Annotated in this window: 189 protein-coding genes, 1 tRNA gene and 3 pseudogenes; 136 read left to right on the plus strand and 57 right to left on the minus strand. The window is 70.7% G+C overall.

Annotated features, from left to right (window positions below; all coding sequences use genetic code 11):
- The 15 genes from NGF19_RS11950 to NGF19_RS12020 form a co-directional block, all read left to right on the plus strand.
- Positions 1 to 1,898: ATP-binding protein (locus NGF19_RS11950; protein ID WP_252424745.1), on the plus strand; the 1,898-nt coding region annotated here is incomplete at its 5' end.
- Positions 1,889 to 2,176: a hypothetical protein gene (locus NGF19_RS11955; protein ID WP_252424746.1), complete on the plus strand. Its 288-nt coding sequence runs from the start codon at positions 1,889 to 1,891 to the stop codon at positions 2,174 to 2,176. The genes NGF19_RS11950 and NGF19_RS11955, both read left to right, overlap by 10 nt.
- Positions 2,173 to 8,928 (plus strand): eCIS core domain-containing protein, encoded by a 6,756-nt coding sequence (locus tag NGF19_RS11960; protein WP_252424748.1) that lies wholly within the window; start codon positions 2,173 to 2,175, stop codon positions 8,926 to 8,928. Before NGF19_RS11955 ends, NGF19_RS11960 begins: the two co-directional genes overlap by 4 nt.
- The gene (locus NGF19_RS11965; RefSeq protein WP_252424750.1) at positions 8,921 to 9,505 is read left to right on the plus strand and encodes a hypothetical protein; all 585 of its coding nucleotides are present in this window, start codon (positions 8,921 to 8,923) and stop codon (positions 9,503 to 9,505) included. The genes NGF19_RS11960 and NGF19_RS11965 overlap by 8 nt, the downstream gene beginning before the upstream one ends.
- A 2-nt stretch (positions 9,506 to 9,507) precedes the next feature.
- Entirely contained in the window at positions 9,508 to 10,200 is a 693-nt protein-coding gene (locus NGF19_RS11970; RefSeq protein WP_252424752.1) for a hypothetical protein, read from the plus strand.
- Positions 10,201 to 10,210: 10 nt separating this feature from the next.
- Complete coding sequence (locus tag NGF19_RS11975) at positions 10,211 to 10,573, plus strand: LysM peptidoglycan-binding domain-containing protein (RefSeq protein WP_252424754.1); 363 nt, start codon at positions 10,211 to 10,213, stop codon at positions 10,571 to 10,573.
- A complete protein-coding gene (locus tag NGF19_RS11980; RefSeq protein WP_252424756.1) occupies positions 10,566 to 11,705 on the plus strand; it encodes a hypothetical protein in 1,140 nt (379 codons plus the stop codon). Before NGF19_RS11975 ends, NGF19_RS11980 begins: the two co-directional genes overlap by 8 nt.
- Before the next feature lie 63 nt (positions 11,706 to 11,768).
- Entirely contained in the window at positions 11,769 to 12,305 is a 537-nt protein-coding gene (locus NGF19_RS11985; protein WP_252424758.1) for a phage baseplate assembly protein V, read from the plus strand.
- 17 nt (positions 12,306 to 12,322) lie between these two features.
- Positions 12,323 to 12,658, plus strand: a complete 336-nt coding sequence (locus NGF19_RS11990) for a hypothetical protein (protein ID WP_252424760.1) — start codon at positions 12,323 to 12,325, stop codon at positions 12,656 to 12,658.
- Positions 12,655 to 13,047 carry a GPW/gp25 family protein gene (locus NGF19_RS11995; RefSeq protein ID WP_252424762.1) on the plus strand — a complete coding sequence of 131 codons (393 nt, stop codon included), beginning with the start codon at positions 12,655 to 12,657 and terminating at the stop codon, positions 13,045 to 13,047. Before NGF19_RS11990 ends, NGF19_RS11995 begins: the two co-directional genes overlap by 4 nt.
- Complete coding sequence (locus NGF19_RS12000) at positions 13,044 to 16,211, plus strand: putative baseplate assembly protein (protein WP_252424764.1); 3,168 nt, start codon at positions 13,044 to 13,046, stop codon at positions 16,209 to 16,211. The genes NGF19_RS11995 and NGF19_RS12000 overlap by 4 nt, the downstream gene beginning before the upstream one ends.
- Positions 16,208 to 19,936 carry a putative baseplate assembly protein gene (locus NGF19_RS12005; RefSeq protein ID WP_252424766.1) on the plus strand — a complete coding sequence of 1,243 codons (3,729 nt, stop codon included), beginning with the start codon at positions 16,208 to 16,210 and terminating at the stop codon, positions 19,934 to 19,936. Before NGF19_RS12000 ends, NGF19_RS12005 begins: the two co-directional genes overlap by 4 nt.
- On the plus strand, positions 19,936 to 22,143 hold the full coding sequence (locus NGF19_RS12010; protein ID WP_252424768.1) for a hypothetical protein: 2,208 nt from the start codon (positions 19,936 to 19,938) through the stop codon (positions 22,141 to 22,143). Before NGF19_RS12005 ends, NGF19_RS12010 begins: the two co-directional genes overlap by 1 nt.
- 54 nt (positions 22,144 to 22,197) lie before the next feature.
- Positions 22,198 to 23,706, plus strand: a complete 1,509-nt coding sequence (locus NGF19_RS12015; protein ID WP_252424770.1) for a DUF6519 domain-containing protein — start codon at positions 22,198 to 22,200, stop codon at positions 23,704 to 23,706.
- Positions 23,706 to 24,590: a peptidoglycan-binding protein gene (locus NGF19_RS12020; RefSeq protein WP_252424772.1), complete on the plus strand. Its 885-nt coding sequence runs from the start codon at positions 23,706 to 23,708 to the stop codon at positions 24,588 to 24,590. Before NGF19_RS12015 ends, NGF19_RS12020 begins: the two co-directional genes overlap by 1 nt.
- Positions 24,591 to 24,663: 73 nt before the next feature.
- Here the strand turns inward: NGF19_RS12020 and NGF19_RS12025 are convergent, their stop codons facing one another.
- The 6 genes from NGF19_RS12025 to NGF19_RS12050 form a co-directional block, all read right to left on the minus strand.
- Positions 24,664 to 26,763 carry a YehQ family protein gene (locus NGF19_RS12025; protein WP_252424774.1) on the minus strand — a complete coding sequence of 700 codons (2,100 nt, stop codon included), beginning with the start codon at positions 26,761 to 26,763 and terminating at the stop codon, positions 24,664 to 24,666.
- A complete protein-coding gene (locus NGF19_RS12030) occupies positions 26,760 to 27,701 on the minus strand; it encodes a VWA domain-containing protein (protein ID WP_252424776.1) in 942 nt (313 codons plus the stop codon). Before NGF19_RS12030 ends, NGF19_RS12025 begins: the two co-directional genes overlap by 4 nt.
- Positions 27,702 to 27,955: 254 nt before the next feature.
- Positions 27,956 to 30,316, minus strand: coding sequence for a DUF5682 family protein (locus NGF19_RS12035; protein ID WP_252424778.1), 2,361 nt, complete (start codon positions 30,314 to 30,316; stop codon positions 27,956 to 27,958).
- The gene (locus NGF19_RS12040) at positions 30,316 to 31,431 is read right to left on the minus strand and encodes an AAA family ATPase (RefSeq protein ID WP_252424780.1); all 1,116 of its coding nucleotides are present in this window, start codon (positions 31,429 to 31,431) and stop codon (positions 30,316 to 30,318) included. Before NGF19_RS12040 ends, NGF19_RS12035 begins: the two co-directional genes overlap by 1 nt.
- The gene (locus NGF19_RS30955) at positions 31,428 to 34,802 is read right to left on the minus strand and encodes a DUF4132 domain-containing protein (protein ID WP_252424782.1); all 3,375 of its coding nucleotides are present in this window, start codon (positions 34,800 to 34,802) and stop codon (positions 31,428 to 31,430) included. The genes NGF19_RS12040 and NGF19_RS30955 overlap by 4 nt, the downstream gene beginning before the upstream one ends.
- Before the next feature lie 233 nt (positions 34,803 to 35,035).
- Positions 35,036 to 35,317 (minus strand): YciI family protein, encoded by a 282-nt coding sequence (locus NGF19_RS12050; protein WP_252424784.1) that lies wholly within the window; start codon positions 35,315 to 35,317, stop codon positions 35,036 to 35,038.
- A 93-nt stretch (positions 35,318 to 35,410) separates the two neighbouring features.
- On the opposite strand from NGF19_RS12050, the gene NGF19_RS12055 reads away from it, so the two are divergent.
- Positions 35,411 to 36,298: a LysR family transcriptional regulator gene (locus tag NGF19_RS12055; protein WP_252424786.1), complete on the plus strand. Its 888-nt coding sequence runs from the start codon at positions 35,411 to 35,413 to the stop codon at positions 36,296 to 36,298.
- A gap of 48 nt (positions 36,299 to 36,346) precedes the next feature.
- Here the strand turns inward: NGF19_RS12055 and NGF19_RS12060 are convergent, their stop codons facing one another.
- Positions 36,347 to 37,153: a DeoR/GlpR family DNA-binding transcription regulator gene (locus tag NGF19_RS12060; protein ID WP_289734727.1), complete on the minus strand. Its 807-nt coding sequence runs from the start codon at positions 37,151 to 37,153 to the stop codon at positions 36,347 to 36,349.
- Between the two features lie 305 nt (positions 37,154 to 37,458).
- Here NGF19_RS12060 and NGF19_RS12065 point away from each other — a divergent pair, with 305 nt between their 5' ends.
- The 7 genes from NGF19_RS12065 (at position 37,459) to NGF19_RS12095 (ending at position 45,330) form a co-directional block, all read left to right on the plus strand.
- Complete coding sequence (locus tag NGF19_RS12065; protein ID WP_252424788.1) at positions 37,459 to 38,526, plus strand: ABC transporter substrate-binding protein; 1,068 nt, start codon at positions 37,459 to 37,461, stop codon at positions 38,524 to 38,526.
- 93 nt (positions 38,527 to 38,619) lie between these two features.
- Entirely contained in the window at positions 38,620 to 39,441 is an 822-nt protein-coding gene (locus tag NGF19_RS12070; RefSeq protein WP_252424790.1) for an ATP-binding cassette domain-containing protein, read from the plus strand.
- Entirely contained in the window at positions 39,438 to 40,688 is a 1,251-nt protein-coding gene (locus NGF19_RS12075) for a sugar ABC transporter permease (protein ID WP_252424792.1), read from the plus strand. Before NGF19_RS12070 ends, NGF19_RS12075 begins: the two co-directional genes overlap by 4 nt.
- Positions 40,689 to 40,692: 4 nt before the next feature.
- Positions 40,693 to 42,195 carry an FGGY family carbohydrate kinase gene (locus NGF19_RS30960; RefSeq protein ID WP_252424794.1) on the plus strand — a complete coding sequence of 501 codons (1,503 nt, stop codon included), beginning with the start codon at positions 40,693 to 40,695 and terminating at the stop codon, positions 42,193 to 42,195.
- The gene (locus tag NGF19_RS12085; protein ID WP_252424796.1) at positions 42,192 to 43,679 is read left to right on the plus strand and encodes an FGGY-family carbohydrate kinase; all 1,488 of its coding nucleotides are present in this window, start codon (positions 42,192 to 42,194) and stop codon (positions 43,677 to 43,679) included. The genes NGF19_RS30960 and NGF19_RS12085 overlap by 4 nt, the downstream gene beginning before the upstream one ends.
- Positions 43,676 to 44,299 (plus strand): histidine phosphatase family protein, encoded by a 624-nt coding sequence (locus NGF19_RS12090; RefSeq protein ID WP_252424798.1) that lies wholly within the window; start codon positions 43,676 to 43,678, stop codon positions 44,297 to 44,299. The genes NGF19_RS12085 and NGF19_RS12090 overlap by 4 nt, the downstream gene beginning before the upstream one ends.
- Complete coding sequence (locus NGF19_RS12095; protein ID WP_252424800.1) at positions 44,296 to 45,330, plus strand: 2-hydroxyacid dehydrogenase; 1,035 nt, start codon at positions 44,296 to 44,298, stop codon at positions 45,328 to 45,330. The genes NGF19_RS12090 and NGF19_RS12095 overlap by 4 nt, the downstream gene beginning before the upstream one ends.
- Positions 45,331 to 45,337: 7 nt before the next feature.
- On the opposite strand, the gene NGF19_RS12100 is transcribed toward NGF19_RS12095, so the two are convergent.
- A complete protein-coding gene (locus tag NGF19_RS12100) occupies positions 45,338 to 46,702 on the minus strand; it encodes a pyridoxal phosphate-dependent decarboxylase family protein (RefSeq protein WP_252424802.1) in 1,365 nt (454 codons plus the stop codon).
- Positions 46,703 to 46,923: 221 nt separating this feature from the next.
- On the opposite strand from NGF19_RS12100, the gene NGF19_RS12105 reads away from it, so the two are divergent.
- Together NGF19_RS12105 and NGF19_RS12110 are read left to right on the plus strand one after the other, a co-directional pair.
- A complete protein-coding gene (locus tag NGF19_RS12105; protein WP_252424804.1) occupies positions 46,924 to 47,412 on the plus strand; it encodes a MarR family winged helix-turn-helix transcriptional regulator in 489 nt (162 codons plus the stop codon).
- 96 nt (positions 47,413 to 47,508) lie between these two features.
- Positions 47,509 to 48,630, plus strand: coding sequence for a lipid II:glycine glycyltransferase FemX (locus tag NGF19_RS12110; RefSeq protein WP_252424806.1), 1,122 nt, complete (start codon positions 47,509 to 47,511; stop codon positions 48,628 to 48,630).
- A gap of 21 nt (positions 48,631 to 48,651) precedes the next feature.
- Here NGF19_RS12110 and NGF19_RS12115 read toward each other — a convergent pair whose 3' ends face one another.
- Complete coding sequence (locus NGF19_RS12115; protein WP_252424807.1) at positions 48,652 to 49,017, minus strand: hypothetical protein; 366 nt, start codon at positions 49,015 to 49,017, stop codon at positions 48,652 to 48,654.
- Positions 49,018 to 49,246: 229 nt separating this feature from the next.
- Between NGF19_RS12115 and NGF19_RS12120 the strand changes: the two genes are divergently transcribed.
- From NGF19_RS12120 to NGF19_RS12135, 4 genes are all read left to right on the plus strand, one after another.
- Positions 49,247 to 49,690 carry a pyridoxamine 5'-phosphate oxidase family protein gene (locus tag NGF19_RS12120; protein ID WP_252424808.1) on the plus strand — a complete coding sequence of 148 codons (444 nt, stop codon included), beginning with the start codon at positions 49,247 to 49,249 and terminating at the stop codon, positions 49,688 to 49,690.
- A gap of 58 nt (positions 49,691 to 49,748) precedes the next feature.
- Positions 49,749 to 52,847 (plus strand): amino acid adenylation domain-containing protein, encoded by a 3,099-nt coding sequence (locus NGF19_RS12125; protein WP_252424809.1) that lies wholly within the window; start codon positions 49,749 to 49,751, stop codon positions 52,845 to 52,847.
- Positions 52,848 to 52,924: 77 nt separating this feature from the next.
- Positions 52,925 to 54,154: a cytochrome P450 gene (locus NGF19_RS12130; RefSeq protein ID WP_252424810.1), complete on the plus strand. Its 1,230-nt coding sequence runs from the start codon at positions 52,925 to 52,927 to the stop codon at positions 54,152 to 54,154.
- A 73-nt stretch (positions 54,155 to 54,227) separates the two neighbouring features.
- On the plus strand, positions 54,228 to 55,439 hold the full coding sequence (locus NGF19_RS12135; protein ID WP_252424811.1) for a cytochrome P450: 1,212 nt from the start codon (positions 54,228 to 54,230) through the stop codon (positions 55,437 to 55,439).
- Between the two features lie 118 nt (positions 55,440 to 55,557).
- Here NGF19_RS12135 and NGF19_RS12140 read toward each other — a convergent pair whose 3' ends face one another.
- The gene (locus tag NGF19_RS12140) at positions 55,558 to 56,208 is read right to left on the minus strand and encodes a 2OG-Fe(II) oxygenase (RefSeq protein ID WP_252424812.1); all 651 of its coding nucleotides are present in this window, start codon (positions 56,206 to 56,208) and stop codon (positions 55,558 to 55,560) included.
- Between the two features lie 772 nt (positions 56,209 to 56,980).
- Here NGF19_RS12140 and NGF19_RS12145 point away from each other — a divergent pair.
- Both NGF19_RS12145 and NGF19_RS12155 read left to right on the plus strand, forming a co-directional pair.
- Complete coding sequence (locus NGF19_RS12145) at positions 56,981 to 58,165, plus strand: glycosyltransferase (RefSeq protein WP_308288475.1); 1,185 nt, start codon at positions 56,981 to 56,983, stop codon at positions 58,163 to 58,165.
- Positions 58,166 to 58,998: 833 nt separating this feature from the next.
- Complete coding sequence (locus tag NGF19_RS12155; protein ID WP_252424993.1) at positions 58,999 to 59,349, plus strand: hypothetical protein; 351 nt, start codon at positions 58,999 to 59,001, stop codon at positions 59,347 to 59,349.
- Between the two features lie 228 nt (positions 59,350 to 59,577).
- Here NGF19_RS12155 and NGF19_RS12160 read toward each other — a convergent pair whose 3' ends face one another.
- Positions 59,578 to 59,745 carry a hypothetical protein gene (locus NGF19_RS12160; RefSeq protein ID WP_252424994.1) on the minus strand — a complete coding sequence of 56 codons (168 nt, stop codon included), beginning with the start codon at positions 59,743 to 59,745 and terminating at the stop codon, positions 59,578 to 59,580.
- 14 nt (positions 59,746 to 59,759) lie between these two features.
- On the opposite strand from NGF19_RS12160, the pseudogene NGF19_RS12165 reads away from it, so the two are divergent.
- Together NGF19_RS12165 and NGF19_RS12170 are read left to right on the plus strand one after the other, a co-directional pair.
- Positions 59,760 to 59,939 (plus strand): annotated as a pseudogene (locus tag NGF19_RS12165) (cytochrome P450); the annotation flags it as partial.
- Positions 59,940 to 59,995: 56 nt separating this feature from the next.
- A complete protein-coding gene (locus NGF19_RS12170; protein WP_252424813.1) occupies positions 59,996 to 60,790 on the plus strand; it encodes an inositol monophosphatase family protein in 795 nt (264 codons plus the stop codon).
- A 43-nt stretch (positions 60,791 to 60,833) separates the two neighbouring features.
- Here the strand turns inward: NGF19_RS12170 and NGF19_RS12175 are convergent, their stop codons facing one another.
- Positions 60,834 to 61,490: a hypothetical protein gene (locus NGF19_RS12175; RefSeq protein WP_252424814.1), complete on the minus strand. Its 657-nt coding sequence runs from the start codon at positions 61,488 to 61,490 to the stop codon at positions 60,834 to 60,836.
- The gene (locus NGF19_RS12180) at positions 61,487 to 62,395 is read right to left on the minus strand and encodes an ABC transporter ATP-binding protein (RefSeq protein ID WP_308288477.1); all 909 of its coding nucleotides are present in this window, start codon (positions 62,393 to 62,395) and stop codon (positions 61,487 to 61,489) included. Before NGF19_RS12180 ends, NGF19_RS12175 begins: the two co-directional genes overlap by 4 nt.
- A 191-nt stretch (positions 62,396 to 62,586) precedes the next feature.
- Between NGF19_RS12180 and NGF19_RS12185 the strand changes: the two genes are divergently transcribed.
- Entirely contained in the window at positions 62,587 to 63,705 is a 1,119-nt protein-coding gene (locus tag NGF19_RS12185; RefSeq protein WP_252424817.1) for a serine hydrolase domain-containing protein, read from the plus strand.
- A gap of 62 nt (positions 63,706 to 63,767) precedes the next feature.
- On the opposite strand, the gene NGF19_RS12190 is transcribed toward NGF19_RS12185, so the two are convergent.
- Positions 63,768 to 64,571, minus strand: coding sequence for an SAM-dependent methyltransferase (locus NGF19_RS12190; protein ID WP_252424819.1), 804 nt, complete (start codon positions 64,569 to 64,571; stop codon positions 63,768 to 63,770).
- Positions 64,572 to 64,962: 391 nt separating this feature from the next.
- On the opposite strand from NGF19_RS12190, the gene NGF19_RS12195 reads away from it, so the two are divergent.
- From NGF19_RS12195 to NGF19_RS12205, 3 genes are all read left to right on the plus strand, one after another.
- On the plus strand, positions 64,963 to 65,115 hold the full coding sequence (locus tag NGF19_RS12195) for a hypothetical protein (protein WP_252424821.1): 153 nt from the start codon (positions 64,963 to 64,965) through the stop codon (positions 65,113 to 65,115).
- Positions 65,116 to 65,215: 100 nt separating this feature from the next.
- Complete coding sequence (locus NGF19_RS12200) at positions 65,216 to 65,992, plus strand: hypothetical protein (RefSeq protein ID WP_252424823.1); 777 nt, start codon at positions 65,216 to 65,218, stop codon at positions 65,990 to 65,992.
- Between the two features lie 135 nt (positions 65,993 to 66,127).
- Complete coding sequence (locus NGF19_RS12205) at positions 66,128 to 67,369, plus strand: serine hydrolase domain-containing protein (protein WP_252424825.1); 1,242 nt, start codon at positions 66,128 to 66,130, stop codon at positions 67,367 to 67,369.
- A 13-nt stretch (positions 67,370 to 67,382) separates the two neighbouring features.
- Here NGF19_RS12205 and NGF19_RS12210 read toward each other — a convergent pair whose 3' ends face one another.
- Both NGF19_RS12210 and NGF19_RS12215 read right to left on the minus strand, forming a co-directional pair.
- Complete coding sequence (locus tag NGF19_RS12210; protein WP_252424827.1) at positions 67,383 to 68,762, minus strand: MFS transporter; 1,380 nt, start codon at positions 68,760 to 68,762, stop codon at positions 67,383 to 67,385.
- Positions 68,759 to 69,337 (minus strand): TetR/AcrR family transcriptional regulator, encoded by a 579-nt coding sequence (locus NGF19_RS12215; RefSeq protein ID WP_252424829.1) that lies wholly within the window; start codon positions 69,335 to 69,337, stop codon positions 68,759 to 68,761. The genes NGF19_RS12210 and NGF19_RS12215 overlap by 4 nt, the downstream gene beginning before the upstream one ends.
- 179 nt (positions 69,338 to 69,516) lie before the next feature.
- On the opposite strand from NGF19_RS12215, the gene NGF19_RS12220 reads away from it, so the two are divergent.
- Together NGF19_RS12220 and NGF19_RS12225 are read left to right on the plus strand one after the other, a co-directional pair.
- The gene (locus tag NGF19_RS12220; protein WP_252424832.1) at positions 69,517 to 70,683 is read left to right on the plus strand and encodes a serine hydrolase domain-containing protein; all 1,167 of its coding nucleotides are present in this window, start codon (positions 69,517 to 69,519) and stop codon (positions 70,681 to 70,683) included.
- 108 nt (positions 70,684 to 70,791) lie between these two features.
- Positions 70,792 to 71,475 carry a hypothetical protein gene (locus NGF19_RS12225; protein ID WP_252424835.1) on the plus strand — a complete coding sequence of 228 codons (684 nt, stop codon included), beginning with the start codon at positions 70,792 to 70,794 and terminating at the stop codon, positions 71,473 to 71,475.
- A 173-nt stretch (positions 71,476 to 71,648) separates the two neighbouring features.
- Here NGF19_RS12225 and NGF19_RS12230 read toward each other — a convergent pair whose 3' ends face one another.
- The 3 genes from NGF19_RS12230 to opcA form a co-directional block, all read right to left on the minus strand.
- Entirely contained in the window at positions 71,649 to 72,104 is a 456-nt protein-coding gene (locus NGF19_RS12230) for a tellurite resistance TerB family protein (RefSeq protein ID WP_252424837.1), read from the minus strand.
- 142 nt (positions 72,105 to 72,246) lie between these two features.
- Complete coding sequence (gene gnd / locus NGF19_RS12235; RefSeq protein WP_252424838.1) at positions 72,247 to 73,140, minus strand: phosphogluconate dehydrogenase (NAD(+)-dependent, decarboxylating); 894 nt, start codon at positions 73,138 to 73,140, stop codon at positions 72,247 to 72,249.
- Positions 73,141 to 73,146: 6 nt separating this feature from the next.
- Positions 73,147 to 74,085 carry a glucose-6-phosphate dehydrogenase assembly protein OpcA gene (gene opcA, locus NGF19_RS12240; RefSeq protein WP_252424839.1) on the minus strand — a complete coding sequence of 313 codons (939 nt, stop codon included), beginning with the start codon at positions 74,083 to 74,085 and terminating at the stop codon, positions 73,147 to 73,149.
- Between the two features lie 455 nt (positions 74,086 to 74,540).
- Here opcA and NGF19_RS12245 point away from each other — a divergent pair, with 455 nt between their 5' ends.
- The 5 genes from NGF19_RS12245 to NGF19_RS12265 all read left to right on the plus strand — a co-directional run bounded on the left by NGF19_RS12245 (position 74,541) and on the right by NGF19_RS12265 (position 81,346).
- Positions 74,541 to 75,239 (plus strand): DUF4232 domain-containing protein, encoded by a 699-nt coding sequence (locus NGF19_RS12245; RefSeq protein ID WP_252424840.1) that lies wholly within the window; start codon positions 74,541 to 74,543, stop codon positions 75,237 to 75,239.
- 66 nt (positions 75,240 to 75,305) lie between these two features.
- On the plus strand, positions 75,306 to 76,643 hold the full coding sequence (locus NGF19_RS12250) for a 6-phospho-beta-glucosidase (protein ID WP_252424841.1): 1,338 nt from the start codon (positions 75,306 to 75,308) through the stop codon (positions 76,641 to 76,643).
- 19 nt (positions 76,644 to 76,662) lie between these two features.
- Entirely contained in the window at positions 76,663 to 79,719 is a 3,057-nt protein-coding gene (locus tag NGF19_RS12255; protein ID WP_252424842.1) for an alpha-mannosidase, read from the plus strand.
- Positions 79,720 to 79,809: 90 nt separating this feature from the next.
- Positions 79,810 to 80,715: a metallophosphoesterase family protein gene (locus NGF19_RS12260; RefSeq protein WP_252424843.1), complete on the plus strand. Its 906-nt coding sequence runs from the start codon at positions 79,810 to 79,812 to the stop codon at positions 80,713 to 80,715.
- On the plus strand, positions 80,663 to 81,346 hold the full coding sequence (locus tag NGF19_RS12265; RefSeq protein WP_252424975.1) for a 4'-phosphopantetheinyl transferase family protein: 684 nt from the start codon (positions 80,663 to 80,665) through the stop codon (positions 81,344 to 81,346). Before NGF19_RS12260 ends, NGF19_RS12265 begins: the two co-directional genes overlap by 53 nt.
- A 19-nt stretch (positions 81,347 to 81,365) precedes the next feature.
- Here the strand turns inward: NGF19_RS12265 and NGF19_RS12270 are convergent, their stop codons facing one another.
- On the minus strand, positions 81,366 to 82,022 hold the full coding sequence (locus NGF19_RS12270; protein WP_252424844.1) for a maleylpyruvate isomerase mycothiol-dependent enzyme family protein: 657 nt from the start codon (positions 82,020 to 82,022) through the stop codon (positions 81,366 to 81,368).
- A 112-nt stretch (positions 82,023 to 82,134) separates the two neighbouring features.
- Here NGF19_RS12270 and NGF19_RS12275 point away from each other — a divergent pair, with 112 nt between their 5' ends.
- From NGF19_RS12275 to NGF19_RS12285, 3 genes are all read left to right on the plus strand, one after another.
- Entirely contained in the window at positions 82,135 to 82,749 is a 615-nt protein-coding gene (locus NGF19_RS12275; RefSeq protein WP_252424845.1) for a toxin-antitoxin system, toxin component, read from the plus strand.
- 931 nt (positions 82,750 to 83,680) lie between these two features.
- A complete protein-coding gene (locus NGF19_RS30965) occupies positions 83,681 to 84,145 on the plus strand; it encodes a DUF6545 domain-containing protein (RefSeq protein WP_308288478.1) in 465 nt (154 codons plus the stop codon).
- Between the two features lie 55 nt (positions 84,146 to 84,200).
- The gene (locus NGF19_RS12285) at positions 84,201 to 85,439 is read left to right on the plus strand and encodes a DUF6545 domain-containing protein (RefSeq protein WP_252424849.1); all 1,239 of its coding nucleotides are present in this window, start codon (positions 84,201 to 84,203) and stop codon (positions 85,437 to 85,439) included.
- Here the strand turns inward: NGF19_RS12285 and NGF19_RS12290 are convergent.
- From NGF19_RS12290 to NGF19_RS12310, 5 genes are read right to left on the minus strand one after another with little or no spacing between them, the layout of a single operon-like run.
- Entirely contained in the window at positions 85,414 to 86,832 is a 1,419-nt protein-coding gene (locus NGF19_RS12290) for an FAD-dependent oxidoreductase (protein ID WP_252424851.1), read from the minus strand. The genes NGF19_RS12285 and NGF19_RS12290 overlap by 26 nt on opposite strands.
- A gap of 42 nt (positions 86,833 to 86,874) precedes the next feature.
- Positions 86,875 to 87,855, minus strand: a complete 981-nt coding sequence (locus NGF19_RS12295; protein ID WP_252424853.1) for a polyprenyl synthetase family protein — start codon at positions 87,853 to 87,855, stop codon at positions 86,875 to 86,877.
- Between the two features lie 51 nt (positions 87,856 to 87,906).
- On the minus strand, positions 87,907 to 89,094 hold the full coding sequence (locus tag NGF19_RS12300; protein ID WP_252424856.1) for an MAB_1171c family putative transporter: 1,188 nt from the start codon (positions 89,092 to 89,094) through the stop codon (positions 87,907 to 87,909).
- An 18-nt stretch (positions 89,095 to 89,112) separates the two neighbouring features.
- The gene (locus tag NGF19_RS12305) at positions 89,113 to 89,643 is read right to left on the minus strand and encodes a toxin-antitoxin system, toxin component (RefSeq protein WP_252424976.1); all 531 of its coding nucleotides are present in this window, start codon (positions 89,641 to 89,643) and stop codon (positions 89,113 to 89,115) included.
- A gap of 32 nt (positions 89,644 to 89,675) precedes the next feature.
- Positions 89,676 to 90,326 carry a helix-turn-helix domain-containing protein gene (locus NGF19_RS12310; protein WP_252424857.1) on the minus strand — a complete coding sequence of 217 codons (651 nt, stop codon included), beginning with the start codon at positions 90,324 to 90,326 and terminating at the stop codon, positions 89,676 to 89,678.
- A 259-nt stretch (positions 90,327 to 90,585) separates the two neighbouring features.
- Here NGF19_RS12310 and NGF19_RS12315 point away from each other — a divergent pair, with 259 nt between their 5' ends.
- Positions 90,586 to 91,254, plus strand: a complete 669-nt coding sequence (locus tag NGF19_RS12315) for an MmyB family transcriptional regulator (RefSeq protein ID WP_252424858.1) — start codon at positions 90,586 to 90,588, stop codon at positions 91,252 to 91,254.
- A gap of 174 nt (positions 91,255 to 91,428) precedes the next feature.
- Here NGF19_RS12315 and NGF19_RS12320 read toward each other — a convergent pair whose 3' ends face one another.
- The gene (locus NGF19_RS12320) at positions 91,429 to 92,166 is read right to left on the minus strand and encodes a FadR/GntR family transcriptional regulator (RefSeq protein WP_252424860.1); all 738 of its coding nucleotides are present in this window, start codon (positions 92,164 to 92,166) and stop codon (positions 91,429 to 91,431) included.
- A gap of 133 nt (positions 92,167 to 92,299) precedes the next feature.
- On the opposite strand from NGF19_RS12320, the gene NGF19_RS12325 reads away from it, so the two are divergent.
- Genes NGF19_RS12325 through NGF19_RS12340 form a run of 4 tightly spaced genes read left to right on the plus strand, consistent with a single transcriptional unit; the run spans position 92,300 to position 96,311 of the window.
- On the plus strand, positions 92,300 to 93,337 hold the full coding sequence (locus NGF19_RS12325; RefSeq protein ID WP_252424861.1) for an ABC transporter ATP-binding protein: 1,038 nt from the start codon (positions 92,300 to 92,302) through the stop codon (positions 93,335 to 93,337).
- A 39-nt stretch (positions 93,338 to 93,376) separates the two neighbouring features.
- Positions 93,377 to 94,579, plus strand: coding sequence for an ABC transporter substrate-binding protein (locus NGF19_RS12330; protein WP_252424862.1), 1,203 nt, complete (start codon positions 93,377 to 93,379; stop codon positions 94,577 to 94,579).
- Between the two features lie 10 nt (positions 94,580 to 94,589).
- A complete protein-coding gene (locus NGF19_RS12335) occupies positions 94,590 to 95,480 on the plus strand; it encodes an ABC transporter permease (RefSeq protein WP_252424863.1) in 891 nt (296 codons plus the stop codon).
- Positions 95,481 to 95,495: 15 nt separating this feature from the next.
- A complete protein-coding gene (locus tag NGF19_RS12340) occupies positions 95,496 to 96,311 on the plus strand; it encodes an ABC transporter permease (protein ID WP_252424865.1) in 816 nt (271 codons plus the stop codon).
- A gap of 41 nt (positions 96,312 to 96,352) precedes the next feature.
- On the opposite strand, the gene NGF19_RS12345 is transcribed toward NGF19_RS12340, so the two are convergent.
- Both NGF19_RS12345 and NGF19_RS12350 read right to left on the minus strand, forming a co-directional pair.
- A complete protein-coding gene (locus tag NGF19_RS12345; protein WP_252424867.1) occupies positions 96,353 to 97,321 on the minus strand; it encodes a DMT family transporter in 969 nt (322 codons plus the stop codon).
- Positions 97,318 to 98,169 (minus strand): phosphatase PAP2 family protein, encoded by an 852-nt coding sequence (locus NGF19_RS12350; protein ID WP_252424869.1) that lies wholly within the window; start codon positions 98,167 to 98,169, stop codon positions 97,318 to 97,320. The genes NGF19_RS12345 and NGF19_RS12350 overlap by 4 nt, the downstream gene beginning before the upstream one ends.
- 262 nt (positions 98,170 to 98,431) lie before the next feature.
- Between NGF19_RS12350 and NGF19_RS12355 the strand changes: the two genes are divergently transcribed.
- From NGF19_RS12355 to NGF19_RS12370, 4 genes are all read left to right on the plus strand, one after another.
- The gene (locus NGF19_RS12355; protein WP_252424870.1) at positions 98,432 to 99,046 is read left to right on the plus strand and encodes a TetR/AcrR family transcriptional regulator; all 615 of its coding nucleotides are present in this window, start codon (positions 98,432 to 98,434) and stop codon (positions 99,044 to 99,046) included.
- Between the two features lie 275 nt (positions 99,047 to 99,321).
- On the plus strand, positions 99,322 to 102,015 hold the full coding sequence (locus NGF19_RS12360; protein WP_252424871.1) for an ATP-binding protein: 2,694 nt from the start codon (positions 99,322 to 99,324) through the stop codon (positions 102,013 to 102,015).
- A gap of 109 nt (positions 102,016 to 102,124) precedes the next feature.
- The gene (locus NGF19_RS12365; RefSeq protein WP_252424872.1) at positions 102,125 to 102,883 is read left to right on the plus strand and encodes an IclR family transcriptional regulator; all 759 of its coding nucleotides are present in this window, start codon (positions 102,125 to 102,127) and stop codon (positions 102,881 to 102,883) included.
- Between the two features lie 110 nt (positions 102,884 to 102,993).
- Positions 102,994 to 103,326 (plus strand): hypothetical protein, encoded by a 333-nt coding sequence (locus NGF19_RS12370; protein WP_252424874.1) that lies wholly within the window; start codon positions 102,994 to 102,996, stop codon positions 103,324 to 103,326.
- Between the two features lie 17 nt (positions 103,327 to 103,343).
- Here NGF19_RS12370 and NGF19_RS12375 read toward each other — a convergent pair whose 3' ends face one another.
- Positions 103,344 to 104,414 (minus strand): ATP-dependent DNA ligase, encoded by a 1,071-nt coding sequence (locus tag NGF19_RS12375; RefSeq protein ID WP_252424875.1) that lies wholly within the window; start codon positions 104,412 to 104,414, stop codon positions 103,344 to 103,346.
- Between the two features lie 75 nt (positions 104,415 to 104,489).
- On the opposite strand from NGF19_RS12375, the gene ligD reads away from it, so the two are divergent.
- From ligD to NGF19_RS12395, 4 genes are all read left to right on the plus strand, one after another.
- Positions 104,490 to 105,527, plus strand: coding sequence for a non-homologous end-joining DNA ligase (ligD, locus tag NGF19_RS12380; RefSeq protein ID WP_252424876.1), 1,038 nt, complete (start codon positions 104,490 to 104,492; stop codon positions 105,525 to 105,527).
- A 137-nt stretch (positions 105,528 to 105,664) separates the two neighbouring features.
- Positions 105,665 to 106,726, plus strand: a complete 1,062-nt coding sequence (locus tag NGF19_RS12385) for a multicopper oxidase domain-containing protein (protein ID WP_252424877.1) — start codon at positions 105,665 to 105,667, stop codon at positions 106,724 to 106,726.
- A 161-nt stretch (positions 106,727 to 106,887) separates the two neighbouring features.
- Positions 106,888 to 107,133 (plus strand): WhiB family transcriptional regulator, encoded by a 246-nt coding sequence (locus tag NGF19_RS12390; protein WP_252424878.1) that lies wholly within the window; start codon positions 106,888 to 106,890, stop codon positions 107,131 to 107,133.
- A 50-nt stretch (positions 107,134 to 107,183) separates the two neighbouring features.
- A complete protein-coding gene (locus NGF19_RS12395) occupies positions 107,184 to 107,399 on the plus strand; it encodes a hypothetical protein (RefSeq protein WP_252424879.1) in 216 nt (71 codons plus the stop codon).
- 91 nt (positions 107,400 to 107,490) lie between these two features.
- On the opposite strand, the gene NGF19_RS12400 is transcribed toward NGF19_RS12395, so the two are convergent.
- From NGF19_RS12400 to ssgD, 3 genes are all read right to left on the minus strand, one after another.
- Positions 107,491 to 108,465 carry an acyl-ACP desaturase gene (locus tag NGF19_RS12400; protein ID WP_252424880.1) on the minus strand — a complete coding sequence of 325 codons (975 nt, stop codon included), beginning with the start codon at positions 108,463 to 108,465 and terminating at the stop codon, positions 107,491 to 107,493.
- A gap of 120 nt (positions 108,466 to 108,585) precedes the next feature.
- On the minus strand, positions 108,586 to 110,205 hold the full coding sequence (locus NGF19_RS12405; RefSeq protein WP_252424881.1) for an ABC-F family ATP-binding cassette domain-containing protein: 1,620 nt from the start codon (positions 110,203 to 110,205) through the stop codon (positions 108,586 to 108,588).
- Between the two features lie 331 nt (positions 110,206 to 110,536).
- Positions 110,537 to 110,950: a spore wall synthesis regulator SsgD gene (gene ssgD / locus NGF19_RS12410; protein WP_252424882.1), complete on the minus strand. Its 414-nt coding sequence runs from the start codon at positions 110,948 to 110,950 to the stop codon at positions 110,537 to 110,539.
- A 205-nt stretch (positions 110,951 to 111,155) separates the two neighbouring features.
- On the opposite strand from ssgD, the gene NGF19_RS12415 reads away from it, so the two are divergent.
- The 3 genes from NGF19_RS12415 to NGF19_RS12425 all read left to right on the plus strand — a co-directional run bounded on the left by NGF19_RS12415 (position 111,156) and on the right by NGF19_RS12425 (position 113,389).
- Positions 111,156 to 112,211 (plus strand): WD40/YVTN/BNR-like repeat-containing protein, encoded by a 1,056-nt coding sequence (locus NGF19_RS12415; protein ID WP_252424977.1) that lies wholly within the window; start codon positions 111,156 to 111,158, stop codon positions 112,209 to 112,211.
- Positions 112,212 to 112,308: 97 nt separating this feature from the next.
- A complete protein-coding gene (locus tag NGF19_RS12420) occupies positions 112,309 to 112,632 on the plus strand; it encodes a plasmid stabilization protein (RefSeq protein WP_252424883.1) in 324 nt (107 codons plus the stop codon).
- A gap of 34 nt (positions 112,633 to 112,666) precedes the next feature.
- On the plus strand, positions 112,667 to 113,389 hold the full coding sequence (locus NGF19_RS12425; RefSeq protein WP_252424884.1) for an endonuclease V: 723 nt from the start codon (positions 112,667 to 112,669) through the stop codon (positions 113,387 to 113,389).
- Between the two features lie 39 nt (positions 113,390 to 113,428).
- On the opposite strand, the gene NGF19_RS12430 is transcribed toward NGF19_RS12425, so the two are convergent.
- The 3 genes from NGF19_RS12430 to NGF19_RS12440 are packed head-to-tail and all read right to left on the minus strand — an operon-like array spanning position 113,429 to position 117,190.
- Entirely contained in the window at positions 113,429 to 114,607 is a 1,179-nt protein-coding gene (locus NGF19_RS12430; RefSeq protein WP_252424885.1) for an anhydro-N-acetylmuramic acid kinase, read from the minus strand.
- Between the two features lie 17 nt (positions 114,608 to 114,624).
- A complete protein-coding gene (locus tag NGF19_RS12435; RefSeq protein ID WP_252424886.1) occupies positions 114,625 to 116,184 on the minus strand; it encodes a sodium:solute symporter in 1,560 nt (519 codons plus the stop codon).
- A gap of 49 nt (positions 116,185 to 116,233) precedes the next feature.
- Complete coding sequence (locus tag NGF19_RS12440) at positions 116,234 to 117,190, minus strand: N-acetylglucosamine kinase (RefSeq protein ID WP_252424887.1); 957 nt, start codon at positions 117,188 to 117,190, stop codon at positions 116,234 to 116,236.
- A 235-nt stretch (positions 117,191 to 117,425) separates the two neighbouring features.
- Here NGF19_RS12440 and NGF19_RS12445 point away from each other — a divergent pair, with 235 nt between their 5' ends.
- From NGF19_RS12445 to NGF19_RS12460, 4 genes are all read left to right on the plus strand, one after another.
- Positions 117,426 to 118,376: a MurR/RpiR family transcriptional regulator gene (locus NGF19_RS12445; protein ID WP_252424888.1), complete on the plus strand. Its 951-nt coding sequence runs from the start codon at positions 117,426 to 117,428 to the stop codon at positions 118,374 to 118,376.
- Between the two features lie 191 nt (positions 118,377 to 118,567).
- On the plus strand, positions 118,568 to 119,728 hold the full coding sequence (locus NGF19_RS12450; protein ID WP_252424889.1) for a CaiB/BaiF CoA transferase family protein: 1,161 nt from the start codon (positions 118,568 to 118,570) through the stop codon (positions 119,726 to 119,728).
- A gap of 49 nt (positions 119,729 to 119,777) precedes the next feature.
- Positions 119,778 to 120,992, plus strand: a complete 1,215-nt coding sequence (locus tag NGF19_RS12455; protein WP_252424890.1) for an acetyl-CoA C-acetyltransferase — start codon at positions 119,778 to 119,780, stop codon at positions 120,990 to 120,992.
- 31 nt (positions 120,993 to 121,023) lie between these two features.
- Positions 121,024 to 123,204 carry a 3-hydroxyacyl-CoA dehydrogenase NAD-binding domain-containing protein gene (locus NGF19_RS12460; RefSeq protein WP_252424891.1) on the plus strand — a complete coding sequence of 727 codons (2,181 nt, stop codon included), beginning with the start codon at positions 121,024 to 121,026 and terminating at the stop codon, positions 123,202 to 123,204.
- 91 nt (positions 123,205 to 123,295) lie between these two features.
- Here NGF19_RS12460 and NGF19_RS12465 read toward each other — a convergent pair whose 3' ends face one another.
- Positions 123,296 to 124,039: a MerR family transcriptional regulator gene (locus NGF19_RS12465; protein ID WP_252424892.1), complete on the minus strand. Its 744-nt coding sequence runs from the start codon at positions 124,037 to 124,039 to the stop codon at positions 123,296 to 123,298.
- Between the two features lie 267 nt (positions 124,040 to 124,306).
- On the opposite strand from NGF19_RS12465, the gene NGF19_RS12470 reads away from it, so the two are divergent.
- Positions 124,307 to 125,773, plus strand: coding sequence for an amino acid permease (locus tag NGF19_RS12470; protein WP_252424893.1), 1,467 nt, complete (start codon positions 124,307 to 124,309; stop codon positions 125,771 to 125,773).
- Between the two features lie 108 nt (positions 125,774 to 125,881).
- Here NGF19_RS12470 and NGF19_RS12475 read toward each other — a convergent pair whose 3' ends face one another.
- Positions 125,882 to 127,369, minus strand: coding sequence for a M1 family metallopeptidase (locus NGF19_RS12475; protein ID WP_252424894.1), 1,488 nt, complete (start codon positions 127,367 to 127,369; stop codon positions 125,882 to 125,884).
- A 131-nt stretch (positions 127,370 to 127,500) separates the two neighbouring features.
- Positions 127,501 to 128,463, minus strand: a complete 963-nt coding sequence (locus NGF19_RS12480) for an FAD-dependent oxidoreductase (RefSeq protein ID WP_252424895.1) — start codon at positions 128,461 to 128,463, stop codon at positions 127,501 to 127,503.
- Between the two features lie 66 nt (positions 128,464 to 128,529).
- Here NGF19_RS12480 and NGF19_RS12485 point away from each other — a divergent pair, with 66 nt between their 5' ends.
- Positions 128,530 to 129,549: an oxidoreductase gene (locus NGF19_RS12485; protein WP_252424896.1), complete on the plus strand. Its 1,020-nt coding sequence runs from the start codon at positions 128,530 to 128,532 to the stop codon at positions 129,547 to 129,549.
- Between the two features lie 106 nt (positions 129,550 to 129,655).
- On the opposite strand, the gene NGF19_RS12490 is transcribed toward NGF19_RS12485, so the two are convergent.
- Positions 129,656 to 132,055: a Tex family protein gene (locus NGF19_RS12490; RefSeq protein WP_252424897.1), complete on the minus strand. Its 2,400-nt coding sequence runs from the start codon at positions 132,053 to 132,055 to the stop codon at positions 129,656 to 129,658.
- Between the two features lie 235 nt (positions 132,056 to 132,290).
- On the opposite strand from NGF19_RS12490, the gene NGF19_RS12495 reads away from it, so the two are divergent.
- Both NGF19_RS12495 and NGF19_RS12500 read left to right on the plus strand, forming a co-directional pair.
- Positions 132,291 to 133,244 (plus strand): GlxA family transcriptional regulator, encoded by a 954-nt coding sequence (locus NGF19_RS12495; protein WP_252424898.1) that lies wholly within the window; start codon positions 132,291 to 132,293, stop codon positions 133,242 to 133,244.
- 42 nt (positions 133,245 to 133,286) lie between these two features.
- The gene (locus tag NGF19_RS12500; protein WP_252424899.1) at positions 133,287 to 133,922 is read left to right on the plus strand and encodes a DJ-1/PfpI family protein; all 636 of its coding nucleotides are present in this window, start codon (positions 133,287 to 133,289) and stop codon (positions 133,920 to 133,922) included.
- On the opposite strand, the gene NGF19_RS12505 is transcribed toward NGF19_RS12500, so the two are convergent.
- Entirely contained in the window at positions 133,909 to 134,658 is a 750-nt protein-coding gene (locus NGF19_RS12505) for an enoyl-CoA hydratase/isomerase family protein (RefSeq protein ID WP_252424900.1), read from the minus strand. The genes NGF19_RS12500 and NGF19_RS12505 overlap by 14 nt on opposite strands.
- A 257-nt stretch (positions 134,659 to 134,915) precedes the next feature.
- Here NGF19_RS12505 and NGF19_RS12510 point away from each other — a divergent pair, with 257 nt between their 5' ends.
- Complete coding sequence (locus NGF19_RS12510) at positions 134,916 to 135,425, plus strand: ATP-binding protein (protein WP_252424978.1); 510 nt, start codon at positions 134,916 to 134,918, stop codon at positions 135,423 to 135,425.
- Positions 135,426 to 135,567: 142 nt separating this feature from the next.
- Here NGF19_RS12510 and idi read toward each other — a convergent pair whose 3' ends face one another.
- Together idi and galE are read right to left on the minus strand one after the other, a co-directional pair.
- Positions 135,568 to 136,161 (minus strand): isopentenyl-diphosphate Delta-isomerase, encoded by a 594-nt coding sequence (gene idi, locus NGF19_RS12515; RefSeq protein ID WP_252424901.1) that lies wholly within the window; start codon positions 136,159 to 136,161, stop codon positions 135,568 to 135,570.
- A 141-nt stretch (positions 136,162 to 136,302) separates the two neighbouring features.
- The gene (gene galE / locus NGF19_RS12520; protein ID WP_252424902.1) at positions 136,303 to 137,283 is read right to left on the minus strand and encodes a UDP-glucose 4-epimerase GalE; all 981 of its coding nucleotides are present in this window, start codon (positions 137,281 to 137,283) and stop codon (positions 136,303 to 136,305) included.
- 341 nt (positions 137,284 to 137,624) lie between these two features.
- Here galE and NGF19_RS12525 point away from each other — a divergent pair, with 341 nt between their 5' ends.
- From NGF19_RS12525 to NGF19_RS12620, 20 genes are all read left to right on the plus strand, one after another.
- Complete coding sequence (locus tag NGF19_RS12525) at positions 137,625 to 139,457, plus strand: DUF5941 domain-containing protein (RefSeq protein WP_252424979.1); 1,833 nt, start codon at positions 137,625 to 137,627, stop codon at positions 139,455 to 139,457.
- Complete coding sequence (locus tag NGF19_RS12530) at positions 139,454 to 140,206, plus strand: phosphocholine cytidylyltransferase family protein (RefSeq protein ID WP_252424903.1); 753 nt, start codon at positions 139,454 to 139,456, stop codon at positions 140,204 to 140,206. The genes NGF19_RS12525 and NGF19_RS12530 overlap by 4 nt, the downstream gene beginning before the upstream one ends.
- Positions 140,194 to 141,258 (plus strand): iron-containing alcohol dehydrogenase family protein, encoded by a 1,065-nt coding sequence (locus NGF19_RS12535; protein ID WP_252424904.1) that lies wholly within the window; start codon positions 140,194 to 140,196, stop codon positions 141,256 to 141,258. Before NGF19_RS12530 ends, NGF19_RS12535 begins: the two co-directional genes overlap by 13 nt.
- Positions 141,236 to 142,015, plus strand: a complete 780-nt coding sequence (locus NGF19_RS12540) for a CDP-alcohol phosphatidyltransferase family protein (RefSeq protein WP_252424905.1) — start codon at positions 141,236 to 141,238, stop codon at positions 142,013 to 142,015. Before NGF19_RS12535 ends, NGF19_RS12540 begins: the two co-directional genes overlap by 23 nt.
- A 47-nt stretch (positions 142,016 to 142,062) precedes the next feature.
- Positions 142,063 to 142,908 carry a glycosyltransferase family 2 protein gene (locus tag NGF19_RS12545; RefSeq protein ID WP_252424980.1) on the plus strand — a complete coding sequence of 282 codons (846 nt, stop codon included), beginning with the start codon at positions 142,063 to 142,065 and terminating at the stop codon, positions 142,906 to 142,908.
- A 98-nt stretch (positions 142,909 to 143,006) separates the two neighbouring features.
- Positions 143,007 to 143,936: an ABC transporter permease gene (locus NGF19_RS12550; RefSeq protein ID WP_252424906.1), complete on the plus strand. Its 930-nt coding sequence runs from the start codon at positions 143,007 to 143,009 to the stop codon at positions 143,934 to 143,936.
- Positions 143,929 to 144,717 (plus strand): ABC transporter ATP-binding protein, encoded by a 789-nt coding sequence (locus NGF19_RS12555; protein ID WP_252424907.1) that lies wholly within the window; start codon positions 143,929 to 143,931, stop codon positions 144,715 to 144,717. The genes NGF19_RS12550 and NGF19_RS12555 overlap by 8 nt, the downstream gene beginning before the upstream one ends.
- A gap of 358 nt (positions 144,718 to 145,075) precedes the next feature.
- Complete coding sequence (gene hpnC, locus NGF19_RS12560) at positions 145,076 to 145,978, plus strand: squalene synthase HpnC (protein WP_252424908.1); 903 nt, start codon at positions 145,076 to 145,078, stop codon at positions 145,976 to 145,978.
- Complete coding sequence (hpnD, locus tag NGF19_RS12565; protein WP_252424909.1) at positions 145,975 to 146,925, plus strand: presqualene diphosphate synthase HpnD; 951 nt, start codon at positions 145,975 to 145,977, stop codon at positions 146,923 to 146,925. The genes hpnC and hpnD overlap by 4 nt, the downstream gene beginning before the upstream one ends.
- Entirely contained in the window at positions 146,925 to 147,065 is a 141-nt protein-coding gene (locus NGF19_RS12570; RefSeq protein WP_252424910.1) for a DUF6380 family protein, read from the plus strand. The genes hpnD and NGF19_RS12570 overlap by 1 nt, the downstream gene beginning before the upstream one ends.
- Entirely contained in the window at positions 147,062 to 148,501 is a 1,440-nt protein-coding gene (gene hpnE, locus NGF19_RS12575) for a hydroxysqualene dehydroxylase HpnE (protein ID WP_252424911.1), read from the plus strand. The genes NGF19_RS12570 and hpnE overlap by 4 nt, the downstream gene beginning before the upstream one ends.
- A complete protein-coding gene (locus NGF19_RS12580) occupies positions 148,498 to 149,628 on the plus strand; it encodes a polyprenyl synthetase family protein (protein WP_252424912.1) in 1,131 nt (376 codons plus the stop codon). The genes hpnE and NGF19_RS12580 overlap by 4 nt, the downstream gene beginning before the upstream one ends.
- Before the next feature lie 141 nt (positions 149,629 to 149,769).
- On the plus strand, positions 149,770 to 151,770 hold the full coding sequence (shc, locus tag NGF19_RS12585) for a squalene--hopene cyclase (RefSeq protein ID WP_252424913.1): 2,001 nt from the start codon (positions 149,770 to 149,772) through the stop codon (positions 151,768 to 151,770).
- Positions 151,770 to 152,411: a phosphorylase family protein gene (locus NGF19_RS12590; RefSeq protein ID WP_252424914.1), complete on the plus strand. Its 642-nt coding sequence runs from the start codon at positions 151,770 to 151,772 to the stop codon at positions 152,409 to 152,411. The genes shc and NGF19_RS12590 overlap by 1 nt, the downstream gene beginning before the upstream one ends.
- A 5-nt stretch (positions 152,412 to 152,416) precedes the next feature.
- Positions 152,417 to 153,442: an adenosyl-hopene transferase HpnH gene (gene hpnH, locus NGF19_RS12595; protein ID WP_252424915.1), complete on the plus strand. Its 1,026-nt coding sequence runs from the start codon at positions 152,417 to 152,419 to the stop codon at positions 153,440 to 153,442.
- A 4-nt stretch (positions 153,443 to 153,446) separates the two neighbouring features.
- Entirely contained in the window at positions 153,447 to 154,604 is a 1,158-nt protein-coding gene (gene ispG, locus NGF19_RS12600; protein WP_252424916.1) for a flavodoxin-dependent (E)-4-hydroxy-3-methylbut-2-enyl-diphosphate synthase, read from the plus strand.
- 27 nt (positions 154,605 to 154,631) lie between these two features.
- On the plus strand, positions 154,632 to 156,539 hold the full coding sequence (gene dxs, locus NGF19_RS12605; RefSeq protein WP_252424918.1) for a 1-deoxy-D-xylulose-5-phosphate synthase: 1,908 nt from the start codon (positions 154,632 to 154,634) through the stop codon (positions 156,537 to 156,539).
- Entirely contained in the window at positions 156,536 to 157,933 is a 1,398-nt protein-coding gene (locus NGF19_RS12610) for an aspartate aminotransferase family protein (protein WP_252424919.1), read from the plus strand. The genes dxs and NGF19_RS12610 overlap by 4 nt, the downstream gene beginning before the upstream one ends.
- Positions 157,934 to 158,036: 103 nt before the next feature.
- Entirely contained in the window at positions 158,037 to 158,648 is a 612-nt protein-coding gene (locus tag NGF19_RS12615) for a helix-turn-helix domain-containing protein (protein WP_252424920.1), read from the plus strand.
- Positions 158,645 to 158,794 (plus strand): DUF6126 family protein, encoded by a 150-nt coding sequence (locus NGF19_RS12620; RefSeq protein ID WP_252424921.1) that lies wholly within the window; start codon positions 158,645 to 158,647, stop codon positions 158,792 to 158,794. Before NGF19_RS12615 ends, NGF19_RS12620 begins: the two co-directional genes overlap by 4 nt.
- A 33-nt stretch (positions 158,795 to 158,827) precedes the next feature.
- Here the strand turns inward: NGF19_RS12620 and NGF19_RS12625 are convergent, their stop codons facing one another.
- Positions 158,828 to 159,625 (minus strand): tyrosine-protein phosphatase, encoded by a 798-nt coding sequence (locus tag NGF19_RS12625; RefSeq protein ID WP_252424922.1) that lies wholly within the window; start codon positions 159,623 to 159,625, stop codon positions 158,828 to 158,830.
- Positions 159,626 to 159,951: 326 nt separating this feature from the next.
- Between NGF19_RS12625 and NGF19_RS12630 the strand changes: the two genes are divergently transcribed.
- Entirely contained in the window at positions 159,952 to 160,737 is a 786-nt protein-coding gene (locus tag NGF19_RS12630) for an SGNH/GDSL hydrolase family protein (protein ID WP_252424981.1), read from the plus strand.
- Positions 160,738 to 160,965: 228 nt separating this feature from the next.
- Here NGF19_RS12630 and NGF19_RS12635 read toward each other — a convergent pair whose 3' ends face one another.
- The gene (locus tag NGF19_RS12635; protein ID WP_252424923.1) at positions 160,966 to 161,550 is read right to left on the minus strand and encodes a carboxymuconolactone decarboxylase family protein; all 585 of its coding nucleotides are present in this window, start codon (positions 161,548 to 161,550) and stop codon (positions 160,966 to 160,968) included.
- 184 nt (positions 161,551 to 161,734) lie between these two features.
- On the opposite strand from NGF19_RS12635, the gene NGF19_RS12640 reads away from it, so the two are divergent.
- The 3 genes from NGF19_RS12640 to NGF19_RS12650 all read left to right on the plus strand — a co-directional run bounded on the left by NGF19_RS12640 (position 161,735) and on the right by NGF19_RS12650 (position 164,279).
- Positions 161,735 to 162,919 carry an MBL fold metallo-hydrolase gene (locus tag NGF19_RS12640; protein ID WP_252424924.1) on the plus strand — a complete coding sequence of 395 codons (1,185 nt, stop codon included), beginning with the start codon at positions 161,735 to 161,737 and terminating at the stop codon, positions 162,917 to 162,919.
- 38 nt (positions 162,920 to 162,957) lie between these two features.
- Positions 162,958 to 163,404, plus strand: a complete 447-nt coding sequence (locus tag NGF19_RS12645; protein WP_252424925.1) for a TIGR03618 family F420-dependent PPOX class oxidoreductase — start codon at positions 162,958 to 162,960, stop codon at positions 163,402 to 163,404.
- A gap of 158 nt (positions 163,405 to 163,562) precedes the next feature.
- Positions 163,563 to 164,279, plus strand: a complete 717-nt coding sequence (locus NGF19_RS12650; protein WP_252424926.1) for a hypothetical protein — start codon at positions 163,563 to 163,565, stop codon at positions 164,277 to 164,279.
- Between the two features lie 224 nt (positions 164,280 to 164,503).
- Here NGF19_RS12650 and NGF19_RS12655 read toward each other — a convergent pair whose 3' ends face one another.
- Positions 164,504 to 164,905 (minus strand): DUF4345 domain-containing protein, encoded by a 402-nt coding sequence (locus tag NGF19_RS12655; RefSeq protein ID WP_252424927.1) that lies wholly within the window; start codon positions 164,903 to 164,905, stop codon positions 164,504 to 164,506.
- Positions 164,906 to 164,996: 91 nt separating this feature from the next.
- On the opposite strand from NGF19_RS12655, the gene NGF19_RS12660 reads away from it, so the two are divergent.
- Complete coding sequence (locus NGF19_RS12660; protein WP_252424928.1) at positions 164,997 to 165,587, plus strand: TetR/AcrR family transcriptional regulator; 591 nt, start codon at positions 164,997 to 164,999, stop codon at positions 165,585 to 165,587.
- 108 nt (positions 165,588 to 165,695) lie between these two features.
- The gene (locus NGF19_RS12665) at positions 165,696 to 166,229 is read left to right on the plus strand and encodes a GNAT family N-acetyltransferase (protein ID WP_252424929.1); all 534 of its coding nucleotides are present in this window, start codon (positions 165,696 to 165,698) and stop codon (positions 166,227 to 166,229) included.
- A 20-nt stretch (positions 166,230 to 166,249) separates the two neighbouring features.
- Here NGF19_RS12665 and NGF19_RS12670 read toward each other — a convergent pair whose 3' ends face one another.
- The gene (locus NGF19_RS12670) at positions 166,250 to 168,160 is read right to left on the minus strand and encodes an SMI1/KNR4 family protein (RefSeq protein ID WP_252424930.1); all 1,911 of its coding nucleotides are present in this window, start codon (positions 168,158 to 168,160) and stop codon (positions 166,250 to 166,252) included.
- A gap of 69 nt (positions 168,161 to 168,229) precedes the next feature.
- Between NGF19_RS12670 and NGF19_RS31105 the strand changes: the two are divergent.
- From NGF19_RS31105 to NGF19_RS12695, 6 genes and pseudogenes are all read left to right on the plus strand, one after another.
- A pseudogene (locus NGF19_RS31105) lies at positions 168,230 to 168,433 on the plus strand (NUDIX domain-containing protein); the annotation flags it as partial.
- A 126-nt stretch (positions 168,434 to 168,559) separates the two neighbouring features.
- Entirely contained in the window at positions 168,560 to 169,087 is a 528-nt protein-coding gene (locus NGF19_RS12675) for a GNAT family N-acetyltransferase (protein ID WP_252424931.1), read from the plus strand.
- Positions 169,088 to 169,338: 251 nt separating this feature from the next.
- Positions 169,339 to 169,752, plus strand: a complete 414-nt coding sequence (locus tag NGF19_RS12680) for a hypothetical protein (protein ID WP_252424933.1) — start codon at positions 169,339 to 169,341, stop codon at positions 169,750 to 169,752.
- A 154-nt stretch (positions 169,753 to 169,906) separates the two neighbouring features.
- Positions 169,907 to 172,648: a non-ribosomal peptide synthetase gene (locus NGF19_RS12685; protein WP_252424934.1), complete on the plus strand. Its 2,742-nt coding sequence runs from the start codon at positions 169,907 to 169,909 to the stop codon at positions 172,646 to 172,648.
- 17 nt (positions 172,649 to 172,665) lie between these two features.
- Positions 172,666 to 173,670 carry an NAD-dependent epimerase/dehydratase family protein gene (locus NGF19_RS12690; RefSeq protein WP_252424936.1) on the plus strand — a complete coding sequence of 335 codons (1,005 nt, stop codon included), beginning with the start codon at positions 172,666 to 172,668 and terminating at the stop codon, positions 173,668 to 173,670.
- The gene (locus NGF19_RS12695; RefSeq protein ID WP_252424937.1) at positions 173,654 to 175,585 is read left to right on the plus strand and encodes a pyridoxal phosphate-dependent aminotransferase; all 1,932 of its coding nucleotides are present in this window, start codon (positions 173,654 to 173,656) and stop codon (positions 175,583 to 175,585) included. The genes NGF19_RS12690 and NGF19_RS12695 overlap by 17 nt, the downstream gene beginning before the upstream one ends.
- Before the next feature lie 66 nt (positions 175,586 to 175,651).
- Here NGF19_RS12695 and NGF19_RS12700 read toward each other — a convergent pair whose 3' ends face one another.
- A complete protein-coding gene (locus tag NGF19_RS12700) occupies positions 175,652 to 176,074 on the minus strand; it encodes a cupin domain-containing protein (RefSeq protein WP_252424938.1) in 423 nt (140 codons plus the stop codon).
- A gap of 91 nt (positions 176,075 to 176,165) precedes the next feature.
- The gene (locus NGF19_RS12705; protein WP_252424939.1) at positions 176,166 to 177,035 is read right to left on the minus strand and encodes an MBL fold metallo-hydrolase; all 870 of its coding nucleotides are present in this window, start codon (positions 177,033 to 177,035) and stop codon (positions 176,166 to 176,168) included.
- Between the two features lie 328 nt (positions 177,036 to 177,363).
- Between NGF19_RS12705 and NGF19_RS12710 the strand changes: the two genes are divergently transcribed.
- Entirely contained in the window at positions 177,364 to 178,083 is a 720-nt protein-coding gene (locus NGF19_RS12710; RefSeq protein WP_252424940.1) for an FAD binding domain-containing protein, read from the plus strand.
- Positions 178,084 to 178,131: 48 nt separating this feature from the next.
- Here the strand turns inward: NGF19_RS12710 and NGF19_RS12715 are convergent, their stop codons facing one another.
- On the minus strand, positions 178,132 to 178,800 hold the full coding sequence (locus NGF19_RS12715; RefSeq protein WP_252424941.1) for a TetR/AcrR family transcriptional regulator: 669 nt from the start codon (positions 178,798 to 178,800) through the stop codon (positions 178,132 to 178,134).
- Positions 178,801 to 178,856: 56 nt separating this feature from the next.
- Between NGF19_RS12715 and NGF19_RS12720 the strand changes: the two genes are divergently transcribed.
- Positions 178,857 to 180,305, plus strand: a complete 1,449-nt coding sequence (locus tag NGF19_RS12720) for an MFS transporter (protein ID WP_252424942.1) — start codon at positions 178,857 to 178,859, stop codon at positions 180,303 to 180,305.
- Positions 180,302 to 180,742 (plus strand): cupin domain-containing protein, encoded by a 441-nt coding sequence (locus tag NGF19_RS12725; RefSeq protein WP_252424943.1) that lies wholly within the window; start codon positions 180,302 to 180,304, stop codon positions 180,740 to 180,742. Before NGF19_RS12720 ends, NGF19_RS12725 begins: the two co-directional genes overlap by 4 nt.
- A 99-nt stretch (positions 180,743 to 180,841) precedes the next feature.
- Here the strand turns inward: NGF19_RS12725 and NGF19_RS12730 are convergent, their stop codons facing one another.
- A complete protein-coding gene (locus NGF19_RS12730; protein WP_372505654.1) occupies positions 180,842 to 182,413 on the minus strand; it encodes an MFS transporter in 1,572 nt (523 codons plus the stop codon).
- A gap of 283 nt (positions 182,414 to 182,696) precedes the next feature.
- Here NGF19_RS12730 and NGF19_RS12735 point away from each other — a divergent pair, with 283 nt between their 5' ends.
- The 7 genes from NGF19_RS12735 (at position 182,697) to NGF19_RS12765 (ending at position 189,714) form a co-directional block, all read left to right on the plus strand.
- Complete coding sequence (locus NGF19_RS12735) at positions 182,697 to 183,620, plus strand: RNA polymerase sigma-70 factor (protein WP_252424945.1); 924 nt, start codon at positions 182,697 to 182,699, stop codon at positions 183,618 to 183,620.
- A 356-nt stretch (positions 183,621 to 183,976) separates the two neighbouring features.
- The gene (locus NGF19_RS12740; protein ID WP_252424946.1) at positions 183,977 to 185,716 is read left to right on the plus strand and encodes an ATP-binding protein; all 1,740 of its coding nucleotides are present in this window, start codon (positions 183,977 to 183,979) and stop codon (positions 185,714 to 185,716) included.
- 159 nt (positions 185,717 to 185,875) lie between these two features.
- Entirely contained in the window at positions 185,876 to 186,904 is a 1,029-nt protein-coding gene (tdh, locus tag NGF19_RS12745; protein ID WP_252424983.1) for an L-threonine 3-dehydrogenase, read from the plus strand.
- Between the two features lie 47 nt (positions 186,905 to 186,951).
- A complete protein-coding gene (locus tag NGF19_RS12750; RefSeq protein WP_252424947.1) occupies positions 186,952 to 188,145 on the plus strand; it encodes a glycine C-acetyltransferase in 1,194 nt (397 codons plus the stop codon).
- Between the two features lie 74 nt (positions 188,146 to 188,219).
- A complete protein-coding gene (locus NGF19_RS12755) occupies positions 188,220 to 189,125 on the plus strand; it encodes a LysR family transcriptional regulator (protein WP_252424948.1) in 906 nt (301 codons plus the stop codon).
- Between the two features lie 48 nt (positions 189,126 to 189,173).
- Positions 189,174 to 189,533 carry an MmcQ/YjbR family DNA-binding protein gene (locus NGF19_RS12760; RefSeq protein ID WP_252424985.1) on the plus strand — a complete coding sequence of 120 codons (360 nt, stop codon included), beginning with the start codon at positions 189,174 to 189,176 and terminating at the stop codon, positions 189,531 to 189,533.
- A 107-nt stretch (positions 189,534 to 189,640) separates the two neighbouring features.
- A tRNA-Pro gene (locus NGF19_RS12765) sits at positions 189,641 to 189,714 on the plus strand.
- A gap of 887 nt (positions 189,715 to 190,601) precedes the next feature.
- On the opposite strand, the gene NGF19_RS12770 is transcribed toward NGF19_RS12765, so the two are convergent.
- A complete protein-coding gene (locus tag NGF19_RS12770) occupies positions 190,602 to 191,135 on the minus strand; it encodes a TetR/AcrR family transcriptional regulator (RefSeq protein ID WP_252424987.1) in 534 nt (177 codons plus the stop codon).
- A 182-nt stretch (positions 191,136 to 191,317) separates the two neighbouring features.
- Between NGF19_RS12770 and NGF19_RS12775 the strand changes: the two genes are divergently transcribed.
- Entirely contained in the window at positions 191,318 to 192,556 is a 1,239-nt protein-coding gene (locus NGF19_RS12775) for an MFS transporter (RefSeq protein WP_252424950.1), read from the plus strand.
- A gap of 88 nt (positions 192,557 to 192,644) precedes the next feature.
- A complete protein-coding gene (locus NGF19_RS12780) occupies positions 192,645 to 193,514 on the plus strand; it encodes a LysR family transcriptional regulator (protein ID WP_252424951.1) in 870 nt (289 codons plus the stop codon).
- A 148-nt stretch (positions 193,515 to 193,662) separates the two neighbouring features.
- On the opposite strand, the gene NGF19_RS12785 is transcribed toward NGF19_RS12780, so the two are convergent.
- Positions 193,663 to 193,746, minus strand: a complete 84-nt coding sequence (locus tag NGF19_RS12785; RefSeq protein ID WP_252424989.1) for a helix-turn-helix domain-containing protein — start codon at positions 193,744 to 193,746, stop codon at positions 193,663 to 193,665.
- A 487-nt stretch (positions 193,747 to 194,233) separates the two neighbouring features.
- Positions 194,234 to 196,981, minus strand: coding sequence for a helix-turn-helix transcriptional regulator (locus NGF19_RS12790; RefSeq protein WP_252424952.1), 2,748 nt, complete (start codon positions 196,979 to 196,981; stop codon positions 194,234 to 194,236).
- A gap of 199 nt (positions 196,982 to 197,180) precedes the next feature.
- Between NGF19_RS12790 and NGF19_RS12795 the strand changes: the two genes are divergently transcribed.
- The 3 genes from NGF19_RS12795 to NGF19_RS12805 all read left to right on the plus strand — a co-directional run bounded on the left by NGF19_RS12795 (position 197,181) and on the right by NGF19_RS12805 (position 200,844).
- A complete protein-coding gene (locus NGF19_RS12795) occupies positions 197,181 to 198,191 on the plus strand; it encodes a helix-turn-helix domain-containing protein (RefSeq protein WP_252424953.1) in 1,011 nt (336 codons plus the stop codon).
- 23 nt (positions 198,192 to 198,214) lie between these two features.
- Positions 198,215 to 199,177 (plus strand): AraC-like ligand-binding domain-containing protein, encoded by a 963-nt coding sequence (locus NGF19_RS12800; protein WP_252424954.1) that lies wholly within the window; start codon positions 198,215 to 198,217, stop codon positions 199,175 to 199,177.
- Between the two features lie 677 nt (positions 199,178 to 199,854).
- Positions 199,855 to 200,844: a helix-turn-helix transcriptional regulator gene (locus NGF19_RS12805; RefSeq protein WP_252424955.1), complete on the plus strand. Its 990-nt coding sequence runs from the start codon at positions 199,855 to 199,857 to the stop codon at positions 200,842 to 200,844.
- A gap of 669 nt (positions 200,845 to 201,513) precedes the next feature.
- Here NGF19_RS12805 and NGF19_RS12815 read toward each other — a convergent pair.
- Positions 201,514 to 202,950, minus strand: a complete 1,437-nt coding sequence (locus tag NGF19_RS12815; RefSeq protein ID WP_252424956.1) for a PucR family transcriptional regulator — start codon at positions 202,948 to 202,950, stop codon at positions 201,514 to 201,516.
- 412 nt (positions 202,951 to 203,362) lie between these two features.
- Here NGF19_RS12815 and NGF19_RS12820 point away from each other — a divergent pair, with 412 nt between their 5' ends.
- The gene (locus NGF19_RS12820; RefSeq protein WP_372505653.1) at positions 203,363 to 204,340 is read left to right on the plus strand and encodes an alpha/beta hydrolase; all 978 of its coding nucleotides are present in this window, start codon (positions 203,363 to 203,365) and stop codon (positions 204,338 to 204,340) included.
- A 61-nt stretch (positions 204,341 to 204,401) separates the two neighbouring features.
- Here the strand turns inward: NGF19_RS12820 and NGF19_RS12825 are convergent, their stop codons facing one another.
- On the minus strand, positions 204,402 to 204,653 hold the full coding sequence (locus NGF19_RS12825; protein WP_308288479.1) for an AraC family transcriptional regulator: 252 nt from the start codon (positions 204,651 to 204,653) through the stop codon (positions 204,402 to 204,404).
- A complete protein-coding gene (locus NGF19_RS12830) occupies positions 204,566 to 205,231 on the minus strand; it encodes an AraC-like ligand-binding domain-containing protein (protein WP_308288476.1) in 666 nt (221 codons plus the stop codon). Before NGF19_RS12830 ends, NGF19_RS12825 begins: the two co-directional genes overlap by 88 nt.
- A gap of 345 nt (positions 205,232 to 205,576) precedes the next feature.
- Here NGF19_RS12830 and NGF19_RS12835 point away from each other — a divergent pair, with 345 nt between their 5' ends.
- The 10 genes from NGF19_RS12835 (at position 205,577) to NGF19_RS12880 (ending at position 214,622) form a co-directional block, all read left to right on the plus strand.
- Positions 205,577 to 206,233, plus strand: a complete 657-nt coding sequence (locus tag NGF19_RS12835; protein WP_252424958.1) for a TMEM175 family protein — start codon at positions 205,577 to 205,579, stop codon at positions 206,231 to 206,233.
- 144 nt (positions 206,234 to 206,377) lie between these two features.
- Positions 206,378 to 207,040, plus strand: a complete 663-nt coding sequence (locus NGF19_RS12840) for a hydrolase (RefSeq protein ID WP_252424959.1) — start codon at positions 206,378 to 206,380, stop codon at positions 207,038 to 207,040.
- 5 nt (positions 207,041 to 207,045) lie between these two features.
- On the plus strand, positions 207,046 to 207,555 hold the full coding sequence (locus NGF19_RS12845) for a DoxX family protein (protein ID WP_252424960.1): 510 nt from the start codon (positions 207,046 to 207,048) through the stop codon (positions 207,553 to 207,555).
- Positions 207,556 to 207,632: 77 nt separating this feature from the next.
- Positions 207,633 to 208,238 (plus strand): Dps family protein, encoded by a 606-nt coding sequence (locus NGF19_RS12850; protein WP_252424961.1) that lies wholly within the window; start codon positions 207,633 to 207,635, stop codon positions 208,236 to 208,238.
- Positions 208,238 to 209,665 (plus strand): dihydrolipoyl dehydrogenase family protein, encoded by a 1,428-nt coding sequence (locus NGF19_RS12855; protein WP_252424962.1) that lies wholly within the window; start codon positions 208,238 to 208,240, stop codon positions 209,663 to 209,665. Before NGF19_RS12850 ends, NGF19_RS12855 begins: the two co-directional genes overlap by 1 nt.
- Positions 209,666 to 209,850: 185 nt before the next feature.
- Complete coding sequence (locus NGF19_RS12860; protein ID WP_252424963.1) at positions 209,851 to 210,804, plus strand: alpha/beta hydrolase; 954 nt, start codon at positions 209,851 to 209,853, stop codon at positions 210,802 to 210,804.
- Positions 210,801 to 212,687, plus strand: coding sequence for an amidohydrolase (locus NGF19_RS12865; protein ID WP_252424964.1), 1,887 nt, complete (start codon positions 210,801 to 210,803; stop codon positions 212,685 to 212,687). Before NGF19_RS12860 ends, NGF19_RS12865 begins: the two co-directional genes overlap by 4 nt.
- A gap of 16 nt (positions 212,688 to 212,703) precedes the next feature.
- Positions 212,704 to 213,453, plus strand: a complete 750-nt coding sequence (locus tag NGF19_RS12870; RefSeq protein ID WP_289734739.1) for an acetate uptake transporter family protein — start codon at positions 212,704 to 212,706, stop codon at positions 213,451 to 213,453.
- A 77-nt stretch (positions 213,454 to 213,530) separates the two neighbouring features.
- Positions 213,531 to 213,845, plus strand: coding sequence for a GNAT family N-acetyltransferase (locus NGF19_RS12875; protein ID WP_252424965.1), 315 nt, complete (start codon positions 213,531 to 213,533; stop codon positions 213,843 to 213,845).
- A 51-nt stretch (positions 213,846 to 213,896) separates the two neighbouring features.
- Positions 213,897 to 214,622 (plus strand): alpha/beta fold hydrolase, encoded by a 726-nt coding sequence (locus NGF19_RS12880; RefSeq protein ID WP_252424966.1) that lies wholly within the window; start codon positions 213,897 to 213,899, stop codon positions 214,620 to 214,622.
- Here the strand turns inward: NGF19_RS12880 and NGF19_RS12885 are convergent.
- Positions 214,505 to 215,371 carry a cupin domain-containing protein gene (locus NGF19_RS12885; protein WP_252424967.1) on the minus strand — a complete coding sequence of 289 codons (867 nt, stop codon included), beginning with the start codon at positions 215,369 to 215,371 and terminating at the stop codon, positions 214,505 to 214,507. The two genes, NGF19_RS12880 and NGF19_RS12885, sit on opposite strands and share 118 nt — an antisense overlap.
- A 428-nt stretch (positions 215,372 to 215,799) precedes the next feature.
- On the opposite strand from NGF19_RS12885, the gene NGF19_RS12890 reads away from it, so the two are divergent.
- From NGF19_RS12890 to NGF19_RS12915, 6 genes and pseudogenes are all read left to right on the plus strand, one after another.
- A complete protein-coding gene (locus tag NGF19_RS12890; RefSeq protein WP_252424968.1) occupies positions 215,800 to 216,636 on the plus strand; it encodes an alpha/beta fold hydrolase in 837 nt (278 codons plus the stop codon).
- A 91-nt stretch (positions 216,637 to 216,727) separates the two neighbouring features.
- A complete protein-coding gene (locus NGF19_RS12895; RefSeq protein ID WP_252424969.1) occupies positions 216,728 to 217,825 on the plus strand; it encodes an LLM class flavin-dependent oxidoreductase in 1,098 nt (365 codons plus the stop codon).
- On the plus strand, positions 217,822 to 218,436 hold the full coding sequence (locus tag NGF19_RS12900) for an FMN reductase (RefSeq protein ID WP_252424970.1): 615 nt from the start codon (positions 217,822 to 217,824) through the stop codon (positions 218,434 to 218,436). Before NGF19_RS12895 ends, NGF19_RS12900 begins: the two co-directional genes overlap by 4 nt.
- A gap of 347 nt (positions 218,437 to 218,783) precedes the next feature.
- Positions 218,784 to 219,686, plus strand: coding sequence for a hypothetical protein (locus tag NGF19_RS12905; RefSeq protein ID WP_252424971.1), 903 nt, complete (start codon positions 218,784 to 218,786; stop codon positions 219,684 to 219,686).
- Positions 219,655 to 219,915, plus strand: a complete 261-nt coding sequence (locus NGF19_RS12910; RefSeq protein ID WP_252424972.1) for a hypothetical protein — start codon at positions 219,655 to 219,657, stop codon at positions 219,913 to 219,915. Before NGF19_RS12905 ends, NGF19_RS12910 begins: the two co-directional genes overlap by 32 nt.
- Positions 219,916 to 219,991: 76 nt before the next feature.
- Positions 219,992 to 221,024, plus strand: a pseudogene (locus tag NGF19_RS12915) (LuxR family transcriptional regulator); the annotation flags it as partial.

Consider the following 221,024-nt stretch of genomic DNA (forward strand, 5'->3'; position numbering starts at 1 on the left):
GGGCGGGGGGGGGGCCCGCCACAGGACAGCGGGTCACCGAACAGCAGTCCACGGCCTCCGCCCCGCCCGCCGCAGTCGTACCCGTACCCGAATCCCCCACCCCGCTCGATGCGTTGGTCACCCTCTTCGGACTCACCCCCTTCGAACGCGACGTGGTCCTGCTCACCGCAGCCGATGAACTCGACCCGACCACCGCCGCCCGGTGCGCGGCAGCCGCGGGTGATCCGCAACGGGCGTACCCCACCTTCTCGCTCGCCCTCGCCGCGCTCGACGCACCGCACTGGAGCGCGCTCACACCCGTAGCGCCGCTGAGACGTTGGCGTGTCCTGGAGTTGGAGGACGAGACCCGGCTGACGGTCTCCCGGCTCCGCCTGGACGAGCGCATCCTGCACTTCCTGCTCGGCTCGCCCTACCTCGACGCCCGGTTGCACGGCCGCCTCCGCCGCACCACGGCACCGGACGCGCTCCCACCGTCGTACGACCTGGCGGCGACCCGTCTGGTCGAGGGCTGGACCGACGAGGGCCGCGGCCCCGACGCGCCGCTGCTGGTCGAGGTGACCGGCGGCGACCTGCGCAGCCGCGCCGAGTTGGCCGCCACCGCTGCCGCCCGCTGCGGACTCGGCCTCTACGCCATGAGCGCGGAGGACGTGCCGACCGACCCCGTCGAGCGCGACCGGCTGGCGCGGCTGTGGCAGCGGGAGGCGATCCTGCTGCCCGCCGCCCTGCTGGTGGAGGCCGGGGACCTGGACCGCGAGCAGCGCGCGGCGACCGAGGCGTTCCTGAGCGGGGCCGCCGTACCGGTGGTCGTCTCCAGCGAGGACCCGCTGCGCACCGGACGCCCGCACGGCACGCGCGTATCCGTACCGCGCCTGGACGACGAAGAGCAACTGGCCCTGTGGGCAGACGCGTTCGAGAACGTGGCAGACCTGGAAGACGGCGAACTACGCACCCTGGTCGCGCAGTTCCAGTTCCCACCGCACGTCGTCCGCACAGCCGCTGCCGCGGTGGCCCGGCAACTGCCTCAAGAGGGTGAAGCGGACATCGCCGAACTCGCGTGGCGTGCGGGGCTGGACGAGGCCCGCATCGGCATGGACGAACTGGGCCGCCGGATCGAACCACAGGCGGGCTGGGGCGACTTGGTCCTGCACGAGCGCCAGACGGCCGTACTGCGGGAGATCGTCGCGCACGTACGACAGCGGCCGACCGTCCACCAGGAGTGGGGCTTCGCCGCGACCCTGCGCCGAGGGCTCGGCGTCACCGCGCTGTTCGCGGGCGGATCGGGTACGGGCAAGACGCTGGCCGCCGAGGTCATGGCGAAGGAACTGGGCCTGGACCTGTTCGTCGTGGACCTCTCGCAGGTGGTGAGCAAGTACATCGGCGAGACCGAGAAGAACCTGCGCCAGGTCTTCGACGCGGCCGAACGCGGCGGTGCGCTCCTGCTGTTCGACGAGGCCGACGCGCTGTTCGGCAAGCGCAGCGAGGTCAAGGACAGCCACGACCGGTACGCCAACCTGGAGGTCAGCTATCTGCTGATGCGCATGGAGGCCTACCGGGGACTCGCCGTCCTGACCACCAACATGAAGCAGGCCCTCGACACGGCGTTCCTGCGCCGTATCCGCTTCGTGGTCGACTTCCCCTTCCCGGCGGAGCACGAACGCGCCGAGATATGGCGCCGGGTGCTGCCACCGCAGGCCCCCGTCAAGGACATCGACCCCGACCTGCTGGCCCGGTTGACCGTCGCGGGCGGCTCGATCCGCAACATCGCCCTGTCCGGTGCCTTCCTCGCGGCCGAGGAGGGTGACCGGTTGCAGATGCGGCACATGCTCGCCGCGGCCCGCACCGAGTACCTCAAGTCGGAGCGCTCACTGACACCCGCGGAGGTGCGCGGATGGGTGTGAATCGGAGACGGCCCTCGGTGATCCGCGTCGAGATCGGCGAGCTGGTACTGGACGGCTTCCGGGCCGACCCGGAACGTGTCTCGGCGGCGTTCGAGCGCGAACTGGCCCGGCTGGTAAGGCTGCACGGAGTCCCCCTGGCGGCGAACGGTGCGGTAACGGCCGACACGCTGACCGGCCTCGGGCCGTTGCCCCCAGACCTGTCGGCACGCCGTCTCGGCCAGGAGTTGGCCCGCGCGGTGCACGAAGGGCTCAGCGGCCACGGGGAGGTGACCGGATGAGTGCCCGGACCCAGGACGCCGTCGCGGAGCAGTCCGCCGAGCAACGCCGCCGCAAGCGCAGGGAACGTGCCGCCAAGTCCCGTACCCCGGAACCGAAGAACATCGTCAGCGGCGCCGGACAGCCCCTCGACCCGGGCGTACGACGGGAGTTGGAGGAGCAACTCGGCCACGACCTGAGCCGCGTACGCCTGCACACGGGCCGTGACGCGGGGCAGTTGACGGAGCTGTTGGGCGCGGACGCGGTCGCCGTCGGCCAGGACATCCTCTTCCGCGAGGGCACGTTCAAGCCGGGCACGGACGAGGGCCGCCGCCTCCTCGCCCATGAACTGCTGCACACGGTACAGAACCCGCACGGGCTGGGCGCGTTACGGGCCGGCCGCGAACTGGGCGCGGTGAGCTTGCCGCAGCATACGATCGAGCGGGAGGCGGAGGGGGCCGCGCAGAGCCTCGTACGACCTGAACAGGAGCAGCCCGCGCCCGAGGTGCGGGAGGGGCAGGCGACTCCCGGGTGGCTGCGGTACGCCACGGTCGACGCCGACCGCAACCGTGCGGAGGTGATCGACCCGGCGACCCTGGTCGACCGCCTCGCCAACTCGGTCGTCCGCTCGCTGCGTGGCGACCCGGAGGACCTGTCCCGGCGAACGCGCAACCAACTCGCCCGACTTCCCGAGGAGTTGCTCGACGGCGTTCTCGTCCGCCTGGAGAACCGTCTGCTGGCCCCGGAACACGACCGGGTGCTCGACCTCGTGGACGAGATCGAGGTGTACGACGACGGGGCCCAGGACCTCGAACTCGACCCACATGACGCCCCGGAGATCGAACCGGACCTGGCGGAGGAGTTACGCGCCGAGCGCGAGAACGCCCTGCGGACGCTGGAGCAGCGGAGGACCGAGGAGGAGCGGCTGGACCCTGCGCCGGGACCGGAGAAGGAGCGGTCCGGGGAGGACGGTGCGGCAGGCAGCACACCGCCGAACGGCTGGACCCGGGAGCACGCGAGCACCCCGCAGGGCGGGGACGCGCCGCACAAGGGGCAGCAGAAGGCGCGGGGAACGCGGGGGTCCGAGGCCGCACGGAGGGCGGGGGCGGCACCCGGGTCTCCGCAGGGGCTGCCGACTTCCGCCGCTGCCTCCGGTGGGCTGCCGGACATGGGGCAGCGCGGTGGTGAGAAGGAGGAAGACGGAGGAAGCGGGGAGTCCACGGAGCGGCAGGCCACCCCGGTCGCGAGCGAGGAGGAGTCGGCGGCGCGGAACCGCCCGGAGGCCGTCGAAGCGGCTGCGGTCGGCGGACGGGCCGATCGGATAGTCCCGAACGGCCAGGCGCAGCCCAAGGGCTCTCCGGCCGTAACCGGCAAGGACATTCAGTTACCCGGAGCGCTCAGCGCGCTCGACGGCGTACGCAACCAGGACGTGGAGGGGCTGCGGGAGCAGACAGCGGACGACCCGTTCGGGTCCGGCAGTGCGGCGGAGGCCGAGGTCGCGGACGAACCCAGCGCCTGGGACGTCGAGTTGCAGCCCGGAGACTTCCTTCCGCAGCAGGACCTCGACCTGTCCTCCGTACCGGCCGCCGAACAACTGGACCCGTCGTCGGACACCCAGCCCACCCCCTCCTTCCCCGCGTCACCCACGACCAAGGCAGAGCGGGTCCGATCGGACAGGGAGGCGGAGGACGCCGAGGAGGCGGAGGCCGAGGAGGACAGCGCACGCGAACCCGTCGAACTCGAGCCGTCGACCGAGACCGAGGGCAATCAGCGCAGCGCAACCCTCCTGGGCGGTACGGGACTTGACCAGGCGGCGACTCCGTCCGCCTTCGCCACTCGCGACCCCAAGAACGGTGACGACCCGAAGGCCGGACCCGTGACGGCGCAGACCACGGTCGCAGAGGCGCCGGGAAACACCGAGAGCACGTCCGAGGGCGACAGCCGGGAGAAGGAGTCGGCGGCCAAGGAGGAGCGGGGAACCGAGTCCGGCGGAGACAGGGCATCGACCGCCCCTGAGAAGGAGTCCCAACAGGCTGTTGGCGGCCGGGCGGCGCAGTCCGATGCCGGGGTACGGGAGCCGACGGGCGGTGCGGGCGGTGCGGGCGGCACGGGCGTGGGTGGGACCGGTGGCGTCCGGGCCGCCGCAGGGTCAGGTACGACCGGGGCTCTCGGGTCGACTTCCGTCCCTGGCGCCGTGGTTCCGGCCGAAGCGAGGGAATCGTCTCGGTCACCGGCTCGTACGGACGCGCATACGGAGGCCCCCGCCCCCGCCCCGGCCCCGGCGCCGAAGTCCGCACCCGTAGCCGCGAGACCCGCCGCGACCGCGCAAGCCGAGTCCGGGGCCAAGGACGTACCGGAGACCGCACCCGAGGCGGCCCCCGCGCAGCGCTCCCCGCGCGACGGCGGAGGGGGCGGCGGTGCACCGGCCCCAGCTCGTGCCAAGAAGAACTCCGCGCCGGTTCCGAACCTCTCCGGTGTCAGCCCCGAAGCGGGCCTCGCCGCGGCCTCGAAGCTCAAGCCGCACACGGCACTTCAGGCCATGGACGGCGTGGGGGGCGCGGTGGACCGTGCGGTCGGCGACGAGCACAAGACGCTCGCTGCGGCTCCTCCCGCCCTGCAGCGCCCGTCGGGCGCCCCGCGGACCCTTCAAGGCAGACCGCGGACGGACGCTCCCGCTCAGTACTCACAGGATCCGGCCCAGCAGTCCCAGGCGCCGGAGGCGAAGGACGCGAAGGTCACCGGCGAGCAGGAGCCCGAAGGTCGGATCGAGGCGGAGAAGGCGGAGGAGCCGGGCGGCTGGGACACCTTCAAGATGGCCCTGGGCTTCGGCCTGGGCAAGGTGGGAAGCTGGCTCGGCTTCAAGGTCGACGCACAGGAACTCGCCGCGAAGTTCGCCGGGTTGCCGACGAAGGACGAGGCGCTCAAGCAGGCTCAGGCGGGCAACGCTCCGGGCGTGCGGATGGGGGAAGCCGCCGACCGGACGACCGGTGAGCAGGACGGCCATGTCGACGCCAAGGGACAGGAGACCGTCGCGACGGCCCGCGACGACGCCTCGCGAAGGATGGGGGAGGACCAGGTCTACCCCGACGCGCCCAAGGAGCAGTTGACCGCGAAGGTGCCGGGGCAGCAGGGCGGTCGGCAGACAGCCGTAGGGGGCGGAGGGCCGAGCGGTGCCGTACCTCCGGAGGCCGCTTCCGAGGTCGCCGAACACGACCGTGGACCGCAGTTCCAGGCCGCGTTCTCGGACGGCCGCACGAGCATGTCCGAGGGGCGGCAGACCAAGGACCGGGACTTCCGGAACGCTCAGGACGAGCACAAGCACCAGGTGGACGCCGAGATCGCGGCGAACACCAAGAAGCAGGCCGGTGAGCGCGACAAGGCGATGGCCGAGGTCACCGCACAGCGCGAGGACTGGCGCAAGGAGCAGGACGACGAGCTGAAGACGCTCGGTGACAAGAAGACCGAGCGGCACGACAAGATCCGCAAGGACGTCGACGACGAGGAGACGAAGACAGACGACGACGTCGAGAAGGAGAAGGGGAACAGCGACAAGAAGATCAAGGACGAGAGCGACCGGGCCGAGCGCGATGCCCAGCGGCAGCGCGAGGGAGCCGTCCAGGACTCCGGCAACTGGATCACGAAGGCCTTCGACTGGATCAAACAGAAGGTCGTCGAGATCAAGAACGCGATCGTCCGGGTGATCCGGGCGGCGCGAGACGCCGTCACAGGGTTCATCCGCGACTTCAGGACCACGGTCGAACGCTGGATCAACGATGCTCGCAAGAACATCGTCGAAGCGATCAAGAACTTCATCAAGGACCTGATCGAGTTCGCCAAGGCGATGGTCCGAGCGGTGATCGAACTCGCCGACCGAGTCCGGAAGTTGATCACAAATCTGGTCGAAGCGGCGATCGCCCTCGTCAACCGCCTGGCCCACGCCCTGAAGCAGGCCGTCACCGAGTTGCTGAACGCCATCGGCAAACTCCTCAGCGACATCCTCGACGTGCTCAAGAAGATGCTCCAGGCCGCGGTGAAGGCGGTCGTGGACGCGGTGAAGGCGGTGCTGGACTTCGCGTCGAAGCTGCTGGGCGCGTTGGGCGCGTGGATGCTGATCGCCGTCGACTTCCTGACGGACCCGGGCGGCTGGCTGAACGGCGCGAAGAACTCAGCGGTGGACGGCGCGAAACATCACCTGTTCCGCGAGGTGTCCTCGGCGGTCAGGACATGGTTCCAGGAGAAGATCCAGGAGATCATCGGCGTCCCGAAGGCCATCATCGACCAACTCGTCAAGGGCGGCTTCACCCTCGACAAGATCGTCAAAGAGGCGTGGGACGCGGTCGTCCCGCAACTTCCGCTCATCATCGGCGAGTTGGTCATCACCAAGGTCGTCGCGAAGCTGATCCCGGGTGCGGGCTGGGTCATGGCGGTCATCGACGCCATCCGTACCGCCTGGGGTGCGCTGAGCGCCATCCTGGCCTCACTGGGCGCTGTCCTCGGCTGGCTCAAGGTGGTCCGCATGGGCGGCGCCGGCCTCCTCTTCGCGAAAGCGGTCGCGGCGGGTGTCGTGGCGCTGCTGGAGGTCCTCTACCAGGCCCTCATGAACGGGATCGGCAAGTACGTCGCCAAGGTCGGCCGACGCCTGAAGGGTGTGGCGGCGAAGCTGGCCGGACGGGGCGGCGGCCGAAAGCCACGGGCCGGTGGCGCGGACGAACCGGGAGGCAGGCCGAAGGCGGACGGCCGACATGACGAGCCGACCGCGGGGACAACGCCGAAGACCCCGGCCAGGCCCCGGCCCGGCTCTGACCGGCCGGGCCCGACCCGCCCGTCCTCCGGGCGGCCCCCCGCGGGACCGGGCCGCCCCGGCTCCCGCCGCTCCGAGCCCGACCGCCCGACCACACCGGCGACCAGCCGTCGGCACCCGGACTCGACGGAGCGCCCACGGTCGGACCGGGACACACCCTCACGACCGAAGGACGAACCCTCGAACCCGAGCCGCCCGAGGGAACAGGACCCGGCCAAGCCGAGAACGGACGGGGACGGTTCCGGCAGACCGAAGAGCCCCGAGGACGGAGACGGCTCCGGCAGGCCGAGGGACCACAAGGACGGGGACGGTCGCAAGCCGAAGGACCACAAGGACGGGGACGGTCGCAGGCCGAAGGACGGCGACGAGGACCCCCGCAAGCCGAAGCACGACAGGGACGAGGACGGCAGGCGACCGGGGGACAGGGGCAGGAAGCCGCGACGGCCCGGAGACGACGGCAGGCCCGGCAGGAAGCCGAAGGACAGGGACCCGGAGCGGAAGAAGGAGAAGCGGGACCAGCGCAAGAAGGACGAGGACTCGAAGGAGTCGAAGGAAGCGCGGCTGCGGAAGATCGTGGCACGCATCCGCCCCCGTATCGACGGCATGTTGCGTCGAGGCACCGGACGTCCGATCCTTCGCGCGGCCCTGGCGGCGATGCGCGCCTGGTATCGGCTCACCGAACTCAGCGCAGGCGAGAACGAGCACTTCCAGATCCAGGCGGTACTCAACCCGACGGAGCAGGTCGCCAATGGCTTGAAGATGGACACCATCGAACTCGCCGACGCCGTCGACGCGATGGTCAACCACGTACTGAGGTCGGACCACGTCATCGCCGAGTCGCAGCGCATCGGCATCGGGAGCCCGCCCCTCGGCCCCAACGGCTCCCCCACGGCCTCCCGTACCCGTATCGTCCCCGCGGATGTCGGCATCGCTCCGATGCTGCGTCACACGTTGGACAACCCGCTGCCGCACAAGGGCGACGAGATACTCCAGGTCGAGGCCGGTGATCCCCAGTACAACTCCCGGCTGTACTTGGAGCACTCGGAGAAGGGCGGCGGCGGTACGAAACTCGCACCCGAGGGCGTCGACAAGAACTTCACCTACGCTGAGGAGGCCAAAGCGCTCCTGAAAGCGGAACCGGACGGGACCCTCATGGGCGGGCGGATGCTCGAATCCCTGGCCGGAAAGCGGGACAAGTGGCAGGGAGGCCAACTCCCCAACGTCAACACCATGGAACAGGCCGTGTTCACCGCGACTCTCATAGGTCTGATCGAGACAGGTCGTACTCCGTTCGTGATGGTCCCGAACCTGGCCGCGGTCATGGCCTCCAAGTCGGGTGGGCCGCACATCGCGGAGCTCCTCCCGGAGCTTCCGCTGTCCGGGCGTGCGGCGATCAACAACAAGGAAGACATGAAGGAGAAGTTCGGGGAGTTCAGCTATCAGGTGATCGGTGGCCAGGCAGCCGGTCGGCAGACCGAGTGGCTGCTTGCCGCACGTCGAATGTCCGGGCTTCCTACGTACTGGGACGACTTGAGCAGCGGGGCATCAGTATCGGAATCGGTGGGGGAGGGCTTCCTGAATCCCCCGAAGCCCAAGGGGAAGAAGCATCTTGCCCCTGAGATCCACACGCTGATGCAGAGGTTCAAGGAAGTCAGCGGTCATATGGTCCAGAACGCCTACGGTATCGGCGGGGACAAGATGAGAGCGGCCAAACCGCTGTGGGAGAAAGTGGCGGAGGAAATCGGGAAGGACACTCCCCTTCGGCCGCCTACTGCGGCGTCGGAAGAGGTTCTTCGGCGTACCGCCGTCAACCTGAAGATCTGGGCGGACGCCAAGGGACTTGTCTATTCTCCCAAGGATCCCAAGGCCAAGGGCAAGTTCCTGGTGGAGATCTACCGAGAACTCGTCGGAATCGTGGGAATGCCGGCGGACAGCGCATTCGAGAGCAGACTGGAACGAGGCTACAATGGCTGAGATCGGCTACACCGAGATTCACCTGCCCCTGCGGAAGTTGCCCGGGTGGGGGTCCGTGGACGCCATCACACGCAGCGCCGGCTGGCACGTCGTGGACTCCAATGCGGAACGCGGCGACGCGAACTACAAGAAGACCGTCACCTGGGGCGTGGCCGCGGAACTCTGGGTGATGTATGTCGAGGACCTCATCACTCAGGTCTCGGTCGTCATCGTGTTCGGTGCGGACCAGGCTGCCGTCGAAACGCTCGCCCATCGGATCTCCGCGCTGCTGACGCCCTATTCACGCCAAGACGTCCTGGCGGCAGCCAATGAGGACATGTCGAAGGCGGAGACGGCACGCCACCTCGTCCGTCTGGCGCTCTCCGCGTCGAAGGAATTCGACGGCGAGATCTTCGAGAAGCTCCGGACGGCTTCTGAAGACCGTGATCCTGAAATCCGCAATGCCGCTGCCTGGGCGACCGTCTACCTCGCGTGGCCGGAATGCGAGGCCCTGCTGCGGCGGCTGGCGGAGAACGACCCGGACGAACGGGTCCGGGCCGGCTCCGGGGTCCTGCTCGAGAGCCTGAAGGACGGTTGACCGTGACCCGCTACCCCGACATCCCCCACCCCATCCGCTCCGGCATGGTCGTGGTCGACCCCGACACCGGCACCCCCCAGCGCGTCATCGTCCTCCAGTTCAACCCGGACACCCTGGAGCGCAGCATCGCGCCCCAGTCCGCCGGGGACAGTGGGGACGCCGGAGGGGGCGGGACCGGCAGTGGGGATCGGAACGAGGCTCTGCGGCTCAAGGGGCCCGCTCAGGAGACGTGGAAGTTCACCGCCGAGATCGATGCCACCGATCAGCTCGACGTTGCCGCGCCCGACGGGATCCATCCGCAGCTCGCCACCCTCGAGATGCTCGTGCAGCCCACCACCGCGCAGTTGCGGGCCGCGAGCAAGCTGACGAAGAAGGGGGCCATCGAGATCAGTCCGATCGAGATGCCGCTCACGTTGTTCACCTGGGGGAGCAAGCGGGTCATGCCCGTACGGCTCACCGAACTCTCCGTCAACGAGTCCGCGTTCGATGTGAACCTCAATCCGATCCGGGCCTCGCTCAGTGTCGGGATGAAGATCCTGACCGTCAGCGATCTGCCCGCCGGGCACCGCGGTGCCGATCTGTACATGGCGCACCTGGCGCAGAAGGAGCGGCTCGCCGCCGCGGCCCGCGGCGGTGGCCTGGGGGCCCTCGGGCTCGGCGGCGCCGACCTTCTCACCGGCACCGGAAGGGGATGACCCGCACGTCATGGCCGACACCGAGTCCTACGAGAGCGCCCTGGATTCCATACCCGGGTCCCATCCCTACCCGCGCACCAGCCGGTACCACGACGCCGAGATCGGTGTGCATCGGCGGGACGACGGCACCGAAGTCCGGTACATCAAGCGGCGGTTGCTTCCCCCGATCGGTGAGGACATCGAGGCGCACACGGTCGGCGCGGGGGAGCGGGGTGATCTGCTCGCGCAGCGCTACCTCGGTGACCCCGGTCAGTGGTGGCGCATCGCCGACGCCAACCCTGTGCTCGATCCTCGCGAGTTGACGAGCGAGGCAGGGCGCGTCATCGGCATCCCGCTCGCCGGAGGGTTCCCGCGGGGAGAGCGGCGTGTCTGAACAGCCCGTGGGGCAGGGGCCCGTCCATGTCCAGCTCCTCATGGGGCACACGCTCGCCCGCCCCGTTCCCGTCGAGGTCGCCGAAGCACTGCTGTCCGCCCAGATCACCGCCACCGCGGGCGAGCGCAGCGGCTTCCAGTTCGCCTTCGACCTCACCAAGAACGGGCTGATCAACCAACGGCTGCTGCCGGAAGGGCTGTTCGACCCGAAGACCCGCGTCATCCTGACCGTCAGTGTCCGCGGCACCCCCGAGGTGCTGTTCGACGGGCTGATCGTGCGGCAGGAGGTCGGCGCCAGCAACATCCCCGGGCACTCCACCCTCACCGTCACCGGCGAGGATCTGACGTTGCTCATGGACTTGGAGGAGCGCACCGCCCGCTACCCCAATCTGCCGCCGTCCGAGCGCGTCCTCGCCATCCTGCGCCGGTACTCGGCGTACGGCATACGGCCGGACGTCTACACCGAGAAGGTGGCCCAGCCCCCGCACCAGGACCTCCGCGTCCACTACCAGACGGGTACGGATCTTCAGTACGTCACCGAACTCGCCCGCGCCAACGGCTACACCTTCTACCTCGAACCCGGCCCCAACCCCGGCCAGTCGTCCGCCCGTTGGGGTCCCGAGGTCCGGCTCGGGGTCCGTCAGCACGCCCTCAACGTCAACATGGACGCGGCCTCCACCGTCGACCAACTGACCTTCGCGTACGACGGCACGGCGCGGGAGGAGCCGCAGGCGCGCTGGCAGGACCCGGGCACCCGGCAGTCCACCCTGCTGCCCCAGCCGCCGATCAGCCCGCTGCGCCCCTCCCTCGGCAGGCGGCCCACCCCCGCGCTCAAGCGCAAGACCCTTGCCGGTACGGCCAAGCAGCAGCGCGAGCAGGCCGAGGCCGAACTCCTCGCCAGGGCCGCCGTGTCCGCCGACGTCATCTCGGGCTCCGGCTCGCTCGACGTCATCCGGCACGGCTACCTCCTCCAGCCGCGCCGACTCGTCGGCGTGCGCGGGGCAGGACGGGCCTACGACGGCGACTACTTCGTCAAGTCCGTGACCCACAACCTGCGTCCGGGGTCGTTCCAGCAGAACTTCACCCTCTCCCGGGAGGGACTGGAAGCCCGTAGCGACCACGTCCGGCCATGAGCCACAGCCCATGACCCGCGACTCGTGACTCCCGCTCACCCACCAACCAGGAGTACCTCCACCATGGCGGCACCCAGCAATCGTCACCTCGGCAAGTTCCGTGGCCGGGTGATCAGCAACGACGACCCGTTGCGCCTCGGCCGGATCACGGCCGAGGTGCCGGACGTCCTCGGTGGCGAGCCGTCCACCTGGGCGCTGCCCTGCCTGCCGTTCACCGGGCCGCAGTCGGGGCAGTTCGTGGTGCCGCCGCCCGGCGCCGGCGTGTGGGTGGAGTTCGAGCAGGGGGACCCCAGCTTCCCGGTGTGGACCGGGTGTTGGTACGGCGACGCCGACGAACTGCCGCCCGATGCACGCCGGGAGCTGCGGGCGGGCGCCGCGAGCAAGCCGGTCGTCGTGCAGACCCCGCAGGCGCACAAACTCGTGCTCAACGACACCGCCGGGGCCGACCAGGGGATCCTCCTCCAGGCCCAGGACGGCGCCTACATCCGCATCACCCAGGACGCCGTGGTCATCGCCACCGGCGCGGGCGCCGAGATCGTGCTGCGAGGCACCGAAGTCACTGTCAACCAGGGTCAGTTGACCGTCCATTCCAAGCGATAGCCGACGGGGGAGAGAAGTTGTCCGGGAGTCTGTTGGAAGCCGGAGCCGTGATCGGCTGCCCGCACGGTGGCCGCGTGGCGCCCGCCACCCCACCCCCCGATGGCGTACGGATCGGGGGAGTCGCCGTGGTCACGAGCGACCACCCCTACGTCGTCACCGGCTGCCCGCACACCGTCGACGGCGTGTCCTCGCCGTGCACCACGGCGCGTTGGGATGCCGCGGACACCGGCATCACGGTCGATGGCGCACCCGTCCTGCTCGACACCTCCGCCGCCCAGTGCTTCAGCGCGGCCCTCGTCCCGCAGGGGCCACCCGTCGTCCAGGCCGCGCAGCGAAAGGTATCCGTCCGATGAGGCCGACGAGTCAACACACCCGCCCGCGCGCCGACATGGCGTTTCCCTTCCGCCCCGACAGGCGGGGACGCACCGCCCACGCCCGCCCCGCCGAGCATGTCCACGACCTGATCGAGCAACTGCTGTTCACCAGCCCCGGCGAGCGTGTGATGCGCCCCGACTTCGGCTGCGGGCTGCTCGATCTGGTCTTCGCCCCGAACAGCCCCGAGTTGGTCAGCACCCTCGAACTCTCCGTCCAGGCCGCGCTCCAGCGCCGGCTCGGCGATCTGGTCGAGGTGATGGCCCTCGACATCGAGTGCGGGGACGGCCTCGTACGTGTCCGACTCTCGTACGTCGTCCGCGCCACCGGGGCGGTACGCGAGGACGTCTTCGAGGGGAGGGCGGCATGAGCGCGGGAACCACCCGGCGGGGCAAGGTGCGCGCCGCGCGGCTCAACGGAGTTGACGCCGTCGAGGTCGGCGACGACGGGCTGCAGCTCACCGTCACCTTCCTCGGCAAGGCCCCGCACGGCCTCGGCCCCGAGAACGTCCGCGTCGACGGCGGCCGGCGCGTCACCGACATCCGCGCGGTCGACGTCAGCGTCGAACGCGAGGAGGACCCCGAGCTGGACGACCGGCTTCACGTCACCCTCGACCGGGCCGGTGACACCTCCCGCTACCGCCTGTCGCTGGTGGAGGCCGACCCGTACGGACGGCCCGGCAGCACGCCCTACCGAGGCTTCGATCAGCGGTACCACAGCGCGGAGTTCACGTTCCGGCCCGACTGCCCCACCCCCTTCGACTGCCTGGACGAGACCGAGGAGAGCACCCGCTTCCCGTCCGCGCCCGTCATCGACTACACGGCCCGCGACTACGACACCATCCGCACGCTGCTGCTCGACCGGCTCGCACTGACCACCCCGGACTGGACGGAGCGCAACCCCGCCGACCTCGGCACGACCCTCGTGGAGCTGCTCGCGTACACGGGCGACCAGATCAGCTACCAGCAGGACGCCGTCGCCACCGAGGCCTACCTCGACACCGCGCGCCGCCGCGTCTCCGTACGACGTCACGTCCGGCTCATCGACTACGCCCTGCACGACGGCTGCAACGCCCGCACCTATGTGACCGTCGAGACCGCCGCCGACCGCACCCTGGCGCCGGGCTCCTTCCGCTTCGCATCGGTGGACATCCGTACGTTCGACCCGCACGACCGGCCGCCGCCCGGCCCGGTCATCCACGAGAACGAACTCGGTGACCTGGACGAACGCGGCTCCGTGGAGGTCTTCGAACCGGTCGTCGCCACCGAGCCGCTCCACCTGCGGGTCGCGCACAACGCGATCCGGCTGTGGACCTGGGGCGGCGAGGTGTGCGCGCTGCCCGCGGGGGCCACCGTCGCAACCCTGCGCGACGAGTGGACGGACCCCGAGATCTGCCGGGAGCGCAGGCTCGATCTGAAGCCGGGCGACGTGCTGATCCTGGAGGAGGTCAAGGGCCCGCGCACCGGCACTCCGGGCGACGCCGACCCCAGCCACCGCCAGGCCGTACGTCTCACCTCCGTCACCCCAGGCCTGGACCGTATCGAGGACCAGCCCGTCCTGGAGGTCACCTGGGCCACCGAGGACGCCCTGCGCTTCCCGTTCCACCTGACCACGCGCGGCGGGCGGAACTGCCTGCCCGTGGAGGACGTGACCCTCGCTCGCGGCAACGCGGTTCTGGTCGACCACGGCCGCTCGGGCCACGCCGAGACGGTCACCGTGCCACCCGTTCCGGCGGTCGTAGCGCCCTGCGGGCCACGGGAGTTCGGGTGTGATGACCGCCGCAAGGTCAACCTCCCGGCACGGCTCATCACTTCGCTGACGGATCGTACGGAGAGCGGCCGGGCTCTGGCCCCGGACGATCTGCGCGAACTGTTCGACGTCGTGGGGGAGCGGGCCGTCGTACGCGCCGGACTCGGCCTGGAGCAGGCCGGACAGCCTCATGAGCGCGTCGTGCCGGGCACCGCGTACGCGCAGGCCGCGGCCCTGCGGACCCTGCTCGCCCAGTCCGTCTACCCGGGCATCCGGCCCCGCTTCCGTCCCGTCCTCGGCCGCGCCCCCGTCACCCAGGCCGTGCCCTACCCCGACCCGGCGACCATCGCCGCCGGACAGGCCGAGCGGATCGCCGCCGTCCCGGGCCGGATCCGGCAGCGGCTGGTCGATCTGTGGCGCAGCGCCCACGACCGCGACGGGCTCAGCGGGGACGAGATCGCCGAACTCGCCGTGATCTTCGGGCTGAAGGTGCTGGAACGGCTGGAGCTGCGCGGCCGTCCCGTCCGTGCCCTGCGTGAACTGTTGCACCGTAGCGACGAGTTGCTGGCAGCCAAGCTGCGGCGCGTCGAGATCCTCACCGCGCGAGCCCGTACGGGCACCGTGCTGGACGGGCACATCGTCTGGGAGATCGCGCACAGTTGGGGCCCCGCGTACGCGGACGGGCTGCACCCCGAGGATGCGGTCCTGCGCGGTTCGGCGACCGCCGCACTCGCCCAGGATCCGCGCCGCGCCCTGCCCGCCGTACGCCTCCGCGACGGCGATGCGAGGTGGGAGCCGCGCCGCGATCTCCTCGAAAGCGGCGCTCGCGACCGGCACTTCGTCGGCGAACCGGAGGACGACGGACGCCTCGCCCTGCGCTTCGGCGACGGACGGTACGGCGCCGAGCCGACGCCCGGAGCACGCCTGACGGTGCGCTGTCGCCTGGGCGGCGGCATCGCGGGGAACGTCGGTGCGGAAGCCATCAACCACCTTGTCGTCGCGACCGATGCCTTCGCGCCCGACGTCGTCGCGGCCGATGCCTTCGCCACCGACGTGGTCACGGCCGAAGGACCGGGCGGGCCGGTCCCGGTGGTCAGAGTCCGCAACCCGCTGCCCGCAACCGGCGGCACCGAGCCCGAACCCCTGGAGCAGGCACGCCGGTTGGCGCCGCTGGACCTGCGGCGCACCCGCCTGCGCGCGGTCACCGCCGAGGACTACGCGGCCCTCGCCTCCGCCCTGCCCGGTGTCCAGCGGGCCGCCGCCGAGATCCGCTGGACCGGCAGCCTCCAGGAGGTCCACGTCGCGATCGACGCGTACGGCAGCGAGACCCCGCCGGAGGGACTGCTCGACTCGGTGACGCAGGCCCTGGAGGCGTACCGGCGCATCGGGCACGATCTGGTCGTCGTCCCCGCCCAACTCGTTCCGCTGGACCTCGCGTTCACCGTCTGTGCGCGGCCCGGCCATCAGCACGGGCAGATCCTCGCCGACCTGTACCGCGTCCTCGGCAGCGGCCGACTGCCCGGTGGACGGCTCGGCTTCTTCCACCCCGACGCGCTGACCTTCGGCGAACCCGTCCGGCTCAGCCGCCTGGTGGCCGCCGCAGCGGCCGTAACCGGAGTGGAGAGCGTAGAAGTCACTCGCCTGCAAAGGCTGTTCGAGCAGGACCGAGGAGAGAGGGAGGACGGCGTGCTGCCGCTCGGCCCGCTGGAGATCGCCACCTGCGCCAACGACCCCGACCGGCCCGAACACGGGCGGCTGGAGATCACTCTGGGAGGCACCCGATGAGCGGCCGGTCCTGCTCCTGCGGCGGTGCGTGCGGCGGTCATGACGAACGCCTCGCCCCCGCCCCGCTCCACAACCCGCCCGGCCGCAGCGCGCTCGACTACCGCGTCGGTGACCACGGTTCGTTCCTCGCCGCCCTGCTCGACCGGCTCGCCTCGCCCGCGTACCCGGCTCTCGCGGGGCTGACCGTCCGCACCCCCGACGACCCGGCGATCGGTCTGCTCGACGCCGCCGCCGTCCTCGGTGACCTGCTCACCTTCCACTCCGAGCGGATCGCCGACGAGGCCTACCTCCGCACGGCCGACGAACACCGCTCGCTGGTGCTGCTGGGCCGACTCGTCGGGCACCGGCCCCGACCCGGAGTGGCGACCGGTACCCACCTCGCGTACACCCTCGAACGCGACCCGCGCGCCGAGGCGTTGCCCGTACTGATCCCGGGCGGCGCGCGCAGCCACAGCGTGCCCGCCTCCGCCGACGAGCAGTCGCTGACCTTCGAGACCGCGCGGGACCTCACCGCGCGCTGGGACTGGAACGAGCTGACCGTACGGCGCCGCCGCCCCTCCCTCCTCACCCCCGAGGATCTCGACCACCGCTCCGAACTGTTCGTGGAGGGCACCGCGAACTCCCTCCGGACCGGTGACCAGCTCCTCTTCGTCTTTGGTGAACAGGCGCAAGCAGAACGGAAGTTGCTGCCCGTCGCCGGTGTCCGCGTCGACCGCGAGGACGGGATCACCGCGATCACGCTGCCCAAGTCGGCCCCGCCCACGCTGACGGAGCTGGTGGACGCCGTACGACGCTGGATCGCCGAGCCTGCCGGGCCCGGTGAGCCGGGGGACGAGCTGCCGACCCCCGAGGTCCCCGATCCGCGCCCGGTGAGCCGCCTGATCGACGACTTCGACGCCCAGGTCCTCGCCCCGTTGCGCGCGGACCTGGACGGCATCACGACACCGGAGAGTCTGGCGGCCCGCCTCGGCGAGCCCATCGCCCGGTTACGCGAGGCCGAGGTGCTGGCCGAGCCGTACGACGATGTGGCGGCGTGGTTCGAGCGGTTGGAGGCGCTGCTCGCGGAACTTGCCGAGCGAGCCCTGGAGTTGGCCCCCGCGCAACCGGTGGAGACCCTCGCCGCGCACCAGGCCCCGCACCCCGACCCCCGCGAGGCCGCCCACCTTGATCCCCGTCGCGCCGCCCTCCACGCCCTGAGCACCGTCCTCCCCGCCCTGCGCGCCACCGCCCCCACCCCCCGACAAGGGACCCCCAGCACCGACCCCACCCGCCTCCTCACGGCGCTCACCCCGGGCCTCGGCAGCCTCTACCCGGCCTGGCGCACCGCCGCCGCTCCGGGCGCCGGACCCCTCCTGCGCGAGCTGCTCGCGATGCGTGTCACCGCGGCCCCCTTCGGCGCCACCGCCCCGCTCAAGCCCGTCCAGGACGAGCGAGGCCGGGTCATCCGTACCGCCGACTGGCCGCTGACCGGCGCGGTGCTCGCGAGCATGCGCGTGGTCCATGACCCGGCGGGCAAGGTGCCGGTGCGGGCCGAGTTCCAGTACGTCGAGGGGAGCGGCTCCGACCAGCGGGCCGAGAACCTGCCCGTCGCCGAGCAGCTCACCTTCGCTCTGGGGCCCGGTCAGGTCGACCTGTCGACCGGGGCCGCCCAGGGCCGCACGACGATACGCCAGGAAGACGGCGTCACCGCCCGCTTCCACGACGGCCTGCCCGAGCGCAGCCTGTCCGTCTCCCGTCCGCAGGACGACGGCACGGTGCGGATCGCCGTCCACAACGGCGGCACCGAAAAGTTCTCCCTGAAGCCGGGCGACAGCAGGCAGTTCACCCAGGGCGAGTACCAGGTGAGCGTCACGTACACGGTCGGCACCACCGAGCCGAACGTGGAGATCGTCATCGCGAGCGAGCCCGCGCCGGTCAACCGCCGTGTCCTGCAACTGGACAGCGTCCAGGGCGGCATCACCGTCGGCAGTTGGGTGGCGATCCAGCGCCCCTCGAAGGGCGGCACGGTACCCGGCGACGCCGAGTTCGCCTTCGTCACCACCCGGGTCGCGGCCGTCCGCACGGTGACGTACTCCAACTACGGCATCACCGGACGCGGCACCGAACTCACCCTCACCGAACCGTGGTTGGACGAGCGCGACGTCCTGCTCTCCCATATCCGCGACACCACCGTGCACGCGGCGGGCGAGTCACTGCGCCCGGCCGACGAGCCGCTCGGCGAGGACGTGCACGGCAACGAGATCGAACTCGCCGAGCTGTACGCCGGGTTGGGGCCCGGCCGTACGCTCATCGTCAGCGGCGCGCGGACCGACGTACCCGGCGCGATCGGTGTCACGGCCAGTGAGGTGGTCGTGATCGCGTCCGCCGACCCGGTCGTGGACCCGCGACTCCCGGGCGACCATGTCCATACCCGCCTCACCCTCACCACCGAGCTGGCCCACCGCTACCACCGGGCGAGCGTCCGCGTCCTCGGCAACGTCGTCGAGGCCACCCACGGCGAGAGCCGCGAAGAGGCCATTGGCAGCGGTGACTTCGACCGCGTCCACCAGACGTTCGCGCTCTGGCAGACCCCGCTGACCTGGCTCGCCGCCGACAACCCCCTGGGCGCCGTACCGGTGTTGGAGATCCGGGTGGACGGAGTGCTCTGGCACGAGGTCGACAGCCTTGCCGGGCGCGGCCCGACCGAGCGCGTGTACGTCACCGGCACCACCTCTGACGGCCGGACCACCGTGACCTTCGGCGACGGCGTCCACGGCGCCCGGCTGCCCAGCGGCCATGAGAACGTCCGCGCCCGCTACCGCTTCGGCACCGGCCAGGCGGTGAACGTACCCGCCGACCGGATCACCCAACCCCTCACCCGCCCGCTCGGCGTCACCGCGGTCACCAACCCGCTGCCCGCGACCGGCGGCGCCGACGCGGACGGGCCCGCGCTCACCCGCCGCACGATCCCGCTCGCCGTCTCCGCGCTCGACCGGCTGGTCTCCCCGCCCGACTACGAGGACTTCGCCCGCTCCCGCGCCGGAATCGGCCGCGCATCCGCTCGCGAACTCTTCGACGGACGGCGGACCTTGCTGCACGTGACCGTCGCCGGTACGGATGATGTGCCGCTCACCGACGACGCTCTCCGGCCCCTGCGCGCGGCTCTGACCGAGTACGGCGACCCCGGTCTGCCGGTCCGCGTGGACGCGCGCGAACTGGTCCTGCTGCTGATCGCCGCCAAGGTGAAGCTCGCCCCCGACCACGCCTGGGAGAGTGTCGAGCCCCGGCTGCGGCAGGCTCTGCTGCGCGAACTCGGCTTCGAAGGACGTGAGTTGGGGCGTCCTGCGCGGCTCTCCGAGGTCCTCGCCGCCGCGCACACCGTGCCCGGAGTCGACTACGTGGACGTCGACGTCTTCACCGGCGTCCCCGCCTCCGCCACCCCGGACCAACTCGCCGCCCTGCTCGCGGACCCCGGCCTCCCCAGGGCGTCGGTCCCCGCGCGCCCGGCGGCGTACGAGGAGCGGACCCACACGGTCACCGACCCGAACGGCGAGACCCTCACGTCCGTCTGCGCCCGCTATGGCGTCCCCCTCGCCGAACTCCTGCGCCTCAACCCCGACATCACCGACACCCGGCGCCTGCCCAAGGGCCGGACGGTGTTCGTCTTCCGCGGTATCCGCCCGGCTCAACTCGCTCTGCTGTCGGCGCGGGCCACGGACACCCTGATTCTGACGGAGGTCAAGTGATGTCCCCGGACGTCGAGTTGGAGACGTCGGCCGCCGAGCCGTCCCGCGATCCCGACGGGCTCGCCGCCCTGCTGCCGCGCTGGCACCGGCTGCGCGACGCCGAGGAGGGCGAACCGCTGCGGGCCCTGCTCGCCGTCGTCGCCGAACAGTTGGACCGGGTCCGCGACGGCGTCCAGCAAGGCTACGAGGACCTGTTCGTGGAGACCGCCGCGCCCTGGGTGCTGCCGTACCTCGGGGACTTGGTCGGCTACCGCATGCTGCCCGGCTACGAGCGGGTCCTCACCACCGGTCTGCACCGCGGCGGCCGGGACGCGCTCGCCGAGGCCGTCGCCCCGCGCCGGGACGTGGCGGCCACCGTCGCCAACCGACGCCGCAAGGGCACCCTGCACCTGCTGGAGGAACTCTCCGAGCAGGTCGCCGACTGGCCCGCGCGAGCCGTCGAGTTGTCCCGCCAGGTGGCCCACACCCAGCCGGTCAAGCTGCACGGCACCGGTCGGCGCGGCGAGCGCGGGCGCCTGGTGGACCTGCGGGACGGGGCGGCGCTCGCCCTCGCGGGCGGCCCGTTCGAGGAGACGGCCAGGACGGTCGACGTACGGCGTGCCAATTCGACGCGCAGACAGGGAGGTTGGACACCGGCCGGGGTGGGACTCTTCGTCTGGCGGCTGAAGCCGTACTCCCTGACCTCGTCCCCCGCCTACTGCGTCGACCGCGCCCGCAACCTCTACACCTTCTCCCTTCTGGGCAACGACACCCCACTGGTCACCCGGCCGGTCCCGGAACCCTCGCCCGCGCACATCGCGGCGGTCGACAACGTGCCCGCGTTCATCACCCGCCGACTGCTGCGCGACCGGCTCGCCGACTACTACGGCCCCGGCAAGAGCCTGGTCGTCCGGCGTGACGGCGAGGACCGGCCCGTTCCGCTCGCCGACATCGTCGTAGCCGACCTGTCCGACTGGCGGTACCGGCCGGGGCGCGGACAGGTCGCCCTCGACCCGGAGTCCGGACGCATCGCGTTCGGCGCGCGCTCAGCGCCCAGGCAGGGTGTGTGGGTCGACTACCACTACGCGTTCGGTGCCGACATGGGCGGCGGCGAGTACGCGCGCCCCGACCGCGAACCCGTCTCGCCGGGTCCCGACTCGGCGCACGCCGGGGGGACTTGCCTCGACGCCGACGTCTACCGGGTCGGACCCGGACAGCCCTACCGGCGCATCATGGACGCCTACCGGGCCTGGCAGCACGCGCGCACCCCCGGGCGCACCGGCATCATCGAGATCACCCACAGCGGCGCCTACCAGGAGCAGTTGGACTTCGACCTCGACCCCGGTGACCGCCTCGAACTGCGTGCCGGCGTGGGCGCCCGCCCGGTGATCCGGCTTCTGGACTGGTACAGCAACCGCCCCGACGCACTCAACATCCGTGCGGTGCACGCACGTTGCGCGCCGCACGAGCGTCCGAGGGTCGTCCTGGACGGACTCCTCGTCGCCGGTCGCGGTATCAACGTCACCGGTCCGGTGGGTGCTGTCGTCGTGCGGCACTCCACGCTCGTCCCTGGCTGGTCGCTGGAGCCCGAGTGCGCGCCGCACTCGCCCGACGAGCCCAGCATCGTTCTCGAACGCACCACCGCCTGCCTCCAGATCGAGCACAGCATCCTCGGCACCATCGAGGTCATCGGCGACGAGGTCACCGAGGAACCCCTCGACATCCATCTGCGGGACAGCGTCCTGGACGCCACGGGCGACGACCGCGAGGCACTCTCCGCCCCCGATTGCCGTCACGCCCACGCCGTGCTGCGGCTGCACCGTACGACCGTGATCGGTGAAGTGCGCGCCCATGCCGTGGAGTTGGCGGAGAACTCCGTCTTCACCGGAAGGCTTCACGTGGCCCGGCGCGGCATCGGCTGCCTGCGGTACTGCTTCGTCCCACTCGGCTCACGCACTCCTCGCCGCCACCGCTGCCAACCCGACCTTGTCGGGGCCGAACTCTCCGGGCATGTACGACCGTTGTTCGCATCGAAGCGATATGGGACACCCTGGTACGGTCAGTTGGCCGACCGGTGTGCCGAGGGGATCCGGCGTGGTGCGGACGACGGTGGTGAACTCGGCGCCTTTCACGACCTGTACCGGCCGCAGCGGGAGGACGGCCTCAGGGCGCGGCTCGCGGAGTACACGCCCGCGGGCACGGACGCCGGGATCTTCTTCGTGACGTGAGCAGCGCCGTCGTACGGACCACCCGCAGACTTCCGAACCAGGGGGACCCCCTTCATGCACGCTGATCTCTCGCGCTCCACCTTCCGCCCGGAGCGGCACTACTCCGCGGTCGTCGCCCAGCAGGGCCGGGTCCAACTGGACGCGGACCTCAACGAACAGTCCGCGATACAGCTCCACCAGGCCCGTACCCTCGCGGCCGACCTCATCGGACGGCACGGCGGACCCGGCGGCGCCACCGGCTTCCGTATCGAGTACCGGGGCGGCACACACGACCTCGACACCCTGCGGATCCACGGCGGCCGGTACTACGTCGACGGCATCCTGTGCGACGCGGACCGCCCGGCACCGGGCACCCCTGTACCGGACGACGACGCCGAGGAGCCGCAGGCCGCCGAGGCGGACGACTTCTGGGACTACTGGAACCAGCCCGACGGCTTCCGCGACCCGGAGCAGCCCGGCGACCGCCTGCCCTCGCCCGCGCAGTCGCCGTTCGTCGCCTGCCTCACGGTGTGGGAGCGGGCGGTCTGCGCGGCCGAGGACCCGGCGCTGCGCGAGGTCGCCCTCGGTGCCGCGCTGCCCGACACCGCCGTCCGTACCAAGGTGGTCTGGCAGGTGTTGCCGGTGACCCTGTCCGCGCTGGGTGTCGAGGAGGCGAAGCCGTCGCCGCAGGCCGTCCGCGACGCGTTCGAGGAGTGGGCGCGGGCCCAGTCGGCGCCCACCGCCCATCTGGCCGCCCGCAGCGAGCGGCCCGAACACGCGGACGACGACCCCTGCTTGGTCCTCCCCGACGCCCACTACCGAGGCCCGGAGAACCAGTTGTACCGGGTGGAGGTCCACGCGGGTGGCGAGGCGGAGGACGCCACGTTCAAGTGGTCCCGGGAGAACGGGTCGGTGGTCTTCCCGGTCGACGAACTCGACGGTACGTGGGTGCAGTTGGCGAGCCTCGGCCTGGACTCCAAGCTCGATCTGGAGGTCGGCGACCGGGTCGAGTTCACGGACACCGCTCACGCCTCGCGCCTGGAGGCCCAACCGCTGCTGCGTGTCGAGGAGTTGGACCTGCCCGGCCGTCGCCTCCGGCTGTCCGCCGAGCCGGAGCAGCGCGTCGGACGGCTGCCGCATCTGCACCCGTTCCTGCGCCGCTGGGACCACCATGATGGTCCCCGGCGTCAGGGCCGCGCGACGTCTCTGAAGGGTGGCGCGGTGCCCGTTACCGAGGGGGAGTGGATCCCGTTGGAAGACGGTGTCGAGATCTACTTCGCCCAGGGCGGCTCCTACCGCACCGGCGACCATTGGCTGATCCCCGCCCGTACCGCCACGGGCGGCGTCGAGTGGGCCACCGATGCCGCACGCCACCCGCTGCTTCAGGCCCCCGCGGGCATCGCCCGGCACTTCGCGCCGCTGGCCCTGATCACGGGCGAGGGCGACACCGTCGACCTGCGGTACGCCTTCGGCCCGCTCGCCGCGGCGCTGCCCTCGGCCGATCAGGCACCCAAGTCGACTGCCCCGCGCGGTCGTTCACGGACCAAGGCAGCGGCGAGGACCGCTGAGGAAGGAGACAAGTGATGGCTACGCCGATGAGCGCGTCGAAGCTGCTGGAGGTCCTGCGCGCCGAGGGACTGACCGTCCACGAGGTACGCGACTGGCGCCACCACAACCGCAACTCCAAGGGAGCCTGGGGGCCCGTGAACGGAGTGATGATCCATCACACCGTCACCTCGGGCACGGACAGCTCCGTGAACCTCTGCTACGACGGCTACTCCGGTCTGCCCGGCCCCCTGTGTCACGGGGTGATCGACAAGCAGGGCCAGGTCCACCTCGTCGGCAACGGCCGAGCCAACCACGCGGGCCTCGGTGACAACGACGTACTGCGGGCGGTCATCAACGAGACGAAGCTGCCGACCGACAACCAGGCCAACGTCGACGGCAACCCGCACTTCTACGGCTTCGAGTGCATCAACCTCGGTGACGGCAAGGACCCTTGGCCCGAGGCGCAGAAGGAGGCCATCGAGAAGGTGTCCGCCGCGATCTGCCGCCACCACGGCTGGACGCAGCGCTCCGTCATCGGGCACCTGGAGTGGCAGCCGGGCAAGCAGGACCCGCGCGGCTTCACCATGGACTCGATGCGGCAGCGCATCGCCGACCGGCTGGCCGGGAAGGGCGGCGGCAAGGACCCGGGCAAGCCCACTCCCAAGCCGAAGTACGCGCCGTTCCCCGGCAGTTCGTTCTTCCACGTCGGACAGAAGTCCCCCCTTGTCACCGCCATGGGCCGCAGGCTCGTCGCCGAGGGGTGCGGTCGCTACACGAAGGGGCCCGGCCCCGAGTGGACCGAGGCCGACCGTACGTCCTACGCCGCCTGGCAGCGCAAGCTCGGCTACTCGGGCAAGGACGCGGACGGTATCCCGGGCAAGAAGAGCTGGGACAAGCTGAAGGTCCCGGCGAGCGGTTGAGAGCGCCGCGCCCCGGCGTCGGTGGTGGCATGCGCGCATGGGCGTGGCCAACTGGCGGCGCCGGGGCGCTCGTTCAGTGGTCCGTCGGCTGCTCGCTCCGGTGATCGGCGAGACTCGCGTGTGTCTCCAGGCTCACGGCGAGGTGTAGGGACGCGTTCACCCACGCGGGGAGGGCTGCGATGGCGCCCTCGCGCTGGAGCAACGCGTCCAGTTCGCGCAGGTGTTGAGCGGCGGTGTGCAGGCCGGTGCGGTGCAGCCGGTCGGCGCTGTCCGTCACGGCGGTGCGGGCGGGGGCGGTCAGGCGGCGCAGGCCCTGGTGGGCCGCGTCGGCCAGGGCGGCCAGTGCGGACTCCAGCGCCGTCGTGATCGGATCGGCCCGGCGGGGCGAGGCCGGGGCGAGCGCGGTGGTGCCGTCCCCGGGGGCGAGGTCGGGGACGACCACACCGGTGGAGGTCAGCACGGCCAGCGGTTCCAGTACGACGCGGCCCTGGGCGCGGGTCAGCATGCCGCTGACGCAGCGGACGTCCTCGTCGCCGAGCGCGGCGGCGAGCGCGTCCAGACCGCCCGGACACAGCGGGTTGTACGCGGCGCGGACCAGCACCTCGTTGCCCGCCGGGTCGCGGAGCACCGCTTCCAGTACCTGCCCGGCGGGGTCGTAGCCGATCGACTCCACGGCGGCGACCGCGACCACCCGCACGGACTCCGCCGCCACGCGCGGGCGGATGAGCTGCGGCGGCCGGTCGCCGATGGCCCGCAGATGGGCCGCCACGTCCCGGACCAGCAGGGTGGCGGGCAGTTCCGTCCAGGCGGAGCCGACCGGAGTGACGCTGGTGGCGGCGATGCGGCCCCGGGAGATGGTGACCGTACGGTCCGCGGCGCGTGCGGTGTGCTCGCTCACGACGTTCGCCGTGGCGAGGGCGCGCAGTGGTGAGTTGAGCAGGCGGCGCGCGGACAGCTCGTGTCCGGTGAGCTCCTGACCCTCCGTCAATTCCCAGCGCTTGCGCAGCACCAGGGTGACTCCGGCGTCGGCGTGGGCGAAGAAGGTCTCGGCGGTACGGTCCCGGGCGGTGCCGCTGACACGGCAGCCGAGCGCCACCAGGCGGACCCGGCGCAACGGGGTTGTCGGGGCCTCCTTGGTGCCGAGGACACCGACCGGGTCGCGTTCGGCGGCGCGGTGGCGGGCGTGGAGTTCGGTGAGCAGCAGGGCGAAGCGTGCCGGGTCGTAGTGGGCGCTGCGCGCGGCGTACGCGTCGACCTGCTCGCGCAGCTCGGCCACCGCCCCGGCGGGCCAGTGCCGGGAGGCGGCGGTCAGCGCCTTGTGGCAGCGGCGGAGGGAGGCGGCGAAGACGGGGCCCGCCTGTTGGACGCCGTCCAGGAGGAGTTCGTCGGCGAGCGCAAGGGCGGTGCGCAGCGCGTCGTCGCCGCGGGCGTCGGAGGTTGTGGTCGTGGTGGTTGTGGATGTGGCTGTAGCTGTGGCGACGGTTCGGCCGCCGACGGTCACGTGTGTGGTCTGCTCGGTGTCTGCCGTGTCTGCCATGCCTCCCGCGTCTGCCGTGTTTGCCGTGCGGAAGGCCCAGACCGCCAGGGCCACCACCTCGCCACGCAGCGCACCGACCGCGTCGGTGAGGGCGTAGCCCAGCTCGTGGGGGACCGGGAAGCTGACGGTGCAGGTGGGCAGTTCGACCCGGGGTATGGGGTCCTCGGGGCGGGCGCGGTGCAGTCGGGCGGTGTAGCCGCGGTCCAGGACCCGCCGCGCTGCGGTGAGCGCGGGTCGGCCCAGGGACGCGGTGAGCGTCCCGTCGTCGAACTCACCGGGTGACCAGTCGACGAACAGGCGCTCGGTGGCAGCCGGTTGGACTGATGCGGGCGGTTCGTCGGGTCCATCGGCGGTGGTGGTGCTGGGTCGGCGCTGGTAGGCGAGCACCAACGCGAGGCGGTGGCGGCACACCCCCGCCGCGCCGCAGGAACAGTCGGCGGCGTCCAGGCCCACGCCCGCGGGCAGTACGGTCTTGGTGCCGTCGGGGAAGGTTCCGTGCACCGCGCTGTCGGCGGTGGTGGTCACCTCCGGGCCGGAGCCCGCCGCGAGGTCCTTCTCGGCACGCTTGACGAGGCCCCGGTTGGCGAGGGCGGCAAGGGTCTCGGGCGTCAGCGCCCGCAGGTCGGCGCGGGTCATCGGCCCTGCCCCGTACCGCCGAGCTTCTCCGCCACGAACTCGGCGAGCCGCCCCGGCGTCATCGCCCCCACCTGCGCCCCGACCCGCGCGAGCCGTCCCGCGAGGTCCCGGTCGTAGACGGGATCGGCCTCCTCGTCCAGCGCGGCCAGACACAGCACGGTGCTCCCTTGCTCGACCAGCCCGCGCACCGTGCGGACCAGGCGATAGGGGTCCCCGCCCTCATAGAAGTCGGAGATCACGGCGACGATGGCACGCCGGGGGTTCTCGACCAGCCCGGCGCCGTAGTCGACGGCGCGCGCGATGTCGGTGCCGCCGCCGAGCTGGACCTTCATCAACAGGTCCACCGGATCGGTCACGTCGCTGGTCAGGTCCACGACCTCGTTGTCGAACGCGATCAGGTGGGTCTTCAGACCCGGCAGGTTCCACAGACAGGCGGCGGTCACGGCGGAGTGGATGACCGATCCGACCATGGAGCCCGACTGGTCCACCAGCAGCACCAGTTGCCACTGTTCGAGGTGGCGTCGGGTACGGGAGTGGAAGTGCGGTCGCTGGATCAGGATGCGGCGTTCCGCCGGCTGGTAGTGGGCGAGGTTCGCCCGGACGGTGCTCTTGAAGTCGAAGTCGCGGGCGAGGGGCAGTCGGCTGGGGCGCCGGGAGCGGGAGCCGGTGAAGGCCCGGCGGACCTCCGGGCGCAGGCGCTCCAGCAGTTGGCGCACCACCGTCTCGACGATGCGCCGGGCCAGCGCCAGCACGTGGGGGTTCATCAGGTGCTTGGTGCGCAGGACGGCGCGGAGCAGGGTCTGGTTGGGTTCGACACGGGCGAGGACGTCCGGGTCGGTGACGATCTCGTGGATCTCGTACTGCTCGACGGCGTCGCGCTCCAGCCGTTCCACGGTCTCCTTGGGGAAGAGCCGATGGATACCGTCGAGCCAGTCCACCGGACTCAGTTGAGAGGGCCCGGTACCACCCTGACGTGTGTCGACCGTTCCACGGCGCACCCCACGGCGCCGCAGATCCTCATCGCGACCGTACAGCCACTCCAACGCGGCATCGCGAGCGAGTGCGGCCCCCTGAAGCGAGCCGGTACAACGCTCGGCAGCGGATCCGAGGATCAACCGCCAGCGCTCGAGGGTGGGGTCGGGGGGTGTCAGGTCGGGGTCCGGAGCCGGACCGTGCGTGGGAGAGGGGGAGTTCACCGTGGCGTCCTCAGGTCGTGACGGTCGAGGAGTCGGGTCACGTTCTCCTCCAGGGCTCTGGCGCGGGCCAGTAGCAGTGGGTCGGCGGTCGTCCGTAGCAGAGTGCGCGCCGAGCCCTGTCGACCGCGCCGCTCCAGCAGGCGTTCCGCGATGCGTTCTCGTTCGCGGGGCGGGAAGAAGGCGAAGGCCTGTCGGAGCGCGGGCAGACCGGTGAGGAAGTCGTCCTCGGGCAGTACCGAGACGATGTCGTCCACCACGTCGACCAGGGACTCGTCGCCGCGCGTCACCTCTTCCCGGGCCAGCGCGAACAGTCCGGCCAGCCAGTCCCCGAGGGTGTCCGAAGGGGCGGAGGCGAGAGCCCGCGCGGTCGCCGCCGGATCGTCCGGGGTGCCGAGCGCCCAGCGCAGTCCGACGGCGGCACCCCGCAGATCCGCGGGGGCGCGGAGGTCCTGGCCGATACGGGTCGCGGCCTCGACGGCGGACTGCCGGGTGACCGACAGCAGTTCCGGCGCGTGCAGCAGGGCGTCCCGCGCGGCCATCAGCGCGCGCAGCCGTGCGAAGTCCACCCCGGAACCGCCGTGCGCCCCCTCCACCAGCCAGAACACACGCTCCACCGCACCCGACACCACGGTGCCCAGCAGCCGATCGCGGGCCACACCGAAGATCCGGTCATGGCGCCACAGGCCCAGCGCCGCCCCCAACACCTCGCCCACCGGCCCCAGTTCCGGTACCTGTCCCACCTGAGCCGCCAGGGTGGCCAGCAACTCCTCGCAGAGCGGGCCCACTCCGCACAGCACCGTGTCGAACAGCAGCCCGGCCAGTGGGCCTGCCTCCGTACCCGCCGCGCGCAGCCGTTCGCCGAGCGCCACCGACGCCGCCTCGTCCAACCGCGCCCCGTACGCACCGGCCTCGATGAGTGCGGCCTCGCGACCGCTCACCGATCCGGGCTCCCAGCGTTCGGTGAACACCGGGTCGGCACCGTCGGCCGGGCCCGCGACCCGGGTGAAGCCTGGTATGCCCAACACCCGCAGTTGGTGAAGCGCCTGACTGATCGTAAGGTCGGCCGTCGAAGTGAGGTCCAGAGTCACCGGATCGTCGCCCACCCCCAGGCGGGCGAGTCGCTCCGTCACCTCGTGCACCAGCGGTGGCAGGGGCGTATCGGGGTGCAGCAGGCCCTCCGCCTCACCGGAGCACGCGGCGATCATCTCCACCACGACCGGATGGCTGCCCGCGTCAAGCGTGCCGCGCGTGGTCCACGGCAGCGGACGGTCCAGATCGTCGCTGATCAACGCACCGGCGAGGCCGTCGAGGACGTCCACCCGGGTCTCGCGGGGATGGCCGCGCAGCAGGGCCAGCCCCTGGGCCAGACCGCGCGCGGCGATCAGGTCGGCCGTGGACACCGGGATCCCGCGGGCCCGCAGCCGCTCGGCGATCGTGCGCAGCAGCCCCTGCGCCGCCGCTTGCGGTCCCGCTTCCCACAGGTGCTGGTAGTAGCCGGGCGAGGGCATACCGGAGCGGTATCCGGTGAAGGCGTCCAACTGCCGGAAGGAGTACGGGACCAGGAAGCTGCCGCCGAGCGCACCCTCGGGTGGCTGCGGCACCGACGGCCAGTCCGACGGGCCCTCCCGGCGCCACAGGGTGCGTAGGGCGGGCTGGTGGAAGCCGCCGGTCACCACCAGTACCGGGCGCCCCTCGGCGTGCGCCGCCGCGGCGCGCACCCAGGACGCCATGTACTCCTCGCGCACCCGGTCGCCCGGATCCGCCTCGGCGTCCCCGCGCACCAACGCGAAGTACGCGTCGAGGCGTTCGGCGATACCACCGGGTTCCGCGATGCCACCGGGTTCGGTGGTTGCCTCGGGTCCGGTGGTTCCCTCGGGTTCCTCGGGTTCGGTGACCTCGAACAACCCGTCCCACAGCGCGTCCACCGACTCCACGCCGAAGTGGTCGCACAGCCGCTCCGTCGCCTCCGCGTACCGGGCCTCGGCGTCGGCATAGCGGTTGGCGTACCGGTCGGCGCGTTCCGTGAACGCCGGATGCCAGGCCGGCAGGTCGATGAACCGCACCTCGGCACCGTGGGCGCGGCCCTCCCGCAAGGCGATCCACTCGGGGGAGTAGTCGCACAGCGGGGCCCACGAGGTGGCGACCCGGCTCTCGTCCCGGTAGTGACTGAACACGGCGATCGGCAGCCGGTGTCCGAGCAGCAGCTCGTCCAGCCGGTCGTTCATGTCCGCCGGGCCCTCCACCAGGACGTACGCGGGCCGCAGCGTCTCGATGGTGCGCGCGACCAGACGGCCGCAGGCGGGCGAGTGGTGACGTACGCCGAGGAGGACGACGGACTCGGAGGCGACGGGAGACATCAGTCGGCCAGCAGATGGCGCGCGTCGTGCAGGGCCCGCCACTGGGGTCCCGGTCGGCGCGCCACGTCCTGCTCCAGGAAGCGGCGCAGCCGGGCGAGATCCTCCGGGCTGTCCTTGGCGGCGGTCCCCGCGAGGCTCGCGACCACGTCGGCGGCGTCGCCCGGCTCCCCGCGCAGGAACCAGCCGCGCACCCCCACCGCGTGCGCGACGGACACCGCCTCGGCGGTGCTCATCACGGTGTTCATCCGCTCGTTCTGTCCCCCTCGCTGCCCCGATGCGCGCAGCTCGCGGAAGGTGCCGACCAGGACCTCCAACACGTCCCGGCGCGGCGCCGGTTCGACCCCGGACTGCCGCAGCAGCGCCGTGGCCTCGGCCTCGACCAGGGCAAGCTCGGTGTCGAAGTCGGGGATGGGGAAGACCGTCTCGAAGTTGAAGCGCCGTTTGAGCGCGGCGCTCATCTCGTTGACGCCCCGGTCACGGGTGTTGGCGGTGGCGATGACATTGAACCCCTGGCGGGCGAAGACCATGCCCTGCGGCCCGTCCAACTCGGGGACCGCGATGACCCGGTCGGACAGCAGGGACAGCAGACAGTCCTGCACCTCCAGCGGGCAGCGGGTGATCTCCTCGAAGCGCACGATCCGCCCCTCGGCCATCCCGCGCAGCATGGGCGCGGGCACCAGCGAGCGGGTGGAGGGCCCTTCGGAGACCAACAGGGCGTAGTTCCACCCGTACTTGATCTGGTCCTCGGTGGTGGCCGCGCCGCCCTGCACGGTGAGCGCGGAACTGCCGCTGACGGCCGCCGCGATCAGCTCCGACAGCAGCGACTTGGCCGTGCCCGGCTCGCCCACGAGCATCAGGCCGCGATTGGTGGCCAGGGTCACCAGGGCCCGCTCCACCAGGGAGACGTTGCCGACGAACTTACGGCTGACACCGGCGTGTTCGTCACCGACGACGAAGCGGCGGGCGGCACGCAGACTGAGCTGCCAGCCCGGCGGCCGGGGGTCCTCGTCCGCCGCGCGCAGGGCGGCGAGTTCGTCGGCGTAACGGACCTCGGCGGGCGGGCGTTGCAGCAGTTCCTCACTGGCACCGGGTTCGGCTGCGGCGGGCGCGGTCACTTGGCGGTCACCTCGGTGAGATCGGCGAGCAGCTCGGAGGCCATGACCGGGTCGAGGTCACCGAGGCGCAGGGAGTACTGGCGGCTGTTCGGCCAGTAGTCGGCCGGGACGGTGTCGAGCCAGACGGTCTCGAAGGTCTGGTCGGGGAACATGTCGACCGCGCCGACGGCGATGCCTTCGTCCAGCGCGATGACGAGGTAGCGGTTCTCGTCGATCGGCCGGTGGAACCAGCGCTCCACGCCCGCGTCCTGCGGTTCGCCCCGCTGCCAGCCACGCTTGGTGAGGCCGAGCAGCTTGCCGACGGGCGCGGTGGCACCCTCGAACCGGGTCAGCCGATGCCCCGCGGCCTCCTCCTCGGTGAGCGTGAACACCAGGCGGCCGAGCTGCGGGAACGGCTGGAGGATCTCGTAGTCGGCGAACAGCTCCGACCAGGCGTCGAGTTCCTGGCCCAAGTGCAGCGCGTGCGCCACGCGGACACTCGCCGTGTCGGGGATCTTCAGCTCGTCGTCGTCGACGTCGGCGAACGTACGGTCCTCCGCCACCCGGAACGCCGTCACCTCGCCGTCCACCTCGCTGAGCCAGACCAGGCGGCGGACCAGATGCCACAGCAGCGGATGGGAGACGAACAGCTCCCGGAACTCGTCCATGCTCCACGTGCGTTGGGCCACCATCGCCGCTTCGAGGCGGCGCACCTGGTCGGCGGCGATGGTGCGGACGTCCTTCTTCAGCGCGGCGAACCGCTTGCGCTCGGCCGGTGCCAGCTCCGGGTCGTCCTTGACGCCGGGGACGGGCAGGGCCTTGCGGCGCTTGCCGTTGTCGTCCAGGACATAGGGGCGCAACTGCTCGTCGAAGCCGACGGTGAAGCGGCGGGAGCCGTAGTCGATGACCGTGCTGCCGGCCGCGTCGAGACCGAGGTCGGGGACGAGACGGTCGCCCAACTGCTCGCTCGTGAGCCCCAGTTGCTCCGCGACCTCGGTGATCTTCTCCTGGGCGCGGGCCTTGAGGGCCTTGAACGGCACCCGCTGGGCTATGCCGTGCAGATGCATCAGCGCCACGTCCGTACCGATCGTCGCGAGGACGTTCAGGCCCTCCACGGCGCGGTGGTGCGCCGCCTCGCCGGGCCAGGCGCGCACCAACGGGGTGAGACGGCGCACGGTCTCGTCATCACCGAGCCGACCGAGGGCGTACAGCGCCCAACTGTCCTTGGCGGGCATACCGACGAGCCGCCACTGCTCGAACACCCCCCAGGCGAACGCGGCGAGGGAGTCACGGGTGCAGTGCGCGGTCACTACGTCCAGACCGGGGTAGAACTCGCCCGGCTTGGACAACGCCAGCATGGTGAGCACATGGCGTACCGCGTCGTCGGGCAGCGCACCGCCCTCTTCAAGGAGGATCTGCGGCAGCAGCGCGGGGACCGCCCAGGCATCGACGGTGGGCATACGGGCCGGAAGGGCGCTCTCCAGCGGGTCGCCGGCCAGCAGCTCCGCGACGATGTCGGACGCCTCCTGCCCGCATCCGGCGGCGGCCAGCAGCACCGCCTCGTCCCCATGGGCGGTCGCCAGGATCCGCAGCGCCCTCCCGGCACCGCGGCGCACCGCGCCGACCGGGCCCACCGCGTGCGGGACGAGGGCGGGGACGGCCGCCAGCCCGTGCCGCGACAGCCAGGCGCGGGCCGTGGCGTCCATGGACTTCAGACGCGCCAGCCAGTCGCACACCTGCCCGGCGACCTCGGTGTCCACATACGGCAGGAGCAGCGACCCCAGCGTGGCGGGGTGCCGGGGAGCCAGGCGCAGCAGCAGCGGGAGCGCGTCCACCCCGAACCTCGCCGCCACCGGCTTGAACACGTTCTCGCCGTCCCAGCAGTCCTTCGGATCGCAGGCGGTGAGCAGCGGACGTACGACCTCCTCGTCACCGACGACGAACAGCCGGACGTCCCGGATGTCCCTCAACGTCCCACCCTGCTGAAGCGACTTGATCTCCTCGGCCCAGTCGTAGCCACTGCGCCACCTGCTGTACCAGGAGGTCGCGGTCGCCCAGGCCTCCTGCTCGCCCGGCTTCCAGATCACCTGCGGGGGCGCGGTCCCCGGCGCCACGTCCACGACGCGGGCCTTGCGGGTCTTGCGCTTCTTCGTCCACGGCGGGCTGACCAGCAGCGCGGGAAGCGACTCGGCCGGAGCCTCCGGCAGCCGGTCGGCGCGGGAGAGCAACGGCTCGACGAGGGCGGCGAGTTCGGCCGGAAGGCCGGGCAGGGCGGCCGTCGTCAGGTCGGGATGGGCCAGGACATGCGCGGCCAGCAACTGCTCGGCCGCCGCGGCGTACGGGGCGCCGCCGAGCACCGCCGCGCCCAGCAGCCGCAGGCCGCGGACGGGGTAGCGGCGCATCGCCTCCAGCAGATACGGACGGACGTGCTTGTCGTCGACACGGTCCAGCAGGATGCGGAAGGCGTCGTCCGTCGGCAACTCCACCAGGGCACCGGCCATGGCCTTGACCCGGTCGGAGCCGTAGACGTGGTCGATCGCCTCCTCCAGCAGGGGCGCACAGGCCTTGCCCACGCCCTCGGCGAGCGTGGCGACCAGCGGCAGCGTCCATGTGTGGGCGTGCAGGTCGACCTGGCCGCCGAAGCACTCGAGCTGCTCCGGGGAGTCGAGCGAACGCAGCAGCAGGATCCGGAGCGTCGGATCGTCCGGGACCGGGTGCGCGCAGACCTCGGCGACCCAGTCCCGCTCAGCGGGCACCAGACAGGACACGAGGATCCGGCGGCGCGCGCTGTCCCGGCACGGTGCCAGCGCGGCGACCGTCTCCCGGTAGGCGTCCTCGTCCGCCACCGACAACAGGGCACGCATCCGGTCGGCGAACGCGAGCGCCCAGTAGTGGTCCACAGGGTCACTCTGGGCCAGCGTCCCGAGCCAGGGATCCTCCCGCCGTCCCCCGTACTGCAGGTAGTGGGCCACGGTCTCGAAGTACTCCACCACCGCCCGCGCCGCGAACGCCATACCGTGGGCGCGGACCCAGGCGTCCACGAAGATGCCGTCGGGAAGCTGGTAGTGCATCGTCAGATGCGCCAGGGCAGCCGCGCCCAGCGGATCGGGAGCACCGTTCAGATGCGCGCGGGTGGCGTCCACGATCCGCGGGTCGCTCTGCGGAGCGGAGAGCATCGCCTCGACCCAGCTCCGCTCCTCCTCCAGCCGCCCCGCCACCAGGCCCTCGGCCTCGACGTTCGGCCCGCTGACGTTCCGCCGGATCCCGCCCCGCCTCGGGTACACCAACTGCCGCCATGCGGCGGGCATCTCGAACGTGTCCTCGTCGGGGAACACCACGCCCTCGGACGCGTCCTGCACCGAGCCGTCACCGGCCGAATCCCAGCGTTCCACAGCCCCTCCTCCGCCGACTCCGTGGCCGGATCGAACCCTTGAAGATCAGTTGGCTGTCACAGTAGACCGGCCCACTGACAACGCCTCCGCGCAGCCGAGGGAAGACGGCATCACTGCCTGGAAGGAGACGGGCGAGGGCAGCGCGCCCTGCGTCACATGCGGTGCCTCGGTCCCGGTCACCGAGTGGCAGCGGGACACCAACTTCACGCTGCGTGACCGGTATCGCCGGGGTGTCAGGACGCGGCAGGTGTCGCGAGGTCCCCCCAGGTGGGATGGAACTCCACGATCCGCGCCTCGGCCGCGCCCGCGATGACGAACGGATCGGACGCCACCGCGGCCTCGACCGCCTTGCGTGACCCTTCGGCGATGACCAGGCCCCCGGTACGCGGTTCCATGCGTCCGGCCAGGCGGACCAGTCCTTGTGCGAACAGCCCGTCCGGGTTCGTGTAGTGCTCGTCCTTGAGCTCGTCGATGGTCGCCAGCGGCGCACGGTACGTGAACGTGATGAGGAACATGGACTCATCCAACAGACCCGCAGCCGGGTGTGGCCAAGACCCATGTGCGGCGACCCCATAGGCTGATCCCTATATCCGCACGTGGAGGGCGCCGTGAGCCGTGCCGTGAACCGATTCCCGGAGATAGAACTCCGGCATCTGCGCTATGCCGCCGCGATCGCCGAGGCGGGCACCGTCACCGAGGCGGCCCGCCGCCTCCATATCGCGCAGCCGAGCCTCAGCCAGCAGCTCGCCGCGCTCGAACGCCGCGTCGGTACACGGCTGTTCGAGCGCACCCCGCAAGGCATGCGGCTCACCGCGGCCGGCCGCGTCCTGCTCGACAGCTTCGACCGGGCCGCCGACGAACTGCGCGCGGGCCTCGCACTGGCCCGTGAACAACCCCTGCCGACCCACGTGGGGCTGTGCCGCGGCGTGTCACGGTCCGTACTCGCCCGTGTCGAGGAGCTGGCCACCGCGGGGCGCCCGCTCGACCTCGCCTACGAGCCCGTCGACTCGCACCGCCAGGCCGAGTTGCTGCGCGCCGGACAACTGGACCTCGGTGTGCTGCGCCCTCCCGTCGACGCCAGTGGCCTGACCACATACGTCCTGAGCGACGAACCGCTGGGCATCGTGCTGGACCGACGGCACCCCCTCGCCGAACGCCCCACCCTCGCCTGGACCGACCTGACCGACCTGACCGACCTGCGACTGCTGTGGTTCTCCCGGAACCGCGCCCCCGGCTACGCCGCCGCCGTGCTCGCGCATCTGCACAGCCACGGCTGGACCCCCTCGATCACCGTGGACGACCACGCCGGTCACACCCTGTTCCGACACGCCCTGCTCACCCACCCCGACCTGGTCGCCCTGCGCCCCCGCACGCCGGTCGCGGACGACAGCGACCTGGCATGGCGGGCCATCACCCCTGACCCGCCCCACGAAGTCCTGGCCCTGGCCACCCGCACGGGCACGCTGTGGGAGCGACTGCTACCGGCCCCGAATTGATGTGTGGTGAGGCGGGACCCGCGAGGCACCCGCCCGCCCCCAACTCCCTCACTCCTCCCGGGCCACGAGCACCTCCACCCCCTTGGCCTGCAGCGCGTCGAGTTCGGACGGCGGGATGCCCGCGTCCACGATGACGAGGTCGAAGGCCGTGACCGGGGCGAGCTGATAGAGCCCGCGACGCTGGAACTTGGTGTGGTCGACCAGCAGGACGGTGCGGTCGCAGGCCTCCATCAGCGCCCGTTTCACCGCCACGGTCTCCTGGGACTGGTGGTAGCAGTGGCCGCGGGTGATGGCGGTGGTCGAGGCGAACAGCGTGTCGGCGCGCAGGCCGCCCACGGCGTCGACGGTCCGTATGCCGAGGAACGCGTCGTAGGCGGGGTAGTACGCACCGCCCAACGAGATCAGCTCGATCCCCGGGCTTCCGGCGAGGACCTGGATCACCGGGACGAAGTTGGAGATCACGGTCAACGGCGCGCGTTGCGAAAGCAGTCCGGCGAGGGCGAGCCCGGTGGTGCTGTCGTCCACGATGAGGGACTGGCCGGGCTTGACGAGGGACAGGGCGGCGCGGGCGAGCGCGCTCTTCTCGGCCGCCATGGCCTGGGTGCGATGCCGTATGTCACCGTGGAACGCGGTCGAGGGCTGGGCCGTCGCCCCACCCCGGACCTTCCTCAACCACCCTTTCCCCTGCAGGTAGTCGAGATCGCGGCGGATGGTCATCGGGGTCACGCCCAACTCGTCGGCGAGCCGGTCGATCCGGACGAAGCCTTCCTCCACCACGCGGCTCTTGATCCGCTCGCGTCTCTCGCGTGGTTGTCGGCCGCTCTGCCCGGTGGCCGGATCCTTGTCCTCCTCCATGGAGCCCCCTGTTGCCTGTGTGTGAACGGAACACGCGCGCCGGGCAGGCCTCCTCTTCCCGGCTGTCCCACCCCTCCTCATGACGACCGCGATACAGCTCGGTTTGTCCCACACTTCCCGCAGGAGCATGGCACACCGATGTTCACCCCTGCCAGGGGAGCGAACAACCGGGCTGATCGGACGAGCACGCCCTCGTGTTCAGTTCTCGGGATCTGTTGACATCCCCAACTCCGCCGAGTTTCTTGTGCGTTACGTCACACCGACCCCGGTCGGTGGTCACCCGGTCCCGGATCAAGGAGCGGAACATGAGGAAACTGGTCAGTGGGGCCCTCATAGGCGTCCTCGCCTTCGGCACCCTCACCGCCTGCGCGGAGGAACCGACGTCCGAGTCCGCCAAGGGGGACGGCACATCCGGCAAGGTCGCCTTCCTGATGCCCGACCTCGCCTCCACCCGCTACGAGCAGTACGACGCGCCGCTGTTCAAGAAGCGTATGGCCGAGCTGTGTTCGTCCTGCGAGGTCATCTACCAGAACGCCGACAGCGACGCAGCCCGGCAGCAACAGCAGGCCAACTCCGCGCTGGCGCAAGGCGCCAAGGTCCTGGTGATCGACCCGGTGGACTCGGCCGCGGCGGCCACCATCGTGCAGACCGCGCAGTCGCAGGGCGCCAAGGTCGTGGCCTACGACCGGCCCATCCCCAAGAAGCCCGTCGACTTCTACGTGTCGTTCGACAACGAGGCGATCGGCAAGTCCATCGCCCAGTCGCTCGTACGGCACTTGAAGGAGAGCGGTGCCAAGGGCGGGCTGCTGGAGGTCAACGGCTCACCCACCGACGCCGCCGCCGGACTCATCAAGAAGGGCATCCACAGCGGCATCGAGGAAGGTGACTTCAAGCGGCTCGCCGAGTACGACACCCCGGACTGGTCCCCGGAGAAGGCCCAGCAGTGGGTGAGCGGGCAGATCGCGCAGTACCACGGCGACATCGCCGGTGTGGTGGCGGCCAACGACGGTACCGGAGGGGGAGCGATCGCGGCGTTCAAGGCCGCCGGTGTGAAGGTGCCGCCGGTCACGGGCAACGACGCCGAACTCGCCGCGATCCAACGCGTCGTCGCGGGAAGCCAGTACAACACCATCTCCAAGCCGCTCAAGATCGTCGCCGAGGCCGCGGCCGAGGTGGCCCATCAGTTGATGAAGGGCGACAAGCCCAAGGCCACCACCACGCTCTTCGACACCCCCTCGCAGTTGTTCAAGCCGACCGTCGTGACCCAGGAGAACCTCAAGGAGGTCATCTTCGGCCCCGAGGGAGTGCTGAAGCCCAAGGACGTGTGCACCCGCCCGTACGCCGCCGACTGCCGCCGCCTGGGCATCCAGTAGCGACCCCCGCAACGGAGGCAACAGGCAACAGCCAAACAGCCAACAGGGAACAGGCAACGGGGAACAGGCAACAGGCATCAGGGAGCAGCGAACATGAGCGAAGCCACCGCGGTTCCCGGCGCGGCCACGGACACCGTGCTGTCGCTGAGGGGCATCTGCAAGCACTTCGGCGCGGTCGCCGCGCTGACCGAGGTAGATCTCGATGTCGCGGCCGGTGAGGTCGTGGCCGTCGTCGGGGACAACGGCGCCGGCAAGTCGACCCTGGTGAAGGTCCTTTCGGGGGTGTACACACCGGACGCCGGAAGCATCGTCCTGCGCGGCGAGCCGGTGTTCCTCGACTCACCGGCCCTGGCCCATGCGCGGGGCATCGCCACGGTCTTCCAGGACCTGGCCCTGTGCGAGAACCTCGACGTCAAGGCCAATCTCTTCCTGGGACAGGAACTTCGGCCCTGGATGCTGGACGACGTCGCCATGGAGAAGCGCTCCTGGCAACTGCTGCGGGAGCTGTCCGCCAAGATCCCGACCCTCGACGTGCCGGTGGCGGCCCTCTCGGGCGGTCAGCGTCAGACGGTCGCGATCGCCCGCTCGCTGCTGAGCGACCCGCAGATCGTCCTGCTGGACGAGCCGACGGCCGCGTTGGGCGTCGCGCAGACGGCCGAAGTGCTCAACCTCGTCGAGCGGCTCAAGCACAAGGGGCTCGGCGTGGTGATGATCAGCCACAACATGGAGGACGTACGGGCCGTCGCCGACCGTGTCGCCGTCCTCCGACTGGGCCGGAACAACGGCGTGTTCGACGCCGCGAGCGTCTCCGCCGAGGAGATCGTCGCCGCGATCACCGGCTCGACCGACAACGTGGTGGCGCGCCGCGCCGCCCGCCGTACGACCTCCCCGCAAGCGGAGAAGGGAGAGCTGTGACATCCCTCGGCACCCCCGCGGCGACGGCCACCGACCTCCAGGACGAGCGCCTCGCCACGCCTCAGGGCATCACCGACAACGTCCGGGCCGCGATCCGCCGCGTACGCGACGGTGACCTGGGCTCGCTGCCGGTCATCGGCGGCATCGTGGTGATCTGGACGATCTTCCAGTCGCTGAACGCGACCTTCCTCTCCAGCACCAACCTGGTGAACCTGTCCTTCGACATGGTCCCGGTGGGAGTCCTCGCGCTGGGCATCGTCTGTGTACTGATGGTGGGTCAGATCGACCTCTCCGTAGGTTCGGTGAGCGGTGTCTCGGCCGCCATCACCGCCGTCGTCATGGTCAAGCACGAGCAGCCGATGGTCCTGGCGGTCCTGGCGGCCGTGGCCGCCGGCTGTCTGATCGGATGGGTCTACGGCCAGGTGTTCAACCGCGTCGGCGTCCCCAGCTTCGTCGTCACCCTGGGCGGACTGCTGGCCTTCCTCGGCGTCCAACTGTGGCTGCTGCGCGGCCAGAACGCGATCAACCTGCCCTATGACTCCACCCTGGTGAGATTCGCCCAACTGTGGTTCGTCCCACACTGGTTGGCGTACGCGCTGGCGGTGGCGGCGGCCGGTGGGTTCCTGGCGACGGGGTGGGTCCGTGCTCGTACCCGCCGCCGCGCCGAACTGTCGTCCTCGTCGCTCCAGTGGCTGGTCACGCAGTCGCTCCTGCTGCTCGCGGCGCTGCTGTTCGCCGTCTCCTATCTGAACCGCACGCGCGGCGTCGCGTGGATGTTCGTGTTCTTCGTCGCGCTGGTGCTGGTGATGAACTACGTGTTCACGCGCACCAAGTTCGGGCGATCGCTCTGCGCGGTCGGCGGCAACGCCGAGGCCTCCCGACGGGCCGGTATCGACGTACGGGGCGTGTACACCGCGGCGTTCGTCCTGTGCTCCGGTCTGGCCGCGACCGGCGGCATCCTCGCCGCGTCGAGGCTGGCCGCGGCGAACCAGAGCACCGGCACCGGAGACGTCAACCTCAATGCCATCGCCGCGGCGGTGATCGGCGGCACCAGCCTGTTCGGGGGCCGCGGTTCGACCTTCGCCGCCCTGCTCGGCGTCCTCGTCATCCAGTCGATCTCCAGCGGACTCACGCTCCTCAACCTCGACTCCTCCTACCGGTTCGTGATCACCGGTGCGGTTCTGCTCATCGCCGTCGGCCTGGACTCAGTGGCCCGCCGCTCCCGGCAGGCACACGGAAGGGGGTGACAAGGTGACTGCGATAGCCATCGACGCGGGCACCACCACCATCAAGGTCGTCGGATACGGCGACGACGGGCGGGAGTTGACACTGAGCCGCTGCCCCACCCAGGTGACCCGCCCCCGGCCGGGGTGGGCCGAACAGGACATGGACGAGGTGTGGGCGGCGGTCGCCGCCTGCGTCGCCGAGGTCGTGGCCGCGCTGCCCGCCGCACCCGACATGGTCGCGCTGACCGCTCAGGGCGACGGCGCCTGGCTGGTCGACGACCGGGCCCGGCCCACCGGACCCGCCGTCCTGTGGAACGACGGCCGGGCCACCGCGCACATCGAGCGGTGGGAGCGTACCGGGGTGGCCCGGGAGGCCTTCGGGATCTGCGGCTCCCGGCTGTCCACCGGCATGCCCCACGCCGTACTGGCCTGGCTGCGGGAGAACGACCCCGACCGGGTGGCGCGCTCGACTCATCTGCTGACCTGCGGCGGCTGGCTCCATCTGAAGCTGACGGGGGAACCCGCCGTGGACGAGTCGGACGCGTCCGCGCCGTTCCTGGACATCCGTCAACGCGCTTGGTCCGACCGGCTGTTCGGACTCTACGACCTGGAGTGGGCCCGGCGGCTCCTGCCCGAACTGCGCGACGACGACCACCGGATCACCCCCCTCAGTACGGCGGCGGCCACCGAGACCGGCCTGCCCGCGGGCATCCCGGTGGTGATGGCTCCGTACGACATCTGCGCCACCGCCATCGGCGCCGGAGCGGTGACGAGCGGGCAGGCCTGCTGCATCCTCGGCACCACGCTGGCCACGGAGGTCGTCACCGACACGGTGGTCACCGACGAGCCGGTGGGTATCACCGTGACGCTCGGCGTGCCGGGCCGCTACCTGCGGGCCTTCCCCACCATGAGCGGCGGCGACGTCCTGGACTGGGCGACCCGCATGCTCGGACTGGCCTCCGCCGCGGACCTGATGAGCCTGGCCGCGCGAGGCCGTGACGACGCCGCCGGGATACGGTTCGTCCCGTACCTCTCGCCCGCCGGAGAGCGAGCCCCGTTCTTCGACCCCACCGCGCGCGGCTCCCTGTCCGGCCTGTCCCTGGAGGCGAGCCGGGAGGACCTGGCCCGCGCGCTGGTGGAGGGAGTCACCATGACCATCCGCGACTGCCTGACCGCCGCCCCTGGCGCGCCGGACCGACTGGCCCTGTGCGGCGGCGGCACCCGAAGCGACTTCTGGATGCGGCTGATCGCCGACATGACCGGCGTCCCCGTCACGATCCCCGCCGACACCGAGGTCGGCGCGCGCGGCGCCTGGCTGACCGGCCTGGTCGCCACCGGCCGCGAACCCGGCTTCCGGGCCGCGGCGGACCGGTATGTGGAGGTGGCCGCCACCTACGACCCCGACCGGGCGAAGTCCGAGGAGTTCAGCGACCGTTACGCCCACTTCCTACGACTGCGGGAGCTGAACCGGCCCGCCTGGACACTCGATCGCACCCCGGCTGCTCCGACCACGGGAGCCGGAGCATGACCGCCGCCGGAGGGGACGCCTGGCTGGGGATCGACCTCGGAACACAAGGGGTCCGCGTGGTCGTCGCCGCGTCCGACGGCCGACTGCTGGGGGAGGGGTCGTGCCCGCTCACCGGTCGCCGGGAGGGGGAGCGCCATGAGCAGGACCCCGAGGAGTGGTGGCGCGCGGTGTGCACGGCGATCGGGCAGGCCCGTGCGGCCGGTGCCGAGCTGCGCCGCGTGCAAGGGGTGGCCGTCGACGCGACCTCCGGCACGATCACCCTGCTCGACCGGCGCGGGCGGTGCATGACTCCCGGGCTGATGTACGACGACGGTCGCGCGGCGGCGGAGGTGGAACGCGTCAACGCCGCCGGGGAGCGGCAGTGGACGAAGGCCGGATACCGGCGGATGCAGCGCTCCTGGGCCCTGCCCAAGCTGCGCCGGCTGCTCGACCGGTACCCGCGCGCCGCGGAGGACGGCTGGCGCCTGGCGCACCAGAACGACGTCGTCAACCGCAGGCTCGTCGGGCACGACGTCCCCACCGACACCAGCAACGCCCTCAAGACCGGCGCCGACGCCGCCGAGGTGGCCTGGCCCGAGGACGTCTTGTCCGCGCTGGAGATCCCGCGCGCGATCCTGCCCGAACTGGTGCTGCCCGGCACGGTCATCGGTCAGGTCGGTGCCCAGGCCGCCGCCGAGACCGGGCTCACCGAGGGCACCGCCGTCGTCGCCGGGACGACCGACGGCTGCGCGGCACAGCTCGGCTCCGGCGCGACCGCCGTCGGAAGCTGGAACTCGGTCATGGGAACCACCCTCGTCCTCAAGGGAGTGACCAAGGACCTCGTCCACGACCCGCACGGCGTCGTCTACTCCCACCGGTCACCGTCCGGTCACTGGCTGCCCGGAGGCGCCTCCAGCGTCGGAGCGGGCCTGGTGGCACGGGAGTTCGCGGACCACGACCTCACACAGCTCACCCGCGAGGCCGCCACGCTGCTGCCCACGGACCTGCTGCGCTACCCGCTGGTCTCACCGGGCGAGCGCTTCCCCTTCGTCGCCCCGGACGCCCGCGCCTTCCGTACCCGCGAACCCTCCACGCCCGCCGAGGACTTCGCCGCGCTCCTCCAAGGCGCCGCCTACGTCGAACGGCTCTGCTTCGACTACGTGGACCACCTCGGCGCCCCTACCGACGGCGCGCTCGTCCTCACCGGAGGAGCCACCCGCAACCCCCTGTGGAACCAACTGCGCGCCGACGTACTGCGCCGCCCGGTGACCCTGCCCCGTAACGCCCAACCAGCCCTCGGCATGGCCGTGTTGGCCGCCTCGACCCATCAACCTCTGGACAGCGCGGCAGCCGCGATGGTGCGGCTCGACCGGACCCTGGAACCCCACAGCCGCGAGGGGGAGCGCCACGAGGAGGGCTACCTCCGGCTGCTCGATCTGCTGGTCCGGCGCGGCTGGCTCCCCGGCGCCGTCGCATCCCATGCACGAGAGAGGAGGTCGCGATGAGTACCCATGTCATCCTCGTCCGCCACGGCGAGACCGTCTGGCACGCCGAGAACAGGTACGCGGGCGGCACCGACGTCGCACTCACCGCGCGCGGACACGCCCAGGCGGAAGCGCTCGCCGACTGGGCCGAACAGGCCGAACTGACCGCTGTCTGGGCCTCCCCGCTGACCCGTTCGCGTGAAACCGCGCAGCCCAGCGTGGCGCGCACCGGGCTGCCGCTGAGGGCGGACCCGCGCCTGCGTGAGCTCGACTTCGGTATCGCCGAGGGACTCACCCGCGCCGAGATGCGCCGACGCTTCCCCGACGACCTGGCGGCCTTCCAGCACGACCCCGTCGCCCACCACTTCCCCGAGGGAGAGAACCCCGTCGACGCCGGGGACCGCTATCTGGAGTTCCTCGCCGACCTCAGGGCACACCACCCCGACGGCCGCGTCCTGGTCGTCGGCCACTCCACGGCGATCCGGCTCGCGCTGTGCCGCCTGCTCGGCCTGCCGCCGCGCGAGTACCGCCGGGTCTTCCCGTACCTGGACAACTGCGCGTTGAACGAAGTCGTCCTGCGGGACGGTGTGTCCTCGCTGCTGACGCTGAACCGTCCCGTGACCCCAGGAGCCTTCAAGTGACCACCATTCTCACCGCCGGTGACCACTTCGTCCTCAACTCCCTGCTCACCGACCGCCTTCGGACCGTCGCCCCCGATGCCACCTTCCGTGAGATCACCCTGCCCTGGCCGGTCGAACCCTTCGCGGACGTCGCCGAAGTACGCGAGGCCTCGGGCACCGAGGAGCAACTCATCGAGGCCCTCGAAGGAGTCGACATCTGCGTCACCCAGATGGCGCCGCTCACCGAACGGGTCCTGAAGGCCAGCCCCGACCTTCGCCTGTTCTGCGTCAGCCGCGGCGGCCCGGTCAACGCCAACCTGGAGGCGGCCACCCGGCACGGCGTCGCGGTCTCCTTCGCCCCCGGCCGCAACGCCACCGCCACCGCCGAGCACACGGTCGCGCTCATGATGGCCGCGGCCCGACGCGTCCCGGCCACCCACGCGGACCTCGCCGACGGCACCTGGCGGGGCGACTACTACATGTTCGAGAAGGTCGGCCCCGAACTGGCGGGGAGCACCGTCGGCATCGTGGGATACGGCGCCGTCGGATCCCAAGTGGCCCGGATCCTCCAGGGGTTCGGAGCGCACGTTCTCGTCTGCGACCCCTTCGTCGGCGCGGACGCCGTGGCACCCGCCGAGGTCACGGATCTCGCCGACCTCATGCGGCGCTCCCTGTTCGTCACCGTCCACGCCCGCGCGAGCGCACAGACCGAGGGCCTGATCTCCCGGCAGATGATCGACCTGATGCCCCCGGGCGGCGTGCTCGTCAACTGCGCCCGCGGGTCCCTGGTGGACTACGACGCCGTGTGCGACGCGCTCGACGCCGAACGGCTCTTCGGTGCCGCCTTCGATGTCTTCCCGCAGGAGCCGATCCCGTCGGGAGCACGCCTGCTGACGACTCCTCATGTCGTGATGACGCCGCATCTGGCCGGTGCCAGCAAGCAGACCGCCCTCAACGCCGCGTCCATCACGGCTTCGGAGGTCGCCCGCTTCCTGGCGGGCAGCCCGCTCGCCCACTGTGCCAACCCTGAGGTCCAGGCGCTCGAACGCTGAGATCCGATCACCGTTGCCGGACGAGCTGTTCGACGCGGGCGTGGAGGTGCTCCACGTGGTGCTCCGCTTCCGGCTTCATCAGGACGCTGCGCAGGACACGGGCGCCGTCGGCGTCCGCGGCGACCTTCGGGTGGCGCGCCGTGAACGCCTCTCGGTCGGCCCTGAGGGTGCTCAGGAACACCGGGTCCGGGCCGGTCATCCCGTCGGTGAGGACCCGTGCGGAGACCGCGTCGACGGCGGACAGCGAGGCGGGCTCCACCGTGGGGAAGTAGCTGACGATGTCCAACTCCGGCCGCTGGTACAGCTCCAGCGCGTCGGACCCGTCGATGAGATCCGCCCACCGCAGCGCGGCCCGGCGCCCCGCCGCGAGGACGGCGCCGAGACCGTCGGGCGTGGGCGGGAGGAGCTGGAAGGTGAGCCACAGGGCGGCGGCCGAGGCGCCTGCGCGGGAACACTCCAGGCTGATCTCCCCGAGGTGCAACTCGTCGGAGGTGAAGTAGGTGTAGGGCGAGTCGTGCAGGTAGAAGCGTCCTACCCCGGGGTCGCGGAAGAGGACGGCGCCGCACCCGTAGGGCTGGAGGCCGTGCTTGTGGGGGTCCACGACCACCGAGTCGCACCGCGAGATCGCCCGCCACGGCTCGACCGGCAGCCCCGCGGGGCCGTCGGCGCCCGCGAGCAGGGTGAAGAAGCCGCCGTACGCCGCGTCCACATGGACACGGACGCCGTGGCGCCGCGCGAGCGGTACGGCGTCGTGGATCGGGTCGACGGCCCCGAGCCCGGTGGTTCCGGCGGTCAGGACGACCGTGCCCACCCGTCCGGTGCGCAGGAGATCTTCCAGGGCGCCGAGGTCGATACGGCCCCGGTCGTCGGTGGGTACGGGATGGCCCTCCACACCGAGGACGCGGCACATCCGGCCATGGGTGTAGTGGGCGTCCTGGCTGTAGGCGATGCCCCGCCCGGGATGAAGCTCCCGGGCGACGAAGAGCGCCTCCAGGTTGGCGATGGTGCCACTGGTGGTCAGATGCCCGAGGTGGGTGTCGTAGCCGAACATCGCGGCGAGGCGGGCGACAACCTCCCGCTCCATCCGGGCCGTTGCCGGACCGCCGTCCAGGGCATGGTTGTTGGGGTTGATCAGCATCGCGGTGAGATAGCCGACCACGGCGGCGGGGTGCGGGGGCTTGAGCATCTGTCCCACGTAAGTGGGGTGGAAGAAGGGGTAGTTGTCCCGCAGGCGGCCGGTGAACTCCGCGAACGCCGCGGCGAAGCGGTCCTCGTCGACATGGAGCGACGGGTGCGGCTCGTAGGGGCCGAAGGTGTCGGCCCACTGCTCTATCGCGTGCGTGGCTCGGCCGAGCCAGTGCTCCAGATCCACTGCTCTCCCTCTCTGCGGCGGGTGCGGGTGGGCACACCTTAGAACTTCGCTGACTGCTCAGCAATTGATTGCTCAGTAATTGATCGATCGGTAGCCGACGTGGCAGTAATTGACGCGGCAGTAGAATCGCCCGGCAGCGCACAACGCCCGGCAGTGCACAAGCAGCTTCCGACAGTTCCTTCAGTGCGGGCAGGCGCAGGGCGGCGAGAGGACATACGCAGGTGGATGCCGCGAACCCGCGGGCCGATCAGGCCGCCCGCGCGGCCAACAGCCGACTCGTGCACGACTTCGGGCTGCTGATCAAGGCCGCCACCCGGCTGGAACAGCGCATCGACACTGCCCTGCGGCAGGAGTGCGGCATCGGGCACACGATGTTCGAGGTCCTCATCCGGCTCTGCCGCGATACGGACGAGCAGGTCTCGCAACGCGCGCTCGCCGACGACCTCACCCTCACCAGCGGCGGCGTCACCCGCCTGATCGACCGGATGGAGGAGGCCGGTCTGGCCCGCCGCGTGCCGTCCCGCGCGGACCGCAGAAGCGTCCTCGTGGAACCGACCGACCAGGGCCGTGCCGTGTTCCTTCGCGCTGTCGACGTCCACGCGCGCGTCGTCGAGCGGTACTTCGTCACCCCCGTGCCCCACGACGACTACACCCGGCTGACCGGCTCACTGCACGAGATCCACCGGGCCCTGCGCGACGGCACCGACTGACCACCTCGCACCGCTTGCCGCGCCGGGAGCGTAAGGGATCATGGTTGCGGAATGCCGACCCCCGCGACAGCCCGCCCCGTCCGAGGAGCAGTACGCATGACCTACCGCGTCGAGCCGATCACCCGCGAGCAGCATCTGGCGTACATCGCCTCGCGGCCGTCCGCGAGCCATATGCAGGTGCCGTCGTGGGGCGGGGTGAAGCCCGACTGGAGGGCGGAGAGCCTCGGATGGTTCGACGCGCAGGGCCGGTTGGTGGGTGCGGGGCTCGTGCTCTACCGGCCGGTGCCGAGGCTCAAGCGGTACCTAGCCTATCTGCCCGAAGGCCCGGTCATCGACTGGTCCGCGCCCGATCTGGAGGAGTGGCTGAGCCCGCTGCTCGCCCATCTCAAGGCACAGGGCGCGTTCTCGGTGAAGATGGGTCCGCCGGTCGTCGTACGGCGCTGGGACGCGGACGCCGTCAAGGCCGCGATCGCCGACCCGGCCGCCCGCCGCCTGCGGGACGTGGAGGCCACCGCGTACGAGCCGCGCGCCTTCGACATCGCGGACCGGCTGCGCCGCCTGGGCTGGCAGCAGGCCGAGGCGGAGGGCGAGGACGGCTTCGCCGCCGGGCAGCCGCGCTACTGCTTCCAAGTGCCGCTCGCCGGGCGCTCGTTGGACGAGGTGCACCGCAGTCTCAACCAGCAGTGGCGGCGCAACATCAAGAAGGCGGAGAAGGCAGGCGTCAAGGTCGTACGCGGCGGCTTCGATGATCTGCCCGCCTTCTACACGCTGTACGTCGAGACCGCCGAGCGCGACCGGTTCATCCCGCGCCCGCTCGCCTACTTCCAGCGGATGTGGCAGGCGCTGGCCGCCGAGGACCCGGACCGGATGCGGCTCTACCTCGCCCACCACGACGGGGAGGTCCTGTCCGCCGCCACCATGCTCATCGTGGGCGAGCACGTCTGGTACTCGTACGGCGCCTCCACCAGCCGCAAGCGCGAGGTGCAGCCGAACAACGCCATCCAGTGGCGGATGCTGTCGGACGCCCACCGACTCGGCGCGTCCGTCTACGACTTGCGGGGGATCACCGACACGCTGGAGGACTCCGACCACCTGTTGGGGCTGCTCCGCTTCAAGGTCGGCACCGGGGGCCAGGCCGTCGAGTACCTCGGTGAGTGGGACTACCCCCTCAACCGCGTCCTGCACAAGGCGCTCGACTTCTACATGGCGCACCGCTGAGCCGGTGGGGATCCGTCCCGGTCAGGCGAGGTCCGTCAGATCGTCCGCGTACACCTGCGACAGCGGCTGCGGCCCCACGTACCGCTGGCAGTTGCACTGACCGGCCTCGTAGCGCAGCGGCTTCTTGTTCTCGTCCCAGGCCGTCGGCACCTCCACGCGCTCGTGGCACCGGCCCTGCTTGTCGTGCTTGGCGAGATGGTGGGTGCAACCGCACACGGGCTCCGGCGGCTTGTGCGCGGCCTCGACCGCCAGCCGGTCCTGCTTCTCCGCCTCCAGCAACTGCATCTTGCGCTCGTGCCGATTGCGCAGCGCGGTGCGGATGTTGTCGGCCGCCCAAGCGAAGCCACCCGTCCAGAAGAGGACGGCGATTACCCAGACCCAGCCCATGATCCTGTTCCTTCCCCCGGTCCCGCCGTGCTCAGCATAGAGGCCCCCACCACCTCCCGGACCCCCGGCATACGGCCACCGTGGGCGCCCGGGATGCGGCCACCCGGGTGAGATGGAAGCCTGGTAGGGGCCGTGGCCGTCACTCGCCCGGCCCATACGTCCGCCCAGGACCAACACTCAACTGTTCGCGATGCCCTTCCCGATCGAGGTGGTACCCGTGGATCTGAGGATGTCGGTGCAAGACCGGGAAGCGTTCCTCGCCGGCCTCCATGTGGGCGTCCTGGGGGTGGACGATCCACGTCACGACGGTGGGCCGTTGCTGGTGCCGCTCTGGTACTCCTACGAGCCCGGCGGGCTGGTGGCGATCGAGACCGGGCGCAAGACGCAGAAGGCCCGTCTCATCCGTGAGGCCGGGCGGTTCAGCCTCTGTGTGCAGGACGAGAAGGCACCGTACCGCTATGTGAGCGTGGAGGGTCCGGTGGTGAGCATCGAGGACCCGCTGCCCCCGGTCGAGCGCGAGGCGCTGGCCCACCGGTACCTGGAGGCCGAGAACGCGGCGGCGTACCTGGCGGCCAACCATCAGCAACTGACCGACGACATCCTCGTACGCATGCGGCCCCAGAGGTGGCGGACGGCCGACTTCTCCGCCTTCGCCGCGGAGTTCGACACCTGAGCCCTGTGCGTGGCGGGTCCACGTGCGGGACGGACGGGATATCCCGATGGTCACTGACATGGTGATGCCTTCGGAGGCGGCCTGGAACGCGGGGACGATGCCGTATCCGCGTGATCGCTGTCTGCACGAGCTGTTCGACGTCCAGGCGCGGCTCCGTCCGCGCGCGACCGCCTCCCTCCAGCACGGCCGCAGCATCAGCTACGGCGAGCTGAAGGCCCGGTCCGACGCGTTGGCCGCGCGTCTGTTCGAATCTGGGGTGCGGCCCGGCGACGGGGTCGGCGTCTGCGGGGGCCGGTCGCTGGAAGCGCTGGTCGCGTTCCTCGGCATCCTCAAGGCCGGTGCGGCGTACGTCCCTCTCGACGACGCCTCACCGCCGGGGCGGCTCCAGGCGATGTCCGAGGACGCCGGGGTGCAGACCGTGGTGACGCTGCCCGGCAGCGTCTGCCGCATCCGGCGCGTACGCACCCGTATCGACCTGGGAGCCGCGCTCGCGACCGCCGATCCGGGGTCCGCCTCGCCGACCGCGCCCGTCACGGTCCCGCGGGCCGGGGTGCTCCCCGACGACTGCGCCTACGTCATGTTCACCTCCGGCTCGACCGGCCGTCCCAAGCCCGTGGCGATCCCGCACTGCGGTGTCGTACGACTGGCGGCCTCCGACCTGGTGTGGCAGCGACCGCGGCCCGGGGAGCGGGTACTGCACGCCTACGGGCTGTCCTCGGACGCCTCCACGATCGAGATCTGGTCCGCGCTGCTCGCCGGTGCCTGTGTGGTGATCGCCGATCAGGAGGAGCTGCTGTCACCGGCCGCGTTGGAGTCCCGGCTGCTGGCCGAGCGGGTCAGCGTGGCCTATCTGACCACCGGGGTGTTCCACCACATCGGCCGCACCAGGCCGTCGGCCCTGCGCTCCCTGCGGTTCGCCTCGGCCGGTGGTGAGGCCATGGACCCGGAGCTGGCCCGCGCGATCCTGGCGGCCTGTCCGGACACCACTGTGGTCAACTTCTACGGTCCGACCGAGAACAGTGTGGTCTCCACCGCGCATCTGGTGCATGATCTGCCGCCCGAGGCGACGGCGGTGCCCATCGGCCGCCCGCTGGAGAACTCCACCTGCTACGTGGTGCGTGCGGACGGCACCCTCGCGGAGACCGGTGAGGAGGGCGAACTCCTCGTCGGCGGCGACGGGCTCGCCCTCGGCTACCTCGGCGACCCCGAGCTGACCGCCGAACGCTTCGTGGACGACCTCTTCGAACCCGGTACACGGCTGTATCGCACAGGTGATCGAGTGGTGCGGCGTGCGGACGGTGTCCTGGAGTACCGGGCACGCGTGGACCGCCAGCTCAAGCTGCGCGGCTATCGCATCGAACCCGACGAGATCGAGGCACGGCTCCGCGCGGACGACGCGGTCGGCGAGGCCGTGGTCGAACTGCAGGACGGCAGCCTGATCGGATACGTGACACCCGCGCGGCCCGGTCAGGAACTGCCCGTGGACCGCATCCGCGACAGCCTCGCCGCCTGGCTGCCGCCCGCCGCGGTCCCCACGCGGCTGGTGGAGGTCGCGCGGTTCCCGGTGACCGCGGCGGGCAAGGTGGACCGCACCCGGCTGCGTCGACTGGCCGCCACGGAGACGGGGGCGGGGACGGCCGTACACACGGTCACGGCGCCCGAGACCGAGCAGTCCCCGGCACCCGGTCCCGAGGACGCGCTCGCGCAGGTGTGGCAGACGGTTCTGGGCGTGCGCCCGGCCTCCGACGACGGCTTCTTCGACATCGGCGGCGACTCCCTGCTGGCCGCCGAGGTCGTCACCCGCACCCTGACCGCCTTCGACCTCGACGCCCGGTACGGCCGCACCCTGATCCACGCCCTGCTGCGCTCGCCCACCCTGGAGGACTTCACCGCCGCCGTCGCCGCCCTCACCGCCGTCAAGGACCAACAGCCCGACATGAAGGCTGACTTGGGGGCCACCGACTTCCGCGCCGAGGCACGGCTGGGCTTCGCCCTGGCCCCGCCCCACGGCCCGGAGCCCGACTGGCAGCACCCCCATGACGTACTCCTGACCGGTGCGTCCGGGTTCGTCGGCGCCTTCCTCCTGGACCGCCTGCTGCGCCGTACCGACGCGCGCGTGCACTGCCCGGTGCGCAGCCGCGACGACGCGCACGCCCGGCAGAAGGTGCTGCGGAACCTGGCCCGCTTCGGCCTCGCCGACGCGGCGACCCCCGACCGCGTCGTGTGCTTCCCCGGAGACCTCGCCGAGCCCGGACTCGGCCTCGATCCGGGCCGCGCCGAGGAACTCGCCGACACGCTCGACCTGGCGATCCACTCGGCCGCGCAGGTCAACTTCCTCTACCCGTACGAGGCGTTGCGCCGCGCCAACGTGGAGGGCACCAGGCAGCTCGTCCGGTTGGTGGCCGGACGCGGCGTGCCCGTGCACTTCCTCTCCACCATCGCGGTGCTCGCAGGCTTCGGCACCGCCGGTGTGCGGCACGTGGACGAGGACCTGCCGCTGGACCACGCCGACCAGCTCACCATGGGCTACGCCGAGAGCAAGTGGGTGGCCGAGGAGGTGCTGCGCGACGCGGCCGAGCAGGGGCTGCCGGTGGCGGTCTACCGGCCGTACGAGATCACCGGCGACCGGCACTCCGGCGCGTGCAACACGGACACCGCGATCTGCTCGATGTTCCGGACGATCGCCGAGACCGGGCTGGCCCCCGACATCCCGCTGCCGCTGGACTTCGTACCGGTGGACTTCCTCACCGAGGCGGTGGTGCACATCGCCACCGCGCACCGCACCGACCACCGCACCTACCACCTGACCAACCCCCGCCCGGCGAGTCTGACCGACATGCTCGACCGGATGGACACCCACGGCCACCGCGTCCAGCGGCTCCCCTACGAGGAGTGGGTCGGCGAACTCGTCCGCCATGTCGCCCAGCACCCCACGAGCCCCACCGCCCCGTTCGTCTCCCTGTGCGTGGACCGCTGCAAGCAGGCCGACATGTCCGTCAAGGAGATGTACTTCGAGGGCACCTTCCCGACCGTGGGACGGGCCAACGTCGAACGGGACCTGGCCGCGACGGGCCTGCACTGCCCGCCGGTCGACGCCGAACTGCTCGACCGCTACCTGGAGTACTTCTACGCCACCGGCTACATCGAGCGCCCGTGACGGATCGCCCGTGATCGGCACGGCATCCACGGACGGATCGTCCGTGAGCGGCGAGGCCCCTTCGGAAGGGAGCGAGTATGAGCCCACAGCACCCCAGCGCGTCGGCGTCCGGCCCCGAGGCCGAGGCGGACGTCCTGGACTTCCCGCTCCCGCCGCCGGGCACCATGGGACCGCCCGAGAAGTGCGCCCAGTTGCGCGCGAGTTGCCCCATGGCCCGGGTCAGGCTGCCGATGGACGCGACGGCCTGGTACGCCACCCGGTACGAGGACGTACGCGCGCTGCTCGCCGACCCGCGGCTCATCAGGCCCACCATCAACGACTGGCCGCCCCGCCTCGGACAGGCCGTCGACGAGGGGCCACGTCTGATCACGATGGCGGAACTGGAAGGCCCCCGGCACGCCGTGCTGCGCAAGGCCATCGCCCCCGCGTTCAGCTCTGGAGCCGTCCGCGACCATGTGCCGCGCATCCGAGCGATCGCCGATCGGTTGCTGGCGGAGTTCGAGGCGGGCGGACCCCCCGGCGACCTGGTGGCCGGGTTCACCGATCCGTTCCCGCTGCTCGTACTGTGCGACCTGGTGGGCATCCCCGCCGAGGACCGGGAGTGGTTCCTTCCGGTCCTGGACGCGGCGCTCGGCGGCATGGTGACCGCCGAGGAAGGGCAGCGGGTCACGGGCCAACTACGGTCGTACGTAGCCGACTTGATCGCACAGAAGCGCAACAGGCCCGGCGACGACGTCCTGACGCGGCTGGTCCGCCAGTGCGCGGACGGGCCGCTGACCGAGGACGAGGTGATGGCCTTCGGGCTGTCCATGCTCACGGTCGGCTTCGGCATCAGCAGCTTCTTCCTGGCCGACACCGTGCACACCCTGCTCCAACGCCCGGACCGCTGGGCGCGGTTGCGCGACCATCGCGACCTCCTGCCCGGCGCGGTGGAGGAACTCCTGCGTTACATGCCGGTGATGAACGGCACCGTGCTGCTGCTGGCCACCGAGGACATCGAGGCGGGCGGGCGGACCCTGCGCAAGGGCGACGCCGTCATCCCCGTACTGGCCTCCGCCAACCGCGACACGGACGTGTTCGCCGACGCCGCTCACTTCGACCCGGACCGCGCGGACAACCCCCACCTCAGCTTCGGTCGGGGCACCCACAACTGCGTCGGCGCCCACCTGGCACGCGCCGAACTCACCGTGGGACTGGGGACGTTGTTCGACCGGTTCCCCGGTCTGCGTCCGGCGGACGGCCAAGAGCCCGCCTGGGACGACGAATCCGTCACCAAGTCGCCACTGACCCTCCCGGTCAGTTGGTGAACCGGCCCCACGTACACCGACGGACGGTTGAGCCGTCCGCCACGGTTGCCCACGACCACGGGGAGGTCCACCCGTGAACACCACACCCGAACCTGTCGTCGACGACCCCGTCATCGACATGCCGCTCCCGCCGCCGGGCACCATGGGGCCGCCCGAGGAGTACGGCCGACTGCGCGCCAAGTGCCCGCTGGCCAGGGTGCGGCTGCCGATCGGCGCCACCGCCTGGTACGCCACCCGGTACGAGGACGTCAAGGAACTGGTCGCCGACTCCCGGCTGGTCAGGCCGAGCATCACCGACTGGCCGCCCCGCCCCGGCCACGCCCCCGGCGACGAGCCGGGCCTGATCACCATGATGGAACTGGAGGGCCCCGAACACGCCGCCCTGCGCAGGGCCTTGAGCGAGCCGTTCAGCGTCCGCTCCATCCGGAACCGCCTGCCGCAGATCCGGCGCGCGGCCGACCGACTGCTCGATCCGTTCGTCAGCGGTGATCAACCCGGCGATCTGGTCGTCCGGTTCATCGAGCCGTTCCCCGTCATGGTGATGTGCGATCTGGTGGGCATCCCCTACGAGGACAGCGAGTACTTCCTGCCCAAGGCGGACGCCGCGCTCGGCGCCATCCTCACGCTGCAGGAGGGCCGCGAGGCCACCGCCCAACTGCGCGAGTACATCGTCGCGTTGCTGGACCGCAAGCGGCGCGAACCCGGCGACGACATGCTCACCCACCTCGTCCGCGCACGCGAGCAGGGCGCGGTGGACGAGGAGAGCGCGGTGAGCTTCGGGCTCTCCATGCTGGTCGCCGGCTATCGCACGAGCACCATGTTCCTGGCCGACGCCGTCCTCACCTTGCTGAGCCGGCCCGGCGCGTACGCCCACCTGCGCGACCACCGCCAGCTCCTGCCCGGCGCGGTGGAGGAACTCCTGCGCTACATCCCGGTGATGAACGGCGTGGTGGTCCTCCAGGCCGTCGAGGACATCGAGTTGCACGGCCGCACGATCCACGCGGGCGACGCCGTACTGCCCGTCCTGGCCTCGGCCAACCGCGACGGAGACGTGTTCGCCGACGGCGACGGGCTCGACCTGTGCCGCACCGACAACCCGCATCTCACCTTCGGCCGCGGGGCACACAACTGCATCGGCTCCCATCTGGCACGGGCCCAGATGACCGTGTGCCTGGAGGCACTGTTCGACCGCCTCCCGGAGCTGCGCCTGGCCGAGGGCCACGACCCCATCTGGGAGGACGAGTCCCCGAGCAAGTCCCCGCTCACGCTGCCCGTCAACTGGTGACCGGCGTCAACTGGTGACCGGCACCCTCCACGCACCGCGGATATCCTGCGCCCCATGACGACCAACTCGCTCACCTCGTGCGAGGCCTTCACCACTCAAAGACCCACGGACCGACGTCTCAACTCGCGGCATCCCTGGAGGACGGCAGCTTGGGTCGGCGGCACAGCCAGCCGTTGACGGCGAAGCGGCTGTCCTCGGGTCGTCCGCTCGGGCAGATGACCTTGCGGACTTCGTGCCAGACGGTGGGCCGGAAGAAGACGATGCTGTCGTGCTCGGGTTCCCAGTCCCGCCACGTGCGGTCCCCCCAGGTAGCGGTCTTCTCCGGGGTCAGCGGCACAGGCACATCGAACACACGAAGTTCGCCTCCCTGGAAGGGGCGTGGCGTGCCGTGCAGGTAGTAGACGAAGGTAAGCAGACGATCGGTGCACGCGACGCCATCGTTGTCCTGGTGCGCCCGGTAGAAGTCGCCGTCGTTGTGCATGTTGAGGCAGTAGCTGGGCTCGGTGTCGTGACAGGAGACGTCGAGCATGTGCTCGACGGCCTCCCGTACCTCGTTGATGGCCTCCAGCAGTTCCGGCGCGGCGAACCAACACGAGCGGGAACGGCGCACGTCCGGGATCACTTTGTCGCCGTCGATCGTGGAAGGCGTCATAGCGCCGTTGGCCGCCGCGACGGCCCGCTCCAGCAGAGCGGCGGAAGCCTGCTTCCCCAGGAAGTCGGTGATGCGGCAGACCGTCACCGGAAGCAGCCAGACCGCGTTCGTGGACACGCGCGACGGCTGCTCAGCTGTTTCGGATGCTGCCGTCATGGAGTCCTGCAATGTCATCGTTTCCTGCCTTCGTGATCGAGACGGACAAGCCGCCCCCCGGGGTGCCCCCCTGCAGAGCGCGAATGCTGTTTCGTCTGAGCCCCTCAAAGAGGGCGACGGAGCGGTTGGTTGGTGTGGCCGATGCTCAACGACAAGCGCACAGGTCCGGAGTGCCCCCTCCGCCAGAGGGAACACAGTCGTCTGCCTCAGCCCATGAGTCGCGTGATCGACAACGACAGATCTAAGGGCCATCAAGGCGTCGAACGGCGTGATGACGTGGCCAGGAGTCACCCTCTGTGGGGTCAGGTTTCACTGAATAGCAGTACATCCAGGACCTGTTGTGCTCCCGAGGCGGATCGTCGCTAGGATCGCCTCCGTCGGTCGATGACCTTGACGAGGCGGAGTTGAGACGGTCGGCAGAAGCCATCAGGTCCCAGCCGGGGTTTCGCTTCCGCCGTGCCGCCGACCGATGGCGGCTCAGCGAGGAGATCCTCCGACGTGTGGACGAAGGCACAAGCCGCCGGTGTGCACCGAACGGCCGTGGCCGGCCATTGACAGACGGCGTGTCCAGGGCCGAACGCGCGGATGGCGTCGCACGGATGGGTGAGAGCCCGCGCCCAGTTCTTCTGTCCGTTCCAGAGCGTCCCTAGCCTGCTCCGCAGCCTACTGCCCCGGCCGTCTCACGCGCCGGACACCTACCGCACCGCCTGCTGCGCCGGGCCTTGGAGTCGACGTGTCATCACCTCTTCGTATCGCCACACCAGGCAAGCTCCCCATCGCGTCGGATCTCCCGGATGCCCTCGGCGGCACCCGGTGCGAGCGACGGCCGTCGGTATGCCTGTGCATGATCGTCAAGAACGAGGCAGCCGTTATCGAACGCTGCCTCGACTCGGTCAGGGAACTCATCGACACCTGGGTGATCTCGGACACCGGCTCCAGCGACGGTACCCAGGACCTGATCCGTAAGGCTCTGGACGGCATCCCCGGGGAACTCGTCGAGGAGCCCTGGCGAGACTTCGGCCACAACCGCACCCTCAACATCCAGCACGCCCAGGGCAAGGCCGACTACCTGCTCCTCGTAGACGCCGACATGGTCGTCGAGGCCGACGGCGTGCTGCCGCCTCTGGACGCGGACGCCTACATGTTGCGCCACGCCGGCGAGACGGAGTACCGCATCAAGCGCCTGGTGCGCGGCGACATCCGCTGGCGCTACGAGGGTGTCACCCACGAATACCTCACCGCCGACCGGGACCACCGCACCGAGGACCTGGACACACTCGTCATCGTCCACCACGCCGACGGCGGCTCGCGTGCCGACAAGTTCACCCGCGACGCCCGCCTCCTTATGGCCGACCTCCAACGCGACCCGCACAACTCCCGCACGGTCTTCTACCTTGCCCAGACCATGCGCGACCTCGGCGAAACGGCCAAGGCCATCGAACTGTACGAACGCCGTACCACGATGGGCGGTTGGGAGGAGGAGATCTACTACAGCTTGTTCCAGTCCGGCGCCCTGCGCGCCGACCAGGGTGACTGGCCCACCGCCATGGACACTCTGCTGCGCGCCTGGGAAGCCCGCCCCCAGCGTCTCGAAGCCGCGTACGAACTCGTCACCCGCCTACGCCGGTTCGGCCGTCATCACACCGCCCACACCCTCGCCCGAGCCGGGCTCGACCGCCCCGTGCCCGGCGACTGGCTGTTCGTCCAGCCGTGGGTCTACGAGTGGGGCCTGCTGTTCGAGTACTCCATCACGGCCTACTGGACCGGGAACCACAGTGCCTCCATCGCAGCCTGCGACCAGCTCCTCGCTCTTGACGCGCTCCCCGACAGATATCGGCAGCAGACCCTCACCAACCGACGCTTCAGCCTCGGGTGTCTCCCCGCGCAGAACCACCGTAGGACCGCACACGCACACTGACGAATCGTCGTACCGGCTGACGATTGGTTCGATTTGTTGATCTATCTGCGTGTTTGGGTGGGTAGGAGGGGCGACCACGGGCCGGCACGTCAAGCTCGCTCTCGGACTCGGGGACCTGCCCGAAACGGATGATCGTAAGGAGCGCCTACATGAGTCCTGATCACAGGACGACGTCACTGTTCGGGCCGTTGGCCCGGGACAGGTGCAAGAAGACCGGGATGCTCGCCTCGCTCGCGCTGGCGATGGTTACCGGAGTCGTCTCCCCCGCTGTGGCGGCCGGCACGCCCGCGGATGCGGCCATGTCTTCTGGCAGTGGTGACAGATGCGACGAGCGCACCGTGCTTGACGGCCATCACAAGGACAAGGACAAGGGCAAGCACAAGGGCAAGCACAAGTGCAAGGGCGTCACGGGGCCGACGGGTCCGACGGGTCCGACGGGGCCGACGGGGCCCGCAGGTCCGACGGGCGCGACCGGAGCCACCGGCGCGACGGGGCCGACGGGTCCTGCGGGTGTGCCGGGAGAGCCTGGTGCTACGGGTGCTTCGGGTGCGACGGGGCCGACGGGTCCTGCGGGTGTGCCGGGTGTGCCGGGTGTGCCAGGACAGACCGGTGCTACGGGTGCTTCGGGTGCGACAGGTCCGACGGGACCGGAGGGTCCGCCCGGTGTGCCCGGAGAACAGGGCGTGCCTGGTCTGCCGGGAGTGCCCGGTGCTACGGGCGCTTCGGGTGCGACAGGTCCGACGGGGCCGACCGGGCCGACCGGGCCGCCTGGTTTCCCTGGTCTGCCTGGCATCCCGGGTGCGACAGGTCCGACAGGTCCGGCGGGCGCTGCCGTGTGCTCCGACATCGATGCCACGCAGCAACTGGGGAACTACGAACTCCGGTCCGCGGTGACCAACGGCGGTCAGACGTACGTGGGCATCCGCACCGACACCGGCGAGGCAACGGGTCCCTTCACATGGATCAACCTCACTTCCCACCCGGGCTACCCGGGGAGGGACGTCGTCTGTAGTGCGTCGATCAACGAGACCAACGCATTCACAGGACAGCCGCACCCGGTACACATCAACGTCCTCACCACCACCGGGCTGGTCTACGAGACCACATGCACCGCGGACCCGACCGGGCCTACGCTCACCTGCGACAACAACCCGTGGACCGAACTCGTCTCACCTACTCCGTAGGCTGAGCCGGACACGAGCGGACCGAACACACCTGAGCTGCCCACTTCACGATGTCCGGGCAGCTCAGGCCGTTCCGCCGCTGCTGATGCGGGAAACCTGCGTGAACGGGGGGTGCCGGGCGCCGAGAGGCGGTGGTGCCGGGCGGCCTGGCCGTCGCCGCGGCCGGGGCGCTCGTCCCCTCGCTCGCAAGCGGGACCGTCTTCGGCGCGCAGGGGCCGCCTGACGTCGTCACCGTCGCCGCACCGTGCCACGCCAACTCGGCGCATGCCGCCTGTGCGAGGAGTGCCCGCAGGCCAGGGTCCGGCTGCCGATCGGCGCCACCGCCTGGTACGTCACCCGGTACGAGAACGTCAAGGAACTGGTCGCCGACTCCCGGCTGGTCAGGTCGAGCATCATGCAACCCGCATCTCGCCTTCGGCCGCGGGGCGCACAACTGCATCGGCTCCCATCTGGCGCGGGCCCAGATGACCGTGTGCCTGGAGGCGCTGTTCGACCGCCTCCCGGAGCTGCGTCTGGCCGAGGGCCACGACCCCATCTGGGAGGACGAGTCCCCGAGCAAGTCCCCGCTCACGCTGCCCGTCAACTGGTGACCGGCGTCAACTAGCGTCCGGCCCCCCCTCCACGCACCGCGGATATCCTGCGTGCCATGACGGCCAACTCACTTGCGGCACTTGACGATTGCGAGGTCGCGACAGCAGCCGCGGAGGCGGGCGCGGCCGTGGTGCGCGCGCTGTACGGCGGGCGGCTGACCCGGTTCGACAAGGGCGGCGGGGACTTCGCCACCATCGCCGACGTGGACGCCGAGAAGGCGATCCTCGACGTCCTCCACACCGCCCGCCCCGCTGACGCCGTGCTCGGCGAGGAGCATGGACGTCAGGGTGCCGCCGAGGCCGCGCGCGAGTGGCTGGTGGATCCCCTGTGCGGCACGCTGAACTACGCGGTCGGCAGCATGCTGGTGGCGGTCAACGTGGCGTTGCGCGGCGGCGCGGCGGCGGTGGCCGACCCGTTCAGCGGCGAGACCTTCTTCACCGACGGCCGGTCGGCCCGCGTACGACAGGAGGGCATCGACACCCCGCTGACCCCCACGTCCGCCACCCACCTCGTGGACGTCAACCTGGACCCCCCGTTCCCGAGCGCGCCCCGCTTCCGGGCCGTGGACCTGCTGACCCGACCCGAGTTCGTCGAACGCTTCCGCCCGCGGGTGGTGTCCACGACACTGGCGCTGGCCTGGGTCGCCGCGGGCAAGCGCGCCGCGTACGTCACCGACGGCGGTGACCTGACCGGGAGTGTGCACTTCGCCGCGGGCATCGCCCTGTGCCGGGCCGCCGGTTGCGTGGTCACCGGCATCGACGGCTCCCCGCTCGGCCCCTCGGCCCGCGGCCTCGTCGCAGCCGCGGACCCCGAGACCCATCGCCTGCTGATGTCGATGATCCGCGACTGAGAGGTGGTGGTGCCCTGGCAACGCGCGTACAGCGACGCGGAGATCACCCCTTGCGGACGGCGATCGCCTGGGCGATGGCCATCGCTGCCGTCAGGAGGACTGCGGCGACGGCGAGTTGGAGGCTCGTGGACGCCAGGACCTCCGTCGAACTCGACGTGTTCAGCAGGCGGGTGAACATGATGTTGACCGGAGAGATGCCCTTGCCCACCAACGCGGCCAGCAGGAGCAGCAGGGCGAGCGCGAGAGCGTTGCCCTGCCTTCGGAACACCAGCCGGGAACAGACCAGCCCGATGGCCACCCCCGTGAACGCGCACGTGAGTTGGGCCTCGACTTCCAGGATCAGGTCGGGGAGGTGGGGTGTGCGGGGTCCGAACATCAGGCGCAGCAGCAGATCGCCCGCTGTCAGCAGCAGACACCCCATGAGGGCCGTTCCGACCGTCGCGAGCAGGACGCGCAGGTGGCTGCGGGCGCTGACGACGACGATCGAGCGGTGCGCGGGGTCCTCGAGTCCGGCCAGCGCCATGGTCAGCCAGGTCGCGCACAGCAGCATGGCCCCGGACACCGTGGCGTAGGTGGCCGGCAGCGGTCCGGTGTCGCTACTGGTCAGCACGGCCACCAGACCGAGGAACAGCAGCAGCGGCGCGAGGTAGCGCTGGGAGAGCAGCAGCACCGTGAACTGATAGCGGATCAGGGCGATCACCGGGTGTTCCTCCTCGCATCGGTCGACGAGACATCGGTCGACGGGACACCGGTCGACGGGACACCGGTCGACGAGACCGGCTCGTCCGTGGCTTCGGCCAGACTCTCCACCGACCACTGCTTCCGTAACGCGGTCAGCAGCACGGCATCCGACTGCCCCCGCGCCACGCGCAGGACGAGCGCCTCGCCGCGCCGGGCGGCGTCCACGACACCCGGCAGCGCGTACCAGTCCACCTCGGCCGGTGCGATGCCACTGGACGGCATCGTCAGTACGAGTTCGACCATCGAGGCGCGGTCCCTGGCGCGTCGGCCGCCGCGCCACGTGACTTGGCCGTCCGTGATGGCGTAGGCGCCGTCGGCGTGCTTCTTGGTGATCGCCTCACGGTGGTCGGTGAAGAGCACCGCCCCGCCCCGTGCGGCCACTTCGCCGATGAACTCGGCCAGGATCCCGTGGGCCGAGGCGTCCAGACCCGACCAGGGCTCGTCCAGGACCAGCAGGTCGGGCTGGACGAGCAGGGCCTGGGCGAGCGCCACCTTCTGCGTGTTGCCCTTCGACAGCGTGCGCAGCGGCGCGTTCCGTCCGCCCACCAGGGACAGCCGCTCCAACAGGTGGTCTCCCCGGGCGCGGGCGGCGGAGGCGGACATACCGCGGATGCGGCCCATGTGGGTGAGGTACGAGATCGCTGAGATCCGCTCGTGTGCGGTGAAGCGGTCCGGTACGTAACCGATGTGCGGTGGTCGGCCCGACACGGTCCCGGAGGTGGGCCGCGACAGCCCGACGAGGATCCTCAACAGGGTCGACTTCCCCGAGCCGTTGCCGCCCACGACCGCGAGCACCTGACCGGCCGAGACCCGCATGTCGACATCGCGGAGGATCCAACGGCCTCTGCCGTAACGCTTGCTGATCGCCTCGCACCGTAACAATGTGACCCCCCGTGTGTACGTACGGGCTCACGCTACTGGGCCGGGGACCTGGATCAGCGGTTCAGGGGTGTCTCAGGGTTCGGTCAGGGTGATCACCGATGGGCTACGGCGGCTGTGCGGCGGAGAGTTGATGGTGTCACCGAAGCCCGTCAGCGCTGTCCCGGAGGACCTCTATGCGCAGCCGTCTCGCCGTCACCACCCTTGCCCTGGCCACTGCTCTCACCGTCGGCGCGGCGCTGCCCGCCACTGCTGCCGCCGCTCCTGCTGTGGGCGCCACGGTTTCGGCGAGCCCCACGGTCCAGGACATCCTCGACCACCTGCCGGACGACGTCGTGGCGAGCGCGCTGGTCAGACAGGACGGCGTGGGGGCCGCCGCCGGTCCGGTCACCCCGGACGCGTATGTGCGGATCGGCAGTACCACCAAGGTGTTCACCAACACGGTGGTGCTCCAACTCGTCGCGGAGCACCGGATCGATGTGGACGCACCGGCGCACCGTTACGTCCCCGGGCTGATGCCCGCGGCGTACGACGGTGTCACCGTGCGCCAGCTCCTCGACCACACGAGCGGTCTGCCGAAACCCGCCGCGACTCCCGGCCCGGCCGACGGCCCCGGATGGTGGCTCAAGTCCGTGACCCCCGAGGGCTTCCTGCGCGAATCGTTCGCCGCGGCTTCCGGAACGCCGCCCGAGCCCGGCCATGTGCAGCAGTACAACGGGCTCAACTCCTTCGTCCTCGGCCTGATCGTGGAACGGATCACTGGCCACACCTTCGCCCACGAACTGGAGCACCGGATCCTCCGGCCGCTGCGCCTGGACCACACCAGCCTGCCCGCTGCCGACGACCCGACGATTCCCTCGCCCCACGCGACGGTCCATGTGGACGGGGACGACGTGACCGAGCAGAGCCCCTACCCGTGGGTGGAGGGCGGCATGATCTCCACCGCCGCCGACCTGGACCGCTTCCTCATAGCGCTGTTCCAGGGCCGTCTGCTCCCACCCGCGCAGCAGAAGTTGGTGTTCGACGTGCCCACGGCGGACAGCGCCGACTCCAACTCGAACTGCTTCGACGGAACGGCCTGCTTCAGCGTGGGCGGACTGATGCGCTACCAGCTACCGAACGGCACCTGTGTATGGGGCAAGACAGGGTCCCGCCCCGGCTGGGACAACGGGTTCTTCGCCACCCGTGACCTCAGGCACCGCGTGGTGTACTCCCTGAACCCGACGGGTACGGGCTCCGACTTCCCGTACATCAAGGCGATCACGGAGAGCGCGCTCACTGACCGAGATGACTGAGTGGGTGACCGGCCACTGGGCCGACTTCAAGTGCCGTCGGAGTCGGCCCGTGCGCGCGTCTCTCAGGCCTTGAAGCCCACCGCTCCGACGGCATGGCCCTGATCGAGGCCGACCTCCGGCGAGTCGGGGTCCGGGCGCCAGTCGGCGGACCTGACCAGGCCCGGCTCCACCAGTTGCAGATCATGGAAGAAGCTTCCGATGAACTCGGGGGACCGCAGGTGGTACGAGTTGGCGGACTGCGCGTTGTACGCCGCGATGGCGGTCTTCAGCTTCTCGCTGGTGTCGGTGCCGTCGCTCAGGGCCACGTAACTGCCCTTCGGCAGCGCCTCGATCAGTTCGGCGACGATCTGCTCGGGCTTCTCCTCGTCGGAGACCTGGCCGATGATGCCGAGCAGGATCAGGGCGACGGGCTGGTCGAAGTCCAGCGTGCGGGCCGCCTGGGCGAGGATCTTCTTCGGGTCGCGCACATCGGCGTCGAGGTAGGCGCACTCGCCCTCGGGGGTGCTGCGCAGCAACGCGTCGGCGTGGGCCAGGACGATGGGGTCGTTGTCCACGTAGACGACCTTGCTGTCGGGCGCGATGGACTGGGCGACCTCGTGGGTGTTGTTGGCGGTGGGCAGCCCGGTGCCGATGTCGAGGAACTGGCGGATCCCGGCCTCACCCGCCAGGAACCGTACCGATCGCACCAGGAAGCTCCGCTGCTGGCGCGCGATGGCCGCGATCTCGGGGAAGGTGTGGAGGATCGCGTCGCCGGTCTCGCTGTCCACGGGGTAGTGGTCCTTCCCGCCGAGCAGGTAGTTCCACACACGTGCCGAGTGGGGGCGATCCGTCTGAAGTCTGCTGTGCCAGTCGCTTCGATCAGTCATGGGTAGAGCATTGCATACAGCAATCAGCCAGTTGATCAACGCCTGTGGCTTGAAACGGTGTTGGGCTCAGGGCTCCTCCGGGGTTGCCGAACGCTTCGCTCCAACCTCTGGACGAGACGCCTCACTCGAATCTAAGTTCCGTCATCGGCAGTGGTCTTGCCGACGATCCGCAGGTCCGGCGTGAGCAACACCCTTCCTTGGCGGCGCGTTGCAACTCTCCACCTTCGCGGTGTGAGAGAGGCAGTAGAGAAGACCGGTGCCCCCGCGTCGCCCGACGGCGCGCTAGTGGTCTGCGGCTGGGCCGACCTGGACGCCACCACGCTCGTCGTGGAGGCCTCCGTACCGGCCTCGGAGACCACCTGGGGCGCCGTGCTGGACCGCGGGGAGCACCGTGCCCACGGAGACCGTCGCGGCGCCGCGCGCCGAGGCCGGGCCCGCCGACGCCACAGGGCCGTGGGACCTGCAGGGCTCAGCGCGCGTGACGCTCAACAGGGGGGAGTACTTCAAGACGAACCGGTGCCAGGAGTGGAAGAAGGTCGGCTGAGCGGCCGTGTTGCCCCGCACCTCGGTGGAGTCAGCCCCCTCGCCCGCGGCTCGCCGCACGCGATAGCGTCCTGCCACCGGAATGGGGGGGGAGAAGTTCGGTGGACCGTCGCTCGGGACCGTCTTCGTTCACGCCCGTCTTGCGGGTGCTCACCGGTCTGCTGGGTGCGGCGGCCTTCGGGGCGGGGGCGGTCGCGGTGTTCGTCAGCCAGAACGGCACCGGCACCGGGGTGCTGCTCGCCTTCGGTGGCATCCTGCTCGTGCTCGCGCTGCTCGGCAACCGCATCGAGAGCTTCGAGCTCGGCGGTGCCACGCTACGGCTCCGGGCAGCCGCGGCGGACCGGTTCGCCGAGGCCGAGGAGTCCGAACGCCGAGGGGACAGCGCCACGGCGAGTCGACTGCGCGCCGAGGCCCAGGCCCTGCTGGACGCCGCGGGTCCCATCGCGGCCGACTACCGCTCCGTACGCGGCTCGATGCGTTCCGGTCGCGAACGCACCCGCGCCATGCAGGAGGTCGTGTACCGGGCGCGTCAACTCTCGGAGGAGCAGACGTTCGAGCCGGCCGAAGTCCTGCGCTGGCTGCGGGAGGGAAGCGACGAAGAGCGCATCACCGCGCTGGCCATGATGCAGGCGAGCCGTGCGCTGCGGAACTTCGAGGCCGTGCTCGACGCCGTCCAGTACGCGCACAGCCCCTTCGAGCAGTACCACGCGATGCTGCTCGCCGGGCAGATGATCGAGGACCTGGACGAGACGGAGCTGCGGCGGTTGGCCGAGGTCATCAGGGCCCAGCAGGGGTTCCGCCTCCGCCGCGACACCGACCGATGGCGGCTCAGCGAGGACGTCCTCCGCCGCGCGGAGGAACGCATGGGTGCGCGGTGAACAGCGGCTGATGACGGCGATCACCGGAGCAGCGCGCTGGTTCTCGGGAGGCGGCAGAAGGCGCGCGCTCCTATCCTGACGACAGGAACCCCAGGCTCCGCTTCAGCGGCGGCCTCACCCCGTTGGAGTCGGCCCATGGCGCAAGCGCGGACGCGGTGGCGCGCGCGGGCCGCCCTGACCGGCGCCATGGCAGGGATACTCGCCCTCCCGCTCGCGAGCGGGACCGCGTTCGGGGCTCAGGGGCAGCCCGTCACCGCGACTGTCGCCGTACCGCCACCCAGTCCGCATGAGTTCCGCTCCCTCACTCCCGCCGTGACACGCCAACTCGACGGCGCCGTACGGCAGGTGATGCGAGAGGCGGACGTCCCCGGAGTGATCGTGGGGCTCCGGACACCCGACCGGGGGGAGTACGTACGGTCGTTCGGAGTCGCCGACCAGCACGGCGGCCGGAGGATGACGCCGGACCTGCGGATGCGCATCGGCAGCGAGACCAAGACGTTCACGGTGACTGCACTGCTGACCCTGGTCGACCAAGGCAAGGTGCGACTGGACGATCCGATCGGGACGTACGTCGAAGGCGTCCCCGACGGTGACACCCTCACCCTGCGCCAACTGGCAGAGATGCGCAGCGGGTTGTTCAACTACACCGACGACGCCGACTTCCGCCGGGCGTTGACGTCGGACCCGCAACAGGCCTTCACGCCACACCAGTTGCTCCGCTACTCCTTCACCCATCCCGTGCGCTTCCCACCGGGCCGGGAGTACGCCTACAGCAACACCAACATCGTCCTGCTCGGCCTGGTCGTCGAGAAGGTCAGTGGCCGTCCGCTCGGGGACTACCTCCGACGCGCCGTCCTGGCCCCGGCCGGGCTGAGCCACACGCTCTTCCCGACCGACGCCGCGTTCCCGGCTCCGCACGCGCGGGGTTATACGAACCAGAGCGCGAGCGGGAAGACCGTGGACGCGGCCGACTGGAACCCCTCCTGGGCCTGGGCGGCCGGGGCGATGATCTCCGATCTGCGGGACCTGCGCGTATGGGCGGCCACGGTGGCCACCGGTGAACTCCCCGACGGTACAAGGCTGCTCAGCCCGGCCGCCCAGCGGCAACGGCTCACCATGCTCGCGACCCCGGTCGAGCGCGTCGGCTACGGCCTCGGCCTCTTCGACGTTCAGGGCTGGATCGGGCACAACGGATCACTGCCGGGCTACGAGTCCCTGGCCGTTCATCTCCCGTCGGCGCACGCGACCCTCGTCGTCCTGCTGAACACGGACGTCTCCCGCGACGGCCTCCAGCCCAGTACCCGCATCGCCGAGGCGATCACCAGGATCGTGACACCGGGACACGTCTTCGACCTGCGGTCACCTCGGCGTCCGTAGGACGGCTCGTCCGCTACCCGCTGCTCCCGGATGCGGTGGCCAACTCCTCGCGAGCGGGCGTCCGTTGGGTGGGCAGCCGCAGGGCGAGAGGTGCGCCGAGCAGGCATACGCAGGCGAGTACCGCGAGCGTGGGCCCGGACGTCACCTCCGTGAACGTCATCAGTGTCCCGGCAGCGGCCACGCCCACCGTGGGGCCGACGTTCAGCGCGGTCTGCTGGAGTCCGCCCGCCACACCGGCCGAAGTGACGGGCACCTCCTGGACGACGACAGCGGTTGCCGTCACCATCACCGTGCCGAACCCCGCACCCACCAGAAGGAATCCGACCCCCGCCCACAGCTCTGAGAAGCCCTGCCCGAGCCGGGACAGTACGAGCACGCCCAGTGCGAGGAACGGTGTGGCCATCCCGGCGGTGCAGCGCGGACCGTAGCGGCGCATGAGGACCGCCGTCACGGGGGCGCCCAGCACCATCGCCACCGGCGCGGGCAGGGCCCAGAGCGCGGTGCGCAGTGGATCGAGGCCCAGCACGTCCTGGAGGACGTAACTGCTGACGAACAGCGTGCCCATCATGGTCGCCGACACGACCACCAGCAGTCCGAGCGCGGAACCGGCGGCCGGTCGGCCGAGTACGTCGGCGGGCAACAGCGGGCTCCTGGCGCGCCGTTCGTGCCGGACGAAGAGGCAGCCGATCGCCACCGCCCCGAGCAGTGCCACCGCCGGTACGGTCGGCCGACCGGAGTCCGCGACGGCGGTGAGCCCGTACACCAGGCACACCAGGGCCGCCGCGAGCAGCGAGGCGCCCGGCAGATCCAGCGACGGGCGCGTGGCCGGGGCGGCGGGCTCCGGTTCGCGTACGACGGCCGCCAGTACGCCCATCACCAGCGCGGGCACGACGTTGAGGAAGAAGACGGACCGCCAGCCGAACGGCGTGACCAACGCCCCGCCCACCAACGGTCCGGCCGCCGCGGCCACCCCGATCGCACTGGTGCGCAAGGCGATCGGCATCGCCAGCCGCTCCGGTGGATACGCGGCCCGCAACATGCCGAGCGTCGCCGGTTGCAGCAGAGCGCCGAACAGGCCCTGAAGTATGCGTAATCCGATCACCCAGCCGATGCCGGGAGCCACCCCGATCCCGGCGGAGGCGGCACCGAAGCCCACCATCCCCAGCGCGAACACACGCCGATGGCCGTAGCGGTCGCCGAGCCGCCCCGCGAACACCAACAGGCTTGCCACTGCGATGAGATAGGCGGTGCTCGTCCACTGCACCTGCGTCAGAGAGGCGTGCAGATCCAGTCTCAGGGCGGGCTGGGCGACGGCGAGGACCGTGCCGTCCAGGGCGACGAGGACCGCACCGATCACGCTGCTTGCGAGCGTCAGCCCGCGGTGCGCGGTCACCGGGTCTCCGGGCCGAGGTGGGCGTCCAGCGCGGCCCGGAGCAGGGGTGTGAAGTCGGTGGCGTCCGACATGAGTTGGAGGCTGCCCCAGGTCCACAACTGGGCCAGGCCGTGCAGGTTGGCGAGCAGAGAGCCCGCGACCAGCCGTGCGTCGGCGTTCGGCCTGGCTCGGCCCACCAGGTCCACGAGCAAAGAGAACAGTGGAAGGCTTGTGTTCCGTAGCCCCAAGTGTCCGCTGACGAGCAGATCATGACGAAACATCAGCTCGTGCATGCCGCGATGGGTGAGCGCGAAGTCCAGATAGGCGTGGCTCAGGGCGTCGAGCTGTTCTCGGGGACTCGCGGTGCCGTCGCCGACCGTCTCGGTCGCGCGTGCCGCGAGGTCGTCGAAGCCGCGGCGCGCGATGGCCGACAGCAGTTCGAGGTGGGTGGGGAAGTAGCGGCGGGGCGCCCCGTGCGAGACCCCCGCCCGCCGGGCGATCTCCCGCAGCGTCAACGCCTGCACTCCCTCGGCGGCCAGCAGGTCCACACCGGCATCGACGAGCCGGGCGCGCAGCCCTGTCTCAGCATCATTCATAGACACTGTCTACCAGTCGTGCGTAGACAGTGTCTACTATCGAACGTGTCGCCATGTCGGGCGAGTTGACGGGGCGCGGCTGGGGGTGCGGGCTCCGGGCCGTCTCGGGGTCGCTCCAGGGTTCAGGTGGGGGGAGTCCCGGATGTCCTCCCGCTCGGGGCGGAGCACGATCGTTGACCATGACGACGTACCTCTCCCGACGCGCCTTCACCGGCGCTTGCGCGGTCGGCGCCCTGACGCTCTCGGCCGGAACCGCCACCTCCGGAACCGCCGCCGCCCGAACGACCGGCGCGGGCGCACCCTCCGCGGACCCCGGCGGCTTACAGGCCGCGATCAGCGACCTCTCCAACCCCCAGGCGACCGCCGCTCAACTGCTGGTGCACGCGCAGGGCACCCGCTGGTACGGCACCGCGGGCACGGCCGATCTCGCCGAGGGCAGGACCGTGCGGATGACCGACCAGTTCCGCGCGGGCAGCGTGACGAAGGCGTTCGTGGCGACCGTCGTCCTGCAACTCTGGGCGGAGGGCCGGGTGGACCTCGACGCGCCCCTCTCCCACTGCCTCGCCGACCTCGCGCTGCCCGCCGCCTTCGGCCGCATCACGGTCGCCCAGTTGCTCGACCACACCAGCGGCCTGCCCGACCATCAGGGCCTGCCGGATCTCAGCACCCCGGAGGCGGTCCTGAAACACCGCTTCGACCGTTGGACGCCGGCGGCGCTGATCGAAACGCTGGAGGATGCCCCCCTCAAGTTCGAGCCCGGCACCGCGCAGGAGTACCGAGGCATCAACTACGTCCTGCTCGCCCTGCTGGTGGAGAAGCTGACCGGGCGTCGCTACGGAGAGGCGATCGCCTCGCGCGTCCTGCGCCCCCTGGGGCTGACCCGCACGTTGATCCCCGGCGCCGATCCACGCCTGCACGGCTCGCGCATACACGGCTATGTGCGGATGACGGACGGCAGCCTGCGCGATGCGACGGTCTACGACCAGTCCGCCTCCTGGGGCGAGGGAGAGCTGGTCACCACCGCGGCCGACCTCTTCCGCTTCCAGCAGGCCCTGTTCACCGGCGACCTGCTGTCGACGCCCGCGCAGGAGAAGCTCTTCACTCTGCCGCCGTCGACGGTCCGCATGCTGGACGGCAGCCCGGCCCGCTACAGCATGGGCTTGCAGGCGGCCACGGTGAACGGCACGACGTTCTGGGGCAAGAGCGGCGAGACCTACGGCTACCGCACCCGTATGTTCGCCACCCGCGACCTGTCCACCCGCTTCGTCCTCTCGTACACCCCGACCCCGCTGAACGCACCGGAGGACATGGTCAACCGCGTGGTCACGGCCCTTCTCGCGGTGTAGAGGCGTACTTGACGCGGCGCCCTCGGTGCGGCCATCGTCTTCTCCGGGACGGCGGCGCCGGGGCCAGGGGCGCAGAGGGGCCTGCTGCACAGCGAAGGAATGCGGGAGATGACCGACCGAGCAGCCGAGGCCGCGTTCACCGACCCGCTGACGCTCCGCGCCTGGCGGAGCGAGCGGCGGCGGATGCGGACGGAGATCGTTCTGTGCGCGCTGTGTTTCGTCGCCTATGTCGGACTGGCCGCGGTGCTGGAAGACCTGGGGATGCGCCGGTTCACCTTGGGCGTCGCCACGGTCCCGGTCGTCCTCGCCCTCATGCTCTGGGTCGTCCGGCTCGGCGTCCGCCGGGAGCAGCTCACCAGGATGCGCCGGGTGCTGCAGACCTACCCGTGGCGGGACCTGCCTCCGATCGGTGAGGCGCACCCCGCGGGCCAGGGGTACTTCAGGATGCCCGATCCGGACCGGCCGGAGAAGAGGGTCCAGGTCGCCTTCAGTTGCCTCGGGCGCGGTCGGCGCTGGAAGCGCGCGGTCACCGAGGTCCGGTCGACGGCCTCCGTGTACGCCGGCGACCCGCGTTTCGCCTGTGTGGTCTCAACTCCTGCCAAGCTGCTGACCGTACGTCCTCAGCACGAGGCCGCCCGCCATCCCCGCGTCCGGCCGGACGCCGTGAGCAAGGCGGCCTGGACGCTGGCCCTGACGGCCGGGATCACGGAGCCGCCGTCGAACGAGGAGAAGTTCATGAGGCTGCTGTACACGGTCCGGACGAGACGCGGAAGCAGGCCCCCGGGCCGGTGACCGGCCTGGCAACCCTCCGCACGCAGGCACCCCAACACGCGAGCGGCCCGGCAAGGCGCGGGCCGCTCGCGTGCGGTCGGTGTCACGGGCGAGCGGGGCGGTGAGGCGCGTAACACGCCTGCCGTCGCCTCGTCAGAGGTGACGCCCCGTCGAATCCCCGGCTGCGGTCGCAGTCAGAGGTCGAACTCGTGCGGCGGCAGGTCGAGGGCGAAGCACGCCTCGCGGACGACCGCCTGCTCGTCCTTGTCGAAGTCCCCGTCCGCGCCGCCGATGACGATGCCGATCTGGACCACGGCGCGCGCCTCGGCGGGCTTCTTCTTCGCCTTGCCGATCTCCTGGAGGACGCTGACCTTACCGAAGGCGAAGTCGGTGGTCAGCTTGTTCAGGTTCTCCTCGAAGCGGCGACGCAGGTCGTCCGCCGGGAAGTTCTGCAACACCTCGTTGGTGGCGATGAGCTGGGCCACGCGCTGACGCTCGGACGCGTCGACCGAGCCGTCCGCCGCCGCCACGAGCGCGCACATGGCCATGCTCGCGTCGCGGAACGCACCGCTCTTCAGATCGTTCTTCTTCGCCACGAGTTGGGTCTGCATCGTCGACGCGGATTCCTTGATGCGATCCCAGAGGGCCATGAGAACTCCCTACGTTGTCGAGGCGGGCCCGCCCTGATGAGCGAGCCGTGACCTCGTAGATTTCTACAGCAACGTACAAGGGAACTTCCGGGAGAACGAAGAAGTTCCTGGTACGCGGCTTCCTCCACCTTCCGGCGGCTACCTACGCCTTCTTCTCCTCCTTCGAGGACTCCACCGCGTGGCCGCCGAACTGGTTGCGCAGGGCGGCGATCATCTTCATCTGCGGGGAGTCGTCCTGGCGCGAGGCGAACCGCGCGAACAGCGACGCCGTGATGGCCGGGAGCGGTACCGCGTGGGAGACGGCCGCCTCGACGGTCCAGCGGCCCTCGCCGGAGTCCTGCGCGTAACCGCGCAACCTGTCCAGATGCTCGTCCTGGTCGAGGGCGTCGACCGCCAGGTCCAGCAGCCAGGAGCGGATGACCGTGCCCTCCTGCCAGGAGCGGAAGACCTCGCGGACGTTCTCCACGGAGTCGACCTTCTCCAGCAGCTCCCAGCCCTCGGCGTAGGCCTGCATCATCGCGTACTCGATGCCGTTGTGGACCATCTTCGAGAAGTGCCCGGACCCGACCTTGCCCGCGTGGACATAGCCGTACGGCCCCTCCGGCTTGAGCGCTTCGAAGATGGGCTGGAGCCGGTGGACGTGGTCCCTGTCGCCGCCGACCATCAGGGCATAGCCGTTCTCCAGCCCCCACACGCCACCGGAGACACCGGCGTCGACGAAGCCGATCCCCTGCGCGCCCAGCTCCCGCGCGTGCTTCTCGTCGTCCGTCCAGCGGGAGTTCCCGCCGTCCACGACGACGTCACCGGTCTCCAGAAGTCCCGCCAGCTCGTCGATCGTGGACTGTGTCGCGACGCCGGCCGGGACCATCACCCAGACCACGCGCGGTGCTTCGAGCCCGTCGACCAGTTCGCTCAGGCTGCCGACGTCGGAGACGGCGGGATTGCGGTCGTAGCCGATGACGGTGTGGCCCGCGCGGCGGATCCGCTCGCGCATGTTGCCGCCCATCTTGCCGAGACCGATGAGTCCGATCTGCATGTCAGTTCACTTCTCTTCCTCAGCGTGCGATACGCGGCCCACGCCGCGCAGGGCGATGGCGTACATCTCGTCCGCGTCGAGGCGGCGCAGTTCCTCGGCGATCAGTTCGGAGGTGGCGCGCACCTTCAGCGCCATGGTGCGGGAGGGCTGACCCGGAAGAGTGAGTTTGGCCAGCGGGCCCTCGGGGCGGTCGATGACGATGTCACCCTTGTCGGTGCCCAGCCGTACGGCCGTGACGACCGGCCCGGCAGTGACCACGCGCTCGACGGGAACCCGCAGCCGGGACTCCAGCCAGCGGGCCAGCAACTCGGCGCTCGGGTTGTCGGCCTCGCTCTCGACGGCCGCCGAGATCACCGGTGTACGGGCCTGGTCGAGCGCCGCGGCCAGCATCGAACGCCACGGCGTCAGCCGGGTCCAGGCCAGGTCGGTGTCGCCCGGCGCGTACGACGAGGCCCGGGTCTCCAGTACGGCCAGCGGGGCGTCCACGGCGTACAGGTCGGTGATCCGGCGCTGGGCGAGGGCCCCCAGCGGATCCTTGGCCGGGGTGTCGGGCGCGTCCACCGGCCACCAGACGACGACGGGCGCGTCCGGCAGCAGCAGCGGCAGGACCACCGAGTCGGCGTGGTCGGACACCTCGCCGTACATCCGCAGGACGACCGTCTCGCCGGTGCCCGCGTCGGCGCCCACTCGGACCTCGGCGTCCAGGCGCGGCCGGGTGCGGTCCCGGAGGGTGCGGGTGTGCCGCTTGATGACGACCAGCGTCCGCGAGGGGTGCTCGCGCGAGGCCTCCTCGGCCGCCCTGATCGAGTCGTAGGCGTTCTCCTCGTCGGTCACGATGACCATCGTCAGGACCATGCCCACGGCGGGGGTGCCGAGGTCGCGGCGCCCCTGCACCAACGCCTTGTTGATCTTGCTTGCCGTGGTGTCGGTCAGGTCGATCTTCATGGCCTGCGCCAGCTCCGTCCATCTCGTGCGAGCAACGTGTCGGCTTCCTGGGACGTGGGTCGGATGTTCCGGTCGGTTCCGGTCGGTCGGTCCAGGATCTGTTCCGGTCGGCAGGTCCGCTCGGTAGGTCCAGGATCGCCGGTCGTGCGCCTTCGCGCCGGACTCGGTGAGCGACGCGCCGTAGGCGAAGTCCAACCGTGGACGGCGGCGAGGGATTCCCCGGCGGTCACCTCCAAAGTATGACGTTCGCCGGGACGGGCGGGGGCGGATCGCGGACCGCGGGGTGCGGGGAGCGCCAGGGAGGGCGTAGGCGGCGGGCGGGGTCCCCCTGCGCGCGGGTGACATTGCGTACGTGAATTCCCCTCGCGCGCCGCGCCCATGCTCCCGCACCGCGCGTGTACGTTCCATGCCGGGCTCGCGAAGCGGGCTCCGTGTTCTCAACCAGGGGGAATCACATGCGTGTTCAGCAGTTCCGCCGGACGACGGCCGTCGCGGCGCTCGCCCTCGCGGCGGGTCTCACGCTCACCGCCTGCAACAGCAACGACAAGAGCGACGGAGGACGCACGGACGACGCGGCGCGGTCCACACCGTCGACTTCGGCATCCTCCGACGGCTCCGCCACGGAACCGGGCAGCGGCGCGACGGACGGAGAGGCCCGCGCGACGGACGGAGGGGCCCGCGCAACGGTCGGCCACCAGGGCAACTCAGGAGCTATGGAGGGGAGTTCGCGCTCCCGCGCCGCCGCGAACGCCCGAGCGGCCTGCAAGACCGCGAACCTCACCTTCGCCAAGGGTTCGTCGGTCGATCGGGGCGACTACACCGACATCGCTGTCAAGCTCACCAACTCCGGCTCCGCCACCTGCTTCCTGCACGGCTTCCCGGGAGTGGACCTCGTCGGCAAGGACGGCCGGGTGAGCGCCCGGCGCGGCGACCACAAGCCGGGGACCGTGACCCTCGCACCGGGGCGGAGCGCGCGCTTCGAGCTGCGGGTGCTGCGGAACAAGACGGGTGGTAGCGGAGTGACCTTCACCAGCGCGGTGATCACCCCGCCCGACGAGACGCACGCGCACACCCTCCCGCTGAGCGTGAACCTCCCCGTCCAGGAGGACGGCGCCGGTACCGATTCCGTCGTCGTCGGCCCCGTCACCCCGTAGCCGCCCGAGCATCCCTGCCTCGACGAGACAGGGCGTCGAGGCGGGCGCGGCGGGAAGGATACAAGCGTGAAGCTGACGATTCTGGGTGGCGGCGGATTCCGGGTGCCGCTGGTGTACGGAGCGCTCCTCGGGGACCGCGCCGAGGGCCGGGTGACCCATGTCGTCCTGCACGACCTGGACGCCGGGCGGCTGTCCGCCGTGACCCGCGTCCTGGCCGAACAGGCGGCGGACGTGCCCGACGCGCCCGAGGTGACCGCCACGACCGACCTCGACCAGGCGCTGCGCGGCGCCGACTTCGTCTTCTCGGCGATCCGTGTGGGTGGCCTCCAGGGCCGGGCCGACGACGAGCGGGTGGCCCTCGCCGAGGGCGTACTCGGCCAGGAGACGGTCGGCGCGGGCGGTATCGCGTACGGCCTGCGCACGGTCCCGGTGGCCGTCGACATCGCCCGGCGGGTGGCCCGGCTCGCACCCGACGCCTGGGTCATCAACTTCACCAATCCGGCGGGCCTGGTCACCGAGGCCATGTCCCGCCACCTCGGCGACCGCGTCATCGGCATCTGCGACTCCCCGGTCGGACTCGGCCGCCGTATCGCCCGCGTCCTCGGCGTGAACCCGAACGAGGCGTGGATCGACTACGCCGGTCTCAACCACCTCGGCTGGGTACGCGGCCTCCGCGTGGCCGGACACGACCAACTCCCGCGCCTGCTCGCCGACTCGGAGCTGCTCGGCTCCTTCGAGGAGGGAAAGCTCTTCGGCGTCGACTGGCTGCGCTCCCTGGGCGCGATCCCCAACGAGTACCTGCACTACTACTACTTCAACCGGGAAGCCGTACACGCCTACCAGCAGGCCGACAAGACCCGCGGTGCCTTCCTGCGCGACCAACAGGCCCGCTTCTACGAGGAGATGAGGCGCCCGGACACCGACGCGCCGGCGGCCTGGGAACGTACCCGCGCCGAGCGCGAGGCCACCTACATGGCCGAGAACCGGGAGACGGCCGGGGCGGGCGAGCGCGAGGCCGACGACCTCTCCGGCGGCTACGAGAAGGTGGCCCTCGCCCTGATGCGGGCCATCGCCCGCGACGAGCGCACCACCCTGATCCTCAACGTGCGCAACCGCGGCACGCTGTCCGTGCTGGACTCCGAGGCGGTCGTCGAAGTCCCGTGCTGGGTGGGCGCGGACGGCGCGCACCCCGTCGTCGTCGACCCGCTGCCCATCCACGCCACCGGACTGGTGTGCGCGGTCAAGGCGGTCGAGCGCGAGGTGTTGGCCGCGGCGGAGTCCGGCTCGCGTGCAACAGCCGTGAAGGCGTTCGCACTTCACCCGCTCGTCGACTCCGTCACCGTCGCCCGGCGGCTCGTCGACGGCTACACCGCCGTCCACCCCGGCCTCGGATACCTCACGTGACCCGCCAGGAGGCTCGCTCATGCATGACGAACGCCGCCGGATCGAGGACCGCGTCGCGCGCGTCCACCATCAGCGCGTCAAGCCCGCGGTCTACGCGGCCCGCGTCCCCTGCGCGGTCGAGGCCTGGCAAGTACCGGGCGAGCCGGTGCCGTTCACGGAGGCCGCCGCCGCCTCGTACGAGCCCTTCGCGCGGGACACCCCATGGGGGCCGCCCTGGGGCACGACGTGGTTCCGGGTGCGCGGGCAGGTGCCCGCCGCGTGGGCCGGGCAGCGCGTCGAGGCCGTCATCGACCTCGGCTTCGTGGGCGAATGGCCGGGCAACCAGGCGGAGGCGCTCGTCCACCTCGTGGACGGAAGCCCCCTGAAGGCGGTCAACCCGCAGAACCAGTACGTGCCGATCGCCCACCCGGCGGCGGGCGGTGAGGAGATCGAGTACCTCATCGAGGCCGCCTCCAACCCGACCATCCTCGCGGACGACTTCGCGCGCCCGACCCCGCTCGGCGATCCGCTCACGGCGGGCGACGCGCCGCTCTACGTCTTCCGGGGCGCCGACCTCGCGATCCTGGACGAAGAGGTCTGGCACCTCGATCTCGACCTCCAGGTGCTGCGCGAACTGATGGTGGAACTGGGCGAACAGGACCCGCGCCGCCATGAGATCCTGCACGCTCTCGACCGGGCGATCGACCTGCTGGACCTGGACGACGTCTCCGGCACGGCGGCGGACGTACGCACCGCACTCCGCCCGGCCCTCGCCAAGCCCGCGCACGCCAGCGCCCACACGCTCTCCGGCGTCGGCCACGCGCACATCGACTCCGCCTGGCTGTGGCCGATCCGCGAGACCAAGCGCAAGACGTCCCGGACCTTCTCCAACGTCACCTCGCTCGCCGACGAGTACGAGGAGTTCGTCTTCGCCTGCTCACAGGCCCAGCAGTACGCGTGGGTGCGCGACAACCACCCGCGCGTCTGGGCCCGTATCCAGGAGTGCGTGAAGAAGGGCCAGTGGGCGCCGGTCGGCGGCATGTGGGTCGAGGCCGACGGCAACCTGCCCGGCGGCGAGGCGATGGCCCGCCAACTCGTCCACGGCAAACGGTTCTTCCTCGACCACTTCGGGATCGAGACCAAGGGCGTGTGGCTGCCCGACTCCTTCGGCTACACCGCCGCCTACCCACAACTCGCCAAGCTCGCGGGCAACGAGTGGTTCCTGACCCAGAAGATCTCCTGGAACCAGACCAACACCTTCCCCCACCACACCTTCTGGTGGGAGGGCATCGACGGCACCCGCATCTTCACGCACTTCCCGCCCGTCGACACCTACAACGCCCGCTTCACCGGGGACGAGATGGCCCACGCCGTCCGCAACCACCGCGACAAGGGCCGCGCCACCCGCTCCCTGGCACCCTTCGGCCACGGCGACGGCGGCGGCGGCCCCACCCGCGAGATGCTGGAACGCGCCCGGCGTCTACGGGACTTGGAGGGTTCCGCGAAGGTCGTCGTGGAACACCCCGACGCGTTTTTCAAGGCGGCCCGCGAGGAGTACCCCGACGCCCCGGTATGGGTCGGCGAGCTGTATCTGGAGCTGCACCGCGCCACCTACACCTCCCAGGCCCGCACCAAGCAGGGCAACCGTCGCTCCGAACACCTGCTCCGCGAGGCCGAGTTGTGGGCGACGACCGCCGCACTCCACGCGCCCGGCTACACCTACCCGTACGAGAAGCTCGACCGGCTGTGGAAGACGGTCCTGCTGCACCAGTTCCACGACATCCTGCCCGGCTCGTCCATCGCCTGGGTGCACCGCGAGGCGGAAGCCGAACACGCGCGCGTGGCGGTGGAGTTGGAGGAACTGACGGCCGAAGCCCTCGCCGCGCTGGGGGCGGGCGGCACCCGCGTCTTCAACACGAGCCCGTACGACCGCGCCGAGGTGGTCCGCACGGCCGAGGGCGCGCCCGTGTACGTGCAGGTGCCCGCGAGCGGCAGCGCGCCCCTGACCGCCGCCGCGCCCCCGCACCTGGTGACCGTCACCGGCCGCGTCCTCGACAACGGGCTGGTCCGGGTCGAGGTGGCCGAGGACGGCACCCTCGCCTCCGTACGCGATCTGCGCGCCGGAGGCCGCGAAGTCCTCGCGGACAAGGGCAACTTGCTGCGACTGCACACCGACTTCCCGAACTACTGGGACGCCTGGGACATCGACAAGCACTACAAGAACCGCTACACGGACCTGCTCGACGCGGAGTCGGTCACCGTGGTCGAACAGGACCCGCTGGTCGGCGCGATCCGCGTGGCGCGGAGCTTCGGCAAGGCCTCGAAGATCACCCAGACGATCACCCTCCGGGCCGGCAGCCCCCGTATCGACTTCGAGACCGACATCGACTGGCACGAGAGCGAGAAGATCCTCAAGGCCGGCTTCCCGGTGGACCTCCGGGCCGCCCACTCCTCCGCGGAGATCCAGTTCGGCCATGTCCAACGGCCCACCCACACCAACACCACCTGGGAGGCAGCCCGTTTCGAGACCTCAGGACACCGCTGGGTGCACATCGGCGAACCCGGCTACGGCGTCGCGATCGTCAACGACTCGACCTACGGCCACGACGTCTCCCGCACGGTCCGCGAGGACGGCGGGACGACGACCACGGTCCGCCTCAGCCTGGTCCGCGCCCCCCGCATCCCGGACCCCGGCGCCGACCAGGGCAGGCACCGCCTCACCTACTCCCTGCTGCCCGGAGCGAGCATCGAGGACGCGGTGGCGGAGGGCTACGCCTTCAACCTGCCGCTGCGGCTCGCGGACGCGGCGGGCGCGCCCGAACCTGTCGTCTCCGTAGCCGGGGAGGGTGTCACCGTCGAGGCGGTGAAGCTCGCCGACGACACCTCGGGCGATGTCGTGGTCCGCCTGTACGAGTCCCGCGGGGGCCGCGCCACCGGCACCCTGCGCACCGGCTTCCCGCTCGCGCGCGCCCAGATCACCGATCTGCTGGAGCGACCGCTCGACGAGGCGGTCACCGACGGGAACACGGTGGCCGTCACGCTGCGCCCCTTCCAGATCCTGACACTGCGTCTGCAACGCGCCACCGCCGACGGATAGTCGAAGGCGGCAACCGGACGCGGGTCGCTCTTGTTCGTCAGTGGCCCTATGTGTTCTTGTAGTGCCATTCGGTTCTCGAAGGGGGCGACAGTGGAGTCGACGGACGGCCGTGGACAGCTACTCGCCATCAGCGACCTGCACGTCGGATATCCCGAGAACCGCGCGCTCGTCGAGCAGATGAGGCCCACGTCCGAGGAGGACTGGCTGCTGGTCGCGGGCGATGTGGCGGAGACCGTGGCCGACATCCGCTGGACCCTCGAGGTGCTCGCCGGCCGCTTCCGCAAGGTGATCTGGGCGCCGGGCAACCACGAGTTGTGGACCCACCAGAAGGACACCGTCACGCTGCGCGGGGTCGAGCGGTACGAGCATCTGGTCGCCCTGTGCCGGGAGTTGGGCGTCCACACACCCGAGGACCCCTACCCGGTGTGGGAGGGGCCTGGCGGCCCCGTGGCCGTCGCACCGCTCTTCCTCCTCTACGACTACTCGTTCCTGCCCAAGGGTTGCGCGACCAAGGAGGAGGGGCTGGCCTACGCGCACGGCACCGGCATCGTGTGCACCGACGAGTTCCTGCTGCACCCCGACCCCTACCCCAGCCGCGAGGCATGGTGCCGGGCCCGGGTCGCCGAGACCGAGCGCAGACTGGCCGAGATCCCCGCCGATCTCCCCACCGTGCTGGTCAACCACTACCCCCTGGACCGGCACCCCACGAACGTCCTGCACTACCCCGAGTTCGCCATGTGGTGCGGCACCCGACTGACCGCCGACTGGCATCGCCGCTTCCGGGTCGCCTGCATGGTCTACGGTCATCTGCACATCCCGCGGACCACCCATCACGAGGGCGTCCGCTTCGAAGAGGTGTCAGTCGGGTACCCCCGTGAGTGGCGCCCGCGCCCCGGGCCGCCAGGACAACTGCGCCTCATTCTGCCGTCGGAGGTCCATGCCCGTGATGGAGGAGCTGCTACCGAGGTCGGCCGTGGCCGTGGAGGCCCTCGGTGACGACGCGCGGGGGGAGGGCGTCTCGCTCTTCCCCGAGGAAGAGGCGGTCGTCGCCCGAGCCGTCGAGAAGCGCCGTCGCGAGTTCACCGCCGTACGGGCCTGCGCGCGCCGTGCCATGGAGAAGCTCGGTGTGCCACCTCAGCCCGTCCTGCCCGGAGAACGCGGCGCACCGCGGTGGCCGCAGGGGCTGATCGGCAGCATGACGCACTGCGACGGCTACTGCGCCGCCGCGCTGGTCCGCGCCGATGATCTGGCCTCGCTCGGCATCGACGCCGAGCCGCACGACCGGTTGCCGGAGGGGGTCCTGGAGACGGTGTCCCTGCCCGCCGAACAGCTCCGGCTGCGTGACCTCGCCCGTAGCCAACCGGCCGTCCACTGGGACCGGTTGCTGTTCAGCGCCAAGGAGTCCGTCTACAAGGCGTGGTTCCCGCTGACCAGGGAGTGGCTCGACTTCCTGGAGGCGGACATAGAGATCTTCCCGGCCGCGACCCCCGACGTGCCCGGCACCTTCCGGGCGCGGCTGCTGGTTCCCGGCCCGGTGGTCGACGGCCGCCGCGTCGAGACCTTCGACGGCCGCTGGACCGTGGGACGGGGGATGGCGGTGACGGCCGTGGTCGTGCCCCGCTCCTGACCGGCAGGTGAACTCCCGCTCACCGGCGGGGTGTTCCGTGCCAGCGCCAGGTGGTCAGCCGCGGATGTCCGGGGAGTTCGGCACGTCCGGTGGCCCACAGCAGGGTGGGCCAGGGCGCGGTGGACCCGGGGGCGTCCGGGAACAGCCGGGCGAGGACGCGGGCGCACAGGTCGGCGGGCGGGTTCCAGGCGAGCCCGAGTCCTTCCGCCAGGTCGTGCGTGTGGACCAGGGTCTCCACGATGCCCATGGCGGCGAAGCCCTCGGGGTCGGAGACGCCGAAGACGTGGTGGGCGCGGGTCTGTTCGGGCGTCGTGCGCACCATGGCGACCAGCAGCGCACCGCTCGCTTCCAGCACCTGCAGCAGTCCGCCGGGCCCGGCCGCGCGGTCGGCGTGAATCGCGTTCGCCGGGCCACCGGACCGCCGCCTCTCCCATGCGAACGGCACTTCGCGGTCCAACGGCGGGGCGGCGGGGCCCAGTTGAGCGGCGTAGGAGAAGAGATCGTCGCTGAGATGCTCGACGGTCTCCCAGCAACTCCACTCCAGGGAACCGGCCTTGCCGTCCCACGCGTCCGGGGGCACCTCACGCAGAAGCTCCACGGCGAGGCGTACGGCGAGGCCGACGTCGTCCGCGGTGACCGGGGACGGGAAGGACCGAATCTCGTCTGATCGCGACATGTGCCAGACCGTACGCTCATCTCCCCGGCCTCAAACGCAGGTTGAGGAACCCGGAGAACTGACTACTGTGTCGCTCTGAGTGAGTTCGGCGGCTGTGCGCGGGGAGGCGAACGTGAGGACCAGGCGTGAGAAGAGGATGAAGGAACTCAGCGCCGAGGTGCTCAGTCGTCTGACCCGGGCCGCGCCGCGGGACGACGAGGAGATCTTCACGGCCCTGGGCGGCGTCCTCACCGAGTTACGGGGCCGCCCCGTCGTCCTGAGACGGTTCGCCTTCCCGCCCGGCACCGCCAGCGGACTGTGGCTGGACCTGGAGGACATGGACATCCTGGCCGTCCGTGACGACGCCGCGAACAGCGAGCACGAACACGTCATCCTGGGCCACGAGATCTGGCACATGTTCGAGGGGCATCGCGGAGAGGCTACGGCGGGGGGCCACGTCGCCGCGCGGACGCCCCTGGCCGCCACGCAGGGAATCGGCGGTGTCGTACGGGAGTTGATGGCCTCCGCGACGGCCTTCTCGCGCGGCGAGTCCGATGCGTCCGGTGTGCCGACACCGCGCGTCGCGGCGCGTACGGGGTTCGACGTCCGGCACGAGGCCGAGGCCGAGATGTTCGGCCTGCGGCTGGGCACCGACCTGCGGGCCTTCCGCAGATCCCGGCGGCGCGCCGACCTCGGCGAAGTGGCCGGGCGGATCGAGGACTCGCTGGGTCGAGGCCTGTGGGGCTGAGGCGTGGACGGTCGGTTCTACTATCTGGCGGCCCTCGTCCTGTGGACCGGTCCGGCCCTCAGTATCCCCCGGCTGCTGCGCGGCCGACGCGATCCCGCGCTGATCTCGCTGTGCGCGGTCGCCCTCGTGGGCGGGCTGTCCTTCGTGCTGTCCGCCCCCGCCGGCGTCGCCGTGATCAACCGCCTGGCCGGGGTCCCGAACATCGCCGCCCCGCTCGAGTACACCGTGGTCACCGCCTTCAGCGCCGCCTGTCTGATCCTGGTGATCTGCTGGCGCGGCGGGGACCCGGACCAGGTCCGCAGGATCGCGGGCGGCCTGCTGACCGCCTACGCGGTCCTGGTCGTCCTGCTGTGGGTCCTCTTCGTGATGGGTGACGCACCCGTCGAACGCCGCACGGATCTGGACACCTACTACGCCGCCACTCCCTGGATCCGGGAGATGATCACCCTCTATCTGCTGACCCACCTGACCGCCGCGCTCACCACCACCGTCCTGTGTCTGCGCTGGTCGCGCAAGGTGACGGGCTGGACCCGCAGGGGCCTTGTCGTCCTCGTCCTCGGCTGGCTGCTCAACGGCGTGTTCAGCGTGGCCGAACTGGTCGCGGTCGTGGGCCGTTGGACCGGGCGCGGGTGGGACTTCCTCAGCACCGACCTCGCGCCGGGCGTGGCCGCCGCGGCGGCTGCCCTGGTCACCACGGGCTACGCCCTGCCGCTGCTAGGGCCCGTCTTCACATTCCCGTCTGCCTCGCGACGCCCGGCACGCTCCCCCAAGCTCTGCGAGCAGGGGGGACCCCCACTCGCCGCACCGGGCGAAAGCCCACGTACGTCCAGTACGGGGGCTTCCGCCCGGCACGCCGAGAGCACGCACCAGACGCCGCGAGGCCGCCCTGCGGGCGACGACGGGAATGTGAAGACGGGCCCTAGGCCCGCGGATCGAGAGCGTCACCGCCTACGCCCGGCTCGGACCGCTGTTCGGACTCCTGGTCGACCCCGCCGACCGGCGGTACTGGGTTCCCCTGTCCTGGCGTTCGATCGGCGACATCGACCTGTGCCTCACCCGGCGGGAGACCGGTATCCGCGACGGTCTCACCCGGCTGGGGCCCCGCTTCGACGACCGGGTCCGCGCGCAGGCCTACGACCGGGCGATCTCCCGCGGAGTGAGCGCCCTGGAGGCCGAGGCCATCGGCGCCGCCGCCATGGTCGCCGCCGCGCGCGCCGGCACACCACCGGACCCGTGCTCCGGCGGCGCGTACGTCCCCTGCTCCGGCGGTGTGTACGCCCCCACCGCGCTGGACGGCACGCTCAGCGGCCTCGTACGGGTCTCGCGCGCCGTCCGCACCCCCGTGGTCGCGGACGTACTGAGCGTCGAGCGAAGGCAGGAGAAGCAGCGCGCATGACCTCTTCCTCCCGGACGGCCGACCGCCGGGCCGCAGCGCGCGAGGCCGTCACGTCGTGAAGGCCGACCTGGGGTTCTTCCTCGCCGGTGGTCTGCTGCTGCTGGCCTGCCTGCTCAAGCTGCCCGCCCTGCTGCGCTCGCGGGACTGGCTGCTGTCCTCGATCTGCGCCCTGCTGCTGGCGGGCGCCGCGGTCCTGTTCGGCTCGGCGCCACGGACGATCATCGTCGTCAACCGGATCACCGGAGTCCCCAACTTCTCCGCGCCGCTGGTCTATTGCGGACTCACCGGCTTCGCCGCGGCGTCGGTCGTCCTGGTCCTCAACTGGCGCGGCGGCCCCGACAAGAAGCACACCCGGCGGCTGTCCCAGCGGATCATCGTCCTGTCCCTGCTCGTCTGGGCCCTGATCATCTCCCTGTACATCCTCGGCGACGCGCCCACGGAACGGCGTACCGACTTCGACGTGTACTACGCCGACACGCCCTGTATCCGCGAGATGATCCTGCTCTACCTCCTCGCCCACGGGGGCGCCTCGTTCACCTGCAGCCGGATGTGCTGGCGCTGGTCGCACGACGTGCAGGGCACGATGCGGCTCGGGCTGCGCGCGCTGGCGCTGGGCTACGTCCTGCACTACGTCGGCTACGACGCGGCCAAACTCGCGGCGATCGTGGCCTGTTGGACGGGTCACCACTGGGACGTCCTGGTCACCGGGGTCGCCCCGAGCGTGGCGCAGCCCAGCGCGCTCCTCGTCGCCGTCGGCTTCATCCTGCCGCTCGTCGGCCGACGCAGCGAGGACGCCGTCCGGTACTGGCAACTGGGGCCCCTCGTCAGGGTCGTCGACCGTGTTCAGGGGGCGCCCGGTCCCGGTCACGTCCCGCTGCCGTGGTGGACCCCCCGGATCCGACTGCGCCTGACGCAGCGTCAGACCTATATCTCGGACCGGATCGTGGCGTGCCGTGTCCACTTCGACCGCCGGGTCTGGCACGAGGCACGCGCCGCCGCGCTCGCGCGGGGAGCGGGCGGGAAGGACGCGGACGTCATCGCCGAGGCCGCGATGATCGCCGCCGCGGTGGAGACCCACGGCAGCGCGGGCGGCCGGACCCTGATCGGGCACACGGTCATCAGCCGGAAGGTTCCGCCCCCCACGACCAGCGACCTGGCACAGCTCTCCCGCGCCCTGCGGACCCCGGTCGTCAAGGACATACGCCGCCGCCACCGCGCCCGCCCGCAACGGACTCCGCGGGCGGGCACTCCCGAACAGCCGGTGTCGGTCAGGTACTTGAAGTGCGGGGAGTAGGGGCCGCGACGGCGCGTCGTTCCCGCTCCGTCAGCGGGGGACCGTCCAGGAGCGGCTTCTTGCGGCCGAGACAGACCAGCGCGAGCATGTCGGGCCTGAACAGCCGGGCGGGTGGGGCCTCCATGCTCATCACGTCCAGCAGCACCCGCAGGGCGCGGGGGTTGCGCGCCCCGGCGTCCACGGCCCGGTCCACGAAGGCGGCGAGCGTCCGCTCCAGCCGGGTGGGCGGCTGGTCCCCGGCGCCCGGGTAGAACACGTCCTGGCCCACCGCGAGGCTCCAGGCGTGGTCGACGGGGCGCGCCGCGGCCCGCTGGACGCGGCGCGCCGTGCCGGGGGCGTCGAGCGGCTGCCGCCGCAGGACGTCGCGCAGGGCGAGGACGCTCTGCGCGGACGCGGCGAGCCCATGGCCGTAGACCGGGTTGTACCCGGCGACCGCGTCACCGAGGACGGTGAAGCCCTCGGGCCAGCGGGCGGCCTTCTCGTAGTAGCGGCGCTTGTTGGCGGTGCTGCGGGTGGTGACGACGTCGGTCTCGGGCTCGGCGTGGGCCAGCAGGTCAGCGATGACGGGGTGCGGCAGCGTCCGGGCGAAGGCGAGGAAGGCGTCGTTGTCGGCGGTCGGTTCTCCGCCACGGGTGCCCGAGAGGGTCACGAGCCAACGGCCGCCTTCGACGGGGACGATGATCCCGCCTCTGCCCGGTGCCTGCCGGGGGTCGGCCTGGACGTTGACGACGGGGTACCCGTCGGCGGTGCTGCCGGGTGCGCGGTAGACACGGCTCGCGTAGACGAGGCCCGCGTCGACCGTGCGTTCACGGACCGGGGGGAGGCCCAGCGTCCGCAGCCAGAGGGGGGCCCGGCCGGCCCGGCCGCTCGCGTCGACGACCAGATCGGCGGCGAGGGTGCCGGTGGTGTCCGCCGAGCGCGTCCGTACCCCGCGCACCCGGCCCGCGTCGCCCTCCAGAGAGAGCGCCTCGGTACGGGGGAGGAGGGTGATGCGCCGGTCCTCCAGCACCCTGGCCCGGATCACGGCGTCGAGCAGATCGCGGCTGCACAGCAGGTTGACATGACGGCTGTGGGCGAAGCGCCGGAACCACTGTCCCGAGGGGGCCTTGGACACGAGGTCCGTCATGATGCGGGCCTTACGGGCGCCGTGCGCGACGAGTCGGGCCACGACGCCCGGCAGCAGCTCATCGAGTGCCGTGACACCACCGGACCACAGCACATGCGCGTGCCGGGCCTGCGGCAGCCCCTTGCGGGGGTGCGGGCCGTCCGGCAGGACGTCCCGTTCCACGACCGTGACGTCGGCGTGGTCGGCGAGCACCGACGCCGCCAGCATGCCCGTCATGCCCCCTCCGATCACAACGGCGGTGCGGCGAGCGGCAGTCGGGTCGGACATGGAACGGGGACTCCTTCGGCGGAGAGAGGAGGGGCACGCGCGTCACGGGGCCAAGGGCGACCGCAAGTACAGGCCGGACGCCTGGTCCACGAGCCGCCGCAGCATCGACAGATGGGCCTCGTCGCCGCCCAGCTTGTCGAGGATGCGGTACGCGTCGTCCCGGAACTCCGCGATGTCGCTCTCGTAGCGGGCGAGGACGGAGGGGGCCAGGAGGAGGTCGGCGAGCGCCGCGCCCGAAGCGGCGGACGTGCGCGCGGCAATGTGCAGCTCCAGGATCCGCTTCCTGACCTCGGGCGACGCCTCCCGTACCGCACACATCAGGAGATAGGTCACCGTGCCGTTCAGCAGGTCCTCGTTGCGACCCGAGGTGATGTCCTCCTGGTCGTTGAAGAGCTGCCACAGGATGCCGAAGACATAGCCGAACTCCCGCCACAGATCGGTGCGTTCGTCGTCGGCGCCCGCGAGCCGCCCGGCCATGGCCGTGATCATGCCGAAGGGCGCGCCCGACTTCCCCCGGTACGCCGCGACGACCGGGTCCCGGGACATCGTCTCCATGTCCGCGCGTATGTCGTCCAGTTGTCCCTCACCGGCGATGATCGCGCAGTCCAGGATCTCCTCCGCCAGGGCGCCGCGGACCCGCGTCGGGACGTGCGGCGACTCCAGGGCCTTGAGGGGCAGCACATGCCCGGCGACTATCGCCGCCAGCAGCGCCTCGTGCACGCCGAGACCGGACGGTGTGCGGGTGGCGTCCCCGTCGGCCAGGTCGTCGAGATAGCAGGCCGACGCCCACCACAGGACATGCACGGCGGACAGGGGGAGCGCCGGTGCGGGCGAGCCCGTCTCGGCGCCGTGCACCACCAACGGCAGGACGGACAACGGGTACTTCATCTGCTGGTGGCGCAGGAGTTCACCGACCGCACCGTGCACGGAAGGCGCCGCGGGGCCCAGTCGCGCCAGGGTCGCTGCCACCTCCGCCTCGATGTCCGCGGCGAACGTGCGGTGCAGATCCACGTACGACTTCACGCAACTCTCCTGAACGGTACGGTCGATACAAGGTGGTGCCGGGCACCGCGGTCACACTCCCGCCCGGCCCCGCACGGCCGCCACGACGGGCGACCGGCGCAACGCCATGGACATCCGCACGAGGTCACGCCCGCGTGCGTGTGTGCCGGGGCCGTTCGTGCCGGGGGTGTGCGTGCCCGCGTCCGAGTCGATGACCCGGCCCTCGGGGTCGGCGGCCCTGGCCCGCACCGCCGCGGTCACCATGGCCGCGTCCGCCTCCGCCCGCGCCTGGACGGGGTCGGAGCCCGCCGCCACGGCGGCGTCGTAGGCGCGCGCGTGCACCCCTGGGTCGAAGTAGGGGTACAGGCTGAGCATGCCGTCGTGGATGTCGGACTCCCGCTGGGTCACCTGGAGTTCGACCGGCGACCACCACGAGATACGCACCTCGCGGCCCGCCTGCGCGGACACGGGCTGCAGCTCCCGCCACAGCGGGCCGAGCCGCCGGTAGGTGGACCAGGTGCTCCAACTGTCCCCGACCCGGCGGCAGGCCAACGGAAGACAGAAGCCGACGGCACTGATCTGCGCCCCGATGGAGGCCAGCACGGGCGCCGTGTACGTACTGAGCCCGTCGAGGTCGCCTCCGCACCAACGGGCGGCCACGGCCGTGAACTTGGTCGTCAGATAGGCCAGATCGAACAGATAGCCCGTCACGATGATCAGCAGTCCGGTGCGCAGCCAGCCGCGCACCTGGAGCGCCCAGCGCCCGCACATGACGCTCATCGCGACGCCCGCGAGGGTGAGCGCGAGCAGATACAGCACGATCATCTCGCGCAGATACGGTGTGCGGGCGTAGTGCGTGTCGAAGTCGACGAGCCGCTCCACCGGCGCGTCCCCCAGCGCGAACAGCGTGATCAGAGCGACGATCACCAGGCCGTACCCGGTGACGATGCGCCGGGAGATGCGGCGGGTCACCTCGGGCGGGCCGCCGCGCCAGTTGACGACGAGCACCAGACAGGCCGCGCTGAACGCGCTGAGCAGGCAGTACACCAGCGGCGCGGAGACATTGACGATGCCCGTGACGTCGTTGACCTGCGCGATCGTCGGCGGCGCCGCGAAGAAGAACACCAGCCCGGCCAGCGCCAGCAGCGTGCACACCGACCGCAGCAGCGGGTCACGCCACGCGCGGACCATCGCCGGTGCCTTGACGACGAGCGCCGCCCCCATCGCGGCGGCCGGTATGTAGTAGCTGGACCCGTCCATGCTGTCGGCGCTCGCCCCTCAGCCCCGGGGCCCGCGATACCCCAGCGACGCCTCGATCCGCCCCGCCAGATCGTCCCGCTGCACGGGCCCGCGCAGCGCCGAACCGGCCAGCCACGTACGGCACTTGCTCGCGAGCAGCAACCCGAAGCTCTCCGCCTCCTTCTCGTCGGAGAGGTCGAAGCGCGTCCGGGCGGCCACCGAGTGGACCGCCGGGCCGAGGTCGGCGGTGTCGCTCAGCAGCCGCGCGGCGACGGCCGCCCCCGCCACATCGTGGCCGTGGTGCCCGGCGTCCATGTGCCACAGCTCATGGCCGAGGATCACCAACTGGTGGCCGGGCGCGGTGCGTTCCTCGATGACGACGAGGTCCTGGTCGGTCATGTCGAGCCAGAGGCCGCTGGCCGTGCCGGGCGGGAAGGCGGTCGTACGGAAGCGGACGGGCCGGCCCCGGCGTCTGCTCATGCCGTCGCACAGCGCGGCGTAGAGGTCGGCCGGTTCCGCCGGTGCCGGAAGCGACAGCTCCGACACCAACTCACCGCACAGACGCCGCATGTTCCTTCCGATGCCCACGCTTCTCCCCCGGATCAGGACTCGGGCCGCTTGACGCTCTCCAGAAGCATGTCCAGCCACTCCGCGACCTTGTCGCGGTGCTGGTCGGTGGGCAGTTGGGCCGCCCGCCAGGCGATGCCGCGGACCCCGTGGTCCTGCAGCAGCCGCTCCAGCGGGTCCTCGGGGCCACCGGCCACCTCGTGCTCGGTGAGCTGCTGGAGCAACTCCTGCTCGGCGCTCTGGAGGGCGTGCGCGAGCGCCTCGGGGTCCTCGGCGGTCAGGAACCCGGCGTGGACGCCGAAGAAGCGCTGGAGGGCGTCGCAGTGCTCCATGGTGGGGCGTCGGTCGCCGTTGATGAGCGCTCCCACCTGCTGGCGCGACATCCCGGCCCCGTCGGCGATCTCCTGCTGGGTGTGCTTGCGCCCGCCCGGCTTGAGCCGTGTACGGCGCAGCAGATCGAGCCGCTGCAGGAAGCGCTCCTGCAGATCCGGTTCCCCGGCGGGCACCCCGCTCAGCAGGGCCCGCACCACCGGCTCCGGAACGCCGGACTCGACCGACAGACGCGGGACGTCGAAGATCTCCGCGTGCGGTACGCCCAGCCGGTCGGCGAGGGCGGTGACACGGGACACGACGGTCGGCAGCAGACCCGTCGCCGCAGCGCCCGGAACCTCGAAGCCATCCGTCACGGACCGATCTCCCACGTCTCTCTCACAGCGTCGCCCCGGGTGTCGGTGTCGTCCCGGGCATCCGGTGTCGCTCTGATGTCATCCGGAACCACACGGAGACTAGCCGTTCATCCGAACGCGCCTCCAGGATCCGCCACAACTGTGGCGAGATTCAGCCGTCAACAGGCGCTAAATGCCACGATAGTTGACACGACTCCAGCGGGACAGCAGGATCAAGGCGCCGCGTGAAGGCCGCAAAGGCAAGAGGGGTGACCTCCCGATGGCGTATCAGGCAGGAGGGCAGCGGTCCGAGCCGCGACCCCTCCCCGAGAGTGCGGAAGCACAGGCGTATCTGCGGGACTACGCCCTGTTCCTCGAAGCCGTTCCCTTCCCGTCGCTCGTCTTCGACCACCGCTGGGACGTCGTCGTCACCAACCCGGCGTTCGAGCTGCTCTTCGGGCAGGTCTCGGCGCATCCGACGGCCATGCCCGGCGACAACTTCCTGCGGTTCGTGCTGTTCCACCCGGACGCGGGCACGATCCTCCGGGAGCACGAGTCGACCTGGGGACTGCCGATGCTGGCGCACTTCGCCGCCGCGCTGGAGCGGTACGGGCACGACCACGGCCTCCAGGCCATCCGCCGGGACATCGCCCAGGACCCGATCATGGAGGCCGCCTACCGGCAGGGCCTGCCGCACTGGATCCGCGCGGTCGGCCCGCACGCCCTGGAGCACGACGGCGCGGTGCGTCCGCTGCGCCATCCCGACCCGCGCTGGGGCGACGACTGCCGGGTGGTGGGGGAGACCCCCAAGACGCTTCAGGACATGGGCTATTCGCGGCTGACGCTGGTCCTGAGGGAGGCGCGCCGCCCGGCGCCCGCCGCCCGCGCGAGACGCCGTGTACGGCGTACGGCGGGCCATCTCAGCGTGGTGCCCGTGGCGCAGGAGTAGGGCCCCAGGAGCCCCCCAAGGGGCCCCGGATCCGCCGGCGTTCAGGTCGCCGACGGCGCCGGGGCTCGTATGCCGTGGCTCGTACGCCAAGGCGCTCGTGCGTCGGGGCTCGTGCGTCGGGGATCGCCCCGAAGGAGCGATCCGACTCCCGACTCCCGTGCTCTCACACCGAGTTCACGACGTGAGGCGCAGCGCGATCAGCCGTGCCGCCGACTCCTCGACGCACCGCTCGGCCAGCTCCCTGGCCGTGTCGTACGCCCCCTCCCGCACCGCGCGGACCACGGATCGCTGACGCTCCGTCACTTCTGCGCGGCAGGCGTCGTCCTTGAGGACGAGACACAGCAACGCCCCGACCTCCGTCTGGAGCACCACCTGTTCCCGGGTGAGGCGGGCGGACTGCGCTGCGGCGGCCAGTTCCACATGGAAGCGGCCGTACAGCCGGCTGCGCGCCGAGGCGTCCGCGACCACCGCGAACTCCTCGAGCGTGCGCTGTAGTTGCTGAAGGTCGTCCGGTTCCGTGCGCTGCGCCGCGAGCCGGGCGGCGGCGCCCGAGACGGCCGCCCAGTGGTCGCCGAGGTCGCGCAACTCCTCCGTGCCCCAGGCGGCGAGGCGTGCCCTGACCCGTTCCTCGGCCGGGTCGGCGGGCAGGGAGACGAAGCTGCCGCCGCCGCGCCCGCGCCGGGTGGTGACCAGGCCCTGCTGCCGCAGCGCCATGAGCGCCTCGCGCAACGTGACGGTGGACACACCGAGTTGACCCGCCAGCTCGCTCTCGCGGGGCAGTTGCTCCCCGTCGGCGAGCAGCCCGAGTTCGATGGCGTCGCCGAGCCGGCGGACCACCGTCTCCACGCGCGCCCGGGTGTCCACCGGGGTGAACACGGCTCTGCGGGCCCCGCCGCCTCCGTTGTGTTTCACACCCACCACCTTGCTTGTTGGTTCAACCTTTACCTTCAGACGGTCCTCAACTACGTACTGCGGCTTGAGGTTTGAACTATGACTTCATATCTTTTCATTCCAACGTAAGAGTGCACCAGAAAGGTTCCCGTTCATGAAGGGAAGCGCCATCCGGCTGCAAGGGCTGCGGAAGGAGTTCGGTGGCACCACCGCGGTGGCCGGTGTCGACCTGGAGATAGCCGACGGCGAGTTCTTCTCCATGCTCGGCCCGTCCGGCTCCGGCAAGACGACCGTCCTGCGCATGATCGCGGGCTTCGAGAGCCCCAGCTCCGGAACCATCGAGCTGGCCGGTCAGGAGGTCACGGGCCTCGCGCCCTTCGAGCGGGACGTGCACACCGTCTTCCAGGACTACGCCCTCTTCCCGCACATGACGGTCGAGCAGAACGTCGCCTACGGCCTGAAGATCCGCAAGGTGTCCAAGGCCGAACGGCTGAAGCAGGCCCGCAAGGCCCTCGCCGACGTACGCCTCGAAGGCTTCGGCAAGCGGCGCCCGAGCCAGCTCTCCGGCGGCCAGCGACAGCGCGTGGCACTGGCCCGCGCCCTCGTCTGCCGCCCCCGTCTGCTGCTGCTCGACGAGCCGCTCGGCGCCCTCGACCTCAAGCTGCGCGAGCAGATGCAGGTCGAACTCAAGGCGCTCCAGCGCGAAGTGGGCATCACGTTCGTGTTCGTCACCCACGACCAGGAGGAGGCCCTGACGATGAGCGACCGCATCGCCGTCTTCAACCAGGGCCGTATCGAACAGGTCGGCACCCCCGCCGAGATCTACGAGCGGCCCGCCACCTCGTTCGTCGCCTCCTTCGTCGGTACCTCGAACCTGCTCGACGGCGACGCCGCGGAGCGCGTCGTCGGCAAGCCGGGAACGTTCAGCATCAGGCCCGAGAAGATCCGGGTGCTGAAGGAGTCCGCCCTCGCGGACGTGCCGGAGCACGCCACCGCCGTCGGCACCGTCGCCGAAGTGGTCTACCTGGGAGACGCCACCCGTTTCCTCGTGGACCTCGACGACGGCGGCCGGCTCACCGCGCTCCAGCAGAACCTGGAGACCTCCTCCGAGGACGTCGCCGCCTTCCGCGGCAACCGGGTGCGCCTGCAGTGGCACCGCGACCACGCCGTCCAGGTCCCCGACGCAAGCTGACCCCCCACGCCAAGTCCCCTGTCACCTATGGAGTACCTCGTGCGTCTCACTCGTACCCTCCAGGCCGGCGCCGCTGTCGCGGTGCTGCTCGCGACCGCCGCCTGCGGTTCGTCCGACTCGGGCGGTTCCTCCGCCTCGGGCGGCGGCCTCAACCCGCCTGATCTGAAGGCCCCGACGAAGCTCGGCAAGACGGAGGGACAGGTCAACCTCATCGCCTGGGCCGGCTACGTCGAGGACGGCTCCAACGACCCCAAGGTCGACTGGGTCAGCGACTTCGAGAAGCAGACCGGCTGCCAGGTCCGCTCCAAGGTCGCGGCCAGCTCGGACGAGATGGTCAAGCTGATGAAGACCGGCGAGTACGACGCGGTCTCCGCCTCCGGCGACGCCTCCCTGCGCCTCATCGCCTCGGGCGACGCGGCCCCGGTCAACACCGACCTCGTCCCCAACTACAAGGACGTCTTCGGTGACTTGAAGCTCCAGCCCTGGAACTCGGTCAAGGGCAAGGCGTACGGCATCCCGCACGGCCGCGGCGCCAACCTGCTGATGTACAACTCCCAGAAGGTCAAGCCCGCGCCGACCTCCTGGTCCGCCGTCTTCGACGACGCCTCGAAGTACAAGGGTCACGTCACCGCGTACGACTCCCCGATCTACATCGCCGACGCGGCGCTCTATCTCAAGGCCACCAAGCCCGAGTTGAAGATCAAGGACCCCTACGCGCTCGACCAGAAGCAGTTCGACGCGGCGGTGGACCTGCTGAAGAAGCAGAACCCGAACGTCGGCGAGTACTGGGGCGACTACCTCAAGGAGATCTCCGCCTTCAAGAGCGGCGACTCGGTGATCGGCACGAGCTGGCAGGTCATCGCCAACCTGGCCGAGAGCGAGGGTGCCAAGGTCAAGTCCCTGGTTCCCAAGGAGGGTTCGACCGGCTGGTCCGACACCTGGATGGTGTCCGCGAAGTCCAAGCACACCAACTGCGCCTACAAGTGGCTGGACTGGGTCATCTCGCCGAAGGTGAACGCCCAGATCGGCGAGTACTTCGGTGAGGCCCCGGCCAACGCCAAGGCGTGCGCCGAGACCAGCGACAAGAACTTCTGCACCACCTTCCACGCCGGTGACACGGAGTACTGGAAGAAGATCGCCTTCTGGAACACGCCCATCGAGCAGTGCATCGACGGCCGCACCGACGTCAAGTGCGTCCCGTACGCCAAGTGGGTCCAGGCCTGGACCGAGATCAAGGGCTGAGGACTCGACCATGACCGCCACCCAGCCTGCCGCCGGACGGACCCCCGTCCGGCGGCTCGCCGGGCTGCTGCACCGCCACCGGCGGCTGCGGCTGTCCCTCCTGCTGACGGCCCCCCTGCTGTGGCTGGCCGTCCTCTATCTCGGTTCGCTGGCCGTGCTGTTCGTCTCGGCGTTCTGGACGACGAACTCCTTCACCTCCGAGGTGGTGCGGGTCTGGTCGACGGACAACTTCCACGCGCTGCTGACGACCCCCGTCTTCCGCCAGGTGATCCTGCGCAGCATCGGCGTGGCCCTCGCGGTCACCGTGCTGTGCGCCCTGATCGCCTTCCCGCTCGCGTTCTTCACCGCGCGGGTGGCCCGGCCGCGGTGGCGTCCGCTGCTGGTGGTCGCGATCCTCACGCCGCTGTGGGCGAGTTACCTGGTCAAGGTCTACGCATGGCGGCTGATCCTGTCCCAGGACGGGCTCGCCGACTGGATGCTGAAGCCGTTCGGGCTCGGCGGTCCGGGCTTCGGGCTCCCGGCCACGATCATGACCTTGACCTACCTCTGGCTGCCGTACATGATCCTGCCGATCCACACGGCGCTCGAGCAGCTCCCGGCCAACCTCCTGGACGCGTCCGCCGACCTCGGGGCCAAGCCCGGCCGCACCTTCCGCGCGGTCGTGCTGCCGATGGTCCTCCCGGCCGTCGCCGCCGGCTCCGTCTTCACCTTCTCGCTCAGCCTCGGCGACTACATCACCGTGCAGATCGTCGGTGGCAAGACCCAGTTGATCGGCAACCTGGTCTACTCCAACATCGAACTGAACCTGCCCATGGCCGCCGCGCTGGGGACGGTTCCGGTGGTGGTCATCGTGCTGTACCTGCTGGCGATGCGCCGCACGGGCGCGCTCAGCAGCCTGTAGAAGAGGTCCCCAGTCATGCAACTGTCCCGCTCCACGCGCATCGCGCTGCGCATCGCCGCCGGGATCGGCTTCGCGGTCATCTACATCCCGCTCGCGCTCGTCCTGGTCAACTCCTTCAACCCCGACCGCAGCGCGAGCTGGCCGCCGCCCGGGTGGACCTTCCACTGGTGGTCGGCGGCCTGGGAGAACGACGGCGCCCGGCACGCCGTATGGGTCTCGGTGAAGGCGGGCCTGGGTGCCACGGCGATCGCGCTCGTGCTCGGCACGCTGATCGCGTTCGCGGTGGCCCGGCACCGCTTCTTCGGCCGGAACGCCGTCTCGTTCGTGGTGGTCCTGCCGATCGCGCTGCCCGGCATCGTCACCGGTATCGCGCTCAACTCGGCGTTCGGCACGGTCCTCGAACCGCTCGGGGTCGGCCTCGGCCTGTTCACCGTGATCGTCGGCCATGCCACGTTCTGCATCGTCGTCGTGTTCAACAACGTCGTCGCACGGCTGCGCCGCACCTCGGGCTCGTACGAGGAGGCGGCGATGGACCTGGGCGCCCACACCTTCCGGGCGTTCGTGGACGTCACCTTCCCGCTGGTGCGTTCGTCGCTGCTCGCGGGCGGCCTGCTCGCGTTCGCGCTCTCCTTCGACGAGATCGTGGTGACGACCTTCACCGCCGGTCCCGGCGTCGAGACCCTGCCGATCTGGATCTTCAACAACATGACCCGCCCCCAGCAGGCCCCGGTCGTGAACGTGGTGGCGGCGGTGCTCGTCCTCGCGTCGGTGATCCCGATCTACCTCGCCCAGCGCCTGTCCGCGGACACGGCGACGGAGAGCAGGATCTGACCCCGGTCCGGACCGCCGCGTTCGGAGCGCCCTGGCGTGTTTCAGAGTGCTCGGATGTGCTCCGAGGGCGGCGGCCCGTAGGGGGCGGAGGGGTGAGGCGCCGGGGCGAGGACGGTCGTGACCGGGTGGCCGCCCGTGACGGGTCGCGACGGGGCGCAGGCCGCGATGACGGCCGGGTTCACGGTCGTCGGGTTCGAGGTCGGGCGCGAAAGGATCACCACGCCCCACGACGCCAGTCCGGCTCCCGCCGCCGCGACCACCAGGCCCACCGCTCCGCCCTGGAGGCGTTCGCCCAGCAGGGACAGGCCGATCGCCGCCGCCGCGACCGGATTGGCGAGGGTCACCACCGCGAGCGGGGCGCCGAGGCCGCCCTGGTACGCCGTCTGCGCCAGCAGCAGGCCGCCCGTCGCGAACACCGCCACCAGCAGCGCCACCACGACGACCTGCGCGCTGAACACCGGCCCGGAGCGGTCCGTGGCCGCCACGGTCACCGTCTGCGTGAGCGCCGAGGCGACACCGGACGCGACACCGGAGGCGGTCGCGTGCCGCAGTCCGGGGCGCGTGCGCCGGAGGGACAGCGTGCCGATCAGCGCGGCGGTCGTCCCCGCCACCGCCAGCGCCTCCGGCAGGCTCAGTACGTCATCGGGCGCCGGACCGGACGCCGTCACCAGCAGCGCGGACAGGCCGACGAGGGTGAGCACCGTGCCCCGCCACTCCACCCGCCCGACCCGCCGTCCCGCCACCCGCGCCCCGAGCGGCACCGCGGCCACGAGCGTGAGCGCGCCGAGCGGCTGGACCAGCGTCAGCGGACCGAACTCCAGGGCCGCGACATGCAACAGCGCGGCGGAGGCGTTCAGTACGACCGACCCCCACCAGGCCCCGCTCCGCAGCAGCCGCAGCACCCCGGTGCCCCGGTTGCCGCGGGCGAGCCGCTCCTGGGCGACGGCGGCAGCCGCGTACGCGACGGCCGAGATCAGGGACAGGCCGACGGCGAGCAGGGTGGCGCTCATCGCCGCGATCCGAGCAGGCCGGAGGCGTCGCCCGCCGCAACGGCCCTCGGCGCCGGCACGGCCACCGGCTCCGTCGCAGCCGAAGCCGAAGCCGAAGCCGAGGGCGACGCCGAGTCCGCCGCGCCCGGCGACGGCGCCCGCACCACCGCCAGGGCGCCCCCGAGCAGCACGGCCGCCGCGATCGCGTCCAGCCAGTAGTGGTTCGCCGTGCCGACGATCACCACCAGCGTCAGCAGCGGATGCAGCAGCCACAGCGGGCGCCAGCGCGACCGGGTCGCCGCGATCAGCCCGAGCGCGACCATCAGCGCCCAGCCGAAGTGCAGCGAGGGCATGGCGGCGAACTGGTTCGCCATCGAGTCCGTCTCGGGCACGGCCCCGTAGATCGTCGGCCCGTACACCTGCCCGGTGTCCACCAGGCCCGCCGTGTCGAGCATCCGCGGCGGCGCGAGCGGGAACGTGAGATGCAACACCAGCGCGGCCCCCGTGACCAGCGCGAGCACCCGCCGGGCCCACGGATAGTGCGCGGGCCGCCGCAGATACAGCCAGATCAGGAAGGCCGCCGTGGCCGGGAAGTGCACGGCCACGTAGTACGTGTCGGCGAAGCGGACGAGAGCCTCGCCGTGCAGCAGCGCGGCCTGCACGGCACCCTCGCCCGGCAGATGGAGGAAGCGCTCCCACTGCCAGACGTGATGCGCGTTGCGCAAGGCCTCGTCGGTATGGCCGTTGGCGAGCTGACGGCCGAACTTGTAGACGAGGAAGAGTCCTGCCACCAGCAGGAGCTCGCGCAGAAGCGGCGGCCGGCGTATCGCGGGCGCCGCTTCTCCCTCAGGCTCGGTGCGGGATGTCATCCCCCGGCCCCTTATGTGTGCGTGCGTGGGGTGGTGCGTGGTGAGCCCAGGACAAGGTCCACTCGACGCGGCTGTGCGGGTCGAGTGGGTCCTGTCCAAGACTCATCGAAACGGGAGTGTACCGATACGCTGCCGTACCGGTACACTCCCGTATCGATACATGCGCGTATCGATACACTGGGCGCAGCGCCCACCGGCACACTGTGCGCAGCGCCACCGGCCGCACCACGACGGCCGGGGATCACGACGGAGGAGCGAGGTCATGACGTCGCAGGCAGCGGACGCACCGGAGACGGTTGTCGCTTCGCGCCGTTCCAAGCTCACGCCCGAGCGTGAGCAGGAGTTCTTCGACGCCGTGATCGAACAGATCCGTGAGTGCGGCTACGACGCCGTCACCATGGAAGGCATCGCCACCACCACGCGGTGCAGCAAGTCGACGCTGTACCGGCAGTGGCGGACGAAGCCCCAGTTCGTGGCCGCCGCCCTCCGGGCCAACCGCCGCGAGCGGATCTCGGGCGTGGACACCGGCTCGCTCGCCGGGGACTTGCGTGCCGCGGCACGCGCCGCCGCCGTGTGGTCGGGCCGTGACACCAAGCTGCTCCAGGCCCTCGGCCACGCCATGATGCAGGACAAGGATCTCCACCGGGCGCTGCGCGAAGCCCTCATCGAGCCCGAGGTGGCCGCGCTCCAGGGCATCCTCCGGCGCGGGGTGGAACGCGGCGAGGTACCCGCCGGCCATCCGGCGCTGGAGTACGTCCCCGCACAACTGCTCGGCGTCCTGCGCGTCCGTCCCCTGCTGGAGGGGCGGTACGGGGACGAGGCGTATCTGATGCGCTTCGTGGAGGCGGTGCTGCTCCCGGAGTTGGGCCTGACCTGAAGACCCAGGCTGCCGTCCGCCGGGATGACCGGACGGCGGCCTGTCGCGCCGCACCGTGGGGACGGGGGCGGCGCCACCCCCCGGCCGGGTGGGGTTCCCCTTGAGCGGAGGGGCGCCCCACCCGGCTGTATCACGACGGGGCCCGGCCCACGGCCCCCTCATACGCCCCGTCACCCGTCACGGGCAACAGGTCTCTCGACCTCTCTCCACCGGACCCCGAGGACGGCTGGGCTCGTTCCCCGTACGTCGTTTGGGCGACCTGGGGAGGGAGCGGGATGACGGAGGCACGGCCCGACGCGGTCGCCTCGGCTTCCCTGTGGGAACGTGACGCGGAACTGGCCGCGGTCACCGAGGCGGTGGACGCCCTGCGGGACGACTCCGCCCCGTCGGCGGCGGGCAGCCTGCTGATGTTCACAGGAGAGGCAGGCATCGGCAAGACCGCGCTCCTCACGGAGACGCGCCGCATCGCGGAGAGCCGCGGCTGCGCGGTCTGGTCGGCGCGCGGCGGCGAGACCGTCACCTCGGTCCCCTTCAACGTCGTACGGCAACTGCTCCAGCCCGCGCTCGTCTCCCTGATGCCGGAGGAGGCGCGCGAGTACCTGGGCGACTGGTACGACATCGCGGGCCCCGCCCTCGGGATAACGGAGCCCGGTGAGCGGCAGGCCGACCCGCAGAGTGTGTGCGAGGGCCTCGTCGTGGCCGTCTCACGGCTCGCCAAGCGCTACTGGCCGCTGGTCCTGCTCATCGACGACGCGCACTGGGCCGACCAGGAGACCCTGCGCTGGCTGGCCGCGTTCGCCGAGCGACTCGCCGACCTGCGCGTGCTCGTCGTGGTCGCCCTGCGCCCCGGCGACGCCGCCGACGAGAGCGCCCGTCAGCTCGACACGATCGCGGCGGCGGCCCTCCGCCCCGCCGACACCCTGCGGGCGTTCACCCCCGACGCGACGGCCGGGCTCACCCGCGCCACGCTCGGCGCGCACGCGGACGATCCGTTCTGCCGCGAGGTGTGGGCCGTCACCGGCGGCAACCCCTACGAGACCGTCGAACTCCTCGCCAAGGTGCAGGACAGCCAACTCCCGCCGGTCGAGGACTCCGCCGCCGAGTTACGGCCCCTCAACCGCTCCGCCCGCGGCAACGGCCTCGTCGCCCGCCTGGAGAGCCTCGGCCTCGAGGCCACCCGCTTCGCCTGGGCCGCGGCCATCCTCGGCACCGGCATCACCGTGGACCTGGCCGCCCGCCTCGCCACCATGCGCCACGAGGAAGCGCTCCGCTGTGCCGAACTGCTCACCACGGCCCGCATCCTCACCCCTTCCGCCCCGGCGAACTCCCCGCCTGAAGAAGGGGAGTTGGAGTTCGTCCACCCACTGATCGCCAGCGCCGTCTACCGCTCGATCCCCGACGGACTGCGCACCGCGATGCACGGCATCGCTGCACAGGTCGTCACCGACTGCGGGCTCGGCGCCGCCGCGGCCTCCCGCCACCTCCTGGAAGTCCACCCGGAGGACGACGAGGAACTCGTGGAACAGATGCGCGAGGCCGCCCGCGAGCATGTCGCCGTCGGCGCCCCCGAAGCGGCCCGCCGCTGCCTCGAACGGGCCCTGCTGGAACCGCCGTTGCCCGAGGTCCGCCCGTATGTGCTCTACGAACTGGGCTGCGCCACGCTGCTGACCGCGCCCGCCACCACCATCGACTACCTCCAGACGGCCCTCGCCCTGCCGGGCCTGGACCGCGACGCCCGGGTCGACGCCGTCCACCGTCTCTCCCAGGCGCTGTTGCACAACAACCAACTGGAGGAGGCCATCCGCACGGTCGAAGCGGAGGTCGCCCGTCTCGACCCCGGCCCCTCCCGCCTGCGCCTCCAGGCCGTGCACCACATGTGGGAGAGCGTGCACGTGGCGGGCGAACACAGCCCGGACCGCTCCCGGGAACTGGCCGAACTCGCCGCCACCTGCACGGGGCGGGACAACTCCGAGCGCGCGCTGCTCATCCTGCGCGGCTTCGACGCGATGACCCACGGCGAGAACGCCGAAGAGGTCGTGGAAGTGTGCGACCGCGCCCTCGTCAACGGCCGTCTCGCCCCCGGACTCGGCTGGACCGACACCGAGTGGGGCATCGAACTGCTGCTGATGCTGGGCAGTTCGTACGTCTACACGGACCGGCTCGACCGCGCCGAGAGCCTGTTCAAGGAAGCCCTGGACGTCTACGACTCGGCGGGCTGGGGCGGCGGCCATCTCGCCCTGGCCCACGCCTACGTCGGCCTCGCCCACCGCCGCCGGGGCCGCCTGCGCTCGGCGGAGACCTCCCTGCGCGCATCCCTGCGCCTGGCTGAACGCGTCGGCCGCGGCCTGCCGTTGTACTGGTCGGCGACCTGCGGACTCGTCGACACCCTGCTCGCCCGCGGCCATGTCGAGGAGGCCTGGTCGATCGCCGAGCGATACGGCTTCGCCCCGCCCTACCCCGCCACGATCGTGCTGCCCGACACCCGGAGCGTGCGCGGCCGACTGCTGCTCGCCGTCGGCCGTATCGAGGAGGGCATCACCGAACTGGAGGCCGCCGAGAAGGCGTCCGGCGGACACGGCCACAATCCGGTACTGGCCCCGTGGGCGGGCGCCCTCGCCCGTGCGCTCGCCGCCACCGACCCCGCCCGCGCCGCCGAACTGGCCGCGCTCACCCGCCGCCAGGCCGAACTGTTCGGCACCGACACGGCGATCGGCGAGGCCCTGCGCGTCGCCGCCTCCCTGGAGACCGGCACCCGCGCGGTCTCGCTGTCCGCGCGGGCGGTGCGCTACCTGGAGTCCTCCCCGTGCGCCTACGAACACGCGGCGGCCCTCGTCGAGTACGGGATCGCCGCGCGCTCGGCCGCGGAGCTGGACCGGGGGCTGACGCTGGCACACGCCTGCGGGGCGGACGGACTGGCCGCCCGGGCCCGCGACGCGCTGGACGAGAACGCCCCGGCCCGGTCACGCTGAGCGCCCCTCGGGCCAGATCCGGTCCGCCCAGCGGACCGCCGCGCAGTACCGTGCTGAGACAGGAGCGTCAGCAGGGCCGCCGTGCGGTCCTCAGCCGAGAGGAACGACCATGGCGGCCGAGGCCGAACCCGCGGGGATGCGCACCGTCCAGCGGGCGATCGACATCCTGGGACTCTTCGACGAGAACCACCCCGCGCTGTCCCCGCGCGAGATCGTCTCGGCCTCGGGCCTGCCCAAGACCACCGTGCTCCGCCTGCTCGGCACCCTCCGGCTGGGCGGACTGCTCTGGGTCGACGAACACGGCCGCTACCTCGCGGGACCGACCCTGCTGCGCTGGTCTCGGCTCGCCGAACGGGCCTGGCGGCTGCCGCCCGCCGCCAGGGCGGTCCTGCGTGACCTCGCCGCCGAGCACAAGGAGACGGTGCATCTGTACGTGCGCCGCGACATCCACCGCGTCTGCATCGCCCAGGAGGAGGGCCCGCGCGCACTGCGCCAGGTCGTCCGCGTCGGCGACGAACTGCCGCTGTGGGCGGGCGGCGTCGCCAAGGTGCTGCTCCTCGACGCCTCGGAAGCCCTGCTGCGCCGCGTCGCGGAGACCTCGCCGTACGGCCCCGCGCATCTGGACACCCTGCGCGGCTGGATCGAGCAGGCGCGGGCCCAGGGGTACGCGACGAGCCACGGTGAGCGCGAGGAGGGGCTGTCGGCCGTCGCCGTACCGGTACGGGGGCGCGGCGGAGCGGTGGTGGCGGCCCTGTCCTTCGGCGGCCCCAGCACCCGGTTCACCGACGCGCGCGTACGGCGCTTCGCGGACGGGCTGAGCGCGGCGGCGAGAGAACTCACGCGTGCGGGGCTGCCGTTCGAAGGGTGAGGAACGTGATCCGTTCAGCGCTCCGGACAGGCTGCCCGCGGATCGGCTGCCTAGACTCGCAGAGTCCGCAGCGCTCCAGACGCACACCCGGCAAGGAAGGCGGCGCCCTCGTGGACCGGACCCTCGTCACCCGCCCCCCGCACACCTCCGCCGACTGGTGGGTCACCGCCGACCAGGCGCGCCATGCGGCGCAGGGCGGACTCACCGGCGCCGCGACGGCACCCGACCTGCTGCGCACCCTCGTCGAACTCGACCACGCCCGCCGGGAGTCGACGGTCGCGGTCGGCGCCGCCGTGGAGGCGCTGCTCGCGGGCGGCGTCGCCTGGGAGGCGATCGCGGCGGCGCTGGGCCTCGGCTCGGACGAGGCGGCCCAGGACGCGCTCGCCGCCGCCCGCCGGGACGCGGGCACGGCGCTCGACCGCAGACTGAGCCGCCGCAGGTAGGAACCGCGCGCCCGGCATCAGCGCGGGACGCCGAGGATCTCCTTGAGGTCGTAGCGCACCGGCTCCTCCAACTGCGCGTGGGTACAGCTCTCGGGAGCGCGGTCCGGGCGCCAGCGGCGGAAGCGCGCCGTGTGCCGGAAGCGCACCCCGTTCTCCATATGGTCGTACGCCACCTCCGCCACCCGCTCGGGCCGCAGCGGCACCCAGGACAGGTCCTTCTTCCCCGACCAGCGGCTGGGCGCCCCCGGCAACCGGGCGGTCTCATGGGCCGCCTCCTGCGACCAGGCGGCCCAGGGATGCTCCGAGACATCGGTCAGCCGCAGCGGCTCCAGCTCCCGTACCAGCTCGGCGCGCCGCTTCATCGAGAACGCCGCGGACACCCCCACATGCTGCAGCGTCCCCTCGTCGTCGTAGAGCCCGAGCAGCAGCGAGCCGACGACCGGGCCGCTCTTGTGCCACCGGTAGCCCGCGACCACCACGTCCGCCGTGCGCTCGTGCTTCACCTTGAACATCACGCGTTCGCCCGGACGGTAGGGAAGCCCGAGCGGCTTGGCGACCACGCCGTCCAGCCCGGCGCCCTCGTACCGCTCGAACCACCGCTCGGCGACCGCGCGGTCCGTCGTCGCCGGGGCGAGATGGACCGGGGGCGTGACCTCGGCCAGCGCCCGCTCCAGCAGCGCGCGCCGCTCGCCGAGCGGACGGTCGAGCAGCGCGGCGTCGGCGAGGGCCAGCAGGTCGAACGCCACGAAGGAGGCGGGGTTGCGCCGTGCGAGCGTGCGCACCCGTGAGTCGGCCGGATGGATCCGCTCCGTCAGCGCGTCGAAGTCGAGGTGTCCCTCCCGCGCGATCACGATCTCGCCGTCCACGACGCACCGCGTCGGCAACCGCTCCCGCAGCGCCTCCACCAGCTCGGGGAAGTACCTGGTCAGCGGCTTGCCCGTACGGCTGCCCAGTTCGACCTCGGCGCCGTCGCGAAAGACGATCGCCCGGAAGCCGTCCCACTTCGCCTCGTACTGCATGCCCGGCGGGATGCTCGCCACGGCCTTGGCGAGCATCGGCTTCACAGGCGGCATCACCGGCAGGTCCATGCCTTGCATTCTGTGGCTGTACGGCGCGATCCGCCCGGTGTGCGAGGTGTGTTCGCCCCGCCTACCGTGGCACACATGGGCGACGCGGTGGAGCTGGAAGCGGCGGGCAGAACGGTCCGGCTGTCGAGCCCCGACAAGGTCTTCTTCCCGGACCGCGGCTTCACCAAGCTCGACCTCGCGCGCTACTACCTCGCCGTCGGCCCCGGCATCCTGCGCGCCCTGCGCGACCGGCCCACCACCCTGGAGCGCTTCCCGGACGGAGTGACCGGCGAGTCCTTCTTCCAGAAGCGCGCGCCCAGGAACAGGCCCGACTGGATCCCCACCGCCCACATCACCTTCCCGAGCGGTCGCAGCGCCGACGAGATGTGCCCCACCGAGATCGCCGCCGTCGTCTGGGCCGCGCAGTACGGCACGCTCACCTTCCACCCCTGGCCGGTGCGCCGCGCCGACGTCGACCACCCCGACGAACTCCGCATCGACCTTGACCCGCAGCCCGGCACCGACTACGCGGACGCGGCGCGCGCGGCCCATGAACTGCGCGCCGTCCTCGAGGAGTTCGGGGGATTGCGCGGCTGGCCCAAGACCTCCGGCGGCCGGGGACTGCATGTCTTCGTGCCCATCGAACCGCGCTGGACCTTCACCCAGGTGCGCCGCGCCGCGATCGCCGTCGGGCGCGAACTGGAGCGCCGGATGCCCGCGCACGTGACCACCGCCTGGTGGAAGGAGGAGCGGGGCCGGAAGATCTTCCTGGACTACAACCAGACGGCCCGTGACCGCACGGTCGCCTCCGCCTACTCCGTCCGCGCCAGGCCGCACGCCCCGGTCTCCGCGCCCCTGCGCTGGGAGGAGGTCACGGACGCGGCGCCCGAGGACTTCGACCTGGTGACCATGCCCCGCCGGTACGCCGAGACGGGCGACGTCCACGCGGACATGGACGACCACGCCTTCTCACTGGACTCGCTCCTGGAACTGGCCCGCCGCGACGAGCACGACCACGGCCTGGGCGATCTGCCCTACCCGCCGGAGTACCCCAAGATGCCGGGCGAACCGAAGCGGGTGCAGCCGAGCAGGGCGCGGCGGGGGGAGGGACCCGGGGACGCGACACGCCGGTAGATGTGTCCGAAATGCAAAGGAATATGGCGAAATGAAGATAAAATCATGATCGTGCCGCTATCGTCCTGGCTGTGAGTTCCGGCTGTTCGTCGTGGCGGCTCTCGCCTTCGAGTTCCGTACAGGATGGGGAGTCCAGCATGGACAGACGCAGCTTCAACCGGCGGATGCTGCTGGGCGGTGCGGCCGTCGCGACATCGATGTCCTTGACCACGGACGCCGTCGGCACCGACCGAGTGGCGAGGCGCGCGCCCGCCGGCGGCAAGGACCGGCACATCACGCTCTACGCGGAGCACGTCGGCCACGGTCAGATGGGATACGGCTTCAAACGCGGCAAGGCGACCATCCCCGGCCCGCTGATCGAGATCAACGAGGGCGACACGCTGCACATCGAGCTGGTCAACACCCTGGACACCGCCGCGAGCCTGCATGTGCACGGGCTGGACTACGAGTTCACCAGTGACGGAACGGACCTGAGCTGGAGCGGGGTGAAGCCCGGGGGGCGGCGTACGTATGTCTGGCGCACCCACGCTCCGGGTCGCCGCAAGGACGGCACCTGGCGCGAAGGCAGCGCGGGCTACTGGCACTACCACGACCACGTCCTCGGTACCGAGCACGGTACGGGCGGTGTCCACAAGGGCCTGTACGGGCCGGTGATCGTCCGCCGCAAGGGCGACATCCTCCCCGACCGGACGCACACGATCGTGTTCAACAACTTGACGATCAACAACTACAAGCATCACCACGCGCCCGACTTCGAGGCGTTCGTCGGAGAGCGCGTCGAGTTCGTGATGATCACCCATGGCGACCACTACCACACGTTCCATATGCACGGTCACCGCTGGGCGGAGAACCGCACGGGCCTGCTCGCCGGTCCGGATGACCACAGCCGGGTCGTCGACAACAAGATCGTGGGGCCGGGGGACGCCTTCGGCTTCCAGGTGATCGCGGGCGAGGAGGTCGGGGCGGGCGCGTGGATGTACCACTGCCATGTGCAGAAGCACGCCGACATGGGGATGGCCGGGCTGTTCCTGGTGAAGAACCGGAACGGGTCGCTGCCCCGGTACCAGGAGCACTCGCACAAGGACGACGAGTCGCACTCGCGCAGGCACGGTCATGGCCATGGTCACGGCCGCCGACACCGGCACCGCCATGTGGACCTGATCGACGAGTCGGACGGCTACGACGAGTTGTACGACTAGCGGGTCTCACCCCGCATACTTCCGTCGCCGTTCACTCCGCGCGCCGCCGTGCGTCGCGCCGCCCCGCCGGGCATCATCGACGGCCGTGAACAAGGCGCCCGGCACACGCCGTTGATCCATCGTTGATCGAATGTTTTTCGCCACCCCGCAAGCTCTTGCCCATGCACACCGAAACGATGACTGCGACCGACATCGCCTGGCAGGAGCAGGCGATGTGTGCGCAGACGGGGGCCGATTTCTTCTTTCCCGAGCCGGGCAGCTCGGTGCGAGAGGCGAAGCGTATCTGCGAGCTGTGCCCGATACGCTCCGCCTGTCTCGAGTACGCGCTCATTCACGACGAACGCTTCGGCGTCTGGGGCGGGCTGTCCGAGAAGGAGCGCCTGCAGCTCCGGCGGACGCGGGGGTAGCGCGGTCCCGTCCGGATGCGGGGCGGGGGATGCGGGACGATCCTGGAGATATGTCCGGACGGGCTCCTGTCATCGTTCACCCGCCGTCGGGAACCGGCGGCCGACGGGTGACCGCGCGCGGGGAGAGTCTCGGGCTGGCGTTCTCCGACGAGGACCTCATGGAGTTCCTCGGTCGGGCCGGCCTGCCGGACGCCGAGGATCTGCTCGACGACCCGGCATGGGTGAAGTGGCGGGGCGCGGAAGCCCACCACTACGAGGCCGCATAGGAGACACGGCGACGCGCGGGCCCGGAGGCCACGCCGCCCTGCGACCGTGATCAACCCACGGCTAACGGCCGTGCTCCGACAGCGACCGTGCTCAGCTCTTGCCGCGTGACGCCATCCGCGCCTTGCGGGCTGCCAGCTTCTCGTCGAACCGCGCGGCCTCCGCGTCGAGACCGCCCATGAACAGGCCCAGTTCCTCCTGCGCCGCGCGGCCCTCGGGGCCGAGCCCGTCGATCTCCATGACCTTCAGGAAGCGGAGCACCGGCTGGAGCACGTCGTCATGGTGGATCCGCAGGTTGTAGACCTCGCCGACCGCCATCTGCACGGCGGCGCGCTCGAAGCCGGGGATGCCGTGGCCGGGCATCCGGAAGTTCACCACGACGTCCCGGACCGCCTGCATGGTCAGGTCCGGCGCGATCTCGAACGCGGCCTTGAGCAGGTTCCGGTAGAAGACCATGTGCAGGTTCTCGTCCGTCGCGATACGGGCCAGCATCCGGTCGCAGACCGGGTCGCCGGACTGGAAGCCCGTGTTGCGGTGCGAGATACGGGTGGCCAGCTCCTGGAAGGAGACATAGGCGACCGTACGCAGCATCGAGTGCCGGTTGTCCGACTCGAAGCCCTCGTTCATGTGCGCCATGCGGAACTGTTCCAGCTTGTCCGGGTCGACGGCGCGCGAGGCGAGGAGGTAGTCACGCATGACGATGCCGTGCCGGGCCTCCTCGGCGGTCCACCGGTGCACCCAGGTGCCCCAGGCACCGTCACGGCCGAAGAGCGCGGCGATCTCGTGGTGGTAGCTGGGGAGGTTGTCCTCCGTCAGCAGGTTCACCACGAGCGCCGTCCGGCCGATCTCGGTGACCTTGGACTGCTCCTTCTCCCAGGCCACGCCGTCCTCGAAGAAGCCGGGGAAGTTACGCCCTTCGCCCCACGGAACGTACTCGTGCGGCATCCAGTCCTTGGCGACCTTCAGATGCCGGTTCAACTCGGTCTCGACCACTTCCTCCAGTGCGTACAGCAGCCGGGCGTCGGTCCAGTCGGAAGGGCTGCCGAGGTGGGGAGCGTCGATCGTCACGGGAACTCCAGGATGGGGACGGTGAACAGTCCGGCGAGCGGTGCCGGAACCTACGGGGACGTAGGCTACGAGGCCGTAGGTTACGGGACCGTAGGTTAAGCGCGCTATAAAGATCACTGATCAGTGCGTGTCCAGCGGTTTCGTCTCCTTCAGCTCGCCGTCGAGGAGCAGCCAGCGGGTGATGCCGATCGACTCCAGGAACGGCATGTCGTGGCTCGCGACGATCAGCGCGCCCTCGTAGGACTCCAGGGCCGTGGTGAGCTGCCGTACGCTCGCCAGGTCGAGGTTGTTGGTCGGCTCGTCCAGCATCAGCAGTTGCGGCGCGGGCTCCGCGAGCATCAGCGCGGCCAGGGCGGCGCGGAAGCGCTCACCGCCCGACAGGGTCCCGGCCCGCTGGTCGGCCCGGGTGCCGCGGAACAGGAAGCGAGCCAAGCGCGCCCGGATCCGGTTGTTGGTGGCGCCCGGAGCGAACCGGGCCACGTTCTCCGCGACCGTCGACGCGTCGTCCAGGACGTCCAGCCGCTGCGGCAGGAAGCGCAGCGGCACATGCGCGGTCACCTCGCCCGCCACCGGCTCCAGTTCGCCCGCGATCGTGCGCAGCAGGGTCGTCTTGCCCGCGCCGTTGCGTCCGATCAGCGCGATCCGCTCCGGGCCGTGCAGATCGAGGCCGCCCGCGACGCGCGCGCCGTACCTCAACTCCAGGTCCCGCAGCGTCAGTACGGCCCGCTCCGGGGGCACCGCCGTGTACGGCAGGTCGACGCGGATCTCGTCGTCGTCCCGTACCGCCTCGACCGCCTCGTCCAGCCGTTCCCTGGCCTCGGTGAGCCTTCCCTCGTGCAGGATGCGGTGCTTGCCCGCGGACTCCTGTGCCGCCCGCTTGCGCGCGCCCATGACGATCTTGGGTTCCCGCTTGTTCTCCCACATCTTCTGCCCGTACCGCTTGCGGCGGGCCAACTTGACCTGGGCGTCGACCAGTTCACGCTTCTGCTTGCGCAGGTCGGCCTCGGCGACGCGCACCATGCGCTCCGCGGCCTCCTGCTCGACGGCCAACGCCGCCTCGTACGCGGAGTAGTTGCCGCCGAACCAGGTCACCTCTCCCGAGCGCAGATCGGCGATCTGGTCGACCAGTTCGAGCAGTTCACGGTCATGGCTGACCACGACCATGATCCCCGGCCAGGCCTGGACCGCCGCGTACAGCCGTCGACGCGCGTACAGGTCGAGGTTGTTGGTGGGCTCGTCAAGGAGCAGGATGTCGGGGCGGCGCAGCAGCAGCGCGGCCAGCCGCAGCAGAACGGTCTCGCCGCCGGAGATCTCACCGATGGTGCGGTCCAACCCGACGTGGCCGAGGCCGAGTTCGCCGAGCATCGCCTCGGCGCGCTCCTCCACGTCCCAGTCGTCGCCGACGGTCGTGAAGTGCTCCTCGGCCACATCGCCCGCCTCGATGGCGTGCAGGGCGGCGCGGGTCTCGGCGATACCGAGCGCCTCCTCCACGCGCAGCGCGGTGTCGAGCGTGACGTTCTGCGGAAGGTAGCCGACCTCGCCCATGACGCGCACCGAGCCGTCGGACGGGGCGAGTTCACCCGCGATCAGCTTCAACAGGGTCGACTTGCCGGAGCCGTTGACCCCGACGAGCCCGGTCCTGCCGGAGGCGAAGCCGACCTGGAGGTCGTCGAAGACGGCGGTGCCGTCGGGCCAGGAGAAGGACAGGGAGACACAGGTGAGGGAGGGAATGGATGACATACGGGCCTCGCGGTTGCGTGAAGTGGGTGGGGGCAACGCGTGAGAGACACCGCAGGGGCGACGGTCCGTGAACAGGCCGTGAGCATGGCCGTGAGCAGAGGAAGAGCCCAGCACGGGAGGACGGCTCGGACGCCGAGGTCGCACGCGACGCACACAGACGCGGACTGCGCTGTGTGACGCGGTGTCTCAAGACCTCAGTAGAGCAACGTCCTTCTCCTGTCGATGGCAACGGGCCGGTGACGAACACGCTAGGAGCGGGCGCGAGGCGCGTCAACGCATTTACGGGGCGCTTCCGCGAGCGGGCATGCTTAGGGCATGCGCGAGGAGGACATCACGCGTCGCGCATCAGCTCCGCGAGGCCGTGGTCCAGGTTCACCTGGAGATGCTCCAGACCGACCGGCACTAATTCGGTGGCCCGCTGGAGGAAGCTGCGGACCTCGCTGGAGTGGATGTGGATGACGGCGGTGCCCTCCGGGGCGTGGAACTCCAGGACGGTGCGGTCGTAACCGTACGGCCGTACCCGGACGTCGCCATGGCCCTCCGGGCCTTCCAGGCCCGCCGCCAGCAGCGCGCGGGCGAAGGTCCAGCAGACCTCCACGCCCTCCAGGGTGGCCGGGGCCGGGAACGTCATACGGACGGCGAACGGGTCGCGCCGGTCGTAGCGGAGCATGGCCGGAATGCTCGGCATCCGCGGTGCGGCGGCGACGAGGCGGGCCTCCACGGGCTGCTCGATGACGAAGGACAACGCCTTGCTCCCTCGGGACGGCTGTCAGGTATGTGAAGAGACGAGGGAATGAGGCATTCCGTGCCCGACGGGCTGGAGTGACCTAGGTCACATACGTGACCGTCCTGATGTCTGGACCGCCTCGATCTCTGGACTGCCTTGAGCGGGTCGGCTAGCTTCGCGCGCCATGACGAGCATGAGGAAGACGAGACGTACGGGCCGGACGATGGCCGTGGGGCTGTGCGCCGCGGTGCTTGCCGCGCTGGCCGTGGCGCCCGCGCAGGCGTACGGCGACGGCGGCAAGCGGCCGGGGTCGCACTGGCGGCTCACCGACAGCGGTACGGACGCACGGTTCCGGGGTCTGGCCGCGGTCAGCCGGAACACCGCCTGGCTGGCCGGAACGCAGGGCGCCGTGCTGCGGACCACCGATGGCGGCGCGCACTGGCGCGATGTCTCCCCGCCGGGCGCCGCGGGCCTGGAGTTCCGCGACATCGAGGCCTTCGACGCCCGGCGCGCCGTCGCCCTGACCATCGGCGAGGGCGAGGACTCCCGCCTCTTCCGCACCGGCGACGGGGGCGCGACCTGGACCGAGACGTTCCGCAACACCGACAGCCGGGCCTTCTACGACTGCCTCACCTTCTTCGACCACCGCCACGGCCTCGCCATGAGCGACCCCGTCGACGGGCGGTTCCGTCTGCTGTCCACCAGCGACGGCGGGCGCTCCTGGAGCGTCCTGCCCGGCGCCGGGATGCCCGCCGCGCAGGACGGCGAGGCCGGGTTCGCGGCCAGTGGCCAGTGCCTGGTCGCCTCCGGGCCGCACGACGTATGGCTGGCGACGGGCGGCGGCGCGCACGCGCGCGTGCTGCACTCCGCCGACCGCGGCCGGACGTGGAGCGCGACCGACACCCCGCTCCCGGCGGGCGATCCGGCACGCGGCGTCTTCGCGCTCGCCTTCCGCGACCGCACGCACGGCATCGCGGTCGGCGGCGACTACCGCGCGGACCAGCCGTCCCCGCGCGCGGCGGCGGTCAGCGGGGACGGCGGTCGCACCTGGACCCCCGCCGCCGAGCCTCCGCCCGCCTACCGGTCCGGTGTCGCCTGGCTTCCGCACAGCCGCACGGCCGCGCTCGCCGTGGGCCCGACCGGCACCGACCTCACCACGGACGGCGGCCGTACCTGGACCACCGTCGACACCGGCTCGTACGACACCGTGGACTGCGCCCCGGACCGGGGCTGCTGGGCCGCGGGGGAGAAGGGACGGGTGGCACGGCTCGAACCCTGAGGGTGTCTGAACCCTGAGGGTGCTTGAACCCGACGGTGATCCGGCGAAACCCGGGTACTCGGTGTGGACCCGTACATCCCGAAAGGAAGTGACCGTCATGCCACGCGGCTCCAGCCCCAAGCGGGAGCGTCAGTACGAGCACATCAAGAAGAGCGCGCTCGACCGCGGGGAGAAGAAGGGACGAGCCGAGGAGATCGCGGCGCGGACCGTGAACAAGGAGCGGGCCCGCTCCGGCGAGTCGAAGACCGCGAGCCGCACGTCCACCCAGGACATGTCCTCCGGCAGGCGCGGCGGACAGCGCTCGGGCCACGGCTCCCAGGGGCCCACCTACGACCAGCTCTACCAGGAAGCCAAGCGGCGCAATATCCACGGCCGTTCGGACATGAACAAGAGCGATCTGAGGCGGGCCCTGGGCAAGTGACGGCGGACCGCGGGGTCGTACGCTCGACACCATCATGACGACCGTACGCATCCCCGCGGGCTGGCCCGCGACCGAAGAAGAGGCCCGCGCCGTACAGGACGACCTGCGCGGCCGGGTGGTCCTGGACGAACCCGGTCCGCCGCCCGGCACCGGCCGTGTGACGGGTGTCGACGTCGCCTACGACGACGAGCACGATGTCGTCGCGGCGGCGGCCGTGGTCCTGGACGCGGCCACGCTCACGGTGGTCACCGAGGCCACCGCCGTCGGCGAGGTCTCCTTCCCCTACGTCCCCGGGCTGCTCGCCTTCCGTGAGCTGCCCACCGTGCTCGCCGCCCTCGACGCCCTCTCCCTCGACCCGGGGCTGGTCGTCTGCGACGGCTACGGCCTCGCCCACCCGCGCCGCTTCGGGCTCGCGAGCCACCTCGGCGTCCTCACCGGGCTCCCCACGATCGGTGCGGCCAAGAACCCGTTCACCTTCACCTACGACGAACCCGGCGCCGCGCGCGGCAGCACGGCCCCGCTGCTCGCGGGCACGGAAGAGGTCGGCCGGGCGGTGCGCACCCAGACGGGCATCAAGCCGGTGTTCGTCTCCGTGGGACACCGCGTCGACCTCGCCAACGCCTGCGCCCATGTCCTCGCGCTCTCCCCGAAGTACCGCATCCCGGAGTCCACGCGCCGCGCCGACGCCCTGTGCCGCCGGGCCCTCGCCGAGGCGGTCGGCCGGGCCGGTGTCGCGACCGGCCCCGCCGCCGACTGACTCCGGGCCGTCGACCGCCTGCGGAGCGAGCCGGGCCGGTCAGCGAGGCGTGCCGTCGATCCGCAACCGCCGCGGCGGGGCGGCGGCGGGCTCCGGCAGGCGCAGTGACGTGCGGCCCGGTGTGATGCTGCCGAGCAGCGAGGCGTGCCGGGCTCCGGTGCACGAGGGCACCGTGGCGGGCAGACCCTGCACGGTCAGGAAGCCCAGGACCGCGAACGCCAGCGCCTCCTTCGCGGTGGAGGGCAGGCCCAGGCTGTCGCTCGGCAGCAGTCGTATGCCGGCCGCCTCCTCGTCGAGCATCCGCATCAGTACGGGGTTGCGGGCGCCGCCGCCGGAGACGACGAGTTCGTCGACGCCGTGGGCCCGGCAGGCGTCCGCGACGGTGACCGCGGTGAGCCGGGTCAACGTGGCCAGTACGTCGTCGGGTTCGAGGACCGGCCGCGCAGCGAGCGCCTCCAACAGATAGGCGAGGTGGAACAGCTCCTTGCCGGTCGTCTTCGGGGCGGGCCGCCGGTAGTACGGCTCCTCCAGCAGTCGGGCCAGCAGAGCGGGGTCGACCCGGCCGCGGGCGGCACCGCGGCCGTCCTCGTCGTAGGCGCGGGCGCCGTGCGTGAAGTGCCGTACGGCCGCGTCGATCAACGCGTTGGCGGGCCCGGTGTCGAAGGCGACCGGATCGGTGTCCCGGCTCACCACGGTCACGTTGGCGATGCCGCCCAGGTTCAGCGCCGCGCTCACGCCCGCCCGGCCGCGCAGCAGCAGCGTGTCGACGATGCTCACCAGGGGCGCGCCCTGCCCGCCCGCTGCGACATCGCGGCTGCGCAGATCGGAGACGACGGGCAGCCCGGTCGCCTCGGCGATCCAGGCGGGCTGCCCGAGCTGGAGCGTGCCGCGGACCGCGCCGCCCTCGACCCAGTGATGGACGGTCTGCCCGTGCGAGACCACCAGGTCGGCGCTGCCGGAGCACAGCTCCCCGACGGCGCGCGTGGCCGCCGCGGCGAAGGCCTGGCCGAGACCGGTGTCCAGGCGGCAGACGGTCTCGATGGTGGTCGCGGAGGGCGGCAGCACCGCTTCCACGAGCCCGCGCAGCTCCTCGGGGTAGGGGAGGCTGAGGGCGCCGAGCGGGCGCAGCACCAGGGTGTCGTGCTCCAGGGTCAGCTCGGCCGCCGCGGCCTCGATGGCGTCGTAGGACGTGCCGGACATCAGGCCGATCACGCGCATGGTGTCTCCGTAGGTTGTCAGGCGGCCGGGGAGCCCGAGGCCGTCGCCGTGTCGGTCCGGTCGGGCCCGGACGGGGCGGCGGGAACCGGCGGCTGGTGGAAGAGGCTCAGCACACCGCCCACGACCAGGGTGAGGACGACCCCGATCGGCACCAGCCACTGCGCCGCGATCGCGGCGGGCACGGTCGCACCCGCCACCGTGGTGTCGATCTTGACGACGCGCACGATGTACGTCATCACCGCGAGCGTCACCACGAAGGCCACCAGGGAGTCGACCTCATTGGCCCGCTTGACCAGACGGCCCAGCAGGAACGCGCCGAGCAGGGCCCCGTAGGTGTACCCGGCGATGGCGAGGCCCGTGAGGTAGACATTGCCGGTGCTGGTACTGAAGGCACAAGCGAAGACCGCCATCAGCACGGCCCACACCAGCGTCATCACCCGCGCCAGCTTCAGCATCGTCTCCTCGGAGGGCGTACGGCGGAAGAAGCTGCGGATCAGGTCCGACACGGTGGAGTTGGACATCGAGTTGAGCGCCGAGGACAGCGAGCCCATGGCCGCGCCCAGGATGCCGGCCACCAGCAGTCCCGAGACGCCCACGGGGAGGCTGTGCAGGATGAAGTGCGGATAGAGGTCGTCCGAGCTCTTCAGCCCGAGGTCGGTGAAGGACCGGCCGTTGTTGTAGGACCACAGCAGGGCACCGACGAGGGAGAACGCCGCGAACTGCACGGTGATGAAGATGCCCGAGCCGATCATCGCCTTCTGGCTGTCGCGCAGATCGCGGGTGGACAGGATGCGCTGGACGATGAGCTGGTCCGAACCATGGCTGGCCATGGCGAAGACGGCACCGCCGAGGATCGCGGTGGGCAGCGCGAAGGTGCTGGTCAGGATGTGGCTGAAGGAGAAGTCGGTGTCGAACACCCGGAAGTGCCCGCTGTTCAGCGCGTCACTGAAGCCGCTCGTGCCGACATGGCCGGAGAGCACCGCGATCGCCAGGACCGCGCCGCCGAGGTAGAGCAGCATCTGGATGGCGTCGGTCCAGATGACCGCCTTGATGCCGCCGAGGTAGGTGTAGACGACGGTGATGGCGGTGAGGACGACGATGATGGTCCGATAGCCGGTGTCGACGCCCAGCTCGTCCAGGAGCAGCTTGATCGGGATGGCGGAGGCGAACAGCCGTACGCCCTCGGCCAGCAGCCGGGTGATCACGAACGTGATCGAGGCCAACCCCTGCAGCCGCAGCCCGAAGCGGTCCCCGAGATAGGCGTAGGCGCTGACGAACCCGCCCCGCTTGTACAGCGGGATGAGGACGGTCGCGACGACCACGCGTCCGATCACATAGCCCAGCGCGAGTTCCACGTTGCCGAAGGCCTGGCCGCCGTACGCGCCGCCGGGGACGCTGATCACGGTGAGGACGCTGGTCTCCGTGGCCACGACCGAGAAGCACACCGTCCACCAAGGCATCTTGCCCTCGCCGACGAAGTACTCCGTGGCGGATCGCTGTCGCCCGGACATCCGCAGTCCGATCCAGGCGATGGCGACCAGATAGACGATGATCACGACGAGGTCGAGGTGGCGCACGGGCTTGCTCCTGTGGGAAGGGCGGGGGAGGAGAGGGAGTTACGAGGGGTCAGACCCGTTCGCGGTGGCGCAGGCGCGTGACGAACGGTTCGTGCGGGCCGCTGCGGCGCAGGGCCAGCAGCCGGGCCCCGTCGAGCGGATCGCCCAGGGGCGGGCGCAGTTCCAGGACGTGCGCGGACGCGGTGAGGGCCGCCGTGAGCGGATCCAGCAGCGGCGCGCCGAGGTGGGTCAGGCCGCCCGTGACGGCAACCGGGACCGGGTCGTCGCCGATCCGGCGGGCGGCGGCGGACACCGCGTCGGCCAGCGCGCCGGCGGCGTCTCGCAGGATGCGCACGGCCGCCCGGTCCTCACGGGCCGCGGCTCGCGCGACCGCCGGGGCGAAGGCGGCGGCGGACCGGGCGGGGTTGCCGTCCCGCGACACGGTGGCGGGCAGGCGTTCCAGCGCGCCGTACTGCTCGATCGCGGCGGTACGCAGCGCGGTCTCGGCGCCCCGGCCGTCCTGGGCGCGCAGCGCCGCGCGCAGCCCCGCGAGGCCGATCCAGGCGCCGCCGCCCTCGTCGCCCAGCCAGGGCCCCCAGCCGTCGACGAGCGCGAACGCGCCCTCGGCCGCGGCGACGGTCACCGCGCCGGTCCCGATGGCGAGGACCACCCCCGCCTCACCGCCCAGCGCCCCGGCGTGCGCGGTCACCGCGTCGCTGGTGACGGCGGCCTCGTCGGTGGGCATCGTGGCCAGCAGCCGCTGGGCCAGCGCGCGGGCGGCGTCCGGCGCGGCGGCGGACCCGGCGGCCCCCACGCAGACGGTGCGCAACCGCTCGACGGCCGCGTCCTTGAGCGCCGCCTCCGCGGCACTCCGTACCGCCGTCTCCGCCGCGATGACCCCTCCGGACGAGGCCAGGCCCGGCGCTCCCGGCACCTCGTGCACGGACAGGGGCGCGGCGCCGTCCTCGGTCCAGACCGCCGCACGGCACCCGGTCTTGCCAAGATCCACAGCGAGCACAGCAGTCATGGGGACGCTCTCTTCTCATGGAGGTGGAAGCGGAAGCGGAAGCAAGCGGTACATGCGTGTTCGGCGTTCGGGGCGGGCGTTGCGTGTTCGGCGTTCGGGCGTGGTGCCGAGTATCAGAAGAGCGAGCGCGGCATGTCAATAAGTAACCACCCGGCTTTGCATCTCGTTAATTTTTGACGACCCGCCGCCCCCGCTGCCTACACTTCATCCGTCCCGTACGGCCCTGGAGGAGCGCATGGCCCCCACGACGGCATCCCCCGCCGACCCGGCAGAGCCGGTCCGCGAGTCGCCCCCGGTCGACCTTCTGGCGAGCATCCGCGGCGCCCTGCCGCATCTCGCCCCGGCCGAGCAGCGCGTGGCCGAGGCGGTGCTCGCCGATCCCGCGCAGGCCGCCGAGTTCTCCATCAGCGCCCTGGCGGGCCGCGCCCGGACCTCGGTCACCACGGTCATGCGGTTCTGCCGGGCCGTCGGGCTGGCCAACTACCCGCAGTTGCGGCTGGCGTTGGCCGGTGCCGCCGCCCGCGAGGACGCGCTGCGCGGTGAACGGGCCTGGACCAGTGGGGACATCAGTGCCACCGACTCGCTCCAGCAGGTGGTCGAGAAGATCATCTACAGCGAGGCGCGCTCCTTGGAGGAGACCGGCGCCCGGCTCGATGTGGACATGCTGGAGCGAGCGGTCGACGCGGTGGCCGCCGCCCGGCGGATCGACATCTTCGGTGTGGGCGCGAGCGGGGTCGTCGGCCAGGATCTGCACCAGAAGCTGCACCGGATAGGCCGGATGGCGTTCGTCTGGACCGATGTCCACGCCGCGCTCACCGCCTCCGCGCTGCTCGGTCCCGCCGATGTCGCCATCGGGATCTCCCACTCCGGCACCACCAGCGACACCATCGCACCGCTGCAGGCCGCGGCCGGGCGCGGTGCGACGACCATCGCCCTCACGAACTTCGCGCGCTCGCCGATCGCCGAGAGCGCCGACCTGCTGCTGACCACCTACGCCCTCGAAGCCCCCTACCGGGTCGGTGCCACCGCCAGCCGCATCGCCCAACTGGCGCTCGTGGACTGCCTGTTCGTCGCCGTGGCCCAGCGTTCCTACGACGACTCGACCGAGGCGCTCAGCGGGACCTGGGGTGCGATCCACGACAGCGGCACGCGCCGACTGCCCCCGGCGCCACCGACCGGCTCCTGACCGCCGGACGCCCGAGGCTCCTGACCACCCCCCGCCCCCGTGGCCGTGGCCCGAACCCCGCCCGGGTGATATGAGATGGTTTGACGACCCGCGGCGGGCTAAGCGCTTGCTCGCCGGGGTATTGTCCGCACTGCAACACGTTCTTAACATCACTGATGTCACATCGGTTGTGTCACAGAGCTGGGGGCTTGATGGCAGTGGCAGGGACGCCTGGGCACGGCCCGCTCGCGGGTGTGCGTGTCGTCGAGCTGGCGGGCATCGGACCCGGCCCGTTCGCCGGGATGCTGCTGGCCGATCTCGGCGCCGACGTGGTGCGCGTCGACCGGCCGGGCGGCCCGGGGCTCGGGGTCGCCCCCGAGTACGACATCACCAATCGCAACAAGCGCTCGGTGGTGGTCGACCTGAAGTCCGAGGACGGCCCCGCCCGCGTCCTGGACCTGGTCGAACGCGCCGACATCCTCATCGAGGGCTACCGTCCGGGCGTCGCCGAACGCCTCGGCATCGGCCCCGAGACCTGCCACGCCCGCAACCCCCGCCTCGTCTACGGCCGGATGACCGGCTGGGGCCAGGACGGCCCCCTCGCCCCGCGCGCCGGACACGACATCGCGTACATCGCGCTCACCGGCACGCTCGGCATGATCGGCGACCCCGACGCGCCGCCCACCGTTCCCGTGAACCTCCTCGGCGACTACGCGGGCGGCGCGCTCTACCTCGTCGTCGGCGCCCTCGCCGCCCTCCACCACGCGCGCGCGACGGGCGCCGGGCAGGTCGTGGACGCGGCCATCGTCGACGGCACCGCCCATCTGACCTCGATGATCCACGGCATGCTCGCCGCCGGGGGCTGGCAGGACCGCCGGGGCGCCAACCTCCTCGACGGCGGCTGCCCCTTCTACGGCACCTACGAGACGGCCGACGGCGGCGCCATGGCGGTGGGCGCCCTGGAACCGCAGTTCTACGCGGAGTTCGTGAAGCTGCTCGGCCTCGGGGACCGGATCCCGGCCCGCGAGGACGCCGCCCGCTGGGGCGAGTTGCGGCAGGCGATCGCGGCCCGCTTCAGAACCCGTACGCGCGACGAGTGGACCCGGCTCTTCGACGGCTCCGACGCGTGCGTGGCCCCTGTCCTCTCGCTCCGCGAGGCCCCGGCCCACCCCCACCTCGCCGCCCGCGGCACCTTCACCGACCACGAGGGCATCACCCAACCGGCGCCCGCGCCCCGCTTCTCGGTCACCCCCACCTCGGTCCGTGGCGGCCCGGCCCGGCCGGGCGCCGCCACCGTGGACGTGGCGCGTGACTGGGACGTCCCCCGCCTCCTCCAGAACGACGCCCCCAGGCTCCTCCAGGACGGCGACTGAAGATCACCCGCCGTTCCCGCTCGGCCGACCCTCCTCGAAAGGCTTACCAGTGAGCACCGAAGCGTACGTGTACGACGCGATCCGCACCCCGCGCGGGCGCGGCAAGGCCAATGGCGCCCTGCACGGCACCAAGCCCATCGACCTGGTGGTCGGACTCATCCACGAGGTACGGCGCCGGTTCCCCGACCTCGACCCGGCCGCGATCGACGACATCGTCCTCGGGGTCGTGGGCCCGGTCGGCGACCAGGGCTCCGACATCGCCCGGATCGCCGCGATCGCCGCCGGACTGCCCGACACGGTCGCCGGGGTCCAGGAGAACCGCTTCTGCGCGTCCGGCCTCGAAGCCGTCAACCTCGCCGCGGCGAAGGTCCGTTCGGGCTGGGAGGACCTGGTGCTCGCGGGCGGCGTCGAGTCCATGTCGCGCGTCCCGATGGCCTCCGACGGCGGCGCCTGGTTCGCCGACCCGATGACCAACATCGCCACCAACTTCGTGCCCCAGGGCATCGGCGCCGACCTCATCGCCACCATCGAGGGCTTCTCCCGGCGGGACGTGGACGAGTTCGCGGCGCTGTCCCAGGAGCGCGCCGCGACCGCCTGGAAGGAAGGCCGCTTCGAGAGGTCCGTGGTGCCCGTGACGGACCGCAGCGGCCTGGTCGTCCTCGACCACGACGAGCACATGCGGCCCGGCACCACCGCCGACTCGCTCGCGGGGCTCAAGGCGTCGTTCGCGGACATCGGCGACCTGGGCGGCTTCGACGCGGTGGCGCTGCAGAAGTACCACTGGGTCGAGAAGATCGACCACGTCCACCACGCGGGCAACTCCTCCGGCATCGTGGACGGCGCGTCGCTTGTCGCGATCGGCTCCGAGGCGGTCGGCGAGCGGTACGGGCTGACGCCGCGCGCCCGGATCGTCTCGGCGGCGGTCTCCGGTTCCGAGCCGACGATCATGCTGACCGGCCCCGCGCCCGCCACCCGCAAGGCGCTCGCCAAGGCGGGCCTGACGATGGACGACATCGACCTGGTCGAGATCAACGAGGCGTTCGCCGCTGTCGTGTTGCGGTTCGTGCGGGAGATGGGGATCTCGCTGGACAAGGTCAACGTCAACGGCGGCGCCATCGCCCTCGGCCACCCGCTCGGCGCGACCGGCGGGATGATCCTCGGCACCCTGGTGGACGAACTGGAGCGCCAGGACAAGCGATACGGGCTGGCCACGCTGTGCGTGGGCGGCGGCATGGGCATCGCCACCATCGTCGAGCGTGTCTGACCTTCCCCGACGGACCTACGGAGCACCCCTGATGACACTTCAGTCCACCACCATCCGCTGGGAGCGGGACGACACCGGCATCGTCACCCTCGTCCTCGACGATCCGAACCAGTCCGCGAACACCATGAACCAGGCGTTCAAGGAGTCGATCGCGGCGATCGCCGAGCGCGCCGAGGCCGAGAAGGACTCCATCCGCGGCATCGTCTACACCTCCGCGAAGAAGACCTTCTTCGCCGGCGGCGACCTCAAGGACATGATGAAGGTCGGCCCCGAGGAGGCCCAGCAGGTCTTCGAGACCGGTATGGCGATCAAGCACGCGCTGCGCCGTATCGAGACCCTCGGCAAGCCGGTCGTCGCCGCCCTCAACGGCGCGGCCCTGGGCGGCGGTTACGAGATCGCCCTCGCCTCCCACCACCGCATCGCCCTCGACGCCCCCGGCTCCAAGATCGGCCTGCCCGAGGTCACCCTCGGCCTGCTTCCGGCGGGCGGCGGCGTCACCCGTACCGTCCGGCTGATGGGCATCGCCGACGCCCTGCTGAAGGTGCTGCTCCAGGGCACCCAGTACGCGCCCCGGCGCGCCCTGGACAACGGCCTGGTCGATGAACTGGCCGCCACCCGCGAGGAGATGCTCGCCAAGGCGCGCGCCTTCATCGACGCCAACCCCGAGTCCCAGCAGCCCTGGGACAAGCCGGGCTACCGCATCCCGGGCGGTACGCCGTCCAACCCGAAGTTCGCCGCCAACCTCCCCGCCTTCCCGGCCAACTTGAGGAAGCAGTTGAACGGCGCCCCCTACCCGGCCCCGCGCAACATCCTCGCGGCGGCCGTCGAGGGCTCCCAGGTCGACTTCGAGACCGCCCAGACCATCGAGGCGCGCTACTTCACCGAGTTGGTGACCGGGCAGACCGCGAAGAACATGATCCAGGCGTTCTTCTTCGACCTCCAGGCCGTCAACTCCGGCGCCAACCGGCCGCAGGGCATCGAGCCCCGTACGGTCCGCAAGGTGGCGGTCCTCGGCGCCGGGATGATGGGCGCGGGCATCGCCTACTCGTGCGCCCGCGCGGGCATCGAGGTCATGCTCAAGGACGTCTCCCCGGAGGCGGCGGCCCAGGGCAAGGCCTACTCCGAGAAGCTGTGCGCCAAGGCGGTCGCCAAGGGGCGTACGACGCAGGAGAAGGCGGACGCGCTGCTCGCCCGGATCACCCCCACCGCCGAGGCCGCCGACCTCGCGGGCTGTGACGCGGTCATCGAAGCCGTCTTCGAGGACCCGGCGCTCAAGCACAAGGTGTTCCAGGAGATCGAGCACATCGTCGAGCCCGACGCGCTGCTGTGCTCCAACACCTCGACCCTGCCGATCACGGCGCTCGCCGAAGGCGTGGAACGGCAGAGCGACTTCATCGGGCTGCACTTCTTCTCGCCCGTCGACAAGATGCCGCTGGTCGAGATCATCAAGGGCGAGCGGACCGGCGAGGAGGCGCTGGCGCGCGCCTTCGACCTGGTGCGGCAGATCAACAAGACGCCGATCGTGGTCAACGACTCGCGCGGCTTCTTCACCTCCCGTGTCATCGGCCACTTCATCAACGAGGGTGTCGCGATGGTCGGCGAGGGCATCGAGCCCGCCTCCGTCGAGCAGGCGGCGGCGCAGGCGGGCTACCCCGCCAAGGTGCTGTCCCTGATGGACGACCTGACGCTCACCCTGCCCCGCAAGATCCGCAACGAGACGAAGCGGGCGGTCGAGGAGGCGGGCGGCACCTGGACGGCGCACCCGGCGGAGGCCGTCATCGACCGTATGGTCGACGAGTTCGGGCGCCCCGGCCGCAGCGGTGGCGCCGGGTTCTACGAGTACGGCGAGGACGGCAAGCGCGGCCTGCTGTGGCCGGGCCTGCGCGAGCACTTCACCGAGCCGGGCCACGAGATCCCCTTCGAGGACATGCAGGAACGCATGCTGTTCTCCGAGGCGCTGGACACCGTCCGGCTGCTGGAGGAGGGCGTGCTGACGTCCGTCGCCGACGCCAACATCGGCTCGATCTTCGGCATCGGCTTCCCCGGCTGGACCGGCGGCGTGCTGCAGTACATCAACGGGTACGAGGGCGGTCTCGCGGGCTTCGTGGCCCGTGCGCGGGAGCTGGCCGAGCGCTACGGCGAGCGGTTCACGCCGCCCGCGCTGCTGGTGGAGAAGGCGGAGCGGGGGGAGCGCTTCACCGACGCGCGCTGACCTCGGTTCGCCGCGCCGGTTCGCGACTCGGACCGCGTATCGGTTCGCAGGTGCCCGCGGAGGCTTCCGGTCTCCGCGGGCACCCGCGTGCTCACCGGTCCTGCGTGTCCGGCATGTCCTGCGCGTCCTGGGCGTCCTGCGCGGGCCGGGCGAGCCACTCCCGCAGCTCCTCCTTCAGGGAGCGCTGGAACGTGGTGAGCAGCGCCTGCACCACCAGCGGGTGCATATGCGCGGACAGGGACCGTACGTCCGTGGGGTCGCGCTCGGCCACGGCGTCGCGGAACAGCCGTGACAGCGCGTGCGCCGCGGCCCGGGAGTGCTCGGTCAGGACGGTGCGGGCGGCGAGGACCGTCTCATGGGTCAGCGGGACGTCGATCAGCTCGACGCCGAGACGCAGCAGCCCGGGGTCCATGTGGAAGCGGTCGTCCGCCCGCTCGATGACCCCGAGCGCCGCGAGCCGCTCCAGCTCGTCCTCGTCCAGCGCCCGTCCCGCGCGCCGTTCCAGCTCCTTCCGGGACACCGCCTCCACGGCGTCCGGCGCCCAGGAGGCCACGACGGCCCGCTGGAGCGCGAGGTCGCGCGCGGTGAGGTCCGTGGGAAGCTGCCGCAGATACCGTTCGATCCCGGCCAGCGTCATACCCTGGCGCTGCAACTCGTCGATCAGCTCCAGCCGGGCCAGATGCCCCGGCCCGTAGTGCCCCACGCGCCGCGGCCCGATCACCGGCGGGGGCAGCAGCCCCTTGGCGCTGTAGAAGCGGACGGTGCGGACCGTGACGCCCGCGCGCGCGGCCAGCTCGTCGACGGTGAGCGTCGGCTCCTCGGTCTCGGTCGTCATATGGAGCAGTATTGCTGTCCCACCAATGCTGTGAAACCTCGCGCGATCACGTGGCGTCGATCGACGGCCGCAAATCGGGACATTCGGTGAGCATATGGAGAACAGCGGAGAACGATGGAGAACAGTGGAGAACATGTGAGAAGTCCCGCTATGTGATCTGCGCTATCGCGTCCGCAGAGATTCGTGGGAGAGGGTGACCCGTCGGTCTGTGTCGCCTCTCAGGTGCCGGACCGAGGCACTGACCGAGCCACAGAGAGAGATCCACGCGTGAGCAAGGACGCCGTGAACACGGCCGTGGCCGCATCCCATGGCGGTGCGAGTCACCAGCCCAAGGACGCGGGCGACGCCGGTTACAGCAAGGACCTCAAGTCCCGCCACATCAACATGATCGCGATCGGTGGGGCGATCGGCACGGGCCTCTTCCTCGGAGCGGGCGGCCGGCTGCACAACGCGGGTCCCGCCCTGGCGCTGGCCTACCTGGTCTGCGGTGTCTTCGCCTTCTTCGTCGTCCGCGCGCTGGGCGAGCTGGTCCTGTACCGGCCCTCGTCCGGGTCCTTCGTGTCGTACGCGCGTGAGTTCCTCGGCGAGAAGGGCGCCTATGTCGCGGGCTGGATGTACTTCCTCAACTGGTCGACGACCGGCATCGCAGACATCACCGCCATCGCGCTGTACACGCACTACTGGAGCATGTTCACCTCCGTCCCGCAGTGGGTGCTCGCCCTGATCGCGCTCGCGGTCGTCCTGGCCGTGAACCTGATCTCGGTGCGGATCTTCGGCGAGATGGAGTTCTGGTTCGCGATCATCAAGGTCGCCACCCTGGTCGGCTTCATGCTGATCGGCATCTTCCTGCTGGCCACCCAGCACCCGGTGGGCGGCCACACCCCGGGCCTGAGCGTGATCGGCGACAACGGCGGCTTCTTCTCGCACGGGGTCATGCCCGTGGTCATCGTCATGCAGGGCGTGATCTTCGCCTACGCGGCCCTGGAACTGGTCGGCGTCACCGCGGGCGAGACCGCCGAGCCGGAGAAGGTCGTCCCGCGCGCGGTGAACTCGATCATGTGGCGCGTGGGCCTGTTCTACGTCGGCTCCGTGATCCTGCTCGCGCTGCTGCTGCCCGGCTCGGTCTACTCCGCGAGCGAGAGCCCCTTCGTCACCGTCCTGTCGAAGATCGGCGTATCGGCGGCCGGTGACGTGATGAACCTGGTCGTGCTGACCGCCGCGATGTCCTCGCTGAACTCCGGCCTCTACTCCACCGGCCGCATCCTGCGCTCCATGGCCATGGCGGGGTCGGCGCCGAAGTTCACGGCGCGGATGAACCGCAGCCAGGTCCCCTACGGCGGCATCCTGCTCACCTGCGCGGTGTGCGTGCTCGGCGTCGGCCTGAACTACCTCGTGCCGAGCCAGGCCTTCGAGATCGTGCTGAACGTGGCGTCCCTCGGCATCATCAGCACCTGGGTGATCATCATGATCTGCCACCTGGTCTTCGTCCGCCGCGCCAAGGCGGGCCTGGTCACCCGGCCGTCCTTCCGGCTGCCCGGCAGCCCGGTCACGGAGATCGCGACCATCGGCTTCCTGGTCGCCGTCCTCGTCCTCATGTGGAACGACCCCGTGGTCGGCCGCAAGACGCTGCTGCTCCTGCCCGTGATCGCGGCCCTGCTCGTCGGCGGCTGGTTCGCACTCGGCCGCCGCCGCGCCCAGACCGAGAACCAGGGCCCGACCCGCATCACGCCGTAACGGCGCCGAGGCCCTCGGTGAGGCGGGCCGCCCTCCGGTGAGGTGGCCCGGCCTGCCAACGAGGCGGCCCGGAGCATCCGCCCCGGGCCGCCTGCGGAGTCGCGGGGATCAGCCCGCGTGGATGTCGTTCGTCGCGGCGATCTTCTGCCAGGACTTCGGCGGGGCCGCGGCGGCCGGGGTCTGTGTGGCGGACACCGCGCCGCGTGCCGCGGGCTTCGACGGCTGGAACAGCCAGGTGTCGAAGAGCGCGGCCAGCGGCTTGCCGGACACGCGCTCCGCGTACGCCCGGAAGTCCGCGACCGAGGCGTTGCCGTACGCGTGCTCCTTCGGCCAGCCCTTCAGCAGCGCGAAGAACGCCTTGTCCCCGACCTCGTCGCGCAGCGCCTGGACGGCGAGCGCGCCCCGGTCGTAGACCGCGATGTCGAACTGGTCGTCCGGGCCCGGGTCACCGGGCCTGACCGTCCAGAACGGGTCGTCGGCCGGGTGCGAGGCGTACACCTGGTCCGCCAGCTCCTGTGTCGTGCCCTCGCCCTCGTGCTCCGACCACAGCCACTGCGCGTACCGCGCGAAGCCCTCGTTGATCCAGATGTCCTTCCAGCCCTTCAGCGACACGGAGTCGCCGTACCACTGGTGGGCCAGCTCGTGCACGACGACCGAGGGGTTCGCGCCCTTCGCGAACTGTTTCGGGCTGTAGTACACGCGCGTCTGCGTCTCCAGCGCGTACGACGTGGTCGTGTTGGGGACGTACCCGCCGACCGAGTCGAACGGGTACCGCCCGAGGTAGCCGCTCAGCCAGTCGACGATCTCCCCGGTGCGCTCCAGGCTCGCCCGCGCGGCCCGGTCGTAGGTGCCGAGGTCCTTGCTGTACGCGTTGATGATCGGGACGCCGGTCGACGTCTTCCCCGTGGTGATGTCGAACTTGCCGACCGCGAGCGTGGTGAGATACGTCGCCTGCGGCTTGTGCTGCCGCCAGGTGTAGGTGGTCCAGCCCTGCTTCGAACGCGTCGGCAGCAGCGTGCCGTTGGAGATCGCCTGGGTGCCGTCCGGCACCTGCACCGACACGTCGTACGTCGCCTTGTCGCTCGGGTGGTCGTTGCTCGGGTACCACCACCAGGCCGACTCCGGCTCGTCCGCGGCGATCGCGCCGTCCGGGGTGCGGTGCCAGGTACTGAACCCGTAGGCGCTCTTCGTGGACGGCACCCCGCTGTAGCGGACCACGACGGTCAGCGGCGTGCCCCGGCGCAGCGGGGTGGCCGGGGTGATCTCCAGCTCGTGCTCGCCGGAGGTGGCGAAGGAGGCCTTCGCGCCGTTCACCCGCACCTCGCCGACATCCAGCAGGAAGTCCAGGTCGAAGCGGGACAGATCCTCGGTGGTCCTGGCCCGGATGGTCGCCGTGCCCTCCAACTCGTCCGTCGCGGGCCGGTACTTGAGCCTCAGGTCGTAGTGAGAGACGTCGTATCCGCCGTTGCCGTAGTTCGGGTAGTAGGCGTCTCCGGCGCCCGGAGCCCCGGGCTGGTAGTCGGCCGCGGATGCCGGGATCGCCAGCAGCAGGGAAGCGGCGGCGAGGGCTCCCGGGGTGATGAGTCTGCGGTGCACGAGAACTCCAAGTCGTAGGCGCATGAAGTCTGTTCGGACACTATTCAGTCCCTTGAGCCCCAGCCGTGTCCATGGCACCGACGGCCGTAAGATCGTCATCCGGCCGTCGAAGCCACGCCCTTGACGCCTCCTCAGACAGCCGAGTCCGCCAACTCGGCCGCCTCGCGCGCGCATCCCCACGCCACCGTGACACCTGCGCCACCGTGCCCGTAGTTGTGCACCAACATCCCCCCACCGGGGAGCACTTCGCGCTCCAGCCGGACGGCCTCCCGTACCGGCCGCAGCCCCACCCGGTGTTCGAGGACCCGCGCCCCGGCGATCTCCGGCAGCATCGCCGCGCACCGCGCCATGATCTGCTCGGCCGTACGGGGATCGGGCGTGAGCGACCAGGCGTCGTCCTCGGCGGTGCCGCCCAGGATCAGCCCGCCGGGCTGCGGGAACAGATACGTGCCCGCCTCGGACGTGGGGTCCACCGACGTCAGCCAGGTGGTGACACCGGGGTTCTCCACCACGACGAGCTGCCCGCGCACCGGGCGCACCAGCGGATCGGGCACCAGCTCGCGGGCGCTCAGGCCGGTGCAGTTGACGACGACGGACGCCTCGGTGGCCGGTTCCGCCAGGTCCGCGATCGTACGTGCCTCGACGCGCCCTCCCGCCCGCAGCAACCGCTCGCGCAGCCACCGCAGATGGGTCGGCATGTCGATGAGCGGAAGCCGCGCCCACAGCCCCGTCCCGGCGTACTCGGCATCCGTCGCCGCGCGAAGTCCCTTGATCCGGGCGGCCCATGGCCCCAGTTCGTCCAGCCGTGTCTCGCCGAGCACACCCGGGACCATACGGACGCCCGTCACCTCGGGCCGCGCCGCCAACTCCTCGTACACGGCGAGGGATTCGAGGGCCCACTCGCCCACGAGGGCCTCGGGCTCGATCCGGTACGGCCACCACAGGGCGCCCGCGACCGCCGAGGTGGTCCGCTCGGCGGGCTCCCGCGTCCACACCCGCACCCGTCGGCCGTTCTCCGCCAGGACGATCGCCGTCGTCAGCCCGATGACCCCGCCACCGACCACGATCACAACATCGCTTCGCTCACTGTCCACGCCCGGACGCTAGCCGAATGTGCGCTGCCGTGCTCACATCACGTACAGTGTGGGAATACTCACACCATGTCTGCCGAGTACGCGACCTTCGGCCTGGCACCGGCGATCCGTGCCGGTGGTGTTCTCCCAGGCGGTGACTACCAAGTGCACCGGGACTTCGTGGACTTCGTCGTCGACGGACGTCCGCTGCTGTTCCAGCTCTCCGACCTGGACGCCGTCTCCCCGCTCGCCTCCGACATACCGCCCGCGATCTTCACCGCGCAGGTGCACAGCCTCCTCCTGGAGGCCGACGCCCCGCTCGAAGGCGGCCGTTACGTCATCTACGGCTGCCCGGAGTGCGAGGACCTGTCCTGCGGCGCGGTCACCGCGGTCATCGAGAAGGACGGCGACGACTTCGTGTGGCGCGACTTCGCCTGGCAGACGCGCGAGCGGGCGGATCTGGAGCTGAACGGCTACCACGGGATCGGCCCGTTCCGCTTCCGCGGCGACGCCTATCGCAGCGCCCTCACCTCCCTGCTCGACAGCCCTGCGGCGCCGCGGCACCGGGTGCTGCTGATCGGCTCCCGGGTCGCCGTCCTGGCCCGGCTCGCCGCCGCGCTGCGCACCATCGGCATCGGCGCGGAGATCGCCTACGACGCCACCGACGTGCCCGCCGAGGAGCTGCGTGGCTACGGCGCGGTGGCGTTCGGCAGAGCGGTCGGCGAGCCTCGACGGGCCGCCGTGCGCGAGGCGTTCGCCCGCGCGGGCGCCGAGGTCGCCTGGGTCGACGGGCTCGCCCCGATCGTGCCCCTGCTCGTCGCACAGATCGAAGACGCCCTCGACCGCACCCCCGTGGAGCGCCGCCGCCTCACCGAGCTGACCGCGGTCGGCGACACGGCGGAACTCGAGGTGACCTCCACCTGCCGCGTCCAGGTCACCGCCTACCGCCAGGACCGACTGCACCGCGTCCATGTCCACGAGGCCTTCGACGACGTCCTGGCCGCGGGCCGCCATCGCATCGCCCTCGATCCCCGGGCGACGAAGGGGGAGTCCTTCGTGGTGGCCCGGACCACCGGGGGCGCGCTGGTGGCGGCCGTGACGCACTGACCGGCTGCCGAGGCGCGGAACACCGCGGGCCCGGCCCCTCCGCGACGACGAAGACGAAGACGAAGACGAAGACGAAGACGAAGCGGAGAAGCCGGGCCCACGAACCTCAGCGGCGGCCGTTCTTGGAATCCAGCAGACCCGCGCGCCGCAGCGCGTCGGCCATCGCGCTGTTGGCGGGCGGGGGCGCCTGACGGGACCCGCCGCCCTGACGGGACCCGCCGCCCTGGCGGCCCTGGCGCTGCTGCGGCGGGCGCCCGCCGCGCTGCTGCCGCCGCCCACCGGTGTTGCCCTGCTTGTCCTGCTTGTCCTGCGCGGCGGCCTCGTCGTCCAGGCGCAGCGTCAGCGAGATCCGCTTGCGCGGAATGTCGACGTCGAGGACCTTCACCTTGACGATGTCGCCCGGCTTCACCACGTCCCGCGGGTCCTTGACGAACGTCCTGGACATCGCGGAGACATGGACGAGACCGTCCTGGTGGACGCCGATGTCCACGAAGGCACCGAAGGCGGCCACGTTCGTGACGACCCCCTCCAGGACCATCCCCGAGGACAGGTCGGAGATCTTCTCGACGCCCTCCTTGAACGTGGCCGTCTTGAACGCCGGCCGCGGGTCACGGCCCGGCTTCTCCAGCTCCTTCAGGATGTCGCTCACGGTTGGCAGACCGAACGTCTCGTCCACGAAGTCGGACGGCTTCAGCGAACGCAGCGTCGCCGTGTTGCCGATGAGCGCGGCCACCTCCGCGCCGGAGGTCTTCACCATGCGCCGGACGACGGGGTACGCCTCCGGGTGCACGCTGGAGGCGTCCAGCGGGTCCGTGCCGCCCCGGATGCGCAGGAAGCCCGCGCACTGCTCGAAGGCCTTGGGCCCGAGCCGTGCCACCTTCTTCAGCTCCGTGCGCGAGGCGAACGGGCCGTTGTCGTCACGGTGCTTGACGATGTTCTCCGCGAGCCCGGAGGAGATACCGGAGACACGGGCGAGCAGCGGGGCCGAGGCCGTGTTGACGTCCACGCCCACGCCGTTCACACAGTCCTCGACCACGGCGTCCAGCGAGCGGGACAGCTTCACCTCGGACAGGTCGTGCTGGTACTGGCCGACACCGATGGACTTCGGGTCGATCTTCACCAGCTCGGCCAGCGGGTCCTGGAGGCGGCGGGCGATGGAGACCGCGCCGCGCAACGACACGTCCATGTCCGGCAGTTCCTGCGAGGCGAACGCCGAGGCCGAGTACACCGACGCGCCCGCCTCGGACACCATCACCTTGGTGAGCTTCAACTCCGGGTGCTTGGTGATCAGTTCACCGGCGAGCTTGTCGGTCTCACGGGACGCCGTGCCGTTGCCGATCGCGACCAGCTCGACCGCGTGCTCCTTGGCCAGGCGCGCCAGCTTGGCGATGGCCTCGTCCCACCTGTTGGCCGGGACATGGGGGTGGATGACATCCGTCGCGACGACCTTGCCGGTCGCGTCCACCACGGCGACCTTCACACCCGTACGGAAGCCGGGGTCCAGGCCCAGCGTCGCGCGCGTGCCGGCCGGGGCGGCGAGCAGCAGGTCGCGCAGGTTCGCCGCGAACACCGCCACCGCCTCGTCCTCGGCGGCCGTGCGCAGCCTGAGGCGCAGATCGATGCCGAGATGCACCAGGACGCGGGTGCGCCAGGCCCAACGGACCGTGTCCGTCAGCCACTTGTCGCCCGGTCGGCCACGGTCGGCGATCCCGAAGCGCTGCGCCACGATGCCCTCGTACGACGACGCGGCCGAGGCCGACTCGGCGGGCTCCTCCGGCTCCAGGACGAGATCGAGGACCTCTTCCTTCTCGCCGCGCAGCATCGCGAGGATGCGGTGCGAGGGCAGCTCGGTGAAGGGCTCGGCGAAGTCGAAGTAGTCGGCGAACTTGGCGCCCGCCTCCTCCTTGCCCTCCCGCACCTTGGCGGCCAGCCGCCCGCGCACCCACATCCGCTCGCGCAACTCGCCGATCAGGTCCGCGTCCTCGGAGAAGCGCTCGGTGAGGATCGCCCGCGCGCCGTCCAACGCGGCCTGCGCGTCGGCCACTCCCTTGTCGGCGTCGACGAACGCGGCTGCCGCGGCGAGCGGTTCGACACCGGGGTCACCGAGCAGGCCCTCGGCCAGCGGCTCCAGACCCGCCTCACGCGCGATCTGCGCCTTCGTCCGCCGCTTCGGCTTGAACGGCAGATAGACGTCCTCCAGGCGCGCCTTGGTCTCCGCGCCCCGGATCCGCGCCTCCAACTCCTCGGTGAGCTTGCCCTGCTCCCGTACGGACTCCAGGATCGCCGTCCGCCGCTCCTCCAGCTCGCGCAGATAGCGCAGCCGCTCCTCGAGCGTGCGCAGTTGCGCGTCGTCGAGCAGCTCGGTCGCTTCCTTGCGGTAGCGGGCGATGAAGGGCACCGTCGAACCGCCGTCGAGCAGCTCGACCGCGGCCCGCACCTGCCGCTCCCGTACGCCGAGTTCCTCGGCGATCCTGCTTTCGATGGACCCTGCGAGGGGTGTGGTCACGTCCCGTACCGCCTTCTCCACTGAGGTTGCGCGGCAATTGTGGCAGGTGGCCCCGACAACGGGCGATCAGGGCGCCGATCGGCCACGTCGCTCCGCACCATTCGGCCACGCCGCTCCCCGCCGCTCGGTCACGTGGCTCCGCGCCGGCCAGGGCGACGTGGACGCCGGGAGGTATGGCAGGAAAGGTGGGGTATTCGTCCTTGCGGCCCTTCCCCGACCGGCGAAGAATCGACGTATGCGTACCCTTCTGGTCGTCCTCTTCGACGGCGTGCAGAGCCTGGACGTCACCGGCCCGGTGGAGGTCTTCGCGGGCGCCGAGACGCGCTGCCCGGGGACGTACCGCATCACCACGGCCTCCCTGGACGGCGCTCCCGTCCGCACCTCCAGCGGTCTCACGCTCGTCCCGGACCGTGCCCTCGCCGAGGCGCCCGCCGCGCACACCCTGCTCGTGCCGGGCGGCCAGGGCACCCGCGGTCCCGACCCGCGCCTGGTCGACTGGCTGCGCGCGCACGGCCGCCGTCCCGCGCGGCTGGTCTCCGTCTGCACCGGCGCGGCCCTCCTCGCCCGCGCGGGCCTGCTCGACGGCCGCCGGGCGACCACCCACTGGGCGTACTGCGCGACGCTCGCCCGCCATCACCCCGAGATCGACGTCGACCCCGACCCCATCTACGTACGCGACGGCTCCGTCGCCACCTCGGCCGGTGTCACCTCCGGCATCGACCTCGCCCTGGCCCTCGTCGAGGACGACCTGGGCCGTGAGGCCGCGCTGACCGTCGCCCGCCACCTCGTCGTCTTCCTGCGCCGCCCCGGCAACCAGGCCCAGTTCAGCGCCCAACTCGCCGCCCAGACCGCGCAACGCGAGCCCCTGCGCGAGGTCCAGCAGTGGATCACCGAGCACCCGGACGACGACCTCACCGTGGAGTCGCTCGCCGCGCGGGCGCGGCTGTCCCCTCGCCACTTCGCCCGTGCCTTCCAGTCCGAGACCGGGACGACCCCCGGCCGCTATGTGGACCGCGTCCGCCTCGAACATGCCCGCCGTCTGCTGGAGGACACCGCCGACGGCGTCGAGGAGATCTCCCGCGCCAGCGGCTACGGCACGCCCGAGTCGATGCGCCGTGCCTTCGCGAAGGCTCTCGGCACGGCCCCGGCGGAGTACCGGCGCCGCTTCCGCCCCGCGGCCACCCCCTGACCCCCACCGTCCTGAACCCCACCTCCGACGAAGGGAAGCACCATGCAGATCGCCATCGTCCTCTACGACCGTTTCACCGCCCTGGACGCCGTCGGCCCCTACGAGACCCTCGGCCGCCTCCCCGACGCGGAGACCGTCTTCGTCGCCGAGCAGGCCGGACCCGTACGCACCGACACCGGAGCCCTCGCGCTCACCGCCGACCGGACCCTGGCCGAGGTGCGAAGCCCCGACATCGTGGTCGTCCCCGGCGGCCCCGGCCAGATCCCGCAGACGGAGAACCCCGTACTCCTCGACTGGCTGTGCGCCGCTGACGCCACCAGCACCTGGACGACGTCCGTGTGCACCGGCTCCCTGCTGCTGGCCGCCGCCGGGCTGCTCCAGGGCCGCCGCGCCACCTCGCACTGGCTGGCCCTGGACGCTCTGACCGGGTTCGGCGCCGAACCGACGGGCGAGCGCGTCGTGTTCGACGGCAAGTACGTCACCGCGGCCGGTGTCTCCGCCGGCATCGACATGGGGCTGACCCTGCTCGGCCGGATCGCGGGCGACGAACACGCCCAGGCCGTACAGCTCTTGACCGAGTACGACCCGCAACCGCCCTACGACGCGGGGTCCCCGCTGAAGGCGCCCGCCCACCTCGTGGAGGAGTTCCGCACCAAGAGCCGCTTCAGCCTGGCGTAGTCCAGGTGAACCGCGGCTGCCTGCGCTCGAGGAACGCGGCGACGCCCTCCGCGGCATCGCCGCTGCCGCGCGCCTTCTCGGCCCAGTACGCGTCCCGGTCCGTCCGCCCGTTCGCGAACTCCTTGGTCGCCGCCTGGGCCAGCAGGGAGCGCGAGCCCAGCAGGCGCGTGAACTCCGCCACCCGCTTGCCGAGTTCGCCCTCCGGCAGTACCTCCTCGACCAGCCCCGTACGCAGGGCCCGCGCGGCGTCGATCAACTCGCCCGAGAACAGGAGGTACTTGGTGGTGCCGGGGCCCACCAGCGAGGCCAGCCGCCGGGTGGAGGAGGCCGGGTAGACGATCCCCAGCTTGGCCGGGGTCACCCCGAACAGCGCGCCCTCCTCCGCGAACCGCAGATCGCACGCCGCCGCCAACTGCACGCCGCCGCCCACACAATGACCGCGCACGGCCGCCAGCGTCGGCTTCGGGAACACGGCCAGCGCCTCCTCGGCCCGTACGGCCAGCGCCTGCGCCGCTGTCGGCGACGCGCGCAGCGTGGAGATGTCGGCGCCCGCGCAGAACGTCCCGCCCTCCCCGGTGAGCACCAGCACCCGTACGTCCGGATCGGCGGCCAGCGCGTCGAGCAGGGGCGGCAGGGCCTCCCACATGCCGGCCGTCATGGCGTTCCGCTTGGCCGGGTGGTGGATGACGACGGTCGCGACCCCGTCGGTGACGCTGTGCGGCAACTGCGGCTCCATGGGCCGGATGCTATCCGTACGCCCCGGGCCGTACGGGACGGGGGCGACGGGACCGGGGACCCCGAAGCCGTACAACCCGAAGAGTTCCGAAGGCGAAGCAAGGGGAACAGGAACGGTCGTACGAGCGACCGTGTCATGCGTCGACGGTCAGATGTCGTCGATACCTGCCGATTTGTGTTCAGTCATACGGTGCGGAGCAGTGCGTTCCCAACACTCGATGCGTGGTGACAATCGAGCGCAAGGGTGGCGACCGGACGATGGAGAGCCAAGGGGGAGGGTCCGGCCCACGCCCTGACAGCGGCGGGAACGTACCGGGCGACGGCAGACCAGCGGGGCCGCTGCCGTACGAGGGCGTCTGGCGGTTCACCGCCGCGGCCGTGGACGCCTCGGTGCCGCAGGCGCGGCATGCCGTCCGTGATCTGCTCGGCCGCCAGGGCGTGCCCGCCTCGGACGACACCGTGCAGGCGCTGCTGCTGATCGTCTCCGAGCTGGTCACCAACGCCGTCCGGCACGCGGCGCTGCTGTCGCCGATGCTCGCCGTGGAGGTCGCCGTCGGGCCCGAGTGGGTGCGGGTGGCGGTGGAGGACAGCCATCCCTACCGCCCCAGCGCCCTGGAGGCCGACCACGGTCAGACCGGCGGCCGGGGGCTGCTCCTGGTGCGAGAGATCACCAAGGAGGCGGGAGGGGCGTGCCATGTGGAGCACACGGCGAGCGGCGGGAAGGTGATCTGGGCCGCCCTGCCGCTGAAACCCGTATGGGCGGGCTGAGTTCACCGAACCCGTAGGGACGGACGAGCCCGTAGGGACGGACGAGCCCGTAGGGGCCGATGGGTCCGTCCGTAGGGACCAGATGCGTCTCGTGGGGACCAGCGGGGTCCGTCCGGCCGCGCGGGCCGGACGGACCCCTGGTTCACCAGCCCGCCGACGTACCCGTCAGCTCCCGGACCGCGGGCCGCGCCGCGTCCAGGACCGTCATGAACCACGCCGAGAAGGTGTCCTTCGCGTGCCGCTCCGCCAGCTCCTCCGGCGTCACGAAGGCCGTCGCGGCGACCTCCTCCGGGTCGGGGTGCACGGTGGACTGCACCAGCCCCACGAACAGGTGGTTGAACTCCTGCTCCACCAGGCCCGAGGCCGGGTCCGGGTGGTTGTAGCGGACCGTGCCCGCCTCGGCGAGCAGCGAGGGGGAGACCCCCAGCTCCTCGTACGTCCGCCGGGCCGCCGCCGCGAACGGGGCCTCGCCCGGGTAGGGGTGGCCGCAGCAGGTGTTCGACCAGACACCGGGGGAGTGGTACTTGCCCAGCGCCCGCTGCTGCAACAGCAGACGGCCCTGCTCGTCGAAGAGGAACACGGAGAACGCCCGGTGCAGTTGGCCCGGCGCCTGATGGGCGGTGAGCTTCTCCGCGGTGCCGATCGTGGTGCCGTTCTCGTCGACGAGCTCCAGCAAGATGGCTTCGGCGTTGCCGTTCGACGCACGGTTCGTCGCAGTGGCAGGTGTGATCGGCATACCCATCCTTCGCATCGGTTGTTCAGCCCCAAGTCTGCCGTACGGATCGTCGGCTGTTCGATCTTGCCCTGCGCCTCGGGCGGGGAATCCCGCCGCCGTGTTCCGATCACGGGTCCTCCCGCCGGTCAGGGGTGCTCCCGGTCAGGCGCGACGGGCCTCTGGGTGGTGCAGCAGCCAGCCCTGCCAGGCCGACTCCACCATGTCGCGCAGCCCGCGCCGCGCGCTCCAGCCCAGCTCCCGCTCGGCCAGCGCGGCCGACGCGACCGCGCGCGGCGCGTCACCGGGCCTGCGCGGCTCGACGATCGCGGGCGTGGGATCCCCGGTCACGTCGCCGATGAGGGTGACGAGTTCACGGACCGACACGCCTTCGCCGCGGCCGATGTTCACGGTCAGATCGCCGTCCGCGCCCCCGGCCAGCCGCCGGGCCGCCGCGAGGTGCGCGTCGGCGAGGTCGGCGACATGGATGTAGTCACGGACACAGGTGCCGTCCGGCGTCGGGTAGTCGGCGCCGAAGATCCGCGGGGCCTCGCCCCGGGTCAGCCGGTCGAAGACCATCGGTACGACGTTGAAGACACCGGTGTCGGCCAGCTCCGGCTCGGCCGCGCCCGCGACGTTGAAGTAGCGCAGGCACACGGTCGCGATGCCGTGCGCCCGGCCCGCCGCCCGGACCAGCCACTCGCCCGCGAGCTTCGTCTCGCCGTACGGGTTCACCGGGGCACAGGGCGTCCGCTCCGTGATGGTGTCCACGTCGGGGTTGCCGTAGACGGCCGCGGACGAGGAGAACAGGAACCGCTGGACACCGGCCTCCGCGACGGCGTTCAGCAGTGTCGCGAGTCCGCCCACGTTCTCCTGGTAGTAGCGCGTCGGCTGGGCCACCGACTCGCCGACCTGCTTGCGCGCGGCGAGGTGGACCACCCCGGTCACCGCGTGCTCCGCGAAGACCCGCTTCAGCAGCTCACCGTCCAGCGTGGAACCGTGGACGAGCGGAATGCCGGCCGGAAGCCGCGTGCGCGCCCCGGCCGAGAGGTCGTCCAGGACGAGGACGCGCTCACCGTCCGCGGCCATCGCCCGCGCCACGTGTGACCCGATGTATCCGGCCCCGCCGGTGATCAGCCATGTCATGGCCCCCCACCCTATGCCCGCGCGGTGAACAACAGTCGTCGTCCATACGTCCCCGTCCTGTGCTGTGACACCTCCCACACGCGACCGATGTGTAGGCGTAATGCGACGAATAGGCGGATATGGGCGCGCAGTTTGGAGCGTGCCCCTTCGATCCCCGATGATGATCGCGGCGGCGGCCCCGCGGACGGCGTCGACATCAGCCCGTGAACGGTCGGTGAATTCCGGCCTCCAGGCATCCGATAGCCTCTGCCGACATGCCGCCCCTGGCCTGTGCCCCGGGTGTCCGCACCACATACAAGACCGGCGCCCGCGCGTGCCGGGCCTTAAGGGAGTGAGTTCGTCTGTCGACCGCCATCCTCACCGGACAGCCGGTCCCCGGATCGTCGCTCGAGGGCGATCTGCGGTCGCTCGGCTTCGACGTGCGGGTCGCCACCGACGCCGGTGACACCGAGACGCTCCTCGCGGTCGTACCGGCGGACCAGCGGGTCGCGCTCGTCGACGCCCGATTCGTGGGCCATCCGCACGCGCTGCGCCTCGGCCTCACCGACCCCCGCTTCCCGGCCGCCGCCCTGCCCGGCGCCGTCACCGCCCAGCCCGCGGCCCGCCAGGCGCTCACCCGCGCCCTCGCCCGAGAGCACTCCGCGGTGACCGACCAGGCGTCCGCCACGACCACCGCCGTGGTCGGGCAGACCGGCACCGGCAGCCTCGCCGAACGCATCACCGCGGCGCTCGACTCCGACGGCGTCCCGGTCCACCGCCCCGAACTCGGCACCCTGGTCGCCACCGTCCCCGCCGACCCCCAGGCCCGCAACGAAGCCCGGCAGGCGGTCGCCGCCGTCGACGACGAGGCCGTCCGGCTGCGCAGCGCCGTCAAGGCCCGCGACGGCTTCTTCACCACGCACTGCATCAGCCCGTACTCGCGCTACATCGCCCGCTGGTGCGCCCGCCGCGGTCTGACCCCCAACCAGGTCACCACCGCCTCGCTGCTCACCGCCCTGATCGCGGCGGGCAGCGCGGCCACCGGCACCCGCGGCGGCTTCGTGGCCGCGGGCATCCTGCTGATCCTCTCCTTCGTCCTCGACTGCACCGACGGTCAGCTCGCCCGCTACTCGCTCCAGTACTCCACGCTCGGCGCCTGGCTCGACGCCACCTTCGACCGCGCCAAGGAGTACGCCTACTACGCCGGTCTCGCCCTCGGCGCGGCCCGCGGCGGCGACGACGTATGGGCGCTCGCCCTCGGCGCGATGGTCCTGCAGACCTGCCGCCACGTCGTCGACTTCGCCTTCAACGAGGCGAACCACGACGCGACCGCCAACACCAGCCCCACCGCCGCCCTGTCGGGCCGCCTCGACAGCGTCGGCTGGACGGTCTGGGCGCGCCGCATGATCGTCCTGCCGATCGGTGAACGCTGGGCCATGATCGCCGTGCTGACGGCGCTCACCACCCCGCGGATCACGTTCGTCGTGCTGCTCATCGGCTGCGCCTTCGCCGCCGCCTACACCACGGCGGGGCGCGTCCTGCGCTCCCTCACCCGCCGCGCCACGCGCACCGACCGCGCGGCGCGGGCCCTGAAGGACCTGACGGACAGCGGTCCGCTCGCCGAACTGCTCGTCCGTGTCATGCCCGGCAACTCTCGTGTGACGGCGCATTTCAGCGCCGCCGTCGGCGCCGTCCTCGTCACCCTCTCCGCCTGGCTGTGGGGCGCGGGCTGGCAGGTCGTCCTCTGCGCGGCCGTCTACGTCCTGCTGTCGGCCGCAGCGGTCGGACACCCCCTCAAGGGCGCCCTCGACTGGCTGGTCCCCCCGTTCTTCCGCGCCGCCGAGTACGGCACGGTCCTGATCCTCGCGGCCAAGGCGGGCGGAAACGGCGTACTGCCGGCGGCATTCGGGCTGGTCGCGGCCGTCGCCTACCATCACTACGACACGGTGTACCGCATCCGCGGAGACGCCGGCGCGCCGCCGTCCTGGCTGGTGCGCAGCATCGGGGGACACGAAGGCCGGACGCTGCTTGTCGCCGTCCTGGCCACGCTGCTCACAGCGGCACTGTTCAAGCTCGCGCTCACGGCGCTCGCCGTCTGCGTGGCCCTGCTGGTGCTCGGTGAGAGCATCCGCTTCTGGGTCGCCGCCCACAAGGGTGGCGCACCCGCCGTACACGATGAAGGAGAACCCGCATGATCGGCCTCGTGCTGGCGGCCGGCGCCGGACGGCGCCTGCGCCCCTACACCGACACCCTGCCCAAGGCGCTGGTGCCGGTGGGGCCCGAGGGCGACGAGGAGAGCCTCACGGTCCTCGACCTGACCCTCGGCAACTTCGCCGAGGTGGGCCTGACCGAGGTCGGGATCATCGTCGGCTACCGCAAGGAGGCCGTCTACGAGCGCAAGGAGGCCCTGGAGCAGAAGTACGGCCTCAAGCTGACGCTCATCGACAACGACAAGGCCGAGGAGTGGAACAACGCCTACTCCCTGTGGTGCGGTCGTGACGCCCTCAAGGACGGCGTGATCCTCGCCAACGGCGACACCGTCCACCCGGTCTCCGTCGAGAAGACGCTGCTCGCCGCCCGCGGCGACGGCAAGAAGATCATCCTCGCCCTCGACACGGTGAAGAACCTCGCCGACGAGGAGATGAAGGTCGTCGTGGACCCCGCCAAGGGCGTGCAGAGGATCACCAAGCTGATGGAGCCCTCCGAGGCCACCGGCGAGTACATCGGCGTCACCCTCATCGAGGGCGAGGCCGCCGCGGAGCTGGCCGACGCGCTGAAGACCACCTTCGAGCGCGACCCCCAGCTCTACTACGAGGACGGCTACCAGGAGCTGGTCAACCGCGGCTTCACGATCGACGTGGCGCCGATCGGCGAGGTGAAGTGGGTCGAGATCGACAACCACGACGACCTCGCCAAGGGCCGGGAGATCGCGTGCCAGTACTGACGAGGCTGATCCCCTCGCCGGTCGTGGTCGACATCCGGCCGAAGGCGCTCGATGATCTGGCGACGATCCTGTCCGACCAGCGCATCGCGCCCTCCGGCCGGCTGGCCTTCGCGATCAGTGGGGGGTCCGGCCGGGTGCTGCGCGAGCGGTTCGCCCCGGCGTTCCCGCGGGCCGACTGGTTCGAGGACGCCGACGGGACCATCGACGGCGCGGTCAAGCTCGCCGACTCCATCAAGAAGGCCGGCCGCTACGACGCGGTCATCGGCCTCGGTGGCGGCAAGATCATCGACTGCGCCAAGTACGCCGCCGCGCGAGTGGGCCTGCCGCTCGTCGCCGTGGCCACCAACCTGGCCAACGACGGCCTGTGCTCGCCCGTCGCGACGCTCGACAACGACGCGGGCCGCGGCTCCTACGGTGTGCCGAACCCGATCGGCATCATCATCGACCTCGATGTGATCCGCGCGGCCCCGCCCAAGTTCGTACGCGCGGGCATCGGCGACGTGATCTGCAAGATCTCCGCCGTCGCCGACTGGGAGCTGTCGCACCGTGAGAACGGCGAGCAGATCGACGGTCTCGCCGCCGCGATGGCCCGGCAGGCCGCCGAGGCGGTCCTGCGCCACCCCGGTGGCGTCAACGATGACAGGTTCCTGACGACACTGGCCGAGTCCCTGGTGCTGTGCGGCATCTCGATGTCCGTCGCCGGTGACAGCCGTCCGGCCTCGGGCGCCTGCCACGAGATCAGCCACGCCTTCGACCTGACCTTCCCCAAGCGCGCGGCGCTCCACGGCGAGCAGTGCGGCCTCGGCGGCGTGTTCGCGACGTTCCTCAGGGGCGACCGGGAGACCGCGGGCCGGATGGCCGACGTACTGCGCCGCCACGGCCTGCCCGTCCTGCCGGACGACATCGGGTTCTCCGTGGACGAGTTCGTCAAGGTCGTGGAGTTCGCTCCGCAGACCAGGCCCGGCCGCTACACGATCCTCGAACACCTCGACCTGAAGACCAACCAGATCAAGGACGCATACGCCGACTATGTCAAGGCCATCGGTAGCTGAACTCCGCCCCGTCGTTCACCCGGAAGGGGTGAAGGACCGGCGCAGCGGTGAGCACTGGGCGGGACGCCTCTACATGCGGGAGATCTCCCTGCGGGTGGACCGCTACCTGGTGAACACCAGGGTCACGCCCAACCAGTTGACCTACCTGATGACCGTCTGCGGCGTCCTCGCCGCCCCGGCCCTGCTGGTGCCGGGGGTGGCGGGCGCCGTGCTCGGCGTGGTGGCGGTCCAGCTCTATCTGCTCCTCGACTGCGTGGACGGCGAACTCGCCCGCTGGAAGAAGCAGTACTCGCTCGCCGGGGTGTACCTCGACCGGGTGGGTGCCTACCTCACCGACGCGGCGGTCCTGGTCGGCTTCGGCCTACGCGCCGCCGACCTGTGGGGCACCGGCCGCATCGACTGGCTGTGGGCCTTCCTCGGCACCCTCGCCGCCCTCGGCGCCATCCTCATCAAGGCCGAGACCGACCTCGTGGGCGTCGCCCGGCACCAGGGCGGGCTGCCGCCGGTCAAGGAGGCGGCCTCCGAGCCGCGTTCCTCCGGCATGGCGCTGGCCCGCAAGGCCGCGGCGGCCCTGAAGTTCCACCGGCTGATCCTCGGCATCGAGGCCTCCCTGCTGATCCTGGTCCTCGCGATCGTGGACACGGTCCGCGGCGACCTGTTCTTCTCCCGGCTCGGCGTCGCCGTGCTGGCCGCCATCGCCCTGCTCCAGACCCTGCTCCACCTCGTGTCCGTCCTCGCCTCCAGCAGGCTGAAGTGAGCGGCCACGCCGGAGGCGCCGCCAAGGTCGGCGCAGTCGTCATCACGATGGGCAACCGCCCGGCCGAACTCCGCGCCCTGCTGGACTCGGTGGCCACCCAGGACGGTGCCCCCGTCGAGGTCGTCGTGGTCGGCAACGGCTCACCCGTCCCGGACGTCCCCGCGGGCGTCCGCACGGTCGAACTGCCCGAGAACCTCGGCATCCCCGGCGGCCGCAACGTCGGCATCGAGGCCTTCGGTCCGGGCGGCACCGACGTCGACATCCTGCTGTTCCTGGACGACGACGGCCTCCTGGCCCGCCCCGACACCGCGGAGCTGTGCCGCGAGGCCTTCGCCGCCGACCCGGAACTGGGCATCATCAGCTTCCGCATCGCCGACCCCGACACCGGCGAGACCCAGCGGCGCCATGTCCCCCGGCTGCGCGCCTCCGACCCGATGCGCTCCTCCCGGGTGACCACGTTCCTCGGCGGCGCCAACGCCGTCCGTACGAAGGTCTTCGCCGAGGTCGGCGGGTTGCCGGACGAGTTCTTCTACGCCCATGAGGAGACCGACCTGGCCTGGCGGGCGCTGAACGCCGGCTGGATGATCGACTACCGGTCGGACATGGTGCTGTACCACCCCACGACCGCCCCCTCGCGGCACGCGGTCTACCACCGCATGGTCGCCCGCAACCGCGTCTGGCTGGCCCGCCGCAACCTCCCCCTCCTCCTCGTCCCGGTGTACCTGGGCGTCTGGATGCTGCTGACCCTGCTGCGCCGACCCTCGCGGGCGGCCCTCAAGGCGTGGTTCGGCGGGTTCCGGGAGGGCTGGACGACACGCTGCGGGCCCCGGCGACCCATGAAGTGGCGTACGGTATGGCGGCTGACCCGACTGGGCCGTCCTCCCGTCATCTGACAAGCTCTTTACTCGACAGCACGCGGGCGGGGTCCGGACCCCGGCTCCCGCCCGTGCCGGCAGGCTGCGCAACCCGAAGACGGAAAGTTCTCCAACCTGTGAGTGAGACAACGCATGACGGCGGAGTCGCGGTGAGCACCCGCCCCTCGCCCGATGACGGACTGACACCGACCGAGCTGGCCACCAAGTACGGGCTCGCGGTCAGCGGCGCCCGGCCGGGCCTCGCCGACTACGTCCGCCAACTGTGGGGACGACGTCACTTCATCCTCGCCTTCTCACAGGCGAAGCTCACCGCCCAGTACAGCCAGGCCAAGCTCGGCCAGCTCTGGCAGGTGGCCACCCCGCTGCTGAACACGCTCGTGTACTACCTGATCTTCGGCGTGATCATGAAGGCCGGGCGGGGCATGTCGCGTGAGACGTACATCCCGTTCCTGGTGACGGGTGTCTTCGTCTTCACCTTCACCCAGAGCTCGGTCATGGCCGGTGTCCGCGCGATCTCCGGCAACCTCGGCCTGGTACGGGCCCTGCACTTCCCGCGGGCCTCGCTGCCCATCTCGTTCGCGCTCCAGCAGCTCCAGCAGTTGCTCTTCTCGATGATCGTGCTGTTCGCCGTGGCGATGGCGTTCGGCAGCTACCCGAGCCTGTCCTGGGTGCTGATCGTCCCGGTCCTGGCGCTCCAGTTCCTCTTCAACACGGGTCTCGCGCTGATCGTGGCGCGGCTCGGCGCCAAGACCCCGGACCTGGCCCAGTTGATGCCGTTCCTGCTGCGGACCTGGATGTACGCGTCCGGCGTCATGTTCTCCATCAACACCATGCTGGCCGGTCGCCCCGAGTGGATCATGCGTGCGCTCCAGATGAACCCGGCGGCCATCTACATGGACCTGATGCGCTTCGCCCTCATCAAGGACTACGGCGCCTCGAACCTCCCGCCGCATGTCTGGGCCATCGCGCTGTTCTGGGCCGTCGTCGTCTTCGCCGGCGGGTTCGTGTACTTCTGGAAGGCTGAGGAGCGGTACGGCCGTGGCTGAGCAGAACACCGGGGCACGGGTCCCCACCGTCATCGCGGACGAGCTGCACATCGTCTACCGCGTCAACGGCGCGAGGACCGGCAAGGGCAGCGCCACCGCCGCCCTCAGCCGCATCCTCAAGCGAGGCTCCGACGACTCGGCGCGCGGGGTGCGCAAGGTGCACGCGGTCAAGGGCGTCTCCTTCGTCGCCTACCGCGGTGAGGCCATCGGCCTGATCGGCTCCAACGGTTCGGGCAAGTCGACGCTGCTGCGCGCCATCGCGGGACTGCTGCCCGCCGAGCGGGGCAGGGTCTACACCGACGGCCAGCCCTCCCTCCTCGGCGTCAACGCGGCCCTGATGAACGATCTGACGGGCGAGCGCAACGTCATCCTGGGCGGCCTCGCCATGGGAATGTCCCGGGAGCAGATAAGGGAGCGTTACCAGGACATCGTCGACTTCTCCGGCATCAACGAGAAGGGCGACTTCATCACCCTGCCCATGCGCACCTATTCCTCCGGTATGGCGGCGCGGCTGCGGTTCTCCATCGCGGCGGCCAAGGACCATGACGTCCTCATGATCGACGAGGCCCTGGCCACCGGTGACCGCAAGTTCCAAAAGCGCTCCGAGAACCGCATCAAGGAGTTGCGCAAGGAGGCCGGAACGGTGTTTCTGGTCAGCCACAACAACAAGTCGATCCGTGACACCTGCAACCGCGTCCTGTGGCTGGAACGCGGCGAACTGCGCATGGACGGCCCGACCGAAGAGGTCCTGAAGGAGTACGAGAAGTTCACGGGCAAGTAGGCCCGAGGCCGGGGGCCCCGCCGGAACGTTCCGGCGGGGCCCTGCGTTTGCAAATAGGGTGCCAACTCCGTTGAAGCCGGGGAAGCTTGACACTGATCGGTGTGTTGTTGTGATGTGCAGAACACCCCGGCCTGAGCGGACCGCGTTGTACAACGTAAGCTGTACCGGTCCTGATTCGCGGCAAGTGGGGCGATAATGCCCTGCACCCTCCCCTGCCGTAGTGCGCGGACCGCCGGGCGGCGTGTCCGAAATAGGGTGTATTGGGTCGTCGGTGTAGAAACGGAGATGTGACGGCAATGGCTACGGATAGTCTCCGACTCTGCGAGGCATGTGCCGTCTTCGCGTCGGGTGGCGAGCGGTGACCGAAGCTGGGACGGCGCGCACCGGCGATCCCGAGCGCGACACCCTCGACAAGGCCGCGGAGGAGAACTTCCCCGTGGCGCCGTTCTTCCTGCCCCGCGTCTGGCGTACGGATCTGATGGCCGTCTACGGCTTCGCCCGGCTCGTCGACGACATCGGTGACGGCGACCTCGCCCCCGGCGGTGCCGACGCCCGGCTTCTCGGTGTGTCGCCGCAGGAGGCCGAGGACCGCCTCGCCCTCCTCGACGCCTTCGAGGCGGACCTGCGCCGGGTCTTCGAGTCGACGCCGAAGCACCCCCTGCTGACGCGCCTTCAGGCCACGGTCCGGCGCGTGGATCTCACCCCGCAGCCGTTCCTCGACCTGATCGCCGCCAACCGTCAGGACCAGGTCGTCCGGCGGTACGAGACCTACGACGACCTGCTCGCCTACTGCGAACTGTCCGCCAACCCGGTCGGACGGCTCGTCCTCGCGGTCACGGGCACCTCCACCCCCGAGCGTGTCCGTCGCTCCGAGATGATCTGCACGGCGTTGCAGATCGTGGAACACCTCCAGGACGTCGCGGAGGACCTCGGCCGCGACCGTATCTACCTGCCCCTCGAGGACATGAAGCGGTTTCATGTCCAGGAGGCGGACCTCGCCACGCGCACAGCAGGCGCATCGGTGCGCGCCCTGGTCGCGTACGAAGCAGAACGCGCCCGCGATCTCCTGAATGAAGGCGCCCCCCTCGTGGGTAGCGTCCACGGCAGGCTGAGGCTGCTGCTTGCGGGCTTCGTGGCGGGAGGAAGGGCGGCGATCGAGGCGATCGTCGCCGCCGAACACGACGTACTTCCCGGCCCCCCCAAGCCCAGCAGGCTCCAGTTGCTGCGCGAGGTGGGCGTGACTCTGCGAGGAGAGGGGTGATCCGGACCGTGGAGTCGGAACAGCACGCGTCCCCGCCAGTACTCGCCGCGTACAGCTACTGCGAGACCGTGACCGGGCAGCAGGCCCGTAACTTCGCCTATGGCATCAGACTTCTGCCGACGCCCAAGCGTCGCGCGATGTCGGCGCTGTACGCGTTCTCCCGGCGGGTCGACGACATCGGCGACGGTGTCCTCGCGACCGACGTCAAGGCGACGCGGCTGGCGGAGACGCGGGCCCTGCTGGCGCGGATCCGCGACGGCGAGGTGGCCGAGGACGACACCGACCCGGTGGCGGTCGCCCTCGCCCATGCCGCCCGGCACTTCCCGATCCCGCTCGGCGGTCTCGACGAGCTGATCGACGGCGTCCTCATGGACGTACGCGGCGCGACCTACGAGACCTGGGACGACCTGAAGGCCTACTGCCGCTGTGTGGCCGGGGCCATCGGACGGCTCTCCCTCGGCGTGTTCGGTACGGAACCGGGCGCGCGCGGCGCCGAACGCGGTCCCGAGTACGCGGACACGCTCGGCCTCGCGCTGCAACTCACCAACATCCTGCGCGACGTCCGCGAGGACGCCGAGGGCGGCCGTGTCTACCTGCCCGCCGACGACCTGGCCAAGTTCGGCTGCTCGGCCGGGTTCCAGGGGCCGACGCCGCCGGAGGGCTCCGACTTCGCCGGCCTGGTGCACTTCGAAGTACGCCGTGCCCGCGCCCTGTTCGCCGAGGGCTACCGGCTGCTGCCCCTGCTCGACCGGCGCAGCGGCGCCTGCGTGGCCGCCATGGCCGGCATCTACCGGCGGCTGCTCGACCGCATCGAGCGCGAGCCCGAGGCCGTGCTGCGCGGCCGTGTCTCGCTGCCCGGCCGGGAGAAGGCGTACGTCGCCGTGCGCGGACTCTCCGGTCTCGACACCCGCCATGTGTCCCGGCGGACCGTCAGGAGGCGTGCCTGATGGACCGTCCGGATCCAGAGGGTCGGATCGGCGAAAAGCGGCAGGCAACCCTCCGGTGCGGCGCGGCGTCCCTGACGGAGACGGCCCGCCGTGCATCGTTCAAGCACCATGGCGGACCGGCAGGGGAGGCAGCACGATGAGCGACGGCACACGGATCGAGGGCACGGCGGCGGACAGCGCCGACCGCCCCGAGAGGCCGTCCGCCCGCGGGACGTCCGCCGTGGTCGTCGGCGCGGGACTCGCCGGGACCACCGCCGCGCTCGCCCTCGCCGACGCCGGGGTGCGCGTCACCCTGCTGGAAGGACGCCCGCGTCTGGGCGGTCTCGCCTTCTCCTTCCAGCGCGGAGACCTGACCGTCGACAACGGACAGCACGTCTACCTGCGCTGCTGCACCGCCTATCGCTGGCTCCTCGACCGGATCGACGCGACCGCGCTGGCGCCCGTGCAGGATCGTCTCGACGTGCCCGTTCTCGACGCGGACGCCGCTCCCGGACGACGGCTCGGCAGACTCCGGCGCGACGCCCTGCCCGTACCCCTGCATCTCGGACGCAGCCTGGCCACCTACCCCCATCTCTCGCTCGCCGAGCGCGCCAAGGTGGGGCGCGCCGCACTGGCACTGCGCTCGCTCGACCCCTCGGACCCCGCGCTCGACGCGCAGGACTTCGGCAGTTGGCTCGCCGCGCACGGTCAGTCGGCGCGGGCCGTCGAGGCACTGTGGGACCTGGTCGGGGTCGCCACCCTCAACGCGGTGGCCGCCGATGCCTCGCTCGGGCTCGCCGCGATGGTGTTCAAGACGGGTCTGCTGTCCGACCCCGGCGCCGCGGACATCGGCTGGGCCCGCGTCCCGCTGGGTGAACTGCACGACCGGCTGACGCGCAAGGCGCTCGACTCCGCGGGCGTGCGTACCGAGGTCCGTACACGCGTCACCTCCCTCTCCCCTCACGGGAACGGGCGTTGGAGCGTCCAGGTTCCCGGGGAGCGCATCGAGGCCGACGCGGTCGTCCTCGCCGTGCCGCAGCGCGAGGCCCATGACCTGCTGCCCGCCGGCGCCCTCGACGCCCCCGAGCGGCTCCTCGACATCGGCACCGCGCCGATCCTCAACGTCCATGTCGTCTACGACCGCAAGGTCCTGGAGCGGCCGTTCTTCGCCGCCCTCGGCTCCCCGGTGCAGTGGGTCTTCGACCGCACCGCGGCCTCCGGACTGCGCGAGGGCCAGTACCTCGCGCTGTCGCAGTCGGCCGCGCAGGACGACATCGACCAGCCCGTCGCGGCACTGCGCGAGCGCTATCTGCCGGAACTCCGGCGGCTGTTGCCCGCGACCCGCCGCGCCGAGGTGAAGGACTTCTTCGTGACCCGGGAGCGTACGGCGACGTTCGCTCCCGCCCCCGGCGTCGGGCGGCTGCGGCCCGGCGCCCACACCAAGGCACCCGGCCTGTATCTGGCCGGAGCGTGGACCGCCACCGGGTGGCCCGCGACCATGGAGAGTGCGGTCCGCAGCGGCGTCAGTGCGGCGGGCGCCGCCCTGAACGCCCTGGGCCACTCCGGCGCCCGCCTCCCTTTCGAGGAGGCGGCATGAGCGCCGATCCGCACGAGAGAGGCCCCCGCACCCCCGGTAACGCAACAAGAGGAGAGACTGTGCCCACTGTGCCCCCGGCCGAGAAGGCTGCCGACGCGGTGGACGTGTCCGCGCTTCTGGAGCGCGGCCGGACCCTGGCCGCCCCCGTGCTGCGGGCGGCCGTCGAGCGCCTGGCACCGCCCATGGACACCGTCGCCGCCTACCACTTCGGCTGGATCGACGCCGAGGGCCACCCCGCGGAAGGCCACGGCGGCAAGGCCGTGCGCCCCGCACTGGCGCTGCTGTCCGCCCAGGCCGCGGGCGCGGCCCCCGAAGTGGGCGTACCCGGCGCCGTCGCGGTCGAGTTGGTGCACAACTTCTCCCTGCTGCACGACGACCTGATGGACGGCGACGAACAGCGCCGCCACCGCGACACCGTGTGGAAGGTCCACGGCCCCGCCCAGGCCATCCTCGTCGGTGACGGCCTGTTCGCCCTCGCCAACGAGATCCTGCTGGAACTCGGCACGGTCGAGGCCGGGCGCGCCACCCGCCGTCTGACCACCGCCACCCGCGCCCTGATCGACGGTCAGGCACAGGACATCTCCTACGAGCACCGCGACCGCGTCACCGTCGCGGAGTGCCTGGAGATGGAGGGCAACAAGACGGGCGCCCTGCTCGCCTGCGCCTCCTCCATCGGCGCCGTCCTCGGCGGCGCCGACGACCGCACCGCCGACACCCTGGAGCGGTACGGCCATCACCTCGGCCTCGCCTTCCAGGCCGTCGACGACCTCCTCGGCATCTGGGGCGACCCGGACGCCACCGGGAAGCAGACCTGGAGCGATCTGCGGCAGCGCAAGAAGTCCCTGCCGGTCGTGGCCGCGCTCGCGGCGGGTGGTCCGGCCTCCGAGCGGCTCGGCGAGATCCTCGCCGAGGACGCCAAGAGCAGTGACTTCGAGAACTTCTCCGAGGAGGAGTTCGCCGCGCGCGCCGCGCTCATCGAGGAGGCGGGCGGCCGGGAGTGGACCGCCCAGGAAGCGCGCCGCCAGCACACCATCGCCATCGAGGCCCTGCACTCGGTCGACATGCCCCCGCAGGTGCGCGCGCAGTTCACGGCGCTCGCCGACTTCGTCGTCGTACGAAAGAGATGATCACTATCGGTCGAATACACCGCGCGTAGTCGCCGACCGGTGCGCAGCCAGGATCGACTTCACTCTCACTCTCGTTGACGCGCACCGGTCGACGGCGGACCCACAGCAGCACGACTCGCACGACTGCACGAAGGGGAAGCCATGACAGCGACGACCGACGGAAGCACCGGGGCCCTGCCTCCCCGCGCTGCCTCGGCCAGCGACACCGACGAACCGCTCCCGCAGGCGGCCGGGACGGTCGGCACTCGAGACGCCGCCGAGCACGCGCTACGGCGCGCGACGGACTTCCTGCTCGCGCGGCAGGACACCCAGGGCTGGTGGAAGGGCACCCTCGAGACGAACGTCACGATGGACGCCGAGGACCTGTTACTGCGTCAGTTCCTCGGCATCCGGGACGAGAAGACCACACAGGCCGCCGCCCTCTTCATCCGCGGCGAGCAGCGCGACGACGGCACCTGGGCCACCTTCTTCGGCGGACCCGGCGAACTGTCCACCACCATCGAGGCGTACGTGGCGCTGCGCCTGGCCGGTGACCTGCCGGACGCGCCCCATATGGCGAAGGCGTCCGCGTGGATCCGCGAGCAGGGCGGTATCGCCGCCTCCCGGGTCTTCACCCGGATCTGGCTCGCCCTGTTCGGCTGGTGGCGGTGGGAAGACCTGCCCGAAATGCCGCCGGAGCTCATCTACTTCCCGCGGTGGATGCCGCTGAACATCTACGACTTCGGGTGCTGGGCACGGCAGACCATCGTGCCGCTCACCATCGTCTGCGCCCAGCGTCCGGTACGCCCCGCGCCCTTCCCGCTCGACGAGCTGCACACCGACCCGGACCACCCCGTACCCGCCAAACCTCTGGCCCGCGTGGCCAGTTGGGACGGCGTCTTCCAGCGGCTCGACAAGGCGCTGCACCAGTTCCGCAAGGTCGCCCCGCGCAAGCTGCGCAAGGCCGCCATCAACTCCGCCGCCCGCTGGATCATCGAACGGCAGGAGAACGACGGCTGCTGGGGCGGGATCCAGCCGCCCGCGGTGTACTCGATCATCGCCCTGCATCTGCTCGGCTACGACCTCCAGCACCCCGTGATGCGCGAAGGGCTCGCCTCGCTCGACAGGTTCGCCGTGTGGCGCGAAGACGGCGCCCGCATGATCGAGGCCTGCCAGTCCCCGGTGTGGGACACCTGCCTCGCGACCATCGCCCTCGCCGACGCGGGCGTACCGGCCGACCATCCCCAACTGGTCAAGGCCGCCGACTGGATGCTCGGCGAGCAGATCGTCCGGCCCGGCGACTGGTCGGTACGCCGTCCTCAACTGCCGCCGGGAGGCTGGGCGTTCGAGTTCCACAACGACAACTACCCCGATATCGACGACACCGCCGAGGTCGTCCTCGCGCTGCGCCGCGTCCGGCATCCCGACGCCGAGCGGATGGAACGGGCGATCGGGCGCGGGGTGCGCTGGAACCTCGGCATGCAGTCGAAGAACGGTGCATGGGGCGCCTTCGACGTCGACAACACCAGCAGGTTCCCCAACCGGCTGCCGTTCTGCGACTTCGGCGAGGTCATCGACCCGCCGTCCGCCGACGTCACCGGCCACGTCGTGGAGATGCTCGCGGTCGAGGGCCTGGCCCACGACCCCCGCACCCGCCGCGGCATCGCCTGGCTGCTGGCCGAACAGGAGCCCGACGGCTCGTGGTTCGGGCGCTGGGGCGTCAACTACGTCTACGGCACCGGGTCGGTGGTGCCCGCGCTGATCGCCGCGGGCATCCCCGGCACGCACCCGGCGATCCGCCGTGCCGTCGCCTGGCTGGAGAGCGTCCAGAACGACAACGGCGGCTGGGGCGAGGACCTGCGCTCGTACCACGACGCGGGCGAGTGGAGCGGCCGTGGCCGCTCCACGGCCTCACAGACGGCGTGGGCGCTGCTCGCGCTGCTGGCGGCGGGGGAGAGCGAGTCCAAGGCCGTGGAACGCGGCGTCGACTTCCTCGCCCGGTCCCAGAACGAGGACGGCTCCTGGGACGAGCCGCACTTCACGGGCACCGGGTTCCCCTGGGACTTCTCCATCAACTACCACCTCTACCGGCAGGTCTTCCCGCTCACCGCGCTCGGCCGCTATGTCCACGGCGAGCCGTTCGCCGAGGCCAAGGGGGGCTGATGAGCCAGAAGCCCGGTCCGGCGCCGCTGCTGATCGCCTGCGCACTCGGCATCGAGCGGCTCGCCCTGCGCAGCGGCGACCGGACGGGTGCGGGCGGGCCCGTCACCGTACTCCGTACGGGGATGGGCCCCCGGTCGGCCGAACGCTCGGTCACCCGGGCGCTCGCCGACCCGGCCTGGTCCCGGGCCGCCGTCCTTGCCACAGGCTTCTGCGCGGGGCTCGCTCCCGGTATGCACCCCGGCGACCTGGTCGTCGCCGAGGAGACCCGGGACCCGCGCGGCACCATCCCGTGCGTGGGCACGGACCTGCTGGTCAAGGAGCTGGTGCGCACCCTTCCGGGGCGCACCGTCCACACCGGGCCGCTCACCGGCTCGGACCATGTCGTCCGCGGCCAGGAACGCCCGGAACTGCTCGCGACCGGCGCGATCGCGGTCGACATGGAGTCCGCGGCCACGCTCTACAGCGTCGCCCACACCGGCACGCGCCCGGTTGCGGCCGTCCGAGTGGTCGTGGACGCTCCAGAACATGAACTCGTCCGGATCGGCACCTTGCGCGGTGGAATATCAGCCTTCCGCGTCCTTCGTGCCGTCCTCCCCGCCTTCTTCGAATGGCACCGTTCTTTGCTGCTCCCTCGGAGGTGAGCCAGATGGCCATGCCGCTGCGTCAGTCCATCAAGGTTGCTACGTACCTGTTGGAACAGAAACTCAAGAAGCGTGACAAGTTCGCTCTGCTGGTCGAGCTGGAACCTCTCTTCGCGTGCAACCTGAAGTGCGAGGGCTGCGGCAAGATCCAGCATCCGGCAGGCGTGCTCAAGCAGCGCATGCCCGTCGCGCAGGCGGTGGGGGCGGTGCTCGAATCCGGTGCGCCGATGGTGTCCATCGCCGGTGGCGAACCCCTGATGCACCCTCAGATCGACGAGATCGTGCGGCAGTTGGTGGCGAAGAAGAAGTTCGTCTTCCTGTGCACCAACGCGCTGCTGATGCGCAAGAAGATGGACAAGTTCAAGCCGTCGCCCTACTTCGCCTGGGCGGTGCACATCGACGGGCTGCGTGAGCGGCACGACGCCTCCGTCGCGAAGGAAGGCACCTTCGACGAGGCGGTGGAGGCCATCAAGGAGGCCAAGCGGCGCGGCTTCCGGGTCACCACCAACTCGACCTTCTTCAACACCGACACCCCGCAGACCGTCGTGGAGGTGCTGAACTTCCTCAACGACGACCTCCAGGTCGACGAGATGATGCTCTCGCCCGCCTACGCCTACGAGAAGGCCCCCGACCAGGAGCACTTCCTCGGAGTGCAGCAGACCCGCGAGCTGTTCAAGAAGGCCTTCTCGGGCGGCAACCGCAGGAAGTGGCGGCTCAACCAGAGCCCGCTCTTCCTGGACTTCCTCGAGGGCAAGGTCGACTTCCCGTGCACCGCGTGGGCGATCCCGAGCTACTCGCTCTTCGGCTGGCAGCGGCCCTGCTATCTGATGAGCGACGGGTACGTGCCCACCTACCGCCAACTGCTGGAGGAGACCGACTGGGACAAGTACGGCCGGGGCAAGGACCCGCGCTGCGCCAACTGCATGGCCCACTGCGGATACGAGCCGACCGCCGTGCTCGCCACCATGGGCTCCCTGACGGAGTCGCTGCGGGCCGCGCGCGAGACCATGACGAGCGGAAAGCAGCGGTGAGGCGATGACCGCGGTTCCCCTGGGCGTTCCCGAGGTTCCCCTCCGGCCACTCGCACCACGCCGCAGCTCGCGGCAGATCCAGGTCGGCCGGGTGGCGGTCGGCGGCGGGGCCCCGGTGTCGGTGCAGTCGATGACGACGACCCGTACCTCCGACATCGGCGCCACGCTGCAGCAGATCGCCGAACTCACCGCGTCCGGCTGCCAGATCGTCCGCGTCGCCTGCCCCACGCAGGACGACGCGGACGCCCTGGCCACCATCGCCGGGAAGTCGCAGATCCCGGTGATCGCGGACATCCACTTCCAGCCGAAGTACGTGTTCGCGGCGATCGAGGCGGGCTGTGCGGCCGTCCGCGTCAACCCCGGCAACATCAAGCAGTTCGACGACAAGGTGAAAGAGATCGCGCGCGCCGCCAAGGACCACGGCACCCCGATCCGGATCGGGGTGAACGCGGGCTCGCTGGACAAGCGGCTGCTGCGCAAGTACGGCAGGGCGACACCCGAGGCGCTCGTGGAGTCGGCCCTGTGGGAGGCGTCCCTCTTCGAGGAGCACGGCTTCCGGGACATCAAGATCTCGGTCAAGCACAACGACCCGGTCGTGATGATCGAGGCCTACCGCGGGCTCGCGGAGAGCTGCGACTACCCGCTCCACCTGGGCGTCACCGAGGCGGGGCCGGCCTTCCAGGGGACCATCAAGTCGGCCGTCGCCTTCGGCGCGTTGCTGTCCGAGGGCATCGGTGACACCATCCGGGTCTCGCTCTCCGCGCCGCCCGCCGAAGAGGTCAAGGTCGGCATCCAGATCCTTCAGTCGCTCGGGCTTCGGCAGCGGCGTCTGGAGATCGTCTCCTGCCCGTCGTGCGGGCGCGCCCAGGTCGATGTGTACAAGCTGGCCGAGGAGGTCACCGCGGGCCTGGAGGGCATGGAAGTGCCGCTGCGGGTCGCCGTCATGGGGTGTGTCGTCAACGGCCCCGGCGAGGCGCGGGAGGCCGACCTGGGCGTGGCCTCCGGCAACGGCAAGGGCCAGATCTTCGTCAAGGGCCAGGTCATCAAGACCGTGCCCGAGTCGAAGATCGTGGAGACGCTCATCGAGGAAGCGATGAAGATCGCCGAACAGATGGAGAAGGACGGAGCCGGGTCCGGAGAACCGGCCGTCACCGTGAACTGAACAGCACGGATCGAGAGGGGGCCTGGCGTGACGATGCTGGAGAACATCCGGGGACCACGTGACCTGAAGGCGCTGTCCGAGGCGGAGCTTCGTCAACTGGCCGAGGAGATCAGGGAGTTCCTGATCCAGGCGGTCGCAAGGACCGGCGGCCACCTCGGACCCAACCTGGGGGTGGTGGAACTCTCCATCGCGCTCCACCGGGTCTTCGAGTCACCGGTCGACCGGATCCTGTGGGACACCGGTCACCAGAGCTATGTGCACAAGCTCCTGACAGGCCGTCAGGACTTCTCCAAACTGCGCGGCAAGGGCGGCCTGTCCGGGTACCCGTCCCGTGAGGAGTCCGAGCACGACATCATCGAGAACAGTCACGCCTCCACCGCGCTCGGCTGGGCCGACGGTCTCGCCAAGGCCCGCCAGGTGCAAGGGGAGAAGGGCCATGTCGTCGCCGTCATCGGGGACGGCGCGCTGACCGGCGGCATGGCCTGGGAGGCGCTCAACAACATCGCCGCCGCCAGGGACCGTCCGCTCATCATCGTCGTCAACGACAACGAACGCTCCTACGCGCCGACCATCGGCGGCCTCGCCAACCACCTCGCCACGCTGCGCACCACCGACGGCTACGAGAAGGTGCTGGCCTGGGGCAAGGACGTGCTTCAGCGCACGCCCGTCGTCGGCCCCACCGTCTACGAGGCCCTGCACGGCGCGAAGAAGGGCTTCAAGGACGCGTTCGCACCGCAGGGCCTGTTCGAGGACCTCGGCCTGAAGTACGTAGGGCCGATCGACGGACACGACCTGCGGGCCGTCGAGTCGGCGCTGCGCCGGGCCAAACGCTTCCACGGCCCCGTACTGATCCACTGCCTCACCGAGAAGGGCCGCGGCTGTGAGCCCGCGCTCGCCCACGAGGAGGACCACTTCCACACCGTCGGTGTGATGGACCCCCTCACCTGCGAACCCGTGGCGTCGTCCGGCGGCCCCTCGTGGACCTCCGTGTTCGGCGACGAGATCGTACGCATCGGCGAGGAACGCGAGGACGTCGTGGCGATCACGGCGGCCATGCTGCACCCGGTGGGCCTGACCGGGTTCGCCGAGCGGTTCCCCGACCGGGTGTGGGACGTCGGGATCGCCGAACAGCACGCGGCGGTCTCCGCGGCCGGTCTCGCGACCGGCGGGCTCCACCCCGTCGTCGCCGTCTACGCGACCTTCCTCAACCGCGCCTTCGACCAACTGCTGATGGATGTCGCCCTGCACCGCTGCGGGGTCACCTTCGTGCTGGACCGGGCCGGGGTCACGGGCGCCGACGGAGCGTCGCACAACGGCATGTGGGACATGTCGATCCTCCAGGTGGTGCCCGGCCTCAGGATCGCCGCGCCCCGCGACGCCGACCAACTGCGGGCCCAGCTACGGGAAGCGGTCGCCGTCGACGACGCGCCGACGCTGATCCGGTTCCCGAAGGAGTCGGTGGGCCCGGCGATCCCGGCGCTGGACCGGGTGGGCGGCCTGGACGTGCTGCACCGGGCCGAGCGGCCCGAGGTGCTCCTTGTCGCCGTCGGGGTCATGGCGCCCGTCTGCCTCCAGGCCGCCGAACTGCTGCGGGACCGCGGCATCGGCTGCACGGTCGTCGACCCGCGCTGGGTCAAGCCGGTCGACCCCGCGCTGCCGGGCCTGGCCGCCGCGCACCGGCTCGTCGCGGTCGTCGAGGACAACAGCCGGTCCGCCGGGGTCGGCGCGGCGGTCGCGCTGGCGCTCGGCGACGCCGAAGTCGACGTACCCGTACGGCGGTTCGGGATCCCGGAGCAGTTCCTCGCACACGCCAAGCGCGCCGAGGTGCTGGCCGACATCGGCCTCACCCCCGTCGAGATCGCGGGCCGTATCGGTGCCTGTCTGGCCGCCCGGGACGCAGCCGGGGACGAGCTGTCCAAGGAGAACCAGGAATGACCACCCCTTCCACGAAGCGGGAGTTCGACCTCGGCGCGCTGCTGGCCGAGCGCGGGGGCGAGCGCTACGAGCTGCACACGAAGTACCTCAACCACCAACTCCCGCGCATGCTCCGCACGATCGGCTTCGACAAGGTCTACGAGCGCGCCGAGGGAGCCCACTTCTGGGACGCGGACGGCAACGACTACCTGGACATGCTCGCCGGGTTCGGGGTGATGGGCCTCGGCCGCCACCACCCCGTGGTCCGCAAGGCGTTGCACGACGTCCTGGACGCCCACCTCGCCGACCTCACCCGCTTCGACTGCCAGCCACTGCCCGGACTGCTCGCCGAGAAGCTGCTCACCCACAGCCCGCATCTGGACCGGGTGTTCTTCGGCAACAGCGGGACGGAGGCGGTCGAGACCGCGCTCAAGTTCGCCCGGTTCGCCACGGGCAGGCCGCGGATCCTGTACTGCACCCACGCCTTCCACGGGCTGACCACCGGGTCCCTGTCCGTGAACGGCGAGTCCGGCTTCCGCGACGGCTTCGCCCCGCTGCTGCCCGACACGGCGGTGCCGCTCGGCGATCTCGACGCGCTGGCCCGGGAGTTGAGGAAGGGAGACGTGGCGGCGCTCATCGTCGAGCCCATCCAGGGCAAGGGCGTCCACGCGGCCCCGCCCGGCTATCTGACCGCCGCCCAGGAGCTGTTGCGGCGGCACAAGGCACTGCTGATCGCCGACGAGGTGCAGACCGGCCTCGGGCGAACCGGGGAGTTCTACGCCTACCAGCACGAGAGCGGTCTCGAACCGGACCTGGTGTGTGTGGCCAAGGCGCTCTCCGGCGGCTATGTGCCGGTCGGCGCCACCCTGGGCAAGGAGTGGATCTTCAAGAAGGTCTACTCGTCCATGGACCGGGTGCTGGTTCACTCCGCGAGCTTCGGGTCCAACGCCCAGGCGATGGCGGCCGGGCTCGCCGTCCTGTCCGTCATGGAGAACGAGCAGATCGTCGCGAACGCCCGCGCGGTCGGTGACCAGCTCATGTCCCGGCTCTCGGCGCTCATCGACAAGTACGAGCTGCTCAGCGACGTACGCGGCCGGGGCCTGATGATCGGCATCGAGTTCGGCCGGCCCAGCTCGCTGAAGCTGCGCAGCCGGTGGACCATGCTGCAGGCCGCCCGCAAGGGCCTGTTCGCACAGATGGTCGTCGTCCCGCTGCTGCAGCGCCACCGCATCCTCACCCAGGTCTCCGGGGACCATCTGGAGGTGATCAAGCTGATCCCGCCGCTGACCATCGACGAGCAGGACGTCGACCGGTTCGTGGAGGCCTTCACCGCGGTCATGGACGACGCGCACGGCGGCGGGCTGATGTGGGACTTCGGCAAGACGCTGATCAAGCAGGCGGTGGCGAACCGGTAGCCGAGGCGGGGCCACGGGAGTGTGGTCACGGGGTGTGGGCCGTGGTCTTTGCCTGACAGGCAAGAAGTTTGCCTGAAAGGCAAGGCTGCGGCTCAATAGGGGTATGAGCACTTCCGAGACCGGGCCGATCGAGGACCTGCCCGCCGTCGCGCCCCAACTGCGAGCGCTGCGCCGTCGTGCCTCCCTCACGCTGGAGGCCGCGGCCCGCGCCGCCGGGCTCTCGCCCGCGCATCTGTCACGGCTGGAGACCGGACAGCGACAGCCTTCGCTGCCGATGCTGCTCGCTCTCGCTCGTATCTACGGTACGACAGTGTCCGAACTGCTCGGCGAGACGGTCCCCGACCGGGACGCGGTCGTCCGCGCCCCCGCCATGGAGCCCACGCACGCGGGCGGCTGGACGTACTGGCAGACCGGCGCACCGGGCCGCGGGATGCAGGCCCTGCGCGTCCGCGTCCCCCATGGCACCCAGGGCGACATCGTGCGCGTCCACCCCGGCGAGGAATGGCTGTACGTCCTCAAGGGGCGGCTGCGCCTGCGCCTCGGTGACAGCGCTCACATCCTCGAACCCGGCGACAGTGCCCACTTCGACTCGCTCACCCCTCATCGGCTCGCGGCCGTCGATCACGACGGGGCCGAGCTGCTCTTCGTCCACACCCTGCTCCAGAGCCCGAACTCCGCGCTCTGTATCGGCCCCACCCCAGGAGAAATGCCATGACCGAGCAGCCGCAGACCCGCTCCGACCAGAACACGCGGGAGGAGAAGTTCCCCCGCGCCCTGTGGATCCGTCTCATCATCTACATCGCCGTCGGTCACCTCTTCGCCGGGTTCATCTGGCTGCTGTTCGAGGTGGGCGCGAAGTAAGGGGCACACAGCACGACCCGCAACGGGAGCGGCTCAGTCCAGCAGCCTCTCGCGCAGCCGCTCCCGCAGCACCGGTGTGACCCCGAGCCCCCGCTCCAGATAGGTGTCGACACCGCCCCACGTCTGCTCCACGGTCTCGAACGCCGCCGTGAGGTACTCGGCGCGAGCGTCGAAGAGCGGGCTGAGCAGCTCCATCACCTCGGGGGAGTAGGCCTCGGCCTGCGCGCCGTTGCGGTGCACCTTGTACCGGCGGTGCTTGGCGTTCGACTCCAGATAGTCCGCGACGATCGCCTCGCGCTCGACCCCGAGGGCCAGCAGTGTGACCGCGATCGACAGGCCCGCCCGGTCCTTGCCCGCGGCGCAGTGCATCAGCACCGGCACACTGTCCTCCGCCAGCGCGTGCAGCACCCGCGCGTGCTCGGTCGTGCGCTCCGTGACCATCGTGCGATACGAGGCGATCATGCGGCCCGCGGCCTTGCCGTCCGCGAGCACCGCGCGCAACTGCTCCAGATCGCCGTCGCGGACCATCTTCCAGAACTCGGCGCCGTCGGCCGGATCGCTCAGCGGAAGGTTGATGTTGCGCACCCCCGGCAGCGCGACGTCCGGCCCCTCCAGCCGCTTGTCCGCAGCATTGCGGAAGTCGAAGATCGTGTGCAGACCGAGGGAGGAGAGGAACGTCGCGTCCTCCTGTGTCGCATGCGCGAGATGACCGCTGCGGAAGAGCACACCCTGGCGCACGCGCCGCCCGTCCACGGTCGGCAGGCCACCCACGTCTCGGAAGTTGCGCACACCGGCCAGCTCGGGCTCGATCGACGGGACGTGCTGCGTCACAGGGGCTCCTTCCAACCGTCCGTCGACGCTGATCGTCGGCGGGCCGCGCCTTGACGATACGACAAGGTTCATCAGGCAACCATTCCCCTGACGCAGCGACCCACAAGGCGCCAGGCGACAGTGGGCGTCGACTCGCCCCGTCTTGTCCCCCGTCTCGTCTCCCGTCTTGTCTCCCGTCTTGCCTCCTGGGATATTCCGTACCAGCCCCACCAATCCGAGTGTTCTATCTCACCAACCGTCAACCCCTTCCTACGGTCGCGTAGCTCACACCGGAAGGTGAATCATGGGGCGACGTGGCAGACGATTCGAAGAATGACTACAGATCAGTGATCGGGTCGTACGTGGCGGTGGGGGACAGCTTCACCGAAGGCGTCGGCGACCCCGGCCCGGACGGACAGTTCGTCGGCTGGGCCGACCGGTTCGCGGTGCTCCTCGCCGACCGGCGGCCCGAGGGCGACTTCGCGTACACAAACCTTGCCGTGCGCGGCAAGCTGCTCGACCAGATCGTCGAGGACCAGATCCCGAAGGCCCTGGAACTCGCCCCCGACCTGGTGTCCTTCTGCGCGGGCGGCAACGACATCATCCGGCCCGGCACCGACCCCGACGACGTCGCCGAGCGTTTCGAGCGGGCCGTCGCGAGCCTCACGGCCGTCGCCGGAACCGTCATGGTGACCACCGGCTTCGACACCCGTGGCGTGCCCCTGCTCAAGCATCTGCGCGGCAAGGTCGCCACGTACAACGGGCATGTCCGGGCGATCGCCGACCGGTACGGCTGCCCGGTCCTCGACCTGTGGTCGTTGAAGACCGTCCAGGACCGGCGCGCCTGGGACGAGGACCGCCTCCACCTCTCTCCCGAGGGGCACACCCGGGTCGCCCTCAGGGCGGGCCAGGTGCTCGGCATCGAGGTGCCCGCCGACCCGGACCAGCCGTGGCCACCGCTGCCGCCGCGCGGCACGCTCGAAGTACGGCGCGACGACATCCAGTGGGCACGCGAGTACCTGGCCCCCTGGATCGGACGCCGACTGCGCGGCGAGTCCTCCGGCGATTACGTCGTGGCGAAGGGCGCCCTCTCGCCGGACGACATCAGGGAGCGGATCGCCCAGGCGGTGTGAGGGGGTGCGGGCGGGGGCGCTTGGCTGGGGCCTCGTACGCGGCAGGCGTGGTCACTCGCCTTCGGCGTGCGTGGCGAGTCGGCCTTGACCCGGCCTCGTACGCGGCGGGTGTGCCCACTCGTCCTCGGCCCTGCACTTGGCGAGTACGGCCCTTCGCCTTCGGTGGGCACGCAGGTGCTGCGTGTCCGCCGAAGGCGTCTGCGTCCGCGTTCGCGTGTGGGTCGGGTCCTACCGGGCGGCGGAGGTTCCTTCCGTGCGCCGAGCGGTGTTCGGGATGTCGCAGGAGTCCTTGAAGCCCTGACTCGTCAGCCCCAGCGCGGAGTTGATGCGTGAGCGCAGGTTCTCCACCGCCACCATCGCGGTCAGCTCGACGAACGCGGGCTCGCCCAGGCGACCGATGAGCCGGGCGGCCAGTGCGTCGTCCACCTCGGGCGGTGTGGCCGTCATCGCCTCGGCGTACTCCAGGACATCCCGCTCCGACTCGGTGTACACATCACTGTCCCGCCAGCGCGGCACGTCGAGCAGCTTCTGCGGGTTCATGCCCTGCTGGCGGCCCAGCCAGTAGCCGAAGTCCATGCACCAGGAGCAGCCGATCGACGCGGCGGCCCCCATCTCGGCCAGCATCTTCAGACCCGGGTCGAGCTGGTTCCACTTGCCCACCGCGCGCTCGAACTGCAGATAGGACCGCAGCACACGGGGCTGGTGGGCGAGCGCCTTGCCGGGGTCGAGGACCTTGCCGTAGGTCCGCCGTGAATACCACTCCATCATGCGGAAGAAGACGGTGCGGCGCGGAGTCAGGGAGACACGGGCCATGGGTGGCACCTCCAGTACGTCGTTCCCGGGCGCTCCTCGTGGGCGCCCGCACGATGACGACGTACCGGGTCCCCCGAATGTGACATCCGGCCCGTACGAAGCGAACGCTCCCGTGCTGTCAGTGGGGCCGACCATAATGAACTGCCGGACCGACTCCCACAGATCGACTCCCACTGGAGGTGCCGTGACTGGTTCCCGTTCTCTGACCTCCGGGCTGCGCGCCGTGCAGCCCGAGGCCTTCGGCGCGGACCCGAGCGGAGAGCGGCTGGCACGCATCCGTAGATCACCGAACTTCGCGAACGGCGCCTTCGTGAACCCCGAGGGCACCCGCACCCGTCCCGCGGGCGGCTCCGCCCTGGACATGGCGAAGGCCTTCTTCCGCAAGGAGGACCGCGCCCGCCGCGGCCCGTCCGGCACCGTCCCGGTGCATCCGACGACGTACGCCGACCTGGCCAGGCCCTCGGCGAGCGGGCTGCGGTTGACGTGGATGGGGCACTCCGGGGTGCTCGTCGAGATCGACGGGCACCGGGTGCTGTTCGACCCGGTCTGGGGCGAGCGCTGCTCCCCGCTGGCGTTCGCGGGCCCCAAGCGGCTGCACCCGGTGCCGGTGCCGCTGGCCGCGCTCGGCCCCGTCGACGCCGTCGTCATCTCCCACGACCACTACGACCACCTCGACCTGCCCACCATCAAGGCGCTGGCCGACACCGACACCGTCTTCGTGATACCGCTCGGCGTCGGTGCCCATCTGGAGTACTGGGGCGTCTCCGCGGACCGCTTGCGCGAGCTGGACTGGCACGAGTCGACGAAGGTCGGCGGCCTCACCCTGACCGCCACACCCGCCCGCCACTTCTGCGGCCGGGGCCTGCGCAACGGGCAGCACACGCTGTGGGCGTCATGGTCCGTGGCCGGAGACGAGCACCGTGTCTACCACAGCGGTGACACCGGCTACTTCAAGGGCTTCAAGGAGATCGGCGCCGAGTACGGCCCGTTCGACGCCACGATGATCCAGATAGGCGCGTATTCGGAGTTCTGGCCGGACATCCATATGACCCCCGAGGAGGGCACGACCGCGCACCTCGACCTCCAACGTGGCCGACCGCACGGCGTGTTGCTGCCCATTCACTGGGGCACCTTCAGCCTTGCCCCGCATCCCTGGGCGGAGCCGGGGGAGTGGACGCTGGCTGCGGCCGAGGCGGTCGGGCAAGCGGTCGCATTCCCCGTTCCCGGCCAACCGTTCGAGCCCGCTGGGGAGTTGCCCACGCGCCCGTGGTGGCGGGAGGTGTCCCTGCCACTGAAGCGTGAGTGGCCTGTTCCGGAGATCACTCCGGTGGCGTCTCGAGAAGACCTCGACCTCGTGGGCGAGAGCTGACTGCGTGGCTCCAACGTGCGGGTTGGTAGCCTCCCGGGATGACTGCGCCTTTCGACGAAGCCGTCCGCGCCCGACTGCAAGCCCCCAACATCTGGTACGTCGGCACCGTGTTCGCCGACGGAGCACCGCAGGTCAGTCCGATGTGGGTGGATCTGGAGGGGGAGGGGGAGCTGACGTTCAACACTTCGGTGGGCCGGGTGAAGGAGGAGAACCTGCGCCGCGACCCCCGCGTCTATCTCTCGCACGCGGACGCCACCGACCCCTTCGACCGAGTGCAGATCAGTGGTGTGGTGGCCCGCTTCATCGAGGGCGCGGAGGCACACGACCGAATGGACCGGCTGGCCCGCAAGTACCTGGGCGTCGAACGCTTCGAGTGGACCATGCCGGGGGAACAGCGGGTTGCGGTGATCGTGCGCCCGGTCAAGGTGCGGCACATCGTGGGGGTGGAGCGGTTCCGGCCCGGCGGGCCCGTCCCCGCTCCCTGACCTTCCCGTATTGCTACGCGTATGTCCGTGCGCTGTAACGATCCGGCGGGGGCGATGGAGAACGGCCGGTTCCGCGGGCACGCTCTCCTGGCACCACATTCACCGACCATGCGCGACACCGCGTCTACGCGATCACGGGGGATCCGACCATGCGAGCGATGCGCACGAGTATGAAGCTGTCCGTGCTGGGGATGACCGCCGCGGCGGCCCTGGTCACCACGGCCTGTGATCCGAGCGGGTCGGACGGGAAGGCCGACGACGCGGCGAGCCCGGCGCCGAGCGCGTCTACGTCTGCTTCCACGTCCGACTCCCTGTCCCCGTCCGTGCCCGCTTCCACACCGTCGAAGCCTGCCCTGGACAAGACCGCGTCGCCATCACCGACCCGGGCCGGCAGCAGCGGTGACGACAAGAACGACAAGAACGATAAGTGGGACTTGGCGGACCGCCAGACCCCGCCGACCGGCTCGGTCTGCGATCACGACGGCCAGGGCCCCTATGGTGCGATCAAGTCCGTCACCATGGGCGGCGAGAGCCCGACGGGGCTCGGCCTGGTCCTCGGCTTCTACCAGTGCGACGGCGGCAGCCCACGGTTCACCCCCAGCAGCGCCACCGGCGCCGCCACGGACGTACTGGTCGACCCGGCGCACCTGAAGGTCGTCGTGGGTGGGCAGCTCGCGAGCGAGCTGGGCACCAAGACGCCGGACACGAGCAAGTTCTTCGACAAGCTCGCACAGATGGAGGACAAGAACGAGCTCAAGGGTCCCAAGGCCCCGCAGTTCTACTTCCGGATCGACTCCGCCTCCGACGACGTCAACGAGATGCCGGACGACAGCAGCCACATCATCTACCTGTACCAGATCGTCGACGGCGGCTGACCGGATCCCGAGCCCGGGACCCGTGAGGGGATGACAGCACGCATCCGCATCCCGTCATCGTGGCCGCTGCGGGAAGGCCAGGCAGCGTGGCGCCCGCCGTCGGTACAAATGCCCGTGCCGCTCACCTGTCCGGGTAAGCGTAGAGCGAAATCCACACCTATCAGCACTGAAAATCAGACGTACATTACTTTCATAGCCGATGGGCTGGAGCATCTCTCGCCTCGTCAGCCTCGATTCATCAGCGGTCCCCCTGCCCGCTCCTCCGCGTCGGCCAGCCAGAAGAAGACCGGTGGCAGGCCGAGTTCGATCACCGCCAGTGCGATCTGGAACCACTGCGGCCATCCGTGTGTGGCGAGTGAGAGGAGTCGGCCCACGCCGCCCAGAAGGAAGACAGCGGCCAGCCACCGTACGGCCTGAGCCGGGATCGGGTGCTGTCGCGCGGCCCAGAGCCAGGCCAGCCCGTAGCCGACGAAGGAAGCCCCCATGAACCGGCCCCAACTGTCGACCGTCGCACCGGCGGAACCGGCGCCGGGGATCGCCGCGTTGCCGAGTGCCACGTGGAACAGGCCGATGGCCACGCAGGCCCAGCCCATCACCTGTGCGAGTACGCGCAGAGCCCTGGCCATGGTCCCTCCAAGCAGTCCCGATCGGGGCTTAGTTGACATGTGTCTACTACCTTGGACTTGCTAGTAGACACGTGTCAACTAGACTTCGTTCGTGCCTCCCCGCCAGCGACTCACTCCCGCCGACCGCCGCGCCCAACTCCTCGCCGTCGGCGCACGACTCTTCGCCGCGCGCCCCTACGCCGACGTGCTGATGGAGGAGGTCGCAGAAGAGGCCGGTGTCTCCAGGGCCCTGCTCTACCGCCACTTCCCCAGCAAGCACGCCCTCTTCGCCGCCGTGTACCAACAGGCGGCGGACCAACTGCTGGCCGAGACGCGGCTCGACCCCGCCGACTCCCTGGTCGAACAACTCGTCCAGGGCATGGACATCCACCTCGACTACTTCGTGGCGAACCGCAACGCCGTCCTCGCTGCGAACCAGGTCCTGGCAGGCGACCCGGTGATCCAGACGATCATGACGAACGAACTGGACATGCTCCGCACGCGACTGCTGGCCGTACTCCCGCTCGCGGACGAGAGCACCCGCGAGGCTGTGTCCGGCGTCCTGAAGAGCTGGTTGGTCTTCGTCCAGGTCCTCTGCGTCGACTGGCTCGCCCACGAGACCTGCACCCGCACCCAGTTGCGCGACGTCTGCGTCGGCGCGGTACTCGGCGCGCTCCGCCCGCTCGTCTCCGAACTCGAGTAGTGCCGGCCACCGTTGACGTATGTCCCGTCAGAGGCTGGTCGGCGAGGTCTCTGAGGGCGGTGAGTGCCGGATTAGGGAAGAGGCCCTTGTCTTCGGCAGGATGGGCACATGACCGAGATCCGCACGCCCCGCCTCCTCCTCCGTACCTGGCACGACGACGACCTCGTGCCGATGGCGGACATCAACGCGGACCCGCGGGTCATGCGCTGGATCGACGACGGCTCGGTGCGCGACCTTGAGCGCACGGCCGAGGACATCGAGCGGTGGGAGGAGGAGTGGGACGAGGAGGGCTTCGGGCTCTTCGCCGTCGAACTGCTGGCCTCGGGCGAACTGATCGGCTTCACGGGACTGTCCGTGCCCGGGTTCCTGCCGGAGGTGATGCCCGCCGTGGCGATCACTTGGCGGCTCGGCTCACAGTTCTGGGGCCAGGGCTACGCGTCCGAAGCCGCCCACGCCACACTGGAGTTCGCCCTCCAGGACCGCGGCCTGGACCGCGTCATCAGCATCAACCGGGTGGGTGACAACGCCTCCGAGAACGTCCTCCGCAAGCTCGGCATGACGTTTGAACGGGGGACGACACACCCGGAGTACGGCTACCCACTGCGCGTCCACGCCATCGACCTCACCGAGTTCCAGGCTTGAACCGGCCGACCCGCGGCTTCCTAGGACATGCGTATCACCGCGTACGTCTCGCCGTCCTGCGGTGGCCGGGTCCAGGAACGGGTGGTGAACGTGTGCAGCCGCCCGCTCACGATGGCGTGACGTGGCAGAGCGGCACCGAACTCCGCGGTCACCGCTTCCAGGAGCCGCCGTTCCGCCTCGGTGTCGTCCTCCCGGTCGCCGAAGAACCGGCTCGGGTCCAGCGCCTGCGGTATCTCCCCGCTTCTCTTGATCTCTCCGTCCACGTACGTGAACGCGTACTGCTCGGCACCGTCTCGCGCCACCGAAAGGTGGAAGTACGGATCCCTGTACCACGCCCTCAGGCCGCTCCACACCACCACCGCGCGGGTGCCCGCGCTGGCGGCTGCGGCCGGGGAGACGAGCCGCTGCCCGTCGAACGGGGCGGGGTCGTCGTCGAAGGCGAAGCTCCAACCGGTGCCGGCCCGGCCGACCGCCATGAGAGCCCTGTCGCCGTAGGACGAGAACTCCCGCTGCCTCTGCAGCGGTTGGCGGCGGGCGTCCCACAAGGTCATGGGTTCGTTCAGCACGACGCCGTCCGTGTTCCCGTCCCCGTCCGCGTCTGTGAGTCGTGCTGGTACGTCCTCCGGCTCGACGTCCTCCATCAGGACGAACCGGTAGGACGTGCGGTTGTTGCCCGGGTCCGGCTCCGCGAGCCACGCCAGGCTGTCCGGGTCCAGCGCAGCCGTCGGAGTCGGTGCCTCACCCGCCTGCCCACCCCGTGGTGTGGAGAGCAACTCGCGGCCCCGCTCCTGGGTCAACAGCGGGCCGAGGATCGGGTCGGCCACCCAGCCCAGCGGCGCCAATTGGTCCGGGCCCAGCGGCTCCCACAGCGGCAGGGCGTTCATCAGCGTCCGCCACGCCCGGTCGCTCTCTCCCCACCGCGCCAACTCCCGCGCCCGCTCGACCGCTTCGCCGAACGGTCCGGTCGCCGTGTATCGATACGCGCCGTTCCGTACCAACTCCAGCGTCGCGTAAGCCAGCGACACCAAGTCCTTGTCTGCTCCGCGCAGATGGAACGTCAGCGTGGAGTCGTCCCGGTACGAGTGGGCCGCGTGCTCGGCGACCAGCGGCGGCAGCAACTCGGGCGCGTAGCGCGGGTCTGTCACCAGGCCGTCGAAGTACACCGCGTGGGTCTGCCCGAGCAGGCGGCGTATCTGGTCACCCAGCCCGCCGGCGCGCGGCCTGCCGTATTCCTTCGCCTCGTCCAGCACCTTCCCGGCTCGCTCCCAGCCGCCGCGCAGCGCCTCCACCCGGGCTTCCTCCACCAGGGCGTCCAGCTCCCGCGTCGTGTCGTTGACGAACGTCGGCTCCTCGTCGTTCTTGTCCGACCGCAGGCTGTGGAACTGCCGGTACATGTCCCGCATGAACTCGAGGAAGTTCGCATACCGATTCGGTGGCGCGGCCCGCCAGCTCGCCCATGTATAGACGGCCCACTCGCCGTTGTCGTCCACGTCCTCGGGGTCCATGAGAACGTAGGTGGCGTCGGACTCCACGTCGAGTTGCAGCCCGCGCCGCCAGATGTCGACCTCCCGCCGCTCCTCGGGCCCGGCGTCCTCGTCCAGGTACTCCTCGAAGACGTCCGCGAGTTGCGACTCGTCGTTGTGCCAGCGCGCGTCCTCGGTCCCCGCCAGCAGCCACACGAACTCGCCCGCGTTCCGCCAGCCGTCGCTGACCTTGAGGAACTCCCGGTACGACGGGGGCATCCGGCGGCCGAGGCGCTTCTCCATGGCGGCGATCCGCTCCTCGGAGGCGGGCGGGAACCCGAGCCATCGCGCCCGGCGCGCGGCCTCGTCGTCCTCGCCCTGAGTCTCGCCGTCCGGCAAGGAATCCGCCCACTCCCCACTCCACTTGAGAAGGAAGGGCCGCCAGTCGAATGCCGTGGTGTCCGTCATGCGTGTGATGCTGCCACCCACCACTGACAGTGCTCCGCTGCTCGCGCCAGTGCGGCAACCTGGCTGGGTGTGCGCCGTGTCCTCCTCATCCGGCATCGCGATGGCGACCGGGAGTTCCACGTTCTGCCCGGCGGACGTGTAGAGCCTGGTGAGACGGCTGCCGAGGCCGCCTGTTGGGAGGTGAGGGAAGAGACCGGCTTGCGAGTCAGCATCGGTGAACTGCTCTGGGCCCGCGAGTACTTGCCCGAACGACACCCCGGCCACCCGCATCACCGAACCCGGATGCAGCAACTTCAGTTGTACTTCGCAGCTCAACCAGCCTCAGACAGTGCGTCGTTGGCAACAGCTCCGGGTCGCAGAGCGCTCGCCACTCGAAGGGCGTGCGATAGGTTGCCCGCCATGACCGAGCTTGGACCCGTTGCCTGGCCACCCGCCCCGATCAGGACCGCGCGGCTCGTGCTCCGGGAGTCCGAGGATCGGGACCGTGCGGCGTTCATCGAGCTGTTCGCATCGCCGGAGGTGGGCACCTACATCGGTGGCCCCCGACCGCGTGATGAGCTGGAGCGCGTGATGCCGGAGGTGCCCGGTCGGCGCCCTGGCTGTTTCGTGGTCGATCTCGACGGGGCGATGATCGGCATGATCACGTTCGATCGGCGCGACGCAGAGCGTCCGGGGCACGTCCGGCCGGGTGCCGGAGAGGCCGAACTCGGTTACATGTTCATGCCGGAGGCGTGGGGACGCGGGTATGCCGCCGAGGGGTGCGCGGCGGCCCTCGGCTGGTTCGCCGACGCGTACCCCGGCGAGCCGGTGGTGCTCTGCACCCAGACGGCCAACGACCGCGCGATGCGCCTCGCGGCGAAGCTGGGGTTTACCGAGGTGGAGCGGTTCGAGGAGTACGGCGCCCAACAGTGGTTCGGTGTCCGGTAGATACCGGGGTCAAGATTTGCCGTGTTTGCCGGTAATAGTGGAATTCATAAGCGGAGTTGTCACCCGTGATTTCCATCCACCTCATTATGCTGTGATTCATGTCACGGTGATCGCGTAGAACGATCATGGATTGGCATGTCCACTTCCTGGGGCTCCTGTGACACGATGCCAGCGTCCGTCCTCGGGCAAGCAAAGAGTTCATCCGGTCCATCGATCGTCTGAATCACATGCGGGGGGCGAGAATGTCGAGAGTGATCGGCGTCGGATATCGAGGCGATCTCGACCGGGCGCTGCGACGTCGCGGTCTGAATCCCTTCTGTGTGGTCCAGCCTTCCATGGGCGTACCGGAGGAATTCAAGGAGGAAGCGGCCCTCGTATTCGGGGAGTGTGCCATTCGGCTGCCCGGTGGGCTCTCCTCACAGGACGATGAATTGACGTACGGCGTCCATCTCCTCGACGCCGAGGTCAGCGCACTCGGTGCACCGCCGACCCGGATGGGCCATGGAGGAACGCGTGACACGCCGACCGGTCCCTATGGCTGGAGCGGCCGGGCGATCGTGTCCGACCCGGACGAATCCGAACCGGAGAAGAGGGTTCGTGACACCGTCCGATTCAATGTGACCAATATGACCCGTGGAGCGCGGAGAGCGGTGTCGCACTCCTAGGAGGCTCGCGCGCCGACTGTTCGCAGCGCGTTCACCGAGCGCCCACTCGTCACGCCCCCACACCAGCGCTCACTCAGCACGGTCCACTCGTCAGGGAATGCGTGGCGTACCTCTGCCCGCATTTCCCGTTCCTTCGACCGGAGGTCCTCTCTTCATGCCCGAAATACGTCGTGTCGCGACGCTTCCCGACCTGCTCGACAGGGCAGCGCTCGACATGTCCCGCGGTGTCACCTTCGTCGGTGGTTCGTTCCTCTCCTACGCGGAATTGCGGGACTCCGCGGTCTGCATTGCGCAGGGACTGCGCGACCACGGCACTGCCCCGGGCGACCGCGTACTGATTACGGCCACCGACCCGGAGTATTTCTTTCCCGCCTTTTGGGGCTGTGTACTGAGCGGCATCGTGCCGTGCCCGGTCGCCCCGGCCGCCGATCCGGCGCGGTGGCGTGGCCGGTTGGAGCATCTGCGGACGCTGCTCGGCGACCCGCTGGTGATCGGCTCCAAGGCGGCTGCTCACGAACTCCCCGATGTGGGGCTGCGATCGGTGACCATCGAGGAGCTGAGCCAAACCCAGGCCGGGGCCCAGCAGTTGCACACACCCGCCCCGGACGACCTCGCCCTGCTCATGCTCACCTCGGGATCCACCGGCTCGAGCAAAGCCGTTCGACTCACACACGCCAACCTCCTTGCCGCGCAGGCCGGTAAGGCGGGAGCGCTCGGACTCGGGCCCGACGACACCTCGTTGAACTGGATCTCCGCCGACCACATCGCCGCCATCGAGGCCCATCTGCTGCCCATGTTCAACGGAGCGAACCAGGTCATGACGGACCCCGCCACGGTCCTCGCCGACCCCCTGGAGTTCCTCCGGCTGATCGCGGCGCACCGGGTGCGGGTGACGTTCACCCCCAACTTCCTGTTCGGCCAACTGAATCAGGCGCTCGACCGCCGACCGCCGAAGGCCGGTGAGTGGGACCTGTCGCACGTCCACCACATCATCTCCGGCGGCGAGGCCACCGTGACCGCCACCGTGCGGAACTTCCTGGCGGCGCTCGCCCCGTACGGACTGCGCGGCGACGTGATCGTGCCCGCCTTCGGCATGACGGAGACCTGCGCGGGCAGCGTGTTCAACCGCGACTTCGCCTCGCGCGACCTGGACCTGGAATTCCCGTCGCTCGGACGGCCCGTGCAGGGCCTGGAGATCCGTGTCGTCGGGGGAGACGGCACCGTGCTGGCCTCCACGAGCCGACCCGGCTGCACCGAGCCGGGCGATGTGCAACTGCGCGGCACGATGGTCACCAGCGGGTACTACGGGAACGAGACAGCCACCGCAGAGGCGTTCACCAAGGACGGTTGGTTCCGCACCGGGGACCTCGGACACCTGGACGCCGACGGCCGGTTGACGCTCGTCGGTCGTACCAAGGACTCCATCATCGTCAACGGCGTCAACTACTACAGTCACGACCTGGAAGCGGCCCTCGACGAACTGGACGGTGTGCGACGCGGGCAGGTCGCCGCGTTCCCGTTCCGGCCCGAAGGCGCCGACTCCGAGCAACTCGCCGTCGCCTTCGTCCCCGCCGATGACGCGACGGACGATACGTCCCTGTACCGGACGCTCGTCGCCATCCGCAGCTCCACCATCATGCACTGGGGCTTCAGACCGCATCTCATCCTGCCCGTCACCGAGTCGGCCATCCCCCGCAGCAACCTCAGCAAGATCCTGCGGATGTCGCTGCGCGCCGCCGTGGAGGCCGGTGACCTGGACGCCGCGGCCCGCCGCGCGGACGAGGTGAGTACGCGGTTCCTCGGCGGCTACGTGGCTCCGGAAGGCGACGTCGAGACCACGCTCGCCGAGGTCTACGCCCGCGTACTGAACATCGAGCAAGTGCCCGCGACCGCGAGCTTCTTCGACCTGGGCGGCACCTCCCTCGACGTGCTGCGGCTCAAGTTGCTGATCCAGCAGGCGTTCGGTATCGACGGCGTACCGATGGCGACGCTGCTGCAGGCGCCGACCGTGCGCGCGCTCGCCCGTCGGCTCACCGCCGACCGCGAAGCCGGCGGGGACGCCGCGTACGACCCGCTGGTGCCCCTCCAAGTCACCGGTGACGGAACGCCGTTGTTCTGTGTGCACCCGGGCCTGGGTGAAGTGCTCGTGTTCGTCAACCTCGCCCAGTACTTCACCGGCGAGCGGCCGTTCCACGCGCTGCGCGCCCGAGGGTTCGGCAAGGGCGAGACCCACTTCGCGTCGTTCGACGAGATGGTCGCCACCTATGTGTCCGCGATCCGGCGAGCCCAGCCCAGCGGGCCGTACGCCGTCGCGGGCTACTCCTACGGCGGCGCCGTCGCGTTCGAGATCGCCAAACGGCTCGAAGCCGAAGGGGACGAGGTGAAGTTCGTCGGCATCTTCAATCTGCCGCCGTCCATCTCCGGCCGGATGAACGAGATCACCTTCACCGACGGCGCGATCAACCTCGCCCTGTTCCTCGAACTGATCGACCCCTCCGACATCCCGGAGCTCACCGAGACCCTGCGTCCGCTGCCGGAGGCCGACCAGTTGGCGTATCTCGTCGACCACGCCCCCCAGCGACGACTGACCGAACTCGACCTCACCCTCGAACAGTTCACCGCCTGGGTCCATCTCGCACAGAGCATGGTCCACCTGGGCCGCACCTACGAACCGTCCGGATCGATCGAGCAGGCCACGGTGTTCTACTGCACCCCGCTGAAGGGCACCAAGCAGGACTGGCTCGACAAACAGCTACGGGACTGGGACCGGTTCGCGCGTGGGACGAACGCGTACATCGAAGTCGACGGCGAGCACTACACGTTGATGAGCCCGCAGCACGTACAGACCTTCCAAGCGACCCTGCGGCGCGAACTGGCCCGAGCGCTCGACCGATGAACCAGGAGCAGCCGATCATGCACAGCAAGAAGATTCTCGTCACCGGCGGCACCGGCCAGGTCGCACGGCCCGTCGCCGAGGCGCTCGCCCGCGACAACGAGGTGTGGTGCCTCGGCCGGTTCGGCGACCCGGCCGCCCGCAAGGCGTTGGAGGAAGCGGGCGCCCACACCGTCACCTGGGACATGGCCGACGGCGAACTGACCGCGCTGCCCAGGGACTTCACGCACGTTCTGCACTCCGCGGTGCACCGGGGCGACGGGCGTGACTTCGAGGAGACCGCGCGGATCAACACCGCCGGCACCGCCCGGCTGATGACACACTGCGCCGACGCCGAGGGCTTCCTCTATGTGTCGTCGGGCGTCGTCTACCACCGGGCCGAGCCCACCCATCGCTACCGCGAGGGCGATCCGCTCGGCGGCGCGGCGCCCTGGCTGCCCACGTACCCCGTCGCCAAGCTCTCCGCGGAGGGTGTCGTCCGCGGCCTGTCCGAAGCGCTCGGCCTGCCGTCCGTGATCGCCCGGCTCAACATCGCCTACGGTCCGTACGGGCACGGTGGCGTACCCATGATCCTCTTCCGGGAGATGCGCGGCGGGCAGTCGGCGGCGGTGCCGCACCAGGGGCAGAACTACTGCAACCTCCTGCACACCGACGACATCGTCCGCCAGGTGCCGCTGCTGTGGGGCGCCGCTCGGACACCCGCCCAGGTCGTGAACTGGGGCGGCGACGAAGAAGTCGGCGTCACCGACCTCATGGAGTACATGTCCGCCCTGACCGGGGTGCCGTTGCGCCTGGAGCGCAGCGAGTACAGCCGGGAGACGGCGATCTTCGACCACGAGATACGACGCGACCTCATCGGCGACTGCACCATCGGCTGGAAGGCCGGGATCGCCCGCACGCTCGGCGAACTGTTCGAGGAGTACCGCGAGCGTATCGACGCCCACCAAGGAGCGTTTCAGGTCCAGGGCCAGGTCCAGGGCCAGGTCCAGGGCCAGGAAGGGGAGCGGCATGCGCAGGCCCGCTGACATCGACGCGCTGCGACAGGCACTGTGCGCGGCCCTCGGGTCCGTCGAACCAGTGTGTTCCCTGTCTCAATTGGCGCTGGGCGAGGGGGTGTTCACTGACGATGACATCCTGCACCGCCCGACCCTGGTCACCGGCGCCGCCGGTTACGGCCCGACCAGCCCCGCCCCCACCGCGCACGACGTCGACGCGCTCGTCCGACGGGCCGAGGAGGCGGGGGCCGCGCAGATCCTCGTACCCGGTGTGCGCCGCACCGACGACACCGGGGCGCTTCGCGCGGCCGGCTTCGTCCCGGTCGCGGCCGGTGCCGAGTGCGTGGTGCGGCTGAACGGCGACGTGGACGAACTGTTGCGTGGCCGTCTCGGAGCCGAGCGCCTGGACGATCTGCGCCGACGCGGCCGAGTGGTGTCCGACGACCTCACCTGGGAGCGGATCCCGCTGAGCGGACTCGACAAGAGCCCCTGGGCGCGCGACGCGTTCGCGGACCTCCATGGCGGCCTCTTCGACGCGGCGGCTCTGCAAGCCCTCGAACACAGCCGGTTGGCGGACCGCGCCGAACTGCTCGTCCGGCGCCGGGGCGAGAACGTCGTCCAAGCCGGACTCCTCGTGGGCTCCCACAGCGGCCGGGGTCTGTACTGCCTCGCCCTGGCCACCGACCGCGACGATCCCGCCGCCCGCCACGATCTCCACGCGGTCTCCCTGTACCAGGTGTACGTCGACGCCCACCGCGACGGCCTCGACTGGGTCCACCTCGGCCGAGGCGAGGCCGATCACCAACGCGCCCTGGGCGCCGACCTCTTCGTCCCGCTCGACCACTGGCTGCGCGCACCCGGCCTCACCGCCCCCGAACAGGCGCCCACAGCACCGGAAGTGTCCCGGTTCACGGCCCCGCCCGTCACCACGGTCGCCGTCCCCGGCCCGGCTCGCTTCCGGCACCGCCCGCGGTTCGACCTGGTCGACCTGTCGAGCAACACCAACCCGTTCCTGGGCCGCGGTGGACGCTATCCCGAACTCGACACGACCGACCTCGCCCGGACCTATCTCACTGCTGTGGCCCAACTGCCGGGCCAAGGAGGCCTGGACGCGCTGACGGACGAGTATCTGCTCTTCTCCAGCGGGGCGGTGGACGCCGTCATGCTGCTCCTGACGGCACTGGCCTCGCCAGGCGACCGGGTCTGTGTGACACCGCCCACCTTCGAGTTGTACGGCCACTTCGCCCGGGTACTGAGCCTGCCCGTCGTGGAAGTCCCCCTCGGCGGTCAGGACATGAACCGGCTCGACGTGACGCGGATGCTGGCGGCCGACCCCCACGTCACGATCCTGTGCGACCCGAACAACCCCGTCGGCACCCGTCCCGATCCCGAGCAGGTCCATGAACTCATCGCCCACACCGAGGGGTTGGTGGTGATCGACGAGGCCTATGTCGAGTTCAGCGACAAGCCGTCGTACGCCGGTCTGGTCGCCGAGCACGACAACCTCATCGTGCTGCGCACCCTGTCCAAGGCGTGGGGGCTCGCCGGGGCCCGCTGTGGCATCGCGCTAGCCCAGCCCGGAATCATCGAGGCGATGCGCCGGGTACAGGTGCCCTTCGGGTTCACCGACGCGTCACAGCGCGCCGTACGGGAACGGCTTGTCGACGTGCGGCACGTGCGCGACAGCATCGGCGACATCCTGGCCGAGCGGGACCGCATGGCAGCCCTGCTGGCCGAACACCCCACGGTGGACCGGGTGTTCCCGTCGGATGCCAACTTCCTGCTGGTCCGGCTGCACAAGCACGAGCAGGTCATGGACCGGCTGCGCGCCGCGGGCGTTCTCGTCGCGGACGTCGGACGGCTGATCCCCGACACCTGCCGTATCTCCATCGGCGACAGGCGCGCGAACGAGACGCTGCTCGACGCGCTCACCGCCGCCCTGTGAACGCCCTTCTGTGAAAGGGGTTCTGTGGGCCGACATCGTCAGCGACGACGTCGGCCCACACGTTCCTCAGTCGGTTCCGTTCCCCTGCCCCTGCGTTTCGATGATCAGGAACGACAGGACGTCTTCACCGATATTCTTCACATCGTGCAGGCGAGACTGTCCTTCACTGAATTCGAAGTATCGGGTGGTGCCGCGCTCATAGGTGATTTCCCGGCTGGTTCCGTCGCTTTCGTGCTGGCGCGCCTGGCCGGGGGTCAGGGCTATCCAGTAATAGTCGCGCTCATGACGGTGGACGGGAAGTCGCTCGCCGGGGGCGAGGTGGGTCTGCCAGATGCGCAGCTCAGGGGTGTCGTGCAGCAGCGTCTGGCCGCACTGGTCGTGGTGCGCGTTCCTGTCGAATTCCTGGTGCAGTTGCGGGCTCCAGCGGTCGAATGCCTCGGCCACGACCTTGTTCACCAGGGAGAGAGCAGCGGCGGAATGAGTACCCATGAACCGAATCCTTTCGGCTGTGGTGCGCCAGGCGAATGGGTCGACTCAGGCTACTTGATTCCGCCCACCCGTCATATGCTTTCGCGGGCACTCACCAACGAACGGCTGTGAAATCGATCGACCGAGGCTTCAACAGGGCGGTGCGCTCGGTGAGTTCGCGCAGCCGCCGGGACATTTCGTCGGCTGCCAGACGGTGGCGGTCACCGTGGCCGGGCAGGAGCCATTCGAAGCGCAACTGTCCGGCCGTCCTGGCCAGGGAGGCCGCCAGTTCCTCGATGGAGTACCAGGTCACGCTCTCCGCGACTTCCAGATCACCGGTCGTACGGGACCAGTAGAAGCTGTCGCCGCTGAAGCAGTACCGGTCGTCCGCGAGGTAGAGCACACTGCCACGGGTGTGGCCGGGCAGCGGATGAGCGGTGACACCCTCGCCGATCTCCACGGGCTCAAGGCCCTTGATCACCTGGTCCGCGTCCGGTGCCGCGTCGAGGTCGCCCTCGTGGATCCACAACCGGGCCCCGTAGTGGTCCGCGTAGCAACGGCCGTGGGCGGCGTGGTCGCGATGGGTCAGCAACACATCCGTGACGGGACCCGACTCCGCGTACCGCTCGGCGAGTTCGCGGCTCCAACGGGGCGTGTCGACCATCATCACGTCACCGGACGGCCGCCGTAGCAGGTACGCGTTGGCGCCCGCGGTGCGCCGGGAGTTGTGCCCGCACAGCAGGACGCTGCCGTCCAGGGCCATGGGGAACGGGTCGTCGGCCTGGTCGAGTTGCCCGGACTCCGGGCGGATGGAGCGGGTGTGGCAGGCGAAGGCAGCGGCGTAGAACCGCTGTCGCTCCGCTGTGGTGCTCGGCATGCGCAGGATCCGCGACTTGCCGTCGGCCTCGTCGATCAAGTCCGGCGCGTACTGGCGGGCGACATCGCAGTTGGTGCAGCGGTCGTCCACATACCAACCATCCATGGCAGGGCTCCTTCCGTGGGGATACGACCCCGACAGGGCTGTATGTCAGAGATATCCCACCCGTGGTCGGAACCGGTAGCCCCGCGAATCTTGTATTCCGCGCCGGGGACCGCTCTGTGGCTTGCCCCGAGGCTTGCTCCAGGGATTGATCTGCGGGTTGATCTCGCCGCTTGGGCCACGGTGCTCGCGTCCTACGGGCGCACGACGTGCTCGCGTGAGCCCTTCATGCGCCCCCGCCCCGGTGGGGAGACTGCCTTGTCGGCCGACGGGCGGCCGAAGCGTCACCCGCCACCTTCGTACAACTCCTGGGGAAGGCAGGTCGGTTGCTGTGCTGTTGCGTGTGCCGAGGTCTGTGTCCGAAGCGCAGGAGTGCTTGGCCGAGGAGGCGGTGCCGATCGGTGGGGCGACGCTCGTGTGGGCCACGTGGCAGCGGGACGGCTTCCCGGAACTCGCCATGTCCCTAAGGGAGTTGCCCGAGGCCAACGCTGTGGGACGGGAGACACTGGGCGGTGCGGTACTCCTGCACCAGGTCGACGGGCGGGTACCGGACGTACTGCGCCTGGCGGCTTCCTCCATCGGCACCGGTGCCGTGCGGCGGACGGCGACGGTCGGCGGCAACCTCGTCGGGAGCACGCTGCGTTGCCTGCTGCCCCCGGCGCTGGTCCTGGACGCGCGGGCGATCGTGCTCGAACCCGACGGGGTGCGCGAGACGGACCTGGTCGAGGTCGTGGCCAAACGCCCCGTGCTGCTGAGTCTGCGCTGGCGGGAACCGATCGTCTGTGCGTACCACAAGTCGGCCGGGGAGGTGGGTGGACCGCCGCCCCTCGTGGTCACGTCGGCGGTGCACGCGGAGGAGGGCGGCGAGCGTCTGCGGGTCGCCGTCCGCGACGGCTATGACGTGCTCAGCGGCAGCGTCGCGTGGGACGGCGATACACGGACGGCTCTCCAGGCCTTGCGTGCAACTTCCCTTGGCTACGCGCCGATTGCCGCGTGGGAAGTCGTCCAGGCGCAGGTCGCCGACCTGTTGGGCGGTCTCGGCGCGGGCTGAGGAGGCGGGCAGCGGCGAAGCAAGCAGGCGGGCGGCTCCGTGCTGTCCTCAACGGGAGGCCAGAAGGCCGTCCACCAGAGCGCGGAGACCGTCCAGATAGGTGTCCTCGGCGGTCAACGACGCCCAGCGGTCGGCGACTTGCTCCAGGCGAGGCAGCTCGCTCGGGTCGAGTTCGCCGAAGACCCGCTCCCGGTAGGTGGGACGGTCATCGTCGGTGCGCCGCCGCGCCGCCGTCGTCCGTACGACGATCTCCCCTGCGGTGTAGTACCAGATCGCGCGGTATCCATGAACGGCCTGCCGTGGAGTCAGCCCGCATGCGAGCAGGCCGTCGATGATCTGCTCGACGAACCACAGGGCGGAGGTGGACAGCAGATCGTCGGCGGTCAGGACGTCCACGATCCAGGGGCAGTCGGCGAGAGCCGAGTGGATCGCGTCGGTGGCGACGATGACGCGCTCGCGGGGTTCCTCGGGCAGTTCGGGGCGATGCAGCGTCCGAGCGGCGTAGTCGTCCAGCAGTAGAACGAGCAACTCGTCCTTGCTGCGGACGTGATGGTAGAGCGCCATCGGTGTGCTGCCGATCTCCGCGGCCAGCCGCCGCATGGTCAGCCGGTTCACGCCGTCGGCGTCCACGATCCGGCGGGCCGCCGCTACGACCTCCTCACGCGAGATACGAGGAGGTCGGCCAAGGGATGTGCGCGGTGCGGACGGTTGCGGCATGCCCTCATCATCCCCCAGGTGTCGACAGTGGCGATCTCCGCAGGTAGTTTTCTTACATGTACAGAAACTTACGGGGGCGCCCCGGAGTGGTGCTGGCGGCGGCTGCCGTCGCCCAGTTCGTCGTCGCCCTGGACCTCGCGGTGGTCAACGTCGCACTGCCCGCGATGCGTACCGCGCTGGGATTCGCACCGCTCGATCTGTCCTGGGTCGTGCATGTCTACGCGCTCACGCTCGGCGGATTCCTGCTGCTCGGAGGCCGTGCATGCGACGTGTACGGCCAGCGGCGGATGTTCGTACTGGGCCTCGCCGTCTTCGGGGTGTGCTCGCTGGCAGGCGGACTGGCCCAAGCCCCCTGGCACCTGATCGCCGCCCGTGCCGGTCAGGGGGTGGGCGCCGCCGCGGCCACCCCGGCCACACTGGCGATGATCACCACCACGTTCACCGAGGGCCCCCGGCGGGTGCGCGCGCTCGGCGTCTGGAGCGGGGTGAACGCCGCGGGCGGAGCGCTGGGCGTGCTCGCGGGCGGACTGCTGACCGAGTACGCGGGTTGGCGCTGGGTGATGCTGATCAATCTGCCCGTCGTGGCGGTGGCCCTCGCGCTGGTCGTCGCGGGCGTGCCTGCCGAAGCGCGCCCCGCCCGGCGCGAGAGGCTCGATGTGCTCGGCGCGTTCCTCGCGACCGGGGGAGTCGGACTGCTGGTGTTCGGGGTCGTCCGTACCGACGCCAACGGGTGGGACTCACCGGCCACTTGGGCGATCCTCATCGCTGCGGCCGTGCTCCTCGCGGCCTTCGTCGTCGCCGAATCCCGGTCTTCCGCATCGCTGTTGCGCCTCGGCCTGCTGCGCAGCCGCTGGGTGGCCGGTGCCAACGTACTCGTCTTCTTCTCCACGGCCGGGCAGTTCGCGGCGTTCTACTTCGTATCCCTGTATATGCAGCAGGTCTTGGGCATGAGTGCCGCGGCGACCGGCGCCGCGTTCCTGCCGTTCTCCGCGAGTCTGATCGTCGGCAGCGTCGTCGCGACCCGCGTCACCGCGGCACGTACGCCCCGGGCCTGCCTGGTGCCCGGCGCCCTGCTGGCCGCCACGGGCCTGGCCTGGTTCGCCTTCATCAGTCCCGACGGCGGCTTCCTCACCGATGTACTCGGCCCCTGCGTCGTCACCGGCACCGGAGTCGGACTCGTCATCGCCCCGATCGTCACCGCCGCGACCACCGGCGTCGCTCCCCGCGAGGCCGGGATGGCGTCCGGACTGATGAACAGCTCCCGCCAACTCGGCGGCTGTATCGGCCTGGCCGCGCTGGCGACGCTAGCGGCACACCGCACCGGCACGTCCACCGACCCCGCCGCGGTCGACGACGGCTACGCGCTCGGTCTGGCCGTCGCCGCCGCCCTCTTCGTGATCGCGGCGGTCGTCGCGATCGGCGTACTGCCCCGCAGCCGGGCCGAACCGCCCGCGCCGCGCCCCGATGCCCCTACGGAGAACCGACTGGAAGGAACGCTGTCATGACGACGACCCCTCTCGCACCCAACTCACCCAACTCACCCAAATCGCCCGTCTCGCCGGTGGACTTGTTCGCCTCGGCGCTGCACATCCACCCCGACGGAGAGGTCCGTGCCGCCGAACGGCGGATGACGAGCAGCGACTCCGGCGCCTGGCAGATCGCGACGTTCCACGTGGAGACCGACGCCGATGTCCATGCCGACCACTGGGAGATGCACCCGAAGGCCGAGGAGGCCGTGTGCTGCCTGACCGGCGGCGTCCGCTTCCACTTCCGTCCCGTCGAACCCGAAGGCGCCGAGGAGATGGTGCAGTTGGGGGCGGGCATGGCCGTGATCGTCCCTCGCGGTCGTTGGCATCGCCTGGAACTGGACGCCCCCAGCACCCTGATGTCGATCACCTTGCGCGAGGGCACACGCCTGGAGAGGCGTACTGACGTGCAGTGAGGAGTGCCGCCGGCGGATGCGGGGCCCGAGTACCGTACCGGGCAAGAGGGAAGAATCATGGCCGGACCTGGGTCCCGCGATGTCGGGGCGTGCCGGAGGCTAACCCGCGCGACTGGCCGTCTCGGCCGTCTCGGCAGCCTCGACCGACTTGGCCGTACGGTCGGCCGGTCGGCCCGGCGCCCCGGCGTTGACGAAGACGCCCGCGACGGCCGCGGCCAGCAGCATGATGCCCGCGGAGATCCAGGTCGCCACGGAGTAGCCGTGCACGGTCGCCTCCGCCAGCGCCGCCTTCGCCTGCGGTGTCTGCTCGGCGGGGTTGACGTGGTGGTCGGTCAGCCAGTCCGTGGTCATGCTCGCCGCGATCGTGTTGAGCAGCGCGGTACCGACCGAACCACCCACCTGCTGCATGGTGTTGAGCGTCGCCGAGGCCGCCCCCTGCTCGTGCGGGGCGACGCGGCCGGTGGCCGTGGAGATGGCCGCCATGAACGTGACGCCCATGCCGAGGCCCATCAGGCTGATACCGGGCAGAACATGACCGAGGTAGGTGGCGTCGACGTCCATGGAAGCCAGGAAGGCCAGGCCACCGGCGGCCGTGATCAGACCCGGCGTGATCAGCACGCGGGCCGGAACCTTGTGCAGCAGCCGCGCCGAGATCTGGGTGGAGCCGATGATCATGCTGGCGGTCATCGGCAGGTAGGCCACACCGGTCCTCAGCGGTGACCAGCCCTTGATGCCCTGCAAGTAGTAGGTCAGGAACAGGAAGACGCCGAACATGGCGATGGTGACCAGGGCCATCGTCACGTAGGCGCCCGCGCGTTGACGGTCCCTGACGATGTGCAGGGGGAGCAGCGGCGTCCGGGCGCGGGTCTGCCGCAGCGCGAAGGCGCCGAGCAGCGCAACGCCGCCGAACAGCAGGGTCAACACCCGGCTGTCGGTCCAGCCGCGGGACTCGGCCTCGCTGAAGCCGTAGACGATGGAGAGCACGCCGGCCGTACCCAACACAGCGCCGAGGATGTCCAGTTGGGCGTCGGTGCGGCGGCCCGAGTCCTTGAGCAGCACGGTCGCGCCGATCACCGCGAGGACGGCCACCGGGGCGTTGACGTACAGGCACCAGCGCCAGTCCAGGTACTCGGTCAGGAAGCCGCCGACCAGCATGCCGATGGCGCTGCCCGCACCGGCGATGGCGCCGAACACACCGAACGCCTTGCCGCGTTCGCGCGGGTCGGTGAAGGTCGTGGTCATCAAGGACAGCGCGGCGGGGGCCAGTAGCGCGGCGAACACGCCTTGCAGCGCGCGGGCCGCGAAGAGCATGCCGGGGCCGGTGGCTGCGCCGCCGAGCGCCGAGGCCCCGGCGAAGCCGATCAGGCCGATGACGAAGGCGCGCTTGCGCCCGAACAGGTCGCCGAGGCGACCACCGAGCAGCAGCAGACCGCCGAAGGCGAGGGTGTAGGCGGTGATGGCCCACTGCCGGTTGCCGGCGGTCATGCCGAGGTCCTGCTGGGCGGACGGCAGGGCGATGTTGACGATGGTCATGTCCAGCACCACGACGAGCTGGGCGAGGGCGATGACCACAAGACCCCACCAGCGGCGGGGATCGGGGGTCGGCGGGGAGTCTTCCGTCCTGCCCGCGGAGATACCGGTCCTGCCCACGGAGGTGTCGGCCTTGCTCATGGATATACCGGTGCCGCCTGCGGCTGTATCGGTGCGGGTGAGGCGTGGGAAGTCGTCGAGGCGTTCGGGGTTGTTGTCGGGAAGAGCGGTGTCGGCCATGTGTCGGTCTGCCTTCTGTACGCACATGCTCGGAGTCGGTGACACACACAAGACGGCGCCGCCTCGATCCCTGTGACAATGTGGCCGTGTGACGTGGGACACCGTGCCGGAGTTGTCACAACTCGCCGGGGGACCGGCGTCTTGTACGTGTGGCAGTACGCGGAGCGGACAGGGGGAGCCGGGCATGAGCGAGCGGAGTGAACGACCCACGGGCGTGGCCGAGGAGCGCGGAGACCGTGCCACCGACGTGTTCGTGGCCCACAGGAACCTGCTGTTCACCGTCGCCTACGAGATGCTCGGTTCGGCCACCGACGCCGAGGACGTCCTGCAGGAGACGTGGCTGCGCTGGGTGGGCGTCGACCTCGCCGTCGTACGGGACGAGCGTGCCTACCTGGTACGGATCGTCACTCGACAGGCGCTTGACCGGCTGCGCGCGCTCGGTCGGTGCAGGGAGTCCTACGTCGGGCCGTGGCTGCCCGAGCCGTTGCTGACCGCGCCCGATGTGGCCGACGACGTCGAACTGGCCGAGAGTGTCTCGACGGCGATGCTGCTGGTGCTGGAGACGCTGGCACCGACCGAGCGGGCGGTGTTCGTGCTGCGTGAGGTGTTCGACCTGGAGTACGGCGAGATCGCCGAAGCCGTCGCCAAGACCCCCGCCGCCGTACGCCAGATCGCGCACCGGGCGCGGGCCCACGTCGCCGCGCGCCGACCGCGCGGCAACGTCTCCCCGGCCGAGACCCGAGCCGCTCTCGAAGCCTTCCGACGCACCGTCGAGACCAGCGACTTGCAGAGCCTGCTCGACATCCTCGCGCCGGATGTCGTAGCCCTGAGCGACGGCGGCGGTGTCAAACGCGCCATACTGCGGCCCGTCGTAGGGGTGGACAAGGTGGCCCGGCTGCTGGCCACCCGTTGGTACCGGCGTGGCGCCGAACGCTCGGTCGAGCTGGTTCAGGTAAACGGCGGCCCGGGGCTGCTCGTTCGACTCGACGGGGAGCTCGACGGCGTACTGACGGTGCGGGTCGAGAACGGTTACGTCACCGGGCTCTACCACGTGCGCAATCCGCACAAGCTCTCGCGCGTGGAGCGGGAGACCGCGGTGAGCCGCTGATCGTGTGCTCGGAGGGGTAGATCTTCGGCCGTGAGGGCGGATTCAGGGTCCTGAAGGTCCTTCGGTACTGACCGCTTCTGCTCGACTCCGGTCGATTCGCGGGGGATATGCGAGCGCATCGGCGGCGGAGTTATCGGTCTGTCGTACGACACCTCATGCCAGAGCGGGATGCTCACCAGGCGAAATGGCCAACAACCCACCAAACCCGCCCTGTTGGCGACTACTGTCAGTTGTCGTCAGTCGACGCAGGGTCGAGTGGTTCGGCTCTCCCGACCGGCGCCGCGATGGCGCATGCCCGAGTCGTACAGACCCGGGCGAGCACCCACGCACCCGACACGCCCAGTACGAGGACAACGATGTCTCACCTTCGCGCACCGGCCGCACGCGCAGACCGCCAGGAGGGCGGGCGGCACGGACGGCCGGTCGCCCACCCCCTGCCCTCACCGTCCAGGACGCGCATCAGATCCCGACTGCTGCGCCTGGCGATCCTGCCGTCCCTCGCGACGGCCCTCAGCGCGGGCGCAGCCGTGCTGTTCGCCGTCCTCTCCACCGACCTCCGCCCCACGCCCCTGCTGTGGGCCGTGCTCGCGGGCGCCTGCGCGGTGACCGCGGCGGGCATCGTGACCGCCGCTCTGGCCGCGGGCCGCACCGCCCGGTCCGTGGCCGAAGGCCTCGACGCGTTGCGCGGGGCCGCCGCCCGCGACGAGGCCGAACTGCCCGCCCTCGTGGAGGCGTTGCGCCGAGGCGAGGCGCCGCCCGTACGCAAGCGGCGTGCCGAACCCGCCGCGGAAGCCGACGAGTTCACCCTGCTCGCCGCGGAACTGGCCCGCGCCCAGGACAGCGCCGTCGCCGCCGTCGTCCAGGCCGCGCGACTCTCCAGCCAGGCGGGCAGCGAACAGAAGCTGGCAGTGTTCGGCACCCTCGCGCAGCGCCTTCAGCCGCTTGTGCACCAAGGGATCTCGATCCTCGACGAGTTGGAGCGCGACACCGAGTGCCCCGATCTGCTCAAGGACCTCTTCCGCGTCGATCACGTGGCCACCCGCATCCGGCGCCACGCCGAGAACCTCACCATGCTCGGCGGCGCCGAGTCACGCCGCCGCTGGAGCAAGCCCGTCCCCATGACCGAGGTGCTGCGCTCCGCGATCGCCGAGATCGACGAGTACGAACGGGTCAGGCTGGTGCCGCCGACCGAAGGCGCCCTGCGCGGGCACGCCGTCGCCGACGTCAGCCATCTGGTCGCCGAACTCGTCGAGAACGCCACGGTGTTCTCCGCGCCGCACACCCAAGTCCTGCTCCGCGCAAGCCTCGTCACCTCCGGGCTGGCCGTCGAGGTCGAGGACCGCGGGCCCGGCATGCCCGCCGACGAACAGAACAGGGTGAACGCCCTGCTCGCGGACCCCGATCAGGTCAACGCCGCCGATCTGCTGGCGGACGGCCGTATCGGTCTGTACGTCGTCGCCCGGCTCGCCCAGCGGTACGGCATCCAGGTCCAGGTGCGGACCAACATCTACGGCGGGGTCCAGGCGGTGCTCGTCGTACCGCAGGGTCTGCTCGGCGCCGCGGCTCCTGCCCTGTCCGAGTCCGTGACTCCCGTAGCGCCGCAGGGGAGGACGGCCGGGGGTACGGGGTCGCTGGGGGTGCCGGTGACGACCGGCGGACAGGAGGCGGAGACCACGGGAACGCATCCGGTGCCCCCGCTGCCGGAGGAACACGAGCCGTCCCCGCCGCCGGTCCGCGACGCCGACTGCCCCCAGCAGGACCCCGTCGAGGTCACGCCCGCCATCCTGGCCGAGGCCACCCTCGCCGACGACCTCCTCGGCAAACCCCTCCTGCCCCGACGCCGCGCCCAGGAGTACAGCGCGCCCGTATTCGAGGACGCCCCCGCACCGCGACTCGGCCCGGACCCCGACCGGCCCAGGGCCCCGTACCTGGAACCGGAACCGGAACCCGTCACCACGGCGGACCCCCACCTGGAGCCCGCCATCGCCCCGACCCCGTACCCGGAGTCGCCCCGCCTCGGCCTGCCGTCCGGGGCAGCCCCGGCGTACAGGACGGAACCACGCGCCTGGCGCGTACCTCACCACGAGGCCCCGTGACCCCGTGACTGTGAAGGAAAGCTGCGGCCGAGCTTAAGAAATCCTCGATGGACCGAGGCGCCCGCCATACGGCAGATTTCAACGAGATCTCACCCCTCTCTCCGGCGCGGGCTCCTTCGGCGTGCCTTCGTCCGGGATCTCACAACAGGAGCCGTGGCGTTGAAGGCGCTGGTCAAGCAGAAGGCGGAGCCCGGCCTGTGGCTCATGGACGTCCCCGAGCCGCAGACAGGCCCCGGTGACGTACTGATCAAGGTCCTCAGGACCGGGATCTGCGGCACCGATCTGCACATCCGTTCCTGGGACGGCTGGGCGCAGCAGGCCATCCGGACCCCGCTGGTCGCCGGGCACGAGTTCGTCGGCGAGGTGGTCGCCACCGGCAGGGACGTCGTGGACGTCAAGACCGGCGACCGGGTCAGCGGCGAGGGCCATCTGGTGTGCGGGAAGTGCCGCAACTGCCTGGCCGGGCGCCGCCACTTGTGCCGCGCGACGGTCGGCCTGGGCGTCGGCCGCGACGGCGCGTTCGCCGAGTACGTGGCGCTGCCCGCCACCAATGTGTGGGTGCACCGGGTCCCCGTCGACCTCGACGTCGCCGCGATCTTCGACCCGTTCGGCAACGCCGTGCACACCGCCCTGTCCTTCCCGCTGGTCGGCGAGGACGTACTGATCACCGGGGCGGGCCCGATCGGTCTGATGGCCGCCGCGGTGGCCCGGCACGCCGGCGCCCGCAACGTCGTCATCACCGACGTCAGCGAGGAGCGTCTGGACCTCGCGCGCAAGATCGGCGTGAGCCTGGCGCTGAACGTCTCCGACGCCACGATCGCCGACGGCCAGCGGGAGCTCGGACTGCGCGAGGGCTTCGACATCGGCCTGGAGATGTCCGGTCGCCCCGAGGCGATGCGCGACATGATCGCGAACATGACGCACGGCGGCCGGATCGCCATGCTCGGACTGCCGTCCCAGGAGTTCCCCGTCGACTGGGCCCGGATCGTCACCTCCATGATCACGATCAAGGGCATCTACGGCCGCGAGATGTTCGAGACGTGGTACGCGATGTCGGTGCTGCTGGAGGGCGGCCTGGACCTCGCGCCCGTGATCACCGGCCGCTACGACTACCGCGACTTCGAGGCGGCGTTCGAGGACGCGGCCGGCGGCCGGGGCGGCAAGGTCATCCTCGACTGGAGCGCGTGAGCACCGCCCCACCTCCCCGACCCGCACATCCCTCTAGGAGCCCCTTCATGTTCGACTCCGTGCGCGACGATCTTCGCGCCACCCTCGACGAGATCCGCGCCGCCGGTCTGCACAAGCCCGAGCGCGTGATCGACACCCCGCAGTCCGCGACCGTGAACGTCACCGCCGGGGGTCGTCCCGGCGAGGTGCTCAACTTCTGCGCCAACAACTACCTCGGCCTCGCCGACCACCCCGAGGTGATCGCCGCCGCCCACGAGGCCCTGGACCGCTGGGGCTACGGCATGGCGTCCGTGCGCTTCATCTGCGGTACGCAGGAGGTGCACAAGGAGCTGGAGGCGCGGCTGTCGGCGTTCCTCGGCCAGGAGGACACGATCCTCTACTCCTCCTGCTTCGACGCCAACGGCGGTGTCTTCGAGACTCTCCTCGGCCCCGAGGACGCGGTCATCTCCGACGCCCTCAACCACGCCTCGATCATCGATGGCATCCGCCTGTGCAAGGCCCGCCGCTTCCGCTACGCCAACCGTGATCTCGCCGATCTGGAACGGCAGTTGAAGGAGGCCGCGGGTGCGCGCCGCACGCTGATCGTCACCGACGGCGTGTTCTCCATGGACGGCTACGTCGCCCCGCTGGGCGAGATCTGCGACCTGGCCGACCGCTACGGCGCCATGGTCATGGTCGACGACTCGCACGCGGTCGGCTTCGTCGGCGCCGGTGGGCGCGGTACCCCCGAACTGCACGGGGTCATGGACCGCGTCGACATCATCACGGGCACGCTCGGCAAGGCGCTCGGTGGCGCGTCCGGCGGGTACGTCGCCGCGCGTGCCGAGATCGTCGCCCTGCTGCGGCAGCGCTCGCGTCCGTACCTCTTCTCGAACACCCTCGCCCCGGTGATCGCCGCGGCTTCCCTCAAGGTGCTCGACCTGCTGGAGTCGGCGGGCGACCTGCGCGAGAAGCTGGCCGCGAACACCGCGCTCTTCCGCCGCCGGATGGCCGAGGAGGGCTTCGACATCCTGCCCGGCGACCATGCCATCGCCCCGGTCATGATCGGCGACGCGGCGAAGGCGGGCCGCATGGCGGAGCTGCTGCTGGAGCGCGGCGTGTACGCGGTGGGCTTCTCCTACCCGGTGGTGCCGCAGGGCCAGGCCCGCATCCGCGTCCAACTCTCCGCCGCGCACTCCACGGAGGACGTGAACCGCGCGGTCGACGCGTTCGTGGCGGCCAGGGGTGAGCTGGAGGCCTGACCGGCCCCTTTGATCAGTCCACTGATCAGTCCACCCGGCGGAACCGGGTCGGACGCATTGCGATAATCATTCGCATGATCGAAGCGCGGCGGCTCCACATCCTTCGTGCGGTGGCCGACCATCGCACGGTCACGGCGGCAGCCGCCGCGCTCTATCTGACCCCCTCGGCCGTGTCCCAGCAGCTCACCGCGCTGGAACAGGAGACAGGGCACCGACTCGTCGACCGCGGTGCCAGGGGCGTACGACTGACCCCGGCCGGGGAGATCCTGCTCGGCCACACCCATGCCGTACTCGCCCAACTGGAGCGCGCGGAGGCGGAGTTGGCCGCGTACAGCGCGGGCTCGGCGGGCACGGTGACGCTCGCCTCGTTCGCCACCGGCATCGGCCTGGTCGTCGGCCCGGCGCTGGCCCGGCTGGCGCGCAGCGCACCCGGCATCCGGGTCCGCGTCCAGGACGCCGAGGGCGACGCGAGCCTGCCCATGGTCCTGGACCGGCAGGTCGACGTCGCGGTCGCCGTCGAGTACCGCGGCGCGCCCGACGCCGACGACCCCCGGCTCACGCACATCCCGCTGTACGCCGAGCCCTTCGACGCGGTGGTCCCCGTCACGCACCGGCTGGCCGACGCGGACGAGGTCCCGCTCGCCGAACTGGCCAAGGACCCGTGGATCGGCCCGTACCCCGGCAACCCCTGTCACGACGTGGTCGTCATGGCCTGCGAACACGCCGGATTCCAGCTCCGCCTCGAACACTCCTCCGACGACTTCCGCGCCGTCGTCGCGCTCGCCTCGGCCGACGCGGGCGTGGCCCTGGTCCCGCGCTCGGCCCTGCGCGGCATGGACCTCACGGGTGTGGTGGTCCGCCCGGTCGACGGGGTGGCTCCCACCCGCCGGGTCTTCGCGGCCGTACGCCGCGGCGCGGAGGAGCATCCGTTGATCCGCCCCGTACTGGACGCGTTGACCGAGGCCGCGACGATCGACTGAGAGCGCCGACTGTCAGTGGCGTTGGTTAGTGTGCCGAACATGCCGAACATGCCGGACGCCGAAGACGTACGCCGTTTCGCCCTCTCCCTGCCCGACACGACGGAGAAGGTCGCCTGGGGCATGCCCACGTTCAGGGTGGGCGGGAAGATGTTCGCCACCCTGCCCGAGGACGAGACCTCCATAGCGGTGCGCTGCCCCAAGGAAGAGCGGGACGAGCTGGTCCTCGCCGAGCCCGGCAAGTTCTGGATCGCCGGGCACGAGGCACAGTTCGCCTGGATCCGGGTGCGTCTCGCCGCGCTGGAGGACGAGGGCGAGCTGCGCGACATCCTCGCCGACTCCTGGCGCCAGGCAGCCCCGCCCCGCCTCCTCGACCACCACCCCGACCTGGGCCTCCCCACCGGAAGCTGACCCGTGCCCCCACACGGCACAACCAAACCGGTGCGCGACCAAGGTCCGGAGTGCGGTATTGTTTCCCTGCACGTCAGCCCAGGGGAAACCCCAGGTCAGACGGGCAACGGGACGTGGCGCAGCTTGGTAGCGCACTTGACTGGGGGTCAAGGGGTCGCAGGTTCAAATCCTGTCGTCCCGACAGCTATGTCGGATGTTTCCGCAGGTCAGGGGCTCTCTTCGGAGGGCCCCTGATGCGTTGGCAGGAGCGGGCTGGGAGCCCTCTTCCGCTCCCTGTGCTCCCATCGCTCCCAGCCGTGGCCGACGGCGTCAATTGATGTTGACCGGCTATCGCCCGATCCGGTCGAGATGGCTGTGTTCCCACGGCGGCGGGCCCGCTGCTCCCGGCTTTTACGTGTCAAGGGGTCGGTTTGCTCCCAGTTCTTCATCGGGGGTCGTGTGTATGGGCGACCCCTTGTTTGATTTCGTTGTTCCCTTGACTGTGAGGGCTCCATGTCTGGATGGGTAATACATGAAGACCTTGAACACCACAGCGGGAGTTTGCGCAGGTCAAAGGGGGCGTGGCTGGGGTGGCCGGGCGTCGTCCGTCCCCTTGTCGGTGGAGGTTGGCAGTACGCGGCGATAGCGGGCGGTAGGGAGTGGCTGCTCGGCCGGACGCTTGTGCATGCGCGGCGCGCACTCCACGTGGCCGTGCCGCGCCCTGCTTGGCGCCGGTCCCTTTGGGTCGCTGGTGATGACGACCGACCGTTTCATGCTGGTTAGCCAAGCTTCGTGCAGGTTCGAATCCTCGGCAGGGCGCTCGGAGCTTGGGGGCGGACGGAACCGCTGGTCGTCGGAGGGCAGTTGGTGATCGAGACGGTTGCCCGGCTGAACCGGTAGGTCGGCGGCGATCGGCCGCAGATTCCGATCAGTGGAAACCGTCGGCTGCCCTGGACCTGAATGCCCACAGGACGGACGACGTGGGAGCCCCAGACCGAAGAGGTCTGGGAGGCTCCGCTTGGTTCGTCGGGCCGTTGGGGCTGCGATGGCTCCAGCAGGTAGAGGTCCGCGCGCACGGACCGGCGGGGGTCACGCGCTTCGACGCGGTTCTTCGTGCGTGGCATCAAGCACGAGAGCCAGCAATCGGCGGGCCTGTTCGGCGTCCTCATTGCGGGCCGTGGACAGCGCGATCCCGATCACGAGTTGGACCAGGTCGTCGGCGGTCAGGTCGGTACGGGCGGTTCCCTGCCGTTGCGCCCGGGTGAGCAGACCAGCCGCCGCGTCCAGGATCAGCCGATGGCAGTCGAGGTCCTGCACACCGGGCTCGTCGACCATCAGGGCGCTACCCATTCCCTGATTGGCGCGGGCGTGGGCCAGGAACGCTCCCAGCCATTGCGACAGGGCCTCGTCGGCGGAGTCCGCAGTGCGTAGCCGTTCCGCCCGCTCGCACAGCACCTGAATCCGGTCTCTCAGCACTGCGGTCAGCAGGGCCTGGCGCTTCGGGAAGTGCCGGTACAGGGTCCCGGGGCCGACGCCGGCTCGGCGGGCGATCTCGTTGAGGGACGCCCCAGGGCCGTCCTCGGCGAACACTTCCTGTGCGGCGGCCAGGCGTTCCCGGTTCAGGCGCGCGTCCGTGCGCCTCGGTCATCTCCAGATGAGATGACTGACATTCCAAACCATCTCCTTGAACAGGGAAGCGGCGGGGGCGCGGCATTGCTGATGTCTCCGTGACGGCAGCGAGGAGGCTCTCGTCACCGCCCGCCCGCGCCGGTGAACGCCGGCCCGTCTGTTCCGAGAAGGTGCACATGTCCACCTCGTCCGACCTCCGGACCTCGCGCCGGTCCGCGACCGCCACCACCCCGCACGGCGTGCCGGGCTGGCTGATCGCGCTGCTGGCCGTCGCCTCCGGCATGACGGTCGCCAACCTGTACTACGCCCAGCCCTTGCTCTCCACGCTGAGCGGCGTCTTCCACACCGGCGCCGCCACCACCGGGGCCCTGATCACCCTCACCCAGGTGGGCTATGTGATCGGCATGCTCTTCCTCGTCCCGCTCGGCGACCGCCTGGAGAAGCGCAACCTGGTCACCGCCCTGCTGGTGGTCACCACCCTCGCCCTCCTCGCGGCCGGACTCGCCACCAGCTTCCCGATGCTGCTGATCGCCTCGCTCGTCAGCGGGTCCACCTCGGTCGTCGCCCAGATCCTGGTGCCGTTCGCCGCGAGCCTCGCTCCCGACCACGCCCGCGGCCGCATAGTCGGCCGGGTGATGAGCGGTCTGCTCACCGGCATCCTGCTCTCCCGCACGCTGAGCAGCCTGGTCTCCGACCTCGCCGGCTGGCGCACCGTCTTCCTCGGCTCCGCCGCCCTGATGGCCGTACTCGCCGTGGCCCTGCGCGCGGCCCTGCCGAAGCACGCGCCGACCACCACCATCCCGTACCACCAAGTGCTGCGCTCCACCGCGCGGCTGGTGCGCACGCATCCGGCGCTGCTGCGCCGCGGTCTCTACCAGGCGGCGATGTTCGGCGCGTTCAGCGCCTTCTGGACCACGGTCTCCTTCGTCCTCACCGGTCCCGTCTTCCACTACTCCGCGGTCGGGGTCGGCGTGTTCGCCCTCGTCGGCGCGGCCGGAGCGGCCATCGCCCCGTTCGCCGGGCACTGGGCCGACCGCGGGCTCGTCCGGCCCCTGACCGGTGTCGCCTTCGTGGTCGCCGCCGTGTCGTTCGCGCTCGCCGGGTTCGGTGGGCACAGCGTCATCCTGCTCGCCCTCGCCGCCATCCTCGTGGACATGGCGGTCCAGGCGACGCTGATCCTCGGCCAGCACACCGTCTACCAGCTCGACCCCGCTGCCCGCGCCCGTCTCAACAGCGCTTTCATCGCCATGTTCTTCGCGGGCGGAGCCGCCGGCTCCCAGCTCGGCTCCGTCGTCTACCACGCGTGGGGGTGGTCCGCCCTCACCGCCTTCGGCGCCGCGCTGCCGCTGCTCGCCCTCCTCTACTGGCTCACCGAAGGTCGGCGCACGATGCCCGGCCCGGCCACGGAGGCATGACCGGCGCACCTGTCGTCCGCATACGATGCCGGAACGGTCGAGGCCGCCGCCTTCGCGCCAAACGGAGCGCGGCTCAACGGGAGTGATGATGGATCTGCGGCAGATGGAGGTCGTGGTCGCGGTGGCGGACACGGGCGGCTTCACGGCGGCGGCACGGCGACTGCACGTGGTCCAGTCCTCCGTGTCCGGTACGGTCCGCGCCCTCGAACGCGAACTCGGCACCCCGCTGTTCGACCGCACCACGCACCGCGTCGCCCTCACTCCGGCGGGCGAGGCGTTCGTCCCCGCCGCTCGGGCGACGCTCCGGTCCGCCGAACTGGCCCGGGAGGCGGTCGACGCCGCCCGCGGCCAGCTGCGCGGGCGGGTCACGGTCGGCACCATGCAGGGGGTCTGGGCCGGCCTCCACCATGCCCTGGCCGCCCTGCGTGCGGAGCATCCGGGCGTGGTCGTGCGGCTGCGCCAGGCCGCCGTCGCCGACATCCGGCAGGCACTGCGCGAGGGCACCGTGGACCTGGCCGTGGTGGCGCTCGACCGCCAGCAGCAGCGCGGCCTGACGACCCGGCTGCTGTCCCGTGAGGACATGGTGCTGCTGGCGTCGCCCCGGCGGGTCCTCGCCGGGGCGACGCCGGACGGCGAGGTGCGACTCGCCGACATCGCCGCGCTGCCGCTGGTGGACTTCACCCCCGGCTGGGCCATCCGCCACGCGGTCGACCGGGCCTTCCGGGCCGCCGGTGTCGACCGCAGCACCACGTTCGAGGTCAACGACATCGTTGCGGCGGCCGAACTGGTCCGCAACGACCTGGGCGTCTGCGTCATGCCCGGGTCGATCGCGGACCGCTTCCCCGATCTTCCCCAGTACCGCTTCGACCACCACGCCCCGCACTGGAAGGTCATGGTGGTACGGCCGCCCGGCGAGCCGTCACCGACGGTCGCCGCGCTGCTGCGGCACATCACCTGATACCGGGACGGAGAGGACGGCTCCGTCCCCGTGGCGCGTGCGTGCCCCCGCCGGCTCGGCGTCCCGGCGTCGGGTGCGCGGCACGCGGACAACCTCACCTCCCCGAGCCCCAGGTGCAGCAGCAGGCGGTGGGCGCCGTCGTCCAGGTTCAGGCCGGTGATCTCCTGAATCTGGCCAGCCGGTAGTACAGCGAGGTGCGGTGCAGCTCCAGGACCTCCGCGGTCCTGGGCACCGAGCCGGCGTTCTCCAGGAAGCAACGCAGGGTTCTCCTCCAGCCGGGCGCCCGCGCTGTCGTCCACCAGGCGCTCGTGCGCCGCGCACCGCAGCGCCGAGTCCGAACCGACCAGCCGGCCCAGGAACTGGCGGGTGCGCTCCTTGTTCACGTCCGAGGGCAGCCGATCGGCGTACATCTCGACCGCCGCCGTGCGGGCGACCCGGTCGATGGCCGCCCCTCGGAGGAAGGCCGCGCAACGTCTCCGGGAGCGGCCTGGAGGTGGCGAAAAGGCTTTCAAGCCAGGGGAGTTCGCCCGGCATGACGGTCATCCGGCGACGACCTGTGCGCCCCCGCGAACGTGCCACTCCCCGACAGGACGGGCAGGGGCGGGAACGAGCCCGAGGACCGCCCGAGCATCCCGCGAACGGTGCGCGGAGTGTCCGATCGCGGTGCACCGCCGGAACATCTCGGGAGAGCCGGTGCCCGCCCACCGAACGGGTCGCGCTCAGTCCGTTCCCAGTTTCTCGCTCAGCTGGCTGCGAGAGGTGATCCCGAGCTTCGGGAAGATCCGGTACAGGTGCGTGCCGATCGTCCGGGGCGACAGGTACAGCTGCCGGCCTATCTCCTTGTTGGAGAGCCCCTGCGCCGCCAGCTGGGCGATCTGGACCTCCTGGGGCGTGAGCAGGTCCCGGTCGGGGCGGCCTTGGCTCCTGCTGCCCTCGCCGGCCGAGCGGAGCTCCTGGGCCGCCCGCTCACGCCAAGGCTCCACGCCCATGGCCGCGAAGGACTCCCGGGCGATCCGCAGCGGAGTGCGGGCCTCCATCACCCGCCGGCGCCGCCGGAGCCAGGTGCCGTAGGCGAGCATCAGCCGGGCGCGGACGAAGGGCGTACGGGACATGTCCAGGTTGAACGCCGACCGGAAGTGCTCTTCGGCGTGCTCGTCGTCGGCGAGCAGCGCCCGGGCGAACCCCAGGTTCACCCGGATCATCTGGACCTCGCTCGCCCCGGCGGACGTGGCGAGCTGTCGCAGGGCGTTCCGCGCCATGGCCCGCTGGTCGTCGCCGGTGGCGGCTTCGGCCAACTCCGTGATGGCCATGGTCTGCATGAACGGGTGGTAGGCGGGATCGGCCGGGTCGAAGACCCGCCAGACGCAGGAGAACGCCTCGGCGGGATGGCCCGCGGCAAGGCCGATGAGGCCACGCGTGATCTGGATGTACGCGAGCTTGGAGGGGTCGACCACGGTCAGCCCCTGGCCCTCCGCCTCGCCGATCGTGACCAGCGCGGTGTCCAGGTCTCCACGCAGTGCGGCGAACTGTGCCTTCGCCACCCGCGCGCCGGTCATCCAGCGCGGTTGCACGTTCTCCTCGGCCAGCCGTGCCGCCTCGGCCGCCGCCGGGAGTCCGGTCTCCCAGTCGACGGTGTGCACGGTGGCGAGGGCGAGGAACACCAGACTCTGGGCCAGCAGGGCCCGACGCCCCTGACGACGCAGTCCGTCTGCCGCGTGGCGGACGAATCCGGTGACATGGTCGTACGCGTTCAGCATGATGGCCGCATTGGCCAGGGTGGCGGCAGTCACGACATCGTACCCGCCCTCACGTTCGAGGCGCCGCAGCCGGTCGATCACCGTCGCCGACGCCTCCACCGGGGCGGCCCCCGCCAGCGTGCACACCAGGTCCAGGTGGAGCTCCGGGACCGGTAGCCGCTCGGCGGCCGTCACGACGCGCTCCCGCAGTTCCCGCTCCGGGTCCGCCCACCAGCACCGCCGCGCGGCCGCGCGCAGCAGCCGCAATGCGAGTTCGGGATCGCCGACCTCGGCGGCCTGCTCGGCCGTGGCGATCAGCAGGTGGATCCGGGAGGTGCTCGTGTCGGACTCCGATTCCAGCCAGTCGCGCAGCAGGACTATTCGGGCCCGCTCCAACGGGTCGGGGCCCAGCGATTCGGCCTGCTGCACCAGGGCTGACGCGCGATCCGCCTGGCCGAGTTCGAAGCGCAGTTCCGCCGCACCGAGGAGACGGGCCACGCCCTGAGAGGGAAGCTCGCTCAGCGCGGTGGCGCGTTCCAGCGCCGTCAGGGCCACCGCTGTGGCACCGCGCTCCTTCGCGCTGAGAGCTGCCTGGTCCAGTTGCCGTGCCACCGCTTCGTCGGGACGACCATCGGCCGCGGCCCGGTGCCAGGCCTGCCGGTCGGACTGTCCCTGGAGGGTGCGGGCAAGCGCGCCGTGGGCGGCAAGACGGTCCGCGAGCGAGGCCGAGCTCAGGATGGCGGAGCGTACCAGCGGGTGGGTGAAGTCGATCCGGAACCCGTCGACGCGCATCAGACCCGCGGCGATGGCGGGCTCCAGGGAACGTGCGGACACCTCGGCTCCGGTCAGGGCCGAAGCCGCAGCGAGCACCTCGGTCAGCGCACCGTCGTCGGCGATGGCCGCGACCAGCAGCGCGAGGTGCGTGTCGGACGGAAGGCCGGCTGGCCGAGAGGAGAACGCCCGCTCCAGGCGGGCGGTGAGGGGAAGTCCGGGAGACAGCGCGGACTCCCGAGGCGCCCCGTCCGCCCCCAGGGTCATGGGGAGCTCGGTCAGCGCGAGGGGATTGCCGGCCGACATCTGCGCCACCAGGCGGCGCGTCCCCGGGGCGAGACCGGGGCTGCGGGCGGTCAGCAGGGCGTCGGCCGCGTTCGGCTCCAAGGGCTTGAGGTGCAGCTCGCGGAGGTCGGGGGCGCCCCGCCACACCGTACGGTCCTCGCGGACGGCGACGAGCAGGCCGACGGGTTCGGCGCCGACGCGGCGTGCGACGAACGCGAGGACGTCCAGGGTCGGCGTGTCCAGCCACTGGGCGTCGTCCACGACCAGCAGAACGGGGGCTTCGGCGGCCACCTCGCCGAGCAGGCCGAGGACGGCCAGGGAGAGCATGAAGAGCTGGGGCCCGGAGGCACCGGGGGACGGCTCCGTCATGCCGAAGACCCCCAGCAGCGCCTGCGCCTGGGGGGTGGGCAAGCGCGGGATGCGGTCCGTCACGGTGTGGGTCAGCTGGTGCAGCCCCGCGAACGGCAGATCGCTCTCGGCCTGGACCCCCGAGGCCCTGAGGACGGTGAATCCGCAGGCGCGGGCCCGGGCTGCGGCGTGGTCCAGGAGGGCGGACTTGCCGACCCCGGGGGCCCCGTGAATCAGCAGCGCGTCGCTATGCCCGGGCAGGGCGTCGACCAGTGCGTCGACGGCCGCCAGCTCCTCGCCCCGGCCGAACAGTGTGGTGCCTGACATCCGATGTTCCTCTGCGCCTGCGCCAGTGCTCTGACCTGGACCGTTGCAGTGTAGATGCACGCCTTGCACAGTCGGAATGCGCTGAGAGTCATGTGTCCGGCGACGCATCACCCACAGTCGCTTCACAGTCATTCAGTCGCCGACGTAAGTCATCCCGTGTTCCATGCTGGATGCCATGCCGACCGGAGGGAGAGGACCCATGACATCCGTGACCGACCCGGCCGGGTTCCCGGAGGACGGGAATACCGGCCATCGCTGGAGCCGCGCCGTCTCCATCGCCGCCATGCCCGTGACGGTCGCCTCGTACGAGCCTTTGTCGGACCCGGGCCGGATGACGACCCAGCAGTTGGGGCACCTGCTCTTCATCACGACGGATGCGGGCCCACGCCGCTACACCCGCGACCTGCGGGAGATCGCCCGTGGCACCAGGCAGGCCGAGGGGTTCTTCGTGGTCGCCGTCATGGGGGCCACCGGTGCCGTGGTGCAACAGGACGGCCGGACGGTCGAGGTCCCCGCGGGAGCGGTTTCCTTCTGGTACACGGAGACCCCCCATGTGGTCGACTACCCGGACGGAGTGGACGTCAGGGTGTGCCTGCTCCCTCGCCGGGCCTTCGGCGTGCGCGACGAGCAGCTGGAACGGGTGACGGCCACCGTGGCTGACGCCGGCGGCTCGGTGGCCGCCCTGGTCAAGCAGTCCCTGCTGACTCTGGTCGAGACGGCCGAGGACTGCCCGAGGCTCGTCGCCGGCCGGCTGGCGTGCAACTTCGCCGACCTGGTGGCCGTCCTCGTCACCGAGCAGGCCTCCCGTGACGAGCCGGCCACGGAGGACTCCCGCCACACCCGGATCTGGGAGATCCACGCCTACGTGGACCGGCACCTCAAGGAGCCGGAGCTCGGGCCGCAGACGATCGCGGCCGCGCACGGCATCTCCGTTCGCTCCCTCCACAAGCTCTTCGAAGGGGAAGGGGCCACCGTCAGCCGCCTGATCCAGCGCCGCCGGCTCCAGGCGAGTGCCGAGGACCTCACCCGCAAGGACGGCGGCGACAGCACGGTCTCCGGCGTGGCCCAACGGTGGGGCTTCACCGATCCGGCCCACTTCAGCCGGCTCTTCCGTGCCTCGTACGGCATCTCACCGAGCCAGTGGCGCGACACCCGCGGCGGCGCCGAGCCGTCCGACCCGCAGGATGCACGAACCCCGGTGTCCCGATGACCCGTCGACTCGAGGAGAACCCGGTGTCCGCATCTCTCTCCACCGCGTCGCTGTCCGCCTCCGACCGGGCGGAGAGCTGGCAGGACACCGTGTCCCACACCTTCGTGCCGATGACCGTGGACTTCCTGGAGGAGGTGCCGTCGCCCGGGGAGATCGTCGGCCACCGGCTGGGTCCCGTGCGGATCTCCAGGGTTCAGGCCGGGCCCCAGGTGGTGACCCGCAGCAGGCACCTGGCCGACGGCGACTCGCCGACGCTCGTGCTCAGCCTCCAGGAGCGGGGCACCGCCCTCAAGGAGCAGGACGGCAGGGAGACACTCATCCGGCCCGGCGGTTTCTCCATCACCGATACCTCCCGGGCCTTCCGGCAGAAGATCGACGAGGAGTTCGCCTTCACCTCCTTCCACTTCCCCCGCGCCGAACTGGACGTGCCCGAGAAGGACCTGCGGGCACTCACCGCCACGGCGTTCGACGGGACCGAGGGCAGCGCCGCACTGGTGGCGACCTACCTCGGTCAGATGGCGCGCGAGGCGGCGGGGCTGGACGAGACCGTCGGGCGCCGCGCCGCCTCGACGGCGCTCGATCTGCTGGCGCTTTTCGTCGACGACCGGGCCGGGCGCGCCCGGCCGCAGGACTCGCAGAGCGCGGCCTCGCTGGAACGGGTCAAGGATCACATTCTGCGCAACCTCCATGATCCGGACCTGTCACCGTCCACGATCGCGGAGGCGAACTTCATGTCCGTCCGCCTCCTGCACAAGCTGTTCCACCTGGAGGGCGCCACGGTCGGCGGGTGGATCCGGACACAGCGGCTGGAGCGCTGCAGCCGGGACCTCCTGCGGCCGATGGCCCGGGAGCTCGGGGTGGCGGGGATCGCTCGGCGCTGGGGCTTCGCCAACTCCAGCCACTTCACCCGTACCTTCCGCGCGGCGTACGGCATGGCGCCGCGGGACTGGCAGGTCGGCGCCCACTTCGCGCGTCGGAACGGCTGAAATGGCGTAGCAGTCCTGACCATCGGTTATATGCCGGTGGCCGACAGGCACGCGAGCGCTTGTGCGTCGGCTCCGCGCGGCGGATACCGACGTCGCTTCCGGCGTCCTGGTGTTCCGGGGGTGCACGGGGATCTGACCATCCGTGCACGCCTGCACGGGGAGTGTCCTCGCGTCGGTTCGGCGCCGTCCGGCAGGACAACCTTCCCTTTTCTCCGCACCCTCGCCGCCGACGGGTGGGGGCCGACGCGCCGACACCAGTCGGCGAAGTGCTGGCCGGCGGCGCAGACGGAGCCGATTCACACGGGTGCCACCGCCCGTCGTCAAACGGGGTCAGGTGCCACGGAGATCGCGACGGCGACTTCCAACCTGCCTAACTGGTGGGGGAGTTGACCGACGCCGGTTGGCAGGCGAGGGCCGCACCGAAGGGAGAGGAGTCCTCACGGCCAGGCCCTCGCCCTCACCCAGCGCGGCCGTCGCAGGCCCAGAGACGGGGTGATGTCCAGGTCGGCTCCTGAGGCACTTCCCACCGGGCGGACCGCCACACGCACAAGGCCACCCGCCCCGCCTTCCGGACCTCGCGGCGGCCCGTGGCACCTCCGCCCCCAACCATCATCGGCCGCCGCCCGCGCGCACCGCTCAGGCAGACTGGCCGAATTCAGTCCTTCCAGGAGTTTGGTGTGCTGCTGATCGACCTCAAGACCGTCCCGCCCCGTGAGCGCGTGGACGCCTTCCACCACGTGCTGACGGATACACGGACGCCCAACGACGTCGTCCACGAGGAGCCGGAGACCGGCATCCACGCGCGCATGGAGGCGTGGCGCGTCGGCGGACTGGACCTCTTCGCCACCCGGAACTCGGGCTTCGAGGTACGCCGAACGACCCACCACGTAAACCACCACCGGGACAACCCCATCGTCTCGGTCTCCCTCCAGACCCGGGGCATCCACCGGGCCGAGGTCGCCGGTCGGCAACTCCTCCTGGGCCTCGACGACATCTGCGTCTTCCACGAACTGACACCCCGCACATACGGCTGGTCCGGCGACGGCGCCTCCCAGGTCGTCATGTTCGACATGAACCGCCTCGACGTGCCGGTCGACACCGTCGAACGAGCCTCCCTGCAACTGCGCGCCAGCCCGCTCCACAACCTGGTCCTGGAACACCTTCGGGGCATCCACCGCGACCCCGGCCGCCTGGAGGGCGATCCCGGTGCCCAGGACCTCGGATCCGCCACAACGGAACTCGTCCGCGCGCTGCTCCTGTCCGCCGCGCACGCCGAACAGAGCGTCGAGGTCAAGGCCACGATGGACGAGACCCTCCTCACGCGGATCATGGCCTACGTACGGTCCCACCTCGCCGATCGCGAACTGACACCGGAGCGGATCGCGGCAGAGCACGCCATTTCGGTGCGCCGCCTCTACACGCTGCTCAGCGGGGCGGGAATCAGCCTGGAGCAGTGGCTGATCGACGAGCGGCTGGGCGAGGCGCGGCGCATGCTCGCCTCCCGGCGCTACGACCGCCTGACCATCGCCGCGGTCTCCTCCCGCTGCGGATTCAGCAGCCCCAGCCACTTCAGCCGTCGCTTCCAAGCGGCCCACGGGATGTCCCCGTCCGAGTGGCGCCGCTTCGGCGGCGCCGTCACCGCGGACGCGCCCCTCGGACGTGCCTGACGACCCAGCCGGGTCCTGATTCCGGATACGCTCCCCTTAGGACTTGTCCGGCCGATCATGTGACTGCTCCGCAGTCGTGTCGTCGGTGTGGGTATGGGGCGGGGTGATCTGGCGATGCCGAGTGGGAACGGCTGCGGCCCTGTCACCGGGTCTGGCACGAGACCTGGGATTTCGCCCTGTCTCCCGCTCTCACGAGCACTCCGCTCGCGAAGCGGCAGTACGACCTGCGGCACTCGGCGCTGTCCACGTGGCTGTGCGCGGGCGCGGACCCGGCCGAGGTAGCCCAGCGGGCGGGGAACAGAGGCGGCCGAAGTCGGCGTAATAGCAGATGCCTTCGGTCTCGTCACAGATCACGGCGACGTCGTCCGAGTCGAGAAGCTCTTCGGGCAGGCTGCCGAGTTCGTGGACGGGACCGTCGTACTCGACGAACAGCACCCCGAGGGCGATCCCCAGCCCCCAAGGGGAGCAACCCCGGTGAGCGCGGGGCCGACATCGAGCAGGCCCCCGAGCTGGGCGGCTTCGCGGAGCAACCCCCGCGAGCGCGGGACCGACGCCAGTGGTCGGGGGTGCGGCGGGGACCGGCGTGGCCGCCTGGGGTACGTACGGCCAGGCCGAGGCTTTCGAGGGTGACCAGGCCCTTGCCGGTGGTGGAGCGGCCCAGGCGCCGTGTCAGGCAGCCGCAACGGACTGCCCGGCCTGATCGCCTTGGGCGCGGGGCCGCTGCGGCTGGAACTGCTGTCCCCGGCGGACGCTCGCGCCGCGCTGGCCCTGCGGGACGGTGCCGAGTGTCTGGCCGTCGAGCCCGCTGCGGCCGACGACGTCATCGCCTGGTGCGGCCGCCTGCCCATGGTGCTGGTCGTCGTCGCTGAACGCGCTGAGAGGTGTGAGGAGTTCCCGGATACGCAGGCCCAAGTGCAAAGTGATGCGGTCTGCGCCGTTGTCCAGATCGAGCCCGGTGATCTCCTGAATCTGCCGCAGCCTGTAGTACAGCGAAGTGCGGTGGATCTGAAGTGCCTCCGCAGTCCTGGGTATCGATCCGGCTTGCTCGAGGAAGCACCGCAGGGTTGCCTCCAAGCGATGTCTACCGCTGGATTCCAGCAGGGCACGCAACGGCTTCGGGATCAGTGACTCGTTCAGGGCATGGTCCGGCAGTTGCAGTAGCACAGCGAACTCACCGAGCTCCTCCCAAGAGCCGATGCCCTTCAGTTCAGGCACCCGGTGTGCCGCGCGCACCGCGACGAGCGCCTGCTCGTAGGAAGTCCATGCGTCGGCAAGACCCGTCTGATGACCGCCGATGCCGATGACGGGAGCGGCTGAGGTGTCCAGATAAGCGCCGAGGGCTTCCATGATGTGGCCGGATTGCTTTCGAAGCGTTTCCTGACTCAACGGCCGGTCGGCGAGCTGGAGCAGGACGGCTCGATCCGACGTGATCGCGAAGACGCCGTCAGCTTGTCGGGCACGGCGAAATCTCTCCAGTGCCCCGCGTAGTGCGATCCCCACCTGCCCAGGAGACATCCGGGAGCGTGCCACCTGCACAATGCTGACCACCGTGTGGGGGGCGTCCGCGAGGAGCGTGCTGTCCAGGAACTGCTTCCGGGCCTCAGCGCGCGCGGCCGGGTTTGAGCCCAGCAGCGACAGAAGGAGCTTCTGCTCCCTGGTCTTCTCGGCATCGGTCAAGACGTGATCAGCGTACATCTGGCCGGCGATGGCGGGCGTTGCCCGGCAGATGACCTCGGATTCCTCGGGCGCCAAGGACGCGTCCGGTGCGATCACCATTAGCAGACCGAGGAGGTGTCCGCGCTCCCGCAGCGGCACGCAGTACCGAGGGAGCAATCCGAGATCGTCCCGGCCCTCGATGAATCCCGGCTTGGACCACTGGGTGACGCCCTGATCGAGGACGTGACGAGAGGCTTCGCTGCTTGCCTGTCCCTGCAGCAGGCTGTGGATGCGTGCCGGGTCCGCGTCATCGAAATGTCGGCTCGAGCAGATAAGCCTCATCAGGGGGTCGTTCAGGGCCACGGAACGACAGAGTGACTCCGCAAGCCCCTCGATCAGTTCTTGTAGCGCGGCACTGCCGACGGGGGCTCGCCGCAACTGTTCGGTCATGGCAGTCCTCATTCGTGGTCATCTCTCTGCGACGCGAGACCGGTGGTCCAGAATTCAGGCTGGCTCCTCACGCACTGGTCCCGAACCCGTATCGCTCCGATCCCGCATGTCCTCGAGAAACGGTGACACCGCCGCGATGCCCCACAGTGCACGGCTCTTGTCTGTGTCCGCAGGGAATACCAGGCTGTCGCGCATCTGTTGCGGAACTGCCTCAGGCTGACCCCGTGGCTCATTGCCCAGTCGTGTCAATGGCGCCGCCCTGGTCTCCGAACGGATGCGTTGACCACGGCGTCAGGTGCAGTACGTATCTGCGTCGGCAGATCGCGTCCGACGCGGAGCGCCTGTCCGGTCGGGGGCGGCCGCGCCGGCCGCCCCCGAGCGGCCCGTGAATTGCCCGTGCGTAGGAGTGCTTGTGCAAGAAGACGTTCAAGTTCCGTGGGTGACGCCCGTCCTCGGACGGCAGACGCGTGACTTCATCGAGTCTTGTCAATGGCCTGCTTCCCCGCACACCGACGGTGCCGCATCGAGGGCACGCATGGCGGCTCTCTGGAGCGGCGGCGGCCGCGATGAGCCCGATGTCGAGGAGGAGTGGCTGGCTTTGCCGGGAAGCGGCGGGAATCGCATCCGGGTGAGGATTCTCCGTCCCGCGGGTACGCATGAGCCGCTGCCAGTAGTGCTGTATCTACACGGGCTTGGCTGGATGCTGACCGATGCATACGCACATCGGCAACTGGTGGTGGATCTGGCGCTCGGAGCGGATGCGGCCGTGGTGGTCCCGGAGTATGACGTACCAGAGCAAGCTCGCTACCCGGACGCCGTTGAGCGGGCATACGCCATAGCCCAGTGGATAGCCCGGCACGGCGCGGGATACGGACTGGACGGGACCAGGATCGCGGTTGTCGGCGCCAGTGCAGGCGCCCAGCACGCGGCCGCGCTCATCCTCGTGGCGCGGACGCGCCGCGGCCCGCGCTTCCGCCACCAGGTGCTGGTCTGTCCGGTGACCGACGCGGCGATGGACACTCTTTCCTATCGCCAGTTCGCGGAAGGGTACTTCCTGAGCCGCGCCGCCATGCGCGACTACTGGCAGCAGTACGCACCGGACCCGCGGGACCGCGCACGGGGCACCGTTTCCCCTCTGCGTGCGCCCACCCGCTGTCTCGTAGGCCTGCCGCCCACGCTCGTCATCACCGCCGAGGCCGACGTACTCCGTGACGAGGGCGAGGCCTATGCGGCGCATTTGAGGCAAGCGGACGTCCCGGTCGTGTCGATCCGTTATCACGGCACGATTCACGGATTCGTCCTCTTCGATCCGCTGCGCGGCACGGAGGCGTCCAAGGCGGCACGTATTCAGATGACCGATACCTTGCACACCGCCCTGCATGTGGCATGAGGTTGCTCGACGCTTGCGGAAGCCCTCCCCGGTCAGGCCTTGCCGACACAGTCCCAACAGGTCACTCGGGCCCGTCCACGGTCACGACAGCGCCACGAAGCCGCCGCCATTCGCTCGGGGCCACTCCATAGGCTGCCTGAAAACGGCGGCTGAAGTGACTCGGGCTGCTGAACCCGCATCGCCATGATCCGCGCGAGCAGGGTGTCGTCCATCGTCGACCTGACCTCAGTGGTCTGTTCGGCGTGCGCGGCCGAGAGATGCAGAGCGCGTACGAGCTCCGTCGTGGCGGACGCCAGAGCCTCCGCGCCGGGATCCGCCTTCAGGCGACCGGGATCGCGCCACACCCCCCCGCAGATGCCGCAGAACCAGGTCATAGGGCGGACTGGACCGCAACTGCAGGGATGCTCTCACCACCACATCCACCGGCACGCCGAGGCGGTGCATGTCGAACATCATGGACTGGGATGCCCCGTCGCCCGACCAGCCGTACACGCGGGGTGACAACTCATGGAAGACGCAGATGTCATCGGAGCCCAGAAATTCCTGCCGGCCCGAGACTTCGGCCCGGTGGACACCCATGGGCTGGAGCGAGACCGAGACTACGGGAGGGCTTCTGTGGTGGCGTACGTGTCGAGCTGTGCGCCGTACTTCAAAGCCTGAATTCCGGGGGGCGAAGAGGTCCAGTCCGCCAACGCGCCATAGTTCCATGCGTGCGTGGATGCCGGTCTCCGGCTCCTCGTGGGCAACGTCGTTGGGCACCAGCGAATCCGTCAACGCGTGATGGAATGCCTCCACTCGCTCACGAGGTGCCACGGTGTTGAGGTCGAGCAGCAGCACACAGCTGCCCAGGAAAACTACCCTCAGGCATTCTGCCGCATCGGTGAGCAGCACCGATGCGGCAGATGTCCAGGTTGGGAGTTTGCGTCGCCCGGCCGTGTAGTCCTGCGAACGGAGGAATGACTGCTCCGCCCGTGCCCTCTTCTTGTCCGGGAGTGCACAGCACTCTCCTCGGCGGACCAGGGGGAAGGAAACGGCACCGATACTTTTGATCCGTCACCGCTGCAAGCGGCTGGTGCAACTCAGAGCCCAGAGAGGTGTCGAACCCCGCTCGCGGGCCCATGTCAGACCGACGGAACGGACGTTGGCCCAGGAACTGTCGGACGGACGAGCCCTCGAGGATGCGCCGCGACAGAAACCGCCCGAATCCGACATGAGTCACGTACTTCAGGAGCCGGCTTGCCCCGTACCCATGCTCGCAAGTTCTCTCGTTCCGAAACCACACGGGCTGAGGCCTTCAGCGACGGGGTGTTCGCGATCGCCGTCACGCTTCTGGTTCTCAATCTCGCTGATCCGCCGCACAAGCCGGGCGGCCTTGGCCGGGCTTTGCTGGCTCAGTGGCCTGCCTACCTCGGCTACCTGGCGTCCTTCGGCTATGTTGCGGTGATCTGGCTCAACCATCATCAGGCGTTCGTCCGCATCAGATCCATGGACCGCGGACTCCATGCTGCCAACCTTTTTCTCCTGCTCACCACAGCGGCACTTTCCTTCCCCACAGCGGTGGTCGCGGACGCACTGCAGACAGACCTCACGGACTCCGACGCGCGGGTGGCCGTTGCGCTTTATGCCGGCCTGGCCGCAGCGATGTGCCTGAGCTGGGTGGCCTTCTACCAACAGATCGCCCGGAGACCCGAGTTGCTCGACCCCGAGGTGGAGGACACGTACGTACGGCACGGACGGCTTCGCTCCTGGGCCGGAGCTCTCGCCTACACCGTTGCCGGGCTCCTCGGGGTGTTCGTCGCACCGTTGCTGGCGATCGCGGTGTTCGTCCTCCTCCCGGTCTTCTACTTCGTCACCAGCGAAGGTCTGCCCGGCGGGCGGGACGGCTCCTCTTGACACAGCACCCGACCAGTAGTGCGCTGTCGTGCCAACTCCTGGGCACAGGGAGCAAAGGCGGTCGATCGGATCGGTCGTAGCTTCGGGGAGTGCCGAGCCGCCGATGCGGCGGGCGCGCTACCGATTGCTCCGAAAGGACCCCTCATGTTCGACATCGCCAAGGTGCAGGCTGCCCCGAGCGCGGACCTGCTCACGCCCGACAACGCGGTCATGCTTTTCGTCGACCACCAGCCGCAGATGTTCTTCGGTACGGGCAGTGGCGATCGTGCCGCGATCATCAACAGCACCGTGGGTCTGGCCAAGGCGGCTCGGGCCTTCGACGTGCCGGCCGTCCTGACCACGGTCGCCGCCGAGTCGTTCTCCGGGCCTCTGCTCCCGCAGCTCGCCGAGGTGTTCCCCAAGCACGAGGTCATCGACCGCACCACCATGAACGCCTGGGAGGACGAGGCGCTCGTGGCGGCGGTCAAGGCGACCGGGCGCAAGAAGATCATCCTGTCGGGTCTGTGGACCGAGGTCTGCCTGGTGCTGCCCGCGCTCTCGGCGCTGGAGCAGGGGTACGAGGTGTACGTCGTCTCCGACGCCTCCGGCGGCGTCAGCCCGGCTGCCCACGAGCACGCGCTTCAGCGGATGGTGGCCGCCGGCGCGGTTCCGGTGACCTGGGTCCAGGTCCTCCTCGAGCTGCAGCGCGACTGGGCGCGCCAGGAGACGTACGGCGCGGTCATGGAGATCGTCAAGGCCCACGCGGGCGCCTACGGTCTGGGTGTCGTGTACGCGCAGAGTGTCATCGGCGCGCACGCGGCCGGCTGACTTCCGTGGACACCGGCATCCTGATCCTGCGTCTGCTGGTGGGACTGCTCGTGGCCGGCCATGGGGTGCAGAAGATCAGTTCACACCTGGGCGGCAGGGGACTCGAGGGCGGCACCGAGGAGTTCCGCGCCGACGGCTTCCGGGGCGGAGCCCTCACCGCCCTGGCGGCAGGCGGTGGCCAGATCGGATCGGGCCTGCTGCTCGCCACCGGCTTTCTGGCCCCGCTCGCGGCGACCGGGGCCATCGGGGTCATGACGGTCGCCCTCACGGTGAAATGGCGCCACGGCCTCTGGGTGCAGAACGACGGATACGAGTACCCGCTCGTCCTCATCGGCACCGCCGCCGCACTCGCCGCCACCGGACCTGGCGCATGGTCCCTCGACTCGGCCCTCGGCTTCACGCCGTACCCGTCTTGGTGGGCGGCCATCGCGCTTGTGGTCGGTCTCGGCAGCGGGTTGCTCACCCGGCTCGTCCTGCACCGGCCGCCCCCGGCGAGCGCTGAGCGAGAGCCGTGAAGACCGGGCCCGGCCGCCTTGTGTCCCCGCCCGGGCGGCCGGGCCCTCCCACCTCTTTCCCAACCATGGAGTACTCGATGGAAACCGCGATCACCGCGTCCAGCACCGAACCCACCACACTCCCGCGCAGCGGCGGCCAGCCGCTGCTGCACCAGAAAGGCGCCGAGACGCAGGCGTTCGGCACGCTCAAGCAGCTGCCGATCGGCCTCGGCCACGACACCCGCATGTACGCCTGCCAGCGGCTGAACCGTGTCCTCGCCGATACGCAGATCCTTTACTCCCTCTACAAGAAGCACCACTGGCTCATGCGGGGGGCGACCTTCTACTCGCTCCACCTCATGCTGGACAAGCACGCGGAGGCCCAACTGGCCATCGTGGACGCGCTGGCCGAGCGGGTCCAGAGCCTCGGCGGCGTCGCCGTCGGCGATCCGCGCCACGTCGCGGAGCTGACGACCGTTCCCCGACCGCCGGACGGCGTCGAGGAGGTCCCCGTCATGCTGTCGCGGCTCCTCGACGCGCACGAGCGAATCCTGATCGAAGCGCGGGACGCCGCCGCCAGGCTCTCCGCGGAGGGCGACGAGGGCAGCACCGACCTGCTCGTCTCCGACGTCATCCGCACCGGTGAGGCGCAGGTGTGGTTCCTGGCCGAGCACCTCGTGGACACCCCTCTGGTGCGCGGCTGATGGACGACACGTACGACGTCGTCGTGATCGGCGGCGGGCCCGGTGGCGAGGTCGTCGCCGACCGGACCGTCCGGTCGGGACTGACCGCCGTCGTCGTAGAGGCCGAGGCGGTCGGCGGCGAGTGCTCCTACCGTGCGTGCGTGCCCAGCAAGGCCCTGCTGCGTCCCGGCGCGGCCCGAGCGGCCGCGCGGTCGGTCGACGGATCCCGGCAGGCGGTCACGGCGGCACTCGACCCGGCGCACGTCCTGGCCCGCCGTGACCGTTTCACCGGTCGCGGTGACGACACCGGCCAGGCCGACTGGCTGGACGGCGCCGGCATAGCTCTCGTACGGGGGCATGGACGGCTCGCCGGAGAGCGCTGGGTGGAAGTGACCGGGGCCGACGGCACGGTCCGCACCCTGCGGGCCCGGCGCGCGGTCGTGCTCAGCACCGGCACGGAACCCGTGCTGCCGCCGGTCGTAGGGCTCGACCGGATCGGTGTGTGGACCAGCCGGCAGGCCACCACGGCCGAGGCGGTGCCCGAGCGGCTCGTCGTCATCGGTGGGGGAGTGGTGGCCTGCGAGATGGCCACCGCGTGGCGCTCGCTCGGTTCCTCCGTCACCCTCCTCGTCCGCGACCAGGCCCTGCTGACCGGCTGGGAGCCGTGTGCCGGGGAAGAGGTCGCTCGGGGGCTGACCGGTCTGGGCGTCACGATCCGCTTCGGGGTCTCGGCCACCAGGGTCGCCCGTGATGAGAACACCCGTACCGTGACCCTGGACACCGACGACGGCGCCACCCTCGTCTGCGACGAGGTTCTTGTCGCCGTCGGCCGGAGCCCGCGCACCGCGGACCTCGGCCTGGAGTCCGTCGGGCTGCCGGCCGGTGATTGGCTCCCGGTCGACGACACCTGCCGTGTCACCGCGCTCGACGGCGACTGGCTCTACGCCGTCGGCGACGTGAACCACCGTGCGCCGCTGACCCACATGGCCAAGTACCAGGCCCGCGCCTGCGCCGCGGCGATCGCCGAGCGAGCCGCGGGTCGCCCGGCCGTCACCGGCGGCGGGCAGGCGTGGAGCGCGGAGGCTGACCACGTCGCCGTTCCGCAGGCCGTCTTCACCCTTCCAGAGGTCGCGAGCGTCGGCCGCACGGAACGCGCGGCACGCGATGCGGGTCTCGCGGTACGCACGGTGGAGTACCTCATCGACGACGTCGCCGGGGCCGCGCTCCACGCGGACGACTACCGCGGCCACGCAAAGCTCGTCGTCGACGAGACCCGAGGAGTCGTCGTCGGCTGCACGCTCACCGGGCCCATGGCGACCGAACTCATCCACACGGCCACCGTCGCCATCGTGGGCGAGGTCCCGCTCGAGCGTCTGCGGCACGCCGTGCCCGCCTTCCCGACCGTGAGCGAGGTCTGGCTGCGGCTTCTGGAGGCGTACGGCCTCTGAGACGAGGCCCCTGCGTCCACCCGTCACGCCGAGATCGGCGTGCCAGCTCGCACATCACCGAAGCGCACGCCGTGGCCGTCTCCCGCCCGGCCGTGGTCACCGACGTGATCCTCGATGCCGCGCTTACGACCTGCTGAGCACCCGCTCCGCCCATACCTCGTACATCCTCCGAAGGAGAACCCCTCATGAAAAAACCGCCGATCCTCGAACCCGCCGCCCAGGCCTTCGCCGACGCCACCGCGCAGCCGCCATTCCTCTACCAGATCCCCGTGGCCGACGGCCGTAAGGCCGTGGATGACGTCCAGAGCGGTGAAGGTGTCCCCCTGCCCGACGTCGACGAGGACTGGGTCACCGTCCACGGCGGTCCGACCGGCGACGTCCGCGCCCGGATCGTGCGCCCGCGGGGAGCCGCCGGCCCCCTCCCCGTCATCCTCTACATCCATGGCGCGGGCTGGGTCTTCGGCAACGCCCACACCCACGACCGGCTCGTCCGCGAACTCGCCGTCGGTACCGGGGCGGCCGTGGTCTTCCCCGAGTACGACCTGTCGCCCGAGGCCCGCTACCCCGTCGCCATCGAGCAGAACTACAGCGTCGCCCGGTGGATCGCCCGTGAGGGACACCACAAGGGCCTCGACGGCGCACGGATCGCCGTCGCGGGCGACTCCGTCGGCGGCAACATGACCGCGGCCCTCACCCTCATGGCCAAGCAGCGCGGCGAGGTCCACGTCACCCACCAGGTCCTCTTCTACCCGGTCACCGACGCGAGCTTCGACACCGACTCGTACCACCAGTTCGCCGAGGGTTACTTCCTGCGCCGCGATGCCATGAAGTGGTTCTGGGACCAGTACACGACCGAAGAGGCCGAGCGCGCCCAGATCACCGCCTCGCCGCTGCGCGCCACCACCGAGCAGCTCGCCGGCCTGCCGCCCGCCCTGGTCATCACCGCCGAGGCCGATGTCCTGCGCGACGAGGGCGAGGCGTACGCGGGGAAGCTCCGCGCCGCCGGCGTCCCCGTGACCGCCCTTCGCGTCCAGGGGGCGATCCACGACTTCGTCATGCTGAACGCACTGCGCGAGACGCAGGCCGCGGAACTTGCCATCGGAGTCGCCACCGCCACCCTGCGCAAGGCCCTCGCATGACCGGGGCCTCGACGAGCATGCCGGTAGCGGGCCTCGTTCCCGCCCCGCGGCGGGAACTTGCCCAGGCCGACCTCCTCGTCCGTAACGCGAAGGTGTTCACCGGTGACGCCGGTCGTCCCGAGGCTCGTGCCGTCGCGATCCGTGACGGGCGGGTGGCGGCCCTCGGAGACGACCACGGCCTCGCTCACCTCGTCGGGCCGGGGACCAGGGTCGTCGACGCTCTCGGCCGCAGGGTGATCCCCGGCCTGAACGACTCCCACCTGCACGTCATCCGGGGCGGCCTGAACTACGTCCTGGAGCTGCGTTGGGACGGCGTGCGCAGCCTCCGCCACGCCCTGGCCATGCTGCGCGAGCAGGCCGGCCGCACCCCCAAGGGGCAGTGGATCCGGGTCGTCGGCGGCTGGACCGCCGAACAGTTCGCCGAGCGCAGGATGCCGACCATCGCCGAGTTGAACGCCGCCGCTCCCGACACCCCGGTCTTCGTCCTGCATCTGTACCAGTCGGCCTTGATGAACCGGGCCGCGGTGAGGGCCGCCGGATTCACTCGCGAGACCCCCGATCCCCGTGGCGGACAGATCGTGCGGGGCAGGGACGGCGAACCGAACGGGGTTCTCCTCGCGGCGCCGAGCGCTCTCGTCCTGTACTCGACCCTGGCCAAGGCACCCGCCCTCGACGAGGCCGACAAACGGTTGTCGACGCGACACTTCCTGCGCGAGCTGAACCGCTTCGGCCTGACGTCCGCGGTCGACGCCGCAGGCGGGTTCCAGAACTTCCCCGACAACTACGGCACGGTCGTCGATCTCGCCAAGTCGGGGGAGCTGTCCCTCCGGATCGCCTACCACCTCTTCCCGCAGACGGCCGGACAGGAGCTCGCCGACCTGAAGCGCTGGACCGAGATGGTCAAGCCCGGGGACGGGGACGAGTGGCTCCGGCTGAACGGCGCGGGCGAGAATCTGACCTGGGCCGCCGCCGACTTCGAGAACTTCTCCGAGCCCCGTCCCGAGCTCGCAGCAGGGTACGAGGTCGAGTTCGAGAACGCCGTCCGGCTTCTGTTGGAGAACGGCTGGGGCTTCAGGCTCCACGCGACCTACGACGAGACGATCCGCCGCGACCTGGCCGTCTTCGAGAAACTCGCGACGGAGGGACTGTTCCCCGGCGGCAACCGCTGGCTCTTCGACCACGCGGAGACCGTCTCGGCCGACAGCCTCGACCGGATCGCGGCCCTCGGCGGCGCCCTGTCCGTCCAGAACCGCATGTCCTTCCAGGGCACCGCGTTCCGCGACCGCTACGGTGCCGAGGCCGCCGCCCACACCCCACCGGTCCGCGCCATGCTCGACCGAGGTCTGACCGTTGCCGCCGGAACCGACGCCACCCGCGTCTCCTCGTACAACCCGTGGGTCGCGCTCCACTGGCTGGTGACCGGGCGCACCGTCGGCGGCACCGCGCTCTACCCGGCCGGGAACCTGATCAGCAGGGAGAGCGCCCTCGGCCTCTACACCCGCGGCGGAGCGCTGCTCACCGGCGAGCAGGACGTCAAGGGAACCCTGCGAGAGGGCTGTTACGGCGACCTCGCGATCCTGTCCGACGATTACCTCACCGTGCCCGACGCCGCCATTCCCGACATCGAGTCCGTACTCACCGTCGTCGGCGGTCGCATCGTCTACGCGAGCGCGGAGTACGAGGGACTCGACGAGGCCGTACCACCGGTCAGGCCGGAGTGGAGTCCGGTGGCCCACTTCGGCGGCTACCAGGGGGGTGCCCGCCAGGCGTCGCTCGTGGCCGAGGCCGTCGCCGAGTCCGAGCAGCACCGCCGGTGGCGCGTCGCACGGGGCTCCGCCCCCGAGACACCGACGCCGTTCCTCGACCCCTGCTTCGAGCACTGAAAGAGAGATCCCCACGATGAGTACTGACTCCGCCTCCGCCGGTGACGCCGAAGACGCTCCGGACAGCCGCCGGGACGCCGGGCCCGCCGGGCCGGGGCGCCGCTTCGAGCCGGACCTTCGGTCGATGACCCGGATCAACCTGCGCCCCATCGCCTCACCGATGCCGCTGGGCTTCTTCACGGTGGCGATCGCCTCCGTGATGACGGGATGCATACAGCTCGGGCTCTTCGAGGAAGCGGCTCGTGGCGCCGTCGCCCTGTGCGTACTGCCCGCCTTCGCCCTGCAATTCCTCGTGAGCATCCTGGCCTTCGGCGCCCGTGACGTGATCGCGGCGACGCTCATGGGCATCTTCGCCGGCAGCTGGCTGGCCTACGCACTCGTCATGTTCAGCGGCGCGGCCGACGGCCTGCGCGTGCTGGGCGTCTTCAATCTGGCGCTTCTCTGCTTCGGGGCGCTGATGACCGCTGTGACGGGGCCCAAGCGCGCGCTGTGGCTCGTCCTGGCGGTCTCCCTGCCCCGCTGGGCCGCCACCGGTCTGTCGGGTCTCACCGGCGCCGAATGGCTCACGCGCACTTCCGGGGTCCTCGGCCTCCTGGTGGCGCTCGTCGCGATGTACGCGGCGTTCGCCCTGATGTTGGAGGACATGCGCAGCGAGGAGGTTCTGCCCATCGGCCGCAGTGGCCCCGCCCACGCGGCAGTGGAGGGCGACCTCGCGGTCCAGCTCCGGAACCTGGAACGCCAGGCGGGCGTGCGCCGCACGCTCTGAACACCTGCCGACCCGCGCAGACCCGACCCACGCACACCTACCGACCCCGCGAACACCACGTCCGCACAGGAGCACCCATGGAACCGCAGGTGGTGAACCGACCCGAGAGGTCTCGGTACGAGGTCCTCGCCGGTGACGACGGCACCGAGACCGCGGGCTTCGCCGAGTACTTCCTCTCCGAGGGCGAGATCGCCTTCATCCACACCGAGACCGATCCCCGGTTCGCCGGCCGGGGCCTGGGCGGACTGCTCGCCCAGAGCGCCCTCGACGACGCCCGCGCACGCGGGCTGCACGTCCTGCCGTACTGCCCCTTCATCCGGGGGTGGATCCGCAAGCACCCCGAGTACGCCGACCTGGTGCTCGAGACGCATCGCCCACGCTTCGGCCTGTGAACAGGAGGCTTCCGCCTTCCACGTCCCCACCCACGCCCCGAGGAGCCCCCCATGTCCCGACACGCCCGCCCCACCGTCGTGCTGGTCCACGGCGCCTTCGCCGACGCCTCCAGTTACGCCCGTGTCATCCCCGAACTGACCGCCGCCGGCCTGGAGGTGGTGGCTCCGGCGGTGCCCAACCGCGGCCTCGTCGACGACGCCGCGTACATCGCCTCGGTCGTACGTGCCGTCGACCGCCCCGTGATCCTCGTGGGGCACTCCTACGGCGGCGCCGTCATCACCCTCGCCGGCACGGAGGACAATGTCCGTGCGCTGGTCTACCTGGCCGGATACGCCTTGGAGGAGGGCGAGAGCCTGGGCGAGCTGCAAGGGCGCTTCCCCGACTCCGACCTCGCCGACGCGCTCGTCTACACGCCGTTCCCCGTGGCCGGCTCCGCCGAGACCGGCACCGACGTGTCGGTGGAGGCCGGAAAGTTCCCCGCCCTGTTCGCCGCGGACGTCGCCCCCGAGCTCGCCGCCGTACTCGCCGTCTCCCAACGGCCCCTGGCCGCAGGGGCCTTCACGGAGGCGGCGCCCGTCGCGGCGTGGAAGAGCAAGCCCTCGTGGGGCCTGGTCGCCGCCTCCGACCGGACCATCAACCCCGATGTGGAGCGCTACGGCTACGAGCGCGCCGGTATGACCACCGTTGAGGTCGACTCCTCGCACCTGGTCATGCTCTCCCAGCCCAAGGCCGTGGCCGAACTGATCCAGGACGCGGTCCGGTCCACCGCCCACTGACCGGCAGCCCTACTTGGGGACCCGTGCCGAGCCCGCCCTTCGGAGTGGGCTCGGCACGGCTGTTGGTGCCGCTGGCCTGCGGCTTTGCCCGGACAGGCACACCGTATTCTTTCCTCGAGAGGGGAGGAAAGGGGAGTTGTGTTCGGGGGAAAAGTCGTTCGGGGCCGTTCTGCGTGGTCTGCGGCAGCAAGGCCGTTGCCGGCCAACCGGTTCGCGACGGCCGGCGGGTAGCCGTCGGTCAAGGAGGAGGCCAGGGTGGCCAGGAACGGGAGCAGCATCGCGCCGAAGCCGTCCCCGGTGCCGACGGCGTTGCCTGTGACCTGCCGGATGTCGCTGTCCGGCACGCCCAGCATGCGGCGCGGAAGTTGGAAGACGTGCGTGGCGAATCGCTGCGGATAGGCGAAGGAGTACGGCCGGGTCGTGTCGTACACCACCAGGTCACCCTCGCCCACCTCGGCCCGCCGGCCGTCCTGGACGAAGGTGGCCGTGCCGGATATCTGGACACCGACCGCCACCAGCGCCTTGGACGACCTGGCGATCAGCGCCGGCATGCGGCTGACCCGCTCCGCGTCGGCCTCCATGGTGGAGACTTGGAGATATCCGAGGCGGTCGGTGGCGATCCGGCCGTCGAACGGCCCGTCGCCCCGAGGGGCGACCGTCATCGGCACCAGCGTCCTGCTCGCCGCATCGTTCCAGTACGCGACCTTGTCCCGGTCCGGCACGGAGGCGGTCGTCAACACCAAGCTCACATTGCTCTCCGCTCAGGGGAAGCGACTCCGGGGCTGCGACGGGCGGGAACAGACCGCTGCACATCCCAGGAAGGCGGCGGCCGGTGCCCGGCCGGGGCCGGACGGCTCGTCGTACGGGCAGCGACCTCGCTGGAGCGCAACCGGACCACTTCGGCAAGGCCCGGGTTCCCGCCCGCACCGAACAGCCAAGCAGCGGGCCGTTTCTGCCTCCAGGCAGAACCACAGGCAGGAATTGCGGGAGTGGACGGGCACGTCCGGTTCTGTGCGCCGTCCGATCGATCTGCTGCCAGACCGGGCAGAACGCTGCGCTCATGGGCAAGACGTGGTGCGTGGCGCGACAACAGGCGGCGCTTCGCCGACCGTAGCGTGACGGCGTTCCGTACCGCACCGAGGCACGGACCAGCCACTTCGCATCAAGGAGACAACCCATGCCGTACATCACCGTGGGCCAGGAGAACACCACCGCCATAGACCTCTACTACGAGGACCACGGCGCCGGGCAGCCGGTCGTCCTCATCCACGGCTTCCCGCTCGACGGCCACTCCTGGGAGCGGCAGAGTGCCGCGCTGCTCGACGCCGGCTACCGCGTGATCACGTACGACCGCCGCGGATTCGGGCGGTCCTCCCAGCCGACGACCGGCTACGACTACGACACCTTCGCGGCCGACCTGAACACCGTGATGGAGACCCTCGACCTGAACGACGCCGTCCTCGTCGGCTTCTCCATGGGCACCGGCGAGGTCGCCCGCTACGTGTCCACGTACGGCTCCGCCCGTGTCGCCAAGGTCGCCTTCCTCGCCTCGCTGGAGCCCTGCCTGCTCAAGACCGAGGACAACCCGGAGGGCGTCGCACCGAAGGAGTTCTTCGACGGCGTGGTCGCAGCCGTCAAGGCCGACCGCTATGCCTACTACACTGCCTTCTTCGCGGACTTCTACAACCTCGACGAGAACCTGGGCACCCGTATCAGCGAGGAAGCGGTCCGCAACAGCTGGAACACCGCGTCCGGCGGCGGCTTCTTCGCCGCGTCCGCCGCGCCGTCGACCTGGTACACCGACTTCCGTGGCGACATCCCGGCCATCGACGTCCCCGCCCTGATCCTGCACGGCACGGCCGACCGGATCCTGCCCGCCGAAGGCACCGCCCGCCCCTTCCACAAGGCCCTTCCGTCCGCCGACTACGTCGAGATCGACGGCGCCCCGCACGGCCTGCTGTGGACCCATGCCGAGGAGGTCAACACCGCGCTCCTCGCCTTCCTGGCGAAGTGACGCCACACCGCCGAGCCGTTGGGTGCCGGAATCCCGGCCCCAACGGCCTCGACCGCAGGAATTCACGCACGCTCAGGAGAGCAGACACCCCATGCAGTTCGGCATATTCACCGTCGGGGACGTGACACCCGACCCCACCAACGGTCGTACTCCGACCGAGCACGAGCGCATCAAGGCGATGGTCGCCATCGCGCTCAAGGCCGAGGAGGTCGGCCTGGACGTCTTCGCGACCGGCGAGCACCACAACCCGCCGTTCGTACCGTCGTCCCCGACCACCATGCTCGGCTACATCGCCGCCCGCACCGAGAAGCTGATCCTGTCCACCGCCACGACGCTGATCACCACCAACGACCCGGTGAAGATCGCCGAGGACTACGCGATGCTTCAGCACCTGGCCGACGGCCGGGTCGACCTCATGCTGGGGCGTGGCAACACCGGCCCGGTGTACCCGTGGTTCGGGCAGGACATTCGCCAGGGCATCAATCTCGCCAAGGAGAACTACGCGCTGCTGCGCCGGCTGTGGCGCGAGGACGTCGTGGACTGGGAGGGCACATTCCGTACGCCGCTCCAGGCCTTCACCTCGACACCCCGGCCCCTCGACGGCGTCCCACCGTTCGTCTGGCACGGTTCCATCAGGTCCCCGGAGATAGCTGAGCAGGCCGCGTTCTACGGCGACGGCTTCTTCCACAACAACATCTTCTGGCCGGCCGACCACACCAGGCGCATGGTTCAGCTGTACCGGCGCCGGTTCGCGCACCACGGTCACGGCCGACCGGAGGACGCCGTTGTGGGTCTCGGCGGACAGGTGTTCATGCGGAAGAACTCCCAGGACGCCGTACGCGAGTTCCGCCCCTACTTCGACAACGCGCCCGTGTACGGCCACGGCCCGTCCCTGGAGGAGTTCACCGAGCAGACCCCGCTGACCGTGGGCTCTCCCCAGCAGGTCATCGAGCGGACCCTGTCGTTCCGGGAGACGGTCGGAGACTACCAGCGCCAGCTCTTCCTGATGGACCACGCGGGCCTGCCCCTGAAGACCGTCCTGGAACAGCTCGACATCCTCGGCGAAGAGGTCGTGCCCGTGCTGCGCAAGGAGTTCGCGAACGGACGCCCGGCCGACGTGCCGAACGCCCCGACACACGCGGCGCGCGTGGCCGCCGTCACGACGCCCCGGGGGGTGAGCGTCGGGTGAAGCTGATCGCCGTCTCCGCCGGGCTGAGCACTCCCTCCTCCACCCGCCTGCTCGCGGACCGGCTGGCCGAGTCGGTCCGCGACGAACTTGCCGCCCGGGGCCACGCCGCGTCGATCGAAGTCGTGGAGCTGCGCGAACTGGCCGGCGATATCGCCAACCATCTCGTGACCGGCTTTCCACCCCCGCGACTGGCCGCCGCGATCGACGAGGTGACCGGAGCCGACGGCCTGATCGTCGTGACTCCCGTTTTCGCGGCTTCCTACAGCGGGCTCTTCAAGTCCTTCTTCGACGTGATCGATCCGGACGCCCTCACCGGGAAGCCGGTGCTGATCGCGGCGACGGGTGGTACCGCTCGCCACTCCCTGGTCCTTGAGCACGCCATGCGCCCGCTCTTCGCCTATCTCCGCGTCACCGTCGTTCCCACCGCGGTGTACGCGGCGTCCGAGGACTGGGGGGCAGGAGGAGGCGAGTACACCGACGGCCTGCCTGCCCGCGTCCGCCGTGCGGGTAGTGAGCTGGCCACACTCATGGCCGCCAGACCGACCCGGACAGAACCCGAGGACGACGTCACCGCCCTCGAACGGCAACTCGCGGACCTGCGCTTCGACTGAGGCCGGCTCCCGACCCGGGCGAAGGCACCGTACTTCATACTGATCCGCTGTAGCGCACGTGGACCGGGCCCGTCCCGTGCGGCCCCGGCCGGCGGAATGAGCGTGAACCGATTGAGAACATGGCCCGTGCCCGAGGACCTCGACGCTGTGAGGAGGCCAGTCCGCGGCCGGGAGGCGGAACTGGCTTTCATCGAGGCGCGGCTCGACGCGCTTGCCCAGGGCGAAGGCGGGATCGTCCGCGTCGAAGGACCTGCGGGCATCGGCCGGTCCAGGATCCTCGTGGAGGCCTCGGCTTCCGCGAAGCGGCGCGGGACGAGGGTGGGGCGGCGGACCCCGACGAACAGTTTGTGCCGCTCGGGCCGCTGCTGGAGGGGCTGCACTCGGAGGAGGAACCGCTGTCGGTCGCGGCCCGGCTCCGGGACCTCGCCACGACACCCGGCCAGCGGTTCTGGCTGCTCCAGGAACTGGGGGACCGCCTGCAGGAGGCGGCTCGAAACGGGCCCCTGCTCATCGTCCTCGACGATCTCCAGTGGTGCGACGACCTGACGCTTCTCACCTTTCACACCGTCGCGGCCAGGCTCTCGGCGCACGCGATCCTGTGGCTGGTGGCTGTGAGCGGCGGAAGCGTGCAGCCGGGTGTGCGCACGACTCTGGAAAGGATCCGGCAGGTCGGCGCGCATGAGCTGGTTCTGCGACCGCTCGGGGACCAGGCGATCGCGCGGATCGCCGAGGACGTCCTGGGTGCCGTTCCCGATCCGGACGTCCTCGGCGTCGCCCGTCGCGCCGAAGGGGTGCCACTGCTGTTGGTCGAGCTGCTCGGCGCGCTGCGGGAGGAGGAGATCGTGACGATCGAGAACGGCATGGCCAGACTGGCGTCCGGATCCCTCCCTCCACGGCGACTGCCTTCTGTCGGGCGCCGCCTCGACCAACTGTCCGAAGCAGCAAGCGAGTTGGTGCAGACGGTGGCCGCTGTGGGTCGTCCGGTCACCGTCGCTCTGGTCGCCGAACTGCTCGGCAGATCGTCGGCGGCACTCATCACCGCGGTGCGTGAATCCATCGATTCCGATCTGCTCGCCGAAAGGGGCGATCGTATGGAGTTCCGCCATGATCTGATACGCGAGGCAGTGGAAGCCGGCCTCCCCCTGTCCTGCGCCAGGCCTTGCGTCGTCAAGCCGCCGAACTGCTGCCGGAGAGTGCGACCTCACCGATCGAACCCTCATGCCGCCGGCCGGCAGAACGGGGCCAGGTGACCGGGCGGAGGCCGACCGGCTGCGTACCGCTGCTGCGGAACGCGCGGCCACCGCTCCCGGACCGGCAGCGGAACTCAGCCTCAAGGCCCTGGACCTCACCGCCGCGGACGCTCCGGAACGGCCGTGGATCATCGCCGAGACCATCCCGCTGCTCTGGCAGACGGGCCAGGCGGCCCAGGCGCGTGAGCTGGGAGCCTCCGCCCTGTCGACCGGCCGCCTCGGGCTCTAGGACAAGGCACGCATACGCCTGGCGCTGGCGCGCCTGTCCGCCCAGTTCGACTTCTCCGAGACGGTCCGGCAGGCCCGTGCCGGGGCGGTACTGCCCGGGATCCCTGCGGGCCCGGCTGCTGGCGCTGCTGTGTCTCGGCCTGTCGATGGCGGGCGAGAACCAGGCGGCCGAGCAGGCCGTCGCGGGGGCGCTGCAGACCGCCGACGCGACGGGGGACCGTGCTGCCAAGGCCACCTTGATGATGGTCGACTCAGCCGTGCGCTTCCACCGGATGGACTGGACCGAGGCGTTCCGGCAGGCGGACCGGGCCGCCGCCCTGGCCGCCGGCCTGGACATCGTCCATTCGCTGTGGGTTCCGGAGGCCCTGTGGCACAGCTTCCTGTCGAACGCGGCCGGCCGCTCCGCGGAGGCGCTCGCCGCAGCGGAGGAGGGCATTCGGAACACGCGGAACCAGGGCCGGACAGCTGCCACACGCATGTGGCTCATGAACCGTAGCCGGGCGCTCCTGGACGTCGGACGGTTGGCGGACGTCCGGGCGGACGCCGAAGCCGCATCCGCGATGACCGACAAGCTCGGGATGGGCAACTTCGCCGACGTCACGCTCCGGTACGCGATGATGCGTGCCGTGCTCCACACCAACGACCAGCAGGCCGCACGAGAGTACGCGATGGAAGCGAGGCGCATGCGGAGCGACAGCGCACCACTTGTTCGCGACGCCGGCTCCTGGATGCTGGCACTGATGGCCGACTTCGAAGGCCGACCCGACCGTGCCATGGCCGAACTCGACGACGTGATGGTGGCGCTCGCCGAGGAGCGGCCTGGCCTCGTCAGCTTGCTCGACCCCGCCGACGCCCCGGTGCTCGTCCGCATGGCGCTGCGCGCCGGCGCACACGACCGGGCCGCACAAGCGGTCGGACTGGCCGAGCGACGAGCCGCGCTCAATCCCGACCTCGCGTTTCTCGCCGCCACTGCCGCGCACGCCCGCGGGCTCCTCGACAATGACCTCGGTCCCTTCTTGCGCGCGGTCCGGCTGTACGAGGACTGCCCTCGGACAATGGCCCGGGCGTCGGCGCTGGAGGACGCCGGGCGCAAGCTCGCGGCCACGCGTA

Source organism: Streptomyces macrolidinus (assembly GCF_023887685.1).
Classification (GTDB): Bacteria; Actinomycetota; Actinomycetes; order Streptomycetales; family Streptomycetaceae; genus Streptomyces; species Streptomyces macrolidinus.

Coding starts and splice junctions, on each gene's coding strand:
- NGF19_RS11955 (WP_252424746.1), top strand. CDS start 1,889: ATGGGTGTGAATCGGAGACGGCCCTCGGTGATCCGCGTCGAGATCGGC.
- NGF19_RS11960 (WP_252424748.1), top strand. CDS start 2,173: ATGAGTGCCCGGACCCAGGACGCCGTCGCGGAGCAGTCCGCCGAGCAA.
- NGF19_RS11965 (WP_252424750.1), top strand. CDS start 8,921: ATGGCTGAGATCGGCTACACCGAGATTCACCTGCCCCTGCGGAAGTTG.
- NGF19_RS11975 (WP_252424754.1), top strand. CDS start 10,211: ATGGCCGACACCGAGTCCTACGAGAGCGCCCTGGATTCCATACCCGGG.
- NGF19_RS11985 (WP_252424758.1), top strand. CDS start 11,769: ATGGCGGCACCCAGCAATCGTCACCTCGGCAAGTTCCGTGGCCGGGTG.
- NGF19_RS11995 (WP_252424762.1), top strand. CDS start 12,655: ATGAGGCCGACGAGTCAACACACCCGCCCGCGCGCCGACATGGCGTTT.
- NGF19_RS12000 (WP_252424764.1), top strand. CDS start 13,044: ATGAGCGCGGGAACCACCCGGCGGGGCAAGGTGCGCGCCGCGCGGCTC.
- NGF19_RS12005 (WP_252424766.1), top strand. CDS start 16,208: ATGAGCGGCCGGTCCTGCTCCTGCGGCGGTGCGTGCGGCGGTCATGAC.
- NGF19_RS12010 (WP_252424768.1), top strand. CDS start 19,936: ATGTCCCCGGACGTCGAGTTGGAGACGTCGGCCGCCGAGCCGTCCCGC.
- NGF19_RS12015 (WP_252424770.1), top strand. CDS start 22,198: ATGCACGCTGATCTCTCGCGCTCCACCTTCCGCCCGGAGCGGCACTAC.
- NGF19_RS12020 (WP_252424772.1), top strand. CDS start 23,706: ATGGCTACGCCGATGAGCGCGTCGAAGCTGCTGGAGGTCCTGCGCGCC.
- NGF19_RS12025 (WP_252424774.1), bottom strand. CDS start 26,763: ATGACCCGCGCCGACCTGCGGGCGCTGACGCCCGAGACCCTTGCCGCC.
- NGF19_RS12035 (WP_252424778.1), bottom strand. CDS start 30,316: ATGTCTCCCGTCGCCTCCGAGTCCGTCGTCCTCCTCGGCGTACGTCAC.
- NGF19_RS12050 (WP_252424784.1), bottom strand. CDS start 35,317: ATGTTCCTCATCACGTTCACGTACCGTGCGCCGCTGGCGACCATCGAC.
- NGF19_RS12060 (WP_289734727.1), bottom strand. CDS start 37,153: ATGGAGGAGGACAAGGATCCGGCCACCGGGCAGAGCGGCCGACAACCA.
- NGF19_RS12065 (WP_252424788.1), top strand. CDS start 37,459: ATGAGGAAACTGGTCAGTGGGGCCCTCATAGGCGTCCTCGCCTTCGGC.
- NGF19_RS12070 (WP_252424790.1), top strand. CDS start 38,620: ATGAGCGAAGCCACCGCGGTTCCCGGCGCGGCCACGGACACCGTGCTG.
- NGF19_RS12085 (WP_252424796.1), top strand. CDS start 42,192: ATGACCGCCGCCGGAGGGGACGCCTGGCTGGGGATCGACCTCGGAACA.
- NGF19_RS12090 (WP_252424798.1), top strand. CDS start 43,676: ATGAGTACCCATGTCATCCTCGTCCGCCACGGCGAGACCGTCTGGCAC.
- NGF19_RS12110 (WP_252424806.1), top strand. CDS start 47,509: ATGACCTACCGCGTCGAGCCGATCACCCGCGAGCAGCATCTGGCGTAC.
- NGF19_RS12115 (WP_252424807.1), bottom strand. CDS start 49,017: ATGGGCTGGGTCTGGGTAATCGCCGTCCTCTTCTGGACGGGTGGCTTC.
- NGF19_RS12120 (WP_252424808.1), top strand. CDS start 49,247: ATGTCGGTGCAAGACCGGGAAGCGTTCCTCGCCGGCCTCCATGTGGGC.
- NGF19_RS12125 (WP_252424809.1), top strand. CDS start 49,749: ATGGTGATGCCTTCGGAGGCGGCCTGGAACGCGGGGACGATGCCGTAT.
- NGF19_RS12130 (WP_252424810.1), top strand. CDS start 52,925: ATGAGCCCACAGCACCCCAGCGCGTCGGCGTCCGGCCCCGAGGCCGAG.
- NGF19_RS12160 (WP_252424994.1), bottom strand. CDS start 59,745: ATGATGCTCGACCTGACCAGCCGGGAGTCGGCGACCAGTTCCTTGACG.
- NGF19_RS12170 (WP_252424813.1), top strand. CDS start 59,996: ATGACGGCCAACTCACTTGCGGCACTTGACGATTGCGAGGTCGCGACA.
- NGF19_RS12185 (WP_252424817.1), top strand. CDS start 62,587: ATGCGCAGCCGTCTCGCCGTCACCACCCTTGCCCTGGCCACTGCTCTC.
- NGF19_RS12190 (WP_252424819.1), bottom strand. CDS start 64,571: ATGACTGATCGAAGCGACTGGCACAGCAGACTTCAGACGGATCGCCCC.
- NGF19_RS12205 (WP_252424825.1), top strand. CDS start 66,128: ATGGCGCAAGCGCGGACGCGGTGGCGCGCGCGGGCCGCCCTGACCGGC.
- NGF19_RS12215 (WP_252424829.1), bottom strand. CDS start 69,337: ATGAATGATGCTGAGACAGGGCTGCGCGCCCGGCTCGTCGATGCCGGT.
- NGF19_RS12220 (WP_252424832.1), top strand. CDS start 69,517: ATGACGACGTACCTCTCCCGACGCGCCTTCACCGGCGCTTGCGCGGTC.
- NGF19_RS12225 (WP_252424835.1), top strand. CDS start 70,792: ATGACCGACCGAGCAGCCGAGGCCGCGTTCACCGACCCGCTGACGCTC.
- NGF19_RS12230 (WP_252424837.1), bottom strand. CDS start 72,104: ATGGCCCTCTGGGATCGCATCAAGGAATCCGCGTCGACGATGCAGACC.
- gnd (WP_252424838.1), bottom strand. CDS start 73,140: ATGCAGATCGGACTCATCGGTCTCGGCAAGATGGGCGGCAACATGCGC.
- opcA (WP_252424839.1), bottom strand. CDS start 74,085: ATGAAGATCGACCTGACCGACACCACGGCAAGCAAGATCAACAAGGCG.
- NGF19_RS12245 (WP_252424840.1), top strand. CDS start 74,541: ATGCGTGTTCAGCAGTTCCGCCGGACGACGGCCGTCGCGGCGCTCGCC.
- NGF19_RS12255 (WP_252424842.1), top strand. CDS start 76,663: ATGCATGACGAACGCCGCCGGATCGAGGACCGCGTCGCGCGCGTCCAC.
- NGF19_RS12270 (WP_252424844.1), bottom strand. CDS start 82,022: ATGTCGCGATCAGACGAGATTCGGTCCTTCCCGTCCCCGGTCACCGCG.
- NGF19_RS12290 (WP_252424851.1), bottom strand. CDS start 86,832: ATGTCCGACCCGACTGCCGCTCGCCGCACCGCCGTTGTGATCGGAGGG.
- NGF19_RS12300 (WP_252424856.1), bottom strand. CDS start 89,094: ATGGACGGGTCCAGCTACTACATACCGGCCGCCGCGATGGGGGCGGCG.
- NGF19_RS12305 (WP_252424976.1), bottom strand. CDS start 89,643: ATGCGGCGTCTGTGCGGTGAGTTGGTGTCGGAGCTGTCGCTTCCGGCA.
- NGF19_RS12315 (WP_252424858.1), top strand. CDS start 90,586: ATGGCGTATCAGGCAGGAGGGCAGCGGTCCGAGCCGCGACCCCTCCCC.
- NGF19_RS12325 (WP_252424861.1), top strand. CDS start 92,300: ATGAAGGGAAGCGCCATCCGGCTGCAAGGGCTGCGGAAGGAGTTCGGT.
- NGF19_RS12335 (WP_252424863.1), top strand. CDS start 94,590: ATGACCGCCACCCAGCCTGCCGCCGGACGGACCCCCGTCCGGCGGCTC.
- NGF19_RS12340 (WP_252424865.1), top strand. CDS start 95,496: ATGCAACTGTCCCGCTCCACGCGCATCGCGCTGCGCATCGCCGCCGGG.
- NGF19_RS12345 (WP_252424867.1), bottom strand. CDS start 97,321: ATGAGCGCCACCCTGCTCGCCGTCGGCCTGTCCCTGATCTCGGCCGTC.
- NGF19_RS12350 (WP_252424869.1), bottom strand. CDS start 98,169: ATGACATCCCGCACCGAGCCTGAGGGAGAAGCGGCGCCCGCGATACGC.
- NGF19_RS12355 (WP_252424870.1), top strand. CDS start 98,432: ATGACGTCGCAGGCAGCGGACGCACCGGAGACGGTTGTCGCTTCGCGC.
- NGF19_RS12360 (WP_252424871.1), top strand. CDS start 99,322: ATGACGGAGGCACGGCCCGACGCGGTCGCCTCGGCTTCCCTGTGGGAA.
- NGF19_RS12365 (WP_252424872.1), top strand. CDS start 102,125: ATGGCGGCCGAGGCCGAACCCGCGGGGATGCGCACCGTCCAGCGGGCG.
- NGF19_RS12375 (WP_252424875.1), bottom strand. CDS start 104,414: ATGGACCTGCCGGTGATGCCGCCTGTGAAGCCGATGCTCGCCAAGGCC.
- ligD (WP_252424876.1), top strand. CDS start 104,490: ATGGGCGACGCGGTGGAGCTGGAAGCGGCGGGCAGAACGGTCCGGCTG.
- NGF19_RS12385 (WP_252424877.1), top strand. CDS start 105,665: ATGGACAGACGCAGCTTCAACCGGCGGATGCTGCTGGGCGGTGCGGCC.
- NGF19_RS12390 (WP_252424878.1), top strand. CDS start 106,888: ATGCACACCGAAACGATGACTGCGACCGACATCGCCTGGCAGGAGCAG.
- NGF19_RS12395 (WP_252424879.1), top strand. CDS start 107,184: ATGTCCGGACGGGCTCCTGTCATCGTTCACCCGCCGTCGGGAACCGGC.
- NGF19_RS12405 (WP_252424881.1), bottom strand. CDS start 110,205: ATGTCATCCATTCCCTCCCTCACCTGTGTCTCCCTGTCCTTCTCCTGG.
- NGF19_RS12415 (WP_252424977.1), top strand. CDS start 111,156: ATGGCCGTGGGGCTGTGCGCCGCGGTGCTTGCCGCGCTGGCCGTGGCG.
- NGF19_RS12420 (WP_252424883.1), top strand. CDS start 112,309: ATGCCACGCGGCTCCAGCCCCAAGCGGGAGCGTCAGTACGAGCACATC.
- NGF19_RS12425 (WP_252424884.1), top strand. CDS start 112,667: ATGACGACCGTACGCATCCCCGCGGGCTGGCCCGCGACCGAAGAAGAG.
- NGF19_RS12430 (WP_252424885.1), bottom strand. CDS start 114,607: ATGCGCGTGATCGGCCTGATGTCCGGCACGTCCTACGACGCCATCGAG.
- NGF19_RS12440 (WP_252424887.1), bottom strand. CDS start 117,190: ATGACTGCTGTGCTCGCTGTGGATCTTGGCAAGACCGGGTGCCGTGCG.
- NGF19_RS12445 (WP_252424888.1), top strand. CDS start 117,426: ATGGCCCCCACGACGGCATCCCCCGCCGACCCGGCAGAGCCGGTCCGC.
- NGF19_RS12450 (WP_252424889.1), top strand. CDS start 118,568: ATGGCAGTGGCAGGGACGCCTGGGCACGGCCCGCTCGCGGGTGTGCGT.
- NGF19_RS12460 (WP_252424891.1), top strand. CDS start 121,024: ATGACACTTCAGTCCACCACCATCCGCTGGGAGCGGGACGACACCGGC.
- NGF19_RS12465 (WP_252424892.1), bottom strand. CDS start 124,039: ATGACGACCGAGACCGAGGAGCCGACGCTCACCGTCGACGAGCTGGCC.
- NGF19_RS12485 (WP_252424896.1), top strand. CDS start 128,530: ATGTCTGCCGAGTACGCGACCTTCGGCCTGGCACCGGCGATCCGTGCC.
- NGF19_RS12495 (WP_252424898.1), top strand. CDS start 132,291: ATGCGTACCCTTCTGGTCGTCCTCTTCGACGGCGTGCAGAGCCTGGAC.
- NGF19_RS12500 (WP_252424899.1), top strand. CDS start 133,287: ATGCAGATCGCCATCGTCCTCTACGACCGTTTCACCGCCCTGGACGCC.
- NGF19_RS12505 (WP_252424900.1), bottom strand. CDS start 134,658: ATGGAGCCGCAGTTGCCGCACAGCGTCACCGACGGGGTCGCGACCGTC.
- NGF19_RS12510 (WP_252424978.1), top strand. CDS start 134,916: ATGGAGAGCCAAGGGGGAGGGTCCGGCCCACGCCCTGACAGCGGCGGG.
- idi (WP_252424901.1), bottom strand. CDS start 136,161: ATGCCGATCACACCTGCCACTGCGACGAACCGTGCGTCGAACGGCAAC.
- galE (WP_252424902.1), bottom strand. CDS start 137,283: ATGACATGGCTGATCACCGGCGGGGCCGGATACATCGGGTCACACGTG.
- NGF19_RS12530 (WP_252424903.1), top strand. CDS start 139,454: ATGATCGGCCTCGTGCTGGCGGCCGGCGCCGGACGGCGCCTGCGCCCC.
- NGF19_RS12540 (WP_252424905.1), top strand. CDS start 141,236: ATGTCAAGGCCATCGGTAGCTGAACTCCGCCCCGTCGTTCACCCGGAA.
- NGF19_RS12545 (WP_252424980.1), top strand. CDS start 142,063: ATGGGCAACCGCCCGGCCGAACTCCGCGCCCTGCTGGACTCGGTGGCC.
- NGF19_RS12570 (WP_252424910.1), top strand. CDS start 146,925: ATGGACCGTCCGGATCCAGAGGGTCGGATCGGCGAAAAGCGGCAGGCA.
- hpnE (WP_252424911.1), top strand. CDS start 147,062: ATGAGCGACGGCACACGGATCGAGGGCACGGCGGCGGACAGCGCCGAC.
- NGF19_RS12580 (WP_252424912.1), top strand. CDS start 148,498: ATGAGCGCCGATCCGCACGAGAGAGGCCCCCGCACCCCCGGTAACGCA.
- shc (WP_252424913.1), top strand. CDS start 149,770: ATGACAGCGACGACCGACGGAAGCACCGGGGCCCTGCCTCCCCGCGCT.
- NGF19_RS12590 (WP_252424914.1), top strand. CDS start 151,770: ATGAGCCAGAAGCCCGGTCCGGCGCCGCTGCTGATCGCCTGCGCACTC.
- hpnH (WP_252424915.1), top strand. CDS start 152,417: ATGGCCATGCCGCTGCGTCAGTCCATCAAGGTTGCTACGTACCTGTTG.
- ispG (WP_252424916.1), top strand. CDS start 153,447: ATGACCGCGGTTCCCCTGGGCGTTCCCGAGGTTCCCCTCCGGCCACTC.
- NGF19_RS12610 (WP_252424919.1), top strand. CDS start 156,536: ATGACCACCCCTTCCACGAAGCGGGAGTTCGACCTCGGCGCGCTGCTG.
- NGF19_RS12615 (WP_252424920.1), top strand. CDS start 158,037: ATGAGCACTTCCGAGACCGGGCCGATCGAGGACCTGCCCGCCGTCGCG.
- NGF19_RS12620 (WP_252424921.1), top strand. CDS start 158,645: ATGACCGAGCAGCCGCAGACCCGCTCCGACCAGAACACGCGGGAGGAG.
- NGF19_RS12635 (WP_252424923.1), bottom strand. CDS start 161,550: ATGGCCCGTGTCTCCCTGACTCCGCGCCGCACCGTCTTCTTCCGCATG.
- NGF19_RS12645 (WP_252424925.1), top strand. CDS start 162,958: ATGACTGCGCCTTTCGACGAAGCCGTCCGCGCCCGACTGCAAGCCCCC.
- NGF19_RS12650 (WP_252424926.1), top strand. CDS start 163,563: ATGCGCACGAGTATGAAGCTGTCCGTGCTGGGGATGACCGCCGCGGCG.
- NGF19_RS12655 (WP_252424927.1), bottom strand. CDS start 164,905: ATGGCCAGGGCTCTGCGCGTACTCGCACAGGTGATGGGCTGGGCCTGC.
- NGF19_RS12665 (WP_252424929.1), top strand. CDS start 165,696: ATGACCGAGATCCGCACGCCCCGCCTCCTCCTCCGTACCTGGCACGAC.
- NGF19_RS12670 (WP_252424930.1), bottom strand. CDS start 168,160: ATGACGGACACCACGGCATTCGACTGGCGGCCCTTCCTTCTCAAGTGG.
- NGF19_RS12675 (WP_252424931.1), top strand. CDS start 168,560: ATGACCGAGCTTGGACCCGTTGCCTGGCCACCCGCCCCGATCAGGACC.
- NGF19_RS12685 (WP_252424934.1), top strand. CDS start 169,907: ATGCCCGAAATACGTCGTGTCGCGACGCTTCCCGACCTGCTCGACAGG.
- NGF19_RS12690 (WP_252424936.1), top strand. CDS start 172,666: ATGCACAGCAAGAAGATTCTCGTCACCGGCGGCACCGGCCAGGTCGCA.
- NGF19_RS12695 (WP_252424937.1), top strand. CDS start 173,654: ATGCGCAGGCCCGCTGACATCGACGCGCTGCGACAGGCACTGTGCGCG.
- NGF19_RS12700 (WP_252424938.1), bottom strand. CDS start 176,074: ATGGGTACTCATTCCGCCGCTGCTCTCTCCCTGGTGAACAAGGTCGTG.
- NGF19_RS12705 (WP_252424939.1), bottom strand. CDS start 177,035: ATGGATGGTTGGTATGTGGACGACCGCTGCACCAACTGCGATGTCGCC.
- NGF19_RS12715 (WP_252424941.1), bottom strand. CDS start 178,800: ATGCCGCAACCGTCCGCACCGCGCACATCCCTTGGCCGACCTCCTCGT.
- NGF19_RS12720 (WP_252424942.1), top strand. CDS start 178,857: ATGTACAGAAACTTACGGGGGCGCCCCGGAGTGGTGCTGGCGGCGGCT.
- NGF19_RS12725 (WP_252424943.1), top strand. CDS start 180,302: ATGACGACGACCCCTCTCGCACCCAACTCACCCAACTCACCCAAATCG.
- NGF19_RS12730 (WP_372505654.1), bottom strand. CDS start 182,413: ATGAGCAAGGCCGACACCTCCGTGGGCAGGACCGGTATCTCCGCGGGC.
- NGF19_RS12735 (WP_252424945.1), top strand. CDS start 182,697: ATGAGCGAGCGGAGTGAACGACCCACGGGCGTGGCCGAGGAGCGCGGA.
- NGF19_RS12740 (WP_252424946.1), top strand. CDS start 183,977: ATGTCTCACCTTCGCGCACCGGCCGCACGCGCAGACCGCCAGGAGGGC.
- NGF19_RS12750 (WP_252424947.1), top strand. CDS start 186,952: ATGTTCGACTCCGTGCGCGACGATCTTCGCGCCACCCTCGACGAGATC.
- NGF19_RS12755 (WP_252424948.1), top strand. CDS start 188,220: ATGATCGAAGCGCGGCGGCTCCACATCCTTCGTGCGGTGGCCGACCAT.
- NGF19_RS12760 (WP_252424985.1), top strand. CDS start 189,174: ATGCCGGACGCCGAAGACGTACGCCGTTTCGCCCTCTCCCTGCCCGAC.
- NGF19_RS12775 (WP_252424950.1), top strand. CDS start 191,318: ATGTCCACCTCGTCCGACCTCCGGACCTCGCGCCGGTCCGCGACCGCC.
- NGF19_RS12780 (WP_252424951.1), top strand. CDS start 192,645: ATGGATCTGCGGCAGATGGAGGTCGTGGTCGCGGTGGCGGACACGGGC.
- NGF19_RS12790 (WP_252424952.1), bottom strand. CDS start 196,981: ATGTCAGGCACCACACTGTTCGGCCGGGGCGAGGAGCTGGCGGCCGTC.
- NGF19_RS12795 (WP_252424953.1), top strand. CDS start 197,181: ATGACATCCGTGACCGACCCGGCCGGGTTCCCGGAGGACGGGAATACC.
- NGF19_RS12815 (WP_252424956.1), bottom strand. CDS start 202,950: ATGACCGAACAGTTGCGGCGAGCCCCCGTCGGCAGTGCCGCGCTACAA.
- NGF19_RS12840 (WP_252424959.1), top strand. CDS start 206,378: ATGTTCGACATCGCCAAGGTGCAGGCTGCCCCGAGCGCGGACCTGCTC.
- NGF19_RS12850 (WP_252424961.1), top strand. CDS start 207,633: ATGGAAACCGCGATCACCGCGTCCAGCACCGAACCCACCACACTCCCG.
- NGF19_RS12855 (WP_252424962.1), top strand. CDS start 208,238: ATGGACGACACGTACGACGTCGTCGTGATCGGCGGCGGGCCCGGTGGC.
- NGF19_RS12860 (WP_252424963.1), top strand. CDS start 209,851: ATGAAAAAACCGCCGATCCTCGAACCCGCCGCCCAGGCCTTCGCCGAC.
- NGF19_RS12865 (WP_252424964.1), top strand. CDS start 210,801: ATGACCGGGGCCTCGACGAGCATGCCGGTAGCGGGCCTCGTTCCCGCC.
- NGF19_RS12870 (WP_289734739.1), top strand. CDS start 212,704: ATGAGTACTGACTCCGCCTCCGCCGGTGACGCCGAAGACGCTCCGGAC.
- NGF19_RS12875 (WP_252424965.1), top strand. CDS start 213,531: ATGGAACCGCAGGTGGTGAACCGACCCGAGAGGTCTCGGTACGAGGTC.
- NGF19_RS12880 (WP_252424966.1), top strand. CDS start 213,897: ATGTCCCGACACGCCCGCCCCACCGTCGTGCTGGTCCACGGCGCCTTC.
- NGF19_RS12890 (WP_252424968.1), top strand. CDS start 215,800: ATGCCGTACATCACCGTGGGCCAGGAGAACACCACCGCCATAGACCTC.
- NGF19_RS12895 (WP_252424969.1), top strand. CDS start 216,728: ATGCAGTTCGGCATATTCACCGTCGGGGACGTGACACCCGACCCCACC.
- NGF19_RS12910 (WP_252424972.1), top strand. CDS start 219,655: ATGCCGCCGGCCGGCAGAACGGGGCCAGGTGACCGGGCGGAGGCCGAC.